Raw genomic sequence first — 230686 nt, 5'->3', positions numbered from 1 at the left:
ACGGCACCCGACCAGCGCAGCTTATGGTCAAAGCTCCCGAGGGCAAAGCTACTACCGGGAATGTTAATACCTTTGGAAACATCATTGTAAGTAATATCGCCGTCAATACCAAGAACGACGTTGTTTCCGAGATCGAAATTATAACCGGCATAAAGACCGCCGAGGAAACCATCCGGCTTCTGCTTGTCGAAGGTGGCGAAACCGCTGCTGAAATCGGACTTGCTCCAACCATAACCGACCTGGCCACCAATATAGGCACCCTTCCAGGCAAAGGACGGAGCGATGACCACGGGCACCGGAGCAGGCTCCACAATGGCATCGGCGGCTTTTACACCCGAAGCGGCCGCACAGGCAACCGAGACAAAAAGAAATAACTTTAACTTCATAAAAAATCTCCTGATTGAAATATCGATTAAAAATACAGCTGTATTATAGGATGTCTTTAAAGATATTATGTATCATTTAAGCAACATCAATAAAATATCAAATAATTTAATCCAGAAACAATATTTTTATTGAAAATAACTTATTTAATTATAATTATTACTTTACACTTAAAATAGATTTATTATTATATTGTTAGGATGAAATATCTTCTGGACACAGAAAGTATGCAAATTCTAATCCACAAAACACCGCCGAAGCGGGGTTTTTTGCTATTCAATCAAAGATCAGAACTTGTAAGTGACACCAAAACGGACTTTATTGGTCTTGAAGTCATCCTTGACCCGTAAGCCGTTGAAGTTGTGCGATTTTTCGCCGTAATCGGCATAACGATATTCAAGACGCAGGATCACATTGTCAGTCGCGGCATAGTCGGAGCCAACGGTCCAGCCAGTCAGCGTCTTGCTTTCAGAGAAGTCCACACCATAGATGTCGCCATTCCAAGTGAAGGTCGGCGCAACGAACTCGGGTGCCGGTTGTTCAACGATTGCGTCAGCAGCCTGTCCTGTGTCGGCTATACTTCTGCATGCGCTTTCTCGCATGACTGGCAGAAATGCTTAGACGACTGCGCAGCTCCGGGCAAAATTCCATACCCGATCTGCGCACTTGGAGCACCGCACAAGTAAGCGTTCTGATCAAAGAACTGAACCGGCAGAATTTTTCCCTGCCGGTTCAATTGCTCAAACAATGAAATATCCCGACAGACGCAAGGGAAATCCTTGTGATCATTGTCAGCTATGCGCGAAAATATCCGCTTCTGGCCAGCCCATCAGGTCGAGTTCGGAGCGTGTCGGCAGGAACTTGAAGCAGGCCTCAGCCTGTTTTGCGCGGCCGTCGCGCTCAAGGCGCTTTTCCAGAACCGCCTTAAGGCGATGCAGATAAAGAACGTCGGATGCCGCATACTCAAGCTGTGCTTGTGAAAGCACTTCCGCTGCCCAGTCCGAAGACTGCTGCTGCTTGGAAATGGAAACCTCGAGCAACTCGCCGCAGATTTCCTTCAACCCATGGCGATCCGTATATGTGCGGGTCAATTTCGAAGCGATCTTGGTGCAGAAGACCGGCTGCGGCATGGTACCAAAGGCATGCGCCAGCACGGCGAGATCAAAACGGCCATAATGAAAGATTTTTGTAATCGAGCGGTCTTTCAAAAGCTTGACCAGATTCGGCGCCTTCTTCTGCCCTGCCTCGATCTGGATAACATCGGCCGTGCCGTCGCCGGGCGAAATCTGCACCACGCAAAGTCGGTCGCGATGCGGGTTCAATCCCAGCGTTTCGGTGTCGATGGCAACCTGATCCACCTGATAATGTTCGAGATCTGGCAGATCGTTTTTATGAAAACGAATCGTCATATGTGATTATTCCTTATTTGTCAGCGATTGCCGCCATGATACGAACTCTACTTGGCGGCGATAGCAGCCAAAATCCGAACCCAAGAGCGCTGTCCTTTGTGGAAGGAGTCCAGCTCATATTTCTCATTGGGCGAATGGATGCGGTCGTCTTCCAGACCAAAACCAACCAGCAGCGATTCCATGCCGAGGAATGTGTCGAAATCACCGACAATCGGGATCGAGCCGCCCATGGCGATCAACACGGCAGGCTTTGGCCATTCGTCGGAAAGCGCATCCTTGGCCTTGGAGACCAGCGGTGAGTCATAGGGCAACTGGATTGCCGGCGAGCCGCCATGCGGGTGGAACTCCACCGAGCAATCGGCAGGCAGGCGTTCTTCAACAAAAGCACGGAAGGCGGCGCGGATTTTGTCCGGGTCCTGCTTGTGCACCAGACGGAACGACACTTTGGCCGATGCTTCAGCCGCGATGACCGTCTTGAAACCCTCGCCGGTATAACCGCCGATGATCCCGTTGACTTCTGCCGTAGGCCTCGCCCAGATCAGTTCGAGAACGCTGCGATCCTGTTCACCCGCGGGCACGGAGAGGCCGACAGGTCCAAGGAAATTATCCGGCGTGCGACCAAGGCTTTCCCAGGATTGCAGTATCTGCGATGGGGTCTCTTCCACGCCGTCATAAAAATTGGCAACCGTCACGCGACCGGTTTCGTCGTGCAGGTCGGCCAGAATTTTCGAAAGCACATGAATCGGATTGGCGGCAGCACCGCCGAAAAAGCCCGAATGCAGGTCGCGGTCGGCGGCATGAATAACGATTTCCTCGCCAACAAGCCCGCGCAGGCCCACGCTGATGGCGGGCGTTTCAGCGTCCCACATAGCCGTGTCGCAGACCAGCGCCACATCCGCCTTGAGCTCATCCTTATGCGCATCAAGGAACGGTTTGAGCGATGGCGAACCAGATTCTTCCTCACCCTCAAACAGAAGCGTCACCTTGACCGGCAAATTGCCATGCACGGCCTTATAGGCGCGGCAGGCTTCGACAAAGGTCATCAACTGCCCCTTGTCGTCGGACGTGCCTCGCCCGGTGAGGATCTTGCGGCCATTGCCCATATCCTTGATCGCAGGCTCAAACGGGTCGTTTTCCCAAAGGTTGAGCGGATCAACCGGCTGCACATCATAATGGCCATAGAAGAGCACATGCGGCGCGTCAGCGCTCGCCCCCTCATGATGGGCGACCACCATCGGATGGCCGGGCGTGTCACGTACGCTTGCTCTAAAACCGATCGATTTCAAATCTTCGACCAGCCATTCCGCCGCCTTGCGGCAATCATCCCTATAGGCGGGATCGGTGGAAATCGATTTGATCCGCAGCAGGTCGAACAGGCGTTCGAGGCTCTGGTCGAGATTGGCGTCGAGATGATCGAGAACTTTATCGAGTGATGGCGCGGACATGGTTATTTCCTGACGAGTCGTAGAACTGCCGGCACACTACAACCAGCAACGCGCAGAAGAAACCCAATTCGCATGCAAAACAGACAGTGGACATGAATTGGCCGTCACGGTGAGGGGGGATACCGTAACGGCCATATCACTACACTCAAGACGGCAGCCCGGAGAGGGGAATGAGGCTACCGTCACATCCGGCATCCAACGGGGGACGGGTTGAAAAACCGGAGATCGACGCACTGTCGATGTCCCTGATTTGGCCCTTCAAAAGTGGCTATTCAAGGGCATTGAATATTACAAATATGTAACAAAAATGTTATGGCGGCGTGATGGCTAGTAAGAGCAAATGTTGGAATCCTTAAGCCCCCTGGCACCCTAGCGGATCATCCTGCACAGCTTTCAAGTGGATGGCGGTGGCTGCTGACAGAGAACATGTTCCCTTCTCACGCGCTTTGATCTAATCCTTGTGCCATGAAAAAAGGCGATCATCTCTTTCTCGTTGACGGTTCGGGCTATATTTTCCGGGCCTATCATGCCCTCCCGCCGCTGACCCGCAAATCGGACGGGCTGCCGGTCGGTGCTGTTTCCGGCTTCTGCAACATGCTGTGGAAGCTGTTGAAAGACGCCCGCGACACCGAGGTCGGGGTGGTGCCAACGCATTTCGCGGTCATTTTCGACTATTCATCGAAAACCTTCCGCAACACGCTTTATCCTGAATACAAGGCCAACCGCACGGCGCCGCCCGAAGACCTCATCCCGCAATTCGGCCTGATACGACAGGCGACAAAAGCTTTCAACCTGCCCTGCATCGAGAAGGAAGGATTTGAGGCCGACGACCTGATCGCCACCTATGCGCGCCTTGCCGAAAAGGCAGGCGGCGACGTCACTATCGTCTCCTCCGACAAGGACCTGATGCAGCTCGTCACGCAAAATGTGTCGATGTATGACGGCATGAAGGACAAGCAGATTTCCATTCCCGAAGTGATCGAGAAATGGGGTGTGGGTCCTGAGAAAATGATCGATCTGCAATCGCTGACGGGCGACTCAACCGATAATGTTCCAGGCATTCCCGGCATCGGCCCCAAAACCGCGGCACAATTGTTGACCGAATTTGGCGATCTTGACACGCTTCTGGCACGCGCCAGTGAAATCAAGCAGAACAAGCGCCGCGAAAATATCATCGCCTTTGCCGAGCAAACCAAGATCTCGCGCGAACTGGTGACACTTAAAACCGATGTGCCGCTTGATGTCGAACTTGATGCACTGGTGCTGGAGCCGCAGGACGGCCCACGCCTGATCGGCTTTTTGAAGGCCGTCGAATTCACCTCGCTTACACGGCGCGTGGCGGACGCCACCGATACGGACGCATCGGCTATCGAACCCTGCCATATCGAAACCGACTGGGGCAAGGATGCCGACCTTTCTGATGTGCATGGCCCCGACATGGATGTGCCTGCGAAGCTCGACACACCCGTGTCTGACGCAGTGCCGCAAGCGCCAACCGCTGGTCTGACACCCAAAGCCCTTGCGGAAAAACGGGGAGCAGCGGGTCTTGCTACAAAGATTGACCGTGACACCTATGTCGCTATCCGCGATATCGCCACGCTGAACCTCTGGCTGGCCGAAGCGTTTGAAACCGGACTGGTTGGCTTTGACACCGAGACCAATTCACTCGATCCGATGCAGGCGGAACTGGTCGGGTTTTCGCTGGCGCTGGCCCCGCAGGACGGCAGGCCAGTCAAGGCGGCCTATGTGCCCTTGCAGCATAAAAGCGGTGCCGGTGATCTTCTGGGCGGCGGGCTGGTCGAGGGGCAGATCGCGCTTGATGACGCGTTGGCCGCGCTGAAAATCGTGCTTGAGGATGCGTCGGTTCTGAAGGTTGCGCAGAACATGAAATATGACTGGCTGGTCATGCGCCGCCATGGGGTCAATATCGTTTCCTTCGACGACACGATGCTGATTTCCTATGTGCTGGATGCAGGCACCGGCGGCCACGGCATGGACCCGCTGTCTGAACGCTGGCTTGGCCATGTGCCGATCCCCTATAAGGACGTGGCGGGCAGTGGCAAAAGCGCCGTGACCTTCGATATGGTCGATATCGAACGCGCCACGGCTTACGCCGCAGAAGACGCCGATGTGACGCTGCGCCTCTGGCAGGTGTTGAAACCACGCCTTGCAGCCGAAGGACTGATGTCGGTTTATGAGCGCCTTGAACGCCCGCTGATCGACGTTCTGGCGCGTATGGAAGAGCGCGGTATTTCGGTCGACCGACAAGTGCTGTCGCGGCTTTCCGGGGAACTCGCGCAAAGTGCCGCCCGCTTCGAGGACGAAATTTATGAACTGGCGGGGGAAAAATTCAATCCCGGCTCGCCCAAGCAACTGGGCGATATATTGTTTGGCAAGATGAGCCTGCCCGGTGCCAGCAAAACCAAGACCGGACAGTGGTCCACTTCCGCTCAGGTGCTCGAAGATCTGGCCGCTGCTGGCCACGAACTGCCGCGCAAGATCGTTGACTGGCGCCAGCTCACCAAACTCCGATCGACCTATACCGATGCGCTGCCGGGTTTTATTAACCCCGGCACAAAACGCGTCCATACCAGCTATTCCATGGCATCGACCTCGACGGGGCGCCTGTCCTCGTCCGATCCGAACCTGCAGAATATTCCGGTGCGCACGAGCGAAGGCCGCAAGATCAGGACAGCTTTCGTTTCAGAGCCCGGCAACAAGCTGATTTCTGCCGATTACAGCCAGATCGAGCTACGCGTTCTGGCCCATGTCGCCGATATTACCCAATTGAAACAGGCATTTGCCGATGGTATCGATATTCATGCCATGACGGCATCGGAAATGTTCGGTGTACCAGTGGAAGGCATGCCATCCGACGTGCGCCGTCGTGCCAAGGCGATCAATTTCGGCATCATCTACGGCATTTCTGCCTTCGGCCTTGCCAACCAGCTTTCCATTCCACGAGAGGAAGCTGGCCAATATATCCGCACCTATTTTGAACGCTTTCCAGGCATCAAGGATTATATGGAAGCGACAAAGGCTTTTGCCCGCGAGCATGGCTATGTCGAGACGATCTTTGGGCGCCGTGCGCATTATCCGGAGATCAGGGCCTCCAACCCGCAGGTGCGTGCCTTCAACGAACGCGCGGCGATCAATGCACCGATCCAGGGTTCTGCCGCCGACATCATTCGCCGCGCCATGATCCGCATGGAAGAGGCGCTCGAAACGGAGACGCTCGCAGCACGCATGCTGTTGCAGGTTCATGACGAACTAATTTTCGAGGTGCCTGACACAGAAGTCGAAAAGACCATACCTGTCGTGCGCACGATCATGGAAAATGCGGCCATGCCTGCGGTGTCTTTATCGGTTCCTCTCCACGTCGATGCGCGGGCCGCACATAACTGGGACGAAGCGCATTAGATTTGTCGCGCATCTTATCCGAAAACGCCTCGCACTTTCCGGAATGCGTTTTGAGCCTGCGCTATTCCGGCCGTGATCGCCTGCAAATGGCTCTCTTCTAAGCTTCCGGTGTTCATGTACCCAAAAAGTACACTGCGCTTCGGTTGTCGAAGAAAACCATCTTCGGCACGTCAGAACCGGAATCTCGTCAGTCTCAAATACCGGCCGACGGTTGACGTCAGCCCCATGACCCTATAGTGAGTCCACAATTCTGTTGCTTCGGTAGTCGTCAGGGGTGTCGCAAAATTCTGTTTTGCGACCGTTGGGTATGCGGCTTGTGAAGCTTTTCGTGAAAGTTGATCATGTCTCTGCCTGAAACCATCGCTCCGGCTCTTTCCGGGGCCTTAGCCGCTCGTGGCTATAACGACCTCACCGCCGTCCAGAACGCGGTTCTCGCCCCTGAAACGCTCGATAGCGACCTGCTCGTCTCCGCACAGACCGGCTCGGGCAAGACGGTGGCCTTCGGCCTCGCTTTCGCGCAAACACTACTCGGCAATGAATTGCGCTTCGGCAGGGCTGAAAGTCCGCTGGCGCTGATCATCGCGCCGACACGCGAACTCGCCCTTCAGGTGCGCCGCGAACTCGAATGGCTTTATGCCGATACCGGCGCGCAGATCGCATCCTGCGTCGGCGGCATGGATATCCGTTCCGAGCGCCGTGCGCTGGAGCGTGGCAGCCATATCGTGGTTGGAACACCCGGACGCCTGCGCGACCACATTACCCGCAACGCACTCGATATGACGCAACTTCGCGCCATCGTTCTCGATGAAGCCGACGAAATGCTCGATATGGGCTTTCGCGAAGACCTCGAATTCATTCTGGGCGAAGCGCCGCAAGAGCGCCGCACGCTGATGTTCTCGGCGACTGTATCCAAGCCGATTGCCCAGCTTGCCAAGCGCTTCCAGAACAATGCGATGCGTCTCACCGTCACCAGCGACACCAGCCAGCATGCCGATATCGATTATGTCGCAATGCCTGTGCCCCCGCATGAGCGCGACCACGCGATCATCAACACGCTGCTTTATTACGATTCACAGAACACCATTATTTTCTGCTCGACCCGCGAAGCGGTCAAGCATATGGCGAGCCGGCTTTCCAATCGCGGTTTTGCAGTGGTCGCACTTTCGGGCGAGTTAAGTCAGGCCGAGCGCAACAATGCGCTTCAGGCCATGCGCGACGGACGCGCCCGCGTCTGTGTGGCAACCGATGTTGCAGCTCGCGGCATTGACCTACCCAATCTCGATCTGGTCATCCATGCCGATCTTCCGACCAATCCCGATACGCTTCTACATCGTTCGGGCCGCACGGGCCGTGCGGGGCGCAAGGGTACCTGCGTGCTCGTTGTGCCGTTCTCGCGCCGCCGCTCCGCCGAACGTCTGCTGCAACTGGCGAAACTCGATGCGCAGACGATTGCCGCACCGGGGATCGCTGCCGTGCAGGCCAAAAACAACGAGCGCATTCTCAATTCGGACGTGTTCGGTCAGGCAGTTGAGGACGAGCATCAGGAGCTGTTGCAGTCGCTGACGCAACGCTACACACCCGAACAGATCGCCAATGCCTTTTTGAACCGCGAGCTTGCAGCACTTCCAGCAGCGGAAGAGGTTTCGGACGCGCCAGTGCATCCGGTCGGCAGCAAAAAGCCTAGAGAGCGCTCTGAAAGAAATGATCGTTTCGAGCGTGGCGAACGCCGCGAGCGCAGCGAGAATAGAGGCGAGCCGGGCGAGCGTTTCGACCGTAATGCAAAATTCGATGGCGTATGGTTCTCGCTTTCCGCAGGACGCAAGCACCGCGCCGATCCGAAATGGCTTTTGCCGTTGATCTGCAAGGCGGGCGATATTTCCAAGCGCGATGTCGGCGCGATCAAAATCCTTGACAACGAAACCCGCTTTGAAATCTCGGCCTCCAAAGCCAATGAATTCCGCCAGCTCGTCGCTGAACGCGGCACCGGCGAAAAGGGGCTGGTGATCCGTCCGGCCACACCGGGCGCAGGCGAGGATGCCGGACGCAGAGAAGGTCGGGGCGAAAGCCGCGGAGAAGGCAAGCCCTCGTTCAAGCCGCGCGGCGACAAGTTCAAGGACGGCCATAAGGACGGCTATAAAAAGCCCGGCAAGAAGTATCGCAGCGAATAAATCATCTGCAACATGAAAAAAGCCCGCTCTCCAGCGGGCTTTTTGTTTGCGAAGATTTACGTCCCTTTAAACTGCCGCATTTACCCTGCACCGGATTGGCGACACGCAAGATATTTTCAAATGACCGGTTTTCCATTGCAGCGAACCGGCGCGCAGGTGGCGGAAAAAGACAAATATGGCATCGCGAGACGACAGGAATGGACGCATCGAACCTTCTTTTGATGGTGAGAAAAAGAAGGAAGACGATGATTTCCGTGTCGATCAGGAGGACCGTGTGGCGCGCGCGCAAAATCGCAAGCCGGTGAAATCCGGCAAGGCAAGTCCCCGTGCATCGCGTCGCGGCAAGGCAAAACCGCGCGGCTTTTTTGGCTTTGTGCGTCGCGCTATCTACTGGTGTTTCGTGCTAGGCCTTTGGGGCGGCATCGGCCTTGCCGGCGTCCTGATCTATTTTGCGATCAAAATGCCACCCACCACCGACTGGGAAATCCCCGACCGTCCGCCCAATGTGCGCATTGTCGATGTCAGTGGCAAGCTGATCGCCAATCGCGGCACTACCGGCGGCCAGGCCGTGGGCTTGCATGAAATGTCGGCCTATATTCCTCAGGCCGTGATTGCCATCGAGGACCGGCGCTTTTATTCGCATTTCGGCATTGACCCTATCGGGCTTGGCCGCGCTATCTTTACCAATCTCATGTCCGGTCGTGCCGTGCAGGGAGGGTCGACTTTGACGCAGCAGCTTGCCAAAAACCTGTTTCTGTCGCCCGACCGTACACTTGAACGAAAAGTGCAGGAAGTGATGCTCGCGCTGTGGCTTGAGCACAAATACACCAAGGACCAGATTCTGGAGATGTATCTCAATCGCGTCTATCTCGGCTCCGGCGCCTATGGCGTGGATGCGGCGTCAAGGCGCTATTTCAACAAGTCCGCCAAGGACGTGAACCTGATGGAAGCCGCCACTTTGGCAGGGCTTCTCAAAGCCCCTTCGCGCCTTTCACCAGCGCGCGATCCGGAAGCGGCCAATGCCCGCGCCAGACTCGTTCTGGGTGCGATGCGCAAAGAAGGCATGATCGATGACCGGCAACAGGCAATCGCCGAAAGCGAGCCGCCGACGCGTGCGCCATCCTACTGGCAGGGATCGGAGAATTACGTGGCCGACAAGGTCGTAAGCGCGCTTCCTGCGCTGATCGGCGAGACCAAGAGCGACATTACGGTCGAGACCACGATCGATCTCAGCCTGCAGGCGGCAGGAGAGGAAGCGATCAAGGAACAGATCGCACAGCACAGCAAGAAGATGAACGTCAGCCAAGGCGCGATGGTGTCCATTGACGGCACGGGTGCGGTGCGCGCCATGGTGGGCGGTGTCGACTATGCTGCGAGCCAGTTCGACCGCGTGACGGACGGTCATCGCCAGCCCGCCTCCACTTTCAAGCCCTTTGTCTATCTCTCTTCGCTCGAACAGGGGCGCACACCTGACTCCGTGCGCAATGACGCACCGGTCCGCATCGGCAAATGGACGCCCGCCAACGACAACGGCAAATATATGGGCGAGGTCACGCTTGCGACAGCACTTTCGCATTCGCTCAATTCGGTTTCGGCACAGCTCGTCATGGAAGTCGGTCCGCAAACCGTGATCGATACAGCCCACCGCCTCGGTGTTCAGTCAGCGCTGGTGCCCAATGCGTCGCTGGCGCTTGGAACCTCCGAGGTGACGCTGCTGGAACTGACCGACGCTTACGTGCCCTTTGCCAATGGCGGCTACCGTGCGCCGGTCTATTTCATCACCCGTGTGACCGATGCCGATGGCAACGTACTTTACCAGAAAGAAGACGGCATCGGCCCGCGTGTCATCGACGAGCGCAATGTCGGCATGATCAATGCCATGCTGCGCCGCACCGTCGAGGACGGCACGGCGCGCAGGGCGGCCTTTGGTGGCTGGCCTGCGGCGGGCAAGACCGGCACCAGCCAGAATTTCCGCGATGCATGGTTTATCGGCTATACAGCCAACCTCACCACGGGGGTTTGGTTCGGCAATGATGACGGCAAGGGCATGAAGCGTGTCTTCGGCTCGACATTGCCAGTCGCTGCATGGAAGGAATTCATGCAAAAGGCGCATAAGGGCGTGCCGATTGCGCAATTACCCGGCCATTACGAAATCCAGAACGTGCTACCCGGCGGCAGCGACGGCATGGACCCCAATGCGCCTTACGATCCGAACCTGATGTCACAGAACGGTTTTGGCAATCAGCCTATGGCGGGCAATGATGAGGAGGGGTACTGGCCGCCTGCGCCGGAGACGACCCCGCGCAACGATATCCAGCAGCCTGCACAACAGCCTGATCAACAACCAAGCCAGCAGCCGGGAAAATCAACGACGCTCTACGATATCATCATGGGCAATTGAGGATTGGAGCCTCAAGCGATTGGGTGGAATGGGCAGTGGGGTGATGACAGCGTCCGACCCTCATTTCGGTCGCTTATCGTCGTGAATGACATTCTTTAAAGCGGACGCTAGATGGCTAAGCTGTCGCATGTTTTAGGATTTTCGCGCAAGAGACGAGCCATATGAAAGCCGACTGGAATCTGATCCGGGAAATGATGGGCGCGGCGATTGATGCCTGTGAGTGGATCGAGGCGGCAGGCGCCTATATTGAGAACGATCGAGACGCGACCATCGCCGGTGTAGGGTATCCATCCAGATTACCAGGTCCGCACGCGGCAAGCGCAAATCAAAGGTTTGCCGGTGATCGTTTCCCTCGCATATCCAACCTGATCAAGAAGCTGCAGCTTCAACAAGCTGCCTGAAATCTCTGGGCACGGGCTTTGACCATTTCAGCCCCCCAAGAGAGTTTGTCGAGGTGGATAACAGGAAGGGACAGCCGTCCTCCCAACATGCGTGAGAATGTTGACTTCCCACTCCCTGCGTTACATGAGACCACAATTCGTTGCATCGACAAATCTATTCCAAAGTCGAAAAGTCCCGCCGTCTGCGACAAGCACGTGTGAAGTAACATGTTTCAGGAGTTGCGCAACACTCCAGATTTAGCACTTTTCTTTACCCTATGAAGGCGCAAATCTGTAAAAACCAAAATAACTGATACAACTTTGAAGTTTCATGTCGAACTATAGTCTATATTATTTAATCATCTGCACCGTCAGTGGAGAACTTAGCCAATTGGGGTAAATTCAGAAAGGAAATCGAGCGATAACTGTACTCGATCCAGCCAGCATCTGCGAATTTCTTCAATGCCACGTTGACCTGTTGGCGGGAAGTGTTGGTCATCGTAGCGATTTCAGCCTGCGAAAGAATAACGGACGTGTTCTCGTCGGGCACAATACGGCGCAGCACGGATGCTATGCGTTTAGCAGGGTTTCTTTTCTGCAGATCGTGAATGATATGGATAAGCACATCCGTGCTGAAGATCGAAATAGCTCCAAAGGCGCGCACGATGTTGTAGTCCTCGTGGGAGAGCTTTTGCATGATGTCGAGAGGCAAATGAAAAGCATGTGTTTCGGTCAGCGTTTTAAGCTCAACGCGTCTGGGTTGTCCGGTTAGAAAACAACCCTCTCCAGTCCATGCCCCGGGTAATCCCAGATGAACCAGACAAGGCGTGGCATTGGCCGGTGCAAGATTAACCGTGACGCAACCGGCAACAAGCCCGTAAATACCGCCCACCGGATCCCCATGGCGGAATACGGTATGATTTGGCGGCATTCTAATCAGCATTGCGTGCTGAAACAGCTTGTCCCTGAAAGGCTGCGGCATATGTGACAGCCAGCCTTGCTGGCTAACAATTTTTTCGGCCTGCTCTCGTGTAATATCAACCATCGCACCGCATCCGCTTCTTTTTATTCATTCTCCCATGCCAATGCATCGATCAGTCCGCGCAATGGAGCGATGAAAATCCGCCCCCATATGAGCTTAAGAAAGCCGGAAATTCCACGTTAGAATTTCAGGGGCATTGACAGTGTGACGTAAACCGCATCGCCCTTCGGCCGATTTTCGGCACTCACCTCATGGTAATATTTGAGCCGGGCCGCCATGGGCAGTTCTCCTGCCTTGAAACTGTAGCCCAGCGTCACACCAATTGCAGCAACCTCGCCTTTAAAGGCCCCGCTAGCCCCTGAGCCGCTATCAGCGCCGAGCTGTTTATAATAATAACCGATCAGCCCGGCGTCGAAGCTTTTGTTGAAATGCTGAACCATCGCACCTTCAAAATGGAATTCGTTACCTGTCTTGTAATCGGTTGCTGTGTTGGTTGAATTGAATGTAACGCCGGCCGCACCGGAAATATCAAGACCAATGGTGGGATCGAGCCACGTAGCCGCGGCGAAAATATCCGTGCCCCAGCGATGAAAGGCAAGGTTTGTGATTGCGCCTTCGTGATAGTCTCCGATCGGCACATTGAACTGGGTTCCAAGCTGATAGTGAAAATTGCCGGTTTGCCAGCCAAGATAAGCACCGACCTTGGGGTCCCCTATGGTCAATATATCATCGCTGATCGCTCCGGTTGCATGACCGCCTCTCGGCCCCCGCAATGTCAGGTCAGCATCGGTTTCTTTCTTTCCGACCGGCAAGGAAACGGACAGTCCCAGATGGCCACCCAGCAAAGGCTCCGGCGCTATGTAGCTCAGCGACGGGATATAGAGCGCTGCATCGCCTTCAATGCCAACTGCCAGCCGCCCGCCAGCGGGGAGCTTTTCATCTTTCCCCATCGTGCCGCGATAAAAATAGAAGTCGTTTTCAAGGTATAATCCCGGCGGTGGAGTGATGGCTGCTGCTGGTCCCTTTGAACCAAGCAGATAGACACCGATACCGCCCTCGGCAGCACTTGCGATTTCTGCGGGAAGGCTAGCGAGAACCAGACCGCAGAGGCCTATGAATTTAACTCTGGACTTCATCTAATTGACCCCGATGATCGCGCCCAGTACGGGACAGGGCAAAATTGTTGTGAGTGACGGTTTTCGCAGGATGGAGCTATTTTGCCGGGCTTATCTGTACCGGTTCAGGAAATTTCCAGCTGCCGTTCAGTATCTCGCTTCTGGGCCTGTAAAGACGGACCGTATAATTCCAGCCGGGCATCGTGGGCAGGCAATTCGGCGTCGTCTTTTCGCAACCACCGAATTGTACGGTCACACTGCCATCCTCACTTTTCTTCGCTGTAAGATTATTGACAGAATAAGCGTCCAACGCGTTTTTCGCGAAGTAACCTTCCTTGTTGTAAACGCTGATCGACCAGAAACCGTCGACAGGAACATCCTTGATGGTCAGAATCTCAACGTCGGCTCCACTCTTGTCTTTCGGATGGCCGGAGAGATAAATGGCGGCGCTTTCGGGATTCCCACCCCATCCGATAGCGGCACCGATCAGATACTTGATCGGATCGACTTCATCCGGAGTTCCGAACATATTTGCGGTGCTTCCAAGATGTGCGCCAAGACCCTTTAGCGCTTCGCGAATCTGCCCTTGGGATGCAGCGTCCCAATCGGGAAGCTCCAGTGACCCTTTACCGGACTGAGAAACACCTATGGAATTCTGCAATGCGTGAACGCGCCTGATATCCTCTGCACTCTGGGGATCGACAAGCGTTCTGACGATCACGATCATGTAGCGGGTATGAACCGAATCTCTGGAATATGTTCTTTCGCCCGGCGCATAGGCGATATCTCGCGTGTACTGATCCTGATCGAGTACCTGTGCCATCATGTAACGCTTTTCCGTCTCGGGCAGACTGAGCGTTACGGGACCAGCATCGAGATCAAAAATGCCAAACGAATAGAGCGTATCCCTGTTGGTGCGAACTATTTTCTGTTCGTCAATTGATACGGGTGCGCGGACATGAAGAAACTTTCCGAAGGCACCTTTTTGTGCATAGGCCGCAATGGTCGTATCAGTCTCCGCTCGTGGGAAATTCTCAACAGTGACGGCTTTGGGAGTGGCAGTCTCTTGAGCAACGGAATAATCAACAGCTGCAGAAAGAATAATAATTGATGAGACGAGCCTGAGGATGTTCTTGAAGGCTGCGATATTAACTGTTGATCCAAATAGAAATCTCATGAGAGGACACACCTTGAAAGAAAGAGCTTCAAAGGTGTTTATGCATGAAAAAAATTCTAGATTTGTCCGAATCCGGACATTCTTGCTTTAATAATAGGGTTGGTGGATGATTTTTTCAAAAAGCCCGAAACTGACGAATAGGTCGCAGCCGTTGTTACAAAACTGCCGAAAACGATATAGGCTCTATTTTTTCAAGATTTCAGGATAATTGAAGGCTGGTTTTCCATCAATCCATTCGAAACCTGCCATTCCGCTCCCCACCCCGCAACACACCTTTATCAGTATCTGAAATCAGTGATGTTTTATCGATGTCACAATCGCATATGCGCATCCAGTCGCACCCGGCATCCTTCCCAGCAAATTGATAGTAGTCGCTCCTAATATCTCTCGAAATCCTGAGCGGCATGGTCTATTCAGGAATTCGAGAGTGAGGTTTGAGCATGAGCCAGCATAGCAAATCAGACGAAGCAACAAACAGAACCGCATCGGGCGCGGCAGATACCGAGCGCAAGACGCTCGTGCTGACCGGCGCCAGCCGCGGCATCGGACACGCTACGGTCAAACGTTTTTCGCGTGCGGGCTGGCGCGTCATCACCTGTTCAAGGCAGGATTTTGCTGAAAATTGCCCGTGGCCCGCAGGCCCGGAAGATCACATCAAAGTCGATCTCGCGGATCAGGAAGATATCGGCAAGGCCATCGCGGAAATCCGCCGCAGGCTCGAAGCCAACGGCAGCAAGCTGCATGCGCTCGTCAATAATGCGGGCATCTCGCCAAAGGCGGAAGGCAGCAAGCGCCTCAACTCGCTTGAAACACCGATGTCGGTCTGGCGTGACGTGTTTCAGGTCAATTTCATGGCCCCGATCATGCTCGCACGTGGGCTTTTCAAGGAACTGGAAGCAGCGCAAGGCTCGGTGGTCAATGTGACATCGATTGCAGGAAGCCGCGTGCATCCTTTTGCGGGCACGGCTTACGCCACCTCCAAGGCGGCGCTCGCGTCGCTGACCCGCGAAATGGCCTCGGATTTCGGCCCCTATGGCATTCGCGTCAACGCCATCGCTCCGGGCGAGATCGATACAGCGATCCTCTCGCCGGGCACGGAAAAAATGGTCGAACAATTGCCGCTGCGTCGTCTTGGCAAAACCTCGGAAGTGGCCGAAACCATCTATTTCCTGTGCACCGAAGCCTCGTCCTATGTCACAGGCTCGGAAATTCACATCAATGGCGGCCAGCACGTCTGAAACAACATATAAGCGCGGCCATTGAAATGCGCCGCGCTTTTTGCTTTACCTGTTTCAATCGATTTAGCCCCCTTATTTTCATTCAAATGAGTTGAACCATGATTCTTTGTTGCGGTGAAGCCCTGATAGACATGCTGCCAAGAGAGACTTCGGCAGGTGAAAGCACCTTCATGCCGGTGGCTGGCGGTTCGGTCTTCAACACCTCGATTGCCTTGGGACGGCTTGGCGTTTCAACGGGGTTTTTCTCCGGGCTGTCATCGGATTTTTTCGGCCAGATCCTGCGCGAAACGCTCAAGCGCTCCCATGTCGATTATTCCTACTCGGCTATATCCGACCGCCCGACGACGCTCGCCTTCGTGCGACTGGTGGATGGGCAGGCGCGTTATGCCTTCTATGATGAGAATACCGCCTTGCGCATGCTTTCACAGAGCGATATCCCGCTGATCGATGATAGCATCAAGGCCATGCTGTTTGGCTGTATCAGCCTGATTTCTGAACCCTGCGGCAGCGTCTATGAAGCGCTGATGACGCGCGAGGCTGCAAAACGGGTTATGTTCCTCGATCCCAATATCCGGACGAGCTTTGTCACGAACCGCGAAGCGCATCTTGCTCGTATGAAGCGGATGATTGCGCTGGCTGATATCGTCAAACTCTCGGACGAAGACCTCGACTGGTTCGGCGAAAGCGGAACACATGCGGAAATCGCTTCCAGGTGGCTGAAGCTCGGCCCTAAACTCATCGTCATCACAAAGGGCGCGCATGGTGCCGACGCCTATACGGCGAGAGCGAAGGTCAGTGTGCCGGGCGTGAAGGTCGATGTTGCCGATACGGTAGGCGCGGGCGATACGGTCAATGCCGGGATTCTCGCAAGCCTTAATGTGCAAGGGCTTCTGACGAAACAAGCCATCGCCGCGCTTGATGACGACCAGATTCATGCAGCCGTAGCCCTTGGCGTGCGTGCAGCCGCCGTCACTGTGTCACGCGCCGGTGCAAATCCCCCTTGGGCCACCGAGATGAAGGACTGATGCCATGGCTGATCCGTCAACAGTCCTGCGCATTGCCGCCTTCTCTCAAGGTGATCAGGGCGGGAATCCTGCCGGCGTGCTGATTGCCGAACAATTGCCTGCACCTGCGCAGATGCAGAAGATCGCCGCAGACGTCGGCTTTTCGGAAACCGCCTTCGCTATGCCCGATGGGAATGCCTGGCGGGTGCGCTATTTCGCGCCGCAAATGGAAGTGCCTTTCTGCGGCCATGCCACCATTGCACTTGGCGCAGCCCTTGCCATGCGCGAGGGCGATGGGCGCTTTGCACTTAATATCAACAATGCCTCTATCAGCGTGGAAGGCCGCAAGGAAGGCGATCTGTTTGCCGCTAGCCTGCAATCGCCGCCAACGCGCAACCGTGCGGCAAATGTCCAAGAAACGGAACAGGCGCTGGCGCTGTTCGGCTATGATCAAGATGATCTCGACCCGAAAATTCCACCTGCGATCATCCATGGGGGTGCGGATCATATCGTACTTGCGCTTGGTTCCCGCGAGAAACTCGCCGCCATGCAATATGATATGGCGCGCGGACGAAAGCTGATGCAACGGCAGGGTTGGACAACTATTCTGCTCGTTCATGCGCAAACACCGCAGCGCTTCCACAGCCGTAATGCCTTTGCGGCTGGTGGTGTCTATGAAGACCCGGCAACTGGCGCTTCGACCGCAGCTTTTGCAGCCTACCTGCGCGATCTTGGCTGGCCGCATCAAGGCTCGATCGAAGTCCTGCAAGGCGAGGATATGGGTAGCCCCTCGCATCTGCGCGCCACAATCGGCACGGTGCGCGGCGGCTCCATCCGTATTTCGGGCACGGCAAGATTAATGGAATAGGCCTGTCACACCTTGACGATCTGGTCCACCCGCTCGTCATTGCCAAAAAATTTAAGATACCGCGCGACTTCCTTCGGGTCGCCTGTGGCCTTCTGCGGATTGTCCGAGAGTTTGACCGCGGGGCGTCCATTGGCGTCCGTCACCTTGCAGACAAGCGAAATGGCCTTCAAGCCCTGAATGGTCGTTGGCGCACAGCCGACAAAATCGTTGGTCAGGTTGGTACCCCAACCAAAACTCATGCGCACACGTCCGTCAAAATGGCGATAAGTCTGTTCGATCGTGTCGACATCCAGCGCATCGGAAAAGATCAGCAACTTCTCACGCGGGTCCTTGCCATGCGCTTTCCACCACTCGATGATGCGCTCGCCGCCCTCGATCGGCGGGGCGCTATCGGGGCGGAAACCCGTCCAGTCGGCAATCCAGTCAGGTGCCTCACGCAAAAACGCCGCCGTGCCGAAGGCATCGGGTAAAACGATCAAAAGATTGCCGCCATAATAGCGATTCCAGTCCTGCAGTACGCGATAGGGCGCTGTGCGCAATTCCTCATCGGTATTGGCAAGGGCTGCCAGAACCATAGGTAATTCATGCGCATTGGTGCCGAGCGCTTCAACATCCGTATCCATAGCAAGCAGGACATTGCTTGTTCCGGTAAAAGCCGATCCGATGCCTTCCTTCAAGGCCTCCACGCACCAGCGCTGCCACAGGAAGGAATGGCGGCGGCGGGTGCCAAAATCCGAAATCTTGAGGTCCGGCAATTCACGCAGACGTTCGACCTTGCTCCACATCTTGGCCTTGGCACGGGCATAGAGTACATCGAGCGAGAACGGTCCGAGGCTCTTCATCGCCGCACGCGAACGCAGCTCGTTGATGATGGCCAGCGCCGGTATTTCCCACATGGTGGTATGCGACCAGCGGCCATGAAAAAGCAATTCATATTGGCCGTCGCGGCGGTGCAGCTCATACTCAGGCAGTTGGAAATCATGCAGCCAGTTCAAGAATTCCGGCTGGAAAATCTGCTTGCGGCCATAAAAACTGTTGCCGGCCAGCCAGATCATTTCCTTCTTGGTAAAACGCAATGTGCGGGCATGATCGAGCTGCGCCCGCAATTCGCCCTCGTCGATCTCGTCGGCGAGACGCACCGAAGTGGTGCGGTTGATCAGCGAAAACGTGGCATCGACCTTCGGATAAAGCCCCCAGATCATCTGCAGCATTAAAAGCTTATAGAAATCCGTATCCAGCAGGCTGCGCACGATAGGATCGAGCTTCCAGGCATGATTATAGACGCGCCGCGCGATATCGGTCTTGGCCATCACGGCCTCCATTGCATGAATATGCCGCATATGCGCGGCAAAGAAAAAGGCGGGTTTTCACCCGCCTTTCTAATCATTTCATGACTGTTTGGGAAGCTCCACGACGATTTCATGTTCGCCGTCCGCCTTGATCTCCACCCCCTCCTCGGGGTTGGCGAGTTTGCGGCCATCTAGCTTGACCACCGCAGACTGGGCACCCATCACCACCTTGACGTGATAAAGCGCATCGCCAAAGCACAAATCGGCCTCGTAGCCGTCCCACTCCGGCGGCAAGGCCGGGTTGAAATGCAGCCGGTCGCCGCGTCGGGTCACGCCCAAAATGCCTTCGGTCGCAACGCGGTAGAACCAGCCCGCCGAACCTGTATACCAGGTCCAGCCGCCCTGCCCGCGTCGCGGCTCAACCGAATAGATGTCGGCTGCGATCACGTAAGGTTCGACACGGTAGACATCCGGGTTGCGGCCATGGCTCACAGGACTGAACAGCGAGAACAGACGCCACGCCTCCGCCGCCTTGCCCATGCGGGCAAGTGCCAGAATGGCCCATGTCGCACCATGGGTGTACTGACCGCCATTTTCGCGCACGCCGGCCGGATAGCCCTTGATGTAACCGGGTTCCTGCTCTGTCTTGTCGAAAGGCGGTGTGAAGAGGCGCAGCAATTCGCCCTCATCATCAAGCAGATGGCTTTCGAGCGAGCGCATTGCCTGTTCTGCGCGTTTGGGATCGGCGACGCCGGAAAGCACGCTCCAAGATTGCGCGATAGCATCAATCTGGCATTCATCGCTGTCTTTAGAGCCGAGCGGTGCTCCATTGTCGTAGAAGCCACGACGATACCATTCGCCATCCCATCCATCGCGGTCGAGCGCCTGGGTCAAGCTTTCGACATGCAGCCTCCATGCATTGGCGCGCGCCATATCCTTACGGGATTCGGCAATCGGAATGAACTGCTTTAGCGTATAGGCAAGGAACCAACCGAGCCATACGCTCTCGCCCTCGCCCTTGACACCGACAAGGTTCATACCGTCGTTCCAGTCGCCGCCGAGAATGAGCGGCAATCCGTGCTTGCCGGTGCGCTTTATCGCCAGATCGAGTGCAATGGCGCAATGCTCATAAAGGCTTGCTGTTTGCTCAGAGATTTCCGGCTCATAGAAGGCGTCATGTTCACCCTCGTTGAGCATACGACCTTTCAGGAAAGGCAGGCTCTCGTCGAGGATGGATTTATCGCCGGTCGTCTCGACATAAAGCGAGGTGCCGTAACCAAGCCACACCACATCGTCGGAGATCAGCGTACGCACCCCGGCGCCCGTGGCAGGCAACCACCAATGCTGCACATCGCCTTCAGGGAACTGACGCGAGGCGGCATTCAGAATTTGCGCCCGCGCCAGCGACGGATCGAGCAGCAGCAGCGACAGCGTATCCTGTAACTGGTCGCGGAAGCCGAAGGCACCACTTGCCTGATAGAACGCCGCGCGCGCATAGATGCGGCAGGCGATCGCCTGATAGGGCAGCCAGCCATTGACCAGAAGGTCGAAAGCCGGATCGGGCGTTTTCACCTGTACACTGTTGAAGGTGGTCTCCCACTGCGCTTTTGCAGCCATCAGCTTGTCATTGAAAGGCGCAGCCTTTGCTTGCGCAATCAACGCCTTTGCAGCGTCACTACCATCGGCATTGCCCATAAGGAAGACGATTTCGCGGCTTTCACCGGGGCCGACTTCGATATCGACAGCCAGTGCCGCGCAGGGATCGCGGCCCGCTTCCACAGTACCGGAGAGCGCCTTGCCGGACAGCACCACTTCGGGCCTGTCCACCGAGCCGGTCGAACCGATGAACTCGCTACGGTCCGCTGTGACGGACTGCGGCATTTGGCTTGCCGCATAAAAGGCGACCTCGCCCGCTTTGTCGGGATGATGGGGATTGGAGGCAAAAAGCGCCCCCGTTTCCGCATCCTGTGACGGCACGATGAACGGAACGTTTTTGGCCCGAGCATTACCGAGCACCCATTCGACATAACCATAAGCGCGCAGCTTGCGCTTGGAGCGACCCTTGTTGGTCACTGTCAGTTGTGACAGGCGCACCGGCTTTTCCGCATCCACGATATGTGTCAATTCCAGCGCCAGTTCACCATGCTGAGCGGCAAAAGTGCTGTAGCCATAGCCATGGCGCGCCTCATAGGTGACAGCCTCATCGCGCAACACATTGGCGGTAGGTGCAAAGGAGCGGCCCGTTTCGCGGTCAAGCAGATAGATCGCCTCGCCCGGACGATTCGTCACCGGATCATTCGCCCATGGCGTGACTTGATAATCGCGGCTGTTTCCCGCCCATGTAAAGGCCGAGCCTTCAGCCGAGACGTGGAAACCGAAGCCCGGATTAGCAATCACATTGATCCATGGGTGTGGCGTTGACGTGCGACCATTGACGCGCACGACATAAGCACCATCCTCGGCAAAACCGCCATAGCCGTTCCAGAATTGCAGATCATCACCGGATGGAGCAGGTCGGTTGACCTGCTTGGGCGCAACGACGATGGGGCGCTCTTCCCGGCCACCACGTTCGATCACTGCGGGTACGGCAGGTGCGGTCGCTTCTTTTTCGCCGATAAGCGCAGTTCTTGCGTCGCGTGCCGCGAGATCGACCGTAATTTCCTCGCTGCGGCGCAATTGCTCTGCCAGCGACCCGTTCTGCGCATGCATGACGATACGCGCCGAGGCGAGCAGCGTATTATAGCTTTCCTCACTCATCTGGTCATGGCGCACCGCAAAGATATGCGGTTGCTCGCCACCGCGGGCACGGAAACCTTCCGCAAGCCAGTCGATGGCGCGCTGCGTATCCTGCGCATAGGAAAAGGCGCGTTCGTTAACGGCGACCACATCGACGATGAGGCCCTTGGAGCGCCAATATTCCTGCGCCCGCAACACACCGCGCAGCACTTCGAGATCGGCCTCGTTGTCGATGCGCAGCGCGAAAATCGGATAATCGCCCGAGATTGACATCGGCCACAGGTCGGACTGTTTGCCGAGCCCACTGGCGATGGTCTCGGGCGGCTGGCGCAAAGTGCGTTCAGGGTAAAGGAGATGTGCCGCAACCTTCTGGTAATCGGCTGCTTCCGCAGGCTTGATACCGATATGGTAGAGCTGCACCTGAGAACTCGTCCATGACAGCGAATACTCGCGGGCAAAGGCTTCCGGGTGGCGATGCAGTGCCACGGCATGTTCCACCGCATCACGGCTACCGCCTGCAACGGTCCAGAAAACCAGACTAACCTTTTTGTGCGCAGGCACGCGCACACGGGTCCGTACCGAGGCAATGGGATCGAGCACGCAACCCTGACTGCCGGTAAATTTCGTATCCGCGTCAAAGGCGACCGCATTGCGAAGTGAGCGTCCACGTCCGATAAAGGCGCGGCGGTCGGTTTCAACCTCGATCTCGCGCACCGCACCTGTCAGATCGGCCACAAAATGCGCGACATGGACATCCGGGTCGGACGGCGCGCGCTTGCGCCGCTTGGCATAGATGGTCGAGCCATTATCGGCAATTTCGGTCTCGACGAACATTTTTGCAAACGCCGGATGGGCGGCATCGCTGTCGCTGTCTGTCAGAACCAGTTCGGCATAGGACGTTACCTCGATCATGCGATCATGCGCAGAGGTATTGATGATATCGAGCCTGCGGCCCTCGCCATCGCATTCCGACGAAACGATGACTTCCATCACTGTCTTGATGTCACCAGCAGTCTTGTAGAATTCGGCCTTGTCCTCGGTGAAGACGGTCTTGGTTTCTTCTTCCGCATTGCGTACCGGCTCGCCGGTTGCCGACCACCAGTAGCCGCTTTCCATGTCGCGCAGAAACAGGAAAGTGCCTTGCAGGTCTTCCGAAGCATCGGCGTGGAAGCGGGTGATGTCCCAATTGTGCCAGCGGCTGTAACCCGAACCATTGGCCGTCACCATCAGCGCGTATTGGCCGTTCGACATCATATGCGTGGTGCGCGGGGCCTTGAACGGCTTGTCGACGATACGCATCGGCGCATCGTCGAAATCGCCCGAATCCACCCGCATCGGATTTTCCGTCTTGGCATAGATCATCGGGATTTCGCGCGGGGCCTTTTCCTGCAACAGAAGCTCGGCTGCCTCGATCACCGGATCGGAATGGAAACGCTCGCGCATACGGCCTTCAAAGATCACATTGTTGACCGCGATGATCGCCATGCCGTGATGGTGGGCATAATAGTTCTTAACCACAGCACAGGTTTCACCCTCACGCACACGCGACGGCGTGAAATCCACCGAATCGTGAAAACCGTAACGGCCCAGTGCGCCGAGCTTCTCCAGACGCTTCAAATTGGCCACCGCTGCTGCGGGCTGATATTGCGCGGCAAGCAAGCTCGCATAGGGCGCAATGACGGCATTGCGCGACAGGCCGCGCTGAAGACCGAGATTAGGCACGCCGAAATTAGAATACTGGTAGTTCATGTAAGCGTCACGCGCGTTGAACGCAGCTTCCGAAATACCCCATGGCAGACCGCGCGAGGTGGCATAATCGATCTGGCGCTGCACGACGAGCTTGTTGGTCTGGTCGAGAAGCGAGCCGAGCGGCTCGGACATGACCAGTGGCGGCATCAGATATTCGAACATTGAGCCGGACCAGGAGAGCAGAGCGCCCTTCCAGCCGACCGGAACCAGAAGGCGTCCAAGCTTGAACCAATGCTCAACCGGCACATCGCCCTTGGCGATGGCAAACAGGCTTGCCAGACGCGCTTCAGACGCCAGAAGATCGTAGCAGCTTTCGTCCAGTTCGTTTTCCTGCACGCGGAAACCGATGGAAAGCAGGCGGCGCTCCTTACGCTCCAGGAAGCCGAACTGCATATCGAAGGCAAGCTGACGCGCGCGCGTCGCCATGTCTTGCAGACGTTCGCGCAATCGATCCGTGTCACGGCCACCAATGGCGTCGTCGGTATGCGCCTTGCAGGTGTCGATCAGGGTATGCGCCCAGACGCGGGCTTCGCTACTTGCGGGTGTACCGATCTCGCTATCGAGTTCCTCAACCAGACGCATGATGTCATTGGCAAACAGCGACAGGTTGATGGTGCGGAATGAGGCGGTTTCCGGCTCTTCCTTGATTGTGCGCACGGCGCGGCGGAAATTGGCAATACGCTCTTCCACCCGGCGGCGCAGGGGACGCAGGATACGACGGTCATCGGGGATTTTGGCGATTGTTTCCTCAAGCACGTCATTAACGTCGAGAATACCGTCGAGGTCACCCTGCAAATAGACGCTTGGCGCTTCCGCCCATTCTTCGAGAGCCGAGGAAAGCGTCACCAGATGACCAGCAAGATTGCCGCTATCGACCGCCGAGACATAAAGCGGGCGCAGCGGCGTCAGCGTATGAGTTTCATACCAGTTATAGAGATGGCCCTGGTATTTCTCCATTCTATCAAGTGTTTTGATGGTTTCATCCACGCGTTCGAGCGTTTCATCGAAACCGATCCAGCCGAAATCACGCGCAGCCACCACCGACAGCAGATAGACGCCGATATTGGTGGGCGAGGTGCGTTGAGCGACGACGGGTGCCGGGTCTTCCTGGAAATTATCCGGTGGCAGATGATTGTTTTCCGCATTGGTAAATTCGGCGAAATAGCGCCATGTGCGCCGCGCATAGCGCCGCAAATCGGCCTTGTCGGAAGAGAGAACCTCCAGCGTGTCCTGCGGCTTGGCCGATCGGCTAACGAGCCATGCAATCAAGGGCGAAGCAAACCAGATAACCGCAAAGGGAGCTGCAATGAGAGCAGCCGGACTTTGGACGGCAAGCGGGAAGAGTATAGCAAGCCCAGCAATGGCAAGCGCGGGCCACATGAGCTGAAAGTAGAACAGCAGCGTATCAGGCGAGGATTTGGCCTGTGCCGCCGTGCGCCATTCCAGAAGATCGCGGCGCGAGACAAACAGACGATAGATCGTGCGCGCAATGGCATCGGCCATCAGGAAGGCCGAATGGGCAATGAAGGTGGTACGCAGCGCCACATCCGCAGTACCCAGCGCAATATCGGTCATTACCGATTGCACATGACCCTTGATGGAATAATCCATATTGTGCGGAATGAGATTGGTAACAATGCCGAAAGTCGGCGCCACGAACATACTGACGATCAGGAAGCCCTGCCAGACAGCAGCAGGTCCGAGCGGCAAAACCGTCCAGCCGATTACAGCGGCAACGATCCACAGGATCGGATTGAGCGAGCGGCGCAGATTGTCGACCATCTTCCAGCGCGTGGTGGCACTCACCCCGCGGCTGGTGGAAAACAACCATGGCAGAAGCTGCCAGTCGCCACGCGCCCAGCGATGGTGCCGCGAGACATCGACATTATAGCCGGTCGGATAATCCTCGACTACCTCGACATCGCTGACGAGAGCCGCACGCGCATAACCGCCTTCAAGCAGATCGTGGCTGAGAAGCGTGTTTTCCGGCACACGACTTTTCAACGCCGCCTCAAAGGCGTCAATGTCGTAAAGACCCTTGCCGGTAAACGTGCCTTCGCCCAACAGGTCCTGATAGGTGTCAGAAACCGCAAAGACGTAAGGATCAATGCCACGATTGACCGAGAAGACGCGTTGCAGGAACGAGGCCTCGTCGCCCGTGGTGAGCGAAGGCGTAACACGGGGCTGCAAGATGCCATAGCCGCGCACGACCTTGCCGCTCTTCTCGTCAATGACCGGGCGGTTCAGTGGATGGCTGAGCTTGCCTGCCAAATTGGTCACCGATTCGGGCGTCAGCCGTGTATCGGCGTCGAGCGTCATCACATATTTTATGTCTTTGGGCAGGCGCTCGTCGGGCGGGTAGAAGCTGGTATCGTGATCGCCACGCAACAGCAGGTTCAACTCATGCAGCTTGCCGCGCTTACGCTCCCAGCCCATCCACACATTCTGCTTCTCGTTGAAGAGACGACGACGATGGATGAGAAAGAAACGCGGCTGATCGCTGCCGGTATAATGCACGTTCAGCTTGTCGATTTCCTCACGCGCATAATCGTAGATTTCCATATCGGCAGGCGTGATTTCCTGCTTCGCGTCCACCCAGTCGCTGACCAGCGCAAAATAAATTTCGCCGCGCGGATTGGTCAGGTAATGCACTTCGAGATTGCGGAGCTGCTCATCGACCGAATCGCGTGTAGTGATGAACGTCGGAACGGCCACAAGCGTGCGCGCTTCCTCCGGCAGGCCTTCCTTATATTCAAAGCCGATCAGCCTTGTCGGCGCTACAAACCACGGCACCAGCGCATTGAACAGCGAATAGGACGCATCCATGGCCGGGAAGATAGCCAACAGCGTGAACAGCGTGCGCAGATCGGTCGAGAGACCGGCACGGATCATGCAGTAATTGACTAAAAGCAGAATGAGGACGGTAAAGATCGCGGTCGGAATGAACAGCCCGAACAGGCCCAGGCCGCGATAAAAGCGCAGCGCCTTCGTGCCGAAGGGTGCGCGGTAGCCACAGACCTTTTCCAGTTCCCTGCGACCGTCACCGGAGAGATAATAGGCAATCGAGCCCTGACTTGCTGCCTGCCCGCTCTTGTCGTCTTCGGCAAGCTTGAGGGCGGCCCAAGTGATGTCGATTTCGCTCATGTCCGAATAGCGGGCGAGCTTCTCGATCGTCACACGATAGGCGTTGCGCGAGCGGAAATCCAGAAGTTCGAAATCGCTGTGATCGCGCAGGATGGCATCGACCTCGTTGACGGTTTCGAACCATGTTTCCCAGTCGATATCGTCAATGGACTTGAGGCTGCGGATGACGTTGCCCATGGTCACGCCACCTGTCGATTGGCGTGCATGTTCCTCGACGATGGCGTCTTCCGCGTTACTGCCTTCCTCGTGCAAAATCCGCTCAAGCCAGCTTGCGGCAGCCGCCGTATCGGTGGAGGCCGAGCGAAGGCGATAAAGCAGATGCGTGGCAAAGGTACTGTCGCGCGCGGCAGCCGTATATTGCGCCAGAACAGAACCGAGGCTCGCCTCATCGGCAACCACGATTGTATCGGCGGCGGTATTGGCCAGATTGCGCATATTTCGCGCACGGTCAACGCGTAGCGCAAGACGGCGCGCATTTTCGATCAGGAAATAGCGCACGGCAGAAGGCAGCGCCCATAATTCACCGATCTTGAGTGGCTCGACCTCCTGAAAGCCCTGCACGATGGCCGTCAGCGTTTTCAGTGAGAAATTGCTGTCGGTGTGGGCCACATAAAGCCAAGCCAGCGCGAAAATGCGCGGCATGCCTTCATATTTTGCCACCGGCGTTTTGTAGGGTGGCAATTGTTCGATAAAGCGGCGTGGCAGATCGCGGCGCGTCTGCTGGACGTTCTTGTCAACCTGATAGTGATTATCGAGAAGCCATTGGGCGGCAGGTGTAATCGTTTCGCCTGCGCGTGCGGCCGCATCGGAGCCGCGATAGGCGTGCAAGATCAGCTTGCCGTTTTCAGACAGGCGCTGATCGAAAGGAAACTTGAGGTAGCCCGGCAGCGGGATATCCTCACCGCGCGCAACAGCACTTGCAAGTGCGGCAAGCTCCTCTTCTGTTTTGTAGACAGCGCGCAGAGGCGATGGCTGCTCCGGCGGAACCAGCGATGAGGCCGATTGCGCCGCAGCGCGATCCGTGGAGTTCGGTTCCACAGGTTTTTGCGGCTCTGGCGATTTAGTCTTGGTCGGGGTCGAACTGGAGTGCGAAGAAGTCGTTTCCGGCATCTGCCTTAACAGCCTTTCCGAAGAGGTAAATGAATTGCGGCGGTGGATACCAGATTTTAGTTCATGCTCATTGCAGGAAAACGGCGGTATCCATAATCGGTTCCCTGAATGTCGGCACCATTTGACCAAATTGCGACATAACACTGTGGTGATCTTCAAACCGTTTGAATCGCAACGCACAATTCTTTTTGGGGCGAAATCTTGTGTTATGACAAAGTTGGTTTTTTACAACCGTAACATACTGAAAATATAAATAATACCACTGCCGATAACGATGGATAAATATTAGAGAACACGAAAATCATCAGGCAAAAAATAAAAACGGCCCTTACGCCGAAGTTGACGCAAGAACCGAAAAATACCAAGGGCTCTGCTTTCAGGCCGCGTCTGAGTGTTTATCTGCTTCATCGGCGGCAAAAAGCTTGAAGTAGCGCGGACGAAACGCGATGCGGCTTTTTTCGGTCGCCGGATGTTCGGCAGGAATTTCGATCTCGACGCGCTCGCGAGCGCCGCCGATTTCCAGCTCCACCCGCCGCTTACCGCCAGAACGACGGCTTGTCACCACGGTACCTGCAATACAGCCACCGCTGCCCTCGACCAGTTCGACATCATGCGGACGGAAGAAGAGCTGCGCTTCACCTCGCGTGACCTTGTCTCGCGTTTGATCCACGCTCAATCCGATATTGCGGTCGGTGAGCCAGACCGCGCCATTTTCGACGCGCACCGGAAGCGTGCTCGATTCTCCTATAAAACCGTAGACAAAAGGCGAATTGGGATCGTCATAGACCTCATCGGGTGTGCCGATCTGCTCGATGCGGCCCTGGCTCATCACCACCACACGGTCAGCGAGTTCGAGCGCCTCGTCCTGATCATGGGTCACGAAGACGGTCGTATGGCCGGTCTTGTCGTGGATTGCGCGCAGCCAGCGGCGCAATTCCTTGCGCACCAGCGCGTCGAGCGCGCCAAACGGTTCATCAAGCAACAGAACCTTGGGTTCAATCGCCATGGCGCGCGCAAGCGCCACGCGCTGGCGCTGGCCACCTGAGAGCTGCGCCGGATAGCGATTTTCCAGCCCCTTCAACTGAACCAGATCAAGCAGTTCGAGGGCACGACGCCTGATCTCCGCCTTTTTCGGGCGGATTTTCTCCGGGCGCACCTTGAGGCCAAAGCCGATATTGTCGGCAACGCTCATATGACGGAAAAGCGCGTAATGCTGGAACACGAAACCGACGTTGCGCTCCTGCACACTTTTATAGGATGCGTCTTCGTCGCCAAAGAAAATCGCGCCTTCAGTCGGTCTTTCAAGCCCGGCAATCAACCGCAAAAGTGTGGTCTTGCCGGAACCTGAAGGGCCGAGCAGCGCGATCAGCTCGCCGGAACGGATATCCAGCGAAACATTATGCAAAGCCGGAAAGCGCGCAAACTCCTTGCGCACGCTGGCCACACGAACTTCCATTCCAAATCCTTTCCCCCGTCACTTGCGCAACGATTTACCAACAGGCTAACGCATCGGCGCTAAAATCGGAATCGATTTTTGTAAAGCACAATACGCAGAATCAAAGAGTTGAGACGCGTCCTTGTGTAGCGTCCGAGAGACGTGACGAGCGCTTTAAGCAGGCCTTTCCTTGCTCGCACCAGAGCTGCGTCTGTTTTCATCAATGGCCGTTTCCGACAGCCAGTTCGTCACGATACCGCGCTTCCAGCACCATCTTGACGCCAAGCGTCACCAGCGCAAGAAACGCCAAGAGCGATGCCACCGCAAAAGCCCCAACGAAATTATATTCATTATAGAGAATTTCCACATGCAGCGGCATCGTGTTGGTGAGACCGCGAATATGGCCTGAAACCACCGAGACTGCCCCAAACTCGCCCATGGCGCGGGCATTGCAGAGCAGCACGCCGTAAAGCAGCCCCCATTTGATATTGGGCAGCGTCACATAGCGAAACACCTGCCAACCATCTGCCCCCAATGAAATCGCCGCTTCCTCGTCGCCGGTGCCTTGTTCTTCCATCAGCGGAATCAGTTCACGTGCCACAAAAGGAAAGGTTACGAACACGGTCGCCAGCACGATGCCGGGCACCGCAAACAGGATTTCGATGCCATTGCGCGAAAGCCACGGACCAAGCAGGCTGTGACTTGAAAACAGCAGCACGAAAACGAGGCCTGATATCACCGGCGAGATGGAAAACGGCAGATCGATCAAGGTGGTGAGCAGCGCCTTGCCCTTGAACTCGAATTTGGCGATCGCCCATGCAGCGGCAATGCCGAACACCAGATTGAGCGGCACGGCAATGGCTGCAACCGTCAGCGTCAGCTTGATCGCGGCCCATGCATCAGGTTCGACGAGCGCTGCAAAATAGTCGCCCGCCCCCTTGCGAAACGCCTCGACGAAAACCGCCACCACCGGCAGGATCAGGAACAAGGCGATAAACAGCAGTGCTACCACAATCAGCACGATACGGGTTGCAAGGCTTTCGGTCACGGCGCTGGATTTGGGGACAGTGGTTTCATGCGCCATGAGCATATTTCCTGCGTGCCCATGCCTGGATGAGATTGATCACAAACAGCATCGCAAAGGACAGCGCCAGCATGACCACGGCCAATGCCGTGGCACCGGCATAGTCATATTCCTCAAGCTTGATAACGATCAGCAAGGGTGCGATTTCAGAAACATAGGGCGTATTGCCGGCAATGAAGATGACCGAGCCATATTCACCGACGCCACGTGCAAAAGCCAACGCAAAGCCGGTCAGGATCGCAGGCTGAAGGCTCGGCAGCAGCACGCGAAAAATGGTCTGGAGGCGCGAGGCACCCAGGGTTGCTGCGGCTTCCTCTACCTCGCGACTGATTTCCTCCATGATCGGCTGAACGGTGCGCACGACGAAAGGCAGGCCGATGAAAATCAGTGCCACGATGATACCGAGACGTGTGAAGGCGACGCGCACGCCAAAGGGTGCAAGCAGGCTGCCGATCCAGCCATTGGGCGCATAGATAGAAGCCAGCGCAATACCGGCCACAGCCGTGGGTAACGCAAAAGGAATATCGACAATTGCATCGACAAACCGCCGTCCCGGAAAGCGATAACGCACCAGAACCCAGGCCAGAATAACGCCGAAGACGACATTGACCATTGCCGCTATAAAAGCCGTACCAAAGCTTGTTTCCAGCGCTTTAAGCGTGCGCTCGTCGGTGATGATCCGCCAGAAACCGGAGAGGCCAACATCGGTCGAACGCAGCACGAGCGCTGCGAGCGGAATGAGAATAAGAAGCGTCAGATAGGCAACACTAAAACCGAACGTCAGTCCGAAACCAGGAATAACGCTCGGCTTTTTAAAGTGCCACCTAGCAACGCCATGTGCAGGGAGCGAAGCCATACTCTATTTTGTTCCCTCTTTATTGATGCTGTTCGGCTTGTCATGTGAGCCCCTTATCGACTGGACCCGTTATTTGCCGGGCTTGTAAAGCTGGTCAAAGGTTCCTCCATCACCAAAATGCTCGGGCTGCGCTTTTGCCCATCCGCCGAAAATCGGATCATCGATCGTCACCAGCGTCAAGGCTGGAAACTCACGCTGCTGATCGGCAGGAATGACATCCGGCTTGGACGGGCGATAGAAGTGCTTGGCAGCAAGCGCCTGCCCTTCAGGTGAATAAAGATATTCGAGATAGGCCTGTGCGAGTTTCGTGGTGCCGTTTTCCTCGGCATTCTTGTCGACAAGCGCCACGGGCGGCTCGGCCAGAATCGACTGAGGCGGAGCGACGATATCGAAGGCATCTTCACCAAACTCCGCCACCGACAGATAGGCTTCGTTTTCCCAAGCCAGCAACACATCGCCGAGCTGGCGCTGTACAAAAGTCGTCGTAGAGCCACGTGCGCCGGTATCAAGCACCGGCACATGGCGGAACAGCTCAGTTATGTATTCCTTGATCTTCTGCTCGTCGCCGCCATATTCCTTATGCGCCCATGCCCAGGCTGCCAGATAATTCCAGCGCGCGCCGCCTGATGTTTTAGGATTGGGCGTGATGACCTCGACGCCGTCCTTGACCAGATCGCCCCAGTCCTTGATGCCTTTTGGGTTGCCCTTGCGCACGAGGAAAACAATGGTCGAAGTATAGGGGGCGGAATTGTTGGGCAGGCGCTTGCGCCAGTCCTTGTCGATCTTGCCGGAAAGATCGGCAATAGCGTCGATATCGCTTTCAAGTGCCAGCGTGACCACATCGGCCTTGATGCCGTCGATCACCGAACGCGCCTGCTTGCCAGAGCCACCATGCGAGGCGCGGATGGTAACAGTCTCGCCCGTCTCATCTTTCCAATGCTTGGCAAAAGCCGCGTTGTAATCCTTGTAGAGTTCGCGTGTCGGATCATAGGACACGTTCAACAGCGTCTGATCCGCGTGGCTTGCCTGAACGGTGGCGGCAAGCGAAGCCAACGCCACAAAGGATGCAATGGTCAGTGAAAATCTCGATCGTTTCATGTCCGCCTCCATGTTTCCATTATCAGGACAGTATCAGAGGTCTTCATCAACGGGATGCTACAAGCCACCCAATATTTAATACGACAACGAAAAATCCGCGCAGCATTCCAAGTGTTTCAGGAATAATTTTTCCACACCATTCCAAAAATACCCGAGCAATAATAATCTATCGCAGAGCGAGAGGTTCCATAAATTTACAGGGGATCATGATTTTATGATCCGTGGGAATTCCGGAAATTCCCTTGCCATAGGTCGAGAAAATCATGGAACGAGATAGTGCTTGCTCCACTGGCTTTGCGGCACTTCCGGTCCAATCTTATATTCGAAAGACAGAACCTTAATGTGAGCATCATCCGTCTTGCAAATGTAAGAAAGCTGGTACCAGTGTTCGCGGCTGCGAAATGCCGCACCATCCGCCCGCAAGACGTTCTTTTTCACCACAGTATCTGAAAAAGCATAGGCCAGCGCCTTGTCCACATCATAGTTGCTGTGTTCGCGCGCAATGCGCTCCATGGCCTCGACATCACACCGCTGTTCCAGCCGCGTCTCGGGATCGAGCTTTTCGAGCTGGGCTTGCATAGACGCATTCATTGCAAACACGGGAACTGGGACGGTTGCCAGAGACAAAAGAAAGACGGAAAATAGAGCGGGAATGAATTTCATAGTACGTTTATAAACTCCTGAAACACGGCAATACACGAATGTTGTTTCAATATCACCACGGCTCACCGCAATGTGATCCATCGCGTCGACAATGTTGAAGCGTTGCGACACTCATTTTTGAGTACTTGATTTCCGCTGCCTGTCCGTGTTTGAACCAGAAATATCGTCAGCTTCAGCAGTCAATCTACGCCCTTGGCGAAAGGAAGAGATATGAAACCCGTTTTCCTGCAATTGCAGTGCGCGCCCGGCAAGACCTATGAAGTGGCAGATGAGCTATACCAGCGCGAGATCGTCTCCGAGCTTTATTCGACCAGCGGCGAGTTTGACCTTCTGGCCAAGATTTATGTCGCCGAGGGTGATGATATCGGCAAGTTCATCAACGAGAACGTGCTCAACATTCCCAATATCGTGCGCTCGCTGACCACACTGACTTTTACTGCTTTCTGACGGTTTTTTGGCATGGGATTTTTCGACGTCCGCCCCTTCTCCTGCGGTAAAGAATTGATTCACCTTAAATGGTTTATTCTGTCGATGAAGGGAACTCCTGTCTGCGCTCGCGCATTTTCTTCGTAGCGCCAACCTCAAGGAGGCAGCGAGAAACGTGATGAACGATCTTGAACAACGCCGGATTCTAGTCGTCGAGGATGAAATCTTCGTAGCACTCGACGTCGCCGCGTCTGTAGAAGACGCCAACGGCACCGTGATCGGGCCAGTCGGCAGCGTCCGGCAAGCCCTTGATCTCATCAACACACATAAAGTCGATGCCGCGATTCTCGACGTCGACCTGATCGATGGCAATGTCGAACCGGTTCTGGACCGTTTGAAGAAGGCAAACACTTTCGTGGTCATCCACACCGGCGGCGGTCTGCCTGCAAAGCTTGCGGCACGTTATCCGGGAATTCCGGTTTTCCATAAGCCCATCGCCCCCACTGTGCTGACCCGCACGCTGGCATCCGCCTTCGCTTCAGTCACAGATAGTCGAGCAGCCGGCAGCGCCTGAAAGCACCAGAGCAACTTTCTTACGTTTAAATTGTAAATTCTTTTGCATTATAACAAGAAAGTGGTAGGTTTGATCTGTCCAGAGCAGCGAATATGTCATCCGCATGGATATTTTCGCTGATCGCAAATCCGCAAGCAGCTTCAGGCACCGCCCCAAAACCAGCCTTGATGGCGATATGGGGCAATTTGCGCTTTGCATGGCAAATACCGTTCTGTCATACCGGCTGCAAAGTTGGAAGAGTTCCTAAAAGGTTTGAAAATGCCCGCATATCGTTCGCGTACAACCACCCATGGTCGCAATATGGCCGGCGCTCGCGGCCTGTGGCGCGCCACAGGCATGAAGGACGATGATTTCGGCAAGCCTATCATTGCGGTAGTGAATTCGTTTACGCAATTCGTGCCCGGCCATGTGCATTTGAAAGACATGGGCCAGCTTGTTGCGCGTGAGATCGAAGCAGCAGGTGGTGTGGCCAAGGAATTCAACACCATTGCGGTCGACGACGGCATCGCCATGGGCCATGACGGTATGCTCTATTCGCTGCCCTCGCGCGAGCTGATCGCCGACTCGGTCGAATATATGGTCAATGCGCACTGTGCCGATGCGATGGTCTGCATTTCCAATTGCGACAAGATCACGCCCGGCATGCTGATGGCGTCACTGCGTCTCAACATCCCGGTTGTCTTCGTGTCCGGCGGGCCGATGGAAGCAGGCAAGGTTGTTTGGGACGACGAGGTGAAGAAACTCGACCTGGTCGACGCCATGGTTGCGGCCGCAGACGATCATTATTCGGACGATCAGGTCAAGGCCATCGAGCGCTCGGCATGTCCGACCTGCGGCTCATGCTCGGGCATGTTTACAGCAAATTCCATGAACTGCCTCACCGAAGCGCTCGGCCTTTCGCTGCCGGGCAACGGTTCAACACTTGCAACACACGCCGACCGCAAGCGGCTTTTTGTCGAAGCCGGTCATCTGGTGGTCGATCTGGCACGCCGTTATTACGAACAGGACGACGCTTCCGTTTTGCCGCGTTCGATTGCCACGTTTGAGGCTTTCGAAAACGCCATGACGCTCGATATCGCCATGGGTGGTTCCACCAACACGGTGCTGCATCTGTTGGCTGCCGCACAAGAGGCGGAAGTCGATTTCACGATGGCCGATATCGATCGGCTGTCACGCCGCGTACCGGTTTTGTGTAAAGTGGCGCCCGCTATCGCCAATGTGCATATGGAAGACGTGCATCATGCTGGTGGCATCATGGGCATTCTGGGCCAGCTTGAAAAAGCAGGGCTTCTGACCACGACGCTCCCGACCGTACACAGCGAAACGCTTGGCAAGGCGCTTGATCATTGGGACGTAACGCGCACAACGAGCGACATGGTGCATAAGTTCTATCGCGCAGCCCCCGGCGGTGTGCCGACACAGGTGGCCTTTAGCCAGGAGCGCCGCTTTGACAGCGTCGATACCGACCGTGAAAAAGGCGTCATTCGCGCAAAAGAACACGCTTTTTCTCAGGATGGTGGTCTCGCCGTTCTCTATGGCAATCTCGCTGAAGACGGCTGCATCGTAAAGACGGCGGGCGTGGACGATTCGATCCTCAAGTTCTCAGGACCGGCGCGTATTTTCGAGAGCCAGGATAGTGCCGTGCTCGGCATTCTGAACGGCAAGATCAAGGCGGGTGACATTGTACTGATCCGCTATGAAGGCCCGCGCGGCGGACCGGGCATGCAGGAAATGCTTTATCCAACCAGCTACCTCAAATCAAAAGGTCTGGGCAAGGATTGCGCGCTGATCACCGATGGGCGTTTTTCGGGCGGCTCGTCGGGGCTTTCCATCGGCCACGTTTCCCCAGAAGCCGCCGAAGGTGGCACAATCGGTCTGGTGCGCGAGGGTGATATCATCGATATCGATATCCCCAACCGCAAGATTCATCTGGCCGTCGATGATGCGACACTTGCCGAACGCCGTGCCGAACAGGACGAGAGCGGGTGGAAGCCGGTTGAAAACCGCAAGCGCAAGGTGTCGACCGCGTTGAAAGCCTATGCCGCGATGGCAACAAGTGCTGCCAAGGGCGCTGTCAGAAAACTGCCGGATTGAGATAGAAAAAGCAAAAGCCCCGCATATGCGGGGTTTTTTCATTTCAGAAATTCATTGATTATTGCTGCGCCCTCTCGACCGCTGGCATCAGGTCGTCCCGCACCGATTGTTTAGTAAACGGCCCGACATGCTTGTATAGGATCCTGCCGTCGGGGCCGACCAGAAATGTTTCGGGAACGCCATAGACGCCCCATTCAATCGCCGAGCGACCTGTTCGGTCGCTACCCACCGCCGCAAAGGGATTGCCGAGATCACCTAAGAAACGCCGCGCATTTTCCGGCTCGTCCTTGTAATTGAGGCCAACCACGCGGATGCGCTCATCCTTGGCGATCTGCATCAGCAGCGGATGCTCCTGACGGCAGGGTACGCACCACGACCCCCAAACATTGACCAGCGTCAGTTTTCCCTTGAAATCGTCACTGTTGAGGCCCGGCACCGGCACGCCATCGCGCAAAAGTCCTTCAACGGGCGAAAGATCGGTCTGCGGCGCAGGCTTGCCGATCAGGGCTGACGGAATGGTCGAATTATCCTTGCCCGATAAAAGCTGAACAGTGAAAACGCCCGCAAGTGCCACAAAAATCAAGAGCGGCAGAAGCGCGATCAGCGCCGTGCGGCGGCTTGCACCAGCAGGTTTTTGGGTTTTATCGCTCATTATGCGGTCTCGGAAACAGGCTTTGCCGAACGGCGGCGCAAACCTTGCGCCTCAAGCCGCTGCAATTCGCGCTTTAGCAAGCGCTGGTCGATTATGATCCAGCAGATGGTAATCATAAGCGCCACCACAGTGACGCCATAGGCAATGATGACGAAGCCAAGATGCGTGTTCATAGACGCTCTCCCGCTGGCTGCCGGTTGCGGTCGGCACTACGTGCGGCAAGCTTCTTCATCGAGGCAACACGCCTGCGCCAGATTTCATTGCGCATCGCCATTATGTGTAGCGTGATGAACAAAAGCGTAAAACCAATCGCCATCACGAAAAGCGGGCGCAGCATCGAACCGTCGATGGTCGGTCCATCCATACGAAACACCGAAGCGGGCTGATGCAGAGTATTCCACCAGTCGACTGAGAATTTGATGATCGGAACATTGATAAAGCCGACAAGGGTCAATACCGCCACCGGCTTTGCACTTTTGGCAGGATCGGCAAAGGCCCGCGACAGTGCGATAATGCCAAGATACATCAAGAACAGAACGAAGACGGAGGTGAGACGCGCATCCCACACCCACCATGTACCCCACATCGGCTTGCCCCAGAGCGAGCCGGTGGCGAGCGCCAAAGCCGTAAACATCGCACCCAATGGGGCTGCGGCGCGGATCGACACGTCAGCCAGCGGATGCCGCCACACAAGCGTTCCCAGTGCCGAGAGCGCCATGATCGAATAGCACATCATCGAAAGCCATGCGAAAGGCACATGGATATACATGATGCGCACCGTCAGGCCTTGCTGGTAATCGTCGGGCGACAGAAACACCATGTATAGACCCACTGCGAGAAAAAGTGCTGATAAAAGCCCCAACCACGGCAAAACCTTGCTCGCAAAAGCAAGGAAACGCGTTGGATTGGCAAGATCAAGCCAGCTTGTGGGTTTCGTGGTGACTTTGGTCATGCGCTATACTTACCTTGCCACCCCATGGCGTTCAATTGACTGTAATCAACTGCGTCAATCCGCCAGACATGATCTTATCTGAAAGCCAGTTCTCACTTTTCAGGATCATGTTCAATCCGCCGAACCTTTGAGCACAGCACTCGCGGCAAGCGGCCCCAGCACCGCGAAAAACAGCGTCAATGCGGATAGAATGAGGAACGGCGCCAGAAACGGCTCGACATCGCCCGTTGCGCCATAAGAAGCCGAAACGCCGAAAATAAGCACCGGAATGGTCAGCGGCAGCACGATGACGGAGACGAGCAGGCCACCGCGTGGAAGGGCTACGGCCAGTGCCGCACCGACCGCACCGATGAAGGTTATGGCGGGCGTTCCAACCAAAAGTGTCAAGGCCGTCGCACCAATGCCCGAGGGCTCCATATTCATGAACAGCCCCAGCAGCGGGGTCGCGACCACCAGTGGAAGCACACTTGCCACCCAATGCGCCAAGCATTTCATGAAGACGGTCAGCGTTAGCATATGCCGTTCCGCGCCAATCAACAGCAGGTCAAGCGAGCCATCTTCGCGGTCGGCCTGAAACAGCCGGTCAAGGCCGAGAAGCGTTGCCAGAAGCGCGCCGATCCACAACATCGCCGGGCCGATGCGTGCGAGCAAATTGAGGTCTGGGCCGACGCCGAAGGGCATTACGGAAATGACGGCTAGAAAAAATAAAATACCGATCAGCGCGCCACCGCCAGCACGAAAACTCAGACGCAAATCGCGAATAAACAAGGCTCCCATCACGCGGCCTCGAATGGGTAATCGGACATATCAACCCTGTTGACACCTTCAAGCCCCAACGGAATATGGGTTGCAGCAATCACCATGCCGCCCTTACCCATATGATCGAGCATTAATTGCGCAAAGCGCGCTTCTGAAGCCTTGTCGAGACCCGCAGTCGGCTCGTCAACGATCCACAGCGGACGGTGGCTGACCAGCAGCTTTGCGATTGAAACGCGGCGTTTTTGGCCCGTCGAAAGATAGCCGAAGGGTAGTTCCTCGACACCCGACAGATCCACCGCCTCCAGCGCCTCGGTAATGTCATATTGTTGGTCGCCATGAAACTGTTGCCAGAAACCTAGGTTTTCGCGCACGCTTAATGCGGGCTTCATGGCGTTTTGGTGACCGAGATAATGACAGGCAGCGCGTATCGGCAGATTTTCCCCATGATCGCGCAATCTTATGCTGCCGGCTTCCACTGGCAGCAGCCCACAGATGATTCGCAAAAGCGTCGATTTTCCCGAGCCGTTAGGGCCAGTCACAACAAGCGCTTCACCCCGCCAAAGGGAAAAAGAAAGCTGCGCAAAGATCGTCTCGCCGCCGCGTTCCCCCGCCAGATTTTCGGCCACAAGCTGCATTTTCTCTCCTGAACCCGCTCTGGCACATTCGAAACGGCGGCAAAACGGGCTATCGCAACATTTCGCCGCAAGGGGGCAAATTGATACGATTCTGTCTGGAATCGTTTTAGAAAACTATCTATATGGTGGCTACCATGCCAGCGGTCGGTGTGGAAACCATTTTTGGCCGATCTCAAACACCTGTTGCCCCGCAAAATCGAAAGATTTGAAAGTCGCAGGCCTCGGGACGGACAGCGGAAATGACTGCACCCGCACCTTGGCGCGTCCTTGAAACGCAGCCTAGGCGTTCGTCCTGGTTTTCCGGCCAGTAGCATGAAGGACGAACGCAGTGTCGCACATCGACAGTTTCAAATGCCGCAAGACCCTTACCGTCAATGGCAAGGATTATGTCTATTACAGCCTGACAGAAGCCGAAAAGAATGGCTTGGAAGGGATTTCCAAGCTGCCTTTTTCCATGAAGGTTCTGCTCGAAAACCTGCTCCGCTTCGAGGATGACCGTTCCGTCAAGAAAGCAGACATCGAAGCCGTTGCGAAATGGCTTGCCGACCGCGGCAAGGCGGGTGCAGAAATCGCCTATCGCCCGGCACGCGTACTCATGCAGGACTTTACCGGCGTTCCCGCAGTCGTCGATCTTGCCGCCATGCGCGATGGCCTGAAATCGCTGGGTGGTGATCCCGAAAAGATCAATCCGCTCGTGCCTGTCGATCTCGTCATCGACCACTCGGTCATTGTCGATGATTTCGGCAATCCGATGGCTTTCCAGCATAATGTCGATCTTGAGTATGAGCGTAATGGCGAACGCTATCGCTTCCTTAAATGGGGTCAGCAGGCATTCAAGAATTTCCGCGTCGTACCGCCCGGCACCGGCATCTGCCATCAGGTCAATCTTGAATATCTGGCGCAGGCCGTGTGGACCAAGGAAGAAGATGGCGAAACCACCGCTTATCCCGATACCTGTGTCGGCACCGACAGCCACACCACGATGGTCAACGGCCTTGGCGTTCTTGGCTGGGGCGTAGGCGGTATCGAGGCGGAAGCTGCCATGCTCGGCCAGCCGGTTTCCATGCTTTTGCCTGAAGTCGTAGGCTTCCGCCTGACCGGCAAGGTCAAGGAAGGCGTGACCGCGACCGACCTCGTGCTGACCGTGACACAAATGCTGCGCAAGAAGGGTGTTGTCGGCAAGTTCGTCGAATTCTTCGGCGAAGGCCTTGAAAACATGACGTTGGCCGACCGTGCGACCATCGCAAACATGGGTCCGGAATATGGCGCGACCTGCGGCTTCTTCCCCATCGACCGCGAAACGCTCAACTATATGAACACAACCGGTCGCGACGAAGACCGTATCGCACTGGTTGAAGCCTATTCGCGTGCGCAGGGCATGTGGCGTGAAAAGGGATCGGAAGACCCTGTCTTCACCGATATTCTCGAACTCGATATGAGCGAAGTCGTGCCGTCCATGGCAGGCCCCAAGCGCCCCGAAGGCCGCATTCCGCTAGAAAATATCGGCTCAGGCTTCGCAACCTCGCTTGAGACCGAGTACAAGAAGACCACCGGTCAGACCACGCGCTATCCGGTTGAAGGCGAAGATTTCGACTTGGGCCATGGCGATGTGGCGATCGCCGCCATCACATCCTGCACCAACACGTCCAATCCGAGCGTGCTGATTGCAGCCGGACTTCTGGCCCGCAATGCGGTGGCCAAGGGGCTCAAGACCAAGCCTTGGGTGAAAACCTCGCTTGCACCCGGCTCACAGGTGGTTGCGGCCTATCTCGAATCGGCTGGGTTGCAAAAGGATCTCGATGCGTTGGGCTTCAACCTTGTCGGCTTCGGCTGCACGACCTGCATCGGCAATTCCGGTCCGCTGCCAGCGCCCATTTCAAAGACCATCAATGACAAGGGCCTGATTGCGGCTGCGGTTCTTTCCGGTAACCGCAACTTTGAAGGTCGTGTGTCGCCTGACGTTCAGGCCAACTATCTGGCCTCGCCGCCGCTGGTCGTCGCCCATGCGCTGGCGGGCACCGTCACCAAGGACCTGACCAAGGAACCGCTTGGCGAAGACCAGAACGGCAATCCTGTATTCTTGCGCGATATCTGGCCTTCCTCTCAGGAAATCCAGGAGTTCATCACCAAGAACGTCACGCGGAAAATCTTCTCTGAAAAATATGCCGACGTGTTCAAGGGCGATGCCAACTGGCAGGCCGTTCAGGTTCCGGCAGGGCAGACCTATACATGGGACGACAATTCGACCTATGTGCAGAACCCGCCATACTTTGTCGGCATGGGCAAGTCGGCTGGAACCATTGCCGACGTCAAGGGGGCGCGTGTGCTCGGCCTCTTCGGCGACAAGATCACCACCGACCATATCTCGCCCGCAGGTTCCATCAAGGCGCAATCGCCAGCAGGCAAATACCTGCTCGATCACGGCGTCGGCGTTGCCGACTTCAACCAGTACGGCACACGGCGTGGCAATCATGAAGTGATGATGCGCGGCACCTTTGCAAACATCCGCATCCGCAACCACATGCTGGGCGAAAACGGGCGCGAAGGCGGCTACACCATCCACTACCCGTCGAAAGAAGAGATGTCGATCTACGATGCGGCCATGGAATACAAGGCCGAAGGCGTGCCGCTGGTGGTCTTTGCAGGCGTCGAATACGGCAACGGTTCTTCGCGTGACTGGGCGGCCAAGGGCACCAACCTGCTTGGCGTCAAAGCGGTGATCGCGCAGTCGTTCGAGCGTATCCACCGCTCCAACCTCGTGGGCATGGGCATTGTGCCTTTCGTGTTCGAAGAAGGCACCAGCTGGCAAACACTGGGGCTGAAGGGCGACGAAGTGGTCACCATTGAAGGCCTTGCCGATGTGCGCCCGCGCCAGAAGATCAAAGCTTCGATAACCTATGCGGATGGCACCGTCAAACAGGTGCCGCTTATCTGCCGCATCGATACACTCGACGAGCTTGATTACATGAAGAACGGTGGCATTCTGCAAACCGTTCTGCGCGACCTCGCCGCTTAAGTCACGACGGTCAAAAATTGGAAGCCGCCGGAGAAGTCCGGCGGTTTTTTTATTGAATAATAACTCACCGCAACGTGACTTCCCATTGATCAACACACTTCCTACATAATAGATGACAGCACCAATTATTGCAGGATGAGGACAAGTGACAGTTCAGCTCCCTTTTCACGGGACAGCCGTGCGGCTTACGACAGAGTATCTGCCGGATTGGCGAAACGTTTGCGCTGTATTAGGGCTGACATTCACCGGCTGTATCTGCACGCTTTCGGCAGCAAAAGCCCAGGATCAGGCTCGCAAAACCGCAGTGCTCGAACTCTATACAAGTCAGGGCTGTAAATCCTGTCCGCAGGCAGACGATAATTTTGCCGACTATGCCGATGATCCAAGTGTTGTGGCACTATCGTTTCACGTCAATTACTGGGACTATATGGGCTGGCGTGACACGCTGGCCACGCAGGACAATACCGACCGGCAGAAAGCCTATCGCAATTCTTTTAGCGCGGGCATGATCTACACACCGCAGGCTGTGATCAATGGCCGAACCGAAGTCAACGGACGTGAAGCAGCCTCTGTCAAAACGGCGCTCGATAGCAGCAAACTTGACGTTAAGACCGCCATCAGACAGCTTGACGATGGGCGACTATCGATTGAAATCGGCGCAGGCGAAAAACCCGAAAGCCCCGTGCATGTGGTCGTGTTCTATTTCCGCGATTCCGTCACCATACCGATCCGCGGCGGCGAAAATGCCGGACAGGCGCTCACCTATCGCAACACGGTCAGCGAGATCAATACAATCGGCATGTGGGACGGAACAGCCCTGAAGGTGGAATTGCCTGCCTCAGAACTCAAGCGCAAGAACGCTTCAGGCTGCGCGGTCATCCTGCAGGAAACGCGGCCCGATAACTCGCTCGGCCCAATCCATGGTGCGGCAGTGTTTACGGAAAAGGCGCGACTCGGATTATAGGTCACGTCATCAAGGCTGCCAGAATATTCTCAGGGAATTAATCGTGCTGCGGTTCGGTCAGGAGTTGGTTCGGTTCAGGCAGTCCTTTGGGCGGGGGGCTTGGGGTCGGACATACCCGAACCGAACCGTCTCAGGCAACACGGCGATGCTGACGTTATAATCGGGCTGCAATGCGAACCAGGCGAGGCGAAAATGTGTCCTCCAATCACCATTGCAAACAGCCATTCTTATTTCGTTACCAGCTAATACGCAAATAATTGCTCGAAATTAAATCTATGGCTGCATTTAGAGCGAATATAAACCGGATAAATGCAAATTCATTTCTTATTTTGATAGAAATTAGAATAATTTATACCGTTAATTCTAAATTGGTTTACAGATATGAAGCGCTGAAGATGTTATTTTTGCAAATGACCTTTAAGATATTGTTTTCAGGCACATCTTCGCGCCCGATCTGACTCTGCCTTCTACGATATTCGGCTTGGTTCTTGAATTTCCTTCACAGAAGCATCATCCTAATGTCATAGGCCGAACATTGGAATAAGACGCTCCGGTTTTACCGCGAGTGCAGGTTTATCCAATGAAGTGATCGGACAGTGAAGCGAAAGGAAGCACATGAGCAGTTCCAACGCCGCTAAAGAAGAACCGTCACAGCCTTCGCACCGTTCTGTTTCACCAAACGTCATCACATTGAATGCAGCGAAAGCCCCCGCCGCACCACCCCCAGCACCCACCGTCAGCTTCGATCGCCATGAACTGGGAAAAATCCTCAACATCTATGGCCGCATGGTCGCCTCGGGTGTCTGGCGCGATTATGCTATCGACCTTTTAAGTGACCGGGCCGTATTTTCGGTCTTTCGACGCACAAGCGAGGTGCCGCTGTTTCGCATCGAAAAGAACCCCAAACTTGCACAGAAACAGGGGGCCTATTCGGTGATCGCCGCAAGCGGTCTGATCATGAAGCGCGGCCATGAGCTGGAGCGCGTGTTGCGCGTGTTTGATAAGAGCCTGAAGCTGATTGACAACTGATCACATCAGGAGTTGAGCGGCGGGGCATCCGGCAGGGATGAGCGTCCACCATTGAGCGACAATTGCATGAGGACTGTATCAAGCCAGCGCCCATGCTTGAAGCCGGAGCCTTCGATCTGGCCGCTATGGGAGAAGCCAAGGCTTTCATGGAGCTTTACGGAGCCGATATTACGCTCACCGTCGCCGATAACCGCCAGCAATTGCCTAAAGCCAAGCGCCGTCATGCGGGCGATCAGTGCTCGCAGCAAGAGCTTGCCAATGCCCTGGCCCTTTGCGGAGGGCGAGATATAGATCGAATCTTCTGCAAGCCAGCGAAAGGCAGGCCGAAGACGGAAATAGCCCGCATAGGCATAACCCAACACCTGACCATCTTCTTCGGCCACGAGAATTGGAAACCCCTGCTCTCGCAGGGCCGCAAAACGGTGCCCCATCTCCGCATCTGATGGCGCTTCTAATTCGTACGAGCCGCCCTCGTTCAGAACAGCATGAGCATAAATGGCGGTAATGGCCTCGAGGTCGGCCAATTGAAAGTCACGAATAAGCGGCATTGAATAAATTCCGGAGGGATTGATGCGAAGCACCATGCGCCCGAAACAGCATTTTGTAAAAGCAAAAAGGGCAGCGTTTCCGCTGCCCTTTGTTTGATGCCGTTGCCGAGCGCTATTCGCGGTTGCCCAGGAACTGCAGCAGGAACATGAACATGTTGATGAAGTCGAGGTAGAGACGCAGTGCGCCCATCACGACCTTGCGGCCATAAGCATCCGACGAATCGCCTTCGTAATACATTTCCTTGATCGACTGCGTATCGTAGGCGGTAAGGCCTGCGAAGATCAGCACACCGATTGCCGAAACTGCAAACTGCAATGCGGAGGAAGCAAGGAAGATATTGACGACCGAGGCGATGATCAGACCGAACAGGCCCATCATCAGGAAAGAACCCATCCCGGAGAGGTCACGCTTCGTCGTGTAGCCATAGAGCGACAATGCGCCGAACGAGGCAGCGGTCACAAAGAAGGTCTGCACGATGCTCGACGAGGTGTAGATGAGGAAGACCGACGACAGCGACAGTCCGACCAGACCCGCATAGGCCCAAAACACCATATTCGCGGTTGCAACCGAAAGGTTCTGAATGCGGAAGCTGAGGAAGAATACAGCTGCCAGCGGCGCGAGCATGATCACCCAGCGTAGCGGCGAAGTGTAGATAGCAGCACCAAATGCCGTCAGCAGTTTGCCGTTGCCAAGCTGCGCAACAGCGAGTGCCTGATCGGTCGTGGTCGCAAGCGATGCGAAAGCGAATGCAGCAAGGCCTGTGACGACCAGACCGATTGCCATCATATTATAGACGCCCAGCATATAGCTGCGCAGTCCTTGATCGATGGTTGCGTCAGCGCGAGCGCCGCCTACCGGCCTCTGCTGCGCCTGAATGTTACGAAAGTCAGCCATGACTTAAAATCCTCTTGCCTTGTCCCGTCCGGTGTCGGTGCATACCCAAATCAAGCCCAAAAAGCCCGAAATCCGGATTGCCTCCAGGCGCCGCTGGCGGGACCCCAGCATGCCTGCGTGACATTATGGGGATTTTGGCGCTTTCGCACAAGGGCCAGTTGTAAAAAATACCACCATGGACGGCAGAAAAATCCGGCGCAAATGCCATGCGATCCAAGGACTTAGCATTGGGCCATGCTGATCATTACAAATCTTTCACAATGTGCGCAGCACAGTTGCCGGTTTCTGCCCCAGCACCCGCCATGTTCCGGCAAGGCCGAAACCAATGGTCAGCACGAGCGCAACACCAAGCGTCATGACGGCGACATCAGGCAGAAACTGTGCTTTGAGCTTCATGACTTCAACAATCACATACCAGCCCGCAATACTGCCTGCCACCAGCGCAAAAAGGGCTGTCACCACACCAAGCAGCATATATTCCAGCACATAAGCGGAAATCAGCGTTGAGCGGGTGGCGCCTAGCGTTTTGAGTACCACGGCATCATGCACCCGGGCGCGGTTGCCAGCGGCAAGCGCACCGCCCAGCACCAGAACCGAGGCGGCAAGCGCGATGGAAGCGGCGGCACGGATGGCCGTTGCCAGTTGCCCGATCAGATTATTAGCCACATCAAGCGCATCGGTCACGCTGACGGTCGTTACCGCAGGCCATGTCTTTGTCACTTCACGTAGTATATTGGGCGCAAGGTTTTTCTCATCATCGGGCATGGTCAGCGTTGCAAGCCATGTTGTTGGCGCACCGGCAAAAGTATTGGGCGAAAACACCATGACGAAATTCATCGCCAGCGTTTCCCATTGCACCTGTCGAAAACTTGCGATCTTCGCAGTAATGCTGCGACCAAGCACATTGACGGTGACGGCATCCCCGATCTTGAGGCCCAGATCGCGGGCTTCACGCTCGGCAAACGAGACCAGCGGTTCACCACTATAATCAGCGGGCCACCATTCACCTTCGCTCAAGGTCGAATTATCGGGAACCGTATCGGAGAAGGTAATACCACGGTCGCCGCGCAACACCCACGCCGCTTCCTGCGGAATATTCATGTCGCGGACATTGTTGCCGTTGAACGCGGTAATGCGTCCGCGCAGCATAGGGCCGGAGGTGAGCTTGCCGTCCGGCACAATACCGGTGATAAGTTTTCTGAAATCACCGATATCGCGGTTCTGAATATCGACAAAGAAGAAATCAGGCGCCTGTTCGGGGATGTTTTCCGTCACCTGTCGGCGCAGATTGCCATCGATCAGCGCAATTGCCACCATGAGCGTCAAGCCAAGACCCAGCGAGAGCACAACGGAAGGCGTCAATGCACCGGGGCGATGGATATTGCCAAGCGCCAGCCGGAGCGACGTCGAGCGCACGCGAGGGCTGCGGCGCGCCAGCCAGCGGATCCCATCCGCGACAATGCGCAGCACACCGAAGGCTGCAATCGATGCGATGATGAAAATCGCAGCCACGCGACGGTCATAGGCGACATAAAGCGCGAGCCCTGCAAGGGCTGCAATCAGCAGTACGGCAAGAGCGAGATAAAGCAGAGGCGGTAAACCACGCTGCTCAAATCCCTGCTCGCGAAACAATGCGGTTGCAGGAATATCGCGTGCACGGCCCAGCGGAATGATCGCGAAGGCCAGCGTGGTGATGAGGCCGAAGACGGCTGCAAGCGCCAGCGCATCAGGGAAGAAGCCGCCGCCTGCGGCGACCGGCAGATAATTGGCGAGCACAGCACCCGCAAGATAAGGAATGGTTGCCGCCAGCAACAGCCCGATGGCAATGCCGATCACGCCGATGACCATGATCTGCACCAGATAGACCAGCACCGCAAAGCGTGCCGGTGCACCAAGCGATTTGAAGGTGGCGATCACCCCGCGTTTTCCATCGAGATAAGCGCGCACGGCATTTGCCACCCCGACACCCCCGACGATCAGCGCCGTGAGCCCCACAAGAGTAAGGAATTGCGAAAAACGCTCGATATTGGCGCTCAACGCGGGTGCTGCATTGGACCGCGAGCGGATATTCCAGCCCGCATCGGGGAAATCGCTTGCTGCCTCACGGCGCAATTGCGCAATGGCACTGTCAGGTGCACCATCGGGCAATGCGATCTTGTAAATATGATCAACGAGGCTTCCGGGCTGGATCAACCCGGAAGCGCGTAGTCCCTCAAGAGACACCAGAAAGCGCGGCGCGAAATTAAACCCCGATGACAGAAGGTCGGGTTCGCTCTGGATCAGTGCGCGTACTTTAAACGTAGCTGACCCCAGCAGCACTTTTGCGCCGATGGAAAGCCCCATGCGGTTTAAAAAGTCCTGACTGACAGCAGCGCCATAGACGCCGTTTTGATCGGCCATCACCGCCTGAAGCGGCAGTTCAGGCGCTAGCTTCAATTCGCCATAAAGCGGATAGGCCGCATCCACAGCCTTGACTTCCACCAGCGACTGGTCGGATCCATCGGGCAGGCGCGCCATAGAGCGCATGGTGGCGCTTTCAGCCATCCGGCCCTGCTTTTCAATAAAACCGCGTTCATCCGCTGTGGCTTCACGCTGATTGAGCGCAAAACTCACATCGCCGCCCAAAATGCTCTGGCCTTGTGCCGCAATGCCGGTGCTTACCGAACGCGCCACCGAATTGACGCCGCCAATCGCCGCCACACCAAGCGCGATACAGGCCAGAAAGATGTAGAAGCCCGACAAGCCACCGCGCATTTCGCGCAGCGCAAAACGAAGGGCGAGCGAGACCGATGTCCTAGAATTCATGCGCGGACCGCCGCTTTTTCCAAAGCAGCATCCATTGCCGGCTCTTCGATCCGGCCCGAACGCACCGGGATTTCCACATCGCAACGCGCAGCCAATGCGGGGTCATGGGTGACCAGAACCATCGTCAGGCCATTTTCGCGCTGTTTTGTAAACAGCAGATCGGCAATCTGGCGTCCGGTCGTGGTATCAAGATTGCCGGTCGGCTCGTCGGCGATGAGAATTTTCGGCGACGGTGCCAAAGCACGCGCAATCGCCACGCGCTGCTGCTCGCCGCCCGACAATTCGGATGGATAATGCGTGAGCCGCTCACCAAGCCCGACCACGTGCAATTCACGCTCTGCCACCGCAAACGCATCCTTGCGTCCGGCAAGTTCAAGTGGCACAGCGACATTTTCCAGCGCCGTCATATTGGGGATGAGGTGAAAGGACTGGAACACGATACCGATATTGGCGCCGCGAAAACCGGCAGCCTGATCCTCGCTCATGGCACTGATCGTCTCGCCCGCGATCTTCACAATTCCGTTATCGATATGCTCCAAGCCCGCCAGAACCATCAAGAGTGTGGACTTGCCCGAACCCGACGGCCCGACAATGCCAACCGACTGGCCTTGCGCGATATGGAGCGACACGCCCTTGAGCACATGAACGAGCGACGCTGCCTGTCCCAGTGTCAGATGCACATTTTCAAGTTCGATAATCGGGTTCAACGCCTGTTCCGTCACGCTTTTTTATTCCTATATAAGCTTGGAGCGCGTCACAAAATCGAACTTGTTTTGCGCAAGTAATTGAAAAAAGGTTTTACGGCACAAGCCTGAAGACCAAATCGTAATGTCAGGAATATGGGTTGCCAACGATGCGTTTCAAACTCTCATTTCCAAAGCAGCTGTCGTTTCTTGCGACAATTCTAGCTTTTCTCGCTCTCGGCTTCAGCGCGGCTCATGCGCAGGAAGAGCCGACCGGGCTTGAAGAGGCGCTGCCGACCGAACAGATTTCTCAGACGAAAATCATCGGTTTCGGCGACAGTCTTATGGCGGGCTATCTTCTTCCCGGCAACGCCGCTTTTCCACAGCAGCTTGAAAAAGCGCTCGACGACAAGGGGGTTTCGGTTTCCATCGAAAATGCGGGAGTGTCTGGCGACACCACCACCGGCGGCCTGTCGCGCATCGATTGGTCGGTGCCTGACGGCACCGATCTCGTCATTCTTGAACTCGGTGCCAATGACGCGCTGCGCGGCATTTCACCCGATATCACCGAGCAAAACCTTGATGAAATGCTGACAAAGCTGAAAAGCCGCAACATCGGCGTCATTCTGGCTGGCATGCAGGCCCCGCCCAATATGGGCAAGGATTACGCCGAAAAGTTCAATCCGATCTATCCAAAATTGGCTGAGAAACACGGCGTCGCCCTCTATCCGTTCTTCCTTGAAGGCGTTGCCGCCAACAAGGCACTTTTGCTCGAAGACGGAATGCATCCGAACGAAAAGGGGATCGAAACGATTGTGAACAATTTTCTACCGCTGATTGAAAAAACGATTGCGAACCATCAAAAATCGGGGAGATCCGGCGGTTAAAGTCGCGCCGGATAACAAACAGCTTGCCCCGAGACTCAATCGATGATTCGCTGACACTGCATGGATCAGAATCGCACTGATTCTGGTCGTCAGGATGCAATGACCCTCTGTATTGGAGTGTCCATTATGCGTCTTTAGGCGCATAGCGCTCTGATATGGAACGCTTCGAGGAGGATGCCCTATGCCGCGCCTTTTCACTGCCCTCGAAATCCCGCGCGATGCCGCACTTTCGCTCTCGCTTCTGCGCGGCGGACTTCCCGGCGCACGCTGGATCGATGTCGAAAACTATCACATAACCCTGCGCTTTATCGGAGATGTGGAAGGCCATGTGGCCGACGAAATTGCCCATGCGCTCGACCGCGTGCGGCGTCCCGAATTCACGCTCAACCTCTCCGGCGTCGATGCGTTCGGCTCCAAAAAACCGCACAGTATCTATGCGGGCGTGGCGCCTTCTCCCGAACTCAACGCGCTTCAGGCCGAAATCGAACGCATCTGCCAGCGGCTCGGAATTCCCGCCGACCCGCGCAAATTCATCCCCCATGTGACGCTGGCCCGGCTCCGCAATCCCCGCATCGAAGAGGTGGTCCATTACCTCTCCTCGCGCGGAAATTTCGCTACCCTGCCCTTCAAGGTCGGGCGTTTCGTGCTTATGTCATCACGCGATTCCGTCGGCGGCGGTCCTTATATTGTCGAGGAAGCCTGGCCTCTGATCTCCCGTTCGGGCCAGAACTGGTCGGCCAATGCGTTGGAAGCTGCAAGCACCATCCGGTAAACTTTTTCAAAATCCTCGATGCCGCCATAATAGGGATCGGGGATTTCAACCGCCTTGCCTTGCGCGATCTCAGTGAACAGGCCGATGCGACTGGTTACAGTCTGAGGCCGACGCTCCGCGATCATGCGCATATTATAGCGATCCATGCCAAGGATCAGATCGAAGCGGGTAAAATCAGCCGCTTTGAGTTGCCGACAGCTTTGCGTGGACAGATCAAGCCCGTGATCTGCCGCGACAATAAGCGAGCGCTCGTCCGGCTCTTCGCCGGTATGATAGCCATTGGTGCCTGCCGAATCGATCGGTACACCCTGCACATTGCGCTTTTCAAGCACATCGGCCATCACACCCTCGGCGAGTGGAGAACGGCATATATTGCCGGCACAGACGAAAAGAATGCTGGTGGGAGGCTTGATGGTCACGGAACTCTCGCAGGCTTTGTGGGTTGGTTGAAGTGATCACCATAGGCGAAAGACAATGACACGCAACAGATTGACACAAGAGCAGATCGAACAGGCACTGTCGGAGCTTGACGGCTGGAGTCAAGTGGAAGACCGCGAGGCGATAGCCAAAAGTTTTCGCTTCAAGGATTTCAGCGCTGCCTTTGGCTTCATGTCGCGAGCAGCGCTTTATGCCGAAAAGCTCGACCATCACCCCGAATGGTTCAATGTCTATAATCGCGTCGACGTGACCCTTTCCACGCATAGCGAAAAGGGCATAACCGAACTCGACATCAAGATGGCACGCAAAATGAATAGTCTTGTTTAGACAATTGTAGGTTACGGGGCTTTCGGGGCCGTATCCACGGCGGGTTGTTCAGCCGGTTCCGGTGGTGCCTCGGGTTTTTCCAGCATGAATTGCAGCGGAGCCGTCAGTTTCATCGGCTCGCTTTTATTCATATCATGCGTGAATGCCGGAAATTTGATTTCATCAGCAAAGATTTTCTGTGCTGCTGCATCGACCAGCGGCTGACCTGAGCTCGAAACAATCTTCACTTCAGAAGCATTTCCCTCAGGCGACAGAGAAAAGCTGATCGTGACCTTGAATTCTCCGTCCAGTTCGCGCAGTTCGGGCGTTCGCGTCAGACGGGCAGCGCGGCGTCTCAAGGTCTGCGCAACGGCATTTTTCCATTCTGCCTGATTGGTTATAGGCGGCGGCTGGTTCAGTCGCGGTCCGGTTCCCGAAGGAGCGGGCTGTGTTAAGGTCGGCGGCGTCTTTTCAGACTCGTTAACAGGCGCCTCAGGCGCAACGGTTTCAGCCAGTGTGGGCATGGCAGAGAGAGCAAAGACCAGCAACGATCCAAACATCACGCGCGCGCGAAAACATGACTGAATTTGCATCCATGATCCTTCCATAACCGGGCCACAGTTATCTATCGGTATCGCGCGGTGCCTGTCCAGCGCTCATGGCGGTCTAGCCCCACGCTAGCAAAACCATCAGAGCTCTGCCTGTTTTTATACGAACTATACTCACGAACCCCACCGCAAGTCGATCAGCACATTGCAGACGTTAGGCTTTTCTAGCACGTCAGCCATCACGCCTCGGTTTGCGGGTAGCGGCAGAATTATCATCGCAGACAAAGAGAAAGCCATTTGGGGATAATTATGGCTATCCAGATGAACCAATTATATTAAATATTATTTTATACTGGAGAAATATAAACCTTTATCTTTGATCGATCAAAATTGAAGGTTCCATCAGGATTTCGGGTACCAAGCACATCTACTATATTAATTGATTTTGTCCATTTTTCTCCCAGTAATTTACCATTTATAGCCCGAATATAGGTGCCTCCACTTGTGATACCTGCATGAAAAAATTCTTGAATAGGGCTAACTCTTTTAAATCCAATCGCCTTTCCTGTTTCCAAATGCATTGTTCCATTCCAAACCTGCCCGTCTTCAAATTTAAGTTTTGGGACCCATTTATCACCCGATAATGTGACGATATCCTCAAACGATATGCTGCCCCCCTTCAGATAGCGAACATATGCCACTGCTTCATAGCAAATGCCTTTATAGACATAATCTGCAATATTTCCGCCGTCTTCTTCTTTTCCTTTAAGAAGCTTATCGTATAAATCAGCTTTTTCTTCAGGAGAACCCAGAGCGGCTTCCTTTCCCTTAGGCGTAAGCTTCATCTTCAACCCCATCATTTTCATTAATTAGAAAAATAAACACAAATAACTTACATATAAAAAATATAAACTATATTATCCGACAACGGCTACACGACGAGGGCAACGCTTTATGCCGAAAAACTCGACCATCTCCCCGAATGGTTCAATGTCTATAATCGTATCGGAGTGACCCTTTTCACGCATAGCGAAAAGGGCATTACCGAACTCGACATAAAGATGACGCAAAAAATGAATGCAATTGCAACCTTTTTAAACACCGAATTAAAGAATGAATATCTTTAAAGATCAGATATATAGACTCGAATTTTTGTCCCTTCAAACATGAATGTTCCGTCAGGACTCTTTCTCACAAAAACCGTCCTTAAATCCACAAGTTGACACCAAACAGTTCCTAAAGCCCCGCCGTTGATTGCCCTTATTTTGGTTCCCCCAACAGCGATTCCAGCATGAAATACTTTATCATCACGCTCTCTCCAAAACCCAACCGCTTTCGATCCTGAAAGAGAATTGATGCCATCCCATTCCGTGCCAACTTTGAAATTGAATATTTTTATCCAAGCTTCCGCACTTAGGGATACTAATTCTTTATAGTCAATTCTAGCTAGATATAAATAACGAACAAATGCAGCGACATCATAACACATTCCTTTTACATAATCATTCATATCATAATGACCACGAATCAATTCATCCGCGCAATGAATACGTTCTGGAGCAGGAGCTTTCGCAACTTCTTTACCTTTTTTGTTTAATTGCATAATAACAATCCATCTTATTAAAAATAATTTATATTAACAATACTTCTCTAAAATGCAAATATTATTAAATTATTATCCGATGTTAAATCAAGCATGGATAAGATTGCATTTGGCATTATCACTCCCCATCTATTGCAAGGAAATCAAACGAGAATGCTGCACGACAGGAGTTCAACAGGCATGGATAGTGTCAAAATCGGTGAAATCCTTGAACCCGGAAACGAAAGCGATTTTAAAAAACGCAGCGAACGGGTGAAGCACGGTTTTTGGAAAACGGCACGCCGTGCAAGACGCATGGTCCCGTTCATGGATGAGGTCGTGGCGGCTTATTATTGCGCGCTCGACAGCAAGACGCCGATGCGCGTGCGCATGACGCTGATGGCAGCACTCGCTTATTTCGTGCTGCCCTTTGATGTCGTACCGGACCTGCTTGTCGGCATCGGCTTTACCGACGATGTCGCGGTGCTGATGGCCGCCCTCACCGCGCTCCGCGGCCATATTACCCCCGCCCACAGGCTTGCTGCGCGGCAGTCACTTGACGAAGAGGCCAATGCGCAAATGGGTGAACAGAAAAAATAATCGGGACCGTTTGACCCCATGCTGCCTGATTGCGTCAGCGGCGAAAGTGCGTATTTTTCGGATTTATTTCGAGTTTAGATCAAAAAAGCTTCATATTTATAAGGCTATGCTAAACTTCAACGCCAAACTCTCGCCGCTTTCTTTGCATTGAAGTTGGGAACGGGGTGGCGATCGGCCTCTGCTGTTTCCAGTTTTCTTTCAAAACTTCACCGTTTAGTAACCCAGATTAAGGCAAATTAATCGGCAACTGAGCGGGGCGGCGTGTTGAAACGGCGGCATCCCGATATTCGAGTTTGAAGCAAACGAAAGAGAACCGGTAAAAACAATGCTTGGAAAATCGATCGTCGCAGCTTCGGTGTTCATGATTGCAATGGCAGGCCCGGCGCTGGCCCAGACACCGACGCAGATAAAGCAGTTCGACGCCTGGGGTGCCTATAGCTACAAGGCGGGCAACGGCAAGGTTTGCTATGTGCTCTCCGTGCCGAGCCAAAAATCGCCAACCAATGTCGATCATGGTGATAATTTCTTTCTGGTGAGCCAGAAGCCGGGCCAGAATGTGAGCTTCGAGCCGCAATTCATGGCTGGCTACGACCTCAATACCAACGCAAAGGTCATCGCTTCGGTCGGCAACAACCGCTTCACCATGTTCGTCAACGGCAAGTCCGGCTGGATGGAAAATGCCGCTGAAGAGCCAAAACTCGTCGCCGCCATGAAAGGCGGTCAGGAGTTGAAGGTCGAGGCGCAATCCAAGCGCGGCACCAAGACCAGCTATACCTATTCGCTCAAGGGCATTTCAGCCGCTCTCGCGGCTATTCAGAATTGCAAATAGGCTTGATGCAATAATCATTATTCAAAGCCGGAGCAGCTGCTTCGGCTTTTTTGTGTGCATGCCGCGCATGGCAGCTTCGCGTTGCACCAGATGACGCGCGCGCTATTCTGTGTTATGAGCACGCGCAACAGGGCTCGCATATCCCGTTGATCGCGCCCATATAGTCATAACCGACCCGGAACAGGCATATTCAATCCGCAGAATTTTGCGTGATCTTGGATGCCTTTTAACAGTTGAAGACGCAATAGACACGATGGCCCTTTCGTTCGACCTCACCCTTGACGATACGCGCGATGAGCTTGCGCGCTATGCGCGCGCCAATCAGGCCGTAAAACCTTCGCTGATCGGTCTGACGCGGGAAGAGCTGGCCGCTACGCTGATCGAGGCTGGCATCCCCGAGCGTCAGGTCAAGATGCGTATAAGCCAGATCTGGCACTGGCTTTATGTGCGCGGCGTTTCCGATTTTGCCGATATGCGCAACATCTCCAAGGATTTACGCGCAACACTTTCCGAGAATTTTACCATTGCTCGCCCTGAAGTGGTCGAGGAACAAATCTCGCAAGACGGCACCCGCAAATGGCTGTTTCGCTTTCCACCGCGCGGCGCTGGCCGTCCGGTCGAGATTGAAAGCGTTTATATCCCCGAAGAAGGGCGCGGAACGCTGTGCATTTCCTCACAGGTCGGCTGCACGCTGACCTGCACCTTCTGCCATACCGGTACGCAAAAGCTGGTGCGCAATCTCACATCTGAGGAAATTCTGGCGCAGCTTTTGACGGCGCGTGACCGTCTCGGTGATTTTCCCGACAAGGACACGCCGGATGGCGCGATGGTGCCAGCCGAGGGCCGCAAGATCACCAATATCGTGATGATGGGCATGGGCGAGCCGCTCTATAATTTCGAGGAAGTGAAAAAGGCGCTGCTGATTGCCTCTGATGGCGACGGTCTATCCCTCTCCAAGCGCCGCATCACGCTTTCGACCTCTGGTGTGGTGCCGGAAATTTACCGCACCGGCGAGGAAATCGGCGTGATGCTCGCCATCTCGCTGCATGCCGTGCGTGATGAATTGCGCGACCTTCTGGTACCGATCAACAAGAAATATCCGTTGGAACAGTTGATCAAGGCCTGCCGTGAATATCCGGGCCTTTCGAATGCCAAGCGTATCACCTTTGAATATGTGATGTTGAAAGACGTCAATGACAGCCTTGAGGATGCAAAACTGCTGGTCAAAACGCTTCAGGGCATTCCCGCCAAGATCAACCTGATCCCGTTCAACCCGTGGCCGGGCACCAACTACCAGTGCTCGGACTGGGAGCAGATCGAGCGCTTTGCCGATTACGTCAATGCCGCCGGTTACGCGTCCCCTATCCGCACCCCGCGCGGGCGCGATATTCTGGCCGCCTGCGGTCAGTTGAAGTCGGAATCAGAGCGCATGCGAAAGAGCGAGCGTCTGGCGCTTGAAGCCATGATGATCGCCGGACACGGTGAATGAACGACACGTTCGACACTATCATGCGGTTTGCGGTCATCGTGTTCGGCTATTGCTGTGCGCTTCTGGCCGCAGGCTGGTTTTTGACCGCGATCCTGTTTCGTACTATCGGCGTGGATGCGATGATGCAGGATTTCGTCATGCTGGCTGACAGCACCGATGCAGGTGCTGCGTGGGTGGCGTCAAGCTTCTGGAGCAGCGTTTTCATCGGCGGAATTGTCTTTGCCATGCTGGGCGGCGGCATCAGCCTGTTGCCCACTCTAGTCATCGTAATGTTGGCCGAAATCCGCAGCTATCGCTCGTCTCTCTTTTATGCGATTTTCGGCGGTGTGATCGGGCTTGCGAGCGCAGGCGCAATCGTGCCTTTCAACGACAGCCGGGATTTTTCGCACATCTCACTTCTGGTGCTGGCGAGTGCCTGCGCCGGTATTGTCGGCGGCTTCGTCTACTGGCTGATCGCCGGTCGCAATGCCGGACGGCTGATTAAAACGTGAGTTTCATATGCTGACCTGCAAGCAGCAAATCTGCCACGAATAGACATCACAATAATGAGACTATAATTTTAAATAACACAAAGACACATGAAAGCCATAATATAGTTATTCGTGTACAAAAATTATAACATTATTTCTACATTATAAATATTTAATATTATTTTAAAAGGATGCACACCTTGCACGATACTTCCGATTATATCTCACGATTTATGACGATTTTGATTGGTTATTGTCTGGCCGTTCTGGCATCCGGCTTTTCTCTGGCAATTATCATATTGATTTTAAGTGGTTCCATCAGCTTTCTTCATGACTTGAGAGCGCTGATAGCCGATCCACAAACGGCCGGATTTTGGTCTGCCATCTGGCGTGGCGGAACGATGATGTCAACGTTTGCTGGTGCCTTCAGTTTCATTCCGGCGCTGATCCTCATCATCTTTGCGGAAGCATGCAAGAAGCGCCCGCCCCAGTTTTACGGACTGAGCGGCGTTGTGATCGCAACCGCTGCGGCAGGAACGGCTATGCTGTTCACTTCTGGCCTCAGCATCATCGCAGCACTCTTCCTCTTTGCAAGCTACGCCTTTGCGGGACTGATTGCGGGCTTCGTCTACTGGCTGATAGCGGGACGCAATGCCGGACGGCTTGCAAACCGCCCGGCGCAGTAAAGCTATTTCGCCTGCGCGGTAATGATTTTCAGCGCAAAAGCCGAGAAAATTCCCGCAAACAGCCAGTCAACGACGCGCGTGACCGTAGGGTTCTTTTTCAAAAGCCCCGCAAAACGGTCGGCTGCCAAGATCATGGGAATGGTCAGCGGCAGCGCCAGCGGAATAAACGACAGCCCGAGAAAAAACAGCTTTCCCATGGCATGCGGATCATGCGCCGAGACAAATTGCGGCAGGAACGTCATGTTGAACAGGATGATTTTGGGATTGAGCAGGTTGATGCCGAGCCCCGTCAGCCAGTTCTGAAACAGGGTATGCTTGCGCCCGCCGCTCTTTTCCGGCGAAAAAGCCGATCCCTTGCGGATCGCCTGCACGGCAAGCCAGACCAGATAACCCGCGCCAATCACTTTCAGCGCGGTGAAGGCTGCAGGTGATGCAAGGATCAGCGCCGACAGCCCTAACGCCACCATGCTGGTATGGATGATGATGCCGGTGCTGGCCCCTGCCATACAGGCAAAGCCCGCGCCCTTGCCCTCCGACAGCGCACGGCCCACGAACAGCGTCATGTCCGGTCCCGGCGTGATGGTCAAAATGATCGTGGCAATCACGAACTGGGCAAAAACAGTCCATTCGGGGATGAAGGTCAGATTCGTCAGAAACGACATGGATAAAACTCCAGAGATTTGCTGCAAGCTAACGCATTTCCAGCAAAAGTGTGAAGCGGTTTTGCGTGGGAAAATGCGAAAAAGACACGGATTTCTTTTCACGGCTATCGCTTTTTTCGCTCTTTTTGATAAGTCGGCGCCATGCGGCTTGCACCGCCTTGGACAACTGATAAAAGACTTTCGAGATTAAGTTTTTCGGCCGCCACCCTGCGGCCATCAGCGCATCGAACGGAAGTGAATTATGAGCAAGTGGAAAGACGTTAAAAAAGTCGTTCTCGCCTATTCGGGCGGTCTCGATACCTCGATTATCCTGAAGTGGCTGCAAACGGAACTGGGCGCGGAAGTCGTGACCTTTACCGCTGATCTGGGTCAGGGCGAAGAACTTGAACCAGCCCGCAAAAAAGCGGAAATGCTCGGCATCAAGGAAATCTTTATCGAGGACGTTCGCGAGGAATTCGTGCGCGATTTCGTCTTCCCGATGTTCCGTGCCAATGCCGTTTATGAAGGTGTTTACCTGCTCGGCACTTCCATTGCCCGTCCGCTGATTTCCAAGCACCTGATCGAGATCGCCAAAAAGACCGGTGCCGACGCCATTGCGCATGGTGCGACCGGCAAGGGCAACGATCAGGTCCGTTTTGAGCTTGCGGCCTATGCTCTCAACCCCGACATCAAGATCATCGCGCCATGGCGCGACTGGTCGTTCAAGAGCCGCACGCATCTCCTGGAATTCGCCGAACAGCACCAGATTCCGGTCGCAAAGGACAAAAAGGGCGAGGCCCCGTTCTCGGTTGACGCCAATCTTCTGCACTCATCATCTGAGGGTAAGGTTCTGGAAGACCCGGCACTGGAAGCGCCTGAATATGTGCATATGCGCACCATTTCGCCCGAAACCGCACCCGATCAGCCAACCATCATCAAGATCGGTTTCGAGAAGGGCGACGCGGTTTCCATCAATGGCGAGCGCCTGTCTCCGGCAATGCTGCTGACCAAGCTCAACGAATACGGTCGTGACAACGGCATTGGTCGTCTCGATCTGGTCGAAAACCGTTTTGTCGGCATGAAATCACGCGGCGTCTATGAAACGCCGGGCGGCACGATCCTGCTCGCAGCGCACCGTGCGATTGAATCGATCACGCTCGACCGCGGTGCCGCACACCTTAAAGACGAGTTGATGCCGCGCTATGCAGAACTCATCTATTACGGCTTCTGGTTCTCGCCGGAGCGCGAAATGCTGCAAGCAGCCATTGATCTGAGCCAGAAACATGTCGAAGGCGAAGTAACCCTCAAGCTCTATAAGGGCAATGTCATAGTCACAGGCCGGGAATCGGACAAATCGCTTTATTCCGACAAGCTCGTCACCTTTGAGGATGATCACGGCGCTTATGACCAGAAGGATGCGGCAGGCTTCATCAAGCTCAATGCGCTGCGTTTGCGCACGCTTGCTGCCCGCGACCGCAAATAGGCCGTCTGGTTCACACGGAAAGCCCCGCTCAGGCGGGGCTTTTTTCATGATAGAGCCTGTCTATGAAGACTGACATCGTGATTTTTTATTCAGCAATGGCTGCCTCAGTCGCCTTGGGCTTTATCTGCTGGTGCGCTCGGTTTCAGCCCTGATGAAACTTGCTACAGCCCTCCGCCACCGCTTTTCATCCAAGACCAAACCGCAGACAGTCCGCTTAAGCAAAGCCGGGCAATATACGATCAACGTGGTGTTTCCGCCTTTGAGCTTCATCACCGGTCGCGCGCATTTTTCCGCAGATTTTACAATCCGGTCACATGCATCCGGGGTGGAGGTACCTTATCACGCGCTGGGCCGCGCTTTGCTCTCCGCCAACAAGACAGATATGAGCGGCAATGCATCCTATCCATTGGGCCATTTCGAATGCGCAGCGCCGGGCAATTATGAGATCACCTGTCTCACCCCGCAAAACATCCGCTCCGATTTCCAGATCGAAGTCGCGCCTTACGTTTCTCCGCTTACATATGTGCCGCTCATTCTGGGCATTATCCTTTCAGCCTGTATGCTGATTGGTGGCGTGATCGTCTCACTTTTGAAAATGGCCGAAAAAATCTGATTCAGGCCGCGTTTCGGATACCAGCCAGCATCTTTTCCTCGCCCGGGCGTAACGTCAGCACGCGCACGCCCTGGCTTGTGACGGCAACCGTATGCTCGAACTGCGCCGAGAGCTTTCCGTCTTTCGTCACCACCGTCCAGCCGTCTTTCTCGGTCGTAACCTTTGCCGTGCCCTGATTGAGCATCGGCTCGATGGTAAAGACCATGCCTTCGCGCAGCCCCTCGCCGGTGCCGGGTTTGCCGAAATGTAGAACCTGCGGCTCCTCATGCATTTCGCGCCCGATCCCATGACCGCAATAATCACGCACGACACTGTAATCATGGCGCTTGGCATGCCGCTCGATAGCATAGCCGATATCGCCCAGCGTTGCACCAGGACGCACGGCGGCAATGCCCTTCCACAGCGCCTCATAGGTCACGCGCACCAGCCGCGAGGCAAAGGGCGCGACCGCGCCGACCATATAGGTCTTGCTGGAATCAGCGATATAGCCATCCTTTTCCAGCGTGATATCGAAATTGATGATCTCGCCATCGGCAATCACCGCGTCATCCGACGGCATGCCGTGGCAGACGACCTGATTGCGCGATGCATTGAGCACATAGGGATAATCATATTGCCCCTTGCTGGCGGGCCGGGCTTTCAGTTCGCGCACGATATAATCCTCAACGCAATCATTGACCTGCATCGTCGTCATGCCCGCAAGCGGCAGAGAATCAATCAGCGTAAAGACGGATGCCAGCAACGCGCCGGAAGCCGCCATCTTTTCCAGTTCGGCAGGCGTCTTGATCATGATGCACGTACAGGCAAAGCAGGAATTTCCACTTGCGCGCCGCGCAATTGCATCTGCACGATTTCATTGAACGACATGTCGGGATTGGTCTGCGCCAGCATGCCGACCGTCATCCAGTATTCGGCCTGCGCATTGATGGAGCGGCACATGACATCGCTTGCCTTGCGCACTTCCTCATGCAGTTCATCACTGATTTTCACAATACCCACGGCTTGACCTTTATATGAATCATATATGTTTCATATAAAGGAGAATGCCGCCCCATGACAATCGATTCTTGGCACTTGACTCTTGCCAGACTCGATTCAATACTAGAACAAATGAAGAACATACAACTGTTTCCAGCATCGGCGCAACGCACAGGTGACGGGACAGCTATCAGCAAATTACAGGAATTGTTGACGTGGGCAGCTTGGATATGGCGGCGTTGCGACGCATGGTTACGGCCATTGAAGGCAACGATCCGCAAGGCGGTTTTGCAGCGGACGGAGAAAATGGCGGGCGCTCCCGCAGCTTTACGCTCGGCCATGAGGGTGCGGATCAGGCATTTCCGCATGGGCTGGCTGGCAATGCTTTGCATGAGATTGTTGCGGAAAACCCCGGCGCGACCATGGCGGCATCGGGCTTTTCGTTGGCTCTTTCATGCCGCATGGCAACAAGAAAGCGTCCAATCGTCTGGATCGAGGAAGAAAGGGCGGCAGCAGAATATGGCGGAATTTACCCGCCGGGGCTCGCCGCTTTTGGCATCGACCCCACAGCCCTTCTGATCGTCCGTTGCCCCGATGCAAGACAGGTGCTGAAGGCTGCCAATGATGCACTGGAAGCAGGCAACGGCAAGGCTCACCTGTCTGCCGTCGTCACTTCTATCACCGGCCAGCCGCAATGCCTCGACCTCACCGCCTCGCGCCGCCTGCTGCTTGCGGCGGAAGCCAGTGGGCTTACGGTCCTGCTGTTGAAAAGCCACCCCTCGGGCCAGTCGAGCGCTGCGGTCAGTCGCTGGCGCATCGCCGCGGCACCTTCGCGCTCTGCCGGTGCCAATGCGCCCGGGAACCCCACCTTTTCCGCCGTTCTGGAACGCAACCGCCACGGCACCTGCGGGCAATGGATCATGGAATGGAACAATGACAGGCTTGAATTCGGCCCAAGCGGCGCAACGCAAGACAATGCCGGAACGCGCATTTCTCGCAATCTGGTTCCCGTTTCTGCCAACGGACCGGCTTTATCGCAACGCCCGACCTGAAACGCTCATCAATCCACCGCTTGTTATAACCGAGCGCACAGCCAATGCCTTGCGCCTTAGCGCCGTCGATGCAAGTGCTGCGGCGCTCGGGCTTTTCTCCGGCATGGCGCTGACCGATGCGCGGGCGCGGGTGGAGACACTCACTGTCGCAACCGCCGAACCCGAGCGCGACCACGCCCTATTAAGCAGGCTTGCCCATTGGTGCGAACGCTATACGCCGCTTGTCGCATTCGATGAGCCCTATGGGCTGATGCTGGATATTACCGGCTGCGCGCATCTTTTTGGTGGTCCTCACGGCCTGCGCGCCGATATGATCCAGCGCCTTGCGCGCACGGGCTTTACCGCGCGCGCCGCAATCGCCGACAACAGTCTTGCAGCACGCCTTCTGGCGCGCAACAGCGATGGCGGCGTTTTCATGCCGAATGAAACAGACCGGCTTTTGCCACGCCTGCCAATTGCCGCCCTCGAACTTGATGAGGCAACCGAAACCGGTCTCAAACGCGCCGGGCTTAAAAAGATCGGCGATGTGAGCGCACTGCCGCGAGCTGCCCTCACCGCTCGGTTCGGACCGGAGCTTGCTGCAAAACTCGACCGGCTGGCACGCCAGACAAGCACTCCTATTTCACCGCTGCGCATTGAGCCTTATGCGACGAGCGCCTGCCGCCTGTCCGAGCCGGTGACGACTATGGAACGCATTGAGCATATCATTTTACAATTGGCGCGGGATCTGTTCACACAGCTTGAGGGGGACGGCAAGGGCGCGCTTCTGGTGGAATCCTCATTTTTTCGTGTCGACGGCGCAATGCGTCATATCCCGGTCGAGACCGGCCAGCCACTGCGTGACGCACCAATTTTCCTGCGCCTTGTGCGCGAACGGCTTGGCGGGCTTGTCGATCCGCTCGACGCCGGGTTCGGTTTCGACCTCATCCGGCTTTCCGCATTACGCACAACACGGATCCGCCAGCACCAGACCGGGCTTGACCAACACGAGGAAGACAAGGCCGGTTTCGGCCAACTGATCGACCGGCTTTCCGCACGGCTCGGACCAGACCATGTACTCATCCCCTTTTCGCGTGACACCCATATGCCCGAGCGCGCTTTTAGTCTGTATCCTGCCCTTAATGGAAAAGGCAAAGACAGCTCCGCTTTTCCCGACTTTTCCAGCACGCCCCCGGAGCGCCCGATAAAACTCTTCCAGCCGCCGCAGCCCGTCGATACCGTAGCCGAGGTGCCCGACAGCCCGCCTACTTTCTTCGTGTGGCGGCGGGTGCACCATCGTATCCGCCTTGCCGAAGGTCCGGAACGGATCGAACCGGAATGGTGGTTGTCCATCGGCACAAAAATGCCGGAACTGCGCGATTATTATCGGGTTGAGGACGAAAACGGCCAACGCTTCTGGCTGTTCCGTGAGGGACTTTATGATGGCGCAAACCAGCCGCGCTGGTTTCTGCATGGGCTTTTCGCATGATCACCCCCTGTTACGAGATGGCGGCGGCCAGCAATTTCTCCTTCCTTGAAGGCGCGTCACACCCGCAGGAACTGGTGCTGCAGGCGCATGCCATCGGTCTTTCCGGCATCGGCATTGCCGACCGCAACACGCTGGCCGGCGTAGTGCGGGCGCACGCCGCGTGGAAGGATTTGCGGAAAAATTCGGCTTTCCGGCTGTTCATCGGCTGCCGCCTGTCCTTTGCCGACGGCACACCGGAAATGGTGGTCTATCCACGTGATCGCGCCGCCTATGGCCAGCTTTGCCGTCTGTTGACCGAAGGCAAGGAGCGCGCCGCCATCAAAGGCGAATGTCATCTCCAATGGTCCGATTTTCTATTTCGTGCGCGCCAGTTCCAGATTGCCGTCTTTCCGCCAGAAGATGAAGCCACAGATTTCCCTGAACGCCTTGCTGAAATCGCCAAGGCGGCGCCCGGATGCGTGTGGGTGGCACTGACCATGCCGCATCAGGGCGCGGATGCAAGGCGCGCGCAACGCATTGCCGCTCTGGCGGCAGAAGCTGGTATCCCGCTTCTCGCCACCAATGACGCGCTCTATCATCATCCCGACCGGCGGGCACTTCAGGATGTGCTGAACGCCACGCGCCATCACACAACCGTCTTTGCCGCCGGGCGGTCTCTTGAAAAAAATGCCGAGCGCCATCTGAAACCGGGTCAGGAAATGCGTAGGCTTTTCCGCGATTATCCCGGAGCCATCGCTGCCACCGCCGATTTCGTCGCCCCCATCAGCTTCCGGCTCGATGAATTAAGCTATGATTATCCCGACGAACCGGTGCCGCCCGGCAAGACACCACAGCAGCATCTGCACGACCTCGTCTGGGAGGGAGCCGCCAGCCATTACGGCGCGGACATACCCCAGAAAGTGCGCGACCTCATCGATAAGGAACTGGCGCTGATTGCCGAGCTCGATTATGCGGCCTATTTTCTGACCGTCCACGACATCGTGCAGTATGCACGCAAGGAAAAAATCCTTTGTCAGGGGCGCGGTTCGGCGGCCAATTCCGCTGTCTGTTTCTGCCTCGGTGTCACCGGCGTGGACCCCGACAAATCCGATCTTCTTTTCGAGCGCTTTCTGTCGAAAGAGCGCAAGGAGCCGCCGGATATCGACGTCGATTTCGAGCATGAGCGGCGCGAGCAAGTGATGCAATATGTCTATGAACGTTATGGCCGGGACCGTGCTGCGATTGTCGCGACCGTCATCCGCTATCGTTCGCGTAGCGCCATCCGCGATGTGGGCAAGGCGCTGGGGCTGACAGAGGATGTGACGGCAGCACTCGCCAATACGGTCTGGGGCATATCGGGCGGTGCCATCGACCCCGGCCATATCAGGCAGGCAGGCCTTGATCCCGACAATCCGCTCATCCGGCGGGCGGTAGAACTTGCCATCGACCTTATCGGCTTTCCCCGCCACCTGTCGCAGCATGTCGGCGGCTTCGTTCTGGCCCGCCACCGGCTCGACGAAACCGTGCCGATCGGCCCGGCGGCGATGGAAAAACGGTCCTTCATCGAATGGGACAAGGACGATATCGACGAACTGGGGCTGATGAAGGTCGATGTGCTGTCGCTCGGCATGCTGACCTGCATCCGCAAAGCTTTCGACCTCATATATGAGCACAAGCCGCATTTTTATGGCGGCAGGAAGCTGACGCTGGCAACGGTCGAGCAGGACGACGAAGCCGTCTACGACATGCTGTGCAAGGGCGATTCGCTCGGCGTTTTTCAGGTGGAAAGCCGCGCGCAGATGAACATGCTGCCGCGCCTGAAACCCCGAAAATTCTATGACCTCGTCATCGAGGTCGCCATCGTGCGACCCGGTCCTATTCAGGGCGACATGGTGCATCCCTATCTCCGACGGCGCAATGAACAGGAAAAAGTCAACTATCCTGCGCCCTCCCCGCAACATGGCAAACCGGACGAGTTGAAAAAAATTCTGGGAAAAACCTTGGGCGTGCCGCTGTTTCAGGAACAGGCCATGCGCATCGCCATTGAGGCGGCACAGTTCACGCCCGACGAAGCCAATCTATTGCGCCGCGCCATGGCGACCTTCCGGAAGATGGGCACCATAGGCACCATGGAGAAAAAAATGGTCGAGGGCATGGTAACGCGTGGCTATGACCGGACCTTTGCCGAAAACTGCTTCAACCAGATCAAGGGGTTTGGCGAATATGGCTTTCCCGAAAGCCATGCGGCGAGCTTTGCGCTTCTGGTTTATATTTCCGCCTGGCTGAAATGCCATCACCCGGAAGTCTTTGCCGCAGCATTGCTTAATTCACAGCCGATGGGGTTTTATGCGCCCGCGCAGATCGTGCGCGATGCCCGCGACCATGGCGTGGAGGTTCGTCCGGTCGATGTGAATTTCAGCCATTGGGACAATATGCTGGAAGACACGCCCGCTACCCGCCCCGCCCTGCGGCTCGGGTTTAGGCAGATCGAGGGCTTTTCCAAGGGCAACGCCAAACTGCTGGTTACTGAGAGGGCAGAGCCTTATCGCACGATCGAGGACATGCACCGCCGTCTGCGGCTCGACCGCCGCGCTTTTACCGCGCTTGCCGATGCCGATGCCTTCGGCTCGCTCGACATCGGCCGGCGTTCGGCACTCTGGGCCGTGCGTCGCCTGCCCAATGACGAGACATTGCCGCTCTTCCAGGCGGCCGCAGCAAGCGAACTGGCACAAGAGCCACCAAGCCAACTGCCGCCAATGGCCGAAAGCGAGCATGTGATCGCTGATTATGAAACGACACGGCTGTCGCTAAAAGGTCATCCGCTGCATTATCTGCGCGACGAACTGGCGCGAGAAGGTGTTTCTACCTGCCGCTCCGTGCAGGACGGGATGGATAAGGCGCGTGGCAAAGTGGCAGGCGTCGTCACGGTGCGCCAGCGCCCCGGCAGCGCCAAGGGCGTGGTCTTTCTCACCATCGAGGACGAAACCGGCATTGCCAATATCGTGGTCTGGCCAAAGATTATGAAAAAGTTCCGCAGCGTGATCATGGGTGCGCGGCTGATCCATGTCGAAGGGCAGATCCAGCGCAGCCCGGAAGGAGTCGTACATCTGGTGGCAGCAAATCTCGAGGACCACTCGGCGGCACTGAACCGGCTTGGCGGACGTGATGCCCCACACCTGACGGCACCATCGCAGATGGCACATCACCCGAGAAATGTGCGTATTTTACCAAAATCGCGCGATTTTCATTAGAGGGTATTTCACAACCCCCTGTCCGAAAAGTGTTTTCAGTTCCACAGTCCGACGAAAAACACTGCGCAGTAATGCAGCGCCGCACCCACTACGACAAAGCCGTGCCAGATGGCGTTCTGAAACCGCAGCCGTTCCCAGACGTGGAAGATGACACCCAACGAATAGACCATACCACCCGCTGCGATCAGCCAGAATACGGGCGGTGAAAGCGACTGGATCATGGTGTCATAGACCATGATGCCACTCCAGCCGAGCGCCAGATAAAGCAGAATCGACAGCCGATCATAGCGCCCCGGCAGGAACAGTTTCAGCACCACGCCGAAAAGCGCCACGCCCCACACGAAAAGCAGCAGAGGCAGCGCGCGCTCACCCATATGCATCACGAAAGGCGTGTAGGTTCCCGCGATCAGGAGATAAATCGCCGAATGATCGAAACGGCGCAAAAACCATTTGGTCGGCGAAACCGGCCATATATTATAAATTGCTGAAATAGTGAGTGCAGCCAGAAGGCTGGCCAGATAGACACTCGACGAAATCGAGGTGGCAACGGGCATATTGGGCAGAAAGCGGATCAGCATTGCCACGGCACCGACCAGCGCCAGTGTCACGCCCAACACATGAATGACACCATCGGCCCACAGCTCGGCCCGGTCATATTTCCATTTAATGGAATCTGGCAATCTCACATTCATCGCGCTCGTCCTGTCGTGCCAGAAACCTGCCAGTGTGGCTAATCCGAAATTCGTATGACCTTGGCGCACAGTTTCTATCGAATTTCAAACACAACACATCATAGATTTGCAGCAGCAAAATGACGGGCAGGTGCGCGCACCGCCGAAAGGACACGTTTATTGTATGGACGCCGTCGTCGTGTCGGTCGCTACTGCCGGCGGTGCCGCCTTGCGGAAGCTACCGTCGAGACCTGTTTCCTTCAAAAGCCCCTTGCGCTTTGCATCGTAATAATAGCCCCGCGCATAAAAACGAACGGCCTGATTTTCATTGCCATCGGCAACCTTATAGGCACCCGACAGATAACGCACGGCATATTTCAGGTTGGTCTCGGCATCAAGAAGGCCCTTGGGCGACCCCTTATAACCCATGCCGCGCGCGGTCGGATGGCTGATTTGCATGAGACCGTAATAGGGACCGTTGCGCGCCGCCGGATTAAACCGGCTTTCGCGATGAACGACGCGGCGCACAAGTTGCTCTGGCACATCATACGCAACCGAATATTGACTAATCAGCGTATCAAGTTCCTTCGGTGCCTGCGCAGGCGTTGTAACCGAAAGGCTCGCGGCTTCTGAAACCGGCGAAGCGGTCTTGCCACCGGCATAAGCGAGGAGGGTTTCCGATTGCTCGCGCATGCCCGGAACAGGACCGACAGCCGGCAAGGCCGGATTATCCAGCGAAGCGACCATTTGGTACCCGGCATCTTCACGATCCGCTGTATCCGCAGCCGTCGTGTTCGATGCTGTCGAAGACGTACCACTTTCAATCAGTGCGGTCTTTGCTACTTTGCCGTCCGTGGTTGTTGTGGTCGTGTTGCAGGCACTGAGTGCGACGGCGCAGACGCATAAACCAAGCGCCTTGCGTATCAGGCTACCAGGAGAAGAAAGGAGAGGCGCGAATCTCATGACCGGTCTCGTCTCAGGAACCGAAGTCTTTTTCAAGGCGCTGTTCCAGCTCGACCAGATCTTCCGGCAAAGGCATACCGCTCGCCCGCAATGCATTCAATTTTTCGCGAACCGTCTCGCGAATTTCATGCACATCTTCAGGCTGATTCACCATCTGCTCAAACAGCAGCGCAATTTCCGCCTTGATATCCTCGAATGCCATGCCATTCCTCTTGGTCTTCGCAACATGCTACGGTGCTGCTCCGGTCAAAATCCGTCTGGTAATACTACTTTCTAGCACGCAAACACGGCCAAGAGGAAGCCTAAAGGCTGCTTGCGCAGCAATTCGGGTCATTTCGCTTTCCAGAAGTTTTGATTTAAAGGCTTGCATGCTCTCGCTTCTCAGCGTCGAGCACTTTATGCTAAAGCCATATTATGAATGTGCTATCAGATACTTCTCCAGTCTATAATCCGCCTCTGGAACCCTCTATTTCCATCATCCATCAGGATGCGGACATTCTGGTTCTGGATAAGCAAAGCGGTCTTCTCTCTGTCCCTGGGCGCCATCCTGCCCTGTCCGACAGCCTGTCTGTGCGCGTACAAAAACAATTCCCCACAGCACTGATGATCAACCGTCTGGACAAGGATACGTCCGGGCTGGTGCTGATGTCACTCAACCGCCAGGCGCACGCCGCCATTGCGGCGCAGTTTGAAGCACGAACGACCGGAAAAACCTACGTAGCGGAAGTATGGGGTCACCTTGAAAAGGACGAAGGGCTGATCGATCTGCCGCTGGCGATCGACCCCGACAACAAGCCGCGTCATCGCGTAGACCACGACAACGGCAAGCCTGCCCAGACCCGGTGGAAGGTCGTCAAGCGCAAGGAAAAAACGACGCGCTTGCAACTCTTTCCTATGACCGGGCGTACGCATCAACTGCGTGTCCATATGAAAGCTCTGGGCCATGTTATCCTTGGCGACGAATTTTATGCCGAAGACGAGGCACGGAAAGCAGCAGACCGTTTGATGCTGCATGCACAAACACTGACATTCCGCCATTCTTCCGGGCATGATGTCATGTTCACCGCGCCCTGTCCTTTCTAAGAAACTTTGGCCCAGTCTGAGAAACCCATGTCCCAAAGTGCAGACGCATCCACGCTTATTGTCGATTTTGTCGGTGGTGCAGTTGGCCACAGGTTTCGCTCAGGCGAGGGCCGCGGGCAGGCGTTGGCGCGGGCAGCAGGCTTTGCAAGTGGAATCACGCCAAACATCGTCGATGCGACAGCGGGACTCGGTCGTGACGCGTTTTTTCTGGCTTCTCTGGGCGCGAACGTGACGCTGATCGAGCGCTCGGAAAAAATGCATGAACTGCTCGCGAAAGGTCTGGCACGCGCAAGCGCCGAGGGCGGCCACTATGCCGAGACGGTCGCGCGCATGACCTTGCTACATGGCGACTCCTGCCTGCTTTTGCAGGAACTCAAGCCGCAGGTGGTGCTTGTCGACCCCATGCACCCGCCGCGCGGCAACTCCGCCCTGGTGAAGAAGGAAATGCGCCAGATCCGCGAGATCGTCGGATCCGATGCGGATTCGGAAAAATTGATGCAGGCTGCTCTGGAATATGCGAAAAACCGCGTGGTGCTGAAATGGCCCTTGCGCGCCTCGCCGATGGCCGGGCTACGCAAACCCTCACATCAGATTTTAGGCAAAAGCACACGCTATGATGTTTTCGTCAAAGCCAAGCTGACGCCCAGTTAGGCTTAAAAGCTATGGACTATAGAATGCGCGGCAGCATCGTATCGACCCCTTCGAATCCCAGGGCAAAAATCCCCAGGTCATCGAACCCGATACCGCCATCTGCATTGAAAAGATAAATGCTCATCCACACGAGCGCGATGATCAGAAGAATGGTCAAAATCATCAGGACCAGAAGACGCCGCCCGAGTGCAGTCTTGCGTCCTGCCTCCTGCTGTGGAGATTTAACCATCTTCTATCATTGCCCCGTCGTCTTGCTTTACGTCAGCATGCGAAAGCCATTCCCTTCGCAGTTCCATCAATGGCGTTTCCTATAAAGCATGTACAGCAAAAAGGGGAAGCGATTTAAAATGGGCATACTCCAACATTCACTTCCCGACCTGCTTCATTTCGGCAACGCTGTTCTAATCATCATTGGCGGCATTAAGCTCTTCGGGTGGTGTGCCCTGTGCGCTTGAAGCCACAAGATAGCCCTCCTGCGTCAGCCAGCCACGCAGGATGAGCGCTATGGCCTCGGTCTGGTTCAGTCCGGTCTGTCTCTCGACAATAAAACGCTCCAGCGCGTCATGCACATCCTTCGGCAGATAAGTGCTCATTCATGTCCTCCGGTAAAGCTCTATCTCACGGTTGCAGTGACCGTACCAACGCCCTCAACCCGACCTTCCAGGCGGTCGCCACTTTTTACGGGCCCCACACCCGCCGGTGTGCCGGTAAAGATCAGGTCGCCCGGCTGCAATTCGAACAGTGATGACAGATAAGAAATCGTTTCCGCCACTTTCCAGATCATCTGATTGAGGTCGCCAGACTGGCGGGTTTCCCCATTGATGGAAAGTGTAATCAATCCGTTTTCCAAAAAGCCTGTCTCGCTTACTGGCACGACAGCGGAACAGGGAGCTGAATGATCGAAAGCCTTAGCCACCTCCCAGGGACGTCCCGCTTTCTTGGCCATAGCCTGAAGGTCACGTCGCGTCATGTCGATACCGACCGCATATCCATAGATATGATCGCGCGCTTCCTCGACTGCAATATCGCTTCCACCGGATTTCAGCGCCACCACAAGCTCGATTTCGTGATGCACATCCTCGGTCCGGGCAGGATAAGGAAAATCGCCACCATCGATCACCAGACAATCTGGGTTTTTCTGAAAGAAAAACGGCGGATTGCGGGTTGGGTCTCCGCCCATCTCCAGAGCGTGATCGGCATAATTCTGGCCAACGCAATAGATGCGATGAACGGGAAAACGCGCCTGGCTTCCCTTCACAGGCAGAAAGGATTGCGGGCGCGGCGCGAAGACATAATCGGTCATGAAGCGATTTCCAGAAATTGCAAAATGCTATGATTTTCTCATCATGCAGACGTATAGGTCGCGCCGCAACCCGCAAAGAGCTTTTGTGGCATTTCTCACCTAGGATTCGGTACTCGAAAGGATGTAATCCGCCTTGCGGGAATAGGTTATCACCCGTTCGGCATTGGGGAGATCATTGGCATGGGCTTTTGCGCGGGCAGCGTCAGGATCAAAGCCGTAATGCAGCCAGCGATCGACAAGGCGGCGTTCAAGGATGGGCAACGGCACGTCGAGCGCAACCGTCAAGTCGAAGAGCGAACCAAGGCGTGACCACGGCTCCTCATCGAGGAGCAGGTAATTGCCTTCGACCAGAAGAATGCGGTGCTGCGGCGTCACGACGGAAGCGGCAGCGCGTGAAAGCTCCAGAGAACGGTCGAAAACCGGAATGAAGACGTCTTCCTGCGCAGCTTTCAGCCGTTCGAGCAAAGCGGCAAAACCCGCACAGTCAAAGGTCGGCGGAGAGCCCTTGCGGCTTTTAAGGCCACGTTTATCGAGAATGGAATCATCAAGATGAAAGCCATCCATCGGTACAATAATGGCCGGATAATCCGCGCCCTGATTGATCGCCTTGCACAGATAATCCGCTATGGTCGATTTGCCAGATCCCGGTGGCCCGGCGATTGCCACGATCAGCCGGTCGTGCGTTGCGGCGCTGCGGGCCAGAATTTTTGCAACCAGCTCTTTGCGTTCAATCGGCACCATCTCGTGTGTCCCATATTAATTCGGGCACAGACATGGCGGATTTGCGCGCAACTCTCAAGCGGCTTTCAACATTGCGTGTTGGTCCAAAACACAGTTTATTATGCGAGGTGCGCAAGTTTGATGCAGAGCCGTTACAAATAAGCTCTATCTGTCTGTTTCAAGAAACTGCCTTGCAAGGATCGCAAATGCGGTCAAACTGCAGATGACCAACCGATTGAATCGAACGGGAAAAACATGACCGTCAAAACGATTGCTACCACGCCCTATCAGGATCAACAGCCCGGCACGTCAGGCCTGCGTAAGAAAGTGCCCGTTTTTCAGCAGGCAAACTACGCTGAAAACTTCATCCAGTCGGTGTTCGACGTGCTGGAGGGATTTACCGATCAGACACTGGTGGTTGGTGGTGACGGGCGCTTCTATAATCGCGAGGTCATCCAGAAACTGATCAAGATCGCAGCCGCCAATGGGTTCGGCCGCATCATGATCGGACAGGGCGGCATTCTTTCCACGCCCGCCGCTTCCAACATGATCCGCAAATACAAGGCCTTTGGCGGCATCATTCTGTCGGCAAGCCACAACCCTGGTGGCCCGAAGGAAGATTTCGGCATTAAATACAATACCGGCAACGGCGGGCCGGCACCCGAAAAGATCACCGAGGCGATCTTTGCCCGTTCCAAGGTGATCGACCAATATAAAATAGCTGATGCGCCCGACATCGATATCGACACGTTGGGAACGACGAAAATCGGCGAGACGGAAATCGTCGTCTTCGATTCTGTCGCCGATTATGCTGAGCTGATGGAAAGCCTTTTTGATTTCGATGCGATCCGCGCCATGATCAAGGGCGGTTTCGAAATGCGGTTTGACGCCATGCATGCCGTGACCGGACCCTATGCCAAGGAGATTTTCGAGCGCCGCCTTGGTGCGCAAGGGGGCAGCGTTATTAATTTCGTTCCGCTACCGGATTTCGGTGGCCATCACCCCGATCCCAACCTCGTCTATGCCAAGGGGCTTTATGATCTGCTGATGTCTCAGAATGCACCGGATTTCGGCGCGGCATCTGACGGCGACGGTGACCGCAACCTTATTCTGGGCCGCGACATTTTTGTGACCCCATCCGATTCGCTTGCCCTTCTTGCCGCCAATGCACATCTGGCGCCGGGGTATAAGGACGGAATCAAAGGCATTGCACGCTCCATGCCGACGAGTGCCGCAGCCGACCGCGTGGCCGAAAAACTGGGCATCGGCATCTACGAGACACCGACCGGCTGGAAATTTTTCGGTAATCTGCTTGATCATGGCAAGGTCACGATCTGCGGCGAGGAGAGCTCGGGCACCGGTTCCGATCATGTGCGCGAAAAGGACGGTCTGTGGGCGGTGCTGCTTTGGCTCAATATTCTGGCGGTGCGCAAGGAAAGCGTGAAGGCGATCGTCGAAGAACACTGGGCGCGTTTCGGGCGCAATTATTATACCCGCCACGATTATGAAGCGGTTGATGCAGATATCGCAAAACAGCTGGTGGCCGACCTGCGCGCAAAGCTTGCGACCCTGCCCGGCATGACCATTAACTGTCTTAAGATCGAGAAGGCAGACGATTTCACCTATCATGATCCCATCGATCATTCGGTGAGCGAGCATCAGGGCGTGCGTATCTATTTCGAAGGCGGCGGTCGCATCGTGCTTCGCCTTTCCGGAACCGGTACTTCGGGCGCAACGATCCGCATCTATATCGAGCGCTATGAAGCCGACAAGGCGAAACACGATCTTGATACGCAGGAAACGCTGGCCAGCCTGATCGATGCCGCGGAACAGATCACGGAAGTCAAGAAACGCAGCCGACGTGATGCACCGAGCGTGATTACCTGATTAGGGCAGTAGGGCAGTAGGGCAGTAGGGCAGTGAAGAATACAGTCGTTCCGTCTTCTGAAAGACTAAACATACGACCTTATGGCCCTACTGCCTTATTCCGTTATTCAAACACGATCGCCGGAGCGGGCCTGCCCGCGCCTGATCCTTTCATATTCTCCCAAACCCTCGCAGCAATATCGCGATAGATTTTTGCGTGAACACTATCGGGTTCGACCACGGTTACAGGTGTGCCCTCATCGGAATGCGCGCGGATATCCATGTGCAGCGGCACTTCGCCGAGGAACGGTACGTTGAGACGCTCGGCCTCCTTGCGCGCCCCACCATGGCCGAAAATATCATAACGCGTACCGGTATCGGGCGCGATGAAATAACTCATATTCTCGACGATACCCAAGACCGGTACATCGACCTTGCGGAACATAGCCAGTCCCTTACGCGCATCAATCAATGCCAGATCCTGCGGCGTTGAAACCACGACAGCACCCGCCAGCGGCACCTGTTGCGCCATGGTCAGTTGCGCATCGCCAGTACCGGGCGGCATATCAACGACCAGCACATCAAGTTCACCCCAGGCGACCTCGCGCAGCATCTGCGTCAGCGCTGACATGACCATCGGCCCGCGCCAGATCATGGGCGTTTCCTCATCCACCATGAAGCCGATGGACATGACCTTGATGCCGTAATTTTCCATGGGCTTGAGGATACGGCCCTCAACCGTCTCCGGGCGACCGGAAATACCAAGAAGGCGCGGCATTGACGGTCCGTAGATATCGGCATCGAGAATGCCGACCTTGAGGCCGTTGGCCTGAAGTCCCAGCGCTATATTGACGGCGGTCGTGGACTTTCCCACACCGCCCTTGCCCGAGGCAACCGCGATGATGGCACCGACGCCCGGAATACCAGGCTTTGAAGCGACCCGTTGTGCGGGCGCTGGACGCGGCTGCGCGGATGCTGCTGCCGGGCGCGCCTTCGGTCTGGGGGGCGGCGGCGCGTCGTCACTGGTGCGACCACCCTTCTTTTCAGCCGTCAATGTCACCAATGCACCGGTGACACCGGGGATTTCCTTCACGGTTTTTTCGGCAGCCAGCCGCATCGGCTCTAGCGCATCTGCGCGTTCAGCCGGCACCGTGATCGAGAAAAAAACCTTGCCGTCAGCGATAAAAATATCCGACACCAAGGCGAGCGATACGATATCGCTTTCGAAATCGGGACCCGTCACGACTTTCAGCCGCTCAAGCACCTGTTCGCGTGTTACGCCTGCCATTTCACTTGATCGGGAAAACAGTTGAATAAGAGACGATAAAGCGCCAGAAAACCCGCGCGCTGCAATCTTCCTGCTTCGCTGCCTTCCTCTCCCTTTCGATTGTTGCATCATTTCCTCGCCTGACATAATCAGCTTTCCATCAAAAGGCCAAGAGATCGGCCCAACAAAACCCGCTTCATTTGCAATCCAACGGAGAACACGATGGCCAAAGCTATTCATTCAATGATCCGGGTCCTCGATGAGGCGCAATCAGTTGCATTTTATAATCAGGCTTTCGGCCTCGATATTTCGCAGCGCATCGACTTCGAGACTTTCACGCTCGTCTACCTGCGCAATGAAGAAGCTGATTTCGAGGTTGAACTGACAATTAACAAGGGTCGCACCGAGCCCTATAATCTGGGCGATGGCTATGGGCATCTGGCGGTTGTGGTAGACGATGTCGACGCCGAACATAGGCGCTTTGATAAACTCGGTTTCAAAATCGGCAAGCTTGTGGACTTCAAGAATGGTGACGTGAAGCTGGCCCGGTTCTTTTTTGTCGAAGACCCGGATGGCTACAAAATCGAGGTACTGCAACGCGGCGGCCATTATCAGTGATGAATAAAAACAGGCGCGGCGTATTCGCGCCCGTTTTGTTTGATGCTTGGCAAAGACAGCCGGATTGGACTAGATAAACTTCGGCATAAAGGAGATGCTGCATCGTGAAATGGAACGCGAACCAATTATGGATCGGTCTGACAATACGCCTCTTGAGCGTATTGGCGCTGATGCTTGTCGGTTTCGCCCATAAGCCCATCGATCTGAATGCGCCCGATAGTTACCTCCTTGCGCAGTATCGGCTTCCCGATGGCAGCTATCCCGTGCTTTGTATTGGCGATCATGCTTCCGGACAGGACCATCAGGGTCACGGCAAGCATTCAGGCGGCACGGGTTGCGAGGCCTGCCGAATCGCTTCCGCCTTCCTTTGCCCGGCACCGGCTGGCTCGACCGGGCCCGTTCTGAACCTAGCGCTTGCCGACACACTGCTGCCATCACAGCCCATCCTTCGACGCACCATCTATCCACCATCCGCACCACCGCAAGCCCCCCCTTACGCCTGAACACGTCCATTCCAAACGCACGCCTTTGCGGGCGTGCATCCCCACGACTATTCAGGTTTATTCAAATGAAAAACACTCGTTTTTTTGCTTCCGCCCTCTCGCTTGCAGCCTTTTGCGCTTCCGCACCACTCGCCAGCGCCCATTCATCGCTGGATCAGACAGAAGCCAAAGCTGGCAGCTTCTACAAGGCAACTTTCCGTGTGCCGCATGGATGCAATGGTAAGGCCACGACTGAAGTCAAAATTGAGCTGCCGGAAGGTTTTGTCTCCGCGCAGCCGCAGATCAAAGCTGGCTGGAACGTTGAAACCGTCAAGGGCGACTATGCACAAAGCTACAAGGTGCATGGCAAGGACGTTAAATCAGGCGTCAAGGAAGTGCGTTTCAGCGGCGGACATGTGCCAAGCGATTTCTATGACGAGTTCACCGTCGTAGGACAGCTTGCGTCTTTCGAACAAAACACCACGCTTTCCTTCCCCGTGACGCAAATCTGTGGCAGCGATGCATCCGTGGCTTGGACCGAAATCGCAAAGGACGGGCAAAACCCTCATGACCTGCCGCATCCTGCTCCGCAGCTTCACGTTCTGGCGGCCAGCTCAGGCGCTCATCATTCCGACCATGGCGATCACGCGACAAAGCCCACCAAAATCGGAGATCTGACGATTAGCGCGCCATCGGTACGCGCCATGGTCCCCGGCGCGAAGGTGGCAGGCGGGTTTCTCACCATTGCCAATGGCGGCAAGGATGCTGACACTTTTATCTCGGCCACGACCAGTGGCGTCGAACGCGTCGAAATCCATGAAATGAAGATGGAAGGCGACGTGATGAAGATGCGCAAGCTTGATGACGGTCTTGCGCTTCCAGCGGGAGAAACCGTGGAACTCAAATCCGGTGGTTATCATCTCATGTTTATTCAGCCCGAAAAACCCTACAAGGAAGGCGAAACCGTTCCGGTCACGCTGGAATTTAAAAAGGCGGGCAAGGTAGAGGTCGATTTCCCTGTTACCGCGCAAAGTGGCAAGTCCGGGGATCATTCCGGGCACTGATCCCGATCTTCACTATTCACGCTGCCCAATGCTTCCACCCGGCAGCGTGAAGGCTTCAAGAGCACAGGGCGGATAAGACGTGTCCTCTCTCCTTCATGCTTTATGCGCCCGTTTGCCGCAACCGCTGTTCCCCAACAGCGGTTGCGTTTTTATTTCAGGCAGTTAAATATGAATGTAATAGTCTAGAATAATTCCAAACTATTGAAATATATAACTTTTTAAAAGTTGACTGATTGACTCCAGATCAATTTGCGGCTTTTATACAGATTGCGCATTGAGCGCGACCTTTGATGTCTGGGCCTTTAACCCTTTCGATTGGAGGACCAAATGGTTGGTCACGGCGAATGCCGGTCCGCAAATATAGATGGCCTGCCGTGGCAGCTCAGTCTCTTGCCGACCGGATATTGTAGTTCACGCACGCAAACGCAACGTTGTGCTGTGCAAAAGCGGGGCAAAGCGCCTGTGCTTTCTCACCTCTCATCTAGGAGGCGGCCATGAACATGCGCGTCTCGCATCTTAATGGCGCCAATAGCCTGGGCTATTACGAACGCCTGCCGGAAAAGCTGGTACTGGAAGGCTATCGCCGCTGGACTGCGGGATACGACACTGGCTCGATCATCCCGTGGGAAATGACCTGGGGTCTTTATTCGGAACTGCTGGGCCCCATGGAGGCCAAGCGCGCAGTCGGAGAGCTGTCGCAATTCATCCGCGTGCTGCGCCATTGCGCGAGCTGTCCGTTGCGCGCCTTTCCGTTCGATTCGCAGCATGTCTGCCGTGAGGAATGCCTGACGCTGGGGCTGATTTCGGGTTTGCACAATCAGGACGCGTTGCTGCTCGACACCTGCCTTGAGGCAATCGTCTGCCCGCGTTGCTGCGACGATGTGGCTGCAGCTGCACGCAATTTTGCCGATACGCTGGCCGATTTCGGCCAGACTTTGTTGCCAATACCCATCCACGCCATCGACAGGGCTCTGGATGGAGCACAGGAGCGGGCGCATCGCGCCACCGTGCACTAGAGCGGATACTCACATCTTTGCACCGCAAAGACGATTACGAATTAAAAGACGCCGCAAGATGGCGCAAGGAGATTGAAATGCAGGCCAGAACCGAAAGACGCCTCGGCATTGCCGCCGCCCTCGCACTGACCGCAGCAACATTTGTCGTGCCGGGCGTATCCACGCAGGTCGCGCAGAACCAGAGTACGCAAACAGAACGTGTACAGATTGCATCCGCAGAAACCCTGCGCACGGAACTGCGCCACTTCGCCAATCTAAGCGACGCGATGCCGAAATTGCGCCACGCAGAATAGAGCGCATCCCGAAAAGGGTGAAACGGTTTTCGGATAAGATCCGGGTTAAAAAACAGAAAAGCCGCAAGCGTTATGCTTATGGCTTTTTTCGTTTCTATAGAGCACCGTCACGCAACGATGATCGGCGCCTTGCCCTGAACACGGTTGTAAAGATCGATAATATCCTGATTGATCAGGCGGATACAGCCCGACGACATCGACTGTCCGATCGACCACCATTCCGGCGAACCATGGATACGATAGCCGGTGTCCTGGCCGTTCTGAAAGATATAAAGCGCACGCGCACCAAGCGGATTGTCTGGCCCAGGCTGTTGCCCGTTGCGATATTTTTCCAGATCCGGCCTGCGCTTGATCATTTCCGGCGGCGGCGTCCATACCGGCCATTGCCGCTTATATTGCACATTAGCCGTGCCGGACCATTCAAAGCCCGCCTTGCCAATGCCAACGCCATAGCGCAGCGCCTCGCCACCCGGTAGCACATAATAGAGGAAATGATCTTTCAGGCTGACAACGATGGTGCCCGGTGCCTGTCCGGTCGGATCGGTCACGATCTGGCGGCGGAACTGCTTTGGCACCTTCTGATAAGGGATGGCAGGAAGTGCATAAGGCCCTTCCTGCACGGATGCATACATGACGTCGGGCGTGGTGATGTCGCGGTCGACGCTGATCTGTGGACGCAGGATACCGCCGGTGGACGTGGGGTCCACGTTCATCTGGAAGGCAGACATATCAATTGTCTGCGAACAGCCCGTCGCCCCGGTCAGCACCACGGCGCCCGTTCCTAGAAGAAAGCGGCGGCGGCTTAAATCATCACTCAACTTCGACATGCAAATCGCCCGAAAAAAGTTGCCAGATCAGCCGGACAAACCCGGTCGATATCACCAGTAATTTGCATTTCTATGGTTGAGGAAGGGTTAAAGCCCCCTGAATATGCTCACAAAAAAGAGTGACCCAGGGCGCGGTCAATCAAGAGTTGTAAACGACGGACGGATGCGCAGTATAAACGGCGCACCGTATAGCCTCATCAATAGTCTTTTTCGTAGAAAATACCGCCGCTCGAATCGCCCTCAGCCCCAACAGCACCCTTTGCCTTGAGGTTGCGCGTAATGTCGAGATTGACAGTTCCCTTGGTCGAGCCGCCTGATCCGGCCTCGACGCCGAGATAGATATTGTCGCGGATATAGCGTCCGGCCCGAACCGATGTCTGACCCTTGCTGTCGGTGACGACATCAAGGTCATCTAGGCCGGTGCCTTCGCGCAGTTTATTCATCAGCGAATTGTTCGATCCGCCAGCAAGCTCGGCTGCGGCCGCTGCCAATTGTGCGATCTGGAAGGCGGAAAGCTCGCCTATGGAGCGCTTGAAGATGAGATGAGCCAGCACTTCGTCCTGCGGCAGTTCAGGCGACGAGGAGAACGAAATATCGAGATTATCCACGGTGCCGCGCACGGTGACGATGGCCGTGATATCATTGCCTTCTGAACGGGCCACGAAATTGAGCTGCGGGTTGAGATCGCCGACCAGCGTGACGTGGCCCTCATCGAAGGTAATGCGCTGGCCCAGAATGCCGATGCGGCCCCGGATCATGTCGAAGGCACCGACCGGCTTGATATCACTGACCGGGCCGGTGAGGCGCACGCGCCCACCCAGCTCCGTGTCCAGTCCACGACCGCGCACAAAAATCTGTCTCGGCGCACTGACCAGCACATCGAGCCGCGGACCGGCATTGCTGACAGCCTTGGCGCGGCTTCCCTTGGGTTGGCGGGCTTCGACCTTCGCACGCTCCAGCGTCTGCTCAACCTTCTTCGGCGTATTCTTGTGCTGAACCGGCACGTAAGTCGCACCGCCGCCAAGATTTTCCGGCACCGAGATTTCGGCGCGCTCGACATCGATACGACCGGCAATCAGCGGCGAAGTCGCCAACGGCCCGGTGATGGACAGACCGCCATTAACCGTGGCCACCACCAGCTTGCCGTCGGCATAGCGAGCACGGTCGAGTTTGATATCGATATTGGCCGGAAAATTGGCCGCCGCATTGGTCGAGATCGTACCGCTCGCCGAGACAGCGCCGCCGCTGCCGAGCGCCGCATTGACCTGCCGCAGCGTGACTGTCTCGCCGTCCAGCGTACCCATGACATTGATAGAGTTCACGCGCACATTGGTTTCAGGATCGACAAACGTCGCACCACTTGTCGAGAACATGCCGCGCAATTGCGGGCGGTCAAAACCGCCGGAAACACTGGCCGTCAAGGTCAGTGCACCGCTGACCTGCGCACCGCGATCGGCAAGGAAGCGATTGGCGAGCGCCAGCGGTACATTACCATTGACATTGACGCCAAGCCCCTGGCCAGAAAGCGGAACCTTGCCAGAAGCCGTCACATTGAGGCCTTGCGGGCCGTCAAGCGACAGCGATGCAATATCGACCACCTTGGACGCATATTGACCTGATGCCTGAAGGCTCAACGGTGCCAGACCGTTTTCGCGCAAGGGTTTTGCCGCAAGACCCGATCCCTTTAGGTCGAAACGGGCCGCCGGATTAGCGAGCGGTCCGGTGACGCGAGCGGTGCCGGTCACGTTACCCGCCAGATCCTGCCCCTTGACCACGCCATTAAGAATACCGAGCGGCAGATTGGCAAGCGTCACATCAAGGCCCAATTCGCCGCGCTTGCCGAGCGGCACGCCGCCATTGGCACGTAGATCGATGCCGTTGCCGTTGGCGGCGCCACCCGTCACATGCGCATCCACATTCAGGCGCTCATTGGCAGACGTTCCTTTGGCATCAGCATTGAGCGCCGCAATACCCTGTTTTTTCAACTCAGTAGCCGTCACATCACGTGCCGTCATGTCGAAAGTCACATCGGGTGCATCGCGTGAGCCGGTCAGCCGTGCCGTGCCGTCCACCGTGCCGCCAAGGCCCAGTTCAGGCTTGAATGTATTGGCCAGTGCCAGCGGCAATTTTGACAAAGCGACCGAAAGATCAAGACTCTCATCGACAATGCCGTTGATTTTGACTTCACCGTCGCCGGTATTGACAATCACATTGCCAATCGTGATGGCATTGCCCTTCATTGCAACGGTCGCAGGCTGCGCAAGGTTTGCGCGCAATTGCCCCTGGCGCACATCGGCGGATTGAAGTCCGAGCTCGAAGCCCCCGTCTTTGGGTTCCAGCGAACCGCTCGCACTGGCGATCGTGCCAATTTTGAGTTTTGTATCAGCCGTGAAATCGGTTTTGGAGCCCGTCGCATTGGCCTTGGCCGTGAATGTGTCGACACCGAAAGTGCCAACCATGATGTCACGTGCTGCGGCATTGCCATCAACCACGGGTACGCCGAACAAGTCCTGCGCGCTCAAATCAATATCCGCAAGCGCGATATGATTGTTGTTGACCTTGATGCCGCGTGCGCTGGCCTTCACTGTCGCATTCTGCTTCCCACCCTCGTGGTTAAGCACGATATCGGCGTCGGCCCGACCTGTTGCTTCCGCCAGAAACAGAGCGGCTGCGGTCGAAATATCTGCTGCATCGAGCTTGAGTGAGCCGTCGAGGAGGCCTTTGGCCGTCTGTGTGACATTGCCCGTCAGATGCGCACCACCGGCATTGAAGATGAGATCCGTCAGGCGCTTTTCGTCATTGACGATATCGATCAGTGACGACAGATCAACCCGTTCGCCATTGAGAAACGCTTGCCCTGCAAGCTTGCCGGAAAGGCTTGCGCCTGTCGTGGCATTGCCATCCAGAAGTGCGTTGAAATCCAGCCCGCCATCATTGAGCTTGCGCCCCGCAAGCGCTCCTTGCGGCGCATCGGCGCGTAACGCCAGCGCGATCAACTTGTCCTCGCCACGCGCACTGCCCTTGACCGTCATACGGCCCGAAGCTTTATCGGAGAGAAGTTTTAAATCCGACAGCATGACGCCGAAATTGAAATCCGCCTTATCGGATGCAAAGGAACCATTGGCGGTGATTTCGCTTCGTTCATTGCCGATGCGGAAATCGCTCGCCGAAAAGCCTTGTGCGCTGCGGCCAAGCGCACCGCTCATGCGCACGTCACCGGCAAGGATTTTGTCCACGACTTCTGTGCCGGTGCGCATGTTGCGCGCTGTGCCATCGAGATCTAGATCGAAAGCGCCGCTGATCGGACGCACCACACCCTTGGCCAGAACATCGATGCTGCCAGCCAGATCACTTCCTGCCAAAGCGCCGAAAGGTGCAAGGCTTGCAACCTTTGCGGCGATATTGCCATCGAAGGCGAATTCATTGATCTTGCCCTTAAGGTCAAGGCTCAGACCATTACCCTCGATTTCGGCTTTGGCCAGATCGACCGGGGAGCCTGCACGCCAGCCACCATCGATCAAAAGCCCGATACGATTTCCAAGCGCTTGCGCAATTTCTGCGTGCGGCGAAGAAATGCCGTCCACGCCACCCGCAACCTTGAAAGTGATATGGCGCTCGGCTGCATCGTTGAGGTTTTCGGCAACGCCGCCCATGTCGAGCTTGATATCGGAAGCGGAAAGGGTGCCGTTATTATAATTCTTGACAGCAAGTAGTCCGGTCCAGTCATTGCTGGGCCGGTCGCCATAGGCAATCTCAAGCCGCGCATTGTCGACATAGGTTTCCCCACCCTTGACCGGCAGCAGCACGCGACCCTTGGCTTCATCAGCGATGGCCGCATCGACACGAAGCTTATTGAGGAAGTGATCGCTGCCGGATTCGGCAGAGGCATCCAGCTTGAGCGCGGCACTTTGCACGGAAAGGCTGTCCAGACGGAAACCGCCCGCTTCCTTCAGAACACCATTCGCCGAAAGGATCGAATCCGGTCCAAAGAAGTCGCGGAAAGCAGGTGCCACCAGAACCGCGATGGAACCATTGACGTGGGCTGCGAAAACGCGGCCCTCGCCTTGCCGATTGAGCGTGAAAGCGCCGGTCAGCGTGCGGCTGCCGCTGGTATCGAGCGCCAGATCGATCTTCAGATCATCGAGAAGCCCGGCACCGGTCAGCGAAAGATCAACCGGCGGACGACCATCGATGTTCAACACATTGGCGACGATGCCATTGGCAGGTTCAGAGACTTTAAGATCAAGATCAAGTTTCTGATCGGCATTGGCGTAGGCTGCGCGTAAGCTAAAATCGCCGCCCGGTCCGTCAATGCGCTTGATATCGAAGTTGGAATTCAATGAGCCACCGGCAAGCGACAGCGCACCCGTGGCCGAGACTTCCGATTGAAGACCAAAAATGTCGGAGCCGAAATGCAGCAGCGCCACATCCAGTCGATCGAGATTGATGGAGAGCGGCAATTCCGGCAGGCTGAAGCTTGCAGCTTCCGGCGACGGCAGGCTGTTATCAGGCAAGGGCTTGCGATAGAGATCGATGCGCTCCGCGGCCAATGACTGGATGCTGAGATTGCCAAGCAGCAGTGCCGTACGGCTCCAGTTGAGCCGGGCATTGCGAATGCGCAGCCACACACCTGCGCGGTCGGATACGGTGATCGAACCAACATTTGCCTCGGACGAGAGAACACCGCTCAGACCCGAAATCGCAATGCGTCGGTTGGGCGCGGAAAGCTGGCTTTCGACAAAAGACAGAAAATAGGATTTCTGCTCTTCGTTTTCCGGTGAATCCTCGGCTGGTTCCTGTGCGTCCTGAGCCTTGGCTGATGTGACCGATGCGGTGGTTTGCCGGTCCACGCCAATAAGCACGTCCCACGCGCCAGGAATGGCAACAACTGCCGCAACAGCCATGAAAATCAGGAAAACGGGGATGATGAGGAGATAACGGATCAAAACGCCTGTCCTATGCCAACGTAGAATGCATAGCTCGGATCACCCGAGCGGCGGTTAAGCGGAAGAGCAACGTCGAGGCGCAGCGGTCCAAGCCCGGTCAGGTAACGCAGACCGCCACCCACGCCCACACGCATTTCCTCCGAAAAATCAGGAAATGATTTTGCGCCGACATAGCCGGCATCGACAAAGGCAACCGCTCCGATGGAATCGGTGATGCGAGCACGCACTTCGCCGGACGTTTCAAGCAGCGAGCGTCCGCCGATGACATCGCCGGTTTCGGTTACAACACCGATATTGCGATAACCATAGCCGCGCACCGAACCGCCGCCACCGGCGAGGAACAATTGACTGGGCGGCAGATCGACAATCTCGGCACCGACGACGGAGCCAAGTTTTACACGTCCGGCAAGAATCACGCGGTCGGTTGCGCCAAAACCGTAATAGGTGCGGCCTTCGGCTGTAAAGCGGGTGGCGAAATTGCCCTGCTGGAATTCATAGAAGGGCTGAATATTGCCTTCGAGATAGTAACCGGAGCTCGGATCGGGCTTGTTGTTGCGCGTGTCATAAATCACGCTGCCCTCAAGGCCTGCCGTGGTAAAATCACGCTTGCCGAAATAATCGTCCTCGAACTGGCCGTGGCTTGCCTTGGCATACAGCGCACCGGAAAGCTCGTCGCTGAAAATATGCGTAAAGCCGGTCTTGGCGTTGATCGAAGTTTCGGTATAGGCGTCGAGCACTTCACGCTTGGCATCAAGGGATGCCACAAAATCCGTATCCGGCGTATAGACGCCGGGCTTGGTGAAGCTCGTCCCCAGCAAATAGCTGTAATTCTGCGGACTGAAGGAATTGTCCTGCGAACCGCCGACACCGCTGACCTTGGCGTCGAATCGCAGACGCTCGCCGCGTCCGAACAGGTTGCGATGCATCCAGTAGCCGGTGACGCCAAAGCCGTCGAGAGTCGAATATTCAGCACCGAAACCGAACCGGCGGGGTTTTCGCTCCTGCACGGTAAGCTTCATCGGCAGGCTGCCATCCGGCTCTATTTCTTCGGCTTCCTCGAAACTCATGGCGCGGAATACTTCCATGCGGCCAAGACGCTTCTTCGCCTTTTCGATATCATCGGGATCGTATTCCTGCCCCGGCTTGAGGCCAGTCATCCAGGCCACGAATTGCGGGTCCATGCGGGCGGTGCCGACAACGCTGACCGGCCCGTAATGCGCCTTGCGACCCGGATCGAGCCCGATATCCGCATCGACCGTGTTGCCGTCATGATCGGCGACGATGTCCTCGCCTGTCACACGCGCCTTGGGATACCCCTGCTGCCGCCAGGCTTCAACCGCCAGGCGCTCAGCCTTCAAAATGGTCCCGGAACGCGCGAGTTTTCCCGGCGCAAAGCCTGCCTCTTCCGGCGACTGCACGACATCGCGCTTATCGGTGGCCGGCGGTGCAAGATTGGAGATGGCGGTGCGTGCAAACATGAATTGCGGACCGGGATCGACCGTGATCGCCACCTTCGCATCATTGGGAATATCCGCGTCAGGCGGAATGTCATTGGCCTCGCGACCATTGACGGTAATCGAAATCGTACCGCCATAGCGGCCTTCGCCATAAAGGGACGCCAGAATGCGGCGATAATCACCGCGGGCCTTGGCCAAAAGCCCGGCGGAACCGGAAGCGGGTTTGTCTGCATCCGAGACTAGACCCGAAGCGCCCTCCACAGTGGATTTGACGTCAGCCTCGCTGCCATCCACATTCTTGCGGTTCCCCGCGGTCGTCACCTCGACCGAATAGGGCTTTGGATCGATGATATCAGGATCTTCTTTTTTGTCCTCGCCCCACAGACGAACACCGAACAGCTCGAACGCCAGCGCAGGCGAGACGGCAAAAACGGAAAAATGCGCGGCCAGCAAAAGTGCAGCCACACGCCTTCCGTATATCGTCCTGTTACTCAAAGTCATACGCGCTACTGTCCGGTTCTTATTTATGCGGTCGCCGGTTGACGTCCCGCCTGCCTCCCACCCGAACATTTAAGTCCAGTTGGGCTTAGCATAGGGAACGTTGCGGGCCAAGCGACAAGCCGAGGCTCATAATTAGATATGACCGGATTGAGTCAAGGGAGTGTTAACATTACTACAGGATTAACTCTGTCCATCCGTGAAAAAATCTTGTGGCATAAAAAAAGGCGCTCCGGAGATACCGGAGCGCCACGCGGCTTTTCTGGGGGGAGAGAGGGAGGAAAAAGCCGCGTACCGGGCCGTCAGGCCTTGGTCAGATCCGGCGGTCAGCTTTATGTGCTGCCCGCCAAACGGGATTGAAAGCGCGTTCCGAAAAATGTGAGACGATTTTCGGGATGCGCGGTAAATCAAAAAAATTAGAGCGCCGATCTGATAAATTCAGATCGCATAGGCGTCCTAAGGAAGATTGCGCGCATCATCCGGTGTCATATACATCGGCATCATATTGGTATCGAGGTGATGCATGACCCAGATGGAGCCAGCAAGCACGATGGCCAGAATGATGACCGTGAAAATGAGCGCCAGAATATTCCAGCCGCCTTCCGATTTCGGGTCAAGGTGCAGGAAATAAACCAGATGCACGAGGATCTGCACCACGGCGATGCCGATCACAATTGCCGCCGTCGTTCCCGGCGTGAAATAGCCATTCATTGCCAGAAGGAATGGAACGACAGTAAGAATCACCGCCAGCACGAAGCCGATCAGATAGGTTTTCAGGCTACCATGAGCCGCGTCATGCGGCGTGGCGTGGTCGTGTGTTTCATGTACAGAGTTCATCACAAGACCCCTAGCAGATAGACAAGAGTAAAGACGCCGATCCAGATGATGTCGAGGAAGTGCCAGAACAGGCTTAGCGACATCACACGGGTCTGGTTCTTTTCAGTAAGGCCGTCACGTAAGAGCTGGGCGGAAAGCACCAGAATCCAGATCAGGCCTGAGAAGATGTGAAAACCGTGCGTTCCCACCAGCGCAAAGAACGCGGAAAGGAAGGCACTGGTTCCTGGTCCCGCACCATCAGCGATCAGATGATGGAATTCATAGATTTCCATCACCAGAAATGCAAAACCCAGCAGGAAAGTCATGCCCAGCCAGAACAAAAGACCGGCGCGGTTCTTCTTGTACATGGCCAACGTCGCCAGACCATAGGTCAGAGAGGAGACGAGAAGCAGCATGGTTTCGGTAAGAACGAATTGAAGGTCGAACAGTTCGCGTCCAGTCGGACCACCCGCGAACTGATGCGCCAGAACCGCATAGGTCGCAAACAGGCCCGAGAACAGCACGCAGTCGCTCATCAGGTAGATCCAGAAACCGACCAGCGTGGTCGATCCTGCATCATGATGATCCTCATGCGCGGGATGCTCGTTGCCCCCCTTGAAGGGAGCTGTGGTTGAAATGCTTGTGCTCATAGCAATCACGCCTCCTGAGCCGACAATTGCCGGGTGCGAACGTCTTCGACTTTCTGCACTTCCTCGGCCGAGACATAATAGTCCCTGTCATTGTTGAAGGAATGGATGATGGCGGTTGCAAGAACGGCGAGACCGGCTGCTATCGCCAGCCACCAGATATGCCACACCAGCGCAAAACCGAGCGGAATGGTCAGCATGCCGATGATGAAGCCGGTACCGGTATTCTTCGGCATATGAATGCGCGCGAATTTCTCGGTGCGGCGGACATAACCGTGTTTCTTCATATCCCACCAGCTGTCATGGTCACGCACATGCGGCACTTCGGCGAAATTGTAGAAGGGCGGCGGTGACGAGATCGACCATTCCAGTGTGCGGCCCGTACCCCAGCTGTCACCATTGGTATCGCGCAGTTTTTCACGATCGCGAATCGAGACCATGATCTGAAGAACCTGCAGTACGATCCCGCACAGGATGATTGCGACGCCGATTGCCGCAATGATGAGATAGATGTGCCAAGCTGGATTTTCAGTGTGATTAAGACGCCGCGTCATGCCCATCAGTCCAAGGATATAAAGCGGCATGAAGGCCATGATAAAGCCGACCAGCCAGCACCAGAACGCCTTGCGGCCGAGACCTTCGTGCAACTTGAAGCCGAATGCCTTGGGCCACCAGTAGATGAGACCAGCAAAACAACCGAACAGCACGCCTGAAATGATGACGTTATGGAAGTGGGCGATCAGAAACACCGAATTGTGCAGCACGAAATCCGCAGGTGGGACGGCGAGCAGAACGCCGGTCATGCCGCCCACCACAAAGGTGCACATGAAGCCGACCGTCCAGAGCATGGGCGTTTCCATGCGCACGCGGCCCTTATACATTGTAAACAACCAGTTGAAGACCTTGGCCCCTGTCGGGATCGAGATGATCATGGTTGCAACACCGAAGAACGCGTTGACGCTGGCACCACCACCCATGGTGAAGAAGTGATGCACCCAGACCAGAAACGACAGGATTGTGATAGCAACCGTCGCGTAGACCATGGATGCATAACCGAACAGGCGCTTGCCCGACAGGGTCGCCACCACTTCCGAGAAGACTCCGAAGCAGGGGAGCACAAGAATATAGACTTCCGGGTGCCCCCAGATCCAGATGAGGTTGACATACATCATCGGATTGCCGCCACTGTCATTGGTGAAGAAGTGGAAATCCAGATAACGATCAAGCGTCAAGAGGGACAGCGTCACAGTCAGGATCGGGAAGGCAGCGACGATCAATACGTTCGAGCAGAGCGACGTCCACGTGAAAACCGGAACCTGCATCATGCCCATGCCGGGCGCGCGCATCTTGATGATGGTGGTGATCAGGTTGACGCCAGACAGAAGCGTTCCCATACCCGAAATCTGCAAGGCCCAGAGATAATAATCGACGCCGACGTCCGGGCTGAATTCTTTACCCGATAGCGGCGGATAGGCAAGCCAGCCGGTCTTGGCGAATTCACCGATACCGAGCGAGATATTGACCAGAATGGCACCTGCAACTGTAAGCCAGAAGCTCAGTGAATTGAGGTAGGGAAAGGCAACATCGCGCGCACCGATCTGAAGCGGAACGGCAAAGTTCATCAGACCAACAATGAAGGGCATCGCCACGAAAAAGATCATGATCACGCCGTGCGCCGTAAAAATCTGATCGTAGTGGTGCGGCGGCAAAAAGCCTTCATTGGCGCCCGAGGCCAAGGCCTGCTGCGCCCGCATCATGACGGCATCCGAAAAGCCGCGGAACAGCATGACCAGCGCCAGAATGATATACATGATGCCGATCCGCTTGTGATCGACGGATGTCAGCCAGTCCGTCCACAGGACACCCCATTTGCGAAAATAGGTAATGGCTGCAAAGATGGCGAAGCCGACGACGCCGATACCGACCATAGTGGTCAGAATGATCGGATCGTAAGGAATGGCTTCAAGCGTAAGTTTTCCGAACATTATTTTTCACGCTTCGATTGGCGCAGCTCCGAAAGAAGGCGATGACGCCTCATTGGCCGGAACTGCTTGAAACAAAGGATTGAATGCGTTTGACCGCGACCTCACGTGAGATCGCAGCTAAATCGACCATTCAGTTCTGACGCTGAGGCGTTTCCAGCTGCGTAAGACGCTGAGGCGCAATTGCACAAATGACGTCGTTCGCCCACTGGCTGAAATCGACGGGCGAAGACTTGCGCAGGGTGGCGCGCGCCTCCCTGATCATCTGCTGGCGATGCATTTCATCATCAAGACAGACAGACTGCCCATCCCAGCAGCGGTTCACGATATTGTGGAACAGCGCCTTGTCATTATAAGTGAAGAATTGTGGCGGGTGCTTTTCGCTCGGCTGGACCAGCGAAGCATACCGTTCGCGGCTGAGTTCTTCGCCTCTGGCCTTCACATCAGCAACCCACTTGTCAAAGTCGGCCTGATTATAGGCATGCGCCCGAAAACGCATCTGGGCAAAGCCCTGACCACTGTAATTGGCCGAAATGCCGTCAAAATTGCCTTCATGATTGGCAATCAGATGCAGCTTGGTCTGCATGCTCGGCATGGTATAGACCATGCTGCCCAGCGCCGGGATGAAGAAGGAATTCATGATGTTGCTGGAGGTCAGCTTGAAATTGACCGGCACATCGACTGGCATCGCCATTTCATTGACGGTCGCGATTCCCTGATCTGGATAAATGAACAGCCATTTCCAATCGAGCGCCACCACTTCCACATTGATCGGCTTGACGCTCGATTCCAGCGGACGATAGGGATCAAGCTTATGCGTCGCAAACCATGTCACCGTTCCAAGAACGATGATCAGCGCCACGGGAATAAGCCACACGGCAAGCTCGATCTTTGTCGAATGATGCCAGTCAGGCTGGTAATCAGCCTCCTCGTTAGTGGCGCGGTACTTCCAGACGAAGAACAGCGTCATGAAGATAACGGGAAGAACGACGAGCAGCATCAGGCCTGTCGCAAAAAAGATGAGATCGCGTTCAGCCATGCCGACCTCTCCCTTGGGAGAGAGCAGGACCTGATTCTCGCAGCCAGCGAGAAACGTAATCAGGGCCAGTACGGCGAACGAAGCGATCGTCCGGGGGGTGCCGTGTTTCATTTATCTTTCCATCCTGCACCGCTGCTATCTGGAGACATGAACACTTACCCACTGAAACAAGTGAGCAGGTCTTTCAAATCACCTGATCGCACCGGGCGATTAAGAAGCCGGTTGGTTTGAACCTGAAATCGCTTTCAGGAGACGTTGCAACATGGGGGGCCGTCAGACCGACACGCCGCAAACTTCAAATCCGGCACAAGCGTCTTTTCCAGTTTTCGGTAAATTCTGAAAATTCCAAACGTACCGTTATAATGAATAATTGCGTTTGTCACCCGTCTCTTCAAAATTGTGCTGTATAGGATTGTCGCGCCTGCCTCCGCACTAGTCCTTTTACGTGCAGACGACGTCGTTGAGATGAAAGCTAGCTCCCAACAAACCATTTCTTGTTTCTGCTGAAAATGTTTATGCCCATAGCTATGACCGCGGGCATTGTCGCGTTGGCCAGACAATGGAACCAAAAACTGGGAACCAAAACCTGGAAACTAAGCCATGGAAACGAAAGCATGATCTTTGCTGAACTGCCGTTAGAAGAAGCCGAAGGGGCAGTTCTGGCCTATGCGGTAGATGCAGGTACGATAAATCTGCGTAAAGGAACCACTCTGACAGCGGAGCATATCGCCCTTCTCCGGCAAGGTGGTTGCGACCAAGTTCTGGCAGCGAGATTTGAACACGGCGATATCGGCGAGGACGAAGCCGCCCGAAGGATAGGCGAAGCGCTTGCAACGACCACAATTGCGGCAGGCGACGCTACCGCCGGACGTATAAATCTTTTTGCACAAGCTGACGGGGTGTTCTGCGCTAACAAGGCAAGCGTCGATGCCCTCAACGCTCTCGACCCGAGCATTTCACTGGCGACCCTCTACAGCTATACGCGTGTTGAAAAGGACCAGATGGTTGCGACAATCAAGATCATTCCCTTTGCAATTCCCGAATCGAGCGTGGATGCAGTCTGCTCTCTTCTCGGCAAAGTCCCGGCCGTCAGTGTCGAAGCTTTCCGGCCCTTGCGCGTCGGTCTCGTGCAATCGCGCTTGCCCTCGACACGCGATTCGGTTCTCGATAAGACCCGCGACATCATGAAGAAGCGGGTTGCTCGCAATGGCGGTCAGCTTGTCACGGAACAACGCGTCGCCCATGACACGCAAGCGCTGGCCGCAGCCATAGGTGCTGTCGCGCAAGATTGCGATATTCTGGTAATGTTCAGCGCGTCGGCTGTCGCCGATGCTGCCGATATCTTGCCACGTTCAATCCTGATGTCGGGCGGAAAAATCCTGCGCATCGGCGTACCGGTTGACCCGGGCAATCTGCTCGTGCTGGGGAAGCGTCGCGGAAAATATATCATTGCAGCACCCGGTTCGGCACGCAGTGTGCGTGGCAACAGCCTCGACCCGGTGCTCGACCGACTTATGGCAGGCATAGATCTGAATGGCGCAGACCTCGCACGCATGGGTGTCGGTGGGCTTCTTTTATAAAAAACTCTATTTTTAAAAGACGACTGAAGTCATTTTGATGCACCGCCCACGACTTCATAATCGAGAACCAGAATACCGTCCAGCCCGCCCTCGGCCGCCTCGACAAGCGCCGTGCCAACTTTCACATGCTCTGGATGAGGCAAATAAGCGTCACGGGCGCCTGCATCGACAAAATCCACCACGAAGCCGTGACCAAACCCCTTATTCAGCCCTTCAGAACTGTTATTTGGCCCGACTGTGATGGCGAGGATACCATCAATCTTGTCCTTGAGGGTGAGGACAGAATTCAGCGCCTCCCCTATGGTAGCTGCACCAAGATCAGCCTTGAATTTAATCAGTACAATATGGCGTATCATTGTATTGGGATGCCTCTGATTTGGAAAAGAATTGATAAAATATCATACTGAAACGAAAAAGGCCGGGACAAGCCCGACCTTCTGCTTTCACTGGAAATTGACGCCGGTTCATCCGCGGTCGCCGTACCAGTGAATTCCTGATACAAGGATAGGTTTAACGGCTCTCCGTTTCAAGTTTATGACAGGACGGACAATTCCGAATAGATTGGTCCGATGCACTCACTTCACATCCTGTCGTAATTTGACAGAATGCGATCCGCTCTCAATATTGGTTTTGAACCCCGCAACTTTTCCAAAAACAGCTGCACACGTTCCGGAGCGCTCGCTCAGGCCGCCATAACCATAGTCGCGGGTTTTACACTATTGTAACTCCAGACCTCGTCCAGACAATGTTGCATGAGATCCAGATCAACCGGACCAATCCTGCTAAGCACGAGATCAAGCTCGTCAGGCTGCACACCGCGATTAAGAAGCGCGACAATGGCCTCGATCAAAAGCTTTTTATCATCAAACCTGTAGAGCTGCATAAACCCGCTCCGCCCCTCTGACGTTCATAGCCAAATCTAAGCAATTATAGTTAACGAAACCTTAACGCTAAACGCCACAAGCATTTTACATCCGGTTATCGAATAGAGCATCCAATCACCCGATGACGTCACGCCGCCCGGCAATAAAGCTTATCAAAAATTTATCTTTAAAAATCAGTATATTTTGTATGCGTCATTTCAATGTCTTACTGTTGCCAGATATTCAGAACAATACAAGCATAAAAACACCGATAATAATTTTTATTCTAATAATTTTAAAATCAATACAAATATTAAATTATTCATTTATTATAAAATAACAATATACGCTCATTTGAATGATAGAGAACTGGCGTAACAACTTTTTCCACGCACAAACCGGGGAAATCGTCGAGATCGGGAGCAGGTCCCGAGCAGCACTCCTCCCTCCGGTGTAAACACTTGCCCAAAACGCAAAACGCCGGGGCAATGCCCCGGCGCTTCGTTGTTTGACATGCTGCTTCTTATTCGACGCCGACGATTTTGCCATCATCCCACTTGAAAATGTCGAAGCTTGGCGAAGAAAGATCGCCATTTTCGCCATAAGTGAGCGAACCAATTGCCGTTTCAATGGCTTCGCCACCATGCAAAACCTTGGCAACCGCAGCGGAATCGTCCGCAGAGCCGGCCTTTTCAATGCCCGCCTTGATGACTTCCATGGCAGCATAGGCATTCATGGTGAAAGCTTCAGCCGGAATATTCTTGGCCTTCAGCGCTTCGAGTGCATCCTTGGACGCCGGGTTCTTGGTCGCGTCAGCAGCATTGGTGAAGAGTGAGCCCTGCGCATTGCTGCCACCGATTGCCCAAAACTCGGTATTGGAAATCCCTTCACCACCGAGCACCAGCGCCTTGAGATCTGCATCATGCAACTGGCGCGACAGCAGACCGCCTTCAGCATGATAACCGCCGAAATAGATCACTTCGGCGCCAGCTGATTTCATCTTGGTCACGAGTGCACTGAAATCCTTGTCACCGGGAGTGACAGAATCATAATGTACTTCGGTAACGCCGCCCTTGTTGAGCGCGGCCTTGAAGGAATCAGCCAGACCCTTGCCATAGGCACCCTTGTCATGAACGATGGCGACCTTCTTGTCCTTGAGGTTCTCCAGAACGTAAGCGGCCATGACTTCGGCCTGCTGATCATCGCGGCCACAAGTGCGGAATACGTTTTCCAGTCCGCGTGCAGTGAGATCTGGGCCGGTTGCGGTCGGCGTGACCATGAGGACGCCGTTTTCTGAGAAAACGTCGGAGACGGGAATAGCGACGCCGGTGGTAACCGGACCGACGACAAACTTGATGCCATCACCCACAAGCTGGTTAGCGGCAGAAACGCCTTGCTTTGGCTCGCCAGCGTCGTCGGCAAATTTCAGAACGATTTTCTCGCCATTGATACCGCCGTTTTTATTGATGACTTCGGCGGCGGTTTCCGCACCCTTCTTGACCTGATCGCCGAAAGCGGCAACAGGGCCAGTCAGCGGAGCAAGAACACCGATGGTGATATCGGCATAAGCGGTGCTGGCAAAGCCGAGGGTGGCTGCGAAAGCCACGCCTGACAGAAGCTTGAGATTCATATCTTTTCTCCTTTGGTAGGGCGACATGCCTTGTCGACCCCCGAAACAACCCTTACCGGTCAATCAAAAAGCACGATATGCCATGCGATTGCCGGGCCCTCCCTTTTGCTCATCATATGATTTCAAAGGGTCAATCCAAAAGCTCGCCACCCTCACCGTCAGACGGTAGGAGCCATAATATTATCCGAAATCGCCTTCGCCCTTTCGGAAAAATGCTCCGCACAGGGAGCGAACTTTCATAATGGAACAAGAATGCATTTCCGGCCTGCGTTTGCAAGAGGCCAAGTGCCCGCAGCTACAACGAAAAACCGTGTTCCTGCGCTCCCGTTCCTTGAGGCGTCAGTCTTGCTGGAGTGCCACAATATCGCGATAAAGCTCGAGAGCTTCCGGATTTGCCAGCGCCTCGCGGTTCTTGACCTCGCGGCCATGCACAATATCGCGCACCGCAAGCTCGACGATCTTGCCCGACTTGGTACGCGGAATATCGCTGACCGCAACGATCTTTGCGGGAACGTGGCGCGGTGTCGCGCCTGTTCGAATTTTGGTTCTGACACGTGCGACGAGATCGTCGGTCAATTCGACGCCCTCAGCCAACCGCACGAACAGCACAACACGTACGTCCCCGTCCCAGTCTTGCCCGATGCACAGCGCCTCGGCAATGTCCGGCAATTGCTCGACCTGATTGTAAATCTCTGCCGTGCCAATGCGCACCCCACCCGGATTGAGCGTCGCATCCGAGCGTCCGTGAATGATAATACCGTCGTGGTCTGTCCATTGCGCAAAATCGCCATGGCACCAGATATTGTCGAAACGTTCAAAATAAGCGGCCTGATACCTGCTGCCGTCAGGATCGTTCCAGAATTCGAGCGGCATACAGGGAAAAGCTTGGGCGCAGACGAGTTCGCCCTTCTCACCCCTGACCGGCCTGCCCTCATCATCCCAGACATCGACAGCCAGACCCAGACCAGGCCCCTGAATTTCGCCCTGCCAGACCGGCTCGGTCGGTACACCCAGCACGAAGCAGGACACAATGTCCGTGCCGCCGGAAATCGAGGCCAGATGCACGTCGGATTTGATGGCATCATAGACGAAAGCAAAACCTTCCGGCGACAAAGGCGATCCGGTAGAAGAAATTGTGCGTAAGGCGGAGAGATCATGCGTCTCGCGGGGCTTCAGTCCTGATTTCAACACCGCATCAATGAATTTGGCGGAAGTGCCAAAATAGGTGATTTTTTCCGCTTCAGCATAATCGAATAGCACGTTACCGTCAGGATAGAAGGGTGAGCCGTCATAAAGCATGAGCGTTGCACCCGAGGCGATGCCCGAGGCCAGCCAGTTCCACATCATCCAGCCGCAAGTGGTAAAATAGAAAAAGCGGTCGCCGTCGCGAATATCAGCATGCAGGCTATGCTCTTTGAGGTGCTGCAAAAGCACCCCGCCCGCACGATGCACGATGCATTTGGGAATGCCCGTGGTGCCTGAGGAAAACAAAATGCAGAGCGGATGATCGAATGGCAGGCGCGTGAATTCGACGGTCGTTGCTGTAAACGGATCCAGCGCCGCATCGAGCGCCACAGCTTTTTCGGCTTTTGCGGCAACCGTCTCCGCCTCGCCCAGATAGGTGACAATCACGGCACGGTGCAACCCCGGCAACCGCGCGACGACCTCTGCAACCTTATCGGCCACATCGATGCGCTTGCCATTGTACCAGTAGCCATCGCAGGCAAAAAACAGCTTTGGCTCGATCTGGCCGAATCGATCCAGAACGCCTTCGACACCGAAATCTGGCGAACACGACGACCAGACGGCACCGATGGAGCTCGCCGCCAGCATCAGCGCGATAGCCTCGGGCATGTTGGGCATCATGCCCGCGATGCGGTCGCCGGGTTCGACACCTTCGGAAAGCATGAATTGCTGGAGTTTTGAAACCAGCGCGTGCAAATCATCCCATGTCAGGCGGCGCTCGACCTTGTCCTCACCACGAAAGATGATCGCCTCGTCGCGGCCTTCATGTCGCAGCAGGTTCTCCGCGAAATTAAGCTCCGCCTGCGGAAAGAATTTTGCCTCCCGCATGAGACCCCGATCAATCAGGTCTGTCTCACCACGCTCCCCGATGACCTCGCAAAAATCCCAGACAAGGCGCCAGAACGAAGCGCGGTCTTCCACCGACCATTGATGCAGTGCGGCATAATCGGGCAGGCTCAGCCCGCTGCGCTGTTCGGCGCGAATGCGGAACTGCTCCAGATTGCTCGTGACAACGCGTGCGGCATCCGGCTGCCACAATGGTTGTTCATCAAAAGCTTGCGTTGAGATTGCCTCGGTGCTCATCATTCCTCCCAGAGTCGCAGCAGAGCATGCACCCGCCCTATATCGCAACGGTTTTCTAGAAGAGAGTTTGAAGCATGTCCATGTTTTTCCCGTTGCTTCACATTGACTTGCTTGATGGCTTCTGAAAATTAATTCCGGTTTTCAGGGGGATATTTTAATATAAGCTATCATGCGGATAAATGGCTTGGCAGCAAGTCTGCTTGTTTTCAGTCTATGTACAATAACAGAACCCTCACAGGCAGCGAATAAACCATGCAGTGGCAGCAAGGGTGGAATATCCCATTGTCGCGGTGATATTTTCATATGCAATGATGGCTCTGTCAGCGGCAGCAAAAAATCCTGTCAGGCTTATATGGGAGCAGCAGGTTTAATCAGCCCAGCTCAGCCCGACATGAAATCGTCAGCAACGCGTGAATGTGCGTGCCGCGACGGTTTCATCTGCACAGGACCGCGTGGTGGCAAATACTGCATCGATGACAGAGGCAAAAAAAGTTATTTGCGACGATGACAGGATTGCATAAGAAATTTTGGTGGAGCCAAGCGGGATCGAACCGCTGACCTCCTGCATGCCATGCAGGCGCTCTCCCAGCTGAGCTATGGCCCCATCACACCTCTTTCAAGGTGAGTGGCGGCTTATTAAATCGCGTTCGCCAGAAGATCAAGCGCTAAATCGCAACTCTCTCAATATCTTGCAAAATAATTTGCGCACCAGCCCCGCGCACGCCCTCCTGCATGAAACAGAACCCTCCCCAGAATAGCGAAAAGGCGACCCGAAAGCCGCCTTTCCAAAATTCAAATCCAGTTAAACCAGACCGCCCCTGAGATCAGGCTTCGTCGTCGTCACCGCCAACGCCACCGCCGAGAATGCCCGAGACGTCATCGTCTTCGTCTTCCTCTTCTTCCAGAAAGCTGTCGTCATCATCGTCGCCAAGATCGACATCGTCTTCGCCATCGATATCCGGCAGATCATCACCGCCCTTTGCCTCGTCGTCGGCATCCTCAAGAGAGACGAATTCCGGCTTTTCGAGCGCGGTATCCACTTCTTCCTCTTCGGCTTCCTCTTCGACAACGCGCGCTTCCGCAGTCGCGTCGAAATAGGCCCGGGGATAGGAAATACCTGTATAGGGCGAAACAATCGGATCGCGATTGAGATCGTAGAACTTCTTGCCCGTTTCCGGGTCGATGCGCTTGGTACCAAGTTCAGCTTTTGCCACGTTGAGCCTCGTGCGTTTATTTGCCTGTGGTGCCTGCGGCACGCCACGTCTCATGGTTAATTCCGGTCGACGCCTCCTTTTTGCTGCGGACGCGCCTTTGCTAAATATTATCCGGTGCATAAACGTAATTTGGCGCATTTGTCAAAGCCAAAGACACGCAAGCCGCCAAGACTCTGTCATATCGGCGGATTGAATGGCGTTATTCACGGATGACCCCGCCATTATCCTATGCTAGGGAGCTAACGCTTATCTCTCAATCCCGGCGCAAGCGCGCCAAACATGCGACAGTGAAAAATCCATGTCCCATTCCACGACCCTGAAACCCGCAACGTCCCGCCGTTCAGAGGCGCTTTCAGGCGAAATCCGCATTCCCGGCGACAAGTCCATCTCGCATCGCTCCTTCATGTTCGGCGGTCTCGCCTCGGGCGAAACCCGCATCACGGGCCTTCTGGAAGGCGAAGACGTCATCAATACAGGACGCGCCATGCAAGCCATGGGCGCGAAAATCCGCAAAGAAGGCGATGTCTGGATCATCAACGGCGTCGGCAACGGCTGTTTGTTAGAGCCGGAAATGCCGCTCGATTTCGGCAATGCCGGAACCGGCGCTCGTCTCACCATGGGACTGGTCGGCACCTATGACATGACGACCGCCTTTATCGGCGATGCATCTTTGTCGCGCCGCCCGATGGGACGCGTGCTCGATCCGCTGCGCCAGATGGGCGTACAGGTGAAGGCCAATGAAGGCGACCGCATGCCGTTAACCCTCGTCGGCCCGAGCACTGCCAACCCCATCACCTACCGTGTGCCGATGGCTTCCGCTCAGGTGAAATCGGCAGTGCTTCTCGCGGGCCTTAACACGCCGGGTGTCACCACCGTCATTGAACCCGTGATGACCCGCGATCATACCGAAAAAATGCTGCAAGGTTTTGGTGCCGACCTCAGCGTGGAGACAGACAAGGACGGCGTACGTCATATCCGCATCAGCGGACAGGGAACGCTCACCGGCCAAGTGATCGACGTTCCGGGCGATCCGTCGTCAACCGCATTCCCGCTGGTCGCCGCCCTTCTCGTCGAAGGTTCGGACGTGACCATTCATAACGTTTTGATGAACCCGACCCGCACCGGCCTCATCCTCACATTGCAGGAAATGGGCGCGGATATCGACATTCTCAATCCGCGACTTGCCGGTGGCGAGGATGTCGCAGATCTGCGCGTCAAATCCTCGAAACTTAAGGGCGTCGTGGTGCCGCCGGAACGTGCGCCGTCAATGATCGACGAATACCCCGTGCTGGCAGTTGCCGCGGCCTTTGCGGAAGGCGAAACCGTCATGGACGGGCTCGATGAATTGCGCGTGAAAGAATCGGATCGTTTGGCAGCGGTTGCACGTGGGCTTGAAGCCAATGGCGTCGATTGCACCGAAGGCGAAATGTCATTGACCGTACGCGGTCGTCCTGATGGAAAGGGCATTGGCGGCGGCACGGTCGAAACCCATCTCGACCATCGTATTGCCATGAGCTTTCTCGTGATGGGCCTTGCGTCGGAAAAACCCGTCACCGTCGATGACAGCAATATCATCGCCACCTCCTTCCCCGAATTCATGGATATGATGGCGGGCCTGGGCGGCAGGATCGACACCGCAGCCGAGACGATTGATGACTGACCAAGTGCTCTACGCACTGGGCTTTCTGTTTCGCGGGGCCACACCGGCAATTCTCTATCTGATGCCGATGGTCCCGTTTCTGATCTGGTCGATCAGGGCTACCATGCAAAGCGGTTCTATCGAGGTGGACGGAAAGCCAAGGCAAAGACCCGGTCTTGCCGCCACATTGTTTCTCTTCGTGCTGCCGGTGGCCTTTATCGTCTATTATAAGGTCAGCCATGCCGATATGCTAGATGACCTCGCCAGCGAGTGGCGGCCCTGGTTGTTCCTGTGCATACCACCGGCAATCGGCATGTTCGTGGGCTATATGGCGGGACTGATCTGGCAACTTCTGGAGAGGATCGGACGGTGACACAATCCTTCATCGTTGCCATTGATGGACCGGCAGCATCGGGCAAGGGAACGCTTGCCCGGCGCATAGCCACCCATTACGGCATTCCCCATCTCGATACCGGGCTCACCTATCGCGCGGTCGCCAAGGCGCTTCTCGATCAGGGCCTGCCGCTTGATAACGAGGCTATTGCAGCCGATGCAGCACGCAACCTCGACCTCACCGCGATGGATAAAAATGTGCTTTCCGCCCATGAGATTGGCGAGGCGGCGTCCAAAGTCGCAGTCATGCCGGCCGTACGCCGCGCACTTGTGGAAGCACAGCGCCATTTTGCCAATGCGCTTCCGGCAAGCGTCCTTGATGGACGCGATATTGGCACCGTGGTCTGCCCGGACGCGAACATAAAGCTCTTCGTCACAGCGTCGCCCGAAGTGCGGGCTGAACGTCGTTTCGACGAAATCATAACCAAGGGCGGGCAAGCCTGCTTCGATGAAATTCTGGCCGATCTTCGCAAGCGCGACGAACGCGACATGAACCGCACCGACTCGCCACTCAAGCCCGCAAAAGACGCGCACTTGCTAGATACGAGTAAAATGAGTATAGAAGCGGCATTTCTGGCAGCGAAAAAGCTGATCGATATGGCTTTGACGCAGCATAATGCCAGCTAAATGTCATAACAGCCCTGTATAGAGCTGCTTTCATAGAGATAAAGTCTGGCTTCGCGTTCCACGCGCCGGTTGTCTTAAAAGACGGGACCGAGGCCGGATATCCTTAAACACCAACCCCCGGCGCCGCATCCGATGTGGTTTCATTCCCGGATGCATCAGGAGTATTTATGTCAGAATTCAACCCCTCCCGCGCGGATTTCGAGTCGCTGCTCGCTGAATCCTTTGCCACTAACGATCTGGCCGAAGGCTATGTCGTCAAGGGCCGCATTGTCGCCATCGAAAAAGACATGGCGATCATCGATGCCGGCCTCAAGGTCGAAGGCCGCGTGCCGCTGAAGGAATTCGGCGCAAAGGGCAAAGACGGCTCGATGAAGCCGGGCGACGAAGTGGAAGTTTACGTCGAGCGCATCGAAAACGCGCTGGGCGAAGCTGTTCTTTCGCGTGAAAAAGCGCGCCGTGAAGAAAGCTGGGTCAAGCTCGAGCAGAAATTCGCCAATGGCGAACGCGTCGATGGCGTCATCTTCAACCAGGTCAAGGGTGGTTTCACCGTCGATCTCGACGGCGCTGTTGCCTTCCTGCCGCGTTCACAGGTCGACATCCGTCCGATCCGCGACGTGACGCCCTTGATGAACGTGCCGCAACCTTTCGAAATCCTCAAGATGGACAAGCGTCGCGGCAATATCGTCGTTTCGCGTCGTACCGTCCTTGAAGAAAGCCGCGCGGAACAGCGTTCGGAAATCGTCCAGAACCTTGAAGAAGGTCAGGTCGTTGAAGGTGTTGTCAAGAACATCACCGATTACGGTGCATTCGTCGATCTCGGCGGCATCGATGGTCTGTTGCACGTCACCGACATGGCATGGCGTCGCGTCAACCATCCGTCGGAAATCCTCACCATCGGCCAGTCGGTCAAGGTGCAGATCATCCGCATCAACCAGGAAACCCATCGTATCTCGCTCGGCATGAAGCAGCTCGAGAGCGATCCTTGGGATGGCATCGGCGCAAAGTACCCGATTGGCAAAAAGATCACCGGCACTGTCACGAACATCACCGACTACGGTGCATTCGTGGAAATCGAGCCGGGCATCGAAGGCCTCATCCACGTTTCCGAAATGTCGTGGACCAAGAAGAACGTCCATCCGGGCAAGATTCTGTCCACCACGCAGGAAGTCGAAGTCGTTGTGCTCGAAGTGGATCCGGTCAAGCGCCGCATCTCGCTTGGTCTCAAGCAGACGCTCGACAATCCGTGGACGACCTTTGCCGACAAGTACCCACAGGGCACGATCGTTGAAGGCGAAGTCAAGAACAAGACCGAGTTCGGCCTGTTCATCGGCCTCGACGGCGACGTTGACGGCATGGTTCACCTCTCCGACCTCGACTGGAACCGTCCGGGCGAACAGGTCATCGAAGAGTACAACAAGGGTGAAGTCGTCAAGGCTGTCGTTCTCGATGTCGATATCGACAAGGAACGCATCTCGCTCGGCATCAAGCAGCTTTCCGGCGACAAGGTCGGCGAAGCAGCAGCCTCGGGCGAACTGCGCAAGAACGCTGTCGTCACCGTTGAAGTGACTGCCGTTACCGACGGTGGCCTCGAAGTGCGTCTCGTCGACCACGATGTCGAAAGCTTCATCAAGCGTGCAGATCTGTCGCGTGACCGCAACGAGCAGCGTCCGGAACGCTTCACGGTTGGTCAGAAGGTTGACGCCCGCGTCATCGCCTTCGACAAAAAGTCCCGCAAGCTGCAGGTCTCGATCAAAGCGCTCGAAATCGCTGAAGAAAAAGAAGCTGTTGCTCAGTACGGTTCGTCCGACTCCGGCGCTTCGCTCGGCGACATCCTTGGTGCAGCCCTCAAGAAGCAGGACAAGAACTAAGGTTTTTGTTCCTTCAAGCAAATATGAGAAAGCCCGCTATCCGGCGGGCTTTTTCTTTTTGTGGGTTCAGGCAACTGCCAGAAGATGAATGAGCCCCACGCTGATGCCGCCAAGCGTCACCAGCGAAAGAATTGCTGCAAGCGTCACACGTCCCCCAGCGGCAGCTATGGCGCGGATATCCACTCCCAGCCCCAGTGCTGCCATGGAAATGGTGGTCAGTACGGTCGAAACCTGCCAGATAAAGGGGAGCAGCGCCTGCGGGATCAGGTGAAGCGAGTTGAGCGCCATCATGGTGAGAAAGCCGAGGATGAACCACGGCACCAGTTGGAAAAAGCCAGGCTTCGCCTTTGCGCTGCGATTACCCGAAATGAGCGCCAGAGCCAGAATAACCGGTCCCAGCATCAGAACCCGCACCAGCTTGACCAGTGTTCCAAGCTGGACGCTAATTGCGGCTACCGGTGCGGTTGCGGCCAGAACCTGTGGCACGGCATAAACGGTCAGGCCCGCCAGCACGCCATATTGCGTGTGCGAAAGGTCGAGAAGCGGTACCAGCAAAGGCAGGCATAAGACAACCACCACGCCCAGAATGGCGGTAAAGGCGATAGAAGCGGCAACGTCCTCGCTATTTGCTTTAATGACCGGCGCGACAGCCGCAATAGCCGAGTTGCCGCAAATGGAATTGCCGCAGGCAACCAGCACCGCCATGCGATGCGGCAGTTTGAGCAACCGCCCTATCAGATAGCTCAGCGCAATCGCCACGATGACCACGCAGGCAATGCCGAGAATGAGGCCGGAACCGGCGGCGATCACCGCGCTGGCACTGATCGATGCGCCCAAAAGCACCACAGCGATTTCCAGAAGCTGTTTGGCCGAAAAGCCGATACCTTTTTGAAAGCGCGGACCGGGGCGCAAAAAACTGCGCACTGCCGTTCCCAGCAAAATGCCAATGACGAGCGCCTCAAGCCAGGCTCTACCGGCGTAATGTACCTCGGCCCTTTCAAGCACCATAGCCAGCGCCGCTACAGCGACGCTCAAAGCAAAACCGGGAAGAATTTCTTTTGCTGTTGAGGATGACATTGCGCAATTTTCGATGATGTTGAGAACTATTTTCTCATTCAATGCTTTAAATTCACTGTTCATTCCATCACATTCTATGGCATAATTCATTCGATTTTATCGAATGATTGACGCTATGACACTGGAACAATTACGCATTTTTATCGAAGTCGCAGAGCGTGAACATCTGACGCGTGCCGCGCAAGCACTCAATCTCACGCCTTCTGCCGTGAGTTCTGCTATCCGCAATCTTGAGGAACGCTATGGTGCTACTCTTTTCAACCGCATAGGACGACGGATTGAACTGACCGGCGATGGGGGACTGTTTCTCGAAGAAGCACGCGCAACACTGACCCGCGCCCGTGCTGCGGAACAGATGCTGTCGGAATTTGGCGGGGGCAAACGCGGTATTCTCAACATACATGCCAGCCAGACGATCGCAAGCTACTGGCTGCCGCCTTATCTGGCGCAATTTCATACCGCGCATCCGCTGATCGATATCCGGCTGACTGTGGGCAATACCGAAAGTGTGACGGGCGCTATACGGCGGGGGGAAGCAGATATCGGCTTTGTCGAAGGCAGTGTTCAGGCAGAAACCTTGTTGATAACCCGAGTGGCGAGCGACCAGCTTATTCTGGTTTCCTCGCCCGACCATCCTTGGGCCAAGGACGCTCGGCTGTCATGGGATCACCTTTTTAAGGAAAAATGGATTTTGCGCGAGCAGGGCTCGGGTACGCGCAGCGTCTTTGAGGATGCCATGCGCGCCGCCGGCTATGATCCGGCGCGGCTTGATGTAGCTCTTCATCTCCCTTCCAACGAAGCTATTTGCTCGGCCGTGCGCTCCGGTAAATACGTTACAGCCATATCTGAACTGGTTACCGCCCCATATCTGGGGGCTGGAACGCTTGTGAAGGCCGATTTTACTCTGCCGGAGCGCCAGTTTCTGGTGTTGCAGCATGAGGGTCGTTATCAGACCAAAGCCGTACATTCATTCATGAATATGTTCTAAACAACCTGATCGTATTCTAGCTGATAAAAAAATCACCGACCATCACCAAAACCTGCAACACCAGAATGATGCTTGCGATTATACGCTGTATATAAGCTCTGTGAGAACGTGCCGCGAACAAAAAGAACGCGCACATCACCAGCGCCAAAAACAGATCAACACGATCATCAAGTGTAGCGCGATCATTCAAGAAAAAATCAAAATTTGATATCAGAATATTAAGCGCGAAGAAAAAATAAAACCATCTCCTGATGTCCATGAAATATTGATCAAAACTCTCATGATCCGGCAAGTCTCCAGGCGTGATGAGCGAGGCTAAAAAATAAAAACTGAAAGCATAAAGAACAACGAATATATACGAGCTATACGAGAATGACAGTATATGGCTCCATTCAAATACGCCCCACCACCATTCTATGATTGCCAATGAGAAGGTTATCAGCCAGATGATATGCAGATAATTGAGCTTATAGCGCGTGGGAAACTGGATATAACGTGTCAGATCCATCAGGATTTTTGACATACACAGGCTCACGAAAATACCTGCGATGATGCGGATATGTAGAAAATACGCCGCATGGGACAAGATTGAATTCTGTTCGTCCACGTTTATCCCTCCGCCCTCTTTTGGGGTCGCAGGATTTAAACACGATCATGCATCGATAAGAAATTGAAAACTGTTCAGCGAATCTGATGCAACAGCTCCGGCTGCGGAAAACAGCTGGCAGGCATGCCATTTTTCACCTGCCATAGGCCAATGGAGCGGCGGGTCTTGAAACCCGGCAATCCGTCGGCCTTGCCGATATCGTATCCATGCGCCTGCAATCGCTTTTGCATGGTCAATATGTCGGAGCGATACATCGAGCCGACATCACCCCACTTGCCTTGAAAATCAGCCGAACCATAAGCAATGCGATCCCCGACATGTCCGATAAACAGCGCATAGAGATCGCTCATATTGTAATCTTTGATAACATAGAAATTGGGGGTAACGATGAAAGCTGGGCCAAACCGCCCGGCAGGCATTAGCAAAAAGCCTTGCCCACGCATTTCGCTGGCTGGAAAAGCCTTGCCGTTGACGCGTGTCACACCGAGCTTTGCCCAATCAGCAATCGTCCTGCCCTGATCCGGCCCTTCCAGCGCACAGGAAAGTTCTTGCGGCACATTGACCTCGAAACCCCAGTCACGACCCTTCTGCCAGCCGTGTAATTTCAGGTAATTGGCGATGGAAGCCAGCGTATCGGGGACCGAATTCCAGATGTCGCGCTTGCCGTCGCCGTCGAAATCGACTGCGTGTTTCAAATAGGAAGTCGGCATGAATTGCGGTTGGCCGAGTGCGCCCGCCCAAGAGCTTTTCATGGCACTTTCGCCGATATAGCCTTTGGATGCGATTTCGAGTGCTGCAATCAGTTCCTTGCGAAACATATCCTTGCGGGTGGCGAGATAGGCTTTGGTGCCCAGCACCTCGAAGGCATTATAGGGAATCTTGACCGTGCCAAAACCCGATTCACGGCCCCAGATCGCCAGAATGATCGGCCCGGGAACCCCATATTTCTGTTCAATACGTTTTAATAGATTGCCATATTGACTAAAACGGGCCGCGCCGCCACTGGTAACCGATCCAACCGTCCTGGCGTTGAAATATTTTCCCGGGGCGCCGAACTCCGCCTGTTTTTGTGTTTTGGGAGCACTCGGCTTCTCGCCGGGAACGACAAGATCAGGCAGCTTCCAGTTGATGGTCACGCCTTTGAAAGCCTGCTCGAAAAGAGCGCGTGACACGCCTGCAGCTTTTGCTTCCGGCCACAGGTCTTTTTCAATCCAGTTGCGATACTGGCCTTCGATCTGCGCTTTTGAAGGCGCTGCAAATACCGGAGAAGCGGCAACAGCCAAAGCCAGTCCGCAGGCGATTGCAGAAAAGCGTTTCCATGCAGACATCATACTCTCCCGCTTTACAATAAAGTACGCGCTCGAAGCGCTGCCGCAAGCGTGCCTTCATCGAGATAATCGAGTTCGCCGCCAACCGGAACGCCATGCGCAAGCCTTGTGACACGCACCTCGAAATCGGAAAGCTGGTCGGTGATATAATGCGCCGTAGTCTGACCTTCGACGGTGGCGTTGACGGCGAGAATCACTTCCTTGATGTCACCTGCCGCGACCCTTTCCACCAGCCCCTTGATATTGAGATCGTCAGGCCCGACGCCATCCAGCGGTGACAGGCGCCCGCCCAGCACATGATAACGCACATTCATGGTGCCTGCACGCTCCAGCGCCCAGAGGTCAGACACGTCCTCGACCACGATCAGTGTTGCCTGATCACGGCGCAGATCGGTGCAGATGGTGCAGGGGTCGGATGTATCGACATTGCCGCAGCACGAGCACATGCGCACTTTTTCAGCCGCTTCCTGCATGGCACCGCCCAGCGGCACCAGAAGCGCTTCTTTTTTCTTGATGAGATGCAGCGCCGCGCGGCGTGCCGAACGCGGTCCCAGCCCCGGCACACGGGCCAGAAGCTGGATCAGGCGTTCGATTTCGGGACCAGCGATTCGTTTTGACATGATCCCGGTTTAGCTCAATTCATGGGCCTTTGGCATAGAAATCAGAACGGCAGTTTGAAGCCGGGCGGGATCGGCAGACCGGCGGTCAGCGACTGGGTCTTTTCGGCCATGGTGGCTTCAAGTTTCGCCTTGGCATCGTTGTGTGCTGCAATGATCAGGTCTTCGAGGATTTCAACCTCTTCTTCCTTCATCAGGGACGGATCAATTTTCAGACCCGAAAGCGTTCCCTTGCCCGAAAGCGTGACGCTCACCAGTCCGCCGCCCGACGAGGCGCTGGCTTCCAGATTGGCGATTTCGTCCTGCATGGCCTGCATCTTGGCCTGCAATTCCTTCGCCTGTTTCATCATTCCCATCATGTCACGCATGGGTGTACTCCATTATTTTCAAGAATTCAGTCGTCTTCGGGCATCATATCGGGTGCGTCCGCGACTCGATCAAGATCGAGGTCTTCATCTTCATTATGTACGGCAATGCGCACATCGGTGATTTTCGCACCCGGGAAAGCCGCAAGGATTGCCGCAACATCGGGATCGGCACGGGCATCCGTCACCAGATTGTCGCGACGCTCGTTTTCGGCTTCGGCAATTGTCTGTCCTGCCACATCGCGTGCGACCGTCACCACCCACCGAATGCCGGTCCAGTTGAGAAGATGCTGCGCGATATCACTTGGCAGCGCTTTCGGCGCATCGTCGGTGAGGCCAATCTCCAGCCGTCCCGGCGCAATCGCTGCAAGGCGCACGCAATTCTTGACCAATATCTTGAACTGCATGTCGCGGTGCTTGTCGGCAAGAGCGACGATGTCCTCAAGGCTGTTGATCGGCACGGAAGGTTGCGGCGTAGTCTCAACCAGCGGCGGCGGCGCGGGTTGTTGCACGGGCTGCTGAGACGCCTCGACAATACGCATCGCCGTGGCCGCGCCACCTATCCCAGAACCAATGGTTGCCGAGCCGATGGCCTCAACGCTAGCACGGGACTCCGGCGTACTGCCGCCCGATCGTGCGGCCCCCGAAGTGGGATTTGGAACGGGCGGACGGCTTGCTGAAACCGATCCGTTCTCAAGCCCGCGCAGGGCCTCATCCAGCGTCGGAAGGTCCGCGGCATGAGCAAGACGGATCAGCAGCATTTCTGCGGCCTGCACAGGCCTTGTGGCCGTATCGACCTCGACAATGCCCTTGAGCAGCATCTGCCAGGTGCGCGAAAGCACACGCACGGAAAGTTTTTGCGCAAATTCGCGTCCGCGTACGCGCTCATCCTGCGACAGTGACACGTCTTCGGCGACATCGGGCGTAAACCGCAGCCGCGTCACCAGATGGTTGAAATCGGCAAGATCGGTCAGCACCACCGAAGGATCGGCACCGACATCATATTGCGCACGAAACTCATTGAGAGCGCCCGCCACATCGCCGCGCATCAGCATCTCGAACAGATCGATAATGCGGCCACGGTCGGCAAGCCCCAACATAGAGCGCACTGCTTCCGCATCCACTTTGCCCGCGCCATGCGCAATGGCCTGATCAAAGATCGACAGCGAATCACGCGCGGAGCCTTCACCGGCGCGTGCGATCATCGCAAGCGATGCGTCGTCCACCTCGATGGCTTCCGCCTCGGCAATACGGCGCAGGTGTGCCGCCAAAGTTCCCGATTCGATGCGGCGCAGGTCAAAACGCTGACAACGCGAGAGAACCGTGATCGGCACTTTGCGGATTTCGGTGGTGGCGAAGATGAATTTTACATGCGGCGGCGGCTCTTCGAGCGTCTTCAGCAGCCCGTTGAAGGCTTGCGTGGAAAGCATATGCACTTCGTCGATGATATAGACTTTATAACGTGCTGAAACCGGACGGTAGCGCACCTGTTCGATAATCTCGCGAATATCGTCGATGCCGGTATGCGAGGCGGCGTCCATCTCGATCACATCGACATGGCGGCCTTCCATGATCGCCTGACAATTCTCGCCGGGTTCAGTGAGATCAATGGTCGGCTGGTCGATGGTGTCTGTCTTGTAATTAAGCGCACGCGCCAGAATACGCGCCGTTGTGGTTTTGCCCACACCGCGCACGCCGGTCAGCATCCAGGCCTGTGCGATGCGGCCGGTCTCGAACGCGTTTTTGAGCGTTCTGACCATTGGTTCCTGACCAATGAGATCATTGAAATTTTGTGGACGATATTTGCGGGCGAGAACGCGATAGGCGCCACCATCGACAACAAAGTCGGCGGATTGTGTGTCCATTGCGACCCTTCCGTTCCCTGTTCGCTTTTGCCAGACTGAACTTTAAACAGTTTGGCCCGGAGACGAAAGTGACTTCGACCTTGGCTTATCAACCATCAACAGCCATCATCGTCGTAAGAAAGGTGGGAGGCTGGCACGGTGACCCGTGCCATGCTCGTTAGGGCTGCTTCCTTCCGGACCTGACCCGGTTGGCGAGTGGCTCGTCCACCACCAACCTCCCACGTTGCATATCGTCAATTGCGAAGCAAAAAGCAAGCGCAGAGACAAAAAAGCTGGTAAGAATCATCTTATGGAAAAGTTCAAACTCGATAATCGGCTGGATGCTGACACATTTTCCGTAGCGCTTCTCGGCCTGAGCGAGCTGCGGCTGATGAACGACCGTCGCTGGCCATGGCTCATTTTAGTGCCGCAGCGGGCCGACCTCACCGAAATTCACGATATGACGCCACTCGACCAGACCCTGCTGACCTTTGAAGCAGGCATTGCAGCACAAGCGCTCAAAAGCGTGAGCCAATGCCAGAAGATCAATACCGGCGCACTCGGCAATATCGTGCGCCAATTGCATTTCCATATTATCGCCCGGAATGAAGGCGATGCCGGATGGCCGGGGCCCGTCTGGGGGTTCGGTACCCGTGAACCCTATGATGAGCAGGAAGCGCACAAGCTGATTGCCGATATTCGTACAGCGCTTTAATAGTTTTCTACATCACTCCGAGATAGCTATGGCCTTTCGCCTCTACGACCTGCCGGAAATCGAACCGAGCCGCCTTGTTGGCTTTGCCGGGAACCGCATCGACCGACTGTCGGAAAAGCGACAGGATGATTCAGCCTTTACGGCACTCGAACTCCCCGACACGCGCATCATGCTGCTGGGACACAATCGCCTGCTGCTCGACTGTAGCAATGCGCAGGCACCGCGAGCGCTGTTTGATCTTGACGAGGCGCGAGGGTACCAGCCAGATCTCGAAGAGCCGATATTGTTAGGCATGCAGGATGGCGTGCCAATCGTAGCTCTGATGACGCCATTTGATCCCGAAAACCTGCCAGACCCGTTCAAGGCACAAGACTATCGCAGCCTTTACATGGAAGGCTTGCTGGGAGCCGATCTTCTCGGCGCTTTAGCGCAAGCGGCAGCCCTCACCGCATGGCATGGCAATCACCGGTTTTGCGGGCGCTGCGGCCACAAGAGTGCGATGCGTGCCGGTGGTGCAAAACGGGTCTGCCCGCATTGCAATGCCGAGCATTTTCCGCGCACCGATCCGGTTGCCATCATGCTGCCGGTCAGGGGTGACAAATGTATTCTGGCGCGAGGACCGCATTTTACCGCCAATTCCTACTCCTGCCTTGCTGGTTTTATCGAACATGGCGAGACGATCGAGGCCGCGGTTCGGCGCGAAAGCTTTGAGGAAATGGGGCTGGCTATCGGTCGCGTCGGCTATCATGCCAGCCAGCCATGGCCGTTTCCCTATTCGCTTATGATCGGCTGTCATGCCGAAGTGTTGAGCGATAATTTCACCATCGACCATTCAGAACTTGAAGACGGACGCTGGTTTTCCAAAACCGAAGTCCGCGCCATGCTCTCGGACACACACGAAAAAGGGCTGCGCGTTCCGGCATCCGGCGCTATCGCAACCCATCTGATCAGGGCATGGGCGGAGAGCTGATTATTCCGCTGCCAGCAAATGCGTGCCGCGTACGTCACTGCCCTTATAGACACCGAGAATACGCACTTCCTTTGAGAAAAAGGCCAGTTCTTCCAGTGCCAGCTTCACATTATGGTCTTCCGGGTGGCCCTCGATATCGGCATAAAACTGCGTGGCAATAAAGCGTCCGCCGAGCTGATAACTTTCGAGCTTGGTCATATTGACGCCGTTGGTGGCAAATCCGCCCATCGCCTTATAAAGGGCTGCCGGCACGTTGCGAACCCGAAACACGAATGTGGTGATGATGCGCTCGTCCTTTTGCGGACGCGGCTCCCATTGCTTCTCTTTGGAAAGCACCACGAAACGCGTGACGTTGTTTTCCGCGTCCTCGACATCTTCCTGCAAGATATCCAGACCGTAAAGACCGGCAGCAAGGCGCGGCGCGAGAGCGGCCATCGAGCGGTCCTGCTCATCAGCAACCAGACGCGCAGCACCCGCCGTATCGCCAGCGATCACCGGCTTCCAGCCATTGTCGCGGATCACCTTGCGGCACTGGCCGAGCGCATGGATATGGCTATGGACCGTGCGGATTTCCTCACGTTTGGCGCCCGGCAGCACCATGAGCTGGAAATGGATCGGCAGAAAATATTCGCCGACGATATGGATGTCGGCCAGCGGCAGAAGATAGTGAATATCGGCGACGCGTCCGGCCAACGTGTTCTCGATGGGGATCATGGCAAGGTCGGCGGCCCCGCTTTCCACCGCATTGAAGGCGTCCTCGAAAGTCGGGCACGGCAACGGCTCCATATCGGGAAACATGTTGCGGCATGCCGTATCGGAATTGGCGCCCGCTTCGCCCTGGAAGGAAATCCTGTTGGTTTTCATCGTGTCGTACTTTCTCAAATACCCATCGAGGGCACCCATGACGGGCAGCTATTTACAAAGTCTTTGCAATCATTTCGCGCGCGCGGTCAAGATCGGCCTGTGTGTCGACCCCCAGCGGTACCGTATCCACGATTTCGACATCGATACGCATACCCGCCTCCAGCGCGCGCAACTGTTCCAGTTTCTCGCGCTTTTCCAGATAAGATGGCCCCAAGCCCACAAAGCGCTCCAATGCGGCGCGGCGATAGGCATAAAGACCGATATGGTGATACAGTGGGCCATCGCCATGCGGTGCAGTTGCGCGGGTAAAATAAAGGGCGCGCAGGCGGTTCTGCTCCAGCGGCGAACCGACAATTTTCACCACGCTGGGATTGGTTTTTTCTTCCTCAAGCGCGATTTCCACGCCCAGCGTTGCGATATCCGCCGGACCGTCCTCGAGCGGACGCAACGCGCGACGGATGATATCGGGATCGATCGTCGGCAAATCGCCCTGCACATTGACGATTGCGTCTATCTCACCGCTCGGATCGAGTTTCAGCAGTGCCTCATAGATGCGGTCGGAACCTGATTCGTGGTCGCCGCGCGTCATCACAGCCTCATGGCCATTGGCAGTAACGATTGCGAAGACGTCCGTGCTGTCGGTCGCAACAACCGTACGTCCAAGCCCAGCCGCTTTCGCGCGGTCGGCCACATGCACGATCATTGGCTTGCCGCCAATATCGGCAAGCGGCTTGTTGGGCAGACGCGTTGATGCCATCCGGGCCGGAATGAGGGTAAGGGTGTTTAAAGACTGAGGCATGATCGTCTCTTGTTGCTGCGCCTTGCGGTGTCAGGCCGTTTTCAGGCCGGTTTCAGACGCCTGTTGTCGTAATCGTGTCACCTTTACCACGCTGGAAATGCAGCAAAAGTGTCAAAAAGTCACGGGGTCAGACACCCTTATAGGTGTTGCATCGCCTATGTAAAAGACCTAGTTTCCGCCCGATGCCGGGGAGAGAATTGTTGCCTTTCAATAAGGGTTGCATGCCGGCTGTGTACGGCGTTCTCGGGGAGATCGCTTTGTAGAGGGAGCGCTGACCGGCGATGAATTCAACCCGAACTAACAAGTTTATCATGGCGTTTCTGGCGACGGTTTTCGTTGCCATGACGATAAGTATTTTGTCCGATTCGCTGTTTCATGCGCCTGCGCCGGAAAAGCCGGGCTATACAATCGAAGTGGCCGATGCTCCGGCTGGAGGCGCTGCAGGCGCTCCCGCCAAGGAAGAAGTTTCCATCGCGACCCTGCTGCAATCCGCTGATCCGGCGCGAGGGCAGAACGTTTTCAAGCGTTGCGCTGCCTGCCATACCGCCGAAAAGGGCGGTGCCAACAAGGTTGGTCCGCATCTGTGGGATATCGTCAATCGTCCTGCGGCTTCGGTTGATGGTTTTGGCTATTCAGCTGCCATGAAGGAATTCGGCGCTGCGGGAAACAACTGGGACTTTGAGCATCTCAACAAGTTCCTGACTTCGCCCAAAGGCTTCATCAGGGGCACGGCCATGGGCTTTGCCGGTGACAAGAAGGATAATGAGCGCGCCGATCTGATTGCCTATCTGCATACGCTTTCCGACAATCCGGCACCGCTGCCGAGCGCCGATGCAGCACCCGCCGAAGGCGAGAATGCAGCACCGGCAGAAGGCGAATCAAAGCCCGCCGAAGAAGGTCAGGCACCCGCCAGCGAAGACAAGCCTGCAGAATCCTCCCCTGAGGGTCAGGAGGGCCAGCAGCCTGCGGGTCAAGCTCCAGCTCCAGAGACGCCGGAGCAGGCACCAGCCGACTGATTGGGGATGAAAGATAAAAAAGCCCGGTTTATCCGGGCTTTTTTGTTATTCGGTTTGGTTTTCTCAACGACATGCCTTTCTTCCTCCGCAAAAAGCCATAAAACTTGCACCAACGAATTCGGAACAAAACGGAGTTGCTGGATGAGAGCTTTCTGGGCGGGCGCTTTTGCTGTCGCAATGCTGGCGAACACGGTATCAATCGGCCATACGCAGAATTCAGAACTGCAATGGCGATACGCTTCCAGCCTAATGGGCGAACCCAAATATCCGGCTGATTTCAAGCATTACGACTATGTCAATCCCGATGCGCCCAAGGGCGGCACGCTCAATCAGGTGGCGGTCGGCACCTTCGACAGCCTCAATCCTTATGTGGTTCAAGGCGTTCCTGCAGCAGGCCTGGGCGCTTTTGGCGGCGGCTATCTCTACGATACGCTGATGTCGGATTCGGTCGATCAAAGTTCAACTCAATATCCGCTCATCGCGGAAGCCTTGCAATATCCCGATGATTTTTCATGGGTAAAATTCAAGCTCAACCCGAAAGCCAAATGGCATGACGGCGAGCCGATCACCGTCGAGGACGTGATCTGGTCGTTTGATGTGCTGAAAAAACAATCGCCCATGTACAATAAATATTATGGCGACGTGGAAAAGGCTGAGAAGAGCGGCGAGTGGGAAGTGAAATTCACATTCTCGCAAAAGGGCAATCGTGAATTGCCACAGATCATGGGCCAGCTCGCGATCCTGCCCAAGCACTGGTGGGAGGGCAAGGACGCCAAAGGCAAGCAGCGCGACATCACGCGTCCGACGCTGGAAATTCCGCTCGGCTCATCAGCCTACAGAATCGAAAGCGTGCGGCCCGGACAAGCCATCGTCTGGGCACGTGTCGATGACTATTGGGGCAAGGATCTGCCCGTCAACGTCGGCCGCTACAATTTCGACCATCTGCATTACGAGTATTATCTGAGTGACGACGCCACATGGGAAGCCTTCAAGAAGGGCGGCGACTATGACTACCGTCAGGAAAACCGCGCCCAGCGCTGGGCCGAGCAATACAATTTCCCCGCCGTTCAGCGCGGCGATGTGGTTAAAAAATCCTTTCCCTATCACGCCGTCGGTCGCATGCAGGGCTATTTCCTCAACACGCGCCGCGATGAATTCAAGGATCCGAAAGTGCGGCAGGCGCTGACCTATGCCTTTGATTTCGAGGCCATGAACCGCCTGTTGTTTTTCAATCAGTATCAACGCATCGAAAGCTATTTTTCCGGCAATGAACTGGCTTTAAGTGGCCCGCCGACAAAGGCGGAGCAGGAAATCCTGGAGACAGTGAAAGATGCGCTGCCCGCTGACGCACTGACCAAGGAATTCAAGCTTCCGGTCTACGACAACCCACAGTCCACGCGTGACAATCTTCGCACGGCGCTGAAACTTCTCGGCGAAGCCGGATGGACGCTCAAGAACAACAAGCTTACCGACGAAAATGGCAAGACTTTCTCCTTCGAAATTCTGGACGACGGTGCCAGTTTCGAGAAAGTCCATAATCTTTTTATCCAGAACCTTAAAAGAATCGGCATCGATGCGCGTGTTCGTATTGTCGATGCGGCGCAATATCAGGCGCGGGTCAATGATTTCGACTATGACGTGATTTCCTCACTCATTGCGCAAACCGCCTCACCAGGCAACGAACAACGTGATTTCTGGGGTTCCAAATCCGCTGAATTCAAAGGCAGCCGTAATTACGCTGGCATAAAGAACCCAGCCATCGACACGCTGATCGACCGCGTTATCTACGCCAAGGACCGCGACGAACTGGTGGCAGCGTCCCACGCGCTCGACCGCGCGTTGTTGTGGAATTATTACGTCATTCCGCAATGGTATTCCGATAAAATCAATATCGCCTATTGGAACAAGTTCGGCATGCCGGAAAATCAGCCGGATTATGCAGGCATCGATCCGTTCTCTTGGTGGATCGATCCGGTCAAAGAACCCAAGATCAAGACCGACGCTGAATAGGAGCGTCGGGATATGACCGTCACTCCTATGAGCCGCCGCGATTTTCTTCTGCTTTCTGGCAGTTCCGCTCTCATCGCCTCTCTGCCCGGGCCTGCAATGGCACTGATGCCAGCAACGCCGCGACGTGGGCTATCAGCCTTCGGCGATTTGAAATATGCGCCCGACTTTTCCCATTTCGAGTATGTGAATGCAGATGCCCCAAAGGGCGGCACCTTCACGCTTGCGCCGTGGAACTGGCTGTGGAACCAGAACACGCAGACATTCAATACGCTCAACACATTCACGTTGAAAGGCGATGCGCCACCACGCATGGAGCTGACCTTTGACAGCCTGATGGTTTCGGCACTTGATGAACCGGATTCGGTCTATGGCCTTGTTGCAGAAAATGTCGTGGTAACGAATGACCGCCACACATGCGTTTTCAACTTGCGCAAGGAAGCGCGTTTTCATGACGGCTCGCCGATCGAGGCAGACGACGTTGCATTCACTTTTGAGCTTTTCAAACAGAAAGCCCATCCGAAAATTCGTCAGATGCTTGTCTCTCTTGAGAAAGCCGACGCCCTTGGCACACATGAAGTGCGCCTGCGTTTTAACGAAAACAGCGGTTTCAACGCCATACTCGATGCCGTGGGTCTGCCTATTCTCTCGAAACAATGGTTCAAGGACAAGGATTTCGAGGCAACCACGCTTGCACCGATTCTTGGCTCCGGCCCCTATAAGGTCGGCAGAGTTTCGCCCGGCAACATGATCGAATATGAGCGTGTCAGCGATTACTGGGCAAAGGACCTTGCTGTCATGCGCGGGCAAAATAATTTTGACCGCATCCGCATCGAGTTCTTCCGCGACCGGCAGCCGGAATTCGAGGCCTTCAAGAAGGGCGATATCGATTTGCGCGGCGAATATGTGGCCAGAAATTGGGCTACCAGCTATGATTTCCCAGCCGTTGAGCAGAAGAAAGTGATCAAGCGTACTTTCCCGCGCGAAAGACGCCCGCTCATGCAGGGCTGGGCACTCAACCAGCGCCGCGAGCGGTTTCGCGATCCGCGTGTGCGAGAAGCTATCGGGCTTTGCTTTGATTTCGAGTGGACCAATAAAAACCTGTTTTATGATAGCTATCAACGCTCGCAATCCTGCTTCAACGGTTCGGACTTTCAGGCCGTTGGCCTGCCGGGCGAGGCAGAACTGAAAGTGCTTGAACGTTATCGTAGCAAGCTGCCGAAGGAAGTCTTTGGCGAAGCGGTGGTGATGCCAACCTCTGATGGCTCAGGACGCGACCGTGCGCAGTTCTCGCGCGCCGTCAAGCTTATGCAGGAAGCGGGTTTTGAGCGCAAAAACGGCCAGTTCCATGCAAGGGACGGCGCCAAATTCACGCTGGAAATCTTAAGCGATAGTGACACCTTCACCAGGGTCTATAATCCCTTCATGCAAAAGATGCGCGCCATCGGCATTGACGCCCGACTGCGGTTGGTCGATGCCAGTCAGTATCAGGCCCGTGTACAGGATTTCGATTTCGACATGGTCTCCATGGCCATGCAGTTTTCCGCCACGCCAACCAGCGAATCGCTTTCCGGCATGTTCGGCTCGCAATCAGCCAGAACACCGGGTAGCTATAATCTGCCGGGCACGAATGATCCGCTGATCGACGCGCTGATTGCCGACGTGGCCAAGGTTTCCAGCCGAGAAGAACTCGTCGCGACGCTCAGGGTGCTCGATCGGTACTTGCGTATCCGTCGCGACTGGATTCCAAATTGGACAATAGCGAATCATCGCATCGCTTTCTGGGACCGGTTCGGTTTCAAGGAGCCGAAGCCGGATTACGGCTTCCCGGTCGAGACGCTGTGGTGGATTAAGCAATGATCCCGAAAAGTGGGAACCGGTTTTCGGAAAAAATCATGCGCTGGATGAAGAAAAGGCAAAAGCTGTTGGCAAGCCCTGAGACGACCTCCAATATTTCAAGTGAGCTGAACTGATGGGCGCATATATTTTACGCCGTCTTCTTTTGATGATTCCGACCATTTTGGGCATCATGGCCATTTCCTTTGCCGTGGTGCAATTTGCCCCCGGCGGTCCGGTCGAACGGGTGATCGGACAGCTTTCAGGGCAAGGCGGCGATGCGCTCGACCGCATTTCAGGCGGCGGCAGTGATTTCGGCCAAAGCAATCTCGACAGCGGCTCTTCCAATTCCAGATATCGTGGCGCGCAAGGGCTCGACCCACAATTTATCGCCGATCTTGAAAAGCAGTTCGGCTTCGACAAACCACCGCTCGAACGCTTTGGTCAGATGTTGTGGAATTATGCGCGCTTTGATTTCGGGCGCAGCTATTTCCGCGACATCAGCGTGCTCGATCTGATCAAGGAAAAGATGCCGGTTTCGATCTCGCTCGGCCTGTGGCTGACGTTTCTCTCCTATGCGATCTCGATCCCGCTTGGCATACGCAAGGCGATCAAGGAAGGCAGCCGTTTCGACACATGGACCAGCGCTGTCATTATCGTCGGCTACGCCATTCCAAGCTTCTTGTTTGCAATCCTTTTGATCGTTCTTTTTGCCGGCGGCTCGTTCTTGGACTGGTTTCCGCTTAGAGGTCTTACCTCACCCGATTTTGCGCAGATGTCGCTCATGGGCAAGATCGGGGATTATCTCTGGCACATGGTGCTGCCGGTCACCGCTCTCGTTCTGTCGGCCTTTGCCACAACAACGCTCTTGACCAAGAATTCCTTCCTTGAAGAAATCCGCAAGCAATATGTCACCACCGCCCGCGCCAAGGGTCTCACTGAAAATCAGGTGCTTTATGGCCATGTGTTCCGCAATGCGATGCTGATCGTCATTGCCGGTTTTCCCGGTGCCTTTATTTCGGCTTTTTTCACCGGCTCGCTTCTGATCGAGACGATTTTTTCGCTCGATGGCCTTGGCTTGCTCGGCTATCAGTCGATCATCAACCGTGACTATCCGGTGGTATTTGCAACGCTCTACATCTTCTCATTAATAGGATTGCTGGTCAGCCTTTTGTCCGATCTCACCTATACGTGGATCGATCCGCGCATTGATTTCGACAGGAGGGACGTGTGATGACCGACACCACACTTACTCCCGCAAAACCTATTAAACGTCCGTGGCTGTCCCCACTCAACAAGCGTCGCTGGCAGAACTTTAAAGCCAACAGGCGTGGTTACTGGTCGCTGTGGATTTTCCTGTTCCTGCTTGTCTGCGCACTGTGTTCTGAACTGATCGCCAATGATCGGCCAATCCTCGTTTCCTATAAAGGCGAAGTGCTGGCCCCCGTCCTGGTCGATTACCCGGAAGAGAAATTCGGCGGCTTTTATGCCGTTACCGATTATCGCGATCCGGTCATACAGGACGAGATCAACAACAATGGCTGGGCGATCTGGCCACCGTTCCGCTATTCCTACAACACCGTCAACAATGAAATCCCGCAGGCAGCACCCGCAAAGCCATTCTGGCTCTATTCGGCGGAAGAACGCTGCCAGCGCTACCCGCAAGGGGCAAACGACCCCAATTGCCGCTTCGGCAATTTCAATCTGCTCGGCACCGACGATCAGGCGCGTGACGTTTTTGCGCGCGCGCTTTACGGCTTTCGCATTTCGGTCGCCTTCGGGCTCATCCTCACCTTTTTCTCAGCCATTATCGGAGTGAGCGCCGGTGCGGTCCAGGGCTATTTCGGCGGCTGGGTCGATCTCATTTTTCAGCGTGTCATTGAAATCTGGTCCTCTATCCCGGTTCTTTATCTGTTGCTGATTATAGCCGCGATATTACCGCCGGGCTTCTGGGTGCTGCTCGGCATCATGCTGCTGTTTTCATGGGTGGCTTTTGTCGGCGTGGTACGGGCCGAATTTTTGCGGGCCAGAAACTTTGAATATGTCAACGCAGCACGCGCATTGGGGGTCAGAAACGCCACCATCATGTGGCGGCATCTCTTGCCCAATGCGATGGTCGCAACGCTCACATTCCTGCCCTTCATCCTCAATGGGTCGATCACCACGCTGACCTCGCTCGATTTCCTCGGTTTCGGCCTGCCTCCCGGTTCCGCCTCGCTTGGTGAATTGCTCGCGCAGGGCAAAAACAATCTGCAAGCGCCATGGCTCGGCATCACCGGTTTTCTGGTGATCTCCGTAATGCTGTCGCTGTTGATATTTATCGGTGAAGCAACCCGCGACGCCTTCGATCCGCGAAAGGCATTCCGATGAGCACGCCCATCCTTTCCATCCGCGATCTCTCGGTCGCCTTCCGCCAGGACGGCGAAGACCGGCTGTCGGTCGATCGCGTCTCCTTCGACATCGAGGCCGGTGAAACCGTGGCACTTGTAGGCGAATCGGGGTCGGGCAAATCCGTTTCCGCCCTCTCGGTGCTAAAACTTTTGCCCTATCCCTCCGCCAGTCACCCGTCGGGAGAGATTCTCTTTAACGGGCAGAACCTGATGACGGCGTCCGAGCCGGAACTCCGGCGCGTGCGCGGCAACGACATCACCATGATCTTTCAGGAGCCGATGACCTCGCTCAATCCGTTGCACACGGTGGAACGGCAAATCGGCGAAATCTTGAAGATGCATCAGGGCATGGGTGACAAGGCCGCACGCGCCCGCACACTGGAACTGCTTCATGAAGTGGGTATTCGCGAGCCGGAAAAGCGGCTCGCCGCCTTCCCGCACCAGCTATCGGGCGGGCAGCGCCAGCGCGTGATGATTGCAATGGCGCTCGCCAATAAACCGAAGCTTCTGATCGCCGACGAGCCGACAACGGCGCTCGATGTCACCGTGCAGGCACAGATCCTAAAACTGCTCGCCGAGTTGAAAGCCTCACAAGGCATGGCCATGCTGTTCATCACCCACGACCTCGACGTCGTACGCAAGATCGCCGACAAGGTCTGCGTCATGAACGGCGGCAAGATTGTAGAGGCCGGTCCCACCGAGGATATCTTTGAAAATCCGCAGCATGACTATACGAAGCATCTGCTTTCCGCCGAACCCAAAGGCGAACCGCCAGCAGCCAACCCATCCGCAAAGCCGGTGATAGAAGGCAAAGATATCCGCGTCTGGTTTCCAATCAAGAAGGGCTTTTTGCGCAAGACGGTGGATCATGTGAAGGCGGTGGATGGCGTCGATGTCAGCCTTCGCACTGGTCAGACGCTTGGCGTGGTGGGCGAGTCCGGTTCCGGCAAGACGACGCTGGGACTGGCGCTTTCACGCATGATTTCATCCAAGGGTGAAATCCGTTTCGATGGCCGTGATATCGCAAAATTCAGCTTTGCAGATATGCGCCCGCTCCGGCGCGAAATGCAGATCGTGTTTCAGGACCCGTTCGGCTCGCTCAGTCCCCGCATGACGATTGCCGACATCATTGCCGAAGGGCTTTTAGTGCATGAGCCAAAATTGTCCGCCGATGAACGCGACGAACGCGTCGTGGCAGCACTCAAAGAGGTCAATCTCAATCCTGAAACCCGCTTTCGCTATCCGCATGAGTTTTCGGGCGGTCAACGCCAGCGCATCGCCATTGCACGTGCACTGGCGCTCAACCCAAAATTCGTGATGCTTGATGAGCCGACCTCAGCGCTTGATAAAAGCGTACAGGCCCAAGTGGTCGATCTTCTGCGCGCCTTGCAGAAGAAGCATGATCTCGCTTATCTTTTCATCAGTCACGATCTCCGGGTCGTGCGTGCGCTCGCCAATGATGTGATGGTGATGCGCAATGGCAACGTGGTGGAATATGGTCCGGCGCAGGAGGTTTTCGCCAATCCGAAAACCGATTACACTAAGGCGCTGATGGCCGCAGCCTTCCACATTGAAGTGACAGAGGGAGGTGTGAAACAATGACGGCGAACAAGGGAAAAATCCTGCTGGCAGTCACCAATTGGGATCCTGAGGTGTGGATCGGCCATTTCAAGACCCATGCACCTGACCGGGTCGTGGTGACGAAGCGCGAGGAAACCGATCCTGCAATCGATTATGCGCTTGTGTGGAAACAGACGCCGGGATCGCTCAAAAACCTGCCCAGTCTCAAGGTGATTTTTTCACTGGGTGCCGGCGTCGATCACGTTTTTCGCGATCCTGATATCCCCGACGTGCCGCTGGTGCGCATTATTTCCGATGATCTTACCATGCGCATGACCGAGTATGTGGTCTGGCAAGTTCTCGATCATCATCGGCTTGGTGCACGCTACCGCAAGCAGCAGATGAATCATGTCTGGCATGAGGATGCCCGCCAGCCCGCAGCCCATGAAGTCACAGTCGGCATCATGGGGCTTGGCGTGCTGGGGCGCGATGCAGCACTTAAACTCAAAAACCTCGGCTTTAACATCACCGGCTGGAGCAGGCGTCCGCAACAGATCGACGGTGTCGAGACATTTGATGGCAAGGACGGCTTCTCGGCCTTTCTCAAGACTGCCGATATTTTCGTTTGCCTGCTGCCGCTGACGCCCGACACCAAGAGTATTTTATCGATGTCGATGTTCGCGCAATTGAAATCGGACGGCCCGCTTGGCGCGCCGGTGCTGATCAATGCCGGACGCGGTGGCTTGCAGAACGAAGCCGATATTCTGGCAGCGCTTGAGCGTGGACTTTTGTCTGCCGTTTCGCTCGACGTGTTTAATCAGGAGCCGCTGCCGCAAGACAGTCCCCTCTGGGATCATTCAAAAGTCACGATCACTCCGCATGCGGCAGCGAGCTCATCAGCCGCGGCACTCGTGCCGCAAATCATTCGACAGATCGAGGCTTTCGAGCGGGATGGCCAACTTGAAAATGTCGTGGATCGCAACACGCAATATTAGGATTTAAGTTTGCGCGCCTTGTAGCGGATGGTCTCAAAACGCACGGACAGCGCATTATAAAGCAGGAGCCGCCCGATCAGCGGCTCACCAATGCCGGTGATGAGCTTGATGACTTCCATCGCCTGCAGGCTGCCGATAACGCCCGGCAGAACTCCCAGCACACCGGCCTCGGCACAAGTTGGAATGATGCCCGCACGCGGCGCTTCGGGAAACAGATCACGATAGGACGGGTTGGGCCTGCCATCTTCGCCCGATCTATAGGGCATCAACACTGTCACCGTGCCGTCAAAGCGTCCCATGGCGCCAGTCACCAGCGGACGTTCGACCTCTGCTGCCGTATCGGCCAGCACATAGCGGGTGGCAAAATTATCCGATCCATCGACGATGATATCGTAATCTGCAATCAGCGCCGGAGCATTTTGAGCGCTCAAGCGCAGATTGTGCGCCTCGACGTTCACATGCGGATTGATGCGGGCAATGGTTGCACGCGCACTTTCAACCTTGGCCATGCCAACACTCTCCGTGTCATGGATGACCTGTCGTTGCAGGTTGGAAAGCGATACCGTATCGTCATCGACAATGCCGAGCGTGCCGATACCGGCTGCGGCCAGATAATGCAGCACCGGCGCGCCAAGACCACCAGCGCCCAGAACCAGCACACGCGCGGCTTTCATCTTCTGCTGGCCCGGCCCGCCGATTTCCGGCAGCACGATATGGCGCGCATAGCGTTCGAGTTCCTCGGAAGAAAATGGCTTGGGTGATGCAGTCATGATCGGCAACATAGGCTCGCTTCAATCGCCTGTCAGCGACTATTTTTCTATTCTGGATAATTGCCCGGACGCGACATTGAAAAACTGCGCGTCACCGTTAAGGGCATCGAAAAGCGAGCGATCCGTGCCGGTCATGAAAGCCTGACCGCCAAGATCATCCAAAATGCCGAACAGCGCGGCACGCCGTCCTTCATCGAGATGGGCTGCTATTTCATCAAGCAGGAGGATCGGCGCCATGCCGGACAATTCGCCGGTCAATCGCGCATGCGCCAGAATAAGCCCGATCAGCAGCGCCTTCTGCTCGCCGGTCGAACATAGCGCTGCGGGCATAGCCTTCGGTCTGTGCTGCACGATAAGATCGGTGCGGTGCGGGCCGTCCAGCGTACGACCTGCCGCGCGGTCGCGCATACGGCTATCGCGCAGCGTACGACGGAAATCTTCCTCCAGATCGAGCGCTGCCTCGAGCGCAATCCGGCTTTCGAGCGCCCCCTCGAGAAAACAGTCGGCTTTGGGAAAAGGTCCGACAGCGGGCAAACGTTCGATCATCGCTGCAATCAGCCGCATGGCTTCGGCGCGTGCCGCAGCAATGGCAATGCCCAGTTCCGCCATCTGGCTTTCAATGGCATCGAGCCAGCCGCCATCTATATTGCCGTCGCTCAACAGACGATTACGACTGCGCATGGCTTTTTCATAATCGAGCACGCGCTTGCCGTGACCCGTATCGATCGCCAGCACCATGCGATCGAGAAAACGGCGTCGATCCGAGGCACCGCCGGTAAATAGCCCGTCCATTGACGGCACAACCCAAAGAATCCGCGCATAATCGAGCAGATCATCGCCGGAAGCGGTCATGGAATTGATGCGGACCTTGCGACCACCTTCTCCACCGCCCGCCGTTCCGGTGCCAATTTCGGCCTCGCCATAGATCATGCAATCAAGTGTAGCGTGAATTGCAAAGCCGTCATGGCCGTGAACGGTAGCGACATCGTCATAGGAGGCGCGGCGCAGGCCCCGCCCCGGCGACAGGAATGACAGCGATTCGATCAGATTGGTCTTGCCCGATCCGTTTTCCCCCGTCAGCACAACATGGCCGGCGCCAAGTGGCAGCGAGAGTTGCGCATAATTGCGAAAATCGGAAAGTTTAAGCCGCCTGACTGAAACCCGCTCTGGACGGCCTTGATCAAGCTTCGTCGTGTTCACGTCTACTTTCTTTAGACACGCATCGGCATGAGCACGTACAACACGTCTTCATCACCCGTATCGCGTACCACTGTCGGCGAACCGGCATCAGCCAGCATGAAGATGGCATCCGAACCCGACAACTGGCTGGTGATGTCGAGCAGATATTTAGAGTTGAAACCGATATCGAGTGCCTCGGCATCATAATCAGCGGCAAGCTCGTCGGTCGCGCTGCCCGAATCGGGATTGTTGACGGTGAGCGTCAAAAGGCCATCACCGATCGAGAGTTTGACCGCGCGTCCGCGTTCGCTGGAAATAGTTGAAACGCGATCAACCGATGCAGCAAAGCTTTGGCGGTCGATGGTCAGCTTCTTGTCATTGCCCGAAGGAATCACCCGCTGATAGTCGGGGAAGGTGCCGTCGATAAGCTTGGACGTCAGCACCACGGAACCCACCGTGAAGCGGATTTTGGCATCCGACAATTCGACTGTGACCACGACATCCGGCACATCGACCAGTTTCTGCAATTCGGCAACCGTCTTGCGCGGGACAATGATGCCCGGCATGCCTTCAGTGCCAGCGGGTGCCTCGATTTCGGCGCGTGCCAGTCGGTGGCCGTCTGTTGCAACAGCGCGCAACTTGAGTGAGCCCTCACATTCAATCGCATGGAAGAAAATACCATTGAGATAATAGCGGGTTTCTTCCGTAGAAATTGCAAATTGCGTCCGATCAATCAGGCGCTTTAACGCCTGCGCCTCAATGCGGAAGGTATGGCTGAAGCTGCCAGCCGTCAGTTCCGGGAAATCCGACTGTGGCAGGCATTGTAGCCGAAACGACGACTTGCCGGAAATGACCGACATAGACCCGCCATCGGGATTGGTCGAGAGCATGACTTCCGCACCATCGGGCAATTTGCGCACGATGTCATAAAGAAGATGCGCGGGGACGGTCGTAGCACCAGCTTGTTCGACCATGGCAGCCGTTGCTTCATTGACTTCAAGGTCGAGGTCAGTCGCCTTGAACGTCAGGCTTGCGCCTTCGGCCTGCAAAAGCACGTTCGACAGGATCGGAATCGTGTTGCGACGCTCCACAACGCGATGAACGTGATTGAGGGATTTCAGAAGGTTCGACCGTTCCAGGGTAACACGCATATTGAAACGCACTCGCTCTTTAGGACTGGGCAACCGCGCATCGGGCAGACGCCCCTATCATTGAGGCGCTGGCTGCGCCCGAAGGTTTGCTAAAGTGGCAGATTTTTAAAGGAAAAAGCAAGCCCGCGCCGCGTTGTAAAATACGCGGCGCGGGCTTTTTCAAACGATATCCACGATATCAGGCAGCCTGATCATTGATGAGGCGCTTCAACAGCTCCAGTTCCTGCGCAAGCTTACCGTCCGCACCCACCAGATCCTCGATCTTGCGCACTGCATGCAGAACCGTGGTGTGGTCACGTCCACCAAAGCGGCGGCCAATTTCCGGCAATGAGCGCGGGGTCAGCATCTTGGCCAGATACATCGCCACCTGACGCGGCTTAACGATGGTGCGCGTGCGGCGGTTCGACAGAAGATCCTGCTTGGAAACATTGTAATGACGCGCCACGATGCGCTGGATTTCCTCGATGCGGATGCGCTTGGGCTCACCCGCCCGCGTGAGATGCCCGAGCAACTCATCGACACGGTCGATCGAGAGGTTTGGCTCAAACGACTGGCGGAACAACAGTTGATTGAACGCGCCTTCGAGTTCTCGCCCCGAACCTGTCACGGTACGAGCAACATGGGAAAGAATCTCTTCGCTGATATCGAGGCTTGCATCTTCCATTTGCGCAAGGCTCAGACGACGGCGCAGCATTTCCAGACGCATGTCATAATCAGGAGCGGCCACTTCGAGTGCAACGCCGCCCTGCAGACGCGAGCGAACCCGCACATCGAGCGATTCCAGTTCAGAAGGCGCGCGATCGGCTGCCACCACGACCTGCTTGGCGCTGTCGAGCAGCGTGTTGAGCAGATGGCAGAATTCGTGCTGGATCGACTTGCCCTGCAAGAACTGCATGTCATCGATAACCAGAAGGTCGATATCGCGCAATTGCTCCTTAAACGAGAGCGCATTGTTGTCGCGAATGGCGGTCGCAAAACGCCACATAAAATATTCAGCGGTCAGGTAAACCACACGGGCCTTTTCCTGTCGCTGGAGGGCTGCGGCGGCAATCGCCTGCAACAGATGCGTCTTACCAAGACCAACGGAGGCATGAATGAAAAGCGGGTTGAAGCGCACGGCACTTGAACCGGCTTCGGCAATGGTGCGCGCAGCGGCAAGCGCCACACGGTTTGAGGCACCATCGACAAAGCTGTCAAATGTGTAGCGTGGATCAAGGGGAGATCCCAGAACGGAACCGGAAGCCGCTACCGTTTCAGCCACTACAGCCGACCCGCGCTTGTCGCCCATGGTCGCATTGCCTGATGCCTGACTGCCAAAAGCCGGATTACCAAAGGAATGACCAATCGGGAACATCATCTTTTCACGCGATGAGGCGGCTGACTTTGCGTCCACGGCCTGGGCTGCTTCGGCCACGGGAGCATTGCGCACCACCCGGCTCATGCCGCGCACCACGACTTCCACTTTGAGGATCTGCGGATTTTCTTCCTGCCACAGTTCGGTCAGCAACGCGCAATAATGATTATTAATCCAGGAGCGCAGAAATGCGGTCGGAACCGACAGGCGCACAACACTCTTGGACAGGTCTTCAAGCTTCAGTCGACCAAACCAACTCGAATAGATTTCGCTGCCGACACGGGCTTTCAGCTTTGCCGTCAGGCGCTCGAAAGCTTCTTCGCTTACAGCAGGTTCCATGTTCGTCAGGCTCTTGTCAGTTTCGCTAGCAGCGTATTCACGGATACGGTTCGCATGTGCATCATCACCCATCGTTTCCGTCGCCTTGCTCGTCATCGCCATCGTCTCGCCTGCCTTCAAAATTCTTATGCGCCATTTGTCGGCGCTTTTTATTATCCTGCCGGAGTTCTGGATCTAACGCCCCTCAACACCCGACAGTTCACACATCCATTTCCCAAGCCTGTTGAACCCCGCCCCCACGGGTCATGCACAAATAACATCGGTCCTTCAAATCCCGATCGAACGACTCCTTACAGTTACACAGCGACTCACAAAGACCTCTGTCGAAAGCTGATTGCCCGGAAATCCTTCCACGACAACCACGCCGTTGCCGGCAAGGCGTCGAAAACGACTTTCCGGTTAATGAATGGTAAGCAATCAACCCAGAGAAGAAAGACAATTAAAAGACCAGAAAAAAGCGCTCGCGAGCAAGAATACCCGCGCTGACATTCGACAGCAATTATCGCTAACTCTGGGCTAGATGCCCACCCTCTTGATGATCTGACTTTAGCGAAGGCGCGGCGCAAAGGGCAAGTGCAGATTCGCCAGTTTTTTTTGCCCACCCCCCTTGCACAGGGTCATCGGCAGACCGGGGAATCGGATGCCAGCGAACTAACATCTTTGGATTCAATGTGTTTTCCATTCTGCCATTTTAGAAGGTCTTGATCTGTTCTGTTGGAAAAATAAATTTTAAAATATTGCTTGACTCAGAGGCCTGTCCGAGTCCCACCCACCTCTGTGGATAACCTGTGGGTGATCGATACAAATAATTGAAATTATTACAAAAATTAATAGGCACACCGCAGCAGTCAAACCGCCTGGATTTGCTCTAAGCATTGAAAAATCTATGTAAAATCCAAGCAGCATCTTAAAAAGCAACAACTCAGAAACGCAGAAAAAAGAAAACCCGGCTAATAATAAGCCGGGCTTCAAAATCGTCTTAAAAAGTAGAACCAATCAGGCGTTGAGTGCCTTCACGCGCTTGGCAAGACGCGAGACCTTGCGAGCAGCAGTGTTCTTATGGATCACGCCGCGCGAAGCGGCACGCATCAATTCAGGTTCAGCAACCTTGAACGCCACTTCAGCAGCCTGCTTGTCTCCGCTGACCAGTGCGTCTTCAAGCTTGCGAATGAAGGTACGAACGCGCGAACGGCGGGACTTGTTGACTTCGGTGCGCGCTGCAATCTTGCGCACTGCCTTCTTGGCCGAAGGAGTATTGGCCATAAATGCCTCTCTTTTTCTGTCAGGTAGCCCATGGTCCAAACCCGAAGTTCAAACAACCGAGCACAAAACTTTTAGGGCAGCCAAGAACCCTAGGCCACCAATCCGTGGGCGGGCTTATAGATCAGCTTTAAGCTTACGTCAACGCAGATTCTGCGCAGCCTGCAAAACAACGCATCAAGTGACGCTGGCGGCTTCAGCGATTCTTGAACGAGGGCGTGCGCTTGTCGATGAAAGCCGCCATGCCCTCCTTCTGGTCTTCGGTAGCAAACAGCGAATGAAACAGTCGTCGCTCAAAACGAAGACCTTCGCTCAATGTCGTCTCATAACTGCGATTGATGGCTTCCTTGGTCATCACGACCGAGGGGCGCGAGAAAGACGCGATGCGTTCTGCAACCCTCACAGCCTCTTCCAGAAGCGCTTCCGGAGCAAGCACACGCGAAACCAGTCCTGAGCGTTCGGCTTCATCAGCATCCATCATGCGCCCCGTGAGACACATTTCCATGGCCTTGGACTTGCCGACAAAGCGCGTAAGACGCTGCGATCCGCCCATGCCAGGCATGACGCCTATGGTGATTTCCGGCTGGCCGAACTTGGCATTGCTGGCGGCCAGAATGAAATCGCACATCATGGCAAGCTCACAGCCGCCGCCCAGCGCATAACCAGACACTGCTGCGATGATGGGCTTGCGTACCCGGTCTACCTTCTGCCAGTCGCAAAACATATCCTGCAAATAGGCATCGACGAAATTGACCGGCTGCATCTCCTTGATATCGGCGCCCGCCGCAAAGGCCTTTTCAGACCCGGTCAGTACCACCGCACCGATCTTCTCATCCGTATCGAAAGCCCCGAGCGCATTGGTGAGATCATCGAGCATGGCACGATTAAGCGCATTGAGCGCCTGCGGACGGTTCAGACGAATAAGACCGACGCTGCCGCGCGGCTCGACGATGATCGTTTCATAAGCCATGAAAACCCGCTCCTCCTGCACCAAAGCATTCAGTCAATCGCAACGGCAAGGTGGACCGTCCAGCGCCATTTGACAAGGGTTCACTTTTGACACGAAGCACAGAAAAACGTGGAGCGCCCTGCCTGCACGGCTCGTTCAATCATGGCACCGCAAGAAGGATTACGGCACGGATCACCTTCGCGACCATAAACGCAAAAAGAGTGCTGGAAATACCCCAGTGCGCCGTCCGCCTGAATATAGTCTTTCAGGCTCGACCCGCCTGCGGCAATCGCCTCGGCGATGGTGGCGCGAATGTCACTGGCCAAGCGTTCCAGCATCACCGCATCCTCGGCAATCGAACCCGCCGCACGCATTGGTGAAAGACCGGAACGCCAAAGCGCCTCACAGACATAGATATTGCCAAGCCCGGCAATCAGCCGCTGATCAAGAAGGGCGGCTTTCAGCGGCGTGCGGCGACCCCGGAACAGGTCGGCCAGAATCGGCCCCGACAAAACATTGCCTGTTGGCTCGACACCGAGGTTTTTCAAAAGCGGATGCTCATCCAGCGTTCCCTGTTCGGCAAACAGCACGAAGCCGAAGCGGCGCGGGTCGTTATAGATGATACGGACCGCCTCACCTTGGGGCCGCACGAGATGAAACACCACATGGTCGTGCGTGGTGCTCTTTGAACGCGCATGATGAAAGGCGCCGGGCGTTTCGTCTGCCAGATCCGCTTCAATCCGAAATGAGCCGGACATGCCCAGATGCGCAATGACGGAAAGACCGTCATCGAGATGCAGAATCAGATATTTGGCGCGGCGACCGAGCGCCTCAATGCGCCGCCCGGAAAGCCGTTTGGCAAAGTTTTGCGGAAACGGAAAGCGCAGATCTGGCCGGTTCTGCTCGACCCGCTTGACAGTCGCGCCTTCCATAAAGGGCTGCAGTCCGCGACGAACGGTTTCGACTTCTGGCAATTCCGGCATTTTAAGCGATCCTGAGAGAGCATGGGGGCTTCGCTCTATATGCTGGCTTTATACCGCAAAGCCAAGGGTAAGACGCAGAAACCACCGCCAGAAACCTTTCCTTAACCGTGATTGTTAAGAGGGCCACAATTCCTCCCCGTTATGATCCCGACCATCCGAATAGAGATCTTGATCGTCTTTAAAGCTTGGTCTTCGGAAAAGACGAAGGAGCATAGCATGCCGACATTGATGTCGCGTTTCCTTAAAAATCGCGCTGGGGCGGTCGCAATCGAATATGTGCTGATCACCATATTGGTTTCCATCGCGATCATCAGCGCCGCTGCCCTTGTGGCCGGAAACATGCTTTAATCATCTCTCCTTCTTAAAATCAGTTTTGAGTAAAGACCGCCATGTCCGTCGAAATTCTCACGCAAAAATCCAAACATAGCCGCCCGATCTGGTTCATCGAAAAGGACGGTTTGGAAAAAACGGGGCTTACCAGCCCTATACTTACCTGGGCAAAAGCGCATGATTTTGACGGCGAAGCAGGCAAGCTCTTGGTGTTGCCGGGTAAGGATGGAACGATTTCGGGCGCGCTGTTTGGTACGGGTGACACCAAAACCCATGACCAATCGCAGCTGATCGCCGGTAAGCTCGGCCGCAGCCTGCCAGAAGGCGACTGGCACATCGCAAATCCAAATGGCGAGGCAGGCCTTGCAACGCTTGCCTTTTTGTTGGGCGGGTATCGCTTTGATCGCTATCGCAAGCCCTCCACGAAAACGTGCCGTCTCGCATTGCCTGATGACGTCGATGAAGCGGAAGTGCGTCGCATTGCCGATGCCGTCATGCTCACGCGTGATCTCATCAATACGCCGCCCAATGACATGGGACCGGATGCGCTGGAAACAGCGGCATGCGATCTGGCGGCCAAACATGGCGCGCAGATGACCGTTACAGAAGGCGATGCTCTGCTCGAGAAAAATTTGCCCATGATCCATGCCGTCGGACGTGCAGGCGCTATCGCACCGCGCCTGATCGACATCATCTGGGGTGAGGCAAGCAATCCCAAAGTCACGCTTGTGGGCAAGGGCGTTTGTTTCGATACCGGCGGGCTCGACATCAAAGCCGCCAGCGGCATGCTCTTGATGAAAAAAGACATGGGCGGGGCCGCCAATGTTCTGGGCCTCGCCGCAATGATCATGGATGCACAATTGCCCCTTCGGCTACGCGTGCTGATCCCTGCAGTTGAAAATGCCATTGCCGGCAATGCCTTCCGCCCCAGTGACGTTCTGCAAAGCCGCAAGGGATTAAGTGTCGAGATTGGCAATACCGATGCGGAAGGACGGCTTGTGCTGGCCGATGCGCTGACGCTCGCCGATGAGGAAGCGCCGGAAATCCTGATCGACATGGCAACATTGACGGGTGCCGCACGTGTGGCGCTCGGCCCCGACCTGCCGCCATTCTACACACATGATGATGCGTTTGCGCAAACGCTCGCCGTCAAGGCCTCACAAACCGCCGATCCGCTGTGGCGCATGCCGTTGTGGCAGCCCTATGCGCAAAAGCTTTCCTCACGCGTAGCAGATATCAACAACGTCACCAGCGACGGCTTTGCCGGATCGGTGACGGCAGCACTGTTCCTCGACCGCTTCGTCGAGAAAGCGCAAACCCATGTGCATTTCGACATTTTCGGATGGGTACCGATGGAAAAACCCGCCTCGCCGGTTGGCGGCGAGGCGCAGGGCATTCGCGCGCTTTATCAATTGCTCAAGGAGCGATTTTAGAGCGCATCCCCAAAAGTGTGAAACGGTTTTCAGTTAAGATGGGCGTCAAATCAAAAAGATAGAGTGCCGATCTAATTCATTCAGATCGAAACGCGCTCTGATTGAGTTATCAGTCAAACACCTCATCAGGATAGACACCCCAGAGATCGGATTGCTTGATCCACCCGCGCACGCCACTCACATCCATGCGACACCATTGGCCGGTGCATTCGCGCACGGTTCCAACAACGCCCGGTTCGATCGTAGCCGCAACCCTCGCGTCCTCATTGGAATTGCGGCGCATGGTGATCATGGCTACCAAGCCATCCTTGTCCTTCTTGCGCCACGGCGCGGTGATTGCCGTGCGCTTGCCAGACAAAAGCGACTGATAGACCCAGCCTTCGGTGCCGTCCGCATCACGGATGCGCCGCCAATTGTCGTATTCCTGAATGATCTCGACCGGCAGGCCCGCTTTCATGAACAGCCACGACACCGGATAATCGCGTCCCGGACCGATGCGCAAGTTGACGCGCGCTGGTTTCAGGCTCACAAAACGCGGCACAGGAAGACCGCTGGCACCCAATCCCACATTGGGTTTGCTTGCGCCTTCTGTTTCCTGCGCCTTAGCATGCATGCCAAGCGGCATGACAACAAGAGCCAAAGCGAGCGCGCCTGCAAAAGCGGCTGCAAAGTGCCGCAACCCAAAAAGCTGAAAATTCATTTTATACAAGTGCGACCTCTCGCCGTCCTGTCATAATCAAGACGGCCATGCCTTCGAGGGCACATGCAACAGCATCGACTGTGAGGTGCGTTACCGTCTTGTTTGTCTGTTCTGTTTTTCTTTGTCTTTGCCACGCCGCCTTGATAGAGATGATCAGCTAAAGCAAAATCCCATATTGCACCTTCTTGGTTAAGGAGGTCTCAACGGGATGCTTGGGTGGAAAACTTTACCCATTTCAGACTAAATATCGGCAGGCATAAAAAAACGGGGTGGAGATGTCGAACAAGAAGAAACCGCTGGTCGTGCTTACGAGAAAATTGCCGGACCCGGTGGAAACCCGAATGCGGGAATTGTTCGATGCACGTCTGAATATAGACGACCACCGCATGAGCCAGCCGGAAATCATCGCCGCCATGAAAGACGCTGATGTCCTGGTGCCGTGCATTACCGATGTGATCGACGCAGCAGCCATAGAGCAGGCTGGTCCCAATCTGAAGCTCATCGCCAATTTCGGCAATGGCGTCGATAATATCGATGTCGCAGCCGCAGCAAAACGCGGCATAACCGTCACCAACACGCCCAATGTCCTGACCGAGGACACCGCCGATATGACGCTGGCGCTGCTTTTGTCGGTGCCACGTCGGCTGGTGGAAGGGGCAACACTTTTAAGCGAGCGCGATGGCACATGGCCTGGCTGGTCGCCCACATGGATGCTCGGTCGGCGCATCTGGGGCAAGCGTTTGGGGATTGTCGGCATGGGCCGCATTGGAACCGCCGTTGCGCGGCGCGCCAAGGCATTTGGCCTGTCGATTCATTACCACAATCGCAAACGCGCCAGCCCACAAATAGAAGAAGAACTGGAAGCGACCTATTGGGACAGTCTCGACCAGATGCTGGCCCGCATGGACATTATCTCTGTCAATTGCCCCTCGACACCCGCAACATTTCACCTGCTTTCAGCCCGCCGCATCGCACTGATGCAGCCGACCGCCTATCTGGTCAACACAGCGCGCGGACAGATCATCGATGAAAATGCGCTCATTGAACTGATCGAACAGGGCAAGCTGGCCGGAGCCGGGCTTGATGTGTTCGAGCACGAACCAGCGGTTAATCCTCGCCTCTTGGCATTGGCGGAAAAGGGCAAGATCGTTCTGCTGCCCCATATGGGATCTGCCACGATGGAAGGCCGTACCGATATGGGTGACAAAGTCATCATCAACATCAAGGCCTTTGTCGATGGTCATCGGCCACCCGACCGCGTGCTGCCGAACCGGGTCTGACGTGTTGTCTTGGATATTGAGCTAAGGCCTGCGGATCAGCGTAGGCATGCCATAAAGGTAAGCAATGCGCTTGATGGCCTCCTTCAAAGGCTCGAGCGTCACCATCATCGTATGACCGCTTGCATGAATGAGCGTATCGGGATCGGTACAGATCGCCACATGCCCCTTCCAGAAAACGAGATCGCCGCGCTTGAGGTTGGAATATTCGCCGTCCGGTTCCACAATTGCACCCAAAGCGCTCTGCTGCATATCCGAATCGCGCAGCACCTTTTTGCCCGCCGCCCACAGGCAAAGCTGCACCAGCCCCGAGCAATCAATGCCAAAACCCGACGTGCCGCCCCATAGATAAGGCGTATGGAGCAATGTTTCTGCTACTGCGACATAGTCTTGCACAGAGACGCCAACGGGCGCCACATGGCTTGCAATCAGGGCTTCTCCGCTTTCGAGCACCACATAATGCGTATCGCGGGTCTCGGCCATCCCGACAACCCGCACGGAGGAGCCGAGCGACAGCGCGTGTGTATGCGCAAATCGCAGATCAGGACCGGGATAAACGAATGTTCTGGGCACGATGACCCTGTGCGTGGCCTCTCCGCGCGGGTTTTCCAGCGATGAAGCCGAGACATAGCCGACATAATCGTCGCGATCCGCCTGCGCCCAGCACCAGCCGTCACTTTCCTCAAAGACGCAAACCGTGTCGCCGAACAATATTTGCGTCTGCGGGCCACTGTCTGGACGCGGTTCCGCCCGCAGATCGACCACGGGAGAAGTAACCGTCATCGGCGCGCCAGCAACAAACCGATCCGCATTGAAGCGTCCCTTCAAACGCTCGTCGGCAAGATCAGCGCGATAGGCATGAAGACGACGGTCGAGAATATCGGTTTTGGCACTCATAAAGGTAACTCTCTCGCTTTGGCGATCACCAGATCGCCCAGTCTTTCCACATGAAGTGCACCGGCAACCGTGCGTTTGACGAGAACATTGCGCCGGTCCCTGTCATCACGATGGCGCGACACCAGATCAAGCGCGCCCATGGTATCGAGCGCACGGGTAATGACCGGCTTGGTCACATCGAGCTTTGCTGCAAGCCCACGCACCGTGTGCGGTGGCGGCTCAAGATAAATGGTCAGAAGAATAGCCGTCTGCCGCGTGGTGAGATCGGGCATCGCGTCACGCACCTGTTCAAGCGACAGGTTTTTAAGGAGGCCCAACGCCTGTGAGGGTTTTAAGTCAACCGGCATGAGATTTTTGACATGAGGCTTTGACCCGGAAATATTGTTTCGGAACCGTTTTATTCAACAGGCTTTTTGCGTTTCTGGCAAGCAAACAAAAAAAGCGGGCAAACAAAAAAAGCGACCCAAAAGGCCGCTCTTCAAAAATCCAATCCCGCAATCGCGCTCACTTGGACTTGCGGCGCAGGCGCACGATTATATCGACATTAACTATTTCCATGCCTTCGGGCACTTCCGGCATATGCGATACCGTCGGCTGGCCGCGCTCGCCATGCGGAATATCAAACACGACATTTTCCCCTTCAAGGAAGAAATGCTGATGGTCCGATATATTGGTGTCGAAATAGGTTTTGGAGCCTTCAACCGCAATAATGCGCAGCATTCCAGCTTCCGTAAACTGGTGCAGCGTATTGTAAACGGTCGCCAGAGAGACCGGTACATCTGCCATCACTGCTTCTTCATGAAGCTCTTCTGCAGACAGATGGCGGTCGCCCTGAGCATAGATCAGGCTTGCAAGCGCCACGCGTTGACGGGTCGGACGCAGGCCCGCATCGCGAAGCCGCTCTTCCATCGTGACCGTCGAGTGGGTATGTAAAGATCGCATATTCACCGTTGGTTCCGTCACAAGCTTGTAGCAAAATCGTCAAAGTTTGAACGGGCTGTTGCCCATTGCCACCTTACATTGATATATGCCGTTGCGAAATAAGTATCAATAGGCTTCGATACGGCCCGATTTTGCGGGGAAATACGTTGAACGGTTTTATGCACCGGACTCTCTATGCTAGAGATAGGTCTGCAAAATGACCGGAAACATATAAGCTGGTCTGGCTTGCGCTCGAATCGTCGATTGCGCTAGAACCGTTTGCAATGGTAATCGGACCGGACCGCCGGTCGCAATAGCTGGTTACAGTAACCGGCGCAGTAGAATGAACCTCAAGGGAGGCGAAATGGCAGAACAGAAATCAAGCTACGGGTATGAAGAACTGTTGAGCTGCGCGCGCGGCGAAATGTTCGGCCCCGGCAATGCCCAGCTTCCCCTGCCGCCCATGCTCATGGTCCATCGCATCACCGAGATTTCCGAAACCGGTGGCGAATTCGACAAAGGTTTTATCCGCGCAGAATACGATGTGCGCCCCGACGACTGGTATTTCCCGTGCCATTTTCAGGGCAACCCAATCATGCCAGGCTGTCTTGGCCTTGATGGCATGTGGCAGTTGACCGGCTTTTTCCTCGGCTGGCTGGGCGAACCGGGCCGCGGGATGGCCCTTTCAACCGGCGAAGTGAAATTCAAGGGTATGGTGCGCCCGCACACCAAGCTTCTGCAATATGGTATCGACTTCAAGCGCGTGATGCGCGGTCGTCTGGTGCTCGGCACAGCAGATGGCTGGCTCAAGGCCGATGGCGAAACCATCTATAAGGCAACCGATCTGCGCGTCGGCCTGTCGAAGGAAGACGGCGCGCAGTAAAGCCGCCTCGAATTCGCTTTATCTGCGTATCTCCAGCAAAATTGCCCGAACGTTTTTGCTGGAGATGTTTTATTTCACGAGTAAACCCGCACGAAAATAACCCTTTTCATGCGGTTGTGCTCAAAACATGCGAAGATCGCACCTATGTAATGACGAACATGGCATTCGGTCGCTTACGACTGCCATTCACGGCAAGGGTGCAAAGGAGAACGCAATGCGGCGTGTGGTCGTAACGGGTATGGGGATCGTATCCTCGATTGGCAACAACACCGAAGAGGTCACAACCTCACTACGCGAAGCCAGATCCGGCATTACCCGTGCAGAAGAATATGCCGAACTGGGCTTTCGCTGCCAAGTTTTCGGCACGCCCAAGATCGATGTCGAATCACTCGTTGATCGGCGCGCGATGCGTTTTCATGGCCGCGGTACCGCATGGAACCACATCGCCATGGATCAGGCGATAGCCGATGCGGGTCTTTCTGAAGAAGACGTCTCCAACGAGCGAACCGGCATCATCATGGGGTCGGGCGGTCCTTCGACGCGCACGATCGTCGATTCCGCCGACATTACGCGCGAAAAAGGTCCCAAGCGTGTTGGTCCCTTTGCGGTTCCCAAGGCCATGAGCTCGACGGCTTCGGCAACGCTTGCGACCTTCTTCAAGATCAAGGGCGTGAATTATTCGATCTCGTCGGCCTGCGCGACCTCCAATCATTGCATCGGCAATGCCTATGAAATGATCCAGTACGGCAAGCAGGACCGCGTTTTTGCTGGTGGCTGCGAAGACCTCGACTGGACGTTGTCGGTGCTTTTCGACGCCATGGGCGCAATGTCCACCAAGTATAATGAAACGCCCGGGAAAGCTTCGCGCGCCTATGACAAGAACCGCGATGGTTTTGTGATTGCCGGTGGCGCTGGCGTTCTGGTTCTCGAAGAGCTTGAGACCGCGCTTGCCCGTGGCGCAAAGATTTACGGCGAAGTCATCGGCTATGGCGCCACTTCCGACGGCTACGACATGGTCGCCCCATCGGGTGAAGGCGGCGAACGGTGCATGCGTATGGCTTTGGCAACAGTCAAGGACAAGATCGATTATATCAACCCGCACGCCACTTCCACGCCTGCGGGCGATGCGCCGGAAATCGAAGCTATTCGCCGCGTCTTCGGTTCAGGCGAGAACTGCCCGCCGATTGCTGCCACCAAGTCGCTGACCGGCCACTCGCTGGGGGCCACAGGCGTTCAGGAAGCGATCTATTCGCTTTTGATGATGCAGAACAATTTTATTTGCGAAAGCGCGCATATCGAGGAACTGGATCCTGCCTTTGAGGACATGAATATCGTCCGCAAGCGCATCGATAATGCTCAGCTCAACACTGTGCTCTCCAACTCCTTCGGGTTTGGCGGCACCAATGCGACGCTGGTGTTCCAGCGCTATCAGGGCTGAGAGAGAGGGACACTATGAACGGTCTGATGCAAGGCAAACGCGGCCTCATTATGGGGGTCGCGAACAATCACTCTCTCGCCTGGGGAATTTCGAAACAACTCGCAGCGCAGGGCGCGGAACTGGCTTTCACCTATCAGGGCGATGCACTGGGCAAGCGCGTCAAGCCACTGGCTGAACAGCTGAGCTCAGATTTCGTACTGCCATGCGATGTCGAGGATATCGCATCGGTTGATGCCGTTTTCGCTGAAATCGAGAAAAAATGGGGAAAGCTCGACTTCATCGTTCACGCCATCGGCTTCTCGGACAAGACAGAATTGAAGGGGCGTTACGCAGACGTCACCACGCGCGATAATTTCAGCCGCACCATGGTGATTTCCGCCTATTCTTTCACGGAAATGGCGCAGCGCGCTGAAAAGCTCATGAAGGACGGCGGTTCGATCCTGACGCTGACCTATGGTGGCTCCACACGCACGATCCCCAACTACAATATCATGGGTGTCGCCAAGGCGGCCCTTGAAGCCATGGTGCGTTATCTGGCAGCCGATTACGGGCCGCAGGGTATTCGCGTCAATGCGATCTCGGCCGGTCCCGTACGCACGCTGGCCGGTGCCGGTATTGGTGATGCACGTGCCATCTTCAGCTATCAGCGCCGCAATTCGCCGCTGCGCCGCACCGTCGATATCGATGATGTAGGCAAATCGGCACTCTATCTGCTGTCGGATCTTTCCAGCGGTGTGACCGGTGAAATCCATTATGTTGATTCGGGCTACAACATCGTTTCGATGCCAACGCTGGAAGAACTGAAAAGCTCGGATGCCGAACGCGGCGAATAGGCAAAGCCGAGGGTTTTTAAAAGCCGCGCATTGCGCGGCTTTTTTTCATTTCTTGGCATCAAAAATTTTAAACCCGGCCTTGTCTTCCAGCATCGTCACCGACTTGAATAACCCCTTGAGCGTTGCCTCATAGGGCAATTGCCGGTTGGCGACCATCAAAAGCCGCCCACCTGTCTTCAGTCTTGACGCCGCAGCAGCAATAAACGCCTGCCCAAGAGAAACGTCTGTCACGCGCCCCTCATGGAATGGCGGGTTCATGATCACGGTATCATAGATGCCGGTGAGCTTTTCACTCGTCACATCGAACCAGTTGAACGTCATCGGAGCGCAAGCGCCAAGCCGCGCAAGATTGCCGCGCGCCGCCTCCAGTGCCTCGTAATCAGCCTCGAACAAATCGATGGATGTGATGCGGTCAGCGAATTTCAGACTTTGTGCGGCAAGATAGCCCCAGCCCGCGCCAAGATCGGCGACATGGCCGAAAACGATCTTTTCCATGTGCGGCACCAGAAGCGCCGATCCCTTATCGATGGCACCATGTGAGAACATGCCCGCTTGTGTACGAAAGACCTCGTCAATATCGGTGGCAAGGGGTTTAAGTGCTGCAATGAAATCAGTGCTCAAATCGGCAGGGCGTTGAAGCCAGAAGGCCACCGCATGGTTTTTCGACAGCCGGTCGCTGATATCGGCAATATTGCCCACCCATTTGCGAAAACTATCAACGCCGAGCTTCTTGTCGCCCGCAACCACGACCCATCCGCCGGGCTCAACAAGCTCCAGAAGCTCCGCAAACCATGCCTCATTGCGTCCGCGATGTTTTCCAAGCAGCAACAGCCCGCCCGAAAAACGGCTGTTCTCGTCCAATCTCGGCAAGACACGCATGCCCTCACGCTCCAGAGCCAGCCAATCCGGACGCCATGGTTGCAGGCAGGTGAGCGCCTGTTTCCATTCGGGCTCTATCAGGCGGTTCGCGGAAAGGCCGCAAGCGAGCCAGGATTGCCCTGCTTCGGGAATATCGAGAATGCCCTGATCAAACGGGAGAAAGAGCGTTTTCTGTGCCGGTGTCATCATGGTTTCTCCATGGTCTTGAAATCAATAACGTGCAACAAAAAAGCGCGCCTTGATGGCGCGCTTTCCAGATAGTATCTGCTGAAGACTTATTCAGCGTCAGCTTCTGCTTTTTTCTCGGCAACCACTTCCTTGCCGGTTTCCTGATCGACGACCTTCATCGACAGGCGAACCTTGCCGCGCTCGTCAAAGCCCATCAGCTTGACCCAGACTTTCTGACCTTCCTTGACCACATCGGTGGTCTTGGCAACTCGATCAGCAGCCAGTTGCGAGATGTGAACCAGGCCGTCACGCGGACCGAAGAAGTTCACGAAAGCGCCAAAGTCGGCGGTCTTCACAACCGTGCCTTCGTAGATTTCGCCGACTTCCGGCTCGGCAACAATCGAGTGAATCCACTTCTTGGCGGCTTCGATTTCCTTGCCGTTGGACGACGCAATCTTGACCGTGCCATCGTCTTCGATATTGATCTTGGCACCGGTCTTTTCGACGATTTCGCGGATGACCTTGCCGCCCGAACCGATCACGTCGCGGATCTTGTCGGTTGGAATATTCATCACTTCGATACGCGGGGCAAATTCGCCAAGTTCCGCACGCGAAGACGAGATGGCCTTGCCCATTTCTTCAAGAATATGGATACGACCGCCCTTGGCCTGCTCCAGAGCGACCTTCATGATCTCTTCGGTGATACCGTCGATCTTGATGTCCATCTGCAGCGAGGTGATGCCGTTCTGGCTGCCTGCCACCTTGAAATCCATGTCGCCGAGGTGATCCTCGTCGCCAAGAATGTCGGAGAGAACCGCAAAGCGCTCGCCTTCCTTGATGAGGCCCATCGCAATACCGGCAACCGGATTGGTGATCGGCACGCCTGCATCCATCAGCGCCAGCGAGGTGCCGCAAACGGTCGCCATCGAAGACGAACCATTGGATTCGGTCACTTCCGACACCGCGCGGATCGTGTAAGGGAACTGCTCGGCTGCGGGCAGCATCGGGTGGATTGCACGCCATGCAAGCTTGCCATGGCCGATTTCGCGACGCCCGGGCGAACCCATGCGGCCAGTTTCACCGACCGAATAGGGCGGGAAGTTGTAATGCAGCATGAAGGACTGCTTGTAGGTGCCGGTGAGCGCATCGATCATCTGCTCGTCTTCGCCGGTGCCAAGCGTTGCAACAACGATAGCCTGCGTTTCACCACGGGTGAAAAGCGCGGAACCATGGGTACGCGGCAGAAGGCCGACTTCTGAAACGATAGGGCGAACGGTCGAAAGATCGCGGCCATCGATGCGCAGTCCGGTGTCGAGAATGTTCCAGCGAACGATTTTGGCCTGCAAATGCTTGAAAACGGTCGCAAACTGTTCAGCGGTCAGTTCGGTTTCTTCCACGCCTTCAGGGAAGAAATGATCCTTGGCCTTGGCTTTTGCAGCATCAACCGCTGTATAACGCGCCTGCTTTTCGGTTAGCTTATAAGCGTCGCGCAGATCGCTTTCGATAACAGCCAGAACCTTGGCTTCGAGCTCGGAAAAATCTTCCGCCTGGAAATCGCGTGGTTCCTTCGCTGCCACTTCGGCAAGTTTGATGATCGCATCGATCACCGGCTGGAAACCCTTCTGACCGAAAACAACGGCGCCGAGCATCACTTCTTCGGAGAGCTCCTGCGCTTCGGATTCAACCATCAGCACGGCTTCGCTCGTTCCCGCAACAACCAGATCGAGTTTCGATTCCGGCATTTCGTCGATATTCGGGTTGAGCACATATTCGCCGTTGATGTAACCAACGCGTGCGCCGCCGATCGGGCCCATGAAAGGCACGCCCGAAATGGTCAGTGCTGCGGATGCGGCAACCATCGACAGGATGTCGGGATTGTTTTCCAAATCGTGCTGAACGACGGTGAGAACGACCTGCGTGTCGTTCTTGTAGCCATCGACAAAGAGTGGACGGATCGGACGGTCGATCAGGCGCGAAACAAGCGTTTCATTTTCGCTCGGACGACCTTCACGCTTGAAAAAACCACCCGGGATCTTGCCGGCTGCATAGGTCTTTTCCTGATAATTGACGGTCAGCGGAAAGAAATCCTGACCGGGCTTTGGCTCCTTGGCGGAAACAACGGTCGCAAGAACCACGGTTTCACCATAGGTAGCCAGAACCGCGCCATCAGCCTGACGTGCGATCTTGCCGGTTTCGAGAATGAGCGGACGACCGCCCCATTCGATTTCGACTTTATGGGTATTGAACATATCTTGTCCTCATGTGGAAATGCAGCGCCACAGGCGCCAGGCATTTCCGGGTTGGCGGACGTGCCACGGGCAAGACAACAGGAAGTTCGGTTTCGGGCATGATCTTGTCCGAACGAACTACCGGCAATCCTGCCCCATGACGGTCCTTGTCATGGAGCCTTTTGGCTCCCGGGCACCCGACCGAAACCTCGTTTCGGGGCGGGCAGAAGGGCAAAGCCCTTACTTAAAAATAAACGGGCGACGCTTTGCAACGTCGCCCGATTTCAACCTTAACGGCGCAGGCCCAGACGGGAAATCAGCGCCTGGTAACGCGCCTGGTCGATGCCCTTGACATAGTCAAGCAGACGACGACGCTGCGATACCAGCTTCAGAAGGCCGCGACGCGAATGATTATCATTCTTGTGGCCCTTGAAGTGTTCGGTGAGGTTGGCGATACGCTCGGAAAGAACGGCAACCTGAACTTCAGGAGAACCGGTATCACCTTCCTTGGTGGCGTATTCATTGATCAAAGCTTGCTTGCGCTCAGCGGTAATCGACATCGTACACCCTTTCTTGATGAGAGGTAAAAGGTCGCCCGGGCCGGGATGTCGTCCAGCGCGGGCCATGAACTCGATGAGCGAATGCTACGATCGATAAGCGGCATATAGTGCAAAAACAGCAGGAATGCCAGTCTGAAATATGTCGCCCAGATTTGCTCCCTTGATCAGGCGGCGGTAAACACCCGCTTGGGCTTGAACTGGCCATGCTCGATATAGCCGATTGCAAGCAACTTGCCATGCGCGGTCACGCAGGCCTCTTCGGCTTCCAGCGGTGCATCACGCCCGCGCAGGATCACCGGATTGCCCAGACGCACCCGCTGCGCCTGATCATCGGAAAGAGCCACCTGCGGCAAGCAATCAAGGGCCGCGCCCGTATCGATCACCAGTGCGTCGAGATTGGAAAAATCACGGCGTGGTGCAGGCTCGATAATCGTGCCGTCCTCGGTTTTTGGCGGCAGCGGCGGCCATGCGGCTTCCAGTTCCGCCAAGGTCACGAAATCTTCTTCGGTGAAGGGGGCAACCTCGACGCGACGCAGATCCGAAATATGGCCGAAACAGCCGAGATCGCGGCCCATATCGCGGGCAAGCGCGCGCACATAAGTGCCCTTGGAGCATTCGACTTCGAATTCAGTGCGGTTTTCGTCAGGCGTGCTAACGATTTCAAGGCGGTCGATCTCAACTTCGCGCGCCGGAATATCAACCGTCTCGCCTTCGCGCGCCAGATCGTAGGCGCGTTCTCCGGCAATCTTGATGGCCGAAAACTGCGGCGGCACCTGTGAAATCACGCCAGTATAGTTTGGCAACAAAGCCTCGACATCGACCACAGCCGGACGCTTGTCGGACGTCTTTGTCGGCTCACCTTCCAGATCATCAGTCGAGCGCTCTTCGCCCCAAGTGACGATGAAGCGGTAAACCTTGGTTCCGTCCATCACGTAAGGCACAGTCTTGGTGGCCTCGCCCAGTGCAATCGGCAGCATGCCCGATGCCAGCGGATCGAGCGTTCCGGCATGACCGGCCTTTTCCGCATTGAACAACCATTTGATCTTCGAGACGGCCTCGGTCGATCCCATACCTTTCGGCTTGTCGAAAATGACCCAGCCGGAAACCGGACGACCTTTTTTCTTGCCTCGTCTTGCCATGCTTTATGCGTCTCCATCGCGCGACGTTTTATCGTCGCTCTTATCATCAGTGTCTTCGTCATGTGCCAGATCGCGTGCCACTTCAGGCGAGCGGAGCAGCGCATCGATCTTTGAAAAATTATCAAAGCTGGTATCAGCGCGGAAACGAAATTCCGGCATATATTTCATCTGATTGAGGCTTGAGGACACGCGACCGCGAATGAATTTCGCGTGTAACGCCAAGGCTTTGATAACGGGTTGCACGTCGGTGCTGCCCAAGGGCGTAATGAAACAGGTAGCGATTTTCAAATCCGGCGACATGCGTACTTCCGACACCGAAATGACGGTGCGCTCGATCAGATCGTCGCGGATTTCACCACGTTGCAGCAATTGCGCCAATGCATGACGCACCTGTTCGCCCACACGAAGCTGGCGCTGTGAAAGGCCGCCTGAACCTTTCGGGTCTGGAGAACGTGCCATCCTCATCTCTTTTCTATTAAACGCGACCAGTTGAGCTGAAAGCCTCAACCACGCCTTGGTGTTTATTTTTAAGCATCTGCAGACAGAAGCGTCAGCCTGTTCCGGATCAAATGCCGTGCATTAGAGCACCGAGCGTCAGTTTGGACGCTACACACGGTCGCTCTAACTTATTGAATCTACGCATCATGCTTTCCGAGAATCGATTCCGATTTATGGGCCGATGCTGTAGCCCATGGGGAGTCAGACCCTGTGGACCGGATGCGAAAGACCCGCCCGCAAATTTTGCGGACGGGTAAAAGCCTGTTAGCTATCGCCAATCAGAGCGAGCGCGAAACGTGCTCGACACGGAATGCTTCGATTGTATCGCCTGCACGCATGTCGTCGTAATTCTCGAATGCCATACCGCATTCCTGGCCCGCCGGCACTTCCGAAACTTCGTCCTTGAAGCGCTTGAGCGTCTTGAGCTTGCCTTCGTGGATAACCACGTTGTCGCGGATGAGGCGTACGCCCGCGCCACGCTCGACCTTGCCTTCGCTGACACGGCAACCGGCAACCTTGCCGACCTTGGTGATGTTGAAGACTTCGAGAATTTCGGCATTACCAAGGAAGGTTTCGCGGCGTTCCGGCGACAGAAGACCCGACATCGCTGCCTTCACATCATCAATGAGATCATAAATGATGTTGTAGTAGCGAATTTCGGAACCCTGCTGCTCGGCAGCATCGCGGGCCTGTTTGTTGGCACGCACGTTAAAGCCGATGATCGCGGCGTTTGAGGCTTCCGCCAGCGCAACGTCGCTTTCTGTGATACCGCCGGCGCCTGAATGAATGATGCGCGCTCGCACTTCTTCCGTTCCGAGCTTGTCCAGAGCGGTCGTGATCGCTTCGACGGAACCCTGAACATCACCCTTGATCAGCAGCGGGAATTCCTTGGTTCCCGACTCCTGAAGCTGGCTCATCATGTGTTCGAGCGAACCACGCGAACCGGTCTGGTGAGCCACGGCCTTGTCACGGGCCAAACGCTGGCGATATTCGGCGATTTCACGCGCCTTGGCTTCATTTTGAACCACCGCAAAGCGGTCACCGGCCTGCGGCGTACCGTGAAGGCCGAGAATCTCAACCGGCATGGCGGGACCCGCTTCCTTGACATGCTCGCCACGGTCATTGACCAGAGCACGCACACGGCCCCATTCATTACCGGCGGCAATGATGTCGCCCGGATGCAGTGTACCCTTCTGCACGAGAACGGTTGCAACCGAACCGCGGCCACGGTCGAGCTTGGCTTCGATGACAACACCTTCAGCGGTACGGGTCGCATCGGCCTTGAGATCGAGGATTTCGGCCTGCAACAACACCGCTTCGAGAAGTTTGTCGAGATTGAGCTTGTTCTTCGCCGACACCTCAACGTCGAGAACTTCACCACCCAGCGATTCCACGAAGACTTCATGCTGGAGGAGAGCCGTCCGAACCTTTTGCGCATCGGCAGCAGGCTTATCGATCTTGTTGATGGCAACGATGATCGGAACGCCTGCCGCCTTGGCGTGATTGATCGATTCAATCGTCTGCGGCATGACGCTGTCATCGGCTGCGACCACCAGAATGGCGATATCGGTTGCCTGTGCACCACGCGCACGCATCGCGGTAAAGGCGGCATGGCCGGGTGTATCGATGAAAGTGATCTTCTGGCCGTTCTGCTCGACCTGATAGGCACCGATATGCTGCGTAATGCCACCGGCTTCACCCGAAACCACATTGGCCTGACGGATCGCATCGAGAAGCGAAGTCTTGCCGTGATCGACGTGGCCCATGATGGTCACAACAGGGGGACGCGACACCAGTGCGGCCTCGTCATCAGCCACGTTGAAGATACCTTCTTCAACGTCCGATTCAGCAACGCGCTTGACGGTATGGCCGAATTCCTCAGCAATAAGCTGCGCCATATCGGCGTCTACCACATCGCCCGGCTTCATCATCTGGCCCTGCTTCATCAGGTACTTGATGATATCGACAGAGCGCTCGGTCATACGCTGTGCAAGTTCCTGAAGCGTAATGGTTTCAGGCACGATAACCTCACGCGAAATCTTTTCGCGGGTTTCCTGCATCTGCGAACGCTTGAACTTTTCCTGACGACGACGCATGGCCGAAAGCGACCGCGAACGGCCTTCGTCTTCCAGATTGCTGGTCAGTGTCAGCTTGCCGCGACGACGATCATCCTCGCCCTTGACGACCTTGGGCGCGCGCACTTCCGGCTTAGCCGGTGCGCCGCGACGATTGGCAGCCGGGCCGCGACGGTCATCGTCATCCGACTGCGCAGGCCTGCGAAGCTGGCTTTGCGGCAATGGCTTGTCTGGACCGGGAGCGCTGTCCACGATGGACGGTGTCGACGTGCGTGCACCCTGTTGCGGACGGCCACCCTGCGGACGCGCACCCTGAGGCGCATCGCGACGTTCGGTACGGACTTCGCCCTGCGGCACGCGCTTGGCAGCTTCGGCTTCAGCCTTGCGGCGCGCTTCGGCCTCAGTGGCACGGCGGGCTTCCTCCTCGGCCTGACGGCGCTCTGATTCTTCGCGCTCCTTGGCGCGGCGGGCATCTTCCTCGGCGCGGCGCTTGGCTTCCTCGACAGCGCGCGCACGATCTTCAATCTCTCGGGCCTGAGCACCTTCGAGCGCACGGCGACGGGCATCCATTTCAGAACGGGAAAGCGTGTTGAGCACCATGCCGGAGCGATCGGCGGGACGCGGACGCTGCGAGGTCTGCGGGGCCGAATTGCGCTGCACGGGACGCTGTTGCGCCACATGTGGCTTGGACACGGGTGCCGCGGGCTTCGGTGCCGGAGCGGCAGGCTTAGCTGCAACGGGCGCGGGTGCTGCTGCCGGTGCAGGCGCAACCGCTGGCTTTGCCGCTTCTGCCACCTTTGGCTCGACTGCGGCGGGCGCTGGAGCCGATACCGGGGCGACAGGAGTCGTTGACGCAGGGGCTGGCGCAGGCGCTGGAGCCGATGCTTCAGGCTTTTCATCTGGCCGCGAGAATTTGCGCTTCTTGGTTTCAACGACGACAGCCTTCGTGCGGCCGTGGCTGAAATTCTGGCGCACGGTGCTCTGCTCGACGCCCGGCCGCTTGAGGGTCAGGGTCTTCTTGGTGTTGACGCTCAGCGTCTTGTCGTCGTTTGTCTTATCGCTCATTACGTTCCGTTTCCTTCGCGGCTCCGGCCGCCTTACCCGAGCATTATCCAACACGACCACGTCGGGTTGGATAATGCTCCAGTCATTTTCAACGCATAATCCGGCCCTAAAGCTCCTGCACGATTATGCTCTCATCCGAATTCGCGGCACATTCGCCGCGATAGCGATGCAAAAGCAGCGCCCTTTGAATGAAGCCTGCTGCCGCCTTCCCGCCCAGCACGGCTGCATGTATCACATTTCCGCCCCCAAATGCCAAATCCATTTCTTCTCCCGTAAAAAGAGAGAAGGAGGGGATGTCGGGGCCTTCCATATGAACGACCGCCCGACGGGCCTGATCGTGCTTGCGCACCCCGTCCGCCGCCGCTTCCTTGGCATGCAGCACCATCGCAGCAGCCCCGGTGCGGATCGCCTGATCCACCTTGGCAGAACCTGACACCACCGCGCCCGCCTTGCGTGCAAGCGCCAGACTGCCAAGTGCGGATTTCGCCAGCAACTGATCGACCAGCGCGCCAAGATCCGCCTGCGGTATTACACCTTCCTTCAACGCGCGTGCAAAAAGCTTGCGCTTGACCGCTTCATCCACCAGACGCCGCTCGGCCTTCACCCAGCAACCCCTGCCCGGCAGTTTTCTTTTCAGATCCGGCACCACAGAGCCGTCCGGACCTGCCACAAACCGGATCATGTCACTAGCAGTGCCGCTCTCGCGTGAAACGATACACATTCTATCGTTCATATCCTGTTCCACGCGCCGTTCCGGTCTCGCCATAGTCCCGATTTCTAAACTTTGAGCGGCCTATCAGAGGATAGGTCTCATCACAACACCAAACTCAATTCCAGCACGGGGCCAGCGCTTTGGTCCCGCGCGGGTCAGGTACAGAAGCCGCAAGCTTACGCCCATTTTGCAAAGAGCGTAAGAACCATGCAGCCCCCAAAACCCGCAAGACCTAGGAAACGACTTCTTCTTCGCCAGCTTCCACCTCGGCTTCGCCCTCTTGAGCTGCGGCAGCCAGTTCTTCCTCGGTAATCCATCCAGCCTTGAGGCGGGCTGCAATCACCATCTGCTCGGCATCGACGCGCGACACATCGAATGGCGTCAGCACACCAGCATGATTGACGGTTTCGCTTTCCTTGCGTTCGCGCCAGCCGACCAGATCATCGACCGCGTAACCCGCGAAATCCTCGATGTTCTTCACGCCGTCTTCACCGACCGCAACCAGCATCGCCGAAGTCAGCCCCGGCAGTTCGCGCAGTTCGTCTTCGACGCCCAGTTCCCTGCGGCGTGCATCGAGTTCACTCTCGATACGCTCCAGATATTCACGCGCACGATCCTGAATTTCGCCTGCCGTATCGTCATCGAAACCGTCGATAGAAGCGATTTCACCAGACTCGACATAGGCCAGCTCCTCGACCGAGGCAAAACCTTCAGAAGCAAGCACCTGACCGACCATTTCATCGACATTAAGCGCGTCCATGAACAGGTTCGAGCGCTCGGCGAATTCCTTCTGGCGGCGTTCGGATTCCTCATCCTCGGTGAGGATATCAATATCCCAGCCGGTCAATTGCGAAGCAAGGCGCACATTCTGTCCGCGACGACCGATCGCAAGTGATAGTTGGTCATTGGGGACTACAACTTCAATACGTTCCGCATCTTCATCAAGAACAACCTTGGCGACTTCTGCCGGCTGCAACGCGTTGACGATGAAGGAAGCCGCATCCGGTGACCATGGAATGATGTCGATCTTTTCGCCCTGCAATTCGCCAACCACCGCCTGAACGCGGGAGCCGCGCATACCGACGCAGGCACCGACCGGATCGATTGAAGCATCGCGGGAAACGACAGCTATCTTGGCGCGCGAACCCGGATCACGGGCCACAGACTTGATCTCGATGATGCCATCATAGATTTCCGGCACTTCCATGGTGAAGAGCTTCGCCATGAAGGAGGGATGCGTGCGCGACAGGAAAATCTGCGGACCGCGCTGTTCGCGGCGCACATCATAGACATAGGCGCGAATGCGGTCGCCATAGCGGAAGGCTTCGCGCGGGATCAGTTCGTCGCGGCGCACGATGGCTTCACCGCGTCCCAGATCAACGATCACGTTGCCGTACTCGACGCGCTTTACGCTACCATTGACGATTTCGCCGACGCGATCCTTATATTCGTCATACTGATGATCACGCTCGGCTTCGCGCACTTTCTGCACGATAACCTGCTTGGCGGACTGGGCAGCGATACGACCAAATTCCATCGGCGGCAGCTGATCGGCGATGAAATCGCCCACTTGCGCGTCCGGATTGCGATCACGTGCAGTGAACAGTGAAATCTGCGTGGCATAGTCCTCGACAGTCTCCACGACCTCGAGCAGGCGCTGAAGCTTGATCTCGCCCGACTTTGCATTGATGTCGGCGCGGATGTTGCTTTCCTGGCCATAGCGCGAACGCGCCGCCTTCTGGATAGCATCGGCCATGGCCGCAAGAACGATCTCGCGGTCAATCGACTTCTCGCGTGCCACCGCATCGGCGATCTGCAGAAGTTCCAGCCTGTTAGCACTGACTGCCATGGGTCTCTCCTTGGTGTCGCAACCGGCTTCTCCTTGCGCCGGCTGCCTGAATTCTATTTCTGGTCCGTTTCAGCTTCCGCCGTATCTTCATCACCCAGATCACCCCCGAGATCATCATCAGGAATGCGACCTTCGCGCAGAGCCTTGTCCTTGCGCAGCGCATCACGAATGAGATCATCGGTGAGAACCAGACGCGCATCGGCAATCAGATCGAAAGGAATGCGCACGACCGGATCATTGCCGTAGGAAATCTGGTCGCTTTCAATCGTCACCGATGCTGCATCGCCGACAACGATGCGACCGCGAAATTTCTTGCGACCTTCGTGCACGATCGACGTTTCAACGCGAGCAATATGACCGGCCCAGTCGGAAAAATCCGATTTGCGCACCAGGGGACGGTCGATACCCGGCGAGGAAATCTCAAGATGATATTTGCCACTAAGCGGGTCTTCGACATCGAGAACAGGCGCAACCGTACGGCTCAACAATTCACAATCCTCAACCGTCATGGTGCCGTCGGGCCGTTCCGCCATGATCTGCAAGGTCTGGCCGTTCAGCCCTGAAAGCCGCACACGCACCAAACGAAAGCCAAGCGTATTGATCACAGGCTCCACGATGCCTGCCACTTTGGCGTCGACACCTGTTTCACGAATGATGCGCTCATCCGCATCATTCGCTGCTGCTTCATTGCCTTCAATCTGCTGCGTCAAGCCGATAAAACCTCATTTTAAGGGTCGCAGGTAACAAAAAAGAGCGGGACCGGAGGGACCCACTCTTGTTCACCTGACCAAGAATTTGACATTTATATACCAGCGGACGCAGGTTTTTTCAAGACCGCAATTCGGTTCCGTTTCAAAGCCGGATGAAAGTCAGATAAGCGGCAACCCGGCCCTCGCGAAATGCCTTGGCTTCATAGCGGGTGCCGGGCCAGCCGTCATAGGCTTCTGCCCAGTCGGATGGGCCTTGCGCCTGCCACTCGAAGGCGGGATGCCTGCGGCAATGCTGCAGCGTCCAGTTGACATAATGCTCGATATCAGAGGCAAAGCGGAACTTCGCACCAGGTTTGAGCACGCGCGCAAAACGGTCGAGATTGGCGTCACTCACGAAACGGCGTTTCCAGTGACGGCGCTTGTGCCACGGATCGGGATAAAAAAGATCGATCCCGGAAAGCGAGGCATCGGGAAGCCAGTCGAGAACGGCCGTCGCATCTTCATCATAAAGGCGCAGATTGGGGCGCGAAGCCTGATCGAGGGCTGCCAGCATCTTGGCCATGCCATTGATGAAAGGTTCGATCCCGATAAAGCCGGTTTCCGGGTAGCGCCCACTCTCATGATGCAAATGCTCACCACCGCCAAAACCGATTTCAAGACGGACGGCCTCGACCCGAATATCATACAGGCTTCTCAAATCCTGAGGCGCAGGCGCATCAAGATTGAGCTTTAGGCGCGGCAGCAAATCGCCGAACAGATCGTTCTGATGCGGACGAAGCGGTTTGCCGTGACGGCGACCGTAAAAATTTCCGGCCGCGCGTGTTGGATGGTTTTCATCACTCATAATGGCCAATCGAACAGAAAGAGCAGCCTTCAAGTTGCCTGATCATGCCGCAAGAGCGACCTTCAGGGCCTTAGTCAGATCGGTTTTTTCCCAGGAGAAAGAACCGTCACGGCCCGGCTTGCGGCCAAAATGGCCATAAGACGAGGTTTTGGCATAGATCGGCTTGTTAAGATCGAGGTGCTTGCGAATACCGGTCGGCGACAGGTCCATGACCTCGCGCAAGGCCTTCTCGACGGCAGCTTCTGCAACCTTGCCGGTGCCGTGCAGATCGACATAGACCGACAGCGGTTGCGCTACGCCAATGGCATAGGAAAGCTGGATCGTGCAGCGGTCTGCAAATCCGGCCGCAACCACGTTTTTGGCCAGATAGCGTGCGGCATAGGCGGCAGAGCGGTCGACCTTGGTCGTGTCCTTACCCGAAAAAGCGCCGCCGCCATGGGGGGCTGCACCGCCATAGGTGTCGACGATGATCTTGCGGCCCGTCAGGCCTGCATCACCATCCGGTCCGCCAATGACGAATTTGCCGGTCGGGTTGATGTACCAGTTGCAGTTGGCGGCAATCGGCAGCTCGCCAAGCGCTTCACGGATATAGGGTTCAACGACAGAACGTACCTTTTTTGAATCCCAGCTTGCATCCAGGTGCTGGGTTGAAAGTACGATCTGGGTGATTTCGGCAGCCTTGCCGTTTTCGTAACGTACAGTCACCTGGCTCTTGGCGTCGGGACCGAGCTTACCGGCGTCACCTTCGCCCTTATGGCGGGCTTCAGCGAGCTTTTCGAGAATCTTGTGCGAATAATAGATCGGCGCCGGCATGAGGTCTGGCGTCTCACGGCAGGCATAACCGAACATGATGCCCTGATCACCCGCACCTTCCTCACCCTGCCGGTCGGCGGCATTATCCACGCCCTGCGCGATATCGGCTGATTGCGGATGCAGCAACACATCGATTTTTACCGTTTTCCAGTGAAAGCCATCCTGCTGATAGCCAATTTCACGGATTGCCTTGCGGGCTGCCGAGCGGAAACGCGACGGATTGATGAGCGGATGCCCAGCCTCGTCGTGGGCGATTGAGCCGTCCTTGTTCTTCTTCAGGAACGTTTCTGGAACCCGCACTTCACCGGCAATCACCACGCGGTTCGTCGTGGCAAGGGTTTCGCAGGCGACACGGACAGACCACGGATCGACGCCGCTGCGGCGCGCTTCCTTATAGATCATGTCAACGATTTCATCGGAAATGCGATCGCAAACCTTGTCTGGATGACCTTCAGACACCGATTCGCTGGTGAAGAGATAAGAACTGCGCGACACGGGTAACCCCTCTTGAAAATCCAACGGCGCGAATGCTCCGTCATGGAAACACAGTAGCGCCCGGAACTGACCGGGCGCATGCATGTGTTAGCGAAATTGGGAATAAACCGTCAATGCAAATTCCTGCTCTACCAGCCCGCTCTTTGAAAATTTCGTTCCAAAGAGGCTTTTATTCGGTATCGGCAGCGAGCGATTTCACCAGATCGATTATCTTGCGGCGCACTTTCGGGTCCGAAATCTTGGTAAAAGCCCGTGTGAGCTGAACGCCTTCGTTGGAACTGAGGAAATCGACCACATAGGTCGCTTCATTGTCTTCGGCAAAGCCACTCGTGGACGTGTTGCCGGAACCCGGTGCATCGTCAAAGAAGAAGGAAACAGGAACATTGAGCACGGAAGAAATCGCCTGAAGTCGGCTGGCACCGACACGGTTGGTGCCCTTCTCGTATTTTTGAATCTGCTGAAAGGTAATGCCCAGATTCTCTCCGAGTTTTTCCTGACTAAGGCCCAGCATGTTACGGCGCAGCCGGATGCGGCTGCCGACATGCACGTCAATCGGATTCGGCTTCTTTTTATTTTCAACCATACAATTGTCACTCCTCGCGGCTGCGAGCTTTCATTCATACCCTGTTCAAACGAACGGGAACATCATTATGTTTTGGGAGGTAGTCTGGCGTATTCGCGCAAGGAAACGTCGCTGAGAGCTCATAACATATAAACAGAAATACCCTGTCAATTAAAACGCCTGTGGAATGATAATCGAAAGGCCACGCTAGCAGCCAGCAAGGTTAACAGCGCGATAACAGTCTGGAGAAAACCGGGCGCTTTTCCCCAGAATGGCACACGAGCTGGGGATAAGTCGGCATCGATCACACCAATCTCATTGAGTGTAAGATGAGTGGTGATTCGACCGTAAGCATCCGTAACAGCTGAAATACCGTTATTGGCCGCACGGATGAGCGGCAATCCCTGCTCGACGGCGCGCACCTGCGCCTGCCGGAAATGCTGGTAGGGACCGGGTGTATCGCCATACCAGGCATCATTTGTCACGTTGAGGATGGCATCCGCCTTCGGCCCACTGAAACCAAGCTCATCGGGGAAGATAGCCTCGTAACAGATAAGCGGCAGAAAATGGACATTGTTGTTGACCGCAACGGTATGACGCGAGGGGGCGGCAGTGAAACCGCCCGGCATTTCGACCACTTCCTGAAGCCCAAGCCTGCGCAATAGCCCCTCGAATGGCAGATATTCACCAAAAGGCACCAGATGCACCTTATCGGCGGAGCCGACGATCCTGCCCTCATTATTGATTGAAAGAATGGAATTATAATAGCGTGGCGCGTTGCCATCGGCAGAGATCTGTTCGCGCACAGCACCTGTGAGAAGAAGCTGTCCCGCCTGCAATGTCTCACCGATCCGTGTCAGTGCCGAAGGGGTCGATGAGAGAAGATAGGGCACCGCCGTTTCCGGCCAAACAATGACATCGGGGCGCGACTTGCCTTCCAATGGCGGACGAGCGGTCAATTCGATCAACCTGTCGAAGATCGAACGGCGCTCACTATTATCCCATTTCAACGCCTGCGCGATGGAAGGTTGCACGATGCGGATCGTTAACCCGCCTTTTTGCTCGCCAACGGCAGGTGCGCGCGACAGGGTCCATGCGCCGAAACCGACATGGGCAGCCGTAATCAGTGTCGCAAGCGCCAATCCGCACCGCGCAAACCGTCCGCCCGCAAAAAGCGCCGGGCTCGAAAAAACGAGGGTGGCCAAAGCGCTCATGCCGAAAAGACCAACCAAAGCGACAGACTGCATCAGAAGCGGCGTGGGCATTACAGCATAGCCGATAGCGTTCCAGGGAAACCCGGTCAGAAGAAAGGAGCGTAGCCATTCAGCAAGCGCAAAACCGAAGCTGAGCGCAAAGATGCGCCCAAGTCCGTCTGACCAGAGGCCACGCGCAACAAGAACGGCAAAAGCATAGAAAGTTGCGAGAAAGGCTGGCAGTCCAAGCACGGCCAGCGGCAAGGCCCAGGCAAACTGGTCCGCATCGACCAGAAGTGCCGTCCCGATCCACCAAAGACCCGAGACGAAATAACCGAAGCCGAACCACCAGCCGACCCGTGCTGCGGGAAAAAACCGCCTGATCGCTCCTGCATCCGGAGCAATTCGCACACCGTCAATAAGCCAGACGAGAACAGGAAAAGAAACGAAGCCCGCGAGCAGAAAATCATAAGGTGCCTGCGTCAGCGATGCGAAAGCACCACTCAAAAAAGCGACCAGCGCACGACGCCAGCCGCTTGAATAAATTATCCTGCCCGCGATTTTTTCAATCATCGGGCCTCTTTTGAACTTCCAAGCCCCTCGCCCGCAAATCTTGCTTCATTGTGCGCACCACCAGTGGTGTGGTCATGGCTGCGATCGCCCCCCGAAAGCGGCACGATGCGCACCTTCTTCACCCGGCGCGAATCGACTTCCAATACATGGAGTTCGTAACCGGGGATCGCCTGCACGACCTCGCCTGCGACCGGAATCCGGCCCAATACCGAGAAAATGAGTCCGCCAACCGTGTCGACATCCTCACCGTGCTCACCCGCCTCGAATGAGGGACCAATTTTTGTAGCCAACTCATCAAGATCGGCGCGGGCATCCACGACAAAAACACCGTCACCCTCTTTCGACAACATGATTTCTTCGTCATCATGCTCATCTTCAATATCACCGACAACCATTTCGACAATGTCTTCGAGCGAAACCAGTCCGTCGGTACCGCCATATTCGTCGATGACCAGCGCCATCTGGATATGCGCTGCCTGCATACGCGCCATGAGTCCACTCGCCATCATCGACGGCGGTACGAACAAAAGCTTACGCATGAGATCGAGTTCACCGATCGTTCTGGTGAGGTCAAGCCTGCTCATGTCGAATTCGATTGGCATTTGCGGATGGTCCGCATCGACCTTCTTCTGACGCGTCTGACGCGTGATATAATTGAGCACGTCGCGGATATGCACCATACCGCGTGGATCATCCAGCGTTTCGGCATAGACCGGCATGCGCGAATGACCGGATTCCTCAAAAAGTTCCAGCAATTCCCACAAAGGCGTCGAAACCTCGACGGCTTCGATATCGGCGCGAGGGATCATGACATCCTCGACGCGGATTTCACGCAGGCTCAGGATATTGTGCAGCATCGCCTTCTCTTCAGGCGAAAAGGCCTCATCTGGATGGCTTGCCGTGCTGGAAAGCGCGTCTGCCAGATCCTCACGCAGCGACGTTTGCTGGCGCGAGCGCATGAATGGGAAAATATTCGACAGGATCGAACGCTTCTCGGCCGCTACCGGCCGCTGCGTACTTTGCCCTTCGGCGTCCTGATTTTCGCCGCGATTATCACCGGCGGACGGGGGGTGTGATGTGTGATCAGCCATGGTCGTTCGTTGTTAAGGTCCTAATCGCATACAGCATAAGGGTCGGAGATGGCAAGAGCATGAAGGATCTGGCGCTCCCGACGCTCCATTTCCTCCGCCTCAATGTCCGTCTCATGATCATAACCCAGAAGGTGCAGAAATCCATGCACGATCAGATGAGTCAGGTGATTGTTGACAGGCTTGCCCTCGTCAGCGGCTTCGCGCTCGACGGTTTCATAGGCAATGACGATGTCACCGAGCATCGGACCCGGCTGGCTACCCGCCTTGACAGGAAAGGCGGGAAACGACAACACATTGGTCGCCTTGTCCTTGTCGCGCCATTGCGCGTTGAGAAGCTTTATCGAAGCGTCGTCGGTAAAGACGACACTCAATTCGCTTGGCATATGCTTGAGGTCCAGATTGGACCATGCCGCCTCGACAGCTTTTTTTACAAGGTCTTCAAGAACGGTTTCGTCTGGCCATGAACCGGCCTCGATCATGAGATCGATATCTATCGTGTTATCTGGCACTTGTAGTGGCGACCTCCCATTCGGGCAGGTCACATCATCCTTTCATTTGTGCAAAAGCCATCTGCCTGAAGGCAGACGGCGTCTTTTTAAATGCTTATGCCACGCCCAAATTGCAAGAGAACGGACTTTACGCCGGTTTTTTGCCGTCGCGGTCATAGGCCCCGACAATGGCTGCCACCAGCGGATGACGCACCACGTCTTTTTCGGTGAAGCGCACCTTGATAACACCCTCCACATCCTCAAGCACCCGAAGCGCTTCCACCAGACCCGATTTCTGACCGGGGGGCAGATCGATCTGGCTTGGATCACCAGTGACTATCATGCGTGATCCCTCGCCCAGACGCGTCAAAAACATCTTCATCTGCATCGAGGTGGTGTTCTGCGCTTCATCGAGAATAACCGCGGCATGCGCCAGTGTGCGCCCGCGCATGAAGGCAAGCGGCGCGATCTCAATCACACCGGCGATCAAGGCACGTTCGACCTTTTCCGCAGGCATCATATCGTAAAGCGCGTCATAAAGCGGACGCAGATAGGGATCGACCTTTTCCTTCATGTCACCGGGCAGGAAGCCGAGACGCTCGCCCGCCTCCACCGCTGGACGCGACAGGATGATGCGCTCGACAAGGCCGCGTTCCAAAAGCATCGCAGCATGCGCCACCGCCAGATAGGTCTTGCCGGTACCCGCCGGTCCGACACCGAAGACCAGTTCGGAGCGGTCGAGCGCACGCATATAGGCATCCTGCGTCGGCGTGCGGGCAAAGATCGTCTTCTTGCGCGTGGAAATCTGGGCAGCAGACAGCTTACCCTTGTTTTCCAGCGTCGGCAGGCTCAACTGATCGTCAGCGGCGATTGCCATGCGCAATGCACCATCAACGTCGGATACGCTCAGCTCATGGCCCTTCTGCACGCTTTCATAGAGATGATCGAGCGCACGGCGTGCCTGTTCGGTAGCCACTGCTTCGCCCCGGATCGACAGTTGATTGCCCTTGGAGCGGACATCGACACCAAGCTTTTGCTCGATACGGGCCAGATTCTCGTCGAACTGGCCGTAAAGCGCGCTCGCAAGACGGTTATTGTCGAAGGTAAGCACGATGTGGGCCATGTCTGAGGCCCCCGCCGATGATTTTTCCGGTGAGTTGTTCGCCGGTTCGATCACCGGAGTTTTTTGCGCCGGTTTATTTTGCGTATGACTGGTTGGCTTTGCAGATTTTTGGGCAGACTTCTGGGCAGACTTCAGCTTTTCCGTAGCGCTCAACCGTATCTCCTTAAAAGGTTCACGCATTGCAAACAAAATTGCGACAGCATTCTCGGCAAGAGACTCACGCGCCGAAACATCTGCCTGTTAACCATCATGCATTCAGGGCAGTTTTTGCGCAATAAGACTATTGGTGCCGGTAGCGTAAATTTTCACAGGAATAATATCACCGACCACATTGCTGCAGTTTTCTACAACTGCGGGCAGAAGCCAGGGCGAACGACCCATCATCTGCCCCGCCTCGCGGCCCGGCTTTTCAATGAGCACATCCATCTCGCGTCCGATCATCGAATTCTGGAACGCATATTGCTGCTCGGCCAGAAGCGCTTGCAACCGTTGCAGCCGTTCGTCCTTGACCGATTCTTCAACGTGATTAGCAAGATCGGCACCGGGCGTTCCCGGACGCGGCGAATACTTGAACGAATAGGCCTGAGCGTAATGAACCTCGCGCACAAGCTGCATCGTATCCTCGAAATCCTGATCCGTTTCACCGGGAAAGCCGACGATGAAATCGCCCGACAGCGCCATATCGGGACGGACACCACGAATACGCTCAATGAGCCGCACATATTCATCAGCCTTGTGGCGGCGGTTCATGGCCTTGAGAATGCGGTCGGAGCCTGACTGCACAGGCAGGTGCAGATAGGGCATCAATTGCCGCAAATCGCGGTGCGCGGCAATCAGGCTGTCGTCCATGTCGCGCGGATGGCTGGTCGTATAACGCAGCCGCGCCACACCGGGAATGCGGGCGAGACGAAACAACAATTCACCCAGGCCCCATTCGCGGCCATCATCGCCCGCGCCGTGCCAGGCATTGACGTTCTGGCCCAACAGGGTCAATTCGCGCACGCCGCTATCGGCGAGGCGTTCGGCTTCCGCCACGATCTGCTTCACACTGCGCGAGACTTCCGATCCGCGCGTATAGGGCACGACGCAGAAAGTGCAGAATTTATCGCAGCCTTCCTGCACCGTCAAAAATGCGGAGACGCCGCGCTTGCGGACCTCTTCGCGTTTGGGCGCAGGCAGATGCTCGAACTTATCTTCGAGCGCATAGTCTGTTTCGACCACTTTTTCGCCGGAGCGAACCCGCGCCAGGGCATTGGGCAGGCGGTGATAGGTCTGCGGGCCGATGACCAGATCGACATTGGGCGCACGGCGCAGGATTTCCTGTCCTTCGGCCTGTGCGACACAACCGGCCACACCGATGGTCAGCTCTCGCCCATCAGCCTGACGTTTGTCCTTCATCTTGCGCAGGCGGCCCAGCGCCGAATAGAGCTTTTCCGATGCCTTTTCGCGGATATGGCAGGTATTGAGCAGCACCAGATCGGCATCATCCGGCGTATCGGTCGCGACATAGCCGTCCGCGGCAAGGCTATCGGCCATGCGCTGGCTGTCATAGACATTCATCTGGCAGCCATAGGTTTTGACAAAAACCTTGCGCGTGTTGTTGCCTGCCGGTGCTTTCTGGATATCGGTTCTATTTTCGCTCATGCGCGGCTATCTACAGCTTTTATCGTCGCTTTGAAAGGTGACAAACTTGTCGCTTCTATTCTTCCGAAATTTCTCGTCCAAGAAGGGCAGTTTGCAGCAATGCCCGCACCTTGGCTTCCATAGTGCGTGCCAACGCCTTGCGATCGGTTGCCGCTGTCACCACCACCGGCTCGCCAAAACGCACCTCGACGTCAATGGCACCTTCGCGCAAGATACCCTTCAAATGCGGCATCAGCTCGACATCGCCCGGCCATGAAGCAATCGGGCGATGATAGCGCCCCATCGCCATGCCATGCACATGTGTGTAGGCAATCGCCACCGGCTGCACTATCACTTCCGCAACGCCTGCTTCGCGGATCGCCGCGTGGGCTGCACCAAAAAGTGCCGTCTTGAACGGCAGCACACGATTGCCATCCGAAGTCGTGCCTTCCGGGAAAAGCACCATCGCATCGCCCGCAATCAGGCGCTTTGCGATCTCGGAGGTCTGTTCGCCGGTCTTGCCGCGCCGCTCGCGCTCGACGAAAACGGTGCGCTGCAAAATCGCAAAATGGCCGAAAACCGGCCAGCTCCGCACATCCGACTTGGCAATAAACGACACCTGCCCCACTGCCGACATCACGATGATATCGCTCCATGATGTGTGGTTGGCAACCAGCAGCAGCGGACGCCCGCGATGTATTTCCCCCACCGTGCGAATGCGAAACCCGAACAGCCGCGCCGCTATGCGATGAAAGAGCTTCGGCAGGCTGCGCTTCCAGCCATTTTTGAGTTTCAGAAACACATATTGAACCGGGATCAACGTGAGACAGAGCGCCACCATGGCCGCAACCACGATAAAAATGCGGATTGCGCCAATCATTGCGGCGTCTCTGCATTGCGTACCAGATCACGGCGCAGAATGAGTGCTGATGAGCGCCCATCGGCAGTTTCATAGTAGGCCGGACGATCTCCCACCTTGTGAAATCCCAGGCGCCTATAAAGCGCCTGTGCCGCCACATTGGCGGCATCCACTTCCAGAAACAGCGTCTCAGTACGCTCCTGATAGAGATGACGTAATACTGCATCCATCAATGCGCGGCCGACACCGTGTCGCTGCATCTCACGCGCAACGGCGATGGTCAGGATTTCCGCCTCACCCGCCACAAGGCGCGCAAGTACGAACCCACAAACCGCATCGGGCTTGCCGTGCGGGCGCGCCACGAAGCCGAAAACCGTATCCTGCACAATCAGCGAGCGGAAATCATCCGAACTCCAGCCATGATGAAAGGCGACCGCATGAAGGCGCTGGATTGCCTGGCTGTCCTTGACAGCGAGCGGCTCCACGGAAACCGCTCTGTGCGCAAAGCGCCCAAACAACAAGCCCATCATCGTCTATACTCCGGCTGGCTTGCGCGGCAATGCAAACCCCACCTGCGGCTTGGCATCGGGTCCACGCATATAAAGCGGCTTTGGCGCGTCACCCGACGCACGCTTTGCGCCAAGCCGGGCATAAGTATCGATCCGGGCCGTCGGCTCAAGGGACGCCAATGCAAATCCGCCGCCACAGGCCTCATTGATGGATGCGGCAGCAGAACCGGCCAAAACGGTATCGCCGGACAGCGCGCGCGCATAGGCTTCAGCCTCTCCACGCGAAAAGATGAGCGGTTGCGACAATGGATGCAGTCCGGCATCAAAGCCTTGCGCATAAATCTCGCCGCGGTGTGCGTCGAGAAACACCGTCACAGGTTTTCCGGCGGTCTTGTCCTGCGTTTCAAAGGCCAGCGCCTCAAAGGCGGTGATGCCAATGGCCGGGCAATCAAGCGCAAGCGCAAAGCCACGCGCCGCAGAAACACCGATGCGCACGCCAGTAAACGAACCCGGGCCGACATTGACCGCCACGCGATCAATATCACGGATCGAGAGGGCTGCCTGCGCCAACGCGCGCCCGATATGATCCATCAGCACTTCGGCATGGCCTTTGCCGATATTTTCGCTGACTGCGCCAAGCACGCTATCGTGCTCTTTATCCAGAACAGCGGCGGCACACCAGGAGGCTGCGGTATCGAGTGCAAGTATTTTCATAGCGGTTGCGTAAATCAGATTTGGTCTGCCGACAAGCTAAAGCACAGAAAGGTCGGGAAAATTCAGCGCAATGGAGGGAACCATATCCGCTCAAGAGCGTTTCCCGCACAGGTGCAGGAGTGTGCCAGCTTGGCTGCGGCTTTTTAATGGCCCGGCAAGCACCTTATGCATGATCCATTGCGCTGCTCATGACGAACTCCCAATCGTCGCTAGCCGGACCAGATAAAGCCGGCATCAAAAAAGGATATGAGGATAAAATGTCCAAGAAGTCGATGCATGCAACCCGCAACGATCTTCCCTCCAATGCCAAGACGACGGTGATTGCACTTTTGAATGAAAATCTGGCCGCAACCATCGATCTGGCGCTCATTACCAAGCAGGCACACTGGAACCTCAAGGGTCCGCAATTCATTGCCGTGCACGAAATGCTCGACACTTTCCGCGCCGATCTCGACAATCATGTCGATACGATTGCCGAACGCGCCGTGCAGCTTGGCGGTACGGCCCTTGGCACGACACAGGTTGTCGCCAGCGAAACAAAGCTAAAACCTTATCCGACCGATATTTATGCCGTGCATGACCATCTTGGCGCATTGATCGAGCGCTATGGCGATGTCGCCAATCTTTTGCGCAAATCGATCAAGGATGCCGACGAAGCGGGCGATGATAACTCGGCTGATATTTTTACCGCCGCCTCGCGCTCGCTCGACAAAGCGCTCTGGTTCCTGGAAGCGCATGTGCAGGAAAAGAACTGATTATATCTTTCCCCAAAAGCAAAGGCCGGAGAACTTCTCCGGCCTTTGCTTTTTTTCACTCGGCCCATTCGCCGCATCGCATCACCGGCTCACGGCTGCCATCGGCACGCACTCCGTCCACATCGATCTGGTCTGAGCCGATCATCCAGTCGATATGGATCAGGCTCGCATTGCCGCCTTGTGCCGCGATCTCATCCGGTGACAATTTCGCGCCATCGACAAAACATTTGGAATAGCACTGGCCGAGCGCGATATGGCTTGCCGCATTTTCATCAAACAGCGTGTTGTAGAACAAAAGCCCGCTCTGCGAAATCGGCGAGGAATGCGGCACAAGTGCTACTTCACCGAGCCTTCTTGCGCCTTCATCCGTGTCCAGCACTTTTGCAAGCACTTCCTCGCCGCGGCTTGCCTTTGCTTCAATGATGCGCCCGCCTTCAAAGCGCACGGCGATATTGTCGATCAGCGTTCCCTGATGCGACAGCGGCTTGGTGCTTGAAACATAACCATCAACGCGAAGCGCATGCGGCGTGGTAAATACCTCTTCGGTCGGAATGTTGGGATTACAGGTAATGCCGTTCTTGGCCGTTGATGCACCGCCGTGCCATTCATGCCCATCGGCAAGCCCGACGATCAGATCAGTGCCTGGCCCCTTGAAATGTAGTGCACTGAAGCGCTTTGCATTGAGAAAACGCGTGCGCGTGCGCAGTGCTGCATTATGCGCGGCCCATGCGCCGACCGGATCTTCGACATCGACGCGCGAGGCCGCAAAGATCGCCTCGGCCAGCTTGCGGGTGGCAACATCCTGCGTATCCTCAGGAAACATCAGCTTTGCCCAGTCCGGATTGGGATAGGAGACGATGTTCCAGTTGATATCGAAACCGGCAATTTTTTCGAGTGCCGGTTGATAGGCCTTGGAATTGGCGCGATTGGCGCGCGAAACTTTGGATGAGTCCTGTGACGACAAAAGCATTGGATTATCGGCAGCAATAGCCAGACGTGCAGCACCATTTGCGTAGGCTTTTGCCATGCCCTCATAGAGCCAGTCCGAGGCGCGGTCGAAACTTGCATCGGGCGCATTCTCATACCGCGCCAGCGCAATGTCATCATCGGCAAAAAATGGCGTTACCAGCCCGGCACCGGCCTTATAGGCGTGCTTGGCGACCAGCCTCACCAGAGGCAGTGCCACCACAGGTGCTGTGACGACCAGATCCTGCCCCTCACGCAGTTGCAGCCCGACACGAATTGCAACCTCCGCCAGACGTTCGAGTTTAACCGGGTCGATAACGGAATGCTGCGTTGTATCATTGGCCATGGAGTTCAACCTTTTTCATGCTGGTACGTTGCCGCATATTGTATAAATCTGCGCAAATTTAACATCAATGAGATTAATTTTCCCAAGCGGCAACCAAATACGCGGACAACAGCTCAGCGGCATAATTCCACCACTCTTTCCTTCCTACTGCCGGATATTTTCAAACGGTCAGCCCAAGGAAGACCAGCCCTAATGAAGAAACAGTTTTTTATTTTATCAGGAATGACGAGCATTCTTGCCGGTTGCATCGCCATGACACCAGCGCAACAACGCGCAATCGATCAAAACACATGTGTGAACTACGGCTTTCAGCCACACACGGACGCTTTCGCCAAATGTATGATGCGTCTGGATCTATATCGTCAGCAAGCAATTATGAGCGCCCAGCAAGATCTGGAATAAGGAAACAGTCCTTTAAAATCGCACTTCACAACCGGTATAATTTACCACGCTTTTCGCCCTTATAGCGCTATAATGTTTTTCGCGGTCACAATATGAGGGCAAAAGGTTGAATAGGAAGCTTGTTGTTTTGTTGGGATTTGCGGGGCTACTTGTCGGCTGTACCACGATGACGCCGCAAGAGCGTCGTGCCGCAGACGAGAATACCTGTCGCAGCTACGGTTTCAGAGCAAGGACGGATTTCTTTGCCAATTGCCTGATGCGTCTTGACCTTGATCGCCGCGCAGACCGTCGCGCTTTTGAAAACCGCGCTGATTTCTATGACCGTCCGGTCATTTTCTACCAGCCGGCCTATCGTCCCGTAGCCGTCCGCGCCGTAAAAAAATAAGGCGCGGACCAATTAAAGCGCCGATCAAAGCGGTGTTTCGGGACGATCCTGTGCCAGAAGCAATGCACCGACGGAATCAATCTGCTTCTGTTCCACACGAGCATAGCCAAGTGCCTGCGACTGGCTGTCGAGCGTCGAGGCTTCGACGCGCGGCTGATAGGATGCAAGCTGCTGCGATGTCGTATCAACGTTTGCTTGTGCTACAGCTGGCGCAACCCGATTCTCCTGAGCCTGTGGGCCGAAACCGCCATTTTCCGCATTTGTTTCGCCGGTGACAGCTCTTGCCAGCGCAACCTGCACGCTTGGCGCAGCATCGGGAGCCGATTTCGATGATGCCCCCGCGAAAGCAAGTCTGTAGGGATCCTGCGGAACCGGATGCAGAAGCGATCCATCGCGTTTACGCTTTTCGTAGAAGGAGTTACCTCCGGCAACCAGAACATAATGCATGTTCTGGTATGGGAACTTGAGGCCCGCGGTGTGGAAGAACATGGCGTTCTTCAGTTTGGGATGCCGTTTGCCCTTCAGCACCGCATCGGCTGCGGCTTGCACATCCGGCAATGCCTTTGAATTCATTTTGCGACTGAGAACACCGGGCGCGAACTGGTTCTTCTGACCGACGACGCCGCATACCGTGCCGGGATACCGGCCAGAGGCGAGACGGTTCATGACAACCGTACCCACAGCGACGAGGCCGTCCGGGCTTGAACGATTTGATTCGAAGAACATTGCCCGCTCAAGGCAATTGCGGTCTCGCGCCGTGTAGGTGTAAGTCTTGACGCCATTGACTGACTTGACGTGACTTGTCGACGCCGTCTTATCGCTCTTTGCCGAGGAACCGGTCGTCGTGCAACCCGTCACCAAAAAAGGTGCTACAATCAATCCCGCCAGAACAGGCAGCTTCCATTTACCCACGCGCGTCAATGGCACACTCCATAGCTCGGGTTCACTCGCATATCTGAACCCTTCATAATCAGCCGGTCAAAAAGCATAAGCGCACGGCTGGGGTGCAATTTTGAAAATGGACGAAGATCAGTTTCTCGCGCCCGTTACTTCACTTGTCATATCCAAAGTTTTGTAACTTTTAGGCTAAAAAATGACGAAAGAGCAAATTCTGCAATCGCTTCTTTGACGCCTTGCTGACTTGGAGTAAACCATTTCGTATTTTTCAATCGCCGCGCAAATAGTTCAAAATCATTAATATTTTCTTAAATATACATGACCTTGACGAGATGGATGGTATTCGTTGTAATTCAACGGCTTGCAATACGCGTCACAACATTACCTTAATCTGAAAAACTTCTTCCACCAAGGTTTTCTTCTTGAAAATGATCGCCGAAGAACATCAACCGGCACATATTTCTGACTACGTAACGGTTCCATGAACTTTGATGTGGTGAATGTAATATTACGTGAAAACAGCCGGTTTTCATCTTTATGACGAGGCGAATCACTGGTGTTGCTTGGCGCAGATATCAAACAAGGCCCGCCTTCCAGCTGGAAAGCGGACCTTGAATTCAGTGCGGAAAGAATTCAACCGAACGAGTAGCCAGCTCCGCGCACGGTGCGAATGGGATCAAGACCGCGGCTGACATTGATCGCCTTGCGCAGGCGTCCGACATGCACATCCACGGTACGGTCATCGACATAGATGTCCGGACCCCAGACGCCATCGAGCAACTGGCTGCGCGAAAAGACGCGGCCCGGCGACATCATGAAATATTCCAGAAGGCGAAATTCTGTCGGTCCGAGACGAATTTCCTTTTCCTTGCGGTAAACGCGGTGCTGCTGGCGGTCGAGCACCAGCTCGCCCACTTTGAGCACATGCGAAAGCAGGCTCGGATTGGCGCGGCGCAGCATGGCCTTGACGCGGGCCAGAAGTTCCGGCGTGGAAAAGGGCTTGACCACATAGTCGTCCGCACCAACGCTCAATCCCCGCACGCGCTCGCTTTCCTCGCCACGCGCGGTCAGCATGATGACCGGCAGACGTTCCGTTTCCGGCCATTGGCGCAGACGGCGGCAAAGCTCGATGCCAGAAACGCCCGGCAACATCCAGTCTAGAATGAGAAGGTCGGGCACATTTTCACGCAACGCGATTTCCGCCTCATCCCCCCGCAACATTGTATCGACGTGATAGCCTTCGGCTTCCAGATTATAGCGCAGCAGAACGCTCAACGCTTCTTCGTCTTCAACCACAGCGATTTTGGGTACCTGTGACATGCGGTATTTCCTGTTCAAATCCGCGAACGGCAGATCAAATCCCCCAGTATCGATCCTGTGCCGTCGCGCTATTCCTTCATGCTCCCCGCCAAAGCGACAATGGTCGGTCTGCCTCAGCTTGGCGTATCCACGACGATGCCGTGGCTAAGATCGTCCTTGGGGCGTTCCGTGGGCATCTGCAGGCCAGTCACGATATAATAGACCGTCTCGGCAATATTGGTGGCATGATCGCCGATACGCTCGATATTCTTGGCGCAGAACAAAAGATGCGTGCAGGCCGAAATATTGCGCGGATCTTCCATCATATAGGTCAGCAACTCGCGGAACAGCGAGGTGTACATCGCATCAATTTCGTCATCGCGATCACGCACCACATTGATCTGCTGCACGGAGCGCGTCGCATAGGCGTCAAGCACATCCTTCAACTGCGTCAGGGCCAGCTCTGCCAGCGTTTCAAGACCGCGATAAAGCTTGATCGGCTGCCTCGATTCGGAAACAGCAGCAACGCGCTTGGCAATATTCTTACCCAGATCACCGACGCGCTCCAGATCGGCTGAAATGCGGATCGAACCAATGATCTCACGCAAATCCACAGCCATTGGCTGGCGCTTGGCGATAATCATGACAGCCTTATCGTCAATCTCGCGCTCGCTTGCATCTAGAATGAGATCGTCGGAAATCACGCGCTGGGCCAGCGCATTGTCGGCATTGACAATGGCTGCCACGGATTGCTCGACCATGCGTTCGGCATGACCGCCCATTTCGGCGATCTTTTGCGCAAGGAATTTCAGTTCATCGTCATAGGCACTAACGGTATGCTGAGCCATAATAAACCTCGTTATGGAAATCGTGAGAACCCGTCAGCCAAAGCGTCCGGTGATGTAATCCTGGGTGCGCTTTTCGGTCGGTGCCGTAAACATCGTCTCGGTATCGCCCACTTCGACGAGATTGCCCAGGTGGAACATGGCCGTGCGCTGCGACACACGTGCCGCCTGCTGCATGGAGTGGGTCACGATAACGATGGTGTAGTTCTGGCGCAATTCGTCGATAAGCTCTTCCACCTTGGCGGTGGCGATAGGATCAAGTGCCGAGCATGGCTCATCCATGAGGATTACTTCTGGGCTGACTGCAATGGCGCGAGCAATACACAGGCGCTGCTGCTGGCCGCCTGACAGGCCAGTGCCTGCATCGTGCAGACGGTCTTTCACTTCCTCGAAAAGGCTGGCCTTCTGAAGGCTGGTCACGACGATTTCTTCCATATCGGCCTTGTTGCGCGCCAGACCATGGATACGCGGTCCATAGGCCACATTTTCATAAATGGTCTTTGGAAACGGGTTCGGCTTCTGGAACACCATGCCGACACGGGCGCGCAGTTCTACCACGTCGATTTTTGGATCGTAGATATCCTCGTCATCGAGCGTGATCTTGCCAGTGATGCGGCAGCCCTCGATGGTGTCGTTCATGCGATTGAGCGAGCGCAGGAAGGTAGACTTGCCGCAACCAGAAGGACCAATCAGCGCCGTGACCATCTTTTCCGGCACCTCCAGATCAACTTCGAACAGGGCCTGCTTCTCACCATAGAATACACAAACCTTGTCGCCGCGCATCTTTACGGAATTTGCGTTGGCGTTCATCTTTTCTCCTACGGCTTTCTCGAGAGATCGTTCTGTCATCAGATTCATTACTTGCTCTCCCGTTTACCAGCGGCGCTCAAAGCGGCGGCGCAGAATAATTGCTGCAATGTTCATTACGGCCAGGAACAGAAGCAGGACGATGATAGCGCCTGATGTCCGTTCTACAAAGGCCCGCTCCGGTTCGCTGGCCCACATGAATATTTGCACAGGCAAAGCGGTCGCCGGATCCATCGGTGTAGTCGGCATATTGGCGACGAACGCGACCATGCCAATCAGCAGAAGCGGGGCGGTTTCACCAAGCGCCTGCGCCAGACCAATGATCGTACCCGTCAGAATGCCGGGTGCTGCCAACGGCAACACGTGATGGAAGACCATCTGGGTTCGCGATGCACCAAGCCCTAGGGCTGCTGCGCGAATGGAAGGCGGTACGGCGCGAAGAGCTGAGCGCGTTGCGATAATGATGGTTGGCAGCGTCATCAATGTCAGAACCAGACCGCCGACGATCGAAGCCGAGCGTGGCAGGCCAAAGAAATTGATGAACACAGCCAGACCCAACAGGCCGAACACGATCGAAGGCACGGCAGCCAGATTATTGATATTGACCTCGATCAGATCGGTAAAGCGGTTCTTCTTGGCAAATTCTTCGAGATAGATCGATGCTGCCACACCAATCGGTAGCGCCAGAACCAGCACGATCAGCATCATATAAGCCGACCCCACCAGCGCGACACCCAAACCAGAGGTTTCTGGTCGGCTGGAAGCGCCGAAGGTGAAGAGGCCCGTGTTAAAAGCCTGCCGCATGATGCCTTCTTCCGAAAGCGTATTCATCCATCCAACCTGCTGGTCGGAAACTTTGCGGTTTGCTTCGGGCACGGTCAGATCGATCTGTCCTTTGAAGGCGGAATCGATATCTGCACCAACCAGAACCGGAATGGTCTGCGTGGTTCCGATGATCGAAGGATCCTTCATCACCATCTGACGCAGTTGAACGCGCACGCCATCAGATGCGAACTTTCCAAGTTCACGCATGACGGGGCGATTGGTCGGCGACACGCCAAGCTTTTCCGCCAATGCATTACGCACGAGAAGCGGATAATTTGCGGCAATCAGTACGCTATTGTCCGTCTCGCGCTTGTTGGACGGATCGATCACCTGCGCATCGAGTTTGACAGGCAGATAGAGCGTGGTCTGCCCAAATGCCGTATAGCCCTTGGAAAACACCGAAAACAGCAGGGCAAACAGGAAGAACACACCGATTGCAATGGCAATGACGCCATAGATACGGAAGCGGCGTTCGGCAGCGTAACGGCGCTTGATACCGATATCGCGGCGCGGGGGCTTTGCGGATGCAGCGGCACCGTTGATAGTTGCGTCGGTCATTATTCGTACTGCTCCCGGTACTTGCGAACGATATAGAGCGCAAAGATGTTCATGATCAGCGTAAGGACGAAAAGCGTGATACCCAGCGCAAAGGCGACCAGCGTTTGCGGCGAATCGAATTCAAGATCACCCGTGAGCTGACTGACGATCTTGACGGTGATCGTTGTCATCGCCTCGAACGGATTGACCGTCAGGCGAGCTGCAACACCGGCGGCGAGCACCACGATCATGGTTTCACCGATAGCGCGCGAAGCCGTCATCAAAAGGGCACCGACAATACCCGGGAGGGCCGCCGGCAAGACGACACGCTTGATGGTCTCCGAACGCGTCGCGCCAAGACCGAGAGAGCCATCACGCAATGAGCGCGGCACGGCGGTGATAATATCATCCGACAGGGACGATACGAACGGGATGAGCATCACGCCCATGACGAGGCCTGCGGTCAGCACGCTCTGTGCCATGATGAAACCCTGACCTCCAGCGATTGCCGCCGAAAGGTCGCGCAGGAATGGTCCGACCGTAATGAGTGCGAAGAAGCCGTAAACAATAGTCGGAATACCCGCCAGAAGCTCCAGTACAGGCTTGATCACCGTTCGAACACGCGGCGAGGCGTATTCGGACATGTAGATTGCCGAGAACAGCCCAACCGGCACCGCGAAAAGCATCGCGACAAAAGCGATATAAAGTGTACCGGCCAATAGCGGGATAAGACCAAACTGGCCGACCGCGCCACCAGAACCGGCGGCAGCAAAGCGTGGATCCCACACCGTGCCGAAAAAGAAATTCATGGGAGAAATGGACTGGAAGAAGCTTATTGACTGAAACAGAACCGAAAAGACAATGCCGATTGTCGTCAGAATGGCGATGCCGGAGGCTGCAATCAATCCCCATAACACGATGCGCTCAACATTATTACGCGCACGCGTACGGCGCCTGATACCCGAAAGGCCGAAAATCAGCCCCGCCACGGCCAGAACGAGCGCAACGACGCTGCCGATCATTCCGACTGTCTTGCCAGCCTTTTCAAGGAAGATGGCGATGGGGACCATATAATCCTGGCCCTCGCTTGGCAGGGCCACGCCTTTGGACCCGAGCACCTTGCGCACATCATCATAGGATTGAGGTAAGGCCTCAAGCTCGGCAGGTGTCAGTCTTTTCATGCCGTCGGCTAAGCTGCCGATCATGCTGAGTTGCAGACTGCGCGCCGAATAGGCCCCCTCTTCGATCGCATCGGGCATGCGTGCGGTAGCCGCATGATTGAGATAGACGGACGAACCGATAGTCCACAGCACCAGAAAAACAAGTGCGGGCAAAGCCGAAACGAGAAAAACCCACCAGCCGTGATAATGCGGACGGGAATGCATTTTTTCTAAACTTAAGCCTGCGCTAGGTACAGGCTGCGTCTTGTCAATCGCGGTGGCGCGCTGACGGCCGATAAAAAAGCCAACCAGCCCAATGGCAATGATACTGACGAGAACCAGAAAGAAGGACATTCAATTTCCCCGGTTGCCCCTGAAAATGCAGATTGGCCTTGTCGTGCAATAAAGTCATGCAATAAAAGAAATTGGCCAATTCCACGCGGATGCGCTCATCTAAATGATATGCGCGGAAGAAGAAAGCGGGGATGCCGCAACGACATCCCCACCTCCACAACTTGCAACTTACTTGGCAGCCAGCGTGTTGCCATCGTTAAAGGCTTTGCGCTGTTCTTCACGCTCTGCATCGGGAGACGGAACCAGTCCGTATTCAGCAAGCGGACCATCAGGGCCAACCATCTGTTCGTTCAGGAAGAATTCCACATATTCCTTCAGGCCGGGAATGACGCCCAGATGTGCCTTCTTGACATAGAAGAACAGCGGACGCGAAACCGGATACTCGCCCGCAGCGACCGTTTCAGCCGACGGGGTCACGTCATTGACGGTTGCGACCTTCAGCTTGTCGGCATTGTTTTCAAAGAAGTAGAGACCGAAAACGCCAACGCCCTGTTTGTTGGAGTCGATGCGGGCCAGCGTTTCGCTGTAATCGCCATCGATGTCGACAGCCTTGCCATCCTTACGCACAGCGATACAGGCAGCAGCCGAAGCCTTGTCGTCAAGGCCGGACTTCTTGATTTCATCAAGAGCACCAGATTCCTTGCAGCCGTCAGCAAGAAGCTTTTCTTCAAAAACTTCACGCGTTCCATGCTTTTCACCAGGGATATAGGCAGCGATGTCCCAGTCAGGAAGCTTGTCGTTTACCTGGCTCCACTTGGTGTTCGGGTTGTTGACCAGCTTGCCATCGACGACGAGCTTGGCGGCAAGCGCCTTGTAAATGTCAACCGGAGCAAACTTGAAGTCTGGACCTTTTGCATCGGTTGCAAAGACGATGCCGTCATAGCCGAAGCGCACTTCCTGAACATCCTTGACGCCAGCGTCGATGCAGGATTTGAGTTCCGAAGACTTCATGGCGCGCGATGCATTGGCAATGTCGATGGTGTTTTCGCCGACACCCTTGCAGAATTCCTTGATGCCTGCGCCCGAACCGCCCGATTCAATAACCGGCGTCTTGAAATCAGGGTAGGTTTCACCAAAGGTTTCAGCAACGATCTTTGCATAGGGCAGAACGGTCGAGGAACCGGACACCTGAATCTGATCACGCGCCTGCGCTGCGGATACCGACAATACAGCGGCAATTGCAAGCGCTGCAGTCGAGGAAATCATCTTGTTCATGAGCATCAGCTCCTGTTCGAAAGGACATATGACGATGAGCGTCAGTAGCCGTCTACGCGCTCTTTATAACAGTCATATGACAGCCATGTTACAGGATTGTATCAATCATGCCTGCCAGCAATTAAGTGGGATTTCGCATCCCGCGACCCAGACTGAAGAACTTACATGGGAATCAATCTTCTAGCTTGATAAGCAGAGCCTGAACGCTTGCGAATGATTGAGCGCTTAAAAATTGAGATCAGCCTTACGCACTCGGGCGTGAGAGAACATAGACTGCCGATCCAAGCATGAAAATGGTGACAACTGAAGCAAGCAGCGGTCCGGGACGGGCGCTCCACCAGAACAGAAGATAACCCACGCTCATGCCGATGGAGGCATAGAGTTTAGCCCGCGGGGGAATGGCACCGCGCTCTCGCCATTTGATAATTAGTGGCCCGAACCGGGGATCGGCCAGCAGACGTGCTTCAAGTTTCGGTGATGAGCGCGCAAAAAACCAAGCGGCAAGAATGAGAAAAATCGTCGTCGGCATCACCGGAAGCACCGCCCCGATGATCCCCAGCATGACCATGATGATACCCAGCGCCATATAAAGCACCCGCATGACCGCCGAGGTGCGGGGAGCGTTCGTGTCGATCTCGTCTTTGGTGTGGGGGTCGTGCATGGTTTTCCGCCAGATTGTCCCACGCTTATAGCAGGTAATTCCGTGAAAGCGGTATATAAGAGCGGTCAAAGAAATGTCATTGAGAAAAAGGCCGAGGTAAATTTCTAACAGTTTACAGCCATGAATTGCATTCTTGGCCCCACAATGGCCGCATTTCCTCAACTTTGAGCGAGACGCGTTCAACTTACAATACAAATAAAGATTGTAATGGTGGACAGCCGCTCCTCAGAGCTTAAAAATGAAACCTCTCGCTTTCACTAAGCATCCATCACGAAAAAACAACGATAAATAATATTACGGAATTATCTCTTTTCTTTTAAGGAAAAAATGGAATCCATCGATAATATTCCTGATGTATGTTTAGAAAGATAAGTAATAATAGCTCAGTATAGGATATTTTTCCTTATTATTTAGATTTTTCAATGTCTTGGAATATTCTCATTATAATCACGCCAAGGCCGCATTTAGTCACCATTGGGCTAATGCCCTTCAGCGTAACTCTGAAGGAACCAAAGTTAACAGTTAGTGGAACTGACATGAACTTCAAGACCCGTATGGCTACGCTCGCTCTTGCGACCAGCGGCCTTCTCGCCGTAACTGCAATCGAAGCCTCGGCAGGCCAATGCGGCGGTGCCTCCTGGTACGCTCTCACCTCGAAAACGGCTTCCGGTGAACGCATGAACCCCGCTGGTCTGACCGCAGCGCACCGTACATTGCCGCTTGGCAGCAAAATACGGGTCACCAATCAGAGAAACGGTAAATCACTCGTTGTGCGGATCAATGATCGTGGCCCCTTCATCAAGGGACGCGTGCTCGACCTCTCCAAAGGGGCTGCGAGCCGCCTCGGCTTCATCAGTGCCGGGCATACCAAAATCTGCTATACACGCATGTAGATGCCCGAGCGCCTGCATTCTGGCGGGCATCTTTAGCGTGCGATTTGATCTGATTGAATAAGATCTGCGCTCCATCTCTCTTATTTAACGCGCATCTTATCCGAAAACCGTTTCACACTTTTCGGGATGCGCTTCTAACGCCGGTCGAGCCTATCTGTGAACCAGCGCGTGAGATTGATCCAGACCTCGTCTTTTTCGGCGGCATCTTCCACGCCATGTTCGAGATTAGGATTGTCATTCACCTCGATCACTACAACCCCATCCTCCCCCTCCTTCAGATCGACACCATATAATCCGTCACCAATGCATCGGGCAGCCCGCAGGCTAGTTTCCAGAACCTTCATCGGTACATCACCGAGCGCAAAGGAGCGAAAACCGCCTTCCTGTGGCTCGCCGCCCGTATCGTGCTGGATGATCTGCCAGTGGTTCTTTGCCATCATATACTGGCAGGCAAAAAGCGGTTTTCCGTCGAGAACGCCGACACGCCAGTCAAAAGCGGTCGGCATATATTTTTGTGCCAGCAACAGGTCGCTATCCTGAAGCCAAAGCCCGGCCAGCTGCTTGAGTTCGGTAAGATTCTTCGCCTTCTTGACGCCACGCGAAAAAGACGAATCCGGTATCTTGATAACCAGCGGAAAACCGAGAACATCGGCGACCCGTTCCAGATCCTCTTCGCCTGCAATCATAAGCGTTTCCGGCACGGCCACGTCATTGGCCTGCATGCGTTCATGCAGATAGACCTTGTTGGTGCAGCGGATCATCGAGATCGGGTCGTCGATAACCGGCATGTTTTCCTGCTGCGCCCGCCGTGCAAAACGATAGGTATGATTGGAAATCGACGTTGTCTCGCGAATGAACAGCGCATCGTAATTGGCAAGGCGCGACAGCTCCTTGCGACCGATGGGTTCCACATCGACGCCAAGACGCCCGGCAATTTTTGCCCAGTGTTTAAGCGTCGACACCGATGAAGGCGGCATGGCCTCTTTGGGATCGCAAAGCGTGGCGAAAGAATAGCGCGCTGGAACTTTTGGCCTTGCGGCGCGCCATTCGCGTTTCGTATAGCGCGCCAGCGCCTCTTCGAACTGCACTTTGCGCTCATCGTGAAATTTGGCGATGTTGGCAAAGCCGATCTTCTGGATACAAACCCATTCGCCGGGCTTCACAGTCACTTCCAGCGACGGTGCCCGGAACCAGTCGAACAGGAGCCGACCGAAGCGTTCGAAATCCGGGTCTTCTGCAAAACCGAAATGCACATGGACAGTGTCGCACTGTTTATGCGGATACTTTGCAAATGTTTTGTTCAAGGCATCTTCGAGTTCTGGAATGGCATTTTCGTAAAGCTTTCGTTCTGAGAGATCGATCATCGTTTCAACGGAGGGGATGACGCGGTGACCGCGTGCTTCGGCCAGCAGCGAAGCGTAATAGCTGCGGCTTTGGTAGCGATAACAACGCGACAGATTGATGATGCGTGGCCGTAGCTGATCGTTGAACAAAGCTGGATGGGCAAGATAATCGCGATGGGTCATGACCTTGTGCGGCGTCGCACCGTTGTCGATATCGGAAAGACGCCCTACAAGAATAGCGCATATGGTCATCAATCTTTTCCTTTTTCAAAAATAATAGTCGCTCGCAGCCCATCGGCACCAAAGCGTGCAATACGATTAAAAATATGGAAGGGTACCGGCAAATTGGCCGCATCGGCGATGGTCTCACCACGCTCGTCCGCCACCCACGGATCATGAATGAAAATATGGCGTCCGTCCTCGCCATGCGCGAGCACCCAGTGCGGCACTTTCTTGCCGAACATATGGTAACCGCTGATAAGAACGATTACAGACGCACCCCGCCGCAGGGCGCAGAGAATATCGAATAAAGTAAAGTGGCGATATTCGACCGGAATGCCATAGGCTTCCGCTCGCTGGCGAAAATCGGTTTGTGCCAGTTGCATGACCTTTCGTTTTGCGACTGAGCGTACCGATTGCAGAAAAAGCGTGTCCTGTGTCGACACGATGATTGATGCCGCAAGGCCGCGCTCATATCCGGCAACAGCCAGTCCGAACGGCTCGCAACCGCCCGGCCCCGACATCATGTAGATGGTCGTTGCATCGCGCCAGAGCCGAATTTCCAGTACAGGATCAAGGCGTGTCTGCGGCATGTCACGAGCCAGAACCATCATCAGGCAGGCCGCACCGCAGGTAAAATCCGTCGTCTGCTCGTAATAGGGAAAGGACGGAACCGGCGAAAAATCGCCGCGCACCGTCTTTTCAAAGCGAAGAGCGCTGGAATGATCGGCATAATAATCGAGATAGCGGCCGATAGGTCGGTAGCCATGGCGGGTATAAAGTGCGATGGCACGCGCATTGTCTTCGCGCACTTCCAGCCGCAACAACATACGATCATGTTCGAAGGCTACGGTTTCCGCCGCCATCAGAAGAAGTGACCCGATGCCTTTCAGCCCGCTATCTGGCAGAACAGCAAGTGAATAAAACCGCGCCAGTCCGGTCCCTTGGCGAAACAGGATCATCGCATAACCAACAACCGCACCGCCCACCTCGGCGACTATTGTTTCGGCAGTCGGGCGTGCGATCAGAACGCGAAACGAACGGCGGGAAATGCGGTCCGTCTCGAAACAACACTCCTCAATGCGTAAGAGCGCATCAATGTCATCTGCGGTGGCCTTGCGCGTGGTTGCGCCTGTCATCCCGTGGCCCCTTGTCAAAGGGCCTCACACCGTGCCCAATGCCGGCATTTCAGGCCCGACCGAACAAGCCAGAAACCAGCCGTTCAGGACAAAAGAAAAGCGCGCCGACCATGGCAAAATTATGAGTGGTTCAGAGCGAGTTTGGCGCTGGTTACCATCCAACAGAATCAACTATTTGGTGCATTAATTCATTCCGCGCGCGTTAACCATTACTTAAGAAGTTGAACCACCAAGTGGCAATCCGAATTGACTCTCGCCTGTTTCAGTCTTTAACGTTTCGTTAATAAATGAACGAATGTTAATCTTCGGCAAGGGCGTTGAGTATGTTTTGCGTTGTTCGCTCAACCACAAAGATCATGGCAGCAGCCGCTTTGGCGGCTTCGGTGTTGCTGACTGGCTTTAGTGCCGAAGCAGCATCAAGCAATTTCATGCAGACCGGCAAAACGACATCACAGCCGATAGGCCATTATGAGTTCTGCAAGCGCGAAGCTGCCGAATGCAACGTCACCAGCCGCGACACGCGCCCGCTACAATTGACGTCAGCCAATTGGCAAAACATCATCGCCGTCAATCATTCGATCAACGAGCGCATCAAACCAATGACCGATATGGAAATCTACGGCGTTGAGGAATACTGGGCTTACCCGACCACCGTTGGCGATTGCGAGGACTATGTCCTTCTCAAGCAGCGTGAATTGAACGAGGCCGGTATTCCGATTAGCAATCTTCTGATTACCGTTGTTCGCAAACCCGACGGCGAAGGCCATGCCGTTCTGACGGTTCGCACAGATCGCGGCGATTACATTCTGGACAATCTGACCGATGAAGTCATGCGCTGGGATGATACGGATTATAGCTATCTGAAGCGCCAGGCTTCGAACCATAGCGGTCGCTGGGTTTCCATCGAAGCACCCGAAAACCTTCTGGTCGGCGCAGTGCGATAGTAATCATTTCAAACGACTTATCAATCAAAACAGGCGGGAAATCCCGCCTGTTTTGATTCACCGATTCGCCATTAAAAAAAGTGTGTTTCCTCAATAGGATAGAATACGGCACGCTTAAGGCCGAAAAAGAACGGCCCACCAAAGCGGGCCGTTCCATGATCATAGCTTGTAAGGTTGGGCCTTATTCCGCAGGCTCAAGCTGGGGCACCGTATCGATGATAACCGGTGTGCCCTGCATTGCGGCTGTGAGCTTGGTCGTGTCGAGCTCACCTTCCCAGCGCGCAACAACGATGGTTGCAACCGCATTGCCGACCAGATTGGTCAGCGCACGGCATTCAGACATGAAGCGGTCGATACCGAGAATAAGCGCCATGCCGGCGACCGGGACGGCGGGAACCACCGACAGGGTCGCAGCCAGGGTGATGAAGCCCGCGCCCGTGATACCAGCAGCCCCCTTGGAGCTTAGCATCGCCACCAAAAGCAGCAAAATCTGGTCGCCGAGCGACAGCGGAATATCGGTCGCCTGCGCGATGAAGAGGGCGGCCAGCGTCATATAGATGTTGGTACCGTCAAGATTGAAGGAATAGCCCGTTGGAATGACGAGCCCCACCACCGAGCGCTTGCAGCCGGCTTTTTCCATTTTGTCCATAAGCGTCGGCAGGGCGGCCTCCGATGAAGAGGTACCCAGAACCAGCAGCAGTTCTTCCTTAATGTAGCGGATCAAGGCAAGGATGGAGAAGCCATTATAGCGCGCGACGGCACCCAGTACGACCAGAACGAAGAGCAGCGAGGTCAGATAGAATGTTCCGATCAGCATCGCCAGATTGGCGATGGAACCAATGCCATATTTGCCAATGGTAAAGGCCATGGCACCGAACGCACCGATGGGAGCGGCCTTCATGAGGATCGCCACTAGCTTGAAGACAGGGGCCATCAAGACATGCAGGAAATCGGTGACCGGCTTGCCCTTGTCGCCAACCATGGCGAGCGCAACACCGAACAGGACCGAAAAGAAAAGGACCTGAAGAATATCTCCACTTGCGAAAGCACCAACAATGGTGGTCGGAATGATATTTGTCAGGAAGCCGGTAATCGACTGCTCATGCGCCTTGGCGGCGTAATCCGCAACAGCCTTCGGGTCCAGAGATGCCGGATCGATATGCATGCCGGCACCCGGCTGTACAACATTGGCAACGACGAGACCTATGACCAGAGCAAGGGTTGAGAAGGTGAGGAAGTAGAGCATCGCCTTACCGGCTACTCGACCGACTTTTTTCATGTCGGTCATGCCGGCAATGCCAGTCGCAACCGTGAGGAAGATAACCGGGGCGATAATCATCTTCACCAGCTTGATGAACGCATCGCCCAACGGCTTCAGCTGAGTGCCGAGATCGGGATAAAAATGGCCAAGCAGAATACCGGCGGCAATAGCCACCAGAACCTGCACATAAAGATGCTTGTAAAGCGGGATGGGACGGCGCGGCTCTGCGGCGGCGCCTGTCGGTACTGCAATCATGATATCCTCCGTTGGGCCCAGCCCGGATCTTCATCCAGCCTCCCGAGCCTCTCAGTCTGGGAATTCCAACGGTCTGCGCCGCTGCTGCAGTCACTAGGAGCAATCCTCATGCCAAACTAGCAAGGTCAACTTAAGTTATTAAAATAAATAGATTTAATTCAGTTGGGCTTGGAAAACCCTAAAAATCGTGCGATATATCGCACATTCTTCTTTATTAAAAGTGCGATATATTGCACATCTATACGATGAATAAGATCAGCCCATTCGACGACAGCCAAAGCGGGCTGACCGCCTCCAACTTGCGACTATGGGGTTTGTTCGCGCTCGTATGTCTGATGGTTTTCGTGGTCGGCTTCTGGGCTGTCGGCGATATCGCCCGCAACAGGGCCGTGCTTTCGCTGGGCGAACGAACCACGATCGATGCCAATCTCAATACCGCACTGTTGCTGGCGGTGCTGGAAAAGCAGCGCGCGTTGCCGCTGGTACTTTCCAAGGACAAGGCGCTGGAGGCAGCTCTTGAAGATGAGTCCGCCACCGCAGCTTTGAACGAAAAGCTGGAAGTGCTGGCAGAAGGCACGCAGGCTGCGGTGATCTATCTGGTCGGTCTTGACGGCGTCGCCATTGCTGCAAGCAACTGGCGCGAACCTTTAAGCTTCGTCGGCAATGATTACGAATTCCGGCCTTATTTTCAGGAGGCGATGAAAAGCGGCAGCGCCGAATATTTTGCGCTGGGCACCGTCAGTCATCGTCCCGGCCTTTATATCTCGCGCCGCGTCGATGGGCCGAACGGGCCACTGGGCGTCATCGTGGTCAAGCTGGAATTTGATCGCCTGGAAAACGACTGGAAAAATGCTGGCCGCCCCACTTTCGTGACAGATGAGCGCAACATCGTTCTCATCACCAGCCTGCCGTCATGGCGCTTCATGACCATCGGCACAATCGGACGCCAGCAGAGTGCGGCTATTCGGGAGAGCCTGCAATTTGGCGATACATCGCTCTCTCCCCTGCCGCTCTCGGTTAAATCCGGCAATGGCAGCAATCTCTTGCTGTTAAATGCATTGCTGCCCGGTAACACACAGCGCACCGATTTTCTGGCCATCCATTCCACCGTGCCCTCCACCCCATGGCAGATGTATAGCCTTGCACCGCTGCGACCAGTAGTAACCGCAGCCGTGCGCGAAGCGCGCCTCTATACCTTCATCGTTCTCGCGGCTCTGACTACGATTGTCGGCCTGCTTTTACGCCGGCGTCAGAAACTGGCGGCACGCATTGCCCGCGCCCGGCACACGCAGATGCAACTGGAAGAGCGCGTCAAGGAGCGTACCCGCGATCTGAGCCTCGCTCATGACCGCCTGCAAGTCGAAATCAGCGATCACCGGCGAACAGAAACCATGTTGCAGGGCGTGCAGCAAGACCTTGTTCACGCCAACCGGCTGGCCATCATGGGGCAGGTGGCGGCAGGCGTGGCACATGAGATCAACCAGCCGGTGGCGACCATTCGGGCCTATGCGGATAATGCAAAGACTTTTCTTGCCCGCAAGCGTTTCAACGATGCGGTGGAAAATCTCGATGAAATCGCAGCCCTGACCGACCGTATCGGAACCATTACCGGCGACCTCAAGGCGCTCGCTCGCAAGGGCCGTACACCTGCCGGACCGACTGTGCTGGAACGGGTTATTTCCGGCGCGCTCGTCTTGTTGCGCAGCCGGTTTGCCGGTCGCATGGATCAGCTCGACATCAAACTGCCACCGCCAGAATTGCATGTCATCGGACATTCGATCCGGCTCGAACAGGTGCTGATCAATCTGTTTCAGAATGCGCTGGAAGCGGTCGAGCCGCACGGTGACAAGGGGCGGATCGACGTGCGCGTGGAAGAGAAAAGCGAGAGCGTTCTTATTACCATCTCCGATAATGGCCCTGGCATGCCGCAGTCCATACACGACAATTTGTTTTCGCCCTTCAATACCTCCAAGGAAAAGGGACTTGGGCTTGGCCTCGTGATCGTAAAGGAGATCGTCACCGATTACGGCGGCACAATCGCAGTGAATAGCAGCACAGACGGTACTGTCTTTTATGTGGAACTCAAAAAAGCATGACGACAAAATTGCTTCCGATCATTCTGGTTGACGACGACAATGCCTTGCGCCGCGCAACCCGGCAGACACTTGAGCTTGCAGGCTTCAATGTTCGTGATTTTGCTCGGGCAACCGATGCGATCAATGCCGTTTCACCCGACTATGAAGGCGTAATCATTACCGATGTGCGCATGCCGCAAATGGATGGCCTGCAGTTTTTCGAACGCATCAAGGGCATCGATGCCGACCTGCCGGTCATCCTGATCACCGGCCACGGTGACATTCCCATGGCCGTTCAGGCCATTCAGGACGGGGTCTATGATTTCATCGCAAAGCCTTTCGCCACTGACCGCCTGGTGCACAGCGTCCGTCGTGCAGGTGAAAAGCGGCAACTGGTACTTGAGAACCGAAACTTGCGCGAAGCAGCAGAAAATGCCGGAACCAGCCTGCCGCTGATCGGACAGACGCCAGCAATTGAAAACCTGCGCCGGACCGTGCGCGATATTGCCGATATGGATGTCGATGTTCTGATCGCCGGTGAAACAGGCAGCGGCAAGGAAGTGGTGGCGCAGTTGCTGCATGATTGGGGCCGCCGTCGCAAGGGTAATTTCGTGGCACTCAATTGCGGCGCATTGCCGGAAACAGTCATTGAAAGCGAACTGTTTGGCCATGAATCAGGTGCCTTTACCGGCGCTCAGAAAAAGCGCCTTGGTCGTATCGAACATTCAAGCGGCGGCACGCTTTTTCTCGACGAAATCGAAAGCATGCCTGCCGCAACGCAAGTCAAACTGCTTCGTGTTCTCGAAATGCGCGAGATTGCACCGCTCGGAACCAATGAAGTGCGACCCGTCGATCTGCGCGTAGTGGCGGCTGCAAAGATCAATCTCGGGGATCCTGCCCAGCGCGGCGATTTTCGCGAAGACCTTTACTACCGGCTGAACGTGGTGACACTTTCCATCCCGCCGCTTCGGGAACGCCGTGAGGATATTCCCCTCCTCTTCGCGCATTTCCTCACGCGCGCCGCAAAGCGCTTCAACCGCGATGCTCCCAATATTGATACTGGAACTTATGCCTATCTTATGCACCATGATTGGCCCGGAAATGTCCGCGAACTGGCGCATTTCGCGGACCGCGTAGCCCTCGGTGTTCCGCAGGATATGCGCACCGCAATGCCGGTCGAAGCTAACGACCCACTGCCAAAACGGATCGAACGGTATGAGGCGACACTGATCCGAGATACCCTTGCCGCCCATAAAGGCAATGTTCAGGCAACCATCGAGGCGCTCGGCATTCCGCGCAAGACATTTTACGACAAAATGCAGCGCCATGGTATCAACCGGCAGGATTATCGCGGCAACGGTTCGGAAAACCTTCCCGGTTGATACTCTATCATTGTTACGGCAAGCCTATGCTGGATCATGCTGCTGAAATAAGCCTTTCTGCGCCCATGCGATATGAAATGGCACCGGCCAGATGAATGCGTCCTACCTGTTCGACGCCATCAAGATCAGCAAGCGTGCGCGCTACTTTCAAAATACGGTGATAGGCGCGGGCGGAAAAATGCATGCGTTCGCTGGCATCGCGCAAAAGCTTAAGCCCCGCCGTATCGGGACCGGCCACATCTTCGATCAGGCTTGCCGGGCAATGGGCATTGGTCATGGAAGACTCAAGCCCGCGCGCACCATATCGCGCCGCCTGTATGGCACGGGCCCTTGCCACACGGATCGCAACCGTTTCGCTTCTTTCCGACTGCGAAGGCGTAATAAGATCAAGCGCTGAAACAGCCGGCATATCGACACGCAAATCGATACGGTCGAGAAGCGGGCCGGATATCCGCGCCTGATAATCGCTCTGGCAGCGTGGGCCACGTGCGCAAGTATGCCCCGGTTCGCCCGCCATGCCACAGCGACACGGGTTCATCGCCGCCACAAGCTGGAACCGCGCCGGATAGCTGGTGCGGTGATTGACACGCGCAATCATGCATTCACCGGTTTCAAGCGGCTGGCGCAGCGAATCGAGAACCTGCGGCGAGAATTCAGGAAACTCATCGAGAAACAGCACACCATTATGCGCAAGCGAGACTTCGCCTGGCCGTGCGCGCAAGCCGCCACCCACCATCGCCGCCATGGAAGCTGAATGATGCGGAGCGCGAAACGGCCTACGGTCAGAGAGTTTCCCGCCGGAAAGCTCACCCGCTATCGAGGCGATCATCGATACGTCGAGCAATTCACGCGGGCTGAGTTTGGGCAAGATTGACGGCAGGCGTTGCGCCAGCATGGATTTACCCGAACCCGGCGGGCCGACCAAAAGCAGATTGTGATTGCCTGCAGCTGCAATCTCCAGCGCACGCTTGGCCGTCTCCTGGCCCTTGATATCGGAAAGATCGGGTAGCCCTTCGTTCGCGACCCGCATGGAAGGTGTAGGGCGCGTCAGAACCTGCGTACCCTTGAAATGATTGGCCAGCGCGATCAGACTACGCGGCGCAAGAATATCAATATCCGCGCCTGCCCATGCTGCTTCCTGCCCGCAATCATGCGGACAGATCAGACCTTTATCCTCCCGGTTGGCACCAATTGCCGCGGGAAGGACGCCTGCCACAGCAGTAATCGAACCATCGAGCGACAGTTCACCCAAAACAATATAGGATTGAATGGCATCTGCCGGAATAGCCCCTATTGCTGCCATCAATCCGACCGCAATCGGCAGATCGTAATGCGAACCTTCCTTGGGCAGATCGGCTGGTGCGAGATTAACCGTTACCCGCTTGGTCGGCATGGAAAGCCCACAGGCGTGCAGTGCTGCCTGCACCCGCTCCCGGCTTTCGGCCACAGCCTTATCGGGCAGCCCGACAATGGACATGCCCATCTTGCCCGGTGCCACCATGACCTGAACGTCAACCGGCACTGCCTCTATGCCCTGAAAGGCAACCGTTCCAACCCGTGCAACCATGAGCGCCCCCGCATGCTCATCGGCACATCCCAAAAGTGAGAATATGCTTAAATACAACCATGAGATTTAAGCATATTCAAAGGGAGATTTCAAGAACGTTTCAGGAACATTTTATCGTTTGGCTTCAACTGCATCCCAGAACAGGGCTGCAATATTGGTGCCGTCAAAGCGTTCGATTTCCCGAATGCCGGTTGGCGAGGTGACGTTGATCTCGGTCATGTAATCGCCGATCACGTCGATGCCGACGAGAATAAAGCCACGCTCTTTCAAGGACGGACCGATGCGCTCGCAGATTTCGCGTTCACGCGGCGTCAGTTTGCTTTGCTCCGCGCGGCCACCGACATGCATGTTGGAGCGGGCATCGGTTTCCGACGGCACGCGGTTAATAGCCCCCACCGGCTCACCATCGATCAGGATAATGCGCTTGTCGCCGGCACGGACATCCTTGAGGTAACGCTGGGCGATGAAAGGTTCCTTGAACAATTGCCCGAACATTTCCAGCAGCGAGGTCAGGTTGCGATCGCCATCAGCCAGATGAAACACCCCCGCGCCACCATTGCCATAAAGCGGCTTTAAAATGATATCGCCGAATTGGTGGCGGAAATCCATGACCTCCTGTGGGTCTTTGGTAATCAGCGTTTCGGGCATCAGATCGGGAAAATCGGTGACAAAAATCTTCTCCGGGCTGTTGCGCACCCAGGCGGGGTCATTGACCACCAGCGTCTTTGGATGAATGCGCTCCAGAAGATGCGTCGTGGTGATATAGTTCATGTCGAACGGCGGATCCTGCCGCAGCAAGATAACATCCATTTGCGAAAGATCGCGCCGCACCGACTCACCGAGCGTAAAATGATCGCCCTCGATATCGCGCACTTCCAGTTTCTCGACCGCTGCCGAAACCACGCCATCGCGCATGGAAAGCCGGTCGGGCGTATAATGATAAAGCTCATGGCCGCGCTTTTGCGCCTCAAGCGACAGGGCAAAAGTGGTGTCGCCTGCAATGGAGACGGTTCTGATATGGTCCATCTGGACCGCGACTTTGAGAGCCATGATTTTCCTCGCGATTCGAAATTGCTCAGAATTTAGGATGGAACACGGCTGCGATATAGCTTTTTCTGGCACGAACAGCCTGTTCAAGGAAACACGATACAGTGTTCACCATGCCAGCTGCTTTCAAATGAGACCCGCTACCCCATATGATGCCCAAGATTAATTGTTCCAGTCAGAGTAAACATCATGAAAAATATCGGCTTTCTCTCCTTCGGCCATTGGTCGCCATCTCCCCAGTCGGGAACCCGTTCGGCTGGCGACACGCTTCTGCAATCGATCGATCTTGCGGTCGCTGCCGAAGAACTCGGCGCGGATGGTGCTTACTTCCGCGTGCATCATTTTGCCCGCCAGCTTGCCTCGCCGTTTCCACTGCTGGCAGCCGTTGGGGCGAAAACCAGCAAGATCGAGATCGGTACCGCCGTCATCGACATGCGCTATGAGAACCCGTTTTACATGGCTGAAGATGCCGGTGCGGCGGACCTCATTGCTGGTGGGCGCCTGCAATTGGGTATCAGCCGCGGCTCACCCGAGCAGGTCATCGATGGCTGGCGCTATTTTGGCTACAAGCCGGAAGAGGGTAAAACCGATGCCGATATGGGCCGCCAACATGCAGAAGCGTTTTTGCAGGCGCTGAAGGGCGAAGGCTTTGCACAACCCAATCCACGTCCAATGTTCCCCAACCCTCCCGGTCTGTTGCGCCTTGAGCCCTATTCCGAAGGGCTGCAGGACCGCATCTGGTGGGGTGCGGGCTCAAACGCCACGGCCATCTGGGCAGCAAAGCTCGGCATGAACCTGCAAAGCTCAACCCTGAAGGATGATGAAACGGGTGAACCGTTCCATGTCCAGCAGGCCAAGCAGATCCGTGCCTATCGTGAAGCATGGAAGGAAGCAGGACACACACGCACGCCACGTGTTTCAGTGAGCCGCAGTATTTTCGCGCTCGTCGATGATCGTGACCGCGCCTATTTCGGGGGCGGCAGCAAAGAGCAGGACAGCATCGGCTATATCGACGAAAACACGCGGGCAATTTTTGGCCGCTCCTATGCAGCAGAACCTGAAGCGTTGATCAGGGAACTCAAACAGGACGAGGCAGTCGCCGAAGCCGACACGCTGCTTTTGACCGTGCCCAACCAGCTTGGCGTCGATTATAATGCCCATGTGATCGAAGCCATCCTGACCACGGTTGCTCCGGAACTCGGCTGGCGGTAAAATGAACGCAACGCCCGGCGAAATTCGCCGGGCGACATATTTTCGGGAGGAAAGCATGACCGCCGTCAAAACGACCCTATTCGCCGATCATGTCGCCGAACTTGGTGAAGGTCCGGGCTATGACCCGCTCACCGGCCATGTCTGGTGGTTCGATATTCTGGGCCACAAGCTGATCGAGCGCAATTGGGACAGCGGCGCGTTGCAAGAGCATGATCTTGGCATGAAGGCCAGCGCAATGGCCGTCATCGACCGCGAGCGGCAGTTGATTGTCAGCGAGCATGGCTTGTTCATTCGTGAGCGTTCCAATGGAAAACTGACGCTGCATCATCCCCTGGAAGCGGATAACACCGTAACCCGCTCCAACGATGCACGCGTGCATCCCTCCGGCGCATTCTGGATCGGCACCATGGGCAAGAAGGCGGAAAAGCAAGCAGGGTCAATCTGGTGGTATTGCGAGGGCCAAGTGAAAAAGCTCTTTTCCGATATCACCATCACCAATTCGATCTCGTTTTCGCCCGACGGAAAAATCGCTTATTTTGCGGATACGGATCGCAATATCATCTGGCGTGTCGATACGGACCCGGAAACCGGCCTGCCGATATCGGAAAAAAGCGTCTTTCACCATCGTACGGAAGAAGGTGGGGTGGATGGTTCGGTAGTGGATGGCGAAGGCACGTTGTGGAATGCGTGCTGGGGGGCAAATGCAGTGCACACCTATTCGCCGCAGGGACGGCTGATCCGGTCGATTGCCCTTCCCGTAAGTCAGCCTTCATGTCCGGCTTTCGTGGGACCGGATGCGAGCGTGATGATCGTCACCAGCGCGCGCCAAGGCATGGATGACGCGGCAAAAGAGGCCGATCCGCATGCCGGCAAAGTGGTTCTGCTCGATCTGACGCTCGCCGGACGTCATGATCCGCCCGTCAGGCTTTAGAGCATATTCCGATCTGATTGAATCAGATCGGCGCTCTAACTCCTTTTATTTTAAGCATAATCTTATCGATCCTCGTTTCACTCCGATAGGACTTATGCTCTAGCTATTCAACGACATCGGCTTTTCTCCTCCTGCGGGGAGACCAAAGCAGTTTCTTACAAAATTCAGGAAGGCCCCATATGGCCTTCCCAAAACCAGCATGATCACCACCACCCCAAGCGACCCGCGCAACAGTTCGTTCAAATTGGCACCGCTGACGGCTAATATTGCTGCGTAGATCGGCACCTGGAAACTTACCAGTGCAACAGTATCCCAAAGCAGCCGGGATATCTTGCTCGCACCCGCATGACGCATGAACCAGTCACGCCACAGGCCATAGGGGCGTCCAGATACGACCATCAGCAAAGCCCCGAGAAGCCGCGCATGAAATACCTGTTCCCACGTCATTCCTGCAATGAACCGCTCATTGATAATACCGCTTGCCGTGAAGAACAGAATCAGAGCCAGCGTATCGGCAAGGAAAGATCGCCACCTTTCATTTCTGGCTCTGATTGAAGACGTCAATGGAAATCCTTTGCGCAACAGCTGAACGACTGGCGCACATGCTACAACAACTGGTGACTGTTGTGGTCAGATGCTTTCAACGATAACGATCTCGCCATCCGCAACAGTTTGACGGATGGCTTTTGCGGCCTGATATTCGGCAGAATGATAGCAATCGAGTGCTGCCTGCATGGTTGCAAATTCGATGATCACATTGCGTGCGCGGCCTTGCCCTTCAACCGCTTCCGCCTTGCCGCCACGCGCAATGAATTTCGCGCCATAGCGTTCAAAGGCCGGCTTGGCCGTCGAGACATAATCCTTGTAGCGTTCGCCATCACGCACATCGACACGGGCGATCCAATAGGCTTTCGGCATGGTTTTCCTCCCAAGTTAGTGGGAAACTGAGCGCATTTCTTCCAGAATGGCAAGGGCAGCCGCTTTGCGGTCCTGAGCACCGACAATCGGACGCGCGACCACGAGATGGCTTGCACCGGCCTGAAGCGCGTCCGCCGGCGTCATGACACGCTTCTGATCGCCCTTCTCGGCTCCCGCCGGGCGAATGCCGGGGGTGACGACCGCCATATCGGGGCCGATTGCCTTGCGAATGGCGGCCGCTTCGGCAGCGGAAGCCACAATGCCGCCCATGCCAGCTTCACGCGCTTGCAGCGCACGCTTCAAAACCAGCGCTTCAGGAGTGTCGGAATAACCGGCTTCTTTCAGATCGGCCTCATCCATGGACGTGAGCACCGTCACGCCAAGCAGACAAAGATTGGACCCTTTTGCCGCTTCAACCGCTGCACGCATAGCCTTTGGATAGGCATGAAGCGTGAGCATGGAAACGCCCATTTTCGCAACGTTCTCCACGCCCTTTGCAATGGTGTTGTCGATATCGAGCAGCTTCATGTCGAGAAAGACTTTTTTTCTGGCCGCAATCAGGCTCTTTGCGAAATCAAGTCCGCCTGCAAAGACAAGCTGATGGCCGATCTTATAGAAGGAAACGGCATCGCCCAGTTCCTCGACCAGTTTCTCAGCCTCGGTGACACTCGGCAAATCAAGGCCCACGATCAATTGATCGCGCAAATCTGTCGTCGTCATGAAAGCCTCCGCTGTGATTTGCGTTTTCTTCGCACAACACAAGGCCGCACGGAAGAGACCATGGCCGGAAATTATGCAATGATCGCCATTTTCAACGTCCCGGATTAGCCGCCCGCTCGATCAGGCTTTTACAGACCGCCGTCAGCATTCTGGCACTGCGTTCATTCTTGAGTGTGCCGTCAGCATCGAACGCCTCCGCTGCACCACCGACCGAACATTGCTCGGTGATGACCTGCGCGCCGACAGCCATCAACACAGCCCGTAAGTGATAAAGTCCGCGCATACCTGCAAAAGCACCATTGGACGTCGAGCAAAGCCCGACGGTCAGACGGGCATAGGGTTTGAGCGGCTTGTCGCCGTCTTTTGAAATGCGGCTCACCCAGTCGAGCGTGTTTTTAAGAAGCGGCGGGATCGAGGCATTATATTCCGGCGAGCAGATCATCAGGCCATCATGCGAGGCCAGAAGGCGGCCAAGCTTGATCGCGTTTTCGGGAATACCTTCTTCCTTCTCCAGATCCTCGTTCATGATCGGAAGGGAATAATCAGCCAGCGATATCTCGCTAACCTCTGCCCCTTGCGCCGACAGCTCCCTTGAAGCCGCCTCAGCCATATGCCCGGAAAAGGCACCCTTGCGGATTGATCCGGCAAAGATCAGGATTTTTGCAGACATGAATGATCTCCGAAGGGTTAGGATAGTGCGCTGCGATAGACCCAGAGCTGTGCAGGCGGAACGTTGCGCACCACGAAATCATAATGCTGCACGGTGTAATTGCCCTTTCCGGCAGGAACCGGAGGACGCGGACCGTAGGTGATCTGTATCAACGGACGACCGCGCGGGATTCGCGACAGCAGCTCTTCCATAAGCCGGATGCGGTCTTCCATCGGAAAGTTGAGCATGGGGACTGCGGAAATAATGCTGTCGAACTGCAGGTCCTTCTTCTCACCCAGAGCACTGTCGAGATCGAACACATCGCCGTGGATGATGTTCACTGCGGGAAAGGCCTTGTTGAGATGATCGACGAAGTCCGGCGAGTATTCGACCGAATAAAGATCAGACGGCTTTATGCCATGCGCAAGAATTGCCTTGGTGATGACACCAGTACCGGGCCCAAGTTCAAGCACAGGCAGCCCGGATTTGGTATCGATAACGCTCGCCATGCGCCGCGCCGTAACAGAACTTGTCGGCAATATGGCGCCAACCGCTTTGGGTCCGTCTATCCAGCCTTTGAAAAAACGGATTTCCTCATCGAACTTCGCGGCCAGTTTCCTGCCGAGCTGTCCTGCCATTCTCGCTGCTCCCGTTTGTCGTTATCGAACAAGTTTATGCCGCTTCAAAGCAATGAAGCAAGCAAGGAATAGCAGAAACAGAAAAAAGGGAGCCCAAAGGCTCCCTTTTTTATTCCCCTATTCCTTCGAAAAACTCTTTCATCCGCGAGAAGAACCCGGCCGACTTTGGGCTGTTCTCCTTGGACGAAAGTTGCTCGAACTCCTCCAGCAACTCGCGCTGACGCTTGGTGAGGTTCTGCGGTGTCTCGATATCGATCTGAATATAGAGATCGCCCGTCACCTGCTGGCGCAGAACCGGCATGCCCTTGCCCCTAAGTCGGAACTGCTTGCCGTTCTGCGTGCCTTCAGGAACCTTGACGCGCGTCTGTGTCGCATCGAGCGTCGAGACCTCAAACTGGCCGCCAAGAGCCGCCGTGGTCATCGAAATCGGCACCTTGCAATAAAGATCGGAACCATCGCGCTGGAAAAACTCATGTGGCCTGACCGAGAGGAAAATATAGAGATCGCCCGATGGGCCGCCACGCAATCCTGCCTCGCCTTCACCGGCCAGACGAATCCGCGTTCCATCCTCGATACCAGCTGGAATATTGACCGAGAGCGAACGCTCTTCCGTCACCCGGCCCTGACCATGGCACTTGCCGCATGGATCCTTGATAATCTGTCCACGACCGTTACAGGTGGGGCAGGTGCGCTCGACCGAGAAAAAGCCTTGTGCTGCACGCACACGTCCAGAGCCTGAGCACATGCTACAGGTGACGGGCTGCGATCCGGCCTTTGCACCCGACCCCGAACATTCATCGCAGGTGATGGAGGTCGGAACCCTGATCTGCGCGGTCTTGCCAGCATAGGCTTCTTCGAGCGTCACTTCCATATTATAGCGTAGATCGGCACCACGTTCGCGACCGCCGCTGGAGCGGCGACGACCGCCACCCATCATCTCGCCAAAGATATCCTCGAAAATATCGGAGAAACCACCCGCACCGCCAAAGCCGCCTCCGCCGAAACCATTGCCCATACCGCCATTTTCAAAGGCGGCGTGGCCAAAGCGGTCATAGGCTGCGCGCTTCTGCGGGTCTTTCAGCGTTTCGTAAGCTTCACCGATTTCCTTGAACTTGCGCTCGGCTTCAGGATTATCCGGATTTCTATCCGGATGATATTGCATGGCGAGCTTGCGGAAAGCCGATTTCAGCGTCTTGTCATCCGCTGTTCTCTCAACGCCCAATGATTCGTAATAATCGATCTTCATATGTCCGTTACCCCGGCGGCTGGACCGGACTCCCAACCGGAGCCATCTTATTCTTGTTATATTGTCGAAACTGGCAAAAGCCCGGCCTATAGAAGCCGGGCTTTTACATCAGTGACAGAAATTACGACTTCTTCTTGTCGTCGTCGATTTCTTCGTAATCGGCATCGACAACATCGTCGCTTGAAGCGGACTGCTCGCCACCTTCAGCGCCTTGTTCTTCCGCAGCCTGTGCTGCTTCGTACATGGCCTGACCAAGCTTCATAGAAGCTTCGGCAAGGGTTTGCGACTTGGCCTTGATATCTTCGGCATCGTCGCCTTCGAGCGAAGTCTTCAGTGCTGCAATCGCGTCTTCGATAGCCTTCTTGTCATCAGCCGATACCTTGTCGCCATATTCAGCAAGCGACTTTTCGGACGAATGAACAAGGCTTTCACCCTGGTTCTTGGCTTCGACCGCTTCACGGCGCTGCTTGTCGGCTTCGGCGTTGGCTTCGGCATCCTTGACCATCTGATCGATGTCGGCATCCGAAAGACCGCCAGAGGCCTGAATGCGGATCTGGTGTTCCTTTCCAGTACCCTTGTCCTTGGCCGACACGTTGACGATACCGTTGGCATCGATGTCGAAGGTGACTTCGATCTGCGGCACGCCGCGCGGTGCGGGCGGAATACCGACGAGGTCGAACTGGCCGAGGCTCTTGTTGTCGGCAGCCATTTCACGCTCGCCCTGGAAGACGCGGATCGTCACAGCCGACTGATTATCCTCAGCGGTGGAGAAGGTCTGCGACTTCTTGGTCGGGATCGTCGTGTTGCGGTCGATAAGACGCGTGAACACGCCACCCAGTGTTTCGATGCCGAGCGACAGAGGCGTTACGTCGAGAAGCAGCACGTCCTTGACGTCGCCCTGCAACACGCCGCCCTGAATGGCCGCGCCCATGGCGACCACTTCATCCGGGTTCACACCCTTGTGCGGCTCCTTGCCGAAGAACTGCTTTACGACTTCCTGAATCTTGGGCATGCGGGTCATGCCGCCGACCAGAACCACTTCGTCGATTTCGCCAGCCTTGATGCCTGCATCCTTGAGTGCTGCCTTGCAAGGCTCGATCGTGCGCTTGACGAAATCATCGACAAGGCTCTCGAACTTGGCACGCGACAGCTTGATCGCAAGGTGCTTTGGACCGGTTGCGTCCGCTGTGATGAAGGGCAGGTTGACTTCGGTCTGCTGCGCCGACGACAATTCGATCTTGGCCTTTTCTGCGGCTTCCTTGAGGCGCTGCAGAGCAAGTTTGTCGCTCTTAAGGTCGATGCCGCTTTCCTTCTTGAACTCGGCAATCAGATATTCGACCAGACGCATGTCAAAATCTTCGCCGCCAAGGAAAGTGTCACCATTGGTCGACTTCACTTCAAAGACGCCATCGCCGATTTCGAGAACCGACACGTCGAAAGTACCGCCGCCAAGGTCATAAACCGCAATGGTCTTGCCTTCGCTCTTGTCGAGACCATAGGCAAGGGCTGCTGCCGTTGGTTCGTTGATGATGCGCAGCACTTCAAGGCCGGCAATCTTGCCGGCATCCTTGGTGGCCTGACGCTGAGCGTCATTGAAATATGCGGGAACCGTAATGACGGCCTGCGTCACGGTTTCGCCGAGATAGGATTCAGCCGTTTCCTTCATCTTCTGAAGGATCATCGCAGAGACCTGCGAGGGGGAATATTTCTTGCCGTGGACTTCGACCCAGGCATCGCCATTGTCGCCCTTGACGATATTGTAAGGGACGAGGTCCTTATCCTTCTGCACCATCGGATCGTCGAAACGGCGACCGATCAGGCGCTTGATGGCAAACAGAGTGCCTTCCGGATTGGTAACGGCCTGACGCTTCGCAGGCTGACCGGCGAGGCGCTCGTCACTTTCCGAAAAAGCAATAATGGAAGGCGTCGTGCGCGCGCCTTCGGCATTCTCGATGACCTTCGCGCTCTTGCCGTCCATAACGGCGACGCAGGAGTTGGTCGTTCCCAGATCGATACCAATAACTTTAGCCATATTTCTCTCCATTCAGCAAACCGCCAGGACCTCTACCGAGCGTTCCATGGGCGGCTCCCATCGGTTTTCACAATGCCCAAACAGACCGGGGCCTAAACAGGCTGGGCCTGTTCACGCTGGCCTATAACAAGGCCAAACCTTTCTCAAGGCTGGGCTCGCTTCAAGGTGTGATTTCTGAAGCCATTTTCAAGACGCTCCAGCCTATAATCAAAGCCCTTTGCGTGGCGTATATAAGAAAGGCAAATTTTTACTGCAAGTCACAACAGATAAACGGGCATAAATTCCTGCCCCGTCGTTTTTACAGGATGGCGGAACCAGACCTTACACATCCACGGAACCACCATCCTTTCTGGCACGATAAATTGCATCGATAAAGCGCTGATTGGCTCTGGAGTTCTCCAGCGAAAACAGTGCCACGCCTTCTCCCTTTGTGGCGCGCACAAAATTCTCGGCCTGAAGCTTATAGTGGTTTTCATCGCCAAAAGACCATTCGCTCGTCTGATTGTGTCCGACATCATGCAGCGTGATGCGGCCATGGTCATATTTGCCCGTATTAAAGGGTGCGTGAACCTCGATAAAGCCCTTGTCGCCGTGGAAAACCATTGCCTGGCGTGCTGCAAGCTGGGTTGCCACATAGAAGGTTAAATCAAAACCATCGAAGCGCGCTGCGACATTTGCATAGCGGTCAGTACCGAACTTTGGATCGTATTCGACCGAAGCTCGAACCGAAAGTGGCTCCTTGCCTGTCACCATGCGTGTGACGACGGTCGGATAGACGCCAATATCGGGGAGCGCGCCGCCGCCAAGTTCAGGCTGGTTGCGCATATTACCGGGATCGACATTGAAATAGGAAAATGCACCCTGCACATGGCGGAGGGTTCCAATGGCACCTTCTGCCAGAAGATAACGCAGCTTGATCCATTGCGGATGGTAGAAGACCATAAAAGCTTCAGCGATCACAACCTTATGCTGGTCGCGCGCCGCAATCAGCTGGTCGATATCTTCGGCGTTCAGCGCAATCGGCTTTTCGCACAGCACATGCTTGCCCGCTTGCGCTGCTTTCAGCGTCCATTCGACGTGCTGCGCTGTCGGAAGCGGAATATAGACACCATCTACTTCGTCACTGGCCAGCAATTCTTCATAGGAACCAAAGGCCAGTGGCGCGCCAAAACGGTCCGCCACCATACGCGCACGCGCCGCATCTCGGCTGGCAATGGCATGAACGACGCCATTATCAGAGGCTGCGAGCGCAGGAATGACCTGTGTGACGCCAATTTTTGCGGTCGAAAGAATGCCCCAACGAAACATGCCGTTCCCTTCATCAAGATTTGCCGTCAAACCGGCTATTCCTATCGGATTTTCACGTTATCCGTCGATAGCACGACACACCACTAGACAGTTTGCTTCAAACAGAAATGATACGTGAAAAGCCGCGATATCAGTCATGGCTGATATGGCTTGTCATTCAAACAGTGTCATGCTTTTTGCCTTCTCATGCAAAAAACATCTTCTGTCAAAAAAGTGCTTGGCATATTCGCCATCGCAGCCCTGGTGGTAGCTGGCTTCGGCCTCATTGGCCTTGCGTTCATATATGGCGCTTATGGGGTGATTTTTATCGATGGTGTCGCGAGTATTATCCTGCTCATGATTTTCTCGATTGTCTTCTGGCGCACAAAAATCGACTGGCTCAAACCGGAAGCCGCTGCCATCATGATTTCCTTCTTCTCGTTTATCGGCATGTGCGTCGATTCACGCGGCAATCCGATCTATAATCAGCCACTGGTCTGGCTGTTTGGCAGCAACGGTAGCCATCTCAACATTCGCGAGATCGTCAGCCATGGCGGCGGCAGCACCGGCGTGAATTACGAATTTCAGATCGTCAATCTTTACAGTGCCATCGAACGCTCGATCAGCGGTTGGCTCGTGATGCCCTTCCGTTTCGTGGAATATATCGTCGTGCTCAGCCTGCTGGTGACGCTGATTACAGTAATCCGCAAACGTCGGGGCGCCGACTGGCTGCCCGTCAATGCAACCGATAAAGGCAGCACATGGTTGCCCGATAACACCAGAAAATGAGTTTAGAGAATAAGCTTGCCTAGTTGTCTATCCCGGCCTCAAAGGAAACCAACATGAAACGATATTCACTACGCGCGATGATCTTCTCCCTTGTTGCGGTTTTGATACCGACAGCATCTTTCGCTCAAACAGCCGATGATAGCGACACCAATGCGGCCATCGAAAAGATGAACGCCTATGTCTCGCTTCTCAACCGAACCATTCGCGCCTCGGAATCGCTTAATCGTTACGAGAGCTGGGTCAATATGAAAAAAGGCCCGACCGGCAAGGAACGTATCGTCTACGGTCTTTACTCGCTCTACGATGTGCGCAAGGAAATCGAGACCGCGCAGGAAGCAACTGCCGCCGATCCCAAAATACCGGAACTCGATGCGGCCATGGTGAATTATATCGCCGCCTACCAGAAGCTTGCGCCGGTGATTGAAAAGGCCAACAAATATTACGAGCGCAAGGACTATATGTCCGACAAATACGCGGAAGCCAAAGTCTTTCACAAGCAGATTGTGGAAGCCGCTCCCGACTTCCTCAAAGAACGCAAGCGCGTTGATGCGCTGGTGACGGTCGAGAAGGGCAAGCTTGATCTGGCCGAACTCGCAGCCCTTGAAAAGACGCATGGCAAAAAAGCCAGCTGGCACGTGCGCAATGTCATGATACGCGCCAATGCGGTCATCGATCTGCTGCCCGATAATGACAAGCCCGTCGTGGATATGGATGCTTTCGGAAAGGCCATGGATGCCTATGCGGGTGCGGTGCGTGAAATGGACGATTACGCAACCGAAAACCCCAATTCCTTCCACGTTTTCGAATCGCGTCCGGCAAGCCTGCTCGGCAAGCTGCGTGGCTTGCAGGAAAAGCTCACCAAGACCAAAGGCGACGCCCGCAAAGGAAATGCGGCTTCGGATCTTCAGTGGATCGTCAATGATTACAACCTGATGGTTTCAACGTCGCAAAGCGCGACAATCTTCTCGAAAGAATAATTTTTAAACCAAAAAAAGCCGGGCGCATGACCCGGCTTTTTTTATGCCTACTGCCAAGCCGTTGTCAGGTCAGTTTCGGATGCCGGTCCACCAGCGTCTGCCTGCGCGTCTTCAACGCCTCGATATCATTTTCAAGTGATGCGATCTTTTCATCAATATCCTCCACCCGCTCCTCGATATGCGCATAGGCTTCCCTGAGCAGCAGCTTGGCTTCCTTTTTATTGGAGGCACTTGGCGTGTCACCACGAAGCGGCTTGTTTGCCGTTTCGCTGAGGAAGAAAGCGGTAATCAGGCCGATAATCGACGCAGCCATAAGATAATAAGCCGGCACATAAAGGCTGTTTGTCGTCTCGACCAGCCAAGCAGCAACCGTCGGTGTCAGACCGGCAACGATGATCGAAATATTGAAGGCCGCAGCCAGGGCGCTATAGCGTATACGGGCCGGGAACAGCGCTGGCAAAGTGGAAGCCATCACGCCGGTCAGGCAGTTGAGGAAAATCGCCAGCAAAAGCAGACCTAAGAAAATTTTGGGCGTATTGCCGCTCGTCACAAGCTGGAACGCAGGCAGCGACAGAAACAAAAGCCCCAGACTGCCGATGAGCAGAAATGGCCTTCGTCCGAACCTGTCGCTTAAAAAGCCGACCACCGGCTGCACGAACAGCATACCGATCATCACCACAATGATGATCAGCACCCCGTGATCCTCCGAATAGCCAAGGCTTTGCGAAAGATAGGTCGGCATATAGGTGAGCAGCATATAATAGGTGATGTTGGTGACCAGAACCATACCTATGCAGACCGACAGAGCGCGCCAGTAGTTTCTGACAATTTCCGTAAAGGAAACCATCGGGCGATCCTTGATCGCGTCCTGATCTTCCTGCTCCATGCGTTCCAGCTGCTGTGTGAAGGCAGGTGTTTCTTCCGCCGCATGGCGAAGATAAAGCCCGATGAGACCCAAGGGGGCAGCAAGATAGAACGGAATGCGCCAACCCCAGTCGAGAAAATCGCCCTCACCCATCATGGTGCTTAAAAACACCACCAGACCCGCGCCCATGACAAAGCCCGCAATAGAGCCGAAATCAAGCCAGCTCCCCAGAAAGCCGCGGCGGCGGTCGGGCGCATACTCGGCCACGAAAATCGCAGCCCCCGTATATTCACCGCCCACCGAAAAACCCTGCACGAGCTTGCAGATCAAAAGCAGGATCGGCGCCCAGATGCCGATCGTTGCATAAGACGGGATCAGGCCGATGCAAAATGTGCTTGCGGCCATGATGATGATGGTGAGCGAAAGTACTTTTTGCCGCCCGAACCTATCGCCCATGACGCCAAAGAAAAGGCCGCCCAGCGGGCGCACCAGAAACGGCACCGAAAATGTCGCAAGGGCGGCGATCGTCTGAATGCCGGGGGCGGCATTGGGAAAGAACACCTGCCCCAGAGCATAAGCGACAAAGCCATAAACACCGAAATCGAACCATTCCATCGCATTGCCAAGCGCTGCGGCGGTGATCGCCTTCTTCAGCTTGACGTTATCGATGACCTTGATGTCCTGAATTGTTAAGGGTTCAACCTGCGTTGCACTGCCTGAAGTTTTGCCTCGCGCCATTCACTCCGCCTTTGCGTTTCATGATTGAACGATTTTTCCATATAATGCTCACATTTAACGGAAAACAAGCCGGATATATTTAAGCACGTCATAATAAATATAAATTGCGGTCATACTCTTTTGAACAAAATAAAAACCCGCCAGATGGCGGGTTTTTAACTTCATCAAATTTGCAATCACCCGCGCAAGGTCCCGCCCGTCTGCTTTAAGACACTGGCGATGATCTTGCTTGAAAGTGCATCCAGATCTTCATCGGTCAATGTGCGATCCTGCGGCTGAATGAGAACCTCGACCGCAACCGATTTTTTGCCTTCACCGAGCGAAGCGCCGGTGAAAATGTCGAAGACCTGAACGCTGGCAATCAGCTTCTTGTCGGCGGACGAGACGGCGCGTACGACATTGCCAGCTTCCACGCTATCATCAACCACGAAGGCATAATCGCGCTTGAGGCTCTGCAACTGCGACAGGCTGAGCGCCGGTTTTGTGCGGGTGCTCTTGGCTTTCGGCTCAGGGATCGCATCGATATAGACTTCAAAGCCGCATAACGCTCCCGACACATCAAGCGCTTCCAGCGTATCGGGATGAAACTCGCCAAAATAGCCGAGCACGACCTTTGGACCGAGTTTCAGCGTTCCAGAACGCCCCGGATGCAACCATTCCGGCCCACCTGCTTCGATCTGGACACGATCAACCGGCGCACCTGCTGCTTCCAGTGCGGCCATCGCATCGGCCTTCGCATCGAACACGCCAACGGGTACCGCATTGCTGGCCCAGAAACGCCCCGAACCTTCCACGCCTGCCGTGCCACGACGAATGCCACCGGCCACGCGACGCTGTTGTTCCGGCGTATCGCCTTCATAAATGCCCGACACTTCAAACAATGCCGTATCACCAAAACCGCGATCCGCATTGCGTTGCGCGGCCAGAAGCAGGCCCGGAAGCAGACTTGGGCGCATATCAGACATGTCGGCTGCAATTGGATTGGCAAGCTTCAGTTCCGGCGCACCACCACCAAACGCCTTGGCTTGTGCTTGCGAAATGAAGGAATAGGTCACCGCTTCCATCATGCCGCGCGAGGCAAGTGTGCGACGCGCAAGCCGCGTGCGGATTTGCAACGTTGTCAGAATACGGCCATTGACCGCGCCGTGATTGGGCAAAGGCTGGGGCGCGATCTGGTTGATGCCATGAATACGCATGACTTCTTCGACAAGGTCGGCCTTGCCTTCGACATCATTGCGCCAGGTCGGCACCGTTGCCTTGATAACTTCGCCGTCCCCTTCGACGCCAAAACCAAGGCGTTTCAAAATATCCAGCGAAACGTCATAAGGCACATCGATGCCGGTGAGGCGCTTAACTTCAGAGACGGGGAAGTCAATCACACACAAGCTTGGAGCGGTATAACCAACCACATCGAGAACGCTCGGCTCGCCACCGCACAATTCCAGCACGAGCTTTGTGGCGATTTCCGCCCCCGGAACCATCATTGCGGGATCAACGCCGCGCTCGAAACGATAACGTGCATCGGTGACGATACCAAGCTCGCGGCCCGTGCGGGCAATGCTGCGCGGGTCCCAAAGGGCGGATTCGATCAGCACATCCACCGTGTTCTCGTCACAGCCCGAATGTTCGCCGCCCATGATACCGGCAATGGATTCAGGGCCATTATCATCGGCGATCACATACATGCCCGGCTTGAATTTATACTCACGCTGGTCGAGACCCAGAATGGTTTCGCCCTCGCGGGCTTCACGCACGGTGAGGTTGCCCTTGACCTTGGCCGCATCGAACACATGCAGCGGACGGCCGAGATCAAATGTCACGTAATTGGTGATATCCACCAGCGCATTGATCGGGCGCAGGCCGATAGCTTTTAGGCGCTGTTGCATCCATTTGGGGCTGGGACCGTTCTTGACGCCCTTGACCAGACGCAGCGCAAAACCGAGACAGAACGGGTTCTGCGCACCCTGATCGAGGATGACTTTTACCGGCGTCTCGCCTTCGCCTTTGACGGCTTCAGCGGCAAGTGGTTTTAGCGTACCAAGACCGCTCGCTGCCAGATCGCGCGCAATACCGCGAATGCCCGTGCAATCGGAACGGTTGGGCGTGAGACCCACATCGATGATCGGATCATCCAGACCCATGTAGCTCGCAAAGCTCGTGCCGACCCGCGCATCGTCGGGCAGATCGATAATGCCATTATGCTCGTCAGAAAGTTCCAGCTCGCGCTCGGAACACATCATGCCAAAGCTCTCGACACCGCGAATTTTGCCGACCGCAAGCGTCACATCAAGGCCCGGCACATAATCACCCGGGCGTCCCAGAACGCCATAAAGACCAGCACGCGCATTGGGCGCGCCGCAGACGACCTGAACCGGCTGCCCCTCGCCCGTATCAACCGAGAGCACCTGTAACTTGTCGGCATCGGGATGTGGAGCGGCACTCAAAACCTTGGCGATCTTGAAGGCTTTGAAAGCGGCGCGGTCATCGACCTCTTCCACTTCCAGGCCAATATCGGTCAACTTTTCAACGATCTCATCGAGCGTGGCGTCTGTTTCAAGATGGTCCTTGAGCCAGGAAAGCGTGAATTTCATCTGTTTGTTCCTTGCCTCGTCTCTTTACGCGCTCAGGCCGCCGAAAAGTGTGGGAATATCAAGCGGGCGGAACCCGTAATGGTTGAGCCAGCGCACATCGGCGTCGAAGAAAGCGCGCAGGTCCGGCATTCCGTATTTCAGCATCGCAATACGGTCGATACCCATGCCCCAGGCAAAACCCTGATAGACGTCCGGGTCATAGCCCGATGCGCGCAGCACATTGGGGTGCACCATGCCGCAGCCGAGAATTTCCAGCCAATCGGTGCCTTCACCGAATTTCACATGCGGGCCGGAACGGTCGCACTGAATATCGACTTCAACAGACGGCTCTGTGAAGGGAAAGAAGCTCGGGCGCATGCGCATGGTGAGCGACGGAACTTCGAAAAACGCCTTGCAGAATTCTTCCAGCACCCATTTCATATTGGCAACGTTAGCCGACTTATCAACAACCAACCCCTCGACCTGATGGAACATCGGTGAATGGGTGGCATCCGAATCCATACGATAGGTTTTGCCGGGAATAACAATGCGGATCGGCTCGTCGCGGCCTTCCTTGTCACGAATGGCGGCAAACTTCTCCATCGTATGCACCTGCACCGGCGACGTATGCGTGCGCAACAGCTTGCGCCCACCCTGCTCATCCGCATTGAAGAAGAAGGTGTCGTGCATCTCGCGGGCCGGATGGCCTTCGGGGAAGTTAAGTGCCGTGAAATTATAGTAATCTGTTTCGATATCCGGGCCTTCGGCAATCGAAAACCCCATATCGGCGAAAATCGCGGTGATTTCGTCAATGACCTGACTGATCGGGTGAATACGCCCACGTGAGGCAGCACTTTCGCGAACGGGAAGTGTTACATCGAGTTTCTCGCGCTCAAGGCGTGCGACAACTGCCTGCTCGCGCAATTCGCTCTTGCGCTCGTTCAGCGCTTCGGTGACGCGGTTTTTCAAACCGTTGATCGCCGGTCCCTGAACCTGACGTTCTTCCGGCGTCATCGCGCCCAGAGTCTTCAGTTTTTCGGAAACCGTACCCTTCTTGCCGAGCGCTGAAACGCGCACCGCTTCTATCGCCTGCTCGTCGGAAGCGGTAGCAATTTCGCCAAGGATCGTCCGTTCGAGTTGTTCAAGATCGCTCATTATCTGCTTCCCTGTCGTGTCTGAAGACACTCCACGCCTCTTGTATTTACTTCCCTCTCGTGCCCTACGGCACTCGACGCCTTTTGTTTATATCCCTGTCGCGCCCGCAATCGCGTAGCCCGAAAGAAAACCCGCGCCAGCCGAGCCAGCGCGGGTTCCCAAAATTCACGATATCACTTCGGGAAGGGCTGGCTTAACGAACAGCGCCTTCAAAAGCGTTCGGCGTCTCGGTGTTCTTGAGATATTCGAGCGCCTTCTTTGCCGATGCAATCAGCGCACCGAACGCATCGGGCTCATGGATTGCGATGTCGGACAGAACCTTGCGGTCGATCTCGATACCAGCCTTGGCCAGACCGTCGATGAAACGGCCATAGGTCAGGCCCTGTTCGCGAACGGCAGCATTGATGCGCTGAATCCACAGAGCGCGGAACGTGCGCTTACGATTCTTGCGGTCGCGATAAGCGTACTGCTTGGAACGATCGACAGCAGCCTTGGCTGTACGGATGGTGTTCTTACGACGACCGCGGAAACCGGCAGCCTGTTCGAGAACTTTCTTGTGCTTGGCGTGAGACGTAACGCCGCGTTTAACACGTGCCATGGTATGATCTCCTTAAAAGGCGCGGCTCAGAGGCCGTTCGGCAGGAACTGTTTTACGATCTTCGCGTCAGCGTCGGATAGCACCATGGTGCCGCGAGCATCGCGAATGAACTTGTTCGAGCGCTTGATCATGCCATGCTGTTTGCCAGCAGCTGCGGCCTTGATTTTGCCGGTGCCGGTGATCTTGAACCGCTTCTTGGCGGCCGATTTGGTCTTCATCTTGGGCATTTTGCTACTCCTTGTTTTACTTCCCCCTCGTGCCTACGGCACTCGACGCCTCTTGATTAGGCATCCCTGCCGCGTATTGCGGAGAAGGAACTGATTTAACTTTCGGACTGACCAAGCCCGAAAAGCATATGAAACCGCCACGGCATGCCCTGCCGGTCGGTTCGAGGCGGCTTATAAGCGCAAACCCTGTAAAACGCAACGGTTGAATCGCACTTGCCGCATCAAAACGAAAACCGCCCGGAGGCGGTTTTCAGGAATGCATTGGAAGCGCGAATCAGCGTGGCGCGAGAACCATCATCATCTGGCGGCCTTCGAGCTTGGGCTCGGCTTCCACCTTGGCGATTTCGACGGTTTCTTCCTTCACGCGCTGGAGAAGCTTCATCCCCAGTTCCTGGTGCGCCATTTCGCGACCACGGAAACGCAAGGTAAACTTGACCTTGTCGCCTTCATCAAAGAAACGCAGCGCTGCTTTCATCTTCACCTCATAATCATGGGTGTCGATGTTCGGTCGCATCTTGATTTCCTTGATTTCAACCGTCTTCTGCTTCTTGCGTGCCTCGGCGGCTTTTTTCTGATTCTGATATTTCAGCTTGCCGAGGTCTACGATTTTACAGACCGGAGGTTCCGCATTCGGCACGATCTCAACGAGATCAAGCCCTGCTTCTTCAGCCATGGCGATTGCATCCTGAATGGATATATCACCATGATTCTGGCCTTCGGCATCGATAAGCTGAACCCGGGGAACCCGGATATCACGATTGGAGCGCGGTCCGTCTTTCTGGACCGGCGTCGCTCTGAACGGTCGGCGAATGGTCGTTATCTCCTGATTGTTGACGTTCATACGGCGTGAATTCTGTCGCCTTTAACGACATCTTTCCATCAAACCGCAGTTAATCAGGGAAATGTCGTCAAGCAGGCGGCGAAGTCAATAGCATCTTTGGTTGGAAAAATCACCCCCACCCCTCAAACGATAAAATTTGAAGGACCAAGCGACATATCGGACACATTTCCTTGAATTTCAAGTCAGCACAGTCCGGTGGCTTTCCTCCCGCGCCAAGACATGGCAAAACGCGAATAGCAACAAGGAGACTGATATGAGCGTGGCGGGACCGGAGTTTCTGGATGTGGACGGCACAAAAATCGCTGTTCGCCTTACAAAAGGAGCCAAAACTCCCGGCGTTGTCTGGCTTGGTGGTTATCGTTCCGACATGCTGGGCACCAAAGCCGTCGTCCTTGATGACTGGGCCCAAAAGACCGGCCACAGCGCATTGCGTCTTGATTATTCCGGCCACGGCGAATCAGGTGGTGATTTCAATCACGGTACGATTTCGCGCTGGCTTGCCGAAAGCCTGGCCGTCTACAACCACTATGCTCAAGGCCCCCAAATCCTCGTCGGCTCATCCATGGGCGGCTGGATTGCGCTTCGCATGGCGCAAGAACTTCAAAAACGGGGCAAATCACCAGCTGGCATCGTGCTGATCGCCCCCGCCCCCGATTTTACGGCGCTGCTGGTCGAGGCGTCGCTTACGGAAGCGCAAAAGCGCGATCTCGAACAACAAGGCTATTTTGAAGAACCATCAGAATATTCGCCCAACCCTTATGTTTACACCCGCGCATTGATCGAGGACGGACGGGACAATCTGGTGCTCAAAGGCATCATCGAAACCGGCTGCCCGGTGCATATCCTGCAAGGCATGCAGGATGCGGATGTTCCTTATAAACACGCCACACTGCTTATGGAGCATCTGCCGGTTGATGACGTCACGCTGACGCTGGTGCGTGACGGCGATCACCGGCTGTCACGCCCACAGGATCTCGATCTTCTCATTCGTACGGTCTCAGGGCTGGCCGAACATATCAGCCCAAAAGCATAGAGCGGATCATGCGCTTTTCGGTTTTCGCTTCATCGACAGTCGCGGCAATTGTCGGCTTTGGTGGCACGCTGGCGCTCATCATCGCAGCCGCACAGGCACTGGGTGCCACGCAGGCCGAAACAGCAAGCTGGGTCACCGCCATCTGCATCGCGGTGGCAGGCGCTTCCGCATGGCTTAGTATACGCTACAAAATGCCGATCATCGCGGCTTGGTCCACTCCGGGACTGGCGCTGATCGGTGCAAGCAGCGGCTTTAGCATGGCCGAGGCCGTGGGCGCGTTTATCGTCACCGCACTGGCGCTGATTGCAACCGGCCTTATCCGACAGCTTGCGGTTCTCGTCTCACGCATACCCGCCTCGGTGGCATCGGGCATGCTGGCGGGCGTTTTGCTCGGATTCGTCATTGCCGCCGCCAAAGCCGCACCGATAGACCCGCTCTTCATACTGCCAATGGTCGGATTATTTTTTCTAATCCGCCTGTTCAATCCGTCGATTGCCGTCATTGCCGTTCTGGTGATCGGCATGGTTTTCGCGCTGTTAACCGGCCGCTCGCCATCACTTCCGACACCGGAAATCTCAACACTCACCCTTGTTTGGCCGGAATTTCACATGAGTGCGATGATCGGTCTGGCGCTACCGCTTTATCTGGTGACGATGGCATCGCAGAACCTCCCCGGCTTTGCAGTGCTGCGCGCATCAGGTTATGAACCGCCGACCAGCGCGTGTCTGCGTGTGACCGGAGTATTCTCTGTTCTTTCCGCACCTTTCGGAGCTTCCACCACCAATCTCGCGGCAATATCGGCAGCGCTCTGCACCAATCCCGACGCCCATCCAAATCCAAAAAAGCGCTGGCTGACCGGGCCGGTCTATGCCGCGATCTATGTTGTCTTTGCACTGTTTGGCGCGTCACTGGTGGCTATTTTTGCAGTTCTGCCAGCGACGCTTATCGCACTGGTGGCAGGGCTTGCGCTGACCGGACCTTTTATCAACGCAATGTCGTTGGCCTTAAAGGATGAAAATGAGCGCCTTGCCGCGATCATCACTTTTGGGGTCACCGCCTCAGGCATTGCCTTTTTCGGCGTTGGTTCAGCCTTTTGGGCGCTCCTTGCAGGGCTGGGCGTCACGTTTCTCGAACATTTTCGCAAGAAAATTTCCAGCTAATCATATTGCTTAGCCGTAAACGGAGGAGAATCGGGTGGCGACGTTCTTGAAATGCCGCAATCCTTTCCCCACGTCAAAATCGAGCCGAGAGATTATCGACCGGCCCTGATTTTACGGAGCAGACCATGACAAATTCCGCGTTGATCCGCCCCGCATGGACGCCAGCGACAATTGCGCTGATGGTGCTGGGTTTCATCTTTTTCTGGCCGCTCGGCCTCGCCATGCTGGCATACATTATCTGGGGCGACCGCCTCGGTGATTTCAAACGCAGTGTAAACGAGAAGACCGATTCCGTGTTCAGTTCTTTCCGCAATTGCAGCAAAAGCGAGAGCTTCGGCTTTACAGGCAGCACCGGCAATGCCGCTTTCGATGACTGGCGCCGCGAAGAGCTGGAGCGTCTAAATGAAGAACGCCGCAAGCTTGAGGAAGCGCGTGCCGAGTTTGAAGCCTATGCTGCCGAATTGCGCCGTGCACGCGATAAGGAAGAGTTCGACCGCTTCATGTCCGAGCGCCGCGCCAATAGCCGCAAAGCGCCGACCACAACGCGCAGCAGATCCGGCAAGAGTGATATCACCGATCTTTGATCACCAATAACAGCCTGAAAACTCTGGGAACGGCGCGAATTGATCGCGCCGTTTTTCATGCCGTTTTTCATTGTGCCCAAATTTATTCTGGCTTTTTTCGCGAATCGCTTATTCTTTAGTGATGGGCCTTTCATTTCTTCGACATTTCAGTGGCAAGGGGGCTTCCACTGGTGCGACGACCGTCCGCAACGAGCGTATTCACGCGGTCGGTGGGCGTGAATTGCCATTGCGTGTTTTTGAGAATCCCCGCGCCAAACGGCTGACCCTGCGTATCGAGGCGGGCGGCAAGGGTTTGCGTGTCACTATTCCACCCGGATTGCCTGAGCGGGAGGTGCAAAGCTTTCTCAACCGGCATGAAGGATGGATCGAGAGCCGGATCGCAAAACTGCCCGACCAGCCGGGCCTGCGCGCAGGCGTCAAAATCCCCATTCGCGGCACCCCGCATCTGATCATGCACCAGAGCGGACGCGGCACGGTGGATGTTCTGGATGGCCATATTTTGCTCGTTCATGGCGACCCCGCTCATCTGCCCCGTCGGGTTGCTGATTACCTCAAGCGCGAGGTCAAGCGCGACATCGAAGCCATGGTGGCACGGCACACGGCCACTGTTGGACGCAAGGCCAAGGCGCTCCGCTTCAAAGACACCAGGAGCCGCTGGGGATCATGCACGTCAGATGGCGTGCTTTCCTTTTCATGGCGCATCGGCATGGCACCGACACCCGTCATCAATTATCTCGTCGCCCATGAAGTGGCGCATCTCATCGAGATGAACCATGGGCCGGAATTCTGGAAACTTTGCCAAAAACTTTGCCCCGATACCGAACGCTGCAAAGCATGGCTGAAGCGCAATGGCAGCGCATTACAGGCTATAGATTTTACATGAACCCCTCCATTCTTTCTGCCGCCCAAATGCTGTGGGACTACCATTGCATTTACGATCCTGTTCCCGCCTGCGACGTCATCGTCGGGCTTGGCAGTTACGATCTGCGTGTAGCCGAACGCGCTGCCGATCTTTATCTTGAAGGTCTGGCACCATGGCTGATCTTTAGCGGCAAGAGCGGTAACTTTACCCAAAATCGCTATCCTTCAAGCGAGGCGGAAGCCTTTGCTAGAGTAGCGATTGCCCGTGGCGTGCCGGAAAAGGCCATCGTGCTGGAAACGCAAGCCACCAATATCGGTGAAAATATCCGCTTTTCGCTTTGCAAGATGGTGCCTGGAGTGGTCAGCCCGATTTTTGTGACCAAGCCGCAGACCCAGCGCCGCGTGCAAGCAACCGTCCCCAAGCAATGGCCGCAGGCTAAAGCACGTGTGACCGCGCCTTTGACCCCTTTTGAGGATCAGCCAACAGCAGACTTTCCGCTGGACATGTTGATCCATGAAATGACTGGCGATCTGGAACGCATTCTGGATTATCCCGCAAAAGGCTATCAGATCCCGCAAGCGGTTCCCCTAAAAGTCATGGAAGCGTATGATTACCTGATTGCGCAAGGATTTACCGGCCACGCGATCGGCTAAACCGGGAATCGCTTGAGTGGAGCGTTGTTTTGTGCGACTGAAACGCCATGGTTCTGGATATCAAGATATGCGGGCTGAAAACGCTCGATGCCGTTAACGCCGCGCTGGACGCAGGCGCGACACGTATCGGCTTGATCTTTTTTCCCAAAAGCCCTCGTCATCTCACGATCACCGAAGCCGTCGCCCTGCGAGAGGCTGCAGAAGACCGGGCCAAGGTCGTCGCGGTCACCGTCGATGCCGATGATGCGACACTCGATACAATCGTCGCTTCTGTTAGACCCGACATGCTGCAACTGCACGGACACGAAACGCCGGAGCGCGTGCGTATCGTCAAGGCCCGCTATGGCTTACCGGTCATGAAGGCTTTTGCCATATGCGAGGCATCCGACCTTCAGGCGATAGAACCTTACAAAGGCATTGCCGACCGCTTTTTATTCGACGCCAAGCCGCCGAAAGGCGCTGAACTTCCCGGCGGCAACGGTGTTTCCTTTGACTGGAGCTTGCTCGACACGCTTGACGAATGCGTCGATTACATGCTTTCCGGTGGTTTGAATGCGGGCAATATCGCCGAGGCGCTGCAAAAGACGCAGGCACCGGGCATAGATATATCGTCCGGAGTGGAACGCGCGCCCGGTGAAAAGGATGTGCGTCTTATCGAACAGTTTTTCCAGGCTATCGCTGATACCAGACAATAGCTTGCCCATAACGGAGCGGAACGTTGAACAAGCCGGTTGAACCCAATTCCTACAAGACAGGCCCGGATGAAGAAGGCATGTTCGGCATTTTTGGTGGCCGCTTTGTCGCCGAAACGCTGATGCCGCTGATCCTTGAATTGCAGGATGCCTATGAGACGGCCAAGACCGACCCCGAATTTCAGGCGGAGCTTTCCAATCTCTCGACCCATTATGCCGGCCGGCCTTCAAAGCTCTATTATGCCGAAGGTCTCACCAAGCATCTGGGTGGCGCAAAAATTTACTTCAAGCGCGAAGACCTCAACCATACTGGCAGTCACAAGATCAACAATTGCCTCGGCCAGATATTGCTGGCCAAGCGCATGGGCAAGACGCGCATTATTGCTGAGACCGGTGCCGGACAGCATGGCGTGGCGTCGGCAACCGTTGCCGCCCGTTTCGGCCTTCCCTGCGTCGTCTACATGGGGGCGACCGATGTGGAGCGCCAGAAACCCAATGTTTTTCGCATGAAGCTGCTGGGTGCCGAGGTGAAACCAGTATCGGCTGGCAACGGCACGCTCAAAGACGCCATGAACGAGGCGCTGCGTGACTGGGTGACCAATGTCGATGACACCTATTACCTGATCGGCACCGCAGCCGGTCCGCATCCTTATCCTGAACTGGTGCGCGATTTCCAGTCGGTGATCGGTACCGAAGCCCGCAGCCAGATTCTCGAACAGGAAGGCCGCCTTCCCGATGTGATTGTGGCAGCCGTTGGCGGCGGCTCGAATGCCATTGGCCTTTTTCACCCTTTCCTTGACGATTCGTCCGTGAAGATCGTCGGCGTCGAAGCAGGCGGTCACGGCCTTGACGGCGATGAGCATTGTGCATCGATGAATGCGGGCAAGCCGGGCGTTCTGCATGGCAACCGCACTTATCTCCTGCAAGACGAAGACGGCCAGATTCTCGAAGGCCATTCGGTTTCGGCGGGCCTTGATTATCCCGGTGTCGGGCCTGAACATTCATGGCTACGTGATACGGGCCGCGTTGAATACGTGCCGATCCTCGACACGGAGGCACTGGAGGCTTTCCAGCTTTGCACACGCACCGAAGGCATTATCCCGGCGCTTGAATCCGCGCACGCCATCGCACAGGCCGTCAAAATGGCGCCCACAATGGGCAAGGATCAGGTGATGATCGTCAACCTGTCGGGCCGTGGCGACAAGGACGTGCACACTGTCGGGCAATTGCTCGGCATGGAGCTTTGAGTTTTTCATGAGCAACACCGTTGCCAACACTTCGTTTTACAAGCCGCGCGCCGCATGGTTCGACGGGCTGACGGAGTGTGGTCCGGCGACAATCAAGCTCAACATCATTGAAGCCGATCCTGGCAACCCCTTGGCCGAGGCCGCTGTCGGCATTGCCCGCAGGCAAATCGCTGCGGTTGCGGGCAAGCTCGAACAGACACCGCATCTCGGCGCAGGCTTTGCCATCCTTCACCAGGGTGAAGAAAGCCTGTGGCTGCTTCTGCACTGGTGGGTGGAGGGCGGTATTGCAACCCGAATTCTCTGGCAGTCCGAACTCGGCGACACAATAAAGTTCGTACCTGCACAGCCTCTGCTGATGGCTTGTGTGTGGGAATTGGGAATCATCGACTTTGAACGGCGCGCATGGATCGAGACCGCAATGTCCGGCTTGTCCAGCGACGATTATCTTTCGCGCATTTTGCCACGAGGCACAGTATGACCACACGCATCGACACCAAATTCGCTCACCTCAAGTCCGAAGGACGTCCAGCACTCGTCACCTATTTCATGGGCGGCGACCCGGATTATGCGACATCGCTTGCTGTCATGAAGGCCCTACCCAAAGCAGGGGCTGACGTGATCGAGCTTGGCATGCCGTTTTCCGACCCGATGGCCGATGGTCCAGCCATTCAGGCTGCAGGTCTACGATCTCTGGAAGCCGGTCAGACGTTGAAGAAAACCCTGCAAATGGCGGCAGATTTTCGCGCGGAAGACGATACCACCCCTATTGTCCTGATGGGCTATTACAACCCGATCTATATTTATGGCGTCGAGCGCTTTGTGGTTGACGCAAAGAAATCCGGTATCGATGGCCTGATCATTGTTGATCTGCCGTCGGAAATGGACAAGGAATTGTGCATTCCGGCCACCGAAGCGGGCATCAATTTCATCCGCCTCACGACGCCCACGACAGATGACAAACGCCTCCCAAAAGTGCTGCATAATTCATCGGGCTTTGTTTATTACGTCTCAATGAACGGGATTACCGGGTCAGCCATTGCCGACACAGCGCTGGTGGCTGATGCCGTGCGCCATATCAAGAAAAGCACCGATCTGCCGATCTGCGTCGGCTTTGGCGTCAAAACGCCGGAGCAGGCAGCAGCCATTGCGGAAGCCGCCGATGGTGTGGTCGTGGGTACGGCTATCGTCAATGCGGTGGCAGGCGAGCTTGACGAAAATGGCAACGCGACAGGCGATCCCGTGGCAGCAGTTTCAAGGCTTGTCGGTGCGTTGGCTGCAAGCGTTCGCGCAACACGCCTTGAAGCCGCCCAATAAATAGTCCATTTAACCAGCTCGTCCGAAATAAAGAAACGGAACCAAACGTTATGAACTGGATCACCAATTACGTCCGTCCAAAACTCAATTCGATGCTTGGACGTCGTGAAATGCCGGAAAATCTCTGGATCAAGGATCCATCGACCGGCGAAATGGTGTTTCACAAAGACCTTGAGAGCAACCAGTTCGTGATTCCGGGTTCCGGACATCATATGCGTATCAAGGGCAAGGACCGTCTGCGCTTCTTCTTCGACAATGGTGAATATACCACACTCGAAACGCTCAAAGTTCCGACCGATCCGCTGAAATTCCGCGACGAGAAGAAATATATCGACCGTCTCAAGGACTATCGTTCGCGCACCGGTATGGACGATGCCATCATCAACGGGCTTGGCACCATCGAAGGCCTGCCCATTGTCGCAACCGTTCAGGATTTCGGTTTCATGGGCGGTTCGCTCGGTATGGGCGCCGGCGAGGCGATCATTCAGGGCTTTGAAAAGGCAATTGAACTCAAGCGCCCGTTGGTTCTGTTCGCAGCATCGGGCGGCGCGCGCATGCAGGAGGGTATTTTGTCCTTGATGCAGCTTCCGCGCACCACCGTTGCCGTGGAGATGCTCAAAGAAGCCGGCCTTCCCTATATCGTTGTGCTCACCAACCCGACCACCGGCGGTGTGACGGCTTCTTATGCCATGCTGGGCGATATCCATATTGCTGAACCGGGCGCTCTGATCGGCTTTGCCGGTCCGCGCGTGATCGAGCAGACAATCCGCGAAAAACTGCCCGAAGGGTTCCAGAGTGCGGAATATCTGATGGAACATGGCATGGTCGATATGGTGGTTTCGCGCCTTGAACTGAAATCGACCATTGCACGGCTTTTGAAGATCATGACGCGTCAGCCCGCCAACAGCGATGAAGTCGCCCCCATCCCGCCGGAAGCCGACAGCGAGGCCGCATAATCGTGACAGGACAAGCGGATGCCGTCATCGAACGGCTGATGCAATTGCATCCCAAAGGTTTTGATCTTTCCCTCGACCGCATTCGCGGTCTTCTTGAAAAGCTCGGCAATCCGCACCTTAACCTGCCGCCGGTCATCCATATTGCCGGGACCAATGGCAAGGGATCGGCATCTGCCTTCTGCCGCGCCATTCTCGAAGCCAGCGGCTTTGGCGTTCACGTCCACACTTCGCCGCATCTGGTCAACTGGCATGAGCGTTACCGTCTTGCCGCACCGGGCAGCGGCAAATTCGTGTCCGACGATGTGCTGGCCAAAGCAATCGAGCGCGTGGAAACCGCCAATGCTGGCCAGCATATCACTGTCTTCGAGATATTGACCGCTGTCGCCTTTTTGCTGTTTGCCGAGCATCCCGCCGATGTCGTTATCATGGAAGTAGGCCTTGGCGGGCGTTTTGACGCCACCAACGTGATCGATGAACCTGCCGTTTCGCTCATCATGCCAATCTCGATCGATCATCAGACCTATCTTGGCGACAAGGTCGAGCTGATCGCGGCTGAAAAGGCCGGGATCATCAAGAAAGATTGCCCCGTGGTCATCGGTTATCAGCCGAGCGACGCCGCGCGCGAAGTGCTGATTTCCACCGCCGACCGGCTTGATTGCCCACTTTCAATCTATGGTCAGGATTTCCTCGCATTCGAGGAGCATGGCCGCATGGTTTTCCAGAACGAGGACGGGCTGATCGATCTGCCGTTGCCACGTCTCACCGGCCGTCACCAGCTCGCCAATGCCGCAGCCGCGATCGAAGCGGTGCAAATGGCAGGCTTCACAATTACCGAAAAGGCGGCAGAAAAAGCACTGATGGTCGTAGACTGGCCCGCACGCATGCAGCGCCTGACCCATGGTGCGCTGTTCGACCTTGCGCCTGAGGCTTCCGAAATATGGCTCGATGGCGGGCATAACCCGGGCGCGGGCGTTGTGATTGCCGAGGCTTTCGGCGATCTGGAAGAGCGCTCCACACGGCCCTTGTTCCTGATTACTGGCATGATCAATACAAAAGATCCGACCGGCTATTTTGAAGCTTTTACCGGCATGGCACGCCACGTCTTCACCGTGCCAATTCCTTCCAGTGACGCAGGCATCCGCAATGATGAGCTGGCCCTCGCAGCGCAAAAGGCCGGGATTTCAGCAGAGCCGGTGCATTCGGTCGCTAATGCGCTGAAAATCCTGCGCGATACATGGGCGCACGATGAAACGCCACCGCGTATCCTGATTGGTGGCTCGCTTTATCTTGCGGGCGAGGTTTTGCGCGATAACGGAACCCCGCCTGCATAGACCACAAAAAACCCGGCACCAAGGCCGGGTTTTTATTAGAAATGCGGTGCCAATTAAGCGGCAGAGGCCTTGATCCAGTCAGCAAGGCGGCTCTTTGGAGCGGCACCCACCATATTGGCGGCAAGCTCGCCATCCTTGAACAGCAGCAGCGTCGGGATCGAACGCACGCCGAACTGGGCTGCCAGTTCAGGGTTCTCGTCAATATTGACCTTGGCGATCTTGACCTGACCAGCCATTTCCGCAGCAATTTCGTCCAGAGCCGGGGCGATCATCTTGCAAGGACCACACCATTCAGCCCAGAAATCCACCACAACCGGCTCGCTGGATTGCAGAACGTCCGACTGAAAATTGCTGTTATCGACCTTAACGGTTGCCATGGGGCTATCCTCATATCTGTTTGGAAGCAAAAGACTCATCGAGAAACTGCTGATTTGACTATATCATGTGGCGCGTCAGCCGCCATCCGTCAAGTTCTGGTTGGTCACCTTTCCTTGAGAGTTCTCCAGCGTCAATAAAGCATCCCCAAGAATCGCGTCAGGCAAGGGCAGTAAAAACGGCCCTTCCGTGAACAGCAATGCCGCCTCCACGTCACGTCCCGGATAAAGGGGGGCAAGCAATTCGCGATAAAGTGCCAATTGCGCACGATAGGCAAAAGGCACGGCTTCAATAGTCTTTGGCGGCGGGCGATTGGTCTTGTAGTCCACGATCATCACACGGGTTTCGTCGACGCTGATGCGATCGATCTGACCTGATACGGCATGATCTTTTCCGCCAAGAGTGATCGTACCCATGATTGCCACTTCCCCGCGAGAGCCTTGCGCGAAAACCGGCGCGAATGTCGGATCGTCGAGAATCCTTTCAACGCTGGCCCAGGCGTTATCCCTTTCGTCCGCTGGCCAGTCGGCGGCGATTCGGGCGAGATAATCCTGTGCCAGCTTTTTACGCTCGCTTGCTGCCACTTCCGGCAGATATTGCAACAGCATGTGAATGGCCGTGCCACGCCGAAGAGCGAAGGCCGATGTCTCCCCCCCTGCCCCCAGAACGGGCGAAAGCGTATCAAGTGGAGGTTCCTCATCCACCTCAATGAGTGCAGACGCCCCGGAAGGCGCAAGCGGGCGCGGCAGACCTGGTTCAGGCTTTATCGGCACAAAATATTCCGCAGGAAGCGAGGGAAATCTGGTTTCTTCAGGCGCTTGCGGCTCGTCAATCTCCGTAAGACCGCGCGGTGTGTTCCGATAACGCCGTGCTGCCACGCCTGAAACCGGATGCACAAATGTTTCAGCCTTGGTCGTCAATGCGTCCTCGACCAACCTGTGCCAGGTCTCGCCGCTTTCGCGAGAACCGCGATAGCCGCAGACGATAAGCCTGTCTTCCGCACGCGTCATGCCAACATAGAGAAGACGGCGATATTCTTCCTCGGCGCGGGCTTTCAGACCTTCGATCTGCGCGGATAAAAAGCCGGTCTGGTAGCCGGTATTGGGTTGCCACAAAAAGCCTTTGACCGGCGGTCCGTCATTTTCAAAATCAAACGGGATCAGCTTGGGCGCACGGCTTCCGGTCCAGACAGCACTGCCTGGATCGACCAGGAACACCACGGCACCCTCAAGTCCCTTGGCGGCATGCACCGTCATGATGCGCACCTCGTCGCGCCCCTGATCAAGCTCGCGCTTGATTTCAGGCGAAGAGGCATCAAGCGTTTCGAGAAAGGCCTGAAGCCCCGGCAGACCGGCTCGCTCGAAAGACAGGGCATAATTCTGGAACTCGTCGATAATATCGCCCGCTTCCGGTCCCAATCGCGCCAGAAGTTTGCGCCTTGCGCCATCCGCACTCAAAATACGTGTATAAAACTCGAAGACCGGCATGGTGTCCGCCATATTGCGCCAGCGGCTCAGCGTCTTGTGCGTAGCAATGAGCGCAGGTTCTTCAAGCGAAGCATGATAAAGCCGCTCGAACAGCGTCTCACCAGCGCCACGTGGATGGGCGAGTGCAAACAGCCGGTCATCATCCCAGCCGAACAGCGGGCTTTTGAGCAGGGACGCCAGCGAGAGATCATCCGATGGCTGCAACACGAAACGCCCCAGTGCCATCAGGTCCTGAATGGCGATGTGGCTTGTGAGTTTGAGACGGTCAGCACCGGCAACCGGCACATGACGTTCTTTGAGCGCCCGCGAAAGCGCTGGCATGAACTGGTCGCGCTTGCGCACCAACACCATGACATCTTTCGGGGCAAGCTTACGATTCTGGCCGGGTATGGTTTCGCCACGATCAAGCCAGTAGCGAATGGTTGCTGCAATCTGTTCGGCAAGTTTTATGGCGGGCGCCTGAAGATGATCGACCGGCACCCGCCAGTCGTCGGGCTCCTCCACCACTTCCGGCGTCAGCATATCCCAGATTTCCACCTCACCCGGCTCATTATCGCGAATCGCGGAATGAACCGTTGCGCCGGACAGGCCACGATGGGCGTCGGGACGCGCAAACACCTCATCCACGGCTTGCAGCACATCGGGTGCGGAGCGGAACGAGAAATTGAGGCTGACGCGCTCGAATTTGAGTTCTGCATCGTCGGCTCTCAAACTGACCGCTCTGCCCTGCGCTGCGAAATCTTCCGGCACGGCCCCCTGAAACGAATAGATCGACTGCTTCTCATCGCCAACAGCAAACAGCGTGCGGTTTAGATTACGCTGACCGAGGCCGGAGAAAAACTCTTCCGACAACATGCGGATAACCTGCCACTGGTCGGGGCTGGTGTCCTGCGCTTCATCGACCAGAATATGATCGATGCCACGGTCGAGCTTATATTGCACCCATTGCCCGGCCCCGTTTCGCGCCAGAAGCGCCACGGTACGGGTGATCAGGTCTTCAAAATCAAGTAAGCCCCGCTTGCGCTTCAAATCATTATAGCGCTGCAACAGATTGTCGATCAGCGTGAGTGCTGCCAGATTAAGCCGGATCAGGCGCAGCTCCTTGATACGGTCCAGCCCTTGTTCGACGCGCCCGGCAGCAGTATTAAAATACTCTTCGAAATCCGGCAGCAGCTTTTTGACCGCCGACGACCCCACATAGGAGCCGGATTTTGCTTCTCCGGTGGTTTTCAGAAAAGCGGCTCGCAGTACGGCTTCCTTATCACGCAAGGTGCCGACCTTGTCATAGCGTTTTAGCTGCAACGCAAAATCATGCGCACGGGCCGCACCCTTCTGGATCGACAGAATGAGGTCAAGCGCATCATCGGAAAATTCCGGCACCGGCCATAACTCAGCCATCAGATCGGCTTCACGCAGATCTGGGCTAAAACGAAAAGCGCGGTGCAAGCCGTCGTTACGTTCGGATGTATCTCCTAGAACCGAAAGATAGTGCTGCAAAGGATTGCGGCGGCTGACCGCCTCGTCCAACAACGCTTGTAGCCCCATTTCACCCGCTGCCTGCATGACATCGGCAAAGGCGCTCGCCAGTTCCTCGTCGCCGCCGCCATGGGCGGTTTCGAGCAGGGTGCGCCGCGCTTCACCGACAAGGGCTGACTGCATGAGGTCATCCATCATCTCGAAATGACCGGCTATATTCGCTTCAAGCGGAAACTGATGCAGGATCGCTTCACAAAAAGCGTGGATGGTCTGGATTTTAAGCCCACCCGGTGTTTCAAGTGCGCGCGCAAAAAGCCGCCGTGCCACGGCAAGCCGCTCCGCCCCCGGACGCCTACCTTCAAGCTTGATCAGCCGCTCAGTCAGTTCACCATCCGGCAGCACCGCCCATTCCGACAGGCGCGCAAAGACGCGGTTCTGCATGACGGCAGCTGCAGCCTTGGTATAGGTCAGGCAGAGGATTTTCGACGGATCAGTGCCTTCAAGCAGCAATCGAATGACGCGCTCGGTCAGAACATGCGTCTTACCAGAACCGGCATTGGCCGACACCCAGACCGATGCTTTCGGGTTGGCAGCATTGGCCTGTGCGGCAATCGTTTCCTGCGGGATGATGCGTTTCTTTTTCATTCTCCGCCCTCCCCGCCGCTGTCGCCGCCAGCCGACCATTCCAGCACCCGCGCCAGATGATCATAGTCACCGGTCAGTTCTGTTTCACGAAAGGGAAGCGCCCGTGAAAGATAACCCTTAGCCGGATTCTGATAGTCGCTCAGCAATTGTGTGAGACGTTGCCATGCCTCCTCACCAAGTGCCACGGCAGTCTTTTCAGATAGTGGGCGCCCCACTTTCAAAATCGATTCCGGTCGCACCTCGCCGCCTGCCCTGAGCCTCACATACGTCAGATCAGACGCCTTGACCGCCCCTAGTTCGCTGAATGCACCACGAACCAGAAGAGCTGCCTCAAGGGCCAGCTGTGGCGACAAAAGCACATGCGCCTGACGTGGCGATGGTGTCGAGCCAGTCTTGTAGTCGATGACCTCCGCTGTGCCGTCGCGCATCAGATCGATACGGTCAGCGCGACCCGACAGCGTTATGCCAAGGCCTTCGACCTCGCGCTTGGCCGACGCAATCTCTGCAAAACGTGTCTCGATATTCCAAGCCCGCTCGCGCTCCCATTCAAGAAATTGCGGAATGAGTGCTGTAAAGCGTGGCCACCACACGGCCTCGATTTCAATAGGCAGGTCCATATCGGCAAAGAGTTTTCGCCCGACTTCTTCCAACTGGTGGCCAGCATCCGTTGCCAGAATATCGACCCCTGCTTGGGTAAAATGTCCCAGAATATCGTGAAACAAGGTGCCGCGCTCTGCCGCTGCCGGATCGCGGATCAATGGCTCAAGCGGACGGATTTTGAGAATTTTCCTGGCAAAGATCGCATAGGGATCGCGGCGCAGGGTCTCGATTTCCGTGACCGAAAAATGCCTTGGCCGCGCTCTGACAGGCGGGGCGGGTTCCGGGCGTCTGACGAAAGCCACATCAGGCGCCTGATCGATCTCGCGCGCCCATTGGATGAAACGCGACCCGCGTGCGCGCATATCCGCGCTCACATCCGCGCCCAGCACGGTTTCAAGCCGTTGCAGCCAGCGCGAGGGCACCGTCGGTGCATTGTCTGAACGCTGTGCTCGCGTGAGGACGACATGATCCATGCCGAGCAGCATCTGGAAATCATGCGCGGCAAGGCCGGTACGCCGCTCGGGCGGATCAAGCGCAATCATCGCCTTCATCGGCCGCGACATGAAGGGGTCGTTGCGCGTCTTTGCAGGCCAGCTTCCCTCGTTCAAACCGCCCACGACAACCGTATCGACCGTTTGCAGACGCGCTTCCAGCGCACCCCAGATGAACACACGCGGATGCCCGCCCGGATGCGGTTTTACCGTTTCGCCCGACATCAACGCTTCGAGAATAGACGGCCATTCGAGCGCCTCGAAATCAAGCCCTGCCTCGCTTGAAAGCAATTGCCGCAGAAACGAGGCGAGTTTTTCGCCGTGCTCGCCGGAATAATAGCGCGTAACGCTGCCAGCTTCATCGCGGGCCAGATTTTCCAGCGCTTCGACGGAGGCGCGTGTGATCTCGGTTGTTTCCGTGCGCCGATTGATGATCGCAAAAGGTGCCAGGGGTGCAACGGCTTCGCTAAGGCTGACGCAAAGATTTCGTGCCGCTTCGATCATGTCTGGCGTAACGGTCGCATGCCATGCCGGTTGCCACGGCTGGTTTGCGCTGTCTTCCATTCGACGGTCAAAAAATGCAGGCAGGTCGATGATTGACGCGCGTCCTGTGCCGCCGCGAAAGGCGACCAGCTCCAGCGTTTCTGCCGCAAGTCTTCGTTCGATACGCTTGCCGCCGAGCCTGAGCATCGGGTGTTTGACCAGTGCCAGAAGGGCAACTGGATCACCGGGGTTGAACACGCATTCGACCATAAGGCGCAGCAGCGTTGCGGTCTCGATATCGCGCAGATGTCGCCCACCGGAATCATCGGCATCGATGCCAAAACGGGCCAGTTCGCCCACTACGCGCCGCGCAAGATTGCGATCTGCGCTCACCAAAGCCGCGGTTTTGTTTTCATCGCTGATGGCATCGCGAAGAGCGAGCGCCACCGCCAGCGCTTCCTCGCGCTCATTGGCGCTCTCGATCAGATCAATCCGGCTTGCCGTTTTTCGCAAGGCTTGCGGTTGCAGAGCCGCATCGTCTCTCAAAAGGCTCCATCGATCGGTGGTTTCAGCTGGGCGCAGCGCTTCACTCACCAAACGTTCCAGCACGCGCTTCTCAACCGGCATATTTTCGAGATGCTCGACCTCATCACGCGCAATACCAACGGCCTGAAGCAGCTTGAAAAGGCCGTATTGCGGGTGGCCAAAGGTCGACGGATTATCATCCGCAGCGCCCAGCATGTTCCATGCTTCCGTATCAAGATCACGATCCAGTCCGGGCAGCACGATCGCCCCTTGCGGCAGGTGGGCGATGGTAGAAATCAGCTCTGCGGTTGCAGGAATTGAGCCGGTTGAACCCGCAGCAATCACCGGACCAACAGGTGGATGATCGCGCAAGCGCTTAGCCTCGCTCCATATCAGCTCATTGCGATGCTTGGCCGGATTGGAAAGCTTGCGCTCACTCAGAATATCCGGCCAGATTTTTGTGACAATATCCAGAAAACCCAGCGTAACCTGCCACCAGTCGGCAAGGTCTTCGGGCGCAATGGTTGAAAGTTCGCTCCATTCGGCATTATCCGTCTCGACCTGATCCATAAGACCCGCCAAATCACGTGCCAGCCATATCGCATCAGACGTGGTGGCGGGAACCGAGACATCGTCGACGCCGAACAGTGCGCGTACATGTGCGGGTAAGGATTCCCGCCATGGACGAATGAGACGCGCCAGCAGCAACAGCCGCTCTGCCTTGCCAATCGGCGGGTTGAGGTCGAAAATCCCGGTGCTGCCCGCATTGAAGAAGGCGGCGTCTTCATCGACATCACCCAACGGTCGGATTGTCGGTAGAATGGCACTTTTAGCCGGATTCATATCGACCAGAATAGAGCGCAACGCGCGTGCGGCACGACGTGTCGGCACATAGATGGTGGCATTGGCCAGCGCCAGCGGATCGGAAGGGTTAACCGGAAAGCCTTCGATCAATCGTCCGTCCAGAAGTGCCTTGGCAAAAGCGGACAGAAAAGACGTACCAGAGGGAATGGAAAACAGTTTGGGTGTTCGCAAATCAGTTTCCCCTTATGCCAAAGCTGAAAGTGCAGCCTCCGCCTCGCCAATTGCTTCCGGTGTGCCAACGGTGAGCCAATGCCCAGTCATCGGCATACCATACAACCGACCTGATGCAATCGCCGCATCAAAATAGCGGTTGAGCGAGGAAACACCGGGTTCTGCGTCAGCAAAAATGCGTGAATGCAGGATCGCAACCCCGGCATAGATGACCCGCTCACCGGAAACATCGCGGGCGCGGCCCAAGCGCCCCTCCCCATCTGCAACAAAATCACCTTTGCCTTCAAAACCTGTGGCCTGCTCAAGGCTTGCTGTCATCAGCAAAATATCCATCTGGCTATCGTCCCAGGCATCGGCAAGCGTCAAAATATTCGGCTTTGCCTCATCCCCAACCCAGAATGTATCGGCATTGAGAACATAGAACGGCTTATCACCAAGCAGTGGCAGCACATTAATGATACCGCCAGCCGAATCGAGCAACAGGTCACGCTCGTCGGAAATGGTAATTTCGGGCGAGGTGCGATTTTTCAGATAATCAATCAGTTTGTCGGCTAAATAATGTACATTGACGATTGTGTTTCTGACGCCTGCCTGTGCCAAAGCATCAAGGCCCCAGTCAATCAGTGGTTTTCCGGCAACCTTTACCAAAGGCTTTGGGATGGTTTCGGTGATTGGACGCATGCGCTTGCCAAGCCCTGCCGCAAGCATGATGGCCGTATCAGGCATTTTCATTCTGTGCCGTTCCTTCCCCAATCAGCCCATGCTCGTCAAACCAATGCGCCACCGGCGCCATGACCGGGTGTTTTAACACGCGACCGAGATAATCATGGATGCGCGGCAAATGGTTTAGATAATCCGGCTTGCCATCACGCTCATCAAGCCGCACGAAAAGCCCCAAAAGCTTCGCGTTGCGCTGCGCACCCATGGCGGCATAGGCTTTGCCGAACAACGTCTCATCAAACGCATGGCCGAACTTCAAGCGCTCGTCGCAATAGGCGCTGACAACCGCCTGTTCCAGTTCCGGCAAAATTGTCACCCGCGCATCGAGCGCCAGCGATGCCACATCATAAGCGGCAGGCCCGATCATCGCATCCTGAAAGTCGATTGTCCCGATCTGATCCTTACCGGTTTTTTCCGGGAACCAGAAGAGGTTCGGCGAATGATAATCACGCAAGAGCAGACTCTTTTCGCAATCGGCGATGGCGTCGATCACCTCGTCCCACGCCGTTTCATAGGCCTGCTTTTCAGCATCGGTCAGGGGTCTGCCCATCATGCGCGGCGCGTACCATTGCCCGAAAAGGCTGACCTCGATCATCATTGCGTCACGGTCAAAGCCCGCAATGACATGATCGGGATATCCATCCAGCGGCACGCGATCCGGCCACGCGACGCCATGCAAATGCGCGAGAAAACGACCAGCCGCTTCATAACGTTCGCGGATAGGCTCGCCGGACTGAGCGCGTATGCCTGTTGTACCGAGATTCTCCAGAATGAGAAAACCGGTGTCAAAATCGGCGGCGCGCATTTCCGGCACGCGAAAGCCATGCGTGGCAAGCAGCCCGTCGATGACCGCGAAGGCCAGAATATTTTCCGCCAGATGCGCGATCTGGCGATAGGATTTGCCATTGCGCAGCGGCGGGTCATAGGGCATTTGCGGTGCGTTCATCAGGATTTCAATGCCGTGCCGGCTGCGAATGATTTCATATTTGCGCGGAGAGGCATCGCCTTGCAGATAGCGGCGAATTGCATCGCTGCGGTCATGCTTGTCCAGAAACGCCCTTATGGCAAGCGAACGTTCTAGCCTAAGGATTGCTACTTGAGGCCCCGAAATTGCAATGCGTCGCCCTGCCCCTTCATGGCTCAGATGAACCGCAAAAGTGACGTCCGGCAAAAAGCCTTCCGCCTGTTGCGGCCATTCGCAAAGCACAACGCCCTCTTGCAGAAATTCGGCAAGCCCCAGCTCATCGAGTTCCTCACCATGCGAAATGCGATAGAGGTCAGCATGGGCAACCGGTATCCGCAAGGCCTCATAGCTTTGCACCAGCGTGAATGTCGGGCTTGGAACGTCCAGTGCTTCATCATCGGCAATGACGCGAATGATGGCACGCGCCAACGAGGATTTTCCTGCTCCAAGGTCGCCCGAAAGCGTGACGAAATCACCCTTTTGCAGGGCAAAGGAAAAATCTTCGCCAAATCGTTGCGTGGCCGCCTCGTCGGGGAGGACGAATTCAATATTTTTCTGGGCGCTCATCAGCACCATTTACCTTATTCAGCCGCCGCACGGAAGCTGCGTGCTTCGGATGGAAAGCGGCAGATCACGGTTGTGCCCCTACCAGCATCGGTTTTGATATCGACCTTGCCGCCATGCAGTTCGACAAAGCTTTTGACGATCGAAAGGCCAAGCCCCGCGCCGCGTCTGCGCCCACCATTGGGATAGGACTGAAAACGCTTGAACACCATTTCCAGCACGTCATGCGGCATGCCCGGACCGTCATCATGCACAGCAAAAACCAGATCGTCACCATCGCGCACGACCTGCAACCGTACCGTCGAGCTTTCGGGCGCATAATCCGCCGCATTCGACAGGAGATTGAACAGAACCTGACGCACACGGTTTGAATCGGCCTTGAACACGTCAACATCGTCGGCGATGTCGATATCAAGCCCGATATCGTGATCATGCAGGCGCTCGGTGGCACGTGCGGCGGCAGCCGACACCACCTCGCTCACCGAAACCTCGCCAATCTCCAGTTCCATGATGCCGGCATCAACGGTGGCAAGATCGAGAATGTCATTGACGATGGTGAGCAGGACCGAGGAAGACGTACTGATATGATCGAGATATTCGATCTGCCGCTCATTGAGCGAGCCGAAAGCCGGTGTCTGCAACAATTCAGTAAAGCCGATAATATTGGTCAGCGGCGAACGCAGTTCATAAGAAACATGCTGCACGAAATCATTCTTGATCCGGTCGGCAAGTTCCAGTGCCTCGTTCTTTTCCTTTAATGCCCGTTCGACGCGAACCGTATCGCTGACATCGATAAAGGTCAGCATGGTCTGCCCTTTTGGCAGCGGCACGGTGGCAAAGGACAGGATGATGCCGTCATCCAGTTCCACCTGTCCTGTTCGGCCATCGCGCGTGTCCAGAAAGCCGGTCACAGACGAAACGAAATCATCCCAGACGCTGCCACCGCGTTTATTGCAAAGCCGTGCGATGCTGGAAATATGCGTACCTTCCACGACCATGGCGGCAGGCAATGACCAGAGTTGCGCAAAAGACGGGTTTGACAAACGCAAGCGACCATCCGAACCGAACACCGCGACAGCTTCCTCAAGATGATCAAGCGTTTCGCCCTGCACCTTGATCAGTGTATTATAGCGGCCTTCGAGCTCGTATTTCTCCGTCAGATTCTCAAAAAACCATGTCACGCCGCCCTGCGGATGCGGATTGGCGACCACACGAAGGCTGCGTCTGTCGGGCAGGTGCCACATATGCTGCTGCGGTTCCACAGCACGATAGGCGGAAATCATGGAATCCTTCCATTTGCGCCATTCCGGCTGCTCGGGCAACTTTCCTTCCGAACGCAGACGGTCAAAAATCAGCGTATTGCTGGGTCTGGTCTCAAGCCATGCCGTATCAAGCGACCAGAGTTTGGCAAAGGCCTGATTGAAGAACTGAAGCTTCATGTCGGGATCGAAAATCGCAACGGCCGTCGAAAGCTGATCCAGCGTTTCCGAATGGCTTTTCAACGTGCGATTCAGCTCCTCGCGGATTTGCTCGATTTCACTCAGATCGAAGCCCAGTCCTGCGGATCCTGTTTGTGTCCGCACATCGGTCACATCGAACATGCGGCGGTCACCACGTACCACGGTACCCAATTGCTCGTGCAATACTGGTTCGGCAAAACGGTCGCGTGAAAGCCTGAGCCGCGCCTGCGCACCGAAAAGCTCGCGATTGTCAGCAAGCGCCTGGCTGGGTTCATCAACGCCAACTGCCTGCGCGTAGGCGTGATTGACCCATTCCAGACGGCCACTGGCGTCACGCAGCCACACCGGCTGCTCAATATGCTCAAGCAGACGCCGCAGCAATTCGATACGCTCGGACAACTCCTGGTTGCGCGCCTGAAGTGTTGCGCGTTCGGCCTGCACACCGTCGAGGCTGAAGAAGCGGGCAACCGCAAAGCCGCCAGATATCTGGCCCTGCACATCGAGCAAGGTACCCTGATTGGTCTCGATCGTCAGGTTAAAGCCGGACGCGTTTTCACGCAGTCGGGCAATGGCGTGTTCGAGTACTGCAACCGATTGCGGACGCAGCCAGCGACCAAAAGCCAGAAAAGCCGAACGTTCCTGCGGAACGCCACTATTTTCCGACAATTGCCCGACCACATCGGTATGCACACTGTGGTTATCCCAGACAACGATGCGCTGATCCTTGAGATTGAGAAGCACTTCATTGCGTTGTGCGCTCAGGCTTAAATCGGCGAGCCGGGAACGCAAGACTTTGTTTTCATTGGCAGTGCGGGTGCGCTCACGAATGACCCAACCTGCCGAAAGCAGCGCCGCGCCCATGGCACCGACGAACATGGAGAACTGGATGACCTCAAATGCACCCACGCTACCACTGCCAAAAGGAAGGTCGATGCGCGCGCCTTGTGCGAAGGCGGGGGCTGCGGCGATAATAGCCCCTACCGATACGGTGCCCTTGAAGAATAAGCGGCGAAGAGGCCTTGCAACCCTTACAAGGCCAGCTGCAAAATTGCGGGCTGTCCCGATTGCGGGTTTGCACCGGGCTTTATCCGGTAAGCCGACCTCTCGCATGTTTGCCTTTTCTCCACCACCCCAGCTGCGCGGCCATCACAATGCACACACAGCCAAATTACAGAATATCTCATTGTTCGATCTGGTTTCGCGCCTCGCTAACGGTCACCGGAACCAAACGAATTCCGGAAACGAAGCAATTCATTGCCTCCCGCCAGAACTGGCTAAAAACACAACACAAACACCCAGAAAAATACATTGTTTCACACATGTCCGTGCAAGAAACCGATCCGTATCAGCCTCGGAAATGCCTGTGATTCGCCTTCACAATACCCTTACCGGGAATCCACGTGAAGCATGTGGCTTACAAAAAGAAAGGCTGGGCAGTTTGTGAACCGCCCAGCCTCAATATTTAGTAGGTCTTTCCGCTATGGTTAATACCTGTAGTGTTCCGACTTGAACGGTCCCTGTGGAGTGACGCCGATATAAGCGGCTTGTTCATCGGAAAGCACGGTCAGCTTGGCACCCAGCTTGTCGAGATGCAGGCGAGCGACCTTTTCATCGAGATGCTTTGGCAGCACATAGACTTCGTTCTTGTATTGATCGGCGCGAGTGAAAAGCTCGATCTGGCCCAGCACCTGATTGGTGAAGGAGGCCGACATGACGAAGCTGGGATGCCCGGTTGCATTGCCAAGATTAAGCAGGCGGCCTTCTGAGAGAAGAATAATACGCTTGCCATCGGGGAATTCGACCAGATCGACCTGCGGCTTTACATTGGTCCATTTCAGATTTTTCAGCGCAGCCACCTGAATTTCATTATCGAAGTGGCCGATATTGCCGACAATGCACATGTCCTTGAACTTGCGCATGTGATCGAGCGTGATCACGTCCTTGTTGCCGGTTGTGCTGACGACGATATCGGCGCTTGATGCCGCATCGTCGAGTGTAACAACTTCAAAACCGTCCATTGCCGCCTGCAATGCGCAGATCGGGTCGACTTCCGTCACCTTCACGCGAGCGCCTGCACCGGCAAGCGATTGCGCCGAGCCTTTGCCGACATCGCCATAGCCGCAGACAACCGCGACCTTGCCCGCCATCATCACGTCGGTGCCGCGACGAATACCATCGACCAGCGATTCCTTGCAGCCGTATTTATTGTCGAATTTCGACTTGGTGACGCTGTCATTGACGTTGATGGCCGGAAAGGGCAGGAGGCCTTTTTTCTGCAACTGATAAAGACGGTTGACGCCGGTGGTGGTTTCTTCCGTCACACCCTTGATGGCTGCGCGTTGCTTCGTGAAAAAGCCGGGTGTCGCGGCCATGCGCTTCTTGATCTGGGCAAAGAGTACTTCTTCCTCTTCGCTTTCCGGCTTGGAGAGCACATCTTCGCCCGCTTCAGCGCGTGCACCGATCAGGATATACATGGTGGCATCGCCGCCATCATCGAGAATCATGTTGGAGGGTTCGCCATCCGGCCATTGGAAAATCTGATCTGTATAAGTCCAGTATTCTTCCAAAGTCTCGCCCTTGATGGCGAAAACCGGCGTGCCGGTCGCTGCAATTGCTGCGGCTGCATGATCCTGCGTCGAGAAGATGTTGCACGATGCCCAGCGCACATCCGCGCCCAGTTCCTTGAGCGTTTCAATCAGCACGGCGGTCTGAATGGTCATGTGCAACGAGCCGGAAATGCGTGCACCTTTAAGCGGCTTGGATTTGCCGAACTCCTCGCGGGACGCCATCAGGCCTGGCATTTCGGTTTCGGCAATGTCGAGTTCCTTGCGGCCCCAATCGGCGAGGCTAAGATCCTTGACAACAAAATCCTGATTTGCGGTCATCATATGCTCCGGTGAGATGCAATTCCGGCACAAGCATGAAGGAGGCGCGGAATCGCGTTATAAAAATCGCGCCGCAATGCGTTTCAATGCGTTTTAGGGCAAAATGCATCCGGCCTGCATTCTGACTAGCAGATCGCAAGCTCCAGCACAACGCAACATAAACAAATCTTTATACGTGCATACCGAAAAGAGGCGAGACCATCAGCTTTCTTCGCCAAATTTGTCTGCAATCAGCGCTTCGAGAGCGGCCATCACCTCTTCCGCCTGTTCGCCCGAAGCGCTGATCTCGATGCAGCAACCGGGGGAGGCGGCAAGCATCATCAGCCCCATGATTGAGGTGCCGCCGACCGTCATCCCATCCTTGGACACACGGACATGCGCGTCATAGCTATCGACAAGTTGGACGAATTTGGCCGAAGCGCGCGCATGAAGCCCCCGCTTGTTGAGGATTTCGAGCGACCGGGAAAGTGCTATATCGGCATCATACTCGCCGGTAACGGTGACAGTGGAGTGCATAAGTTACTTTCCTGTCAGGACCTGACTGGCGACATTGATATATTTGCGCCCCGCATCCTGTGCTTCGCGAAGGGCAGCCTTTATATCGCCGCCGCTACGTACACTGGAAAGTTTGATCAGCATTGGCAGGTTCACACCGGCAATGACCTCTATCCTGCCTTCCTGCATCACTGAAATAGCCAGATTGGAAGGGGTACCGCCGAACATATCGGTCAGAATGATGACACCATTTCCATTACCGGCGCGCTCGACAGCATCGACAATATCCTGCCGACGCTGTTCCATATCGTCTTCCGCACCGATGCACACGGTCTCGAAATTGTCCTGCGGGCCCACCACATGCTCTACGGCATGAAGAAACTCTTCGGCCAGCCTTCCGTGCGTAACAAGCACGAGTCCGATCATACTATAAAAGCTCCCGTCGCGCGCCCGCCGCATCGTCCTGAGTGACGACCAGATGGCACATGCTTTGTTTTAGCGTGATTTTCCGAAAACCTGTGCGATTTTCAGGATCATGCAATAGCCGGAAACATGCCGGCGAGCTGTGCATCTTGGCAGGGCAAATCCTGATAGCAAGTGAAAAATCTCCACATTGCCTTGAAAAATGCAAAATGCCGCAGAGCTATGCAAGAATGCGTGCACTCGTCACTCAAGGTCAGCTTTTTTGTGGTAGCCAGGGCTCGTAGAACAATGTGGCCTCGATTGCCCGCGAAAGCGCAATGGAATCACCATTGGACCAAAGAGCCGGCAAAAGCAGTCGCGGTAACGTAACGCCCTCGAAGTTCCAGACACCGCCGCCGGGATAGCGTTCGGCTTCAGGGGCAGTGACAAGTTCAATCACCAGGTCGAGCGACGTCGAAGCAATGAAAGGCACCTTGAACAATCCGGCTCCCCGGATTTCCACACCGCCAGCAAGAGCTGCCGGCACGCTGGCAACGAGCTTGCTCCCCTGCACACGCAGCAAGGTTCGATCATCGGCGACCAGAAAGGCTTTTTCGCTGCGAAGGCCCGCCCGTTCGATCAACATTAGCGCAAGCTCGGTTTTACCGGCACCAGAGCGCCCCATGATCATCACACCGCAGCCCTTTAACTGTAGGGTTGTGGCGTGCACGCCGCTTTTTTCCTGTTCGGGCGTCATGATCCGGTTGGCAGGTCAATGATAAAGCGCGCACCGTTAACCGTTTCCGGTTGAGCCGGGTCGAAGATGTTCTCCGCCATCAGCGTGCCACCATGCGCTTCGATGATCTGGCGGCTGATCGAAAGGCCGAGACCCGAATTCTGGCCGAAAGCTTCCGAGGCCGGGCGATCGGTATAAAAGCGTTCGAAAATACGTTCGATATTCTCTGCCGGGATACCGGGGCCATTATCCTCGACCAGAACCCGCAAACGAGCGCCGTCTCCAGCCAGCGTCACAATAATACGACCGGTATCCTCGGGCACGAAGGAGCGGGCATTTTCGATGAGATTGCTGATGACCTGCCCAAGCCTTAGGTCATGACCGGCAACAGTATAGCCTTTTCGCCCGGCTGGAGGTTTGCCCACATTGAAGACGATCTCGGTGCCAACCTTGTTGCGGCGCACTTCGCGCGCTGCATTGACCA

General features: G+C 55.6%; 202 protein-coding genes, 1 tRNA gene, 1 other RNA gene and 4 pseudogenes (2 of these 208 only partly in view). 78 read left to right on the top strand and 130 right to left on the bottom strand.

Translation table 11 applies throughout. The annotated features are described in order from the left end of the window. The 4 genes and pseudogenes from AAIB41_RS10595 to AAIB41_RS10580 form a co-directional block, all read right to left on the bottom strand. A protein-coding gene (locus AAIB41_RS10595) for an outer membrane protein (protein ID WP_343313328.1) crosses the window boundary here: on the bottom strand, nt 1-386 show its 5' portion. 298 nt of this gene lie to the left of the window's left edge; the window shows 386 of its 684 coding nt (coding positions 1-386); it begins with the start codon at nt 384-386; its stop codon lies beyond the left edge, outside the window. Between the two features lie 285 nt (nt 387-671). After that, a pseudogene (locus AAIB41_RS10590) lies at nt 672-884 on the bottom strand (outer membrane beta-barrel protein); the annotation flags it as partial. A 291-nt stretch (nt 885-1175) separates the two neighbouring features. After that, nucleotides 1176-1793: a ribonuclease D gene (locus AAIB41_RS10585; RefSeq protein WP_343313327.1), complete on the bottom strand. Its 618-nt coding sequence runs from the start codon at nt 1791-1793 to the stop codon at nt 1176-1178. 47 nt (nt 1794-1840) lie between these two features. Continuing rightward, the gene (locus tag AAIB41_RS10580) at nt 1841-3238 is read right to left on the bottom strand and encodes a dipeptidase (RefSeq protein WP_343313326.1); all 1398 of its coding nucleotides are present in this window, start codon (nt 3236-3238) and stop codon (nt 1841-1843) included. A 465-nt stretch (nt 3239-3703) separates the two neighbouring features. On the opposite strand from AAIB41_RS10580, the gene polA reads away from it, so the two are divergent. The 4 genes from polA to AAIB41_RS10560 all read left to right on the top strand — a co-directional run bounded on the left by polA (nt 3704) and on the right by AAIB41_RS10560 (nt 11628). Next, nucleotides 3704-6658, top strand: a complete 2955-nt coding sequence (polA, locus tag AAIB41_RS10575; RefSeq protein ID WP_343313325.1) for a DNA polymerase I — start codon at nt 3704-3706, stop codon at nt 6656-6658. A gap of 341 nt (nt 6659-6999) precedes the next feature. Then, on the top strand, nt 7000-8826 hold the full coding sequence (locus AAIB41_RS10570) for a DEAD/DEAH box helicase (RefSeq protein ID WP_343313324.1): 1827 nt from the start codon (nt 7000-7002) through the stop codon (nt 8824-8826). Between the two features lie 175 nt (nt 8827-9001). Then, on the top strand, nt 9002-11227 hold the full coding sequence (locus AAIB41_RS10565; RefSeq protein ID WP_343313322.1) for a transglycosylase domain-containing protein: 2226 nt from the start codon (nt 9002-9004) through the stop codon (nt 11225-11227). A gap of 161 nt (nt 11228-11388) precedes the next feature. Continuing rightward, complete coding sequence (locus tag AAIB41_RS10560) at nt 11389-11628, top strand: hypothetical protein (protein WP_343313321.1); 240 nt, start codon at nt 11389-11391, stop codon at nt 11626-11628. 334 nt (nt 11629-11962) lie between these two features. On the opposite strand, the gene AAIB41_RS10555 is transcribed toward AAIB41_RS10560, so the two are convergent. The 3 genes from AAIB41_RS10555 to AAIB41_RS10545 form a co-directional block, all read right to left on the bottom strand. Then, nucleotides 11963-12652 carry a Crp/Fnr family transcriptional regulator gene (locus AAIB41_RS10555; RefSeq protein ID WP_343313320.1) on the bottom strand — a complete coding sequence of 230 codons (690 nt, stop codon included), beginning with the start codon at nt 12650-12652 and terminating at the stop codon, nt 11963-11965. A 116-nt stretch (nt 12653-12768) separates the two neighbouring features. After that, a complete protein-coding gene (locus tag AAIB41_RS10550; protein WP_343313319.1) occupies nt 12769-13725 on the bottom strand; it encodes a transporter in 957 nt (318 codons plus the stop codon). A 76-nt stretch (nt 13726-13801) separates the two neighbouring features. Further along, nucleotides 13802-14881 (bottom strand): DUF1254 domain-containing protein, encoded by a 1080-nt coding sequence (locus AAIB41_RS10545; RefSeq protein WP_343313318.1) that lies wholly within the window; start codon nt 14879-14881, stop codon nt 13802-13804. Nucleotides 14882-15321: 440 nt separating this feature from the next. On the opposite strand from AAIB41_RS10545, the gene AAIB41_RS10540 reads away from it, so the two are divergent. The 3 genes from AAIB41_RS10540 to AAIB41_RS10530 all read left to right on the top strand — a co-directional run bounded on the left by AAIB41_RS10540 (nt 15322) and on the right by AAIB41_RS10530 (nt 17991). Further along, nucleotides 15322-16119: an SDR family oxidoreductase gene (locus AAIB41_RS10540; RefSeq protein ID WP_343313317.1), complete on the top strand. Its 798-nt coding sequence runs from the start codon at nt 15322-15324 to the stop codon at nt 16117-16119. 98 nt (nt 16120-16217) lie between these two features. Then, entirely contained in the window at nt 16218-17144 is a 927-nt protein-coding gene (locus tag AAIB41_RS10535) for a carbohydrate kinase (RefSeq protein WP_343313316.1), read from the top strand. 4 nt (nt 17145-17148) lie between these two features. Continuing rightward, on the top strand, nt 17149-17991 hold the full coding sequence (locus tag AAIB41_RS10530; RefSeq protein ID WP_343313314.1) for a PhzF family phenazine biosynthesis protein: 843 nt from the start codon (nt 17149-17151) through the stop codon (nt 17989-17991). A gap of 5 nt (nt 17992-17996) precedes the next feature. Here AAIB41_RS10530 and pncB read toward each other — a convergent pair whose 3' ends face one another. From pncB to AAIB41_RS10495, 7 genes are all read right to left on the bottom strand, one after another. Further along, nucleotides 17997-19301 (bottom strand): nicotinate phosphoribosyltransferase, encoded by a 1305-nt coding sequence (gene pncB / locus AAIB41_RS10525; RefSeq protein ID WP_343313313.1) that lies wholly within the window; start codon nt 19299-19301, stop codon nt 17997-17999. A 78-nt stretch (nt 19302-19379) separates the two neighbouring features. Beyond that, nucleotides 19380-28019, bottom strand: a complete 8640-nt coding sequence (locus tag AAIB41_RS10520) for a glucoamylase family protein (RefSeq protein ID WP_343313311.1) — start codon at nt 28017-28019, stop codon at nt 19380-19382. 376 nt (nt 28020-28395) lie between these two features. Continuing rightward, nucleotides 28396-29475, bottom strand: coding sequence for a sulfate/molybdate ABC transporter ATP-binding protein (locus AAIB41_RS10515; protein ID WP_343313309.1), 1080 nt, complete (start codon nt 29473-29475; stop codon nt 28396-28398). Nucleotides 29476-29674: 199 nt separating this feature from the next. Beyond that, nucleotides 29675-30538: a sulfate ABC transporter permease subunit CysW gene (gene cysW, locus AAIB41_RS10510; RefSeq protein WP_343313307.1), complete on the bottom strand. Its 864-nt coding sequence runs from the start codon at nt 30536-30538 to the stop codon at nt 29675-29677. After that, on the bottom strand, nt 30528-31394 hold the full coding sequence (gene cysT / locus AAIB41_RS10505) for a sulfate ABC transporter permease subunit CysT (RefSeq protein WP_343313306.1): 867 nt from the start codon (nt 31392-31394) through the stop codon (nt 30528-30530). Before cysT ends, cysW begins: the two co-directional genes overlap by 11 nt. Before the next feature lie 69 nt (nt 31395-31463). Further along, nucleotides 31464-32492 (bottom strand): sulfate ABC transporter substrate-binding protein, encoded by a 1029-nt coding sequence (locus tag AAIB41_RS10500; RefSeq protein ID WP_343313304.1) that lies wholly within the window; start codon nt 32490-32492, stop codon nt 31464-31466. A 261-nt stretch (nt 32493-32753) separates the two neighbouring features. Beyond that, nucleotides 32754-33155: a DUF930 domain-containing protein gene (locus AAIB41_RS10495; RefSeq protein ID WP_343313302.1), complete on the bottom strand. Its 402-nt coding sequence runs from the start codon at nt 33153-33155 to the stop codon at nt 32754-32756. Nucleotides 33156-33365: 210 nt separating this feature from the next. Here AAIB41_RS10495 and AAIB41_RS10490 point away from each other — a divergent pair, with 210 nt between their 5' ends. From AAIB41_RS10490 to ilvD, 3 genes are all read left to right on the top strand, one after another. Next, the gene (locus tag AAIB41_RS10490; protein WP_343313300.1) at nt 33366-33602 is read left to right on the top strand and encodes an Lrp/AsnC ligand binding domain-containing protein; all 237 of its coding nucleotides are present in this window, start codon (nt 33366-33368) and stop codon (nt 33600-33602) included. A 157-nt stretch (nt 33603-33759) separates the two neighbouring features. Beyond that, nucleotides 33760-34155, top strand: a complete 396-nt coding sequence (locus AAIB41_RS10485; RefSeq protein WP_343313298.1) for a response regulator — start codon at nt 33760-33762, stop codon at nt 34153-34155. 258 nt (nt 34156-34413) lie between these two features. After that, entirely contained in the window at nt 34414-36249 is a 1836-nt protein-coding gene (gene ilvD, locus AAIB41_RS10480; protein ID WP_343313297.1) for a dihydroxy-acid dehydratase, read from the top strand. 58 nt (nt 36250-36307) lie between these two features. Here ilvD and AAIB41_RS10475 read toward each other — a convergent pair whose 3' ends face one another. The 5 genes from AAIB41_RS10475 to ccmA form a co-directional block, all read right to left on the bottom strand. Beyond that, nucleotides 36308-36901: a DsbE family thiol:disulfide interchange protein gene (locus tag AAIB41_RS10475; protein WP_343313295.1), complete on the bottom strand. Its 594-nt coding sequence runs from the start codon at nt 36899-36901 to the stop codon at nt 36308-36310. After that, complete coding sequence (gene ccmD / locus AAIB41_RS10470; protein ID WP_343313293.1) at nt 36901-37074, bottom strand: heme exporter protein CcmD; 174 nt, start codon at nt 37072-37074, stop codon at nt 36901-36903. The genes AAIB41_RS10475 and ccmD overlap by 1 nt, the downstream gene beginning before the upstream one ends. Then, nucleotides 37071-37853, bottom strand: a complete 783-nt coding sequence (locus AAIB41_RS10465) for a heme ABC transporter permease (RefSeq protein WP_343313291.1) — start codon at nt 37851-37853, stop codon at nt 37071-37073. The genes ccmD and AAIB41_RS10465 overlap by 4 nt, the downstream gene beginning before the upstream one ends. 111 nt (nt 37854-37964) lie before the next feature. Continuing rightward, nucleotides 37965-38630 carry a heme exporter protein CcmB gene (ccmB, locus tag AAIB41_RS10460; protein ID WP_343313289.1) on the bottom strand — a complete coding sequence of 222 codons (666 nt, stop codon included), beginning with the start codon at nt 38628-38630 and terminating at the stop codon, nt 37965-37967. Continuing rightward, nucleotides 38630-39247 (bottom strand): heme ABC exporter ATP-binding protein CcmA, encoded by a 618-nt coding sequence (ccmA, locus tag AAIB41_RS10455; RefSeq protein WP_343313288.1) that lies wholly within the window; start codon nt 39245-39247, stop codon nt 38630-38632. The genes ccmB and ccmA overlap by 1 nt, the downstream gene beginning before the upstream one ends. Nucleotides 39248-39575: 328 nt before the next feature. On the opposite strand from ccmA, the gene acnA reads away from it, so the two are divergent. The 3 genes from acnA to AAIB41_RS10440 all read left to right on the top strand — a co-directional run bounded on the left by acnA (nt 39576) and on the right by AAIB41_RS10440 (nt 44256). Continuing rightward, entirely contained in the window at nt 39576-42263 is a 2688-nt protein-coding gene (acnA, locus tag AAIB41_RS10450; protein WP_343313286.1) for an aconitate hydratase AcnA, read from the top strand. Between the two features lie 199 nt (nt 42264-42462). Then, complete coding sequence (locus AAIB41_RS10445; RefSeq protein WP_343314741.1) at nt 42463-43227, top strand: thioredoxin family protein; 765 nt, start codon at nt 42463-42465, stop codon at nt 43225-43227. Between the two features lie 615 nt (nt 43228-43842). After that, on the top strand, nt 43843-44256 hold the full coding sequence (locus tag AAIB41_RS10440) for a DUF2794 domain-containing protein (RefSeq protein WP_343313284.1): 414 nt from the start codon (nt 43843-43845) through the stop codon (nt 44254-44256). Nucleotides 44257-44261: 5 nt separating this feature from the next. Here AAIB41_RS10440 and AAIB41_RS10435 read toward each other — a convergent pair whose 3' ends face one another. The 4 genes from AAIB41_RS10435 to AAIB41_RS10420 all read right to left on the bottom strand — a co-directional run bounded on the left by AAIB41_RS10435 (nt 44262) and on the right by AAIB41_RS10420 (nt 49226). Continuing rightward, complete coding sequence (locus AAIB41_RS10435; protein WP_343313283.1) at nt 44262-44804, bottom strand: N-acetyltransferase family protein; 543 nt, start codon at nt 44802-44804, stop codon at nt 44262-44264. 112 nt (nt 44805-44916) lie between these two features. Continuing rightward, nucleotides 44917-45699: a Bax inhibitor-1/YccA family protein gene (locus tag AAIB41_RS10430; RefSeq protein WP_343313282.1), complete on the bottom strand. Its 783-nt coding sequence runs from the start codon at nt 45697-45699 to the stop codon at nt 44917-44919. Between the two features lie 255 nt (nt 45700-45954). After that, nucleotides 45955-48504: an ABC transporter permease gene (locus tag AAIB41_RS10425; protein ID WP_343313280.1), complete on the bottom strand. Its 2550-nt coding sequence runs from the start codon at nt 48502-48504 to the stop codon at nt 45955-45957. Continuing rightward, on the bottom strand, nt 48501-49226 hold the full coding sequence (locus AAIB41_RS10420; RefSeq protein ID WP_343313278.1) for an ABC transporter ATP-binding protein: 726 nt from the start codon (nt 49224-49226) through the stop codon (nt 48501-48503). The genes AAIB41_RS10425 and AAIB41_RS10420 overlap by 4 nt, the downstream gene beginning before the upstream one ends. 131 nt (nt 49227-49357) lie before the next feature. Here AAIB41_RS10420 and AAIB41_RS10415 point away from each other — a divergent pair, with 131 nt between their 5' ends. Beyond that, on the top strand, nt 49358-50074 hold the full coding sequence (locus AAIB41_RS10415; RefSeq protein ID WP_343313277.1) for an arylesterase: 717 nt from the start codon (nt 49358-49360) through the stop codon (nt 50072-50074). 181 nt (nt 50075-50255) lie between these two features. Then, nucleotides 50256-50846, top strand: a complete 591-nt coding sequence (gene thpR, locus AAIB41_RS10410; protein WP_343313275.1) for an RNA 2',3'-cyclic phosphodiesterase — start codon at nt 50256-50258, stop codon at nt 50844-50846. On the opposite strand, the gene AAIB41_RS10405 is transcribed toward thpR, so the two are convergent. After that, entirely contained in the window at nt 50756-51265 is a 510-nt protein-coding gene (locus AAIB41_RS10405) for a low molecular weight protein-tyrosine-phosphatase (protein WP_343313273.1), read from the bottom strand. The two genes, thpR and AAIB41_RS10405, sit on opposite strands and share 91 nt — an antisense overlap. Nucleotides 51266-51320: 55 nt before the next feature. Between AAIB41_RS10405 and AAIB41_RS10400 the strand changes: the two genes are divergently transcribed. Then, nucleotides 51321-51611 (top strand): 4a-hydroxytetrahydrobiopterin dehydratase, encoded by a 291-nt coding sequence (locus AAIB41_RS10400; RefSeq protein WP_343313271.1) that lies wholly within the window; start codon nt 51321-51323, stop codon nt 51609-51611. A gap of 11 nt (nt 51612-51622) precedes the next feature. Here AAIB41_RS10400 and AAIB41_RS10395 read toward each other — a convergent pair whose 3' ends face one another. Then, entirely contained in the window at nt 51623-52183 is a 561-nt protein-coding gene (locus AAIB41_RS10395; RefSeq protein WP_343313270.1) for a TonB family protein, read from the bottom strand. Nucleotides 52184-52485: 302 nt separating this feature from the next. Next, nucleotides 52486-52983, bottom strand: a complete 498-nt coding sequence (locus AAIB41_RS10390) for a hypothetical protein (protein WP_343313269.1) — start codon at nt 52981-52983, stop codon at nt 52486-52488. Between the two features lie 84 nt (nt 52984-53067). Here AAIB41_RS10390 and AAIB41_RS10385 point away from each other — a divergent pair. Then, a pseudogene (locus AAIB41_RS10385) lies at nt 53068-53265 on the top strand (4a-hydroxytetrahydrobiopterin dehydratase); the annotation flags it as partial. On the opposite strand, the gene AAIB41_RS10380 reads toward AAIB41_RS10385, so the two are convergent. Continuing rightward, entirely contained in the window at nt 53262-53741 is a 480-nt protein-coding gene (locus AAIB41_RS10380) for a hypothetical protein (protein WP_343313267.1), read from the bottom strand. The pseudogene AAIB41_RS10385 and the gene AAIB41_RS10380 overlap by 4 nt on opposite strands. 180 nt (nt 53742-53921) lie before the next feature. Between AAIB41_RS10380 and AAIB41_RS10375 the strand changes: the two genes are divergently transcribed. The 5 genes from AAIB41_RS10375 to AAIB41_RS10355 all read left to right on the top strand — a co-directional run bounded on the left by AAIB41_RS10375 (nt 53922) and on the right by AAIB41_RS10355 (nt 57794). Further along, nucleotides 53922-54320, top strand: a complete 399-nt coding sequence (locus tag AAIB41_RS10375) for a YkvA family protein (protein ID WP_343313266.1) — start codon at nt 53922-53924, stop codon at nt 54318-54320. 325 nt (nt 54321-54645) lie between these two features. Then, entirely contained in the window at nt 54646-55149 is a 504-nt protein-coding gene (locus AAIB41_RS10370) for an invasion associated locus B family protein (protein WP_343313265.1), read from the top strand. A 253-nt stretch (nt 55150-55402) separates the two neighbouring features. After that, the gene (gene rlmN / locus AAIB41_RS10365; protein WP_343313263.1) at nt 55403-56638 is read left to right on the top strand and encodes a 23S rRNA (adenine(2503)-C(2))-methyltransferase RlmN; all 1236 of its coding nucleotides are present in this window, start codon (nt 55403-55405) and stop codon (nt 56636-56638) included. Next, nucleotides 56635-57129, top strand: a complete 495-nt coding sequence (locus AAIB41_RS10360) for a hypothetical protein (RefSeq protein ID WP_343313261.1) — start codon at nt 56635-56637, stop codon at nt 57127-57129. The genes rlmN and AAIB41_RS10360 overlap by 4 nt, the downstream gene beginning before the upstream one ends. A 179-nt stretch (nt 57130-57308) precedes the next feature. Then, entirely contained in the window at nt 57309-57794 is a 486-nt protein-coding gene (locus AAIB41_RS10355) for a hypothetical protein (RefSeq protein WP_343313259.1), read from the top strand. A 2-nt stretch (nt 57795-57796) separates the two neighbouring features. Here AAIB41_RS10355 and AAIB41_RS10350 read toward each other — a convergent pair whose 3' ends face one another. After that, a complete protein-coding gene (locus tag AAIB41_RS10350; RefSeq protein WP_343313258.1) occupies nt 57797-58456 on the bottom strand; it encodes a LysE family translocator in 660 nt (219 codons plus the stop codon). A 241-nt stretch (nt 58457-58697) separates the two neighbouring features. Here AAIB41_RS10350 and AAIB41_RS10345 point away from each other — a divergent pair, with 241 nt between their 5' ends. Both AAIB41_RS10345 and AAIB41_RS10340 read left to right on the top strand, forming a co-directional pair. Next, complete coding sequence (locus AAIB41_RS10345; RefSeq protein ID WP_343313257.1) at nt 58698-59918, top strand: argininosuccinate synthase; 1221 nt, start codon at nt 58698-58700, stop codon at nt 59916-59918. 151 nt (nt 59919-60069) lie between these two features. Continuing rightward, nucleotides 60070-60531, top strand: coding sequence for a hypothetical protein (locus AAIB41_RS10340; RefSeq protein ID WP_343313255.1), 462 nt, complete (start codon nt 60070-60072; stop codon nt 60529-60531). Between the two features lies 1 nt (nt 60532). On the opposite strand, the gene map is transcribed toward AAIB41_RS10340, so the two are convergent. Together map and AAIB41_RS10330 are read right to left on the bottom strand one after the other, a co-directional pair. Beyond that, complete coding sequence (gene map / locus AAIB41_RS10335) at nt 60533-61321, bottom strand: type I methionyl aminopeptidase (protein WP_343313254.1); 789 nt, start codon at nt 61319-61321, stop codon at nt 60533-60535. Continuing rightward, nucleotides 61318-61530, bottom strand: a complete 213-nt coding sequence (locus AAIB41_RS10330; RefSeq protein ID WP_343313252.1) for a ParD-like family protein — start codon at nt 61528-61530, stop codon at nt 61318-61320. Before AAIB41_RS10330 ends, map begins: the two co-directional genes overlap by 4 nt. A 194-nt stretch (nt 61531-61724) precedes the next feature. Between AAIB41_RS10330 and AAIB41_RS10325 the strand changes: the two genes are divergently transcribed. The 3 genes from AAIB41_RS10325 to AAIB41_RS10315 are packed head-to-tail and all read left to right on the top strand — an operon-like array spanning nt 61725 to nt 67259. Then, nucleotides 61725-62561, top strand: coding sequence for a hypothetical protein (locus AAIB41_RS10325; RefSeq protein WP_343313250.1), 837 nt, complete (start codon nt 61725-61727; stop codon nt 62559-62561). A gap of 25 nt (nt 62562-62586) precedes the next feature. Next, the gene (locus AAIB41_RS10320) at nt 62587-64029 is read left to right on the top strand and encodes a DNA polymerase Y family protein (RefSeq protein ID WP_343314740.1); all 1443 of its coding nucleotides are present in this window, start codon (nt 62587-62589) and stop codon (nt 64027-64029) included. Continuing rightward, nucleotides 64029-67259: an error-prone DNA polymerase gene (locus AAIB41_RS10315; RefSeq protein ID WP_343314739.1), complete on the top strand. Its 3231-nt coding sequence runs from the start codon at nt 64029-64031 to the stop codon at nt 67257-67259. The genes AAIB41_RS10320 and AAIB41_RS10315 overlap by 1 nt, the downstream gene beginning before the upstream one ends. A 35-nt stretch (nt 67260-67294) precedes the next feature. Here the strand turns inward: AAIB41_RS10315 and AAIB41_RS10310 are convergent, their stop codons facing one another. From AAIB41_RS10310 to AAIB41_RS10300, 3 genes are all read right to left on the bottom strand, one after another. Beyond that, nucleotides 67295-67951, bottom strand: coding sequence for a hemolysin III family protein (locus AAIB41_RS10310; RefSeq protein ID WP_343313248.1), 657 nt, complete (start codon nt 67949-67951; stop codon nt 67295-67297). 156 nt (nt 67952-68107) lie between these two features. Beyond that, on the bottom strand, nt 68108-68893 hold the full coding sequence (locus tag AAIB41_RS10305; RefSeq protein ID WP_343313247.1) for a lytic transglycosylase domain-containing protein: 786 nt from the start codon (nt 68891-68893) through the stop codon (nt 68108-68110). A gap of 13 nt (nt 68894-68906) precedes the next feature. Next, complete coding sequence (locus AAIB41_RS10300; protein WP_343313246.1) at nt 68907-69095, bottom strand: hypothetical protein; 189 nt, start codon at nt 69093-69095, stop codon at nt 68907-68909. A gap of 212 nt (nt 69096-69307) precedes the next feature. Here AAIB41_RS10300 and AAIB41_RS10295 point away from each other — a divergent pair, with 212 nt between their 5' ends. Further along, nucleotides 69308-69976 carry a pseudouridine synthase gene (locus AAIB41_RS10295; RefSeq protein ID WP_343313244.1) on the top strand — a complete coding sequence of 223 codons (669 nt, stop codon included), beginning with the start codon at nt 69308-69310 and terminating at the stop codon, nt 69974-69976. 27 nt (nt 69977-70003) lie between these two features. After that, a complete protein-coding gene (locus AAIB41_RS10290; protein ID WP_343313242.1) occupies nt 70004-70627 on the top strand; it encodes a class I SAM-dependent methyltransferase in 624 nt (207 codons plus the stop codon). Nucleotides 70628-70643: 16 nt separating this feature from the next. On the opposite strand, the gene AAIB41_RS10285 is transcribed toward AAIB41_RS10290, so the two are convergent. The 4 genes from AAIB41_RS10285 to AAIB41_RS10270 form a co-directional block, all read right to left on the bottom strand. Next, complete coding sequence (locus AAIB41_RS10285) at nt 70644-70856, bottom strand: hypothetical protein (RefSeq protein ID WP_343313241.1); 213 nt, start codon at nt 70854-70856, stop codon at nt 70644-70646. A 172-nt stretch (nt 70857-71028) separates the two neighbouring features. Continuing rightward, nucleotides 71029-71220: a hypothetical protein gene (locus AAIB41_RS10280; RefSeq protein ID WP_343313240.1), complete on the bottom strand. Its 192-nt coding sequence runs from the start codon at nt 71218-71220 to the stop codon at nt 71029-71031. A 20-nt stretch (nt 71221-71240) separates the two neighbouring features. Next, complete coding sequence (locus AAIB41_RS10275) at nt 71241-71930, bottom strand: fumarylacetoacetate hydrolase family protein (protein ID WP_343313239.1); 690 nt, start codon at nt 71928-71930, stop codon at nt 71241-71243. 99 nt (nt 71931-72029) lie between these two features. Continuing rightward, on the bottom strand, nt 72030-72671 hold the full coding sequence (locus AAIB41_RS10270) for a nucleoside/nucleotide kinase family protein (protein WP_343313238.1): 642 nt from the start codon (nt 72669-72671) through the stop codon (nt 72030-72032). 234 nt (nt 72672-72905) lie between these two features. On the opposite strand from AAIB41_RS10270, the gene AAIB41_RS10265 reads away from it, so the two are divergent. Next, the gene (locus AAIB41_RS10265) at nt 72906-74537 is read left to right on the top strand and encodes an alpha-D-glucose phosphate-specific phosphoglucomutase (protein ID WP_343313237.1); all 1632 of its coding nucleotides are present in this window, start codon (nt 72906-72908) and stop codon (nt 74535-74537) included. A 103-nt stretch (nt 74538-74640) separates the two neighbouring features. Here AAIB41_RS10265 and apbC read toward each other — a convergent pair whose 3' ends face one another. Further along, entirely contained in the window at nt 74641-75804 is a 1164-nt protein-coding gene (gene apbC / locus AAIB41_RS10260) for an iron-sulfur cluster carrier protein ApbC (RefSeq protein WP_343313235.1), read from the bottom strand. A 201-nt stretch (nt 75805-76005) separates the two neighbouring features. Between apbC and AAIB41_RS10255 the strand changes: the two genes are divergently transcribed. The 5 genes from AAIB41_RS10255 to AAIB41_RS10235 all read left to right on the top strand — a co-directional run bounded on the left by AAIB41_RS10255 (nt 76006) and on the right by AAIB41_RS10235 (nt 79256). After that, nucleotides 76006-76401: a VOC family protein gene (locus AAIB41_RS10255; protein WP_343313233.1), complete on the top strand. Its 396-nt coding sequence runs from the start codon at nt 76006-76008 to the stop codon at nt 76399-76401. 104 nt (nt 76402-76505) lie between these two features. Then, the gene (locus AAIB41_RS10250) at nt 76506-76904 is read left to right on the top strand and encodes a hypothetical protein (protein ID WP_343313232.1); all 399 of its coding nucleotides are present in this window, start codon (nt 76506-76508) and stop codon (nt 76902-76904) included. 65 nt (nt 76905-76969) lie between these two features. Beyond that, a complete protein-coding gene (locus AAIB41_RS10245; protein WP_343313230.1) occupies nt 76970-77947 on the top strand; it encodes a DUF1775 domain-containing protein in 978 nt (325 codons plus the stop codon). Between the two features lie 494 nt (nt 77948-78441). After that, a complete protein-coding gene (locus AAIB41_RS10240; RefSeq protein ID WP_343313229.1) occupies nt 78442-78963 on the top strand; it encodes a hypothetical protein in 522 nt (173 codons plus the stop codon). A gap of 77 nt (nt 78964-79040) precedes the next feature. After that, a complete protein-coding gene (locus tag AAIB41_RS10235; protein WP_343313227.1) occupies nt 79041-79256 on the top strand; it encodes a hypothetical protein in 216 nt (71 codons plus the stop codon). A gap of 107 nt (nt 79257-79363) precedes the next feature. On the opposite strand, the gene AAIB41_RS10230 is transcribed toward AAIB41_RS10235, so the two are convergent. The 7 genes from AAIB41_RS10230 to cyoA all read right to left on the bottom strand — a co-directional run bounded on the left by AAIB41_RS10230 (nt 79364) and on the right by cyoA (nt 91579). Then, entirely contained in the window at nt 79364-80083 is a 720-nt protein-coding gene (locus tag AAIB41_RS10230) for a L,D-transpeptidase (protein WP_343313226.1), read from the bottom strand. A 197-nt stretch (nt 80084-80280) separates the two neighbouring features. Beyond that, nucleotides 80281-84987 (bottom strand): translocation/assembly module TamB domain-containing protein, encoded by a 4707-nt coding sequence (locus tag AAIB41_RS10225; protein ID WP_343314738.1) that lies wholly within the window; start codon nt 84985-84987, stop codon nt 80281-80283. A 38-nt stretch (nt 84988-85025) separates the two neighbouring features. Continuing rightward, nucleotides 85026-86987 carry an autotransporter assembly complex family protein gene (locus tag AAIB41_RS10220; RefSeq protein ID WP_343313224.1) on the bottom strand — a complete coding sequence of 654 codons (1962 nt, stop codon included), beginning with the start codon at nt 86985-86987 and terminating at the stop codon, nt 85026-85028. Nucleotides 86988-87440: 453 nt separating this feature from the next. Further along, a complete protein-coding gene (gene cyoD, locus AAIB41_RS10215; RefSeq protein WP_343313223.1) occupies nt 87441-87821 on the bottom strand; it encodes a cytochrome o ubiquinol oxidase subunit IV in 381 nt (126 codons plus the stop codon). Then, nucleotides 87821-88450: a cytochrome o ubiquinol oxidase subunit III gene (gene cyoC / locus AAIB41_RS10210; RefSeq protein WP_343313221.1), complete on the bottom strand. Its 630-nt coding sequence runs from the start codon at nt 88448-88450 to the stop codon at nt 87821-87823. Before cyoC ends, cyoD begins: the two co-directional genes overlap by 1 nt. Before the next feature lie 5 nt (nt 88451-88455). After that, entirely contained in the window at nt 88456-90432 is a 1977-nt protein-coding gene (gene cyoB / locus AAIB41_RS10205) for a cytochrome o ubiquinol oxidase subunit I (protein WP_343313219.1), read from the bottom strand. 130 nt (nt 90433-90562) lie between these two features. Beyond that, entirely contained in the window at nt 90563-91579 is a 1017-nt protein-coding gene (gene cyoA / locus AAIB41_RS10200; RefSeq protein ID WP_343313217.1) for a ubiquinol oxidase subunit II, read from the bottom strand. A 503-nt stretch (nt 91580-92082) separates the two neighbouring features. Between cyoA and AAIB41_RS10195 the strand changes: the two genes are divergently transcribed. Beyond that, the gene (locus AAIB41_RS10195) at nt 92083-93048 is read left to right on the top strand and encodes a molybdopterin-binding protein (RefSeq protein ID WP_343313215.1); all 966 of its coding nucleotides are present in this window, start codon (nt 92083-92085) and stop codon (nt 93046-93048) included. 29 nt (nt 93049-93077) lie between these two features. Here the strand turns inward: AAIB41_RS10195 and AAIB41_RS10190 are convergent, their stop codons facing one another. The 6 genes from AAIB41_RS10190 to AAIB41_RS10165 form a co-directional block, all read right to left on the bottom strand. After that, on the bottom strand, nt 93078-93404 hold the full coding sequence (locus AAIB41_RS10190) for a Dabb family protein (RefSeq protein ID WP_343313214.1): 327 nt from the start codon (nt 93402-93404) through the stop codon (nt 93078-93080). 326 nt (nt 93405-93730) lie between these two features. Then, nucleotides 93731-93931 (bottom strand): hypothetical protein, encoded by a 201-nt coding sequence (locus AAIB41_RS10185; RefSeq protein ID WP_343313213.1) that lies wholly within the window; start codon nt 93929-93931, stop codon nt 93731-93733. Nucleotides 93932-94434: 503 nt separating this feature from the next. Then, a complete protein-coding gene (locus AAIB41_RS10180) occupies nt 94435-95541 on the bottom strand; it encodes a branched-chain amino acid ABC transporter substrate-binding protein (protein ID WP_343313212.1) in 1107 nt (368 codons plus the stop codon). Between the two features lie 339 nt (nt 95542-95880). Continuing rightward, nucleotides 95881-97869: an acetoacetate--CoA ligase gene (locus AAIB41_RS10175; protein ID WP_343314737.1), complete on the bottom strand. Its 1989-nt coding sequence runs from the start codon at nt 97867-97869 to the stop codon at nt 95881-95883. Nucleotides 97870-98397: 528 nt separating this feature from the next. Further along, nucleotides 98398-98473: transfer RNA gene (locus tag AAIB41_RS10170), tRNA-Ala, on the bottom strand. A gap of 220 nt (nt 98474-98693) precedes the next feature. Further along, complete coding sequence (locus AAIB41_RS10165; protein ID WP_343314736.1) at nt 98694-99083, bottom strand: TIGR02300 family protein; 390 nt, start codon at nt 99081-99083, stop codon at nt 98694-98696. Between the two features lie 298 nt (nt 99084-99381). Here AAIB41_RS10165 and aroA point away from each other — a divergent pair, with 298 nt between their 5' ends. The 4 genes from aroA to rpsA all read left to right on the top strand — a co-directional run bounded on the left by aroA (nt 99382) and on the right by rpsA (nt 103610). Next, entirely contained in the window at nt 99382-100743 is a 1362-nt protein-coding gene (aroA, locus tag AAIB41_RS10160) for a 3-phosphoshikimate 1-carboxyvinyltransferase (protein ID WP_343313211.1), read from the top strand. Then, nucleotides 100736-101095 carry a hypothetical protein gene (locus tag AAIB41_RS10155; RefSeq protein ID WP_343313209.1) on the top strand — a complete coding sequence of 120 codons (360 nt, stop codon included), beginning with the start codon at nt 100736-100738 and terminating at the stop codon, nt 101093-101095. Before aroA ends, AAIB41_RS10155 begins: the two co-directional genes overlap by 8 nt. Beyond that, nucleotides 101092-101742: a (d)CMP kinase gene (cmk, locus tag AAIB41_RS10150; RefSeq protein WP_343313207.1), complete on the top strand. Its 651-nt coding sequence runs from the start codon at nt 101092-101094 to the stop codon at nt 101740-101742. Before AAIB41_RS10155 ends, cmk begins: the two co-directional genes overlap by 4 nt. Nucleotides 101743-101909: 167 nt before the next feature. Then, nucleotides 101910-103610 (top strand): 30S ribosomal protein S1, encoded by a 1701-nt coding sequence (gene rpsA, locus AAIB41_RS10145; RefSeq protein WP_343313205.1) that lies wholly within the window; start codon nt 101910-101912, stop codon nt 103608-103610. Nucleotides 103611-103676: 66 nt separating this feature from the next. On the opposite strand, the gene AAIB41_RS10140 is transcribed toward rpsA, so the two are convergent. Next, nucleotides 103677-104687, bottom strand: a complete 1011-nt coding sequence (locus AAIB41_RS10140; protein WP_343314735.1) for a YeiH family protein — start codon at nt 104685-104687, stop codon at nt 103677-103679. Nucleotides 104688-104802: 115 nt separating this feature from the next. Here AAIB41_RS10140 and AAIB41_RS10135 point away from each other — a divergent pair, with 115 nt between their 5' ends. Further along, a complete protein-coding gene (locus AAIB41_RS10135; RefSeq protein WP_343314734.1) occupies nt 104803-105675 on the top strand; it encodes a LysR substrate-binding domain-containing protein in 873 nt (290 codons plus the stop codon). Nucleotides 105676-105691: 16 nt separating this feature from the next. On the opposite strand, the gene AAIB41_RS10130 is transcribed toward AAIB41_RS10135, so the two are convergent. The 6 genes from AAIB41_RS10130 to ffs form a co-directional block, all read right to left on the bottom strand. Beyond that, nucleotides 105692-106282, bottom strand: coding sequence for a hypothetical protein (locus AAIB41_RS10130; RefSeq protein WP_343313204.1), 591 nt, complete (start codon nt 106280-106282; stop codon nt 105692-105694). A 74-nt stretch (nt 106283-106356) separates the two neighbouring features. Continuing rightward, nucleotides 106357-107610, bottom strand: coding sequence for a lytic murein transglycosylase (locus tag AAIB41_RS10125; protein WP_343313202.1), 1254 nt, complete (start codon nt 107608-107610; stop codon nt 106357-106359). A 14-nt stretch (nt 107611-107624) separates the two neighbouring features. After that, on the bottom strand, nt 107625-108230 hold the full coding sequence (gene recR / locus AAIB41_RS10120; protein WP_343313201.1) for a recombination mediator RecR: 606 nt from the start codon (nt 108228-108230) through the stop codon (nt 107625-107627). A gap of 41 nt (nt 108231-108271) precedes the next feature. After that, on the bottom strand, nt 108272-108595 hold the full coding sequence (locus AAIB41_RS10115) for a YbaB/EbfC family nucleoid-associated protein (RefSeq protein ID WP_343313199.1): 324 nt from the start codon (nt 108593-108595) through the stop codon (nt 108272-108274). A 26-nt stretch (nt 108596-108621) separates the two neighbouring features. Then, nucleotides 108622-110457 carry a DNA polymerase III subunit gamma/tau gene (locus tag AAIB41_RS10110; RefSeq protein ID WP_343313198.1) on the bottom strand — a complete coding sequence of 612 codons (1836 nt, stop codon included), beginning with the start codon at nt 110455-110457 and terminating at the stop codon, nt 108622-108624. Between the two features lie 122 nt (nt 110458-110579). Continuing rightward, nucleotides 110580-110676: signal recognition particle sRNA small type (gene ffs, locus AAIB41_RS10105), an RNA gene on the bottom strand. 70 nt (nt 110677-110746) lie between these two features. On the opposite strand from ffs, the gene AAIB41_RS10100 reads away from it, so the two are divergent. Further along, nucleotides 110747-111151, top strand: a complete 405-nt coding sequence (locus AAIB41_RS10100) for an HIT family protein (protein WP_343313197.1) — start codon at nt 110747-110749, stop codon at nt 111149-111151. 28 nt (nt 111152-111179) lie between these two features. Further along, complete coding sequence (gene nudC / locus AAIB41_RS10095) at nt 111180-112121, top strand: NAD(+) diphosphatase (protein WP_343313196.1); 942 nt, start codon at nt 111180-111182, stop codon at nt 112119-112121. On the opposite strand, the gene AAIB41_RS10090 is transcribed toward nudC, so the two are convergent. Both AAIB41_RS10090 and AAIB41_RS10085 read right to left on the bottom strand, forming a co-directional pair. Further along, a complete protein-coding gene (locus AAIB41_RS10090) occupies nt 112122-112985 on the bottom strand; it encodes a prephenate dehydratase (protein WP_343313195.1) in 864 nt (287 codons plus the stop codon). A 52-nt stretch (nt 112986-113037) separates the two neighbouring features. Further along, a complete protein-coding gene (locus tag AAIB41_RS10085; protein ID WP_343313193.1) occupies nt 113038-113784 on the bottom strand; it encodes a 3-deoxy-manno-octulosonate cytidylyltransferase in 747 nt (248 codons plus the stop codon). Nucleotides 113785-114065: 281 nt separating this feature from the next. Between AAIB41_RS10085 and AAIB41_RS10080 the strand changes: the two genes are divergently transcribed. From AAIB41_RS10080 to AAIB41_RS10050, 7 genes are all read left to right on the top strand, one after another. After that, a complete protein-coding gene (locus AAIB41_RS10080; protein ID WP_343313192.1) occupies nt 114066-114800 on the top strand; it encodes a c-type cytochrome in 735 nt (244 codons plus the stop codon). Nucleotides 114801-114941: 141 nt separating this feature from the next. Further along, nucleotides 114942-116810, top strand: coding sequence for an extracellular solute-binding protein (locus tag AAIB41_RS10075; protein ID WP_343313191.1), 1869 nt, complete (start codon nt 114942-114944; stop codon nt 116808-116810). 12 nt (nt 116811-116822) lie between these two features. Then, nucleotides 116823-118667, top strand: a complete 1845-nt coding sequence (locus tag AAIB41_RS10070; RefSeq protein ID WP_343313190.1) for an extracellular solute-binding protein — start codon at nt 116823-116825, stop codon at nt 118665-118667. Nucleotides 118668-118779: 112 nt separating this feature from the next. Continuing rightward, nucleotides 118780-119877, top strand: a complete 1098-nt coding sequence (locus tag AAIB41_RS10065; protein WP_343313189.1) for a microcin C ABC transporter permease YejB — start codon at nt 118780-118782, stop codon at nt 119875-119877. Continuing rightward, nucleotides 119877-121013 carry an ABC transporter permease gene (locus AAIB41_RS10060; protein WP_343313188.1) on the top strand — a complete coding sequence of 379 codons (1137 nt, stop codon included), beginning with the start codon at nt 119877-119879 and terminating at the stop codon, nt 121011-121013. The genes AAIB41_RS10065 and AAIB41_RS10060 overlap by 1 nt, the downstream gene beginning before the upstream one ends. Next, nucleotides 121010-122635, top strand: a complete 1626-nt coding sequence (locus tag AAIB41_RS10055) for an ABC transporter ATP-binding protein (protein ID WP_343313187.1) — start codon at nt 121010-121012, stop codon at nt 122633-122635. The genes AAIB41_RS10060 and AAIB41_RS10055 overlap by 4 nt, the downstream gene beginning before the upstream one ends. Next, nucleotides 122632-123588 (top strand): glyoxylate/hydroxypyruvate reductase A, encoded by a 957-nt coding sequence (locus tag AAIB41_RS10050; RefSeq protein WP_343313186.1) that lies wholly within the window; start codon nt 122632-122634, stop codon nt 123586-123588. The genes AAIB41_RS10055 and AAIB41_RS10050 overlap by 4 nt, the downstream gene beginning before the upstream one ends. On the opposite strand, the gene AAIB41_RS10045 is transcribed toward AAIB41_RS10050, so the two are convergent. The 7 genes from AAIB41_RS10045 to mutM form a co-directional block, all read right to left on the bottom strand. Beyond that, nucleotides 123585-124358: a molybdopterin-synthase adenylyltransferase MoeB gene (locus AAIB41_RS10045; RefSeq protein ID WP_343313185.1), complete on the bottom strand. Its 774-nt coding sequence runs from the start codon at nt 124356-124358 to the stop codon at nt 123585-123587. The two genes, AAIB41_RS10050 and AAIB41_RS10045, sit on opposite strands and share 4 nt — an antisense overlap. Before the next feature lie 39 nt (nt 124359-124397). Continuing rightward, nucleotides 124398-125558 (bottom strand): DNA replication/repair protein RecF, encoded by a 1161-nt coding sequence (recF, locus tag AAIB41_RS10040; protein ID WP_343313184.1) that lies wholly within the window; start codon nt 125556-125558, stop codon nt 124398-124400. 11 nt (nt 125559-125569) lie between these two features. Continuing rightward, on the bottom strand, nt 125570-126688 hold the full coding sequence (dnaN, locus tag AAIB41_RS10035) for a DNA polymerase III subunit beta (RefSeq protein ID WP_343313183.1): 1119 nt from the start codon (nt 126686-126688) through the stop codon (nt 125570-125572). A 178-nt stretch (nt 126689-126866) separates the two neighbouring features. After that, complete coding sequence (dnaA, locus tag AAIB41_RS10030) at nt 126867-128483, bottom strand: chromosomal replication initiator protein DnaA (protein ID WP_343313182.1); 1617 nt, start codon at nt 128481-128483, stop codon at nt 126867-126869. A gap of 894 nt (nt 128484-129377) precedes the next feature. After that, nucleotides 129378-129644: a 30S ribosomal protein S20 gene (gene rpsT / locus AAIB41_RS10025; protein ID WP_343313181.1), complete on the bottom strand. Its 267-nt coding sequence runs from the start codon at nt 129642-129644 to the stop codon at nt 129378-129380. Between the two features lie 193 nt (nt 129645-129837). Next, a complete protein-coding gene (locus tag AAIB41_RS10020; protein ID WP_343313180.1) occupies nt 129838-130611 on the bottom strand; it encodes an enoyl-CoA hydratase in 774 nt (257 codons plus the stop codon). A gap of 80 nt (nt 130612-130691) precedes the next feature. Beyond that, entirely contained in the window at nt 130692-131573 is an 882-nt protein-coding gene (gene mutM / locus AAIB41_RS10015; RefSeq protein WP_343313178.1) for a bifunctional DNA-formamidopyrimidine glycosylase/DNA-(apurinic or apyrimidinic site) lyase, read from the bottom strand. A gap of 216 nt (nt 131574-131789) precedes the next feature. Here mutM and AAIB41_RS10010 point away from each other — a divergent pair. Together AAIB41_RS10010 and AAIB41_RS10005 are read left to right on the top strand one after the other, a co-directional pair. Continuing rightward, nucleotides 131790-131912, top strand: a pseudogene (locus tag AAIB41_RS10010) (Flp family type IVb pilin); the annotation flags it as partial. 50 nt (nt 131913-131962) lie between these two features. Continuing rightward, on the top strand, nt 131963-133336 hold the full coding sequence (locus AAIB41_RS10005; RefSeq protein WP_343313176.1) for a leucyl aminopeptidase family protein: 1374 nt from the start codon (nt 131963-131965) through the stop codon (nt 133334-133336). 109 nt (nt 133337-133445) lie between these two features. Here the strand turns inward: AAIB41_RS10005 and AAIB41_RS10000 are convergent, their stop codons facing one another. Continuing rightward, nucleotides 133446-133949, bottom strand: a complete 504-nt coding sequence (locus AAIB41_RS10000) for an SH3 domain-containing protein (protein ID WP_343314733.1) — start codon at nt 133947-133949, stop codon at nt 133446-133448. 362 nt (nt 133950-134311) lie between these two features. On the opposite strand from AAIB41_RS10000, the gene AAIB41_RS09995 reads away from it, so the two are divergent. Further along, on the top strand, nt 134312-135316 hold the full coding sequence (locus tag AAIB41_RS09995) for a D-glycerate dehydrogenase (protein ID WP_343313175.1): 1005 nt from the start codon (nt 134312-134314) through the stop codon (nt 135314-135316). 21 nt (nt 135317-135337) lie between these two features. Here the strand turns inward: AAIB41_RS09995 and AAIB41_RS09990 are convergent, their stop codons facing one another. The 3 genes from AAIB41_RS09990 to irrA all read right to left on the bottom strand — a co-directional run bounded on the left by AAIB41_RS09990 (nt 135338) and on the right by irrA (nt 137152). Beyond that, nucleotides 135338-136210 (bottom strand): NlpC/P60 family protein, encoded by an 873-nt coding sequence (locus AAIB41_RS09990; protein WP_343313174.1) that lies wholly within the window; start codon nt 136208-136210, stop codon nt 135338-135340. Continuing rightward, nucleotides 136207-136557, bottom strand: coding sequence for a MarR family winged helix-turn-helix transcriptional regulator (locus tag AAIB41_RS09985; RefSeq protein ID WP_343313173.1), 351 nt, complete (start codon nt 136555-136557; stop codon nt 136207-136209). Before AAIB41_RS09985 ends, AAIB41_RS09990 begins: the two co-directional genes overlap by 4 nt. 157 nt (nt 136558-136714) lie before the next feature. Then, complete coding sequence (gene irrA, locus AAIB41_RS09980) at nt 136715-137152, bottom strand: iron response transcriptional regulator IrrA (protein ID WP_343313172.1); 438 nt, start codon at nt 137150-137152, stop codon at nt 136715-136717. 343 nt (nt 137153-137495) lie between these two features. On the opposite strand from irrA, the gene fabA reads away from it, so the two are divergent. From fabA to fabI, 3 genes are all read left to right on the top strand, one after another. Then, nucleotides 137496-138014 (top strand): 3-hydroxyacyl-[acyl-carrier-protein] dehydratase FabA, encoded by a 519-nt coding sequence (fabA, locus tag AAIB41_RS09975; protein WP_343313171.1) that lies wholly within the window; start codon nt 137496-137498, stop codon nt 138012-138014. A gap of 214 nt (nt 138015-138228) precedes the next feature. Beyond that, nucleotides 138229-139452 carry a beta-ketoacyl-ACP synthase I gene (fabB, locus tag AAIB41_RS09970; RefSeq protein ID WP_343313170.1) on the top strand — a complete coding sequence of 408 codons (1224 nt, stop codon included), beginning with the start codon at nt 138229-138231 and terminating at the stop codon, nt 139450-139452. A 14-nt stretch (nt 139453-139466) separates the two neighbouring features. Then, nucleotides 139467-140285, top strand: coding sequence for an enoyl-ACP reductase FabI (fabI, locus tag AAIB41_RS09965; protein WP_343313169.1), 819 nt, complete (start codon nt 139467-139469; stop codon nt 140283-140285). 45 nt (nt 140286-140330) lie between these two features. Here the strand turns inward: fabI and AAIB41_RS09960 are convergent, their stop codons facing one another. The 20 genes and pseudogenes from AAIB41_RS09960 to tsaB form a co-directional block, all read right to left on the bottom strand. After that, the gene (locus AAIB41_RS09960) at nt 140331-141353 is read right to left on the bottom strand and encodes a class I SAM-dependent methyltransferase (RefSeq protein WP_343313168.1); all 1023 of its coding nucleotides are present in this window, start codon (nt 141351-141353) and stop codon (nt 140331-140333) included. 86 nt (nt 141354-141439) lie between these two features. Beyond that, nucleotides 141440-143581, bottom strand: coding sequence for a polyribonucleotide nucleotidyltransferase (pnp, locus tag AAIB41_RS09955; protein ID WP_343313167.1), 2142 nt, complete (start codon nt 143579-143581; stop codon nt 141440-141442). A 269-nt stretch (nt 143582-143850) separates the two neighbouring features. Continuing rightward, nucleotides 143851-144120 (bottom strand): 30S ribosomal protein S15, encoded by a 270-nt coding sequence (gene rpsO / locus AAIB41_RS09950; RefSeq protein WP_343313166.1) that lies wholly within the window; start codon nt 144118-144120, stop codon nt 143851-143853. A 164-nt stretch (nt 144121-144284) separates the two neighbouring features. Then, complete coding sequence (truB, locus tag AAIB41_RS09945; RefSeq protein WP_343313165.1) at nt 144285-145259, bottom strand: tRNA pseudouridine(55) synthase TruB; 975 nt, start codon at nt 145257-145259, stop codon at nt 144285-144287. A 3-nt stretch (nt 145260-145262) separates the two neighbouring features. Further along, nucleotides 145263-145718, bottom strand: coding sequence for a 30S ribosome-binding factor RbfA (rbfA, locus tag AAIB41_RS09940; protein WP_343313164.1), 456 nt, complete (start codon nt 145716-145718; stop codon nt 145263-145265). A gap of 317 nt (nt 145719-146035) precedes the next feature. Then, on the bottom strand, nt 146036-148897 hold the full coding sequence (gene infB / locus AAIB41_RS09935; RefSeq protein WP_343313163.1) for a translation initiation factor IF-2: 2862 nt from the start codon (nt 148895-148897) through the stop codon (nt 146036-146038). Between the two features lie 106 nt (nt 148898-149003). After that, nucleotides 149004-149663, bottom strand: coding sequence for an RNA-binding protein (locus tag AAIB41_RS09930; RefSeq protein ID WP_343313162.1), 660 nt, complete (start codon nt 149661-149663; stop codon nt 149004-149006). Nucleotides 149664-149841: 178 nt separating this feature from the next. Then, the gene (gene nusA / locus AAIB41_RS09925) at nt 149842-151458 is read right to left on the bottom strand and encodes a transcription termination factor NusA (protein ID WP_343313161.1); all 1617 of its coding nucleotides are present in this window, start codon (nt 151456-151458) and stop codon (nt 149842-149844) included. 53 nt (nt 151459-151511) lie between these two features. Next, a complete protein-coding gene (gene rimP, locus AAIB41_RS09920; protein WP_343313160.1) occupies nt 151512-152168 on the bottom strand; it encodes a ribosome maturation factor RimP in 657 nt (218 codons plus the stop codon). Nucleotides 152169-152310: 142 nt separating this feature from the next. Beyond that, nucleotides 152311-153012, bottom strand: a complete 702-nt coding sequence (locus AAIB41_RS09915) for a tRNA (guanosine(46)-N(7))-methyltransferase TrmB (protein WP_343313159.1) — start codon at nt 153010-153012, stop codon at nt 152311-152313. 42 nt (nt 153013-153054) lie between these two features. Beyond that, the gene (metK, locus tag AAIB41_RS09910; RefSeq protein ID WP_343313158.1) at nt 153055-154320 is read right to left on the bottom strand and encodes a methionine adenosyltransferase; all 1266 of its coding nucleotides are present in this window, start codon (nt 154318-154320) and stop codon (nt 153055-153057) included. 169 nt (nt 154321-154489) lie between these two features. Then, nucleotides 154490-154903 carry a helix-turn-helix domain-containing protein gene (locus AAIB41_RS09905; protein ID WP_343313157.1) on the bottom strand — a complete coding sequence of 138 codons (414 nt, stop codon included), beginning with the start codon at nt 154901-154903 and terminating at the stop codon, nt 154490-154492. A gap of 146 nt (nt 154904-155049) precedes the next feature. Then, nucleotides 155050-156648, bottom strand: coding sequence for an apolipoprotein N-acyltransferase (lnt, locus tag AAIB41_RS09900; RefSeq protein WP_343313156.1), 1599 nt, complete (start codon nt 156646-156648; stop codon nt 155050-155052). Between the two features lie 92 nt (nt 156649-156740). Continuing rightward, nucleotides 156741-157739: pseudogene (locus AAIB41_RS09895) on the bottom strand (hemolysin family protein); the annotation flags it as partial. 20 nt (nt 157740-157759) lie between these two features. Then, on the bottom strand, nt 157760-158248 hold the full coding sequence (ybeY, locus tag AAIB41_RS09890) for an rRNA maturation RNase YbeY (RefSeq protein ID WP_343313155.1): 489 nt from the start codon (nt 158246-158248) through the stop codon (nt 157760-157762). A gap of 127 nt (nt 158249-158375) precedes the next feature. Continuing rightward, complete coding sequence (locus AAIB41_RS09885) at nt 158376-159350, bottom strand: PhoH family protein (RefSeq protein ID WP_343313154.1); 975 nt, start codon at nt 159348-159350, stop codon at nt 158376-158378. Nucleotides 159351-159605: 255 nt separating this feature from the next. Beyond that, complete coding sequence (gene miaB, locus AAIB41_RS09880) at nt 159606-160994, bottom strand: tRNA (N6-isopentenyl adenosine(37)-C2)-methylthiotransferase MiaB (RefSeq protein WP_343313153.1); 1389 nt, start codon at nt 160992-160994, stop codon at nt 159606-159608. Nucleotides 160995-161049: 55 nt separating this feature from the next. Then, on the bottom strand, nt 161050-161853 hold the full coding sequence (locus AAIB41_RS09875) for a lysophospholipid acyltransferase family protein (RefSeq protein WP_343313152.1): 804 nt from the start codon (nt 161851-161853) through the stop codon (nt 161050-161052). After that, nucleotides 161850-162362, bottom strand: a complete 513-nt coding sequence (gene rimI, locus AAIB41_RS09870) for a ribosomal protein S18-alanine N-acetyltransferase (protein ID WP_343313151.1) — start codon at nt 162360-162362, stop codon at nt 161850-161852. The genes AAIB41_RS09875 and rimI overlap by 4 nt, the downstream gene beginning before the upstream one ends. 3 nt (nt 162363-162365) lie before the next feature. Continuing rightward, a complete protein-coding gene (gene tsaB / locus AAIB41_RS09865) occupies nt 162366-163055 on the bottom strand; it encodes a tRNA (adenosine(37)-N6)-threonylcarbamoyltransferase complex dimerization subunit type 1 TsaB (protein WP_343313150.1) in 690 nt (229 codons plus the stop codon). Nucleotides 163056-163312: 257 nt separating this feature from the next. Here tsaB and dps point away from each other — a divergent pair, with 257 nt between their 5' ends. Beyond that, a complete protein-coding gene (dps, locus tag AAIB41_RS09860; protein ID WP_343313149.1) occupies nt 163313-163810 on the top strand; it encodes a DNA starvation/stationary phase protection protein Dps in 498 nt (165 codons plus the stop codon). Nucleotides 163811-163865: 55 nt separating this feature from the next. Here the strand turns inward: dps and AAIB41_RS09855 are convergent, their stop codons facing one another. After that, nucleotides 163866-165122, bottom strand: coding sequence for an aminopeptidase (locus AAIB41_RS09855; protein ID WP_343313148.1), 1257 nt, complete (start codon nt 165120-165122; stop codon nt 163866-163868). Between the two features lie 192 nt (nt 165123-165314). On the opposite strand from AAIB41_RS09855, the gene AAIB41_RS09850 reads away from it, so the two are divergent. Next, nucleotides 165315-165524 carry a hypothetical protein gene (locus AAIB41_RS09850; protein WP_343313147.1) on the top strand — a complete coding sequence of 70 codons (210 nt, stop codon included), beginning with the start codon at nt 165315-165317 and terminating at the stop codon, nt 165522-165524. A gap of 166 nt (nt 165525-165690) precedes the next feature. Beyond that, entirely contained in the window at nt 165691-165909 is a 219-nt protein-coding gene (locus AAIB41_RS09845; protein WP_343314732.1) for a hypothetical protein, read from the top strand. A gap of 24 nt (nt 165910-165933) precedes the next feature. On the opposite strand, the gene AAIB41_RS09840 is transcribed toward AAIB41_RS09845, so the two are convergent. The 8 genes from AAIB41_RS09840 to AAIB41_RS09805 all read right to left on the bottom strand — a co-directional run bounded on the left by AAIB41_RS09840 (nt 165934) and on the right by AAIB41_RS09805 (nt 174449). After that, entirely contained in the window at nt 165934-166830 is an 897-nt protein-coding gene (locus AAIB41_RS09840; RefSeq protein ID WP_343313146.1) for a cell wall hydrolase, read from the bottom strand. A 609-nt stretch (nt 166831-167439) separates the two neighbouring features. Next, nucleotides 167440-168126, bottom strand: a complete 687-nt coding sequence (gene phoB, locus AAIB41_RS09835; RefSeq protein ID WP_343313145.1) for a phosphate regulon transcriptional regulator PhoB — start codon at nt 168124-168126, stop codon at nt 167440-167442. A gap of 113 nt (nt 168127-168239) precedes the next feature. After that, entirely contained in the window at nt 168240-168956 is a 717-nt protein-coding gene (gene phoU, locus AAIB41_RS09830) for a phosphate signaling complex protein PhoU (protein ID WP_343314731.1), read from the bottom strand. A gap of 30 nt (nt 168957-168986) precedes the next feature. Further along, nucleotides 168987-169760, bottom strand: a complete 774-nt coding sequence (pstB, locus tag AAIB41_RS09825) for a phosphate ABC transporter ATP-binding protein PstB (protein ID WP_343313144.1) — start codon at nt 169758-169760, stop codon at nt 168987-168989. 63 nt (nt 169761-169823) lie between these two features. Next, nucleotides 169824-171140 carry a phosphate ABC transporter permease PstA gene (gene pstA / locus AAIB41_RS09820; protein WP_343313143.1) on the bottom strand — a complete coding sequence of 439 codons (1317 nt, stop codon included), beginning with the start codon at nt 171138-171140 and terminating at the stop codon, nt 169824-169826. After that, entirely contained in the window at nt 171140-172633 is a 1494-nt protein-coding gene (pstC, locus tag AAIB41_RS09815; RefSeq protein ID WP_343313142.1) for a phosphate ABC transporter permease subunit PstC, read from the bottom strand. Before pstC ends, pstA begins: the two co-directional genes overlap by 1 nt. A 168-nt stretch (nt 172634-172801) precedes the next feature. Beyond that, complete coding sequence (locus AAIB41_RS09810) at nt 172802-173848, bottom strand: substrate-binding domain-containing protein (RefSeq protein WP_343313141.1); 1047 nt, start codon at nt 173846-173848, stop codon at nt 172802-172804. Nucleotides 173849-174092: 244 nt separating this feature from the next. Continuing rightward, nucleotides 174093-174449 (bottom strand): YbaN family protein, encoded by a 357-nt coding sequence (locus tag AAIB41_RS09805; RefSeq protein WP_343314730.1) that lies wholly within the window; start codon nt 174447-174449, stop codon nt 174093-174095. A gap of 596 nt (nt 174450-175045) precedes the next feature. On the opposite strand from AAIB41_RS09805, the gene AAIB41_RS09800 reads away from it, so the two are divergent. Continuing rightward, the gene (locus AAIB41_RS09800) at nt 175046-175402 is read left to right on the top strand and encodes a septal ring lytic transglycosylase RlpA family protein (RefSeq protein WP_343313140.1); all 357 of its coding nucleotides are present in this window, start codon (nt 175046-175048) and stop codon (nt 175400-175402) included. Nucleotides 175403-175536: 134 nt separating this feature from the next. On the opposite strand, the gene AAIB41_RS09795 is transcribed toward AAIB41_RS09800, so the two are convergent. Both AAIB41_RS09795 and AAIB41_RS09790 read right to left on the bottom strand, forming a co-directional pair. Continuing rightward, the gene (locus AAIB41_RS09795) at nt 175537-176997 is read right to left on the bottom strand and encodes a RimK family protein (RefSeq protein ID WP_343313139.1); all 1461 of its coding nucleotides are present in this window, start codon (nt 176995-176997) and stop codon (nt 175537-175539) included. Beyond that, a complete protein-coding gene (locus AAIB41_RS09790; RefSeq protein ID WP_343313138.1) occupies nt 176997-178103 on the bottom strand; it encodes a peptidase C39 family protein in 1107 nt (368 codons plus the stop codon). The genes AAIB41_RS09795 and AAIB41_RS09790 overlap by 1 nt, the downstream gene beginning before the upstream one ends. A 323-nt stretch (nt 178104-178426) precedes the next feature. Here AAIB41_RS09790 and AAIB41_RS09785 point away from each other — a divergent pair, with 323 nt between their 5' ends. Further along, a complete protein-coding gene (locus AAIB41_RS09785; protein ID WP_343313137.1) occupies nt 178427-179047 on the top strand; it encodes a transglutaminase-like cysteine peptidase in 621 nt (206 codons plus the stop codon). A gap of 181 nt (nt 179048-179228) precedes the next feature. Here the strand turns inward: AAIB41_RS09785 and AAIB41_RS09780 are convergent, their stop codons facing one another. Further along, the gene (locus AAIB41_RS09780; protein ID WP_343313136.1) at nt 179229-180563 is read right to left on the bottom strand and encodes a dicarboxylate/amino acid:cation symporter; all 1335 of its coding nucleotides are present in this window, start codon (nt 180561-180563) and stop codon (nt 179229-179231) included. Between the two features lie 245 nt (nt 180564-180808). On the opposite strand from AAIB41_RS09780, the gene AAIB41_RS09775 reads away from it, so the two are divergent. Continuing rightward, nucleotides 180809-182659, top strand: a complete 1851-nt coding sequence (locus tag AAIB41_RS09775; RefSeq protein ID WP_343313135.1) for an ATP-binding protein — start codon at nt 180809-180811, stop codon at nt 182657-182659. After that, nucleotides 182656-184020 (top strand): sigma-54 dependent transcriptional regulator, encoded by a 1365-nt coding sequence (locus tag AAIB41_RS09770; protein ID WP_343313134.1) that lies wholly within the window; start codon nt 182656-182658, stop codon nt 184018-184020. The genes AAIB41_RS09775 and AAIB41_RS09770 overlap by 4 nt, the downstream gene beginning before the upstream one ends. 34 nt (nt 184021-184054) lie before the next feature. On the opposite strand, the gene AAIB41_RS09765 is transcribed toward AAIB41_RS09770, so the two are convergent. Further along, nucleotides 184055-185587: a YifB family Mg chelatase-like AAA ATPase gene (locus AAIB41_RS09765; RefSeq protein ID WP_343313133.1), complete on the bottom strand. Its 1533-nt coding sequence runs from the start codon at nt 185585-185587 to the stop codon at nt 184055-184057. Nucleotides 185588-185698: 111 nt separating this feature from the next. Continuing rightward, nucleotides 185699-186637, bottom strand: a complete 939-nt coding sequence (gshB, locus tag AAIB41_RS09760) for a glutathione synthase (protein ID WP_343313132.1) — start codon at nt 186635-186637, stop codon at nt 185699-185701. Nucleotides 186638-186823: 186 nt separating this feature from the next. Between gshB and AAIB41_RS09755 the strand changes: the two genes are divergently transcribed. Further along, entirely contained in the window at nt 186824-187846 is a 1023-nt protein-coding gene (locus AAIB41_RS09755; RefSeq protein WP_343313131.1) for an LLM class flavin-dependent oxidoreductase, read from the top strand. 55 nt (nt 187847-187901) lie between these two features. Then, entirely contained in the window at nt 187902-188777 is an 876-nt protein-coding gene (locus AAIB41_RS09750; RefSeq protein WP_343313130.1) for an SMP-30/gluconolactonase/LRE family protein, read from the top strand. 99 nt (nt 188778-188876) lie between these two features. On the opposite strand, the gene alaE is transcribed toward AAIB41_RS09750, so the two are convergent. The 8 genes from alaE to AAIB41_RS09710 all read right to left on the bottom strand — a co-directional run bounded on the left by alaE (nt 188877) and on the right by AAIB41_RS09710 (nt 196288). Further along, on the bottom strand, nt 188877-189341 hold the full coding sequence (alaE, locus tag AAIB41_RS09745; protein WP_343313128.1) for an L-alanine exporter AlaE: 465 nt from the start codon (nt 189339-189341) through the stop codon (nt 188877-188879). 66 nt (nt 189342-189407) lie between these two features. Continuing rightward, nucleotides 189408-189695, bottom strand: coding sequence for a DUF1330 domain-containing protein (locus AAIB41_RS09740; RefSeq protein WP_343313127.1), 288 nt, complete (start codon nt 189693-189695; stop codon nt 189408-189410). A 15-nt stretch (nt 189696-189710) separates the two neighbouring features. Next, a complete protein-coding gene (gene pyrF, locus AAIB41_RS09735) occupies nt 189711-190415 on the bottom strand; it encodes an orotidine-5'-phosphate decarboxylase (protein WP_343313126.1) in 705 nt (234 codons plus the stop codon). A gap of 91 nt (nt 190416-190506) precedes the next feature. Next, nucleotides 190507-191085 (bottom strand): NAD(P)H-dependent oxidoreductase, encoded by a 579-nt coding sequence (locus AAIB41_RS09730; RefSeq protein ID WP_343313125.1) that lies wholly within the window; start codon nt 191083-191085, stop codon nt 190507-190509. 17 nt (nt 191086-191102) lie between these two features. Then, nucleotides 191103-191702 carry a phospholipid N-methyltransferase PmtA gene (gene pmtA, locus AAIB41_RS09725; RefSeq protein WP_343313124.1) on the bottom strand — a complete coding sequence of 200 codons (600 nt, stop codon included), beginning with the start codon at nt 191700-191702 and terminating at the stop codon, nt 191103-191105. A 109-nt stretch (nt 191703-191811) separates the two neighbouring features. Then, on the bottom strand, nt 191812-192948 hold the full coding sequence (gene dnaJ / locus AAIB41_RS09720) for a molecular chaperone DnaJ (protein ID WP_343313123.1): 1137 nt from the start codon (nt 192946-192948) through the stop codon (nt 191812-191814). A 121-nt stretch (nt 192949-193069) separates the two neighbouring features. Further along, complete coding sequence (gene dnaK, locus AAIB41_RS09715) at nt 193070-194980, bottom strand: molecular chaperone DnaK (protein WP_343313122.1); 1911 nt, start codon at nt 194978-194980, stop codon at nt 193070-193072. A gap of 321 nt (nt 194981-195301) precedes the next feature. After that, on the bottom strand, nt 195302-196288 hold the full coding sequence (locus tag AAIB41_RS09710) for a Gfo/Idh/MocA family oxidoreductase (RefSeq protein WP_343314729.1): 987 nt from the start codon (nt 196286-196288) through the stop codon (nt 195302-195304). A gap of 186 nt (nt 196289-196474) precedes the next feature. Here AAIB41_RS09710 and AAIB41_RS09705 point away from each other — a divergent pair, with 186 nt between their 5' ends. Together AAIB41_RS09705 and AAIB41_RS09700 are read left to right on the top strand one after the other, a co-directional pair. After that, entirely contained in the window at nt 196475-197056 is a 582-nt protein-coding gene (locus tag AAIB41_RS09705; RefSeq protein ID WP_343313121.1) for a hypothetical protein, read from the top strand. A 53-nt stretch (nt 197057-197109) separates the two neighbouring features. Continuing rightward, nucleotides 197110-198033 (top strand): YiiG family protein, encoded by a 924-nt coding sequence (locus tag AAIB41_RS09700; protein ID WP_343313119.1) that lies wholly within the window; start codon nt 197110-197112, stop codon nt 198031-198033. Between the two features lie 64 nt (nt 198034-198097). Here AAIB41_RS09700 and proP read toward each other — a convergent pair whose 3' ends face one another. The 6 genes from proP to infC form a co-directional block, all read right to left on the bottom strand. After that, complete coding sequence (proP, locus tag AAIB41_RS09695) at nt 198098-199636, bottom strand: glycine betaine/L-proline transporter ProP (RefSeq protein WP_343313118.1); 1539 nt, start codon at nt 199634-199636, stop codon at nt 198098-198100. Nucleotides 199637-199812: 176 nt separating this feature from the next. Beyond that, complete coding sequence (gene pheT / locus AAIB41_RS09690; RefSeq protein WP_343313117.1) at nt 199813-202227, bottom strand: phenylalanine--tRNA ligase subunit beta; 2415 nt, start codon at nt 202225-202227, stop codon at nt 199813-199815. A gap of 24 nt (nt 202228-202251) precedes the next feature. Further along, the gene (pheS, locus tag AAIB41_RS09685) at nt 202252-203361 is read right to left on the bottom strand and encodes a phenylalanine--tRNA ligase subunit alpha (RefSeq protein ID WP_343313116.1); all 1110 of its coding nucleotides are present in this window, start codon (nt 203359-203361) and stop codon (nt 202252-202254) included. 193 nt (nt 203362-203554) lie between these two features. Then, nucleotides 203555-203959 (bottom strand): 50S ribosomal protein L20, encoded by a 405-nt coding sequence (rplT, locus tag AAIB41_RS09680; protein ID WP_343313115.1) that lies wholly within the window; start codon nt 203957-203959, stop codon nt 203555-203557. Between the two features lie 26 nt (nt 203960-203985). Next, nucleotides 203986-204186, bottom strand: a complete 201-nt coding sequence (rpmI, locus tag AAIB41_RS09675) for a 50S ribosomal protein L35 (RefSeq protein ID WP_343313114.1) — start codon at nt 204184-204186, stop codon at nt 203986-203988. 274 nt (nt 204187-204460) lie between these two features. After that, nucleotides 204461-204913 (bottom strand): translation initiation factor IF-3, encoded by a 453-nt coding sequence (infC, locus tag AAIB41_RS09670; protein ID WP_343314728.1) that lies wholly within the window; start codon nt 204911-204913, stop codon nt 204461-204463. 367 nt (nt 204914-205280) lie between these two features. Here infC and AAIB41_RS09665 point away from each other — a divergent pair, with 367 nt between their 5' ends. The 11 genes from AAIB41_RS09665 (at nt 205281) to AAIB41_RS09615 (ending at nt 214859) form a co-directional block, all read left to right on the top strand. Then, nucleotides 205281-206060 (top strand): alpha/beta hydrolase, encoded by a 780-nt coding sequence (locus tag AAIB41_RS09665; protein ID WP_343313113.1) that lies wholly within the window; start codon nt 205281-205283, stop codon nt 206058-206060. A gap of 8 nt (nt 206061-206068) precedes the next feature. Further along, entirely contained in the window at nt 206069-207220 is a 1152-nt protein-coding gene (locus AAIB41_RS09660) for a benzoate/H(+) symporter BenE family transporter (RefSeq protein ID WP_343313112.1), read from the top strand. Nucleotides 207221-207345: 125 nt separating this feature from the next. After that, on the top strand, nt 207346-207804 hold the full coding sequence (locus AAIB41_RS09655) for a DUF2852 domain-containing protein (RefSeq protein ID WP_343313111.1): 459 nt from the start codon (nt 207346-207348) through the stop codon (nt 207802-207804). A 121-nt stretch (nt 207805-207925) separates the two neighbouring features. Continuing rightward, entirely contained in the window at nt 207926-208687 is a 762-nt protein-coding gene (locus AAIB41_RS09650; RefSeq protein ID WP_343313110.1) for a M48 family metallopeptidase, read from the top strand. After that, nucleotides 208684-209319: a YdcF family protein gene (locus AAIB41_RS09645; protein ID WP_343313109.1), complete on the top strand. Its 636-nt coding sequence runs from the start codon at nt 208684-208686 to the stop codon at nt 209317-209319. The genes AAIB41_RS09650 and AAIB41_RS09645 overlap by 4 nt, the downstream gene beginning before the upstream one ends. Before the next feature lie 47 nt (nt 209320-209366). Continuing rightward, complete coding sequence (locus tag AAIB41_RS09640) at nt 209367-210014, top strand: phosphoribosylanthranilate isomerase (RefSeq protein WP_343313108.1); 648 nt, start codon at nt 209367-209369, stop codon at nt 210012-210014. Between the two features lie 23 nt (nt 210015-210037). After that, nucleotides 210038-211258, top strand: coding sequence for a tryptophan synthase subunit beta (gene trpB / locus AAIB41_RS09635; RefSeq protein ID WP_343313107.1), 1221 nt, complete (start codon nt 210038-210040; stop codon nt 211256-211258). Between the two features lie 7 nt (nt 211259-211265). Further along, on the top strand, nt 211266-211736 hold the full coding sequence (locus AAIB41_RS09630) for a hypothetical protein (RefSeq protein WP_343313106.1): 471 nt from the start codon (nt 211266-211268) through the stop codon (nt 211734-211736). Continuing rightward, nucleotides 211733-212572, top strand: coding sequence for a tryptophan synthase subunit alpha (gene trpA / locus AAIB41_RS09625; RefSeq protein ID WP_343313105.1), 840 nt, complete (start codon nt 211733-211735; stop codon nt 212570-212572). Before AAIB41_RS09630 ends, trpA begins: the two co-directional genes overlap by 4 nt. A gap of 50 nt (nt 212573-212622) precedes the next feature. Continuing rightward, a complete protein-coding gene (gene accD, locus AAIB41_RS09620) occupies nt 212623-213528 on the top strand; it encodes an acetyl-CoA carboxylase, carboxyltransferase subunit beta (RefSeq protein WP_343313104.1) in 906 nt (301 codons plus the stop codon). A gap of 38 nt (nt 213529-213566) precedes the next feature. Further along, the gene (locus AAIB41_RS09615) at nt 213567-214859 is read left to right on the top strand and encodes a folylpolyglutamate synthase/dihydrofolate synthase family protein (RefSeq protein ID WP_343314727.1); all 1293 of its coding nucleotides are present in this window, start codon (nt 213567-213569) and stop codon (nt 214857-214859) included. Between the two features lie 53 nt (nt 214860-214912). Here AAIB41_RS09615 and trxA read toward each other — a convergent pair whose 3' ends face one another. The 11 genes from trxA to AAIB41_RS09560 form a co-directional block, all read right to left on the bottom strand. Then, nucleotides 214913-215236, bottom strand: coding sequence for a thioredoxin (gene trxA, locus AAIB41_RS09610; RefSeq protein ID WP_343313103.1), 324 nt, complete (start codon nt 215234-215236; stop codon nt 214913-214915). A gap of 75 nt (nt 215237-215311) precedes the next feature. Next, nucleotides 215312-218842 (bottom strand): double-strand break repair helicase AddA, encoded by a 3531-nt coding sequence (addA, locus tag AAIB41_RS09605; RefSeq protein WP_343313102.1) that lies wholly within the window; start codon nt 218840-218842, stop codon nt 215312-215314. Next, nucleotides 218839-221976, bottom strand: a complete 3138-nt coding sequence (gene addB / locus AAIB41_RS09600; RefSeq protein WP_343313101.1) for a double-strand break repair protein AddB — start codon at nt 221974-221976, stop codon at nt 218839-218841. Before addB ends, addA begins: the two co-directional genes overlap by 4 nt. 12 nt (nt 221977-221988) lie before the next feature. After that, nucleotides 221989-222708 (bottom strand): nucleotidyltransferase family protein, encoded by a 720-nt coding sequence (locus AAIB41_RS09595; protein ID WP_343313100.1) that lies wholly within the window; start codon nt 222706-222708, stop codon nt 221989-221991. After that, entirely contained in the window at nt 222695-224227 is a 1533-nt protein-coding gene (gene tsaE / locus AAIB41_RS09590; protein WP_343313099.1) for a tRNA (adenosine(37)-N6)-threonylcarbamoyltransferase complex ATPase subunit type 1 TsaE, read from the bottom strand. Before tsaE ends, AAIB41_RS09595 begins: the two co-directional genes overlap by 14 nt. Nucleotides 224228-224241: 14 nt before the next feature. Continuing rightward, nucleotides 224242-226794: a PAS-domain containing protein gene (locus AAIB41_RS09585; protein ID WP_343313098.1), complete on the bottom strand. Its 2553-nt coding sequence runs from the start codon at nt 226792-226794 to the stop codon at nt 224242-224244. A 374-nt stretch (nt 226795-227168) separates the two neighbouring features. Next, on the bottom strand, nt 227169-228569 hold the full coding sequence (gene ahcY / locus AAIB41_RS09580; RefSeq protein WP_343314726.1) for an adenosylhomocysteinase: 1401 nt from the start codon (nt 228567-228569) through the stop codon (nt 227169-227171). A gap of 201 nt (nt 228570-228770) precedes the next feature. Next, nucleotides 228771-229085 carry an HPr family phosphocarrier protein gene (locus AAIB41_RS09575; protein ID WP_343313097.1) on the bottom strand — a complete coding sequence of 105 codons (315 nt, stop codon included), beginning with the start codon at nt 229083-229085 and terminating at the stop codon, nt 228771-228773. Nucleotides 229086-229088: 3 nt separating this feature from the next. Next, nucleotides 229089-229490: a PTS sugar transporter subunit IIA gene (locus AAIB41_RS09570; RefSeq protein WP_343313096.1), complete on the bottom strand. Its 402-nt coding sequence runs from the start codon at nt 229488-229490 to the stop codon at nt 229089-229091. Between the two features lie 250 nt (nt 229491-229740). Continuing rightward, nucleotides 229741-230223 (bottom strand): HPr kinase/phosphorylase, encoded by a 483-nt coding sequence (locus AAIB41_RS09565; RefSeq protein ID WP_343313095.1) that lies wholly within the window; start codon nt 230221-230223, stop codon nt 229741-229743. Further along, nucleotides 230220-230686, bottom strand: the 3' end of a protein-coding gene (locus tag AAIB41_RS09560; protein WP_343313094.1) for a sensor histidine kinase. Its footprint extends 1348 nt past the window's final position; only the last 467 of its 1815 coding nucleotides appear in the window; its start codon lies beyond the right edge, outside the window — the gene reads right to left on this strand; its stop codon occupies nt 230220-230222. The genes AAIB41_RS09565 and AAIB41_RS09560 overlap by 4 nt, the downstream gene beginning before the upstream one ends.

Origin of the sequence: Brucella sp. BE17, assembly GCF_039545455.1 — a bacterium.
In the GTDB taxonomy this organism is placed as follows: domain Bacteria; phylum Pseudomonadota; class Alphaproteobacteria; order Rhizobiales; family Rhizobiaceae; genus Brucella.
The sequence above is the reverse complement of the archived record's forward strand: the minus strand, read 5'-3'. Positions and strand labels throughout refer to the sequence as shown.

Bases quoted from the DNA above. Each gene is read 5' to 3' on its own strand.
- AAIB41_RS10585 (WP_343313327.1), bottom strand. From the start codon at position 1,793: ATGACGATTCGTTTTCATAAAAACGATCTGCCAGATCTCGAACATTAT.
- AAIB41_RS10580 (WP_343313326.1), bottom strand. From the start codon at position 3,238: ATGTCCGCGCCATCACTCGATAAAGTTCTCGATCATCTCGACGCCAAT.
- polA (WP_343313325.1), top strand. From the start codon at position 3,704: ATGAAAAAAGGCGATCATCTCTTTCTCGTTGACGGTTCGGGCTATATT.
- AAIB41_RS10570 (WP_343313324.1), top strand. From the start codon at position 7,000: ATGTCTCTGCCTGAAACCATCGCTCCGGCTCTTTCCGGGGCCTTAGCC.
- AAIB41_RS10565 (WP_343313322.1), top strand. From the start codon at position 9,002: ATGGCATCGCGAGACGACAGGAATGGACGCATCGAACCTTCTTTTGAT.
- AAIB41_RS10560 (WP_343313321.1), top strand. From the start codon at position 11,389: ATGAAAGCCGACTGGAATCTGATCCGGGAAATGATGGGCGCGGCGATT.
- AAIB41_RS10555 (WP_343313320.1), bottom strand. From the start codon at position 12,652: ATGGTTGATATTACACGAGAGCAGGCCGAAAAAATTGTTAGCCAGCAA.
- AAIB41_RS10550 (WP_343313319.1), bottom strand. From the start codon at position 13,725: ATGAAGTCCAGAGTTAAATTCATAGGCCTCTGCGGTCTGGTTCTCGCT.
- AAIB41_RS10545 (WP_343313318.1), bottom strand. From the start codon at position 14,881: ATGAGATTTCTATTTGGATCAACAGTTAATATCGCAGCCTTCAAGAAC.
- AAIB41_RS10540 (WP_343313317.1), top strand. From the start codon at position 15,322: ATGAGCCAGCATAGCAAATCAGACGAAGCAACAAACAGAACCGCATCG.
- AAIB41_RS10535 (WP_343313316.1), top strand. From the start codon at position 16,218: ATGATTCTTTGTTGCGGTGAAGCCCTGATAGACATGCTGCCAAGAGAG.
- AAIB41_RS10530 (WP_343313314.1), top strand. From the start codon at position 17,149: ATGGCTGATCCGTCAACAGTCCTGCGCATTGCCGCCTTCTCTCAAGGT.
- pncB (WP_343313313.1), bottom strand. From the start codon at position 19,301: ATGGCCAAGACCGATATCGCGCGGCGCGTCTATAATCATGCCTGGAAG.
- AAIB41_RS10520 (WP_343313311.1), bottom strand. From the start codon at position 28,019: ATGCCGGAAACGACTTCTTCGCACTCCAGTTCGACCCCGACCAAGACT.
- AAIB41_RS10515 (WP_343313309.1), bottom strand. From the start codon at position 29,475: ATGGAAGTTCGTGTGGCCAGCGTGCGCAAGGAGTTTGCGCGCTTTCCG.
- cysW (WP_343313307.1), bottom strand. From the start codon at position 30,538: ATGGCGCATGAAACCACTGTCCCCAAATCCAGCGCCGTGACCGAAAGC.
- cysT (WP_343313306.1), bottom strand. From the start codon at position 31,394: ATGGCTTCGCTCCCTGCACATGGCGTTGCTAGGTGGCACTTTAAAAAG.
- AAIB41_RS10500 (WP_343313304.1), bottom strand. From the start codon at position 32,492: ATGAAACGATCGAGATTTTCACTGACCATTGCATCCTTTGTGGCGTTG.
- AAIB41_RS10495 (WP_343313302.1), bottom strand. From the start codon at position 33,155: ATGAAATTCATTCCCGCTCTATTTTCCGTCTTTCTTTTGTCTCTGGCA.
- AAIB41_RS10490 (WP_343313300.1), top strand. From the start codon at position 33,366: ATGAAACCCGTTTTCCTGCAATTGCAGTGCGCGCCCGGCAAGACCTAT.
- AAIB41_RS10485 (WP_343313298.1), top strand. From the start codon at position 33,760: ATGAACGATCTTGAACAACGCCGGATTCTAGTCGTCGAGGATGAAATC.
- ilvD (WP_343313297.1), top strand. From the start codon at position 34,414: ATGCCCGCATATCGTTCGCGTACAACCACCCATGGTCGCAATATGGCC.
- AAIB41_RS10475 (WP_343313295.1), bottom strand. From the start codon at position 36,901: ATGAGCGATAAAACCCAAAAACCTGCTGGTGCAAGCCGCCGCACGGCG.
- ccmD (WP_343313293.1), bottom strand. From the start codon at position 37,074: ATGAACACGCATCTTGGCTTCGTCATCATTGCCTATGGCGTCACTGTG.
- AAIB41_RS10465 (WP_343313291.1), bottom strand. From the start codon at position 37,853: ATGACCAAAGTCACCACGAAACCCACAAGCTGGCTTGATCTTGCCAAT.
- ccmB (WP_343313289.1), bottom strand. From the start codon at position 38,630: ATGGGAGCCTTGTTTATTCGCGATTTGCGTCTGAGTTTTCGTGCTGGC.
- ccmA (WP_343313288.1), bottom strand. From the start codon at position 39,247: ATGCAGCTTGTGGCCGAAAATCTGGCGGGGGAACGCGGCGGCGAGACG.
- AAIB41_RS10440 (WP_343313284.1), top strand. From the start codon at position 43,843: ATGAGCAGTTCCAACGCCGCTAAAGAAGAACCGTCACAGCCTTCGCAC.
- AAIB41_RS10435 (WP_343313283.1), bottom strand. From the start codon at position 44,804: ATGCCGCTTATTCGTGACTTTCAATTGGCCGACCTCGAGGCCATTACC.
- AAIB41_RS10430 (WP_343313282.1), bottom strand. From the start codon at position 45,699: ATGGCTGACTTTCGTAACATTCAGGCGCAGCAGAGGCCGGTAGGCGGC.
- AAIB41_RS10425 (WP_343313280.1), bottom strand. From the start codon at position 48,504: ATGAATTCTAGGACATCGGTCTCGCTCGCCCTTCGTTTTGCGCTGCGC.
- AAIB41_RS10415 (WP_343313277.1), top strand. From the start codon at position 49,358: ATGCGTTTCAAACTCTCATTTCCAAAGCAGCTGTCGTTTCTTGCGACA.
- thpR (WP_343313275.1), top strand. From the start codon at position 50,256: ATGCCGCGCCTTTTCACTGCCCTCGAAATCCCGCGCGATGCCGCACTT.
- AAIB41_RS10400 (WP_343313271.1), top strand. From the start codon at position 51,321: ATGACACGCAACAGATTGACACAAGAGCAGATCGAACAGGCACTGTCG.
- AAIB41_RS10395 (WP_343313270.1), bottom strand. From the start codon at position 52,183: ATGCAAATTCAGTCATGTTTTCGCGCGCGCGTGATGTTTGGATCGTTG.
- AAIB41_RS10390 (WP_343313269.1), bottom strand. From the start codon at position 52,983: ATGAAGCTTACGCCTAAGGGAAAGGAAGCCGCTCTGGGTTCTCCTGAA.
- AAIB41_RS10380 (WP_343313267.1), bottom strand. From the start codon at position 53,741: ATGCAATTAAACAAAAAAGGTAAAGAAGTTGCGAAAGCTCCTGCTCCA.
- AAIB41_RS10375 (WP_343313266.1), top strand. From the start codon at position 53,922: ATGGATAGTGTCAAAATCGGTGAAATCCTTGAACCCGGAAACGAAAGC.
- AAIB41_RS10370 (WP_343313265.1), top strand. From the start codon at position 54,646: ATGCTTGGAAAATCGATCGTCGCAGCTTCGGTGTTCATGATTGCAATG.
- rlmN (WP_343313263.1), top strand. From the start codon at position 55,403: ATGGCCCTTTCGTTCGACCTCACCCTTGACGATACGCGCGATGAGCTT.
- AAIB41_RS10360 (WP_343313261.1), top strand. From the start codon at position 56,635: ATGAACGACACGTTCGACACTATCATGCGGTTTGCGGTCATCGTGTTC.
- AAIB41_RS10350 (WP_343313258.1), bottom strand. From the start codon at position 58,456: ATGTCGTTTCTGACGAATCTGACCTTCATCCCCGAATGGACTGTTTTT.
- AAIB41_RS10345 (WP_343313257.1), top strand. From the start codon at position 58,698: ATGAGCAAGTGGAAAGACGTTAAAAAAGTCGTTCTCGCCTATTCGGGC.
- AAIB41_RS10340 (WP_343313255.1), top strand. From the start codon at position 60,070: ATGAAACTTGCTACAGCCCTCCGCCACCGCTTTTCATCCAAGACCAAA.
- map (WP_343313254.1), bottom strand. From the start codon at position 61,321: ATGATCAAGACGCCTGCCGAACTGGAAAAGATGGCGGCTTCCGGCGCG.
- AAIB41_RS10310 (WP_343313248.1), bottom strand. From the start codon at position 67,951: ATGAATGTGAGATTGCCAGATTCCATTAAATGGAAATATGACCGGGCC.
- AAIB41_RS10305 (WP_343313247.1), bottom strand. From the start codon at position 68,893: ATGAGATTCGCGCCTCTCCTTTCTTCTCCTGGTAGCCTGATACGCAAG.
- AAIB41_RS10300 (WP_343313246.1), bottom strand. From the start codon at position 69,095: ATGGCATTCGAGGATATCAAGGCGGAAATTGCGCTGCTGTTTGAGCAG.
- AAIB41_RS10295 (WP_343313244.1), top strand. From the start codon at position 69,308: ATGAATGTGCTATCAGATACTTCTCCAGTCTATAATCCGCCTCTGGAA.
- AAIB41_RS10290 (WP_343313242.1), top strand. From the start codon at position 70,004: ATGTCCCAAAGTGCAGACGCATCCACGCTTATTGTCGATTTTGTCGGT.
- AAIB41_RS10285 (WP_343313241.1), bottom strand. From the start codon at position 70,856: ATGGTTAAATCTCCACAGCAGGAGGCAGGACGCAAGACTGCACTCGGG.
- AAIB41_RS10280 (WP_343313240.1), bottom strand. From the start codon at position 71,220: ATGAGCACTTATCTGCCGAAGGATGTGCATGACGCGCTGGAGCGTTTT.
- AAIB41_RS10275 (WP_343313239.1), bottom strand. From the start codon at position 71,930: ATGACCGATTATGTCTTCGCGCCGCGCCCGCAATCCTTTCTGCCTGTG.
- AAIB41_RS10270 (WP_343313238.1), bottom strand. From the start codon at position 72,671: ATGGTGCCGATTGAACGCAAAGAGCTGGTTGCAAAAATTCTGGCCCGC.
- AAIB41_RS10265 (WP_343313237.1), top strand. From the start codon at position 72,906: ATGACCGTCAAAACGATTGCTACCACGCCCTATCAGGATCAACAGCCC.
- apbC (WP_343313235.1), bottom strand. From the start codon at position 75,804: ATGGCAGGCGTAACACGCGAACAGGTGCTTGAGCGGCTGAAAGTCGTG.
- AAIB41_RS10255 (WP_343313233.1), top strand. From the start codon at position 76,006: ATGGCCAAAGCTATTCATTCAATGATCCGGGTCCTCGATGAGGCGCAA.
- AAIB41_RS10245 (WP_343313230.1), top strand. From the start codon at position 76,970: ATGAAAAACACTCGTTTTTTTGCTTCCGCCCTCTCGCTTGCAGCCTTT.
- AAIB41_RS10240 (WP_343313229.1), top strand. From the start codon at position 78,442: ATGAACATGCGCGTCTCGCATCTTAATGGCGCCAATAGCCTGGGCTAT.
- AAIB41_RS10235 (WP_343313227.1), top strand. From the start codon at position 79,041: ATGCAGGCCAGAACCGAAAGACGCCTCGGCATTGCCGCCGCCCTCGCA.
- AAIB41_RS10230 (WP_343313226.1), bottom strand. From the start codon at position 80,083: ATGTCGAAGTTGAGTGATGATTTAAGCCGCCGCCGCTTTCTTCTAGGA.
- AAIB41_RS10225 (WP_343314738.1), bottom strand. From the start codon at position 84,987: ATGGCTGTTGCGGCAGTTGTTGCCATTCCTGGCGCGTGGGACGTGCTT.
- AAIB41_RS10220 (WP_343313224.1), bottom strand. From the start codon at position 86,987: ATGACTTTGAGTAACAGGACGATATACGGAAGGCGTGTGGCTGCACTT.
- cyoD (WP_343313223.1), bottom strand. From the start codon at position 87,821: ATGAACTCTGTACATGAAACACACGACCACGCCACGCCGCATGACGCG.
- cyoC (WP_343313221.1), bottom strand. From the start codon at position 88,450: ATGAGCACAAGCATTTCAACCACAGCTCCCTTCAAGGGGGGCAACGAG.
- cyoB (WP_343313219.1), bottom strand. From the start codon at position 90,432: ATGTTCGGAAAACTTACGCTTGAAGCCATTCCTTACGATCCGATCATT.
- cyoA (WP_343313217.1), bottom strand. From the start codon at position 91,579: ATGAAACACGGCACCCCCCGGACGATCGCTTCGTTCGCCGTACTGGCC.
- AAIB41_RS10195 (WP_343313215.1), top strand. From the start codon at position 92,083: ATGATCTTTGCTGAACTGCCGTTAGAAGAAGCCGAAGGGGCAGTTCTG.
- AAIB41_RS10190 (WP_343313214.1), bottom strand. From the start codon at position 93,404: ATGATACGCCATATTGTACTGATTAAATTCAAGGCTGATCTTGGTGCA.
- AAIB41_RS10185 (WP_343313213.1), bottom strand. From the start codon at position 93,931: ATGCAGCTCTACAGGTTTGATGATAAAAAGCTTTTGATCGAGGCCATT.
- AAIB41_RS10180 (WP_343313212.1), bottom strand. From the start codon at position 95,541: ATGAATCTCAAGCTTCTGTCAGGCGTGGCTTTCGCAGCCACCCTCGGC.
- AAIB41_RS10175 (WP_343314737.1), bottom strand. From the start codon at position 97,869: ATGAGCACCGAGGCAATCTCAACGCAAGCTTTTGATGAACAACCATTG.
- aroA (WP_343313211.1), top strand. From the start codon at position 99,382: ATGTCCCATTCCACGACCCTGAAACCCGCAACGTCCCGCCGTTCAGAG.
- AAIB41_RS10155 (WP_343313209.1), top strand. From the start codon at position 100,736: ATGACTGACCAAGTGCTCTACGCACTGGGCTTTCTGTTTCGCGGGGCC.
- rpsA (WP_343313205.1), top strand. From the start codon at position 101,910: ATGTCAGAATTCAACCCCTCCCGCGCGGATTTCGAGTCGCTGCTCGCT.
- AAIB41_RS10140 (WP_343314735.1), bottom strand. From the start codon at position 104,687: ATGTCATCCTCAACAGCAAAAGAAATTCTTCCCGGTTTTGCTTTGAGC.
- AAIB41_RS10135 (WP_343314734.1), top strand. From the start codon at position 104,803: ATGACACTGGAACAATTACGCATTTTTATCGAAGTCGCAGAGCGTGAA.
- AAIB41_RS10125 (WP_343313202.1), bottom strand. From the start codon at position 107,610: ATGTCTGCATGGAAACGCTTTTCTGCAATCGCCTGCGGACTGGCTTTG.
- recR (WP_343313201.1), bottom strand. From the start codon at position 108,230: ATGTCAAAACGAATCGCTGGTCCCGAAATCGAACGCCTGATCCAGCTT.
- AAIB41_RS10115 (WP_343313199.1), bottom strand. From the start codon at position 108,595: ATGCGTGACATGATGGGAATGATGAAACAGGCGAAGGAATTGCAGGCC.
- AAIB41_RS10110 (WP_343313198.1), bottom strand. From the start codon at position 110,457: ATGGACACACAATCCGCCGACTTTGTTGTCGATGGTGGCGCCTATCGC.
- AAIB41_RS10100 (WP_343313197.1), top strand. From the start codon at position 110,747: ATGGAAAAGTTCAAACTCGATAATCGGCTGGATGCTGACACATTTTCC.
- nudC (WP_343313196.1), top strand. From the start codon at position 111,180: ATGGCCTTTCGCCTCTACGACCTGCCGGAAATCGAACCGAGCCGCCTT.
- AAIB41_RS10090 (WP_343313195.1), bottom strand. From the start codon at position 112,985: ATGAAAACCAACAGGATTTCCTTCCAGGGCGAAGCGGGCGCCAATTCC.
- AAIB41_RS10085 (WP_343313193.1), bottom strand. From the start codon at position 113,784: ATGCCTCAGTCTTTAAACACCCTTACCCTCATTCCGGCCCGGATGGCA.
- AAIB41_RS10080 (WP_343313192.1), top strand. From the start codon at position 114,066: ATGAATTCAACCCGAACTAACAAGTTTATCATGGCGTTTCTGGCGACG.
- AAIB41_RS10075 (WP_343313191.1), top strand. From the start codon at position 114,942: ATGAGAGCTTTCTGGGCGGGCGCTTTTGCTGTCGCAATGCTGGCGAAC.
- AAIB41_RS10070 (WP_343313190.1), top strand. From the start codon at position 116,823: ATGACCGTCACTCCTATGAGCCGCCGCGATTTTCTTCTGCTTTCTGGC.
- AAIB41_RS10065 (WP_343313189.1), top strand. From the start codon at position 118,780: ATGGGCGCATATATTTTACGCCGTCTTCTTTTGATGATTCCGACCATT.
- AAIB41_RS10060 (WP_343313188.1), top strand. From the start codon at position 119,877: ATGACCGACACCACACTTACTCCCGCAAAACCTATTAAACGTCCGTGG.
- AAIB41_RS10055 (WP_343313187.1), top strand. From the start codon at position 121,010: ATGAGCACGCCCATCCTTTCCATCCGCGATCTCTCGGTCGCCTTCCGC.
- AAIB41_RS10050 (WP_343313186.1), top strand. From the start codon at position 122,632: ATGACGGCGAACAAGGGAAAAATCCTGCTGGCAGTCACCAATTGGGAT.
- AAIB41_RS10045 (WP_343313185.1), bottom strand. From the start codon at position 124,358: ATGACTGCATCACCCAAGCCATTTTCTTCCGAGGAACTCGAACGCTAT.
- dnaN (WP_343313183.1), bottom strand. From the start codon at position 126,688: ATGCGTGTTACCCTGGAACGGTCGAACCTTCTGAAATCCCTCAATCAC.
- dnaA (WP_343313182.1), bottom strand. From the start codon at position 128,483: ATGGCGATGACGAGCAAGGCGACGGAAACGATGGGTGATGATGCACAT.
- rpsT (WP_343313181.1), bottom strand. From the start codon at position 129,644: ATGGCCAATACTCCTTCGGCCAAGAAGGCAGTGCGCAAGATTGCAGCG.
- AAIB41_RS10020 (WP_343313180.1), bottom strand. From the start codon at position 130,611: ATGGCTTATGAAACGATCATCGTCGAGCCGCGCGGCAGCGTCGGTCTT.
- mutM (WP_343313178.1), bottom strand. From the start codon at position 131,573: ATGCCGGAATTGCCAGAAGTCGAAACCGTTCGTCGCGGACTGCAGCCC.
- AAIB41_RS10005 (WP_343313176.1), top strand. From the start codon at position 131,963: ATGTCCGTCGAAATTCTCACGCAAAAATCCAAACATAGCCGCCCGATC.
- AAIB41_RS10000 (WP_343314733.1), bottom strand. From the start codon at position 133,949: ATGCATGCTAAGGCGCAGGAAACAGAAGGCGCAAGCAAACCCAATGTG.
- AAIB41_RS09995 (WP_343313175.1), top strand. From the start codon at position 134,312: ATGTCGAACAAGAAGAAACCGCTGGTCGTGCTTACGAGAAAATTGCCG.
- AAIB41_RS09990 (WP_343313174.1), bottom strand. From the start codon at position 136,210: ATGAGTGCCAAAACCGATATTCTCGACCGTCGTCTTCATGCCTATCGC.
- AAIB41_RS09985 (WP_343313173.1), bottom strand. From the start codon at position 136,557: ATGCCGGTTGACTTAAAACCCTCACAGGCGTTGGGCCTCCTTAAAAAC.
- irrA (WP_343313172.1), bottom strand. From the start codon at position 137,152: ATGCGATCTTTACATACCCACTCGACGGTCACGATGGAAGAGCGGCTT.
- fabA (WP_343313171.1), top strand. From the start codon at position 137,496: ATGGCAGAACAGAAATCAAGCTACGGGTATGAAGAACTGTTGAGCTGC.
- fabB (WP_343313170.1), top strand. From the start codon at position 138,229: ATGCGGCGTGTGGTCGTAACGGGTATGGGGATCGTATCCTCGATTGGC.
- fabI (WP_343313169.1), top strand. From the start codon at position 139,467: ATGAACGGTCTGATGCAAGGCAAACGCGGCCTCATTATGGGGGTCGCG.
- AAIB41_RS09960 (WP_343313168.1), bottom strand. From the start codon at position 141,353: ATGATGACACCGGCACAGAAAACGCTCTTTCTCCCGTTTGATCAGGGC.
- pnp (WP_343313167.1), bottom strand. From the start codon at position 143,581: ATGTTCAATACCCATAAAGTCGAAATCGAATGGGGCGGTCGTCCGCTC.
- rpsO (WP_343313166.1), bottom strand. From the start codon at position 144,120: ATGTCGATTACCGCTGAGCGCAAGCAAGCTTTGATCAATGAATACGCC.
- truB (WP_343313165.1), bottom strand. From the start codon at position 145,259: ATGGCAAGACGAGGCAAGAAAAAAGGTCGTCCGGTTTCCGGCTGGGTC.
- rbfA (WP_343313164.1), bottom strand. From the start codon at position 145,718: ATGGCACGTTCTCCAGACCCGAAAGGTTCAGGCGGCCTTTCACAGCGC.
- infB (WP_343313163.1), bottom strand. From the start codon at position 148,897: ATGAGCGATAAGACAAACGACGACAAGACGCTGAGCGTCAACACCAAG.
- AAIB41_RS09930 (WP_343313162.1), bottom strand. From the start codon at position 149,663: ATGGCGAGACCGGAACGGCGCGTGGAACAGGATATGAACGATAGAATG.
- nusA (WP_343313161.1), bottom strand. From the start codon at position 151,458: ATGGCAGTCAGTGCTAACAGGCTGGAACTTCTGCAGATCGCCGATGCG.
- AAIB41_RS09915 (WP_343313159.1), bottom strand. From the start codon at position 153,012: ATGAGTGATGAAAACCATCCAACACGCGCGGCCGGAAATTTTTACGGT.
- AAIB41_RS09905 (WP_343313157.1), bottom strand. From the start codon at position 154,903: ATGGTTGAAAATAAAAAGAAGCCGAATCCGATTGACGTGCATGTCGGC.
- lnt (WP_343313156.1), bottom strand. From the start codon at position 156,648: ATGATTGAAAAAATCGCGGGCAGGATAATTTATTCAAGCGGCTGGCGT.
- AAIB41_RS09885 (WP_343313154.1), bottom strand. From the start codon at position 159,350: ATGGCCCACATCGTGCTTACCTTCGACAATAACCGTCTTGCGAGCGCG.
- miaB (WP_343313153.1), bottom strand. From the start codon at position 160,994: ATGAGCGAAAATAGAACCGATATCCAGAAAGCACCGGCAGGCAACAAC.
- AAIB41_RS09875 (WP_343313152.1), bottom strand. From the start codon at position 161,853: ATGATTGGCGCAATCCGCATTTTTATCGTGGTTGCGGCCATGGTGGCG.
- rimI (WP_343313151.1), bottom strand. From the start codon at position 162,362: ATGATGGGCTTGTTGTTTGGGCGCTTTGCGCACAGAGCGGTTTCCGTG.
- tsaB (WP_343313150.1), bottom strand. From the start codon at position 163,055: ATGAAAATACTTGCACTCGATACCGCAGCCTCCTGGTGTGCCGCCGCT.
- dps (WP_343313149.1), top strand. From the start codon at position 163,313: ATGTCCAAGAAGTCGATGCATGCAACCCGCAACGATCTTCCCTCCAAT.
- AAIB41_RS09855 (WP_343313148.1), bottom strand. From the start codon at position 165,122: ATGGCCAATGATACAACGCAGCATTCCGTTATCGACCCGGTTAAACTC.
- AAIB41_RS09850 (WP_343313147.1), top strand. From the start codon at position 165,315: ATGAAGAAACAGTTTTTTATTTTATCAGGAATGACGAGCATTCTTGCC.
- AAIB41_RS09845 (WP_343314732.1), top strand. From the start codon at position 165,691: ATGACGCCGCAAGAGCGTCGTGCCGCAGACGAGAATACCTGTCGCAGC.
- phoB (WP_343313145.1), bottom strand. From the start codon at position 168,126: ATGTCACAGGTACCCAAAATCGCTGTGGTTGAAGACGAAGAAGCGTTG.
- pstB (WP_343313144.1), bottom strand. From the start codon at position 169,760: ATGAACGCCAACGCAAATTCCGTAAAGATGCGCGGCGACAAGGTTTGT.
- pstA (WP_343313143.1), bottom strand. From the start codon at position 171,140: ATGACCGACGCAACTATCAACGGTGCCGCTGCATCCGCAAAGCCCCCG.
- pstC (WP_343313142.1), bottom strand. From the start codon at position 172,633: ATGTCCTTCTTTCTGGTTCTCGTCAGTATCATTGCCATTGGGCTGGTT.
- AAIB41_RS09810 (WP_343313141.1), bottom strand. From the start codon at position 173,848: ATGAACAAGATGATTTCCTCGACTGCAGCGCTTGCAATTGCCGCTGTA.
- AAIB41_RS09805 (WP_343314730.1), bottom strand. From the start codon at position 174,449: ATGCGGGTGCTTTATATGGCGCTGGGTATCATCATGGTCATGCTGGGG.
- AAIB41_RS09800 (WP_343313140.1), top strand. From the start codon at position 175,046: ATGAACTTCAAGACCCGTATGGCTACGCTCGCTCTTGCGACCAGCGGC.
- AAIB41_RS09795 (WP_343313139.1), bottom strand. From the start codon at position 176,997: ATGACCATATGCGCTATTCTTGTAGGGCGTCTTTCCGATATCGACAAC.
- AAIB41_RS09790 (WP_343313138.1), bottom strand. From the start codon at position 178,103: ATGACAGGCGCAACCACGCGCAAGGCCACCGCAGATGACATTGATGCG.
- AAIB41_RS09785 (WP_343313137.1), top strand. From the start codon at position 178,427: ATGTTTTGCGTTGTTCGCTCAACCACAAAGATCATGGCAGCAGCCGCT.
- AAIB41_RS09780 (WP_343313136.1), bottom strand. From the start codon at position 180,563: ATGATTGCAGTACCGACAGGCGCCGCCGCAGAGCCGCGCCGTCCCATC.
- AAIB41_RS09775 (WP_343313135.1), top strand. From the start codon at position 180,809: ATGAATAAGATCAGCCCATTCGACGACAGCCAAAGCGGGCTGACCGCC.
- AAIB41_RS09770 (WP_343313134.1), top strand. From the start codon at position 182,656: ATGACGACAAAATTGCTTCCGATCATTCTGGTTGACGACGACAATGCC.
- AAIB41_RS09765 (WP_343313133.1), bottom strand. From the start codon at position 185,587: ATGGTTGCACGGGTTGGAACGGTTGCCTTTCAGGGCATAGAGGCAGTG.
- gshB (WP_343313132.1), bottom strand. From the start codon at position 186,637: ATGGCTCTCAAAGTCGCGGTCCAGATGGACCATATCAGAACCGTCTCC.
- AAIB41_RS09755 (WP_343313131.1), top strand. From the start codon at position 186,824: ATGAAAAATATCGGCTTTCTCTCCTTCGGCCATTGGTCGCCATCTCCC.
- AAIB41_RS09750 (WP_343313130.1), top strand. From the start codon at position 187,902: ATGACCGCCGTCAAAACGACCCTATTCGCCGATCATGTCGCCGAACTT.
- AAIB41_RS09740 (WP_343313127.1), bottom strand. From the start codon at position 189,695: ATGCCGAAAGCCTATTGGATCGCCCGTGTCGATGTGCGTGATGGCGAA.
- pyrF (WP_343313126.1), bottom strand. From the start codon at position 190,415: ATGACGACGACAGATTTGCGCGATCAATTGATCGTGGGCCTTGATTTG.
- AAIB41_RS09730 (WP_343313125.1), bottom strand. From the start codon at position 191,085: ATGTCTGCAAAAATCCTGATCTTTGCCGGATCAATCCGCAAGGGTGCC.
- pmtA (WP_343313124.1), bottom strand. From the start codon at position 191,702: ATGGCAGGACAGCTCGGCAGGAAACTGGCCGCGAAGTTCGATGAGGAA.
- dnaJ (WP_343313123.1), bottom strand. From the start codon at position 192,948: ATGAAGATCGATTATTACGAATCATTGGGCGTTGAGAGAACAGCGGAT.
- dnaK (WP_343313122.1), bottom strand. From the start codon at position 194,980: ATGGCTAAAGTTATTGGTATCGATCTGGGAACGACCAACTCCTGCGTC.
- AAIB41_RS09710 (WP_343314729.1), bottom strand. From the start codon at position 196,288: ATGTTTCGTTGGGGCATTCTTTCGACCGCAAAAATTGGCGTCACACAG.
- AAIB41_RS09705 (WP_343313121.1), top strand. From the start codon at position 196,475: ATGCAAAAAACATCTTCTGTCAAAAAAGTGCTTGGCATATTCGCCATC.
- AAIB41_RS09700 (WP_343313119.1), top strand. From the start codon at position 197,110: ATGAAACGATATTCACTACGCGCGATGATCTTCTCCCTTGTTGCGGTT.
- proP (WP_343313118.1), bottom strand. From the start codon at position 199,636: ATGGCGCGAGGCAAAACTTCAGGCAGTGCAACGCAGGTTGAACCCTTA.
- pheT (WP_343313117.1), bottom strand. From the start codon at position 202,227: ATGAAATTCACGCTTTCCTGGCTCAAGGACCATCTTGAAACAGACGCC.
- pheS (WP_343313116.1), bottom strand. From the start codon at position 203,361: ATGAGCGATCTTGAACAACTCGAACGGACGATCCTTGGCGAAATTGCT.
- rplT (WP_343313115.1), bottom strand. From the start codon at position 203,959: ATGGCACGTGTTAAACGCGGCGTTACGTCTCACGCCAAGCACAAGAAA.
- rpmI (WP_343313114.1), bottom strand. From the start codon at position 204,186: ATGCCCAAGATGAAGACCAAATCGGCCGCCAAGAAGCGGTTCAAGATC.
- AAIB41_RS09665 (WP_343313113.1), top strand. From the start codon at position 205,281: ATGAGCGTGGCGGGACCGGAGTTTCTGGATGTGGACGGCACAAAAATC.
- AAIB41_RS09660 (WP_343313112.1), top strand. From the start codon at position 206,069: ATGCGCTTTTCGGTTTTCGCTTCATCGACAGTCGCGGCAATTGTCGGC.
- AAIB41_RS09655 (WP_343313111.1), top strand. From the start codon at position 207,346: ATGACAAATTCCGCGTTGATCCGCCCCGCATGGACGCCAGCGACAATT.
- AAIB41_RS09650 (WP_343313110.1), top strand. From the start codon at position 207,926: ATGGGCCTTTCATTTCTTCGACATTTCAGTGGCAAGGGGGCTTCCACT.
- AAIB41_RS09645 (WP_343313109.1), top strand. From the start codon at position 208,684: ATGAACCCCTCCATTCTTTCTGCCGCCCAAATGCTGTGGGACTACCAT.
- AAIB41_RS09640 (WP_343313108.1), top strand. From the start codon at position 209,367: ATGGTTCTGGATATCAAGATATGCGGGCTGAAAACGCTCGATGCCGTT.
- AAIB41_RS09630 (WP_343313106.1), top strand. From the start codon at position 211,266: ATGAGCAACACCGTTGCCAACACTTCGTTTTACAAGCCGCGCGCCGCA.
- trpA (WP_343313105.1), top strand. From the start codon at position 211,733: ATGACCACACGCATCGACACCAAATTCGCTCACCTCAAGTCCGAAGGA.
- accD (WP_343313104.1), top strand. From the start codon at position 212,623: ATGAACTGGATCACCAATTACGTCCGTCCAAAACTCAATTCGATGCTT.
- AAIB41_RS09615 (WP_343314727.1), top strand. From the start codon at position 213,567: ATGCAATTGCATCCCAAAGGTTTTGATCTTTCCCTCGACCGCATTCGC.
- trxA (WP_343313103.1), bottom strand. From the start codon at position 215,236: ATGGCAACCGTTAAGGTCGATAACAGCAATTTTCAGTCGGACGTTCTG.
- addA (WP_343313102.1), bottom strand. From the start codon at position 218,842: ATGAAAAAGAAACGCATCATCCCGCAGGAAACGATTGCCGCACAGGCC.
- AAIB41_RS09595 (WP_343313100.1), bottom strand. From the start codon at position 222,708: ATGAAAATGCCTGATACGGCCATCATGCTTGCGGCAGGGCTTGGCAAG.
- tsaE (WP_343313099.1), bottom strand. From the start codon at position 224,227: ATGAGCGCCCAGAAAAATATTGAATTCGTCCTCCCCGACGAGGCGGCC.
- AAIB41_RS09585 (WP_343313098.1), bottom strand. From the start codon at position 226,794: ATGCGAGAGGTCGGCTTACCGGATAAAGCCCGGTGCAAACCCGCAATC.
- ahcY (WP_343314726.1), bottom strand. From the start codon at position 228,569: ATGACCGCAAATCAGGATTTTGTTGTCAAGGATCTTAGCCTCGCCGAT.
- AAIB41_RS09575 (WP_343313097.1), bottom strand. From the start codon at position 229,085: ATGCACTCCACTGTCACCGTTACCGGCGAGTATGATGCCGATATAGCA.
- AAIB41_RS09570 (WP_343313096.1), bottom strand. From the start codon at position 229,490: ATGATCGGACTCGTGCTTGTTACGCACGGAAGGCTGGCCGAAGAGTTT.
- AAIB41_RS09565 (WP_343313095.1), bottom strand. From the start codon at position 230,223: ATGACGCCCGAACAGGAAAAAAGCGGCGTGCACGCCACAACCCTACAG.